This is a genomic window from Pseudomonas sp. NFR02 (genome assembly GCF_900119375.1).
GTDB classification, from domain to species: Bacteria; Pseudomonadota; Gammaproteobacteria; order Pseudomonadales; family Pseudomonadaceae; genus Aquipseudomonas; species Aquipseudomonas paracarnis.
Map to the genome: position 1 here is coordinate 1 of NZ_FPJJ01000001.1, position 229501 is coordinate 229501.

207 protein-coding genes, 1 tRNA gene, 1 other RNA gene, 1 pseudogene and 1 riboswitch (1 of these 211 cut by a window edge) are annotated in these 229501 nt (G+C 60.7%); of the genes and pseudogenes, 115 read left to right on the plus strand and 95 right to left on the minus strand.

The window, feature by feature from the left end; all coding sequences use genetic code 11:
- The 3 genes from BT199_RS00005 to BT199_RS00015 form a co-directional block, all read left to right on the plus strand.
- Window positions 1-951 (plus strand): ATP-binding cassette domain-containing protein (locus tag BT199_RS00005; protein WP_139271587.1); only part of this gene is annotated, 951 nt, incomplete at its 5' end.
- A 22-nt stretch (window positions 952-973) separates the two neighbouring features.
- Complete coding sequence (araH, locus tag BT199_RS00010; RefSeq protein ID WP_014719542.1) at window positions 974-1939, plus strand: L-arabinose ABC transporter permease AraH; 966 nt, start codon at window positions 974-976, stop codon at window positions 1937-1939.
- Window positions 1940-2120: 181 nt separating this feature from the next.
- The gene (locus BT199_RS00015; RefSeq protein WP_038451219.1) at window positions 2121-2924 is read left to right on the plus strand and encodes an IclR family transcriptional regulator; all 804 of its coding nucleotides are present in this window, start codon (window positions 2121-2123) and stop codon (window positions 2922-2924) included.
- Here BT199_RS00015 and BT199_RS00020 read toward each other — a convergent pair whose 3' ends face one another.
- Window positions 2925-3977, minus strand: coding sequence for an NAD(P)-dependent alcohol dehydrogenase (locus tag BT199_RS00020; RefSeq protein WP_014719540.1), 1053 nt, complete (start codon window positions 3975-3977; stop codon window positions 2925-2927). It lies immediately after the preceding gene.
- A gap of 181 nt (window positions 3978-4158) precedes the next feature.
- On the opposite strand from BT199_RS00020, the gene BT199_RS00025 reads away from it, so the two are divergent.
- Window positions 4159-5052, plus strand: a complete 894-nt coding sequence (locus BT199_RS00025) for an AraC family transcriptional regulator (protein WP_003193483.1) — start codon at window positions 4159-4161, stop codon at window positions 5050-5052.
- Between the two features lie 168 nt (window positions 5053-5220).
- Here BT199_RS00025 and BT199_RS00030 read toward each other — a convergent pair whose 3' ends face one another.
- Window positions 5221-6885, minus strand: coding sequence for an electron transfer flavoprotein-ubiquinone oxidoreductase (locus tag BT199_RS00030; protein WP_020301874.1), 1665 nt, complete (start codon window positions 6883-6885; stop codon window positions 5221-5223).
- A 515-nt stretch (window positions 6886-7400) separates the two neighbouring features.
- Here BT199_RS00030 and BT199_RS00035 point away from each other — a divergent pair.
- The 14 genes from BT199_RS00035 to BT199_RS00100 all read left to right on the plus strand — a co-directional run bounded on the left by BT199_RS00035 (window position 7401) and on the right by BT199_RS00100 (window position 19063).
- Entirely contained in the window at window positions 7401-8150 is a 750-nt protein-coding gene (locus BT199_RS00035; protein ID WP_014719538.1) for an electron transfer flavoprotein subunit beta/FixA family protein, read from the plus strand.
- 2 nt (window positions 8151-8152) lie between these two features.
- A complete protein-coding gene (locus tag BT199_RS00040) occupies window positions 8153-9082 on the plus strand; it encodes an electron transfer flavoprotein subunit alpha/FixB family protein (RefSeq protein WP_034120769.1) in 930 nt (309 codons plus the stop codon).
- Between the two features lie 163 nt (window positions 9083-9245).
- A complete protein-coding gene (locus BT199_RS00045; RefSeq protein WP_072433641.1) occupies window positions 9246-10061 on the plus strand; it encodes a substrate-binding periplasmic protein in 816 nt (271 codons plus the stop codon).
- 9 nt (window positions 10062-10070) lie between these two features.
- Complete coding sequence (locus BT199_RS00050; protein WP_072433642.1) at window positions 10071-10433, plus strand: DUF4398 domain-containing protein; 363 nt, start codon at window positions 10071-10073, stop codon at window positions 10431-10433.
- A complete protein-coding gene (locus BT199_RS00055) occupies window positions 10430-11242 on the plus strand; it encodes an OmpA family protein (protein ID WP_019820595.1) in 813 nt (270 codons plus the stop codon). The genes BT199_RS00050 and BT199_RS00055 overlap by 4 nt, the downstream gene beginning before the upstream one ends.
- Window positions 11243-11506: 264 nt before the next feature.
- Window positions 11507-12946, plus strand: coding sequence for an aminotransferase-like domain-containing protein (locus tag BT199_RS00060; RefSeq protein ID WP_003193472.1), 1440 nt, complete (start codon window positions 11507-11509; stop codon window positions 12944-12946).
- Between the two features lie 94 nt (window positions 12947-13040).
- Window positions 13041-13532, plus strand: a complete 492-nt coding sequence (locus BT199_RS00065; RefSeq protein WP_014719533.1) for a hypothetical protein — start codon at window positions 13041-13043, stop codon at window positions 13530-13532.
- A 162-nt stretch (window positions 13533-13694) separates the two neighbouring features.
- Entirely contained in the window at window positions 13695-13949 is a 255-nt protein-coding gene (locus BT199_RS00070) for a YkgJ family cysteine cluster protein (RefSeq protein ID WP_072433643.1), read from the plus strand.
- A 41-nt stretch (window positions 13950-13990) separates the two neighbouring features.
- Window positions 13991-14596 carry an START domain-containing protein gene (locus BT199_RS00075; RefSeq protein WP_060767362.1) on the plus strand — a complete coding sequence of 202 codons (606 nt, stop codon included), beginning with the start codon at window positions 13991-13993 and terminating at the stop codon, window positions 14594-14596.
- Between the two features lie 103 nt (window positions 14597-14699).
- Window positions 14700-14936 (plus strand): hypothetical protein, encoded by a 237-nt coding sequence (locus BT199_RS00080; RefSeq protein WP_072433644.1) that lies wholly within the window; start codon window positions 14700-14702, stop codon window positions 14934-14936.
- A gap of 213 nt (window positions 14937-15149) precedes the next feature.
- Complete coding sequence (locus BT199_RS00085; protein WP_003193463.1) at window positions 15150-15491, plus strand: ribonuclease E inhibitor RraB; 342 nt, start codon at window positions 15150-15152, stop codon at window positions 15489-15491.
- Between the two features lie 428 nt (window positions 15492-15919).
- Window positions 15920-17329: a circularly permuted type 2 ATP-grasp protein gene (locus tag BT199_RS00090; protein WP_014719529.1), complete on the plus strand. Its 1410-nt coding sequence runs from the start codon at window positions 15920-15922 to the stop codon at window positions 17327-17329.
- A gap of 4 nt (window positions 17330-17333) precedes the next feature.
- Entirely contained in the window at window positions 17334-18284 is a 951-nt protein-coding gene (locus BT199_RS00095) for an alpha-E domain-containing protein (RefSeq protein WP_072433645.1), read from the plus strand.
- Complete coding sequence (locus BT199_RS00100) at window positions 18281-19063, plus strand: transglutaminase family protein (protein WP_019820589.1); 783 nt, start codon at window positions 18281-18283, stop codon at window positions 19061-19063. Before BT199_RS00095 ends, BT199_RS00100 begins: the two co-directional genes overlap by 4 nt.
- Before the next feature lie 165 nt (window positions 19064-19228).
- On the opposite strand, the gene BT199_RS00105 is transcribed toward BT199_RS00100, so the two are convergent.
- Window positions 19229-20029 (minus strand): c-type cytochrome, encoded by an 801-nt coding sequence (locus BT199_RS00105; RefSeq protein ID WP_072434102.1) that lies wholly within the window; start codon window positions 20027-20029, stop codon window positions 19229-19231.
- 647 nt (window positions 20030-20676) lie between these two features.
- Between BT199_RS00105 and BT199_RS00110 the strand changes: the two genes are divergently transcribed.
- The 3 genes from BT199_RS00110 to BT199_RS00120 all read left to right on the plus strand — a co-directional run bounded on the left by BT199_RS00110 (window position 20677) and on the right by BT199_RS00120 (window position 24975).
- On the plus strand, window positions 20677-21882 hold the full coding sequence (locus tag BT199_RS00110; protein ID WP_072433646.1) for an acetyl-CoA C-acetyltransferase: 1206 nt from the start codon (window positions 20677-20679) through the stop codon (window positions 21880-21882).
- A 16-nt stretch (window positions 21883-21898) separates the two neighbouring features.
- A complete protein-coding gene (locus BT199_RS00115) occupies window positions 21899-24043 on the plus strand; it encodes a 3-hydroxyacyl-CoA dehydrogenase NAD-binding domain-containing protein (protein ID WP_072433647.1) in 2145 nt (714 codons plus the stop codon).
- Window positions 24044-24249: 206 nt separating this feature from the next.
- Complete coding sequence (locus BT199_RS00120) at window positions 24250-24975, plus strand: amidotransferase (RefSeq protein ID WP_014719523.1); 726 nt, start codon at window positions 24250-24252, stop codon at window positions 24973-24975.
- Here BT199_RS00120 and BT199_RS00125 read toward each other — a convergent pair.
- The 3 genes from BT199_RS00125 to BT199_RS00135 form a co-directional block, all read right to left on the minus strand.
- The gene (locus BT199_RS00125; protein WP_003193449.1) at window positions 24972-25943 is read right to left on the minus strand and encodes a magnesium and cobalt transport protein CorA; all 972 of its coding nucleotides are present in this window, start codon (window positions 25941-25943) and stop codon (window positions 24972-24974) included. The genes BT199_RS00120 and BT199_RS00125 overlap by 4 nt on opposite strands.
- A gap of 147 nt (window positions 25944-26090) precedes the next feature.
- Window positions 26091-26813 carry a 1-acylglycerol-3-phosphate O-acyltransferase gene (locus BT199_RS00130; protein WP_014719522.1) on the minus strand — a complete coding sequence of 241 codons (723 nt, stop codon included), beginning with the start codon at window positions 26811-26813 and terminating at the stop codon, window positions 26091-26093.
- 213 nt (window positions 26814-27026) lie between these two features.
- Complete coding sequence (locus BT199_RS00135) at window positions 27027-27719, minus strand: crotonase/enoyl-CoA hydratase family protein (protein WP_014719521.1); 693 nt, start codon at window positions 27717-27719, stop codon at window positions 27027-27029.
- A 321-nt stretch (window positions 27720-28040) separates the two neighbouring features.
- Between BT199_RS00135 and BT199_RS00140 the strand changes: the two genes are divergently transcribed.
- A tRNA-Ser gene (locus tag BT199_RS00140) sits at window positions 28041-28130 on the plus strand.
- 148 nt (window positions 28131-28278) lie between these two features.
- On the opposite strand, the gene BT199_RS00145 is transcribed toward BT199_RS00140, so the two are convergent.
- The 4 genes from BT199_RS00145 to BT199_RS00160 all read right to left on the minus strand — a co-directional run bounded on the left by BT199_RS00145 (window position 28279) and on the right by BT199_RS00160 (window position 31425).
- Complete coding sequence (locus BT199_RS00145) at window positions 28279-29319, minus strand: DMT family transporter (protein ID WP_072433648.1); 1041 nt, start codon at window positions 29317-29319, stop codon at window positions 28279-28281.
- Between the two features lie 69 nt (window positions 29320-29388).
- The gene (locus BT199_RS00150) at window positions 29389-29724 is read right to left on the minus strand and encodes a hypothetical protein (RefSeq protein ID WP_054897205.1); all 336 of its coding nucleotides are present in this window, start codon (window positions 29722-29724) and stop codon (window positions 29389-29391) included.
- A gap of 184 nt (window positions 29725-29908) precedes the next feature.
- On the minus strand, window positions 29909-30487 hold the full coding sequence (locus tag BT199_RS00155) for a DUF4337 domain-containing protein (protein ID WP_003193347.1): 579 nt from the start codon (window positions 30485-30487) through the stop codon (window positions 29909-29911).
- A gap of 53 nt (window positions 30488-30540) precedes the next feature.
- The gene (locus tag BT199_RS00160) at window positions 30541-31425 is read right to left on the minus strand and encodes a LysR family transcriptional regulator (RefSeq protein WP_014719515.1); all 885 of its coding nucleotides are present in this window, start codon (window positions 31423-31425) and stop codon (window positions 30541-30543) included.
- 94 nt (window positions 31426-31519) lie between these two features.
- Here BT199_RS00160 and BT199_RS00165 point away from each other — a divergent pair, with 94 nt between their 5' ends.
- Window positions 31520-32488: an NAD-dependent epimerase/dehydratase family protein gene (locus BT199_RS00165; protein ID WP_014719514.1), complete on the plus strand. Its 969-nt coding sequence runs from the start codon at window positions 31520-31522 to the stop codon at window positions 32486-32488.
- On the opposite strand, the gene BT199_RS00170 is transcribed toward BT199_RS00165, so the two are convergent.
- From BT199_RS00170 to BT199_RS00180, 3 genes and pseudogenes are all read right to left on the minus strand, one after another.
- Complete coding sequence (locus BT199_RS00170) at window positions 32475-32831, minus strand: DUF2784 domain-containing protein (RefSeq protein WP_019820579.1); 357 nt, start codon at window positions 32829-32831, stop codon at window positions 32475-32477. The genes BT199_RS00165 and BT199_RS00170 overlap by 14 nt on opposite strands.
- A gap of 51 nt (window positions 32832-32882) precedes the next feature.
- Entirely contained in the window at window positions 32883-33209 is a 327-nt protein-coding gene (locus tag BT199_RS00175; protein WP_014719512.1) for a helix-turn-helix domain-containing protein, read from the minus strand.
- A pseudogene (locus tag BT199_RS00180) lies at window positions 33193-33444 on the minus strand (type II toxin-antitoxin system RelE/ParE family toxin); the annotation flags it as partial. The gene BT199_RS00175 and the pseudogene BT199_RS00180, both read right to left, overlap by 17 nt.
- Window positions 33445-33668: 224 nt before the next feature.
- Between BT199_RS00180 and BT199_RS00185 the strand changes: the two are divergent.
- Window positions 33669-34355 carry an HAD-IA family hydrolase gene (locus tag BT199_RS00185; protein ID WP_019820575.1) on the plus strand — a complete coding sequence of 229 codons (687 nt, stop codon included), beginning with the start codon at window positions 33669-33671 and terminating at the stop codon, window positions 34353-34355.
- A 126-nt stretch (window positions 34356-34481) separates the two neighbouring features.
- On the opposite strand, the gene BT199_RS00190 is transcribed toward BT199_RS00185, so the two are convergent.
- Window positions 34482-35228, minus strand: coding sequence for a 3-oxoacyl-ACP reductase family protein (locus BT199_RS00190; RefSeq protein ID WP_014719510.1), 747 nt, complete (start codon window positions 35226-35228; stop codon window positions 34482-34484).
- Window positions 35229-35335: 107 nt separating this feature from the next.
- On the opposite strand from BT199_RS00190, the gene BT199_RS00195 reads away from it, so the two are divergent.
- Window positions 35336-36259, plus strand: coding sequence for a LysR family transcriptional regulator (locus tag BT199_RS00195; protein WP_072433649.1), 924 nt, complete (start codon window positions 35336-35338; stop codon window positions 36257-36259).
- A 105-nt stretch (window positions 36260-36364) separates the two neighbouring features.
- Here BT199_RS00195 and BT199_RS00200 read toward each other — a convergent pair whose 3' ends face one another.
- The 3 genes from BT199_RS00200 to BT199_RS00210 all read right to left on the minus strand — a co-directional run bounded on the left by BT199_RS00200 (window position 36365) and on the right by BT199_RS00210 (window position 39787).
- Window positions 36365-37093, minus strand: a complete 729-nt coding sequence (locus BT199_RS00200) for an aspartate/glutamate racemase family protein (RefSeq protein ID WP_014719508.1) — start codon at window positions 37091-37093, stop codon at window positions 36365-36367.
- A gap of 13 nt (window positions 37094-37106) precedes the next feature.
- Window positions 37107-38636: an NCS1 family nucleobase:cation symporter-1 gene (locus BT199_RS00205; protein WP_019820568.1), complete on the minus strand. Its 1530-nt coding sequence runs from the start codon at window positions 38634-38636 to the stop codon at window positions 37107-37109.
- 416 nt (window positions 38637-39052) lie between these two features.
- Entirely contained in the window at window positions 39053-39787 is a 735-nt protein-coding gene (locus BT199_RS00210; protein ID WP_014719506.1) for a phosphoadenylyl-sulfate reductase, read from the minus strand.
- A gap of 151 nt (window positions 39788-39938) precedes the next feature.
- Between BT199_RS00210 and thrH the strand changes: the two genes are divergently transcribed.
- Window positions 39939-40556: a bifunctional phosphoserine phosphatase/homoserine phosphotransferase ThrH gene (gene thrH / locus BT199_RS00215; RefSeq protein ID WP_014719505.1), complete on the plus strand. Its 618-nt coding sequence runs from the start codon at window positions 39939-39941 to the stop codon at window positions 40554-40556.
- A gap of 127 nt (window positions 40557-40683) precedes the next feature.
- Here thrH and BT199_RS00220 read toward each other — a convergent pair whose 3' ends face one another.
- The 6 genes from BT199_RS00220 to BT199_RS00245 form a co-directional block, all read right to left on the minus strand.
- Complete coding sequence (locus BT199_RS00220) at window positions 40684-41040, minus strand: helix-turn-helix domain-containing protein (protein ID WP_072433650.1); 357 nt, start codon at window positions 41038-41040, stop codon at window positions 40684-40686.
- Window positions 41040-41342, minus strand: coding sequence for a type II toxin-antitoxin system HigB family toxin (locus BT199_RS00225; protein ID WP_032903090.1), 303 nt, complete (start codon window positions 41340-41342; stop codon window positions 41040-41042). Before BT199_RS00225 ends, BT199_RS00220 begins: the two co-directional genes overlap by 1 nt.
- Before the next feature lie 225 nt (window positions 41343-41567).
- On the minus strand, window positions 41568-42911 hold the full coding sequence (gene pabB / locus BT199_RS00230) for an aminodeoxychorismate synthase component I (protein WP_072433651.1): 1344 nt from the start codon (window positions 42909-42911) through the stop codon (window positions 41568-41570).
- A 186-nt stretch (window positions 42912-43097) separates the two neighbouring features.
- Window positions 43098-44084: an alpha-L-glutamate ligase-like protein gene (locus BT199_RS00235; protein ID WP_003193326.1), complete on the minus strand. Its 987-nt coding sequence runs from the start codon at window positions 44082-44084 to the stop codon at window positions 43098-43100.
- The gene (locus BT199_RS00240) at window positions 44084-45616 is read right to left on the minus strand and encodes an osmotic stress tolerance membrane protein RloB (RefSeq protein ID WP_003193324.1); all 1533 of its coding nucleotides are present in this window, start codon (window positions 45614-45616) and stop codon (window positions 44084-44086) included. Before BT199_RS00240 ends, BT199_RS00235 begins: the two co-directional genes overlap by 1 nt.
- An 18-nt stretch (window positions 45617-45634) precedes the next feature.
- On the minus strand, window positions 45635-46159 hold the full coding sequence (locus BT199_RS00245; protein ID WP_014719501.1) for a retropepsin-like aspartic peptidase RloA: 525 nt from the start codon (window positions 46157-46159) through the stop codon (window positions 45635-45637).
- A 270-nt stretch (window positions 46160-46429) separates the two neighbouring features.
- On the opposite strand from BT199_RS00245, the gene BT199_RS00250 reads away from it, so the two are divergent.
- The 6 genes from BT199_RS00250 to prpD all read left to right on the plus strand — a co-directional run bounded on the left by BT199_RS00250 (window position 46430) and on the right by prpD (window position 54823).
- Entirely contained in the window at window positions 46430-47143 is a 714-nt protein-coding gene (locus BT199_RS00250; protein WP_014719500.1) for a GntR family transcriptional regulator, read from the plus strand.
- On the plus strand, window positions 47140-48033 hold the full coding sequence (gene prpB / locus BT199_RS00255; protein ID WP_003193320.1) for a methylisocitrate lyase: 894 nt from the start codon (window positions 47140-47142) through the stop codon (window positions 48031-48033). The genes BT199_RS00250 and prpB overlap by 4 nt, the downstream gene beginning before the upstream one ends.
- A gap of 42 nt (window positions 48034-48075) precedes the next feature.
- Window positions 48076-49203 (plus strand): bifunctional 2-methylcitrate synthase/citrate synthase, encoded by a 1128-nt coding sequence (gene prpC, locus BT199_RS00260; RefSeq protein WP_014719499.1) that lies wholly within the window; start codon window positions 48076-48078, stop codon window positions 49201-49203.
- A gap of 183 nt (window positions 49204-49386) precedes the next feature.
- Entirely contained in the window at window positions 49387-51981 is a 2595-nt protein-coding gene (gene acnD, locus BT199_RS00265; protein ID WP_019820558.1) for a Fe/S-dependent 2-methylisocitrate dehydratase AcnD, read from the plus strand.
- A gap of 11 nt (window positions 51982-51992) precedes the next feature.
- Complete coding sequence (prpF, locus tag BT199_RS00270; RefSeq protein ID WP_020302624.1) at window positions 51993-53183, plus strand: 2-methylaconitate cis-trans isomerase PrpF; 1191 nt, start codon at window positions 51993-51995, stop codon at window positions 53181-53183.
- A gap of 155 nt (window positions 53184-53338) precedes the next feature.
- Window positions 53339-54823, plus strand: a complete 1485-nt coding sequence (prpD, locus tag BT199_RS00275; RefSeq protein ID WP_072433652.1) for a 2-methylcitrate dehydratase — start codon at window positions 53339-53341, stop codon at window positions 54821-54823.
- 131 nt (window positions 54824-54954) lie between these two features.
- Here prpD and BT199_RS00280 read toward each other — a convergent pair whose 3' ends face one another.
- Genes BT199_RS00280 through BT199_RS00300 form a run of 5 tightly spaced genes read right to left on the minus strand, consistent with a single transcriptional unit; the run spans window position 54955 to window position 60477 of the window.
- Window positions 54955-55683: an alanyl-tRNA editing protein gene (locus BT199_RS00280; RefSeq protein ID WP_014719495.1), complete on the minus strand. Its 729-nt coding sequence runs from the start codon at window positions 55681-55683 to the stop codon at window positions 54955-54957.
- Between the two features lie 2 nt (window positions 55684-55685).
- A complete protein-coding gene (locus BT199_RS00285) occupies window positions 55686-56678 on the minus strand; it encodes a serine O-acetyltransferase (protein ID WP_072433653.1) in 993 nt (330 codons plus the stop codon).
- A 37-nt stretch (window positions 56679-56715) separates the two neighbouring features.
- A complete protein-coding gene (locus BT199_RS00290) occupies window positions 56716-57630 on the minus strand; it encodes a PLP-dependent cysteine synthase family protein (protein WP_003193306.1) in 915 nt (304 codons plus the stop codon).
- A 16-nt stretch (window positions 57631-57646) separates the two neighbouring features.
- The gene (gene moeB / locus BT199_RS00295) at window positions 57647-59509 is read right to left on the minus strand and encodes a molybdopterin-synthase adenylyltransferase MoeB (protein ID WP_019820550.1); all 1863 of its coding nucleotides are present in this window, start codon (window positions 59507-59509) and stop codon (window positions 57647-57649) included.
- Between the two features lie 23 nt (window positions 59510-59532).
- A complete protein-coding gene (locus BT199_RS00300; protein WP_019820549.1) occupies window positions 59533-60477 on the minus strand; it encodes a DMT family transporter in 945 nt (314 codons plus the stop codon).
- A gap of 109 nt (window positions 60478-60586) precedes the next feature.
- Here BT199_RS00300 and BT199_RS00305 point away from each other — a divergent pair, with 109 nt between their 5' ends.
- The gene (locus BT199_RS00305; RefSeq protein WP_014719490.1) at window positions 60587-62011 is read left to right on the plus strand and encodes an aminotransferase-like domain-containing protein; all 1425 of its coding nucleotides are present in this window, start codon (window positions 60587-60589) and stop codon (window positions 62009-62011) included.
- Window positions 62012-62151: 140 nt separating this feature from the next.
- Here BT199_RS00305 and BT199_RS00310 read toward each other — a convergent pair whose 3' ends face one another.
- Window positions 62152-62970 carry a posphoenolpyruvate synthetase regulatory kinase/phosphorylase PpsR gene (locus tag BT199_RS00310; RefSeq protein ID WP_003193298.1) on the minus strand — a complete coding sequence of 273 codons (819 nt, stop codon included), beginning with the start codon at window positions 62968-62970 and terminating at the stop codon, window positions 62152-62154.
- Between the two features lie 178 nt (window positions 62971-63148).
- Between BT199_RS00310 and ppsA the strand changes: the two genes are divergently transcribed.
- The 8 genes from ppsA to BT199_RS00350 all read left to right on the plus strand — a co-directional run bounded on the left by ppsA (window position 63149) and on the right by BT199_RS00350 (window position 71287).
- A complete protein-coding gene (ppsA, locus tag BT199_RS00315) occupies window positions 63149-65524 on the plus strand; it encodes a phosphoenolpyruvate synthase (RefSeq protein WP_003193296.1) in 2376 nt (791 codons plus the stop codon).
- A 106-nt stretch (window positions 65525-65630) separates the two neighbouring features.
- Window positions 65631-66620 (plus strand): alpha/beta fold hydrolase, encoded by a 990-nt coding sequence (locus BT199_RS00320; protein WP_019820545.1) that lies wholly within the window; start codon window positions 65631-65633, stop codon window positions 66618-66620.
- 229 nt (window positions 66621-66849) lie between these two features.
- Window positions 66850-67341, plus strand: a complete 492-nt coding sequence (rraA, locus tag BT199_RS00325) for a ribonuclease E activity regulator RraA (RefSeq protein ID WP_019820544.1) — start codon at window positions 66850-66852, stop codon at window positions 67339-67341.
- 25 nt (window positions 67342-67366) lie between these two features.
- Window positions 67367-68362 (plus strand): zinc transporter ZntB, encoded by a 996-nt coding sequence (locus tag BT199_RS00330; protein WP_014719487.1) that lies wholly within the window; start codon window positions 67367-67369, stop codon window positions 68360-68362.
- Between the two features lie 86 nt (window positions 68363-68448).
- The gene (locus BT199_RS00335; protein ID WP_014719486.1) at window positions 68449-68694 is read left to right on the plus strand and encodes a hypothetical protein; all 246 of its coding nucleotides are present in this window, start codon (window positions 68449-68451) and stop codon (window positions 68692-68694) included.
- Between the two features lie 2 nt (window positions 68695-68696).
- Window positions 68697-69521 (plus strand): mechanosensitive ion channel family protein, encoded by an 825-nt coding sequence (locus BT199_RS00340; RefSeq protein WP_003193288.1) that lies wholly within the window; start codon window positions 68697-68699, stop codon window positions 69519-69521.
- An 87-nt stretch (window positions 69522-69608) separates the two neighbouring features.
- Window positions 69609-70199 carry an RNA polymerase sigma factor SigX gene (gene sigX, locus BT199_RS00345; protein WP_003193286.1) on the plus strand — a complete coding sequence of 197 codons (591 nt, stop codon included), beginning with the start codon at window positions 69609-69611 and terminating at the stop codon, window positions 70197-70199.
- A gap of 107 nt (window positions 70200-70306) precedes the next feature.
- On the plus strand, window positions 70307-71287 hold the full coding sequence (locus tag BT199_RS00350; protein WP_019820540.1) for an OmpA family protein: 981 nt from the start codon (window positions 70307-70309) through the stop codon (window positions 71285-71287).
- Between the two features lie 60 nt (window positions 71288-71347).
- On the opposite strand, the gene cobA is transcribed toward BT199_RS00350, so the two are convergent.
- The 8 genes from cobA to BT199_RS00390 all read right to left on the minus strand — a co-directional run bounded on the left by cobA (window position 71348) and on the right by BT199_RS00390 (window position 82624).
- Window positions 71348-72091, minus strand: coding sequence for a uroporphyrinogen-III C-methyltransferase (cobA, locus tag BT199_RS00355; RefSeq protein ID WP_019820539.1), 744 nt, complete (start codon window positions 72089-72091; stop codon window positions 71348-71350).
- A gap of 10 nt (window positions 72092-72101) precedes the next feature.
- Entirely contained in the window at window positions 72102-74810 is a 2709-nt protein-coding gene (locus BT199_RS00360) for a nitrate reductase (protein ID WP_014719484.1), read from the minus strand.
- Complete coding sequence (nirD, locus tag BT199_RS00365; protein ID WP_014719483.1) at window positions 74810-75127, minus strand: nitrite reductase small subunit NirD; 318 nt, start codon at window positions 75125-75127, stop codon at window positions 74810-74812. The genes BT199_RS00360 and nirD overlap by 1 nt, the downstream gene beginning before the upstream one ends.
- Window positions 75124-77577, minus strand: coding sequence for a nitrite reductase large subunit NirB (gene nirB, locus BT199_RS00370; protein ID WP_044275100.1), 2454 nt, complete (start codon window positions 77575-77577; stop codon window positions 75124-75126). The genes nirD and nirB overlap by 4 nt, the downstream gene beginning before the upstream one ends.
- 233 nt (window positions 77578-77810) lie before the next feature.
- Window positions 77811-79478, minus strand: coding sequence for a bifunctional protein-serine/threonine kinase/phosphatase (locus tag BT199_RS00375; RefSeq protein ID WP_060767349.1), 1668 nt, complete (start codon window positions 79476-79478; stop codon window positions 77811-77813).
- Complete coding sequence (locus BT199_RS00380; RefSeq protein ID WP_014719480.1) at window positions 79478-80689, minus strand: nitrate/nitrite transporter; 1212 nt, start codon at window positions 80687-80689, stop codon at window positions 79478-79480. The genes BT199_RS00375 and BT199_RS00380 overlap by 1 nt, the downstream gene beginning before the upstream one ends.
- 146 nt (window positions 80690-80835) lie before the next feature.
- Window positions 80836-81411 (minus strand): ANTAR domain-containing response regulator, encoded by a 576-nt coding sequence (locus BT199_RS00385; RefSeq protein ID WP_003193274.1) that lies wholly within the window; start codon window positions 81409-81411, stop codon window positions 80836-80838.
- A 13-nt stretch (window positions 81412-81424) separates the two neighbouring features.
- Window positions 81425-82624, minus strand: a complete 1200-nt coding sequence (locus BT199_RS00390; RefSeq protein ID WP_072433654.1) for a CmpA/NrtA family ABC transporter substrate-binding protein — start codon at window positions 82622-82624, stop codon at window positions 81425-81427.
- Between the two features lie 247 nt (window positions 82625-82871).
- On the opposite strand from BT199_RS00390, the gene BT199_RS00395 reads away from it, so the two are divergent.
- From BT199_RS00395 to BT199_RS00415, 5 genes are all read left to right on the plus strand, one after another.
- Window positions 82872-83603, plus strand: coding sequence for a secretin N-terminal domain-containing protein (locus BT199_RS00395; RefSeq protein ID WP_072433655.1), 732 nt, complete (start codon window positions 82872-82874; stop codon window positions 83601-83603).
- A 15-nt stretch (window positions 83604-83618) separates the two neighbouring features.
- Window positions 83619-83834, plus strand: coding sequence for a FliM/FliN family flagellar motor switch protein (locus BT199_RS00400; protein ID WP_003193267.1), 216 nt, complete (start codon window positions 83619-83621; stop codon window positions 83832-83834).
- 164 nt (window positions 83835-83998) lie between these two features.
- The gene (locus BT199_RS00405; RefSeq protein ID WP_014719476.1) at window positions 83999-84388 is read left to right on the plus strand and encodes a winged helix-turn-helix domain-containing protein; all 390 of its coding nucleotides are present in this window, start codon (window positions 83999-84001) and stop codon (window positions 84386-84388) included.
- Entirely contained in the window at window positions 84375-84842 is a 468-nt protein-coding gene (locus BT199_RS00410) for a transglycosylase SLT domain-containing protein (RefSeq protein WP_072433656.1), read from the plus strand. The genes BT199_RS00405 and BT199_RS00410 overlap by 14 nt, the downstream gene beginning before the upstream one ends.
- A gap of 85 nt (window positions 84843-84927) precedes the next feature.
- Entirely contained in the window at window positions 84928-85947 is a 1020-nt protein-coding gene (locus BT199_RS00415) for a quinone-dependent dihydroorotate dehydrogenase (protein WP_014719474.1), read from the plus strand.
- Window positions 85948-86068: 121 nt separating this feature from the next.
- Here the strand turns inward: BT199_RS00415 and rmf are convergent, their stop codons facing one another.
- A complete protein-coding gene (gene rmf / locus BT199_RS00420; RefSeq protein ID WP_002553055.1) occupies window positions 86069-86284 on the minus strand; it encodes a ribosome modulation factor in 216 nt (71 codons plus the stop codon).
- A 532-nt stretch (window positions 86285-86816) separates the two neighbouring features.
- Here rmf and rlmKL point away from each other — a divergent pair.
- Window positions 86817-89081, plus strand: a complete 2265-nt coding sequence (gene rlmKL / locus BT199_RS00425; protein ID WP_014719473.1) for a bifunctional 23S rRNA (guanine(2069)-N(7))-methyltransferase RlmK/23S rRNA (guanine(2445)-N(2))-methyltransferase RlmL — start codon at window positions 86817-86819, stop codon at window positions 89079-89081.
- 200 nt (window positions 89082-89281) lie between these two features.
- Complete coding sequence (locus tag BT199_RS00430; RefSeq protein WP_019820512.1) at window positions 89282-91666, plus strand: sensor domain-containing diguanylate cyclase; 2385 nt, start codon at window positions 89282-89284, stop codon at window positions 91664-91666.
- A gap of 130 nt (window positions 91667-91796) precedes the next feature.
- On the opposite strand, the gene dacB is transcribed toward BT199_RS00430, so the two are convergent.
- Window positions 91797-93257, minus strand: a complete 1461-nt coding sequence (gene dacB / locus BT199_RS00435; protein ID WP_014719471.1) for a D-alanyl-D-alanine carboxypeptidase/D-alanyl-D-alanine endopeptidase — start codon at window positions 93255-93257, stop codon at window positions 91797-91799.
- A 236-nt stretch (window positions 93258-93493) separates the two neighbouring features.
- Here dacB and BT199_RS00440 point away from each other — a divergent pair, with 236 nt between their 5' ends.
- Window positions 93494-93838, plus strand: a complete 345-nt coding sequence (locus BT199_RS00440) for a YggL family protein (RefSeq protein ID WP_003193255.1) — start codon at window positions 93494-93496, stop codon at window positions 93836-93838.
- Window positions 93839-93875: 37 nt separating this feature from the next.
- On the opposite strand, the gene BT199_RS00445 is transcribed toward BT199_RS00440, so the two are convergent.
- Window positions 93876-95066, minus strand: a complete 1191-nt coding sequence (locus BT199_RS00445) for a benzoate/H(+) symporter BenE family transporter (protein WP_019820510.1) — start codon at window positions 95064-95066, stop codon at window positions 93876-93878.
- 339 nt (window positions 95067-95405) lie between these two features.
- On the opposite strand from BT199_RS00445, the gene BT199_RS00455 reads away from it, so the two are divergent.
- Window positions 95406-96170: a GntR family transcriptional regulator gene (locus BT199_RS00455; protein WP_014719469.1), complete on the plus strand. Its 765-nt coding sequence runs from the start codon at window positions 95406-95408 to the stop codon at window positions 96168-96170.
- Between the two features lie 139 nt (window positions 96171-96309).
- Here the strand turns inward: BT199_RS00455 and guaD are convergent, their stop codons facing one another.
- The 4 genes from guaD to xdhA form a co-directional block, all read right to left on the minus strand.
- Window positions 96310-97614 carry a guanine deaminase gene (gene guaD, locus BT199_RS00460; RefSeq protein ID WP_072433658.1) on the minus strand — a complete coding sequence of 435 codons (1305 nt, stop codon included), beginning with the start codon at window positions 97612-97614 and terminating at the stop codon, window positions 96310-96312.
- Window positions 97615-97626: 12 nt separating this feature from the next.
- On the minus strand, window positions 97627-98466 hold the full coding sequence (gene xdhC / locus BT199_RS00465) for a xanthine dehydrogenase accessory protein XdhC (RefSeq protein ID WP_072433659.1): 840 nt from the start codon (window positions 98464-98466) through the stop codon (window positions 97627-97629).
- A gap of 123 nt (window positions 98467-98589) precedes the next feature.
- Window positions 98590-100989: a xanthine dehydrogenase molybdopterin binding subunit gene (xdhB, locus tag BT199_RS00470; protein ID WP_019820507.1), complete on the minus strand. Its 2400-nt coding sequence runs from the start codon at window positions 100987-100989 to the stop codon at window positions 98590-98592.
- Window positions 100982-102430: a xanthine dehydrogenase small subunit gene (gene xdhA / locus BT199_RS00475; RefSeq protein ID WP_072433660.1), complete on the minus strand. Its 1449-nt coding sequence runs from the start codon at window positions 102428-102430 to the stop codon at window positions 100982-100984. Before xdhA ends, xdhB begins: the two co-directional genes overlap by 8 nt.
- Before the next feature lie 279 nt (window positions 102431-102709).
- On the opposite strand from xdhA, the gene BT199_RS00480 reads away from it, so the two are divergent.
- The 9 genes from BT199_RS00480 to BT199_RS00520 all read left to right on the plus strand — a co-directional run bounded on the left by BT199_RS00480 (window position 102710) and on the right by BT199_RS00520 (window position 115868).
- The gene (locus BT199_RS00480; protein ID WP_014719464.1) at window positions 102710-103369 is read left to right on the plus strand and encodes a GntR family transcriptional regulator; all 660 of its coding nucleotides are present in this window, start codon (window positions 102710-102712) and stop codon (window positions 103367-103369) included.
- Between the two features lie 2 nt (window positions 103370-103371).
- Window positions 103372-106860, plus strand: coding sequence for a chromosome segregation protein SMC (gene smc, locus BT199_RS00485; RefSeq protein ID WP_072433661.1), 3489 nt, complete (start codon window positions 103372-103374; stop codon window positions 106858-106860).
- Between the two features lie 259 nt (window positions 106861-107119).
- Window positions 107120-107983 (plus strand): cell division protein ZipA, encoded by an 864-nt coding sequence (gene zipA / locus BT199_RS00490; RefSeq protein WP_014719462.1) that lies wholly within the window; start codon window positions 107120-107122, stop codon window positions 107981-107983.
- A gap of 87 nt (window positions 107984-108070) precedes the next feature.
- The gene (gene ligA / locus BT199_RS00495; protein WP_014719461.1) at window positions 108071-110437 is read left to right on the plus strand and encodes an NAD-dependent DNA ligase LigA; all 2367 of its coding nucleotides are present in this window, start codon (window positions 108071-108073) and stop codon (window positions 110435-110437) included.
- 160 nt (window positions 110438-110597) lie between these two features.
- Window positions 110598-111764 (plus strand): zinc-binding metallopeptidase family protein, encoded by a 1167-nt coding sequence (locus BT199_RS00500; RefSeq protein ID WP_072433662.1) that lies wholly within the window; start codon window positions 110598-110600, stop codon window positions 111762-111764.
- A gap of 98 nt (window positions 111765-111862) precedes the next feature.
- Window positions 111863-111959: signal recognition particle sRNA small type (ffs, locus tag BT199_RS00505), an RNA gene on the plus strand.
- A gap of 150 nt (window positions 111960-112109) precedes the next feature.
- Window positions 112110-114071: a hypothetical protein gene (locus BT199_RS00510; RefSeq protein ID WP_072433663.1), complete on the plus strand. Its 1962-nt coding sequence runs from the start codon at window positions 112110-112112 to the stop codon at window positions 114069-114071.
- Between the two features lie 158 nt (window positions 114072-114229).
- On the plus strand, window positions 114230-115276 hold the full coding sequence (locus BT199_RS00515; protein WP_014719458.1) for an N-acetylmuramidase family protein: 1047 nt from the start codon (window positions 114230-114232) through the stop codon (window positions 115274-115276).
- Between the two features lies 1 nt (window position 115277).
- A complete protein-coding gene (locus BT199_RS00520; protein ID WP_020302653.1) occupies window positions 115278-115868 on the plus strand; it encodes a hypothetical protein in 591 nt (196 codons plus the stop codon).
- A gap of 18 nt (window positions 115869-115886) precedes the next feature.
- On the opposite strand, the gene BT199_RS00525 is transcribed toward BT199_RS00520, so the two are convergent.
- Window positions 115887-116750 carry a LysR family transcriptional regulator gene (locus tag BT199_RS00525; protein ID WP_014719456.1) on the minus strand — a complete coding sequence of 288 codons (864 nt, stop codon included), beginning with the start codon at window positions 116748-116750 and terminating at the stop codon, window positions 115887-115889.
- A gap of 98 nt (window positions 116751-116848) precedes the next feature.
- Here BT199_RS00525 and BT199_RS00530 point away from each other — a divergent pair, with 98 nt between their 5' ends.
- The 6 genes from BT199_RS00530 to BT199_RS00555 all read left to right on the plus strand — a co-directional run bounded on the left by BT199_RS00530 (window position 116849) and on the right by BT199_RS00555 (window position 123534).
- The gene (locus tag BT199_RS00530; RefSeq protein WP_072433664.1) at window positions 116849-117790 is read left to right on the plus strand and encodes a DMT family transporter; all 942 of its coding nucleotides are present in this window, start codon (window positions 116849-116851) and stop codon (window positions 117788-117790) included.
- A 77-nt stretch (window positions 117791-117867) separates the two neighbouring features.
- Complete coding sequence (gene dnaX, locus BT199_RS00535; protein ID WP_014719454.1) at window positions 117868-119949, plus strand: DNA polymerase III subunit gamma/tau; 2082 nt, start codon at window positions 117868-117870, stop codon at window positions 119947-119949.
- Window positions 119950-119992: 43 nt separating this feature from the next.
- Window positions 119993-120331, plus strand: coding sequence for a YbaB/EbfC family nucleoid-associated protein (locus BT199_RS00540; protein ID WP_003193199.1), 339 nt, complete (start codon window positions 119993-119995; stop codon window positions 120329-120331).
- 139 nt (window positions 120332-120470) lie between these two features.
- Window positions 120471-121505: an NADP-dependent oxidoreductase gene (locus BT199_RS00545; RefSeq protein WP_003193196.1), complete on the plus strand. Its 1035-nt coding sequence runs from the start codon at window positions 120471-120473 to the stop codon at window positions 121503-121505.
- 66 nt (window positions 121506-121571) lie between these two features.
- Entirely contained in the window at window positions 121572-122174 is a 603-nt protein-coding gene (recR, locus tag BT199_RS00550; protein ID WP_014719453.1) for a recombination mediator RecR, read from the plus strand.
- Window positions 122175-122385: 211 nt separating this feature from the next.
- A complete protein-coding gene (locus tag BT199_RS00555) occupies window positions 122386-123534 on the plus strand; it encodes an acyl-CoA dehydrogenase family protein (protein WP_014719452.1) in 1149 nt (382 codons plus the stop codon).
- A gap of 109 nt (window positions 123535-123643) precedes the next feature.
- Here BT199_RS00555 and BT199_RS00560 read toward each other — a convergent pair whose 3' ends face one another.
- Entirely contained in the window at window positions 123644-124192 is a 549-nt protein-coding gene (locus BT199_RS00560; protein ID WP_003193191.1) for an adenine phosphoribosyltransferase, read from the minus strand.
- 76 nt (window positions 124193-124268) lie between these two features.
- A complete protein-coding gene (gene fnr, locus BT199_RS00565) occupies window positions 124269-125003 on the minus strand; it encodes a fumarate/nitrate reduction transcriptional regulator Fnr (protein ID WP_005790290.1) in 735 nt (244 codons plus the stop codon).
- 155 nt (window positions 125004-125158) lie between these two features.
- On the opposite strand from fnr, the gene BT199_RS00570 reads away from it, so the two are divergent.
- Window positions 125159-125620, plus strand: coding sequence for a hypothetical protein (locus tag BT199_RS00570; protein ID WP_014719451.1), 462 nt, complete (start codon window positions 125159-125161; stop codon window positions 125618-125620).
- A gap of 6 nt (window positions 125621-125626) precedes the next feature.
- On the opposite strand, the gene hemN is transcribed toward BT199_RS00570, so the two are convergent.
- The 14 genes from hemN to ccoN (BT199_RS00640) all read right to left on the minus strand — a co-directional run bounded on the left by hemN (window position 125627) and on the right by ccoN (BT199_RS00640) (window position 139747).
- Complete coding sequence (gene hemN / locus BT199_RS00575; RefSeq protein WP_072433665.1) at window positions 125627-127009, minus strand: oxygen-independent coproporphyrinogen III oxidase; 1383 nt, start codon at window positions 127007-127009, stop codon at window positions 125627-125629.
- 103 nt (window positions 127010-127112) lie between these two features.
- The gene (locus tag BT199_RS00580; RefSeq protein ID WP_014719449.1) at window positions 127113-127796 is read right to left on the minus strand and encodes a sulfite exporter TauE/SafE family protein; all 684 of its coding nucleotides are present in this window, start codon (window positions 127794-127796) and stop codon (window positions 127113-127115) included.
- Window positions 127789-128001: a cbb3-type cytochrome oxidase assembly protein CcoS gene (ccoS, locus tag BT199_RS00585; RefSeq protein ID WP_014719448.1), complete on the minus strand. Its 213-nt coding sequence runs from the start codon at window positions 127999-128001 to the stop codon at window positions 127789-127791. Before ccoS ends, BT199_RS00580 begins: the two co-directional genes overlap by 8 nt.
- Before the next feature lie 22 nt (window positions 128002-128023).
- Complete coding sequence (locus BT199_RS00590) at window positions 128024-130474, minus strand: heavy metal translocating P-type ATPase (RefSeq protein WP_072433666.1); 2451 nt, start codon at window positions 130472-130474, stop codon at window positions 128024-128026.
- A 125-nt stretch (window positions 130475-130599) separates the two neighbouring features.
- Window positions 130600-131139: a FixH family protein gene (locus BT199_RS00595; RefSeq protein ID WP_014719446.1), complete on the minus strand. Its 540-nt coding sequence runs from the start codon at window positions 131137-131139 to the stop codon at window positions 130600-130602.
- Between the two features lie 14 nt (window positions 131140-131153).
- A complete protein-coding gene (gene ccoG, locus BT199_RS00600; RefSeq protein ID WP_019820489.1) occupies window positions 131154-132557 on the minus strand; it encodes a cytochrome c oxidase accessory protein CcoG in 1404 nt (467 codons plus the stop codon).
- A gap of 429 nt (window positions 132558-132986) precedes the next feature.
- Entirely contained in the window at window positions 132987-133964 is a 978-nt protein-coding gene (gene ccoP / locus BT199_RS00605; protein WP_014719444.1) for a cytochrome-c oxidase, cbb3-type subunit III, read from the minus strand.
- Window positions 133961-134146 (minus strand): CcoQ/FixQ family Cbb3-type cytochrome c oxidase assembly chaperone, encoded by a 186-nt coding sequence (locus BT199_RS00610; protein WP_003193169.1) that lies wholly within the window; start codon window positions 134144-134146, stop codon window positions 133961-133963. Before BT199_RS00610 ends, ccoP (BT199_RS00605) begins: the two co-directional genes overlap by 4 nt.
- Before the next feature lie 5 nt (window positions 134147-134151).
- Window positions 134152-134760 carry a cytochrome-c oxidase, cbb3-type subunit II gene (gene ccoO / locus BT199_RS00615; protein WP_003193167.1) on the minus strand — a complete coding sequence of 203 codons (609 nt, stop codon included), beginning with the start codon at window positions 134758-134760 and terminating at the stop codon, window positions 134152-134154.
- Complete coding sequence (gene ccoN, locus BT199_RS00620; protein WP_072433667.1) at window positions 134760-136202, minus strand: cytochrome-c oxidase, cbb3-type subunit I; 1443 nt, start codon at window positions 136200-136202, stop codon at window positions 134760-134762. Before ccoN (BT199_RS00620) ends, ccoO (BT199_RS00615) begins: the two co-directional genes overlap by 1 nt.
- Before the next feature lie 353 nt (window positions 136203-136555).
- Window positions 136556-137503 (minus strand): cytochrome-c oxidase, cbb3-type subunit III, encoded by a 948-nt coding sequence (ccoP, locus tag BT199_RS00625; RefSeq protein WP_014719442.1) that lies wholly within the window; start codon window positions 137501-137503, stop codon window positions 136556-136558.
- The gene (locus BT199_RS00630; protein WP_003193161.1) at window positions 137500-137700 is read right to left on the minus strand and encodes a cbb3-type cytochrome oxidase subunit 3; all 201 of its coding nucleotides are present in this window, start codon (window positions 137698-137700) and stop codon (window positions 137500-137502) included. The genes ccoP (BT199_RS00625) and BT199_RS00630 overlap by 4 nt, the downstream gene beginning before the upstream one ends.
- 3 nt (window positions 137701-137703) lie before the next feature.
- Window positions 137704-138312: a cytochrome-c oxidase, cbb3-type subunit II gene (ccoO, locus tag BT199_RS00635; RefSeq protein WP_003193159.1), complete on the minus strand. Its 609-nt coding sequence runs from the start codon at window positions 138310-138312 to the stop codon at window positions 137704-137706.
- Window positions 138313-138322: 10 nt separating this feature from the next.
- On the minus strand, window positions 138323-139747 hold the full coding sequence (gene ccoN, locus BT199_RS00640) for a cytochrome-c oxidase, cbb3-type subunit I (RefSeq protein ID WP_003193158.1): 1425 nt from the start codon (window positions 139745-139747) through the stop codon (window positions 138323-138325).
- Window positions 139748-139826: 79 nt separating this feature from the next.
- On the opposite strand from ccoN (BT199_RS00640), the gene BT199_RS00645 reads away from it, so the two are divergent.
- Window positions 139827-140519 (plus strand): alpha/beta family hydrolase, encoded by a 693-nt coding sequence (locus tag BT199_RS00645; protein ID WP_072433668.1) that lies wholly within the window; start codon window positions 139827-139829, stop codon window positions 140517-140519.
- Window positions 140520-140621: 102 nt separating this feature from the next.
- Here BT199_RS00645 and BT199_RS00650 read toward each other — a convergent pair whose 3' ends face one another.
- Together BT199_RS00650 and BT199_RS00655 are read right to left on the minus strand one after the other, a co-directional pair.
- Window positions 140622-142187, minus strand: a complete 1566-nt coding sequence (locus BT199_RS00650) for a methyl-accepting chemotaxis protein (RefSeq protein ID WP_014719440.1) — start codon at window positions 142185-142187, stop codon at window positions 140622-140624.
- A 108-nt stretch (window positions 142188-142295) separates the two neighbouring features.
- Complete coding sequence (locus tag BT199_RS00655; RefSeq protein WP_019820478.1) at window positions 142296-143087, minus strand: CPBP family intramembrane glutamic endopeptidase; 792 nt, start codon at window positions 143085-143087, stop codon at window positions 142296-142298.
- Window positions 143088-143507: 420 nt separating this feature from the next.
- Here BT199_RS00655 and BT199_RS00660 point away from each other — a divergent pair, with 420 nt between their 5' ends.
- Window positions 143508-144368, plus strand: a complete 861-nt coding sequence (locus tag BT199_RS00660; protein WP_014719438.1) for a DMT family transporter — start codon at window positions 143508-143510, stop codon at window positions 144366-144368.
- Window positions 144369-144400: 32 nt separating this feature from the next.
- On the opposite strand, the gene BT199_RS00665 is transcribed toward BT199_RS00660, so the two are convergent.
- Entirely contained in the window at window positions 144401-145285 is an 885-nt protein-coding gene (locus BT199_RS00665) for a DMT family transporter (protein WP_072433669.1), read from the minus strand.
- A 162-nt stretch (window positions 145286-145447) separates the two neighbouring features.
- On the opposite strand from BT199_RS00665, the gene aceK reads away from it, so the two are divergent.
- The 5 genes from aceK (at window position 145448) to BT199_RS00695 (ending at window position 153570) form a co-directional block, all read left to right on the plus strand.
- The gene (aceK, locus tag BT199_RS00670; protein WP_014719436.1) at window positions 145448-147157 is read left to right on the plus strand and encodes a bifunctional isocitrate dehydrogenase kinase/phosphatase; all 1710 of its coding nucleotides are present in this window, start codon (window positions 145448-145450) and stop codon (window positions 147155-147157) included.
- Between the two features lie 205 nt (window positions 147158-147362).
- Window positions 147363-151274, plus strand: a complete 3912-nt coding sequence (gene hrpA / locus BT199_RS00675) for an ATP-dependent RNA helicase HrpA (RefSeq protein ID WP_072433670.1) — start codon at window positions 147363-147365, stop codon at window positions 151272-151274.
- Window positions 151275-151458: 184 nt separating this feature from the next.
- A complete protein-coding gene (locus tag BT199_RS00680; protein WP_003193141.1) occupies window positions 151459-152580 on the plus strand; it encodes a beta-ketoacyl-ACP synthase III in 1122 nt (373 codons plus the stop codon).
- A 145-nt stretch (window positions 152581-152725) separates the two neighbouring features.
- A complete protein-coding gene (locus BT199_RS00690) occupies window positions 152726-153340 on the plus strand; it encodes an RNA polymerase sigma factor (RefSeq protein WP_014719433.1) in 615 nt (204 codons plus the stop codon).
- Entirely contained in the window at window positions 153334-153570 is a 237-nt protein-coding gene (locus BT199_RS00695) for an anti-sigma factor family protein (RefSeq protein ID WP_014719432.1), read from the plus strand. Before BT199_RS00690 ends, BT199_RS00695 begins: the two co-directional genes overlap by 7 nt.
- Window positions 153571-153674: 104 nt before the next feature.
- Here the strand turns inward: BT199_RS00695 and BT199_RS00700 are convergent, their stop codons facing one another.
- Entirely contained in the window at window positions 153675-154997 is a 1323-nt protein-coding gene (locus BT199_RS00700) for a putative porin (RefSeq protein WP_003193136.1), read from the minus strand.
- Window positions 154998-155282: 285 nt separating this feature from the next.
- Here BT199_RS00700 and BT199_RS00705 point away from each other — a divergent pair, with 285 nt between their 5' ends.
- Entirely contained in the window at window positions 155283-156416 is a 1134-nt protein-coding gene (locus tag BT199_RS00705) for a GNAT family N-acetyltransferase (RefSeq protein WP_072433672.1), read from the plus strand.
- A gap of 120 nt (window positions 156417-156536) precedes the next feature.
- Here the strand turns inward: BT199_RS00705 and aqpZ are convergent, their stop codons facing one another.
- The 5 genes from aqpZ to BT199_RS00730 form a co-directional block, all read right to left on the minus strand.
- Entirely contained in the window at window positions 156537-157238 is a 702-nt protein-coding gene (gene aqpZ, locus BT199_RS00710) for an aquaporin Z (RefSeq protein ID WP_019820470.1), read from the minus strand.
- Between the two features lie 175 nt (window positions 157239-157413).
- Window positions 157414-159246 carry an ABC transporter ATP-binding protein gene (locus tag BT199_RS00715; RefSeq protein WP_003193125.1) on the minus strand — a complete coding sequence of 611 codons (1833 nt, stop codon included), beginning with the start codon at window positions 159244-159246 and terminating at the stop codon, window positions 157414-157416.
- 82 nt (window positions 159247-159328) lie between these two features.
- The gene (locus tag BT199_RS00720) at window positions 159329-159892 is read right to left on the minus strand and encodes a peptidylprolyl isomerase A (RefSeq protein ID WP_014719428.1); all 564 of its coding nucleotides are present in this window, start codon (window positions 159890-159892) and stop codon (window positions 159329-159331) included.
- Between the two features lie 3 nt (window positions 159893-159895).
- Complete coding sequence (locus BT199_RS00725; protein WP_020302664.1) at window positions 159896-160699, minus strand: alpha/beta fold hydrolase; 804 nt, start codon at window positions 160697-160699, stop codon at window positions 159896-159898.
- A 14-nt stretch (window positions 160700-160713) separates the two neighbouring features.
- Complete coding sequence (locus BT199_RS00730; RefSeq protein ID WP_014719426.1) at window positions 160714-161637, minus strand: PA3225 family LysR-type transcriptional regulator; 924 nt, start codon at window positions 161635-161637, stop codon at window positions 160714-160716.
- Between the two features lie 49 nt (window positions 161638-161686).
- On the opposite strand from BT199_RS00730, the gene BT199_RS00735 reads away from it, so the two are divergent.
- The 3 genes from BT199_RS00735 to BT199_RS00745 all read left to right on the plus strand — a co-directional run bounded on the left by BT199_RS00735 (window position 161687) and on the right by BT199_RS00745 (window position 163824).
- The gene (locus BT199_RS00735; protein ID WP_014719425.1) at window positions 161687-162001 is read left to right on the plus strand and encodes a 3-phosphoglycerate kinase; all 315 of its coding nucleotides are present in this window, start codon (window positions 161687-161689) and stop codon (window positions 161999-162001) included.
- 151 nt (window positions 162002-162152) lie between these two features.
- Window positions 162153-162752 (plus strand): FMN-dependent NADH-azoreductase, encoded by a 600-nt coding sequence (locus tag BT199_RS00740; RefSeq protein WP_072433673.1) that lies wholly within the window; start codon window positions 162153-162155, stop codon window positions 162750-162752.
- Window positions 162753-162954: 202 nt separating this feature from the next.
- Window positions 162955-163824, plus strand: coding sequence for a carboxylate/amino acid/amine transporter (locus BT199_RS00745; protein WP_014719423.1), 870 nt, complete (start codon window positions 162955-162957; stop codon window positions 163822-163824).
- On the opposite strand, the gene BT199_RS00750 is transcribed toward BT199_RS00745, so the two are convergent.
- Both BT199_RS00750 and BT199_RS00755 read right to left on the minus strand, forming a co-directional pair.
- Complete coding sequence (locus BT199_RS00750) at window positions 163781-164809, minus strand: NADP-dependent oxidoreductase (protein ID WP_072433674.1); 1029 nt, start codon at window positions 164807-164809, stop codon at window positions 163781-163783. The two genes, BT199_RS00745 and BT199_RS00750, sit on opposite strands and share 44 nt — an antisense overlap.
- A gap of 62 nt (window positions 164810-164871) precedes the next feature.
- On the minus strand, window positions 164872-165660 hold the full coding sequence (locus tag BT199_RS00755; protein ID WP_014719421.1) for an SDR family NAD(P)-dependent oxidoreductase: 789 nt from the start codon (window positions 165658-165660) through the stop codon (window positions 164872-164874).
- A 125-nt stretch (window positions 165661-165785) separates the two neighbouring features.
- On the opposite strand from BT199_RS00755, the gene BT199_RS00760 reads away from it, so the two are divergent.
- Entirely contained in the window at window positions 165786-166352 is a 567-nt protein-coding gene (locus BT199_RS00760) for a TetR/AcrR family transcriptional regulator (protein WP_014719420.1), read from the plus strand.
- Window positions 166353-166368: 16 nt separating this feature from the next.
- Here BT199_RS00760 and BT199_RS00765 read toward each other — a convergent pair whose 3' ends face one another.
- Window positions 166369-167661 carry a mechanosensitive ion channel family protein gene (locus BT199_RS00765; protein WP_014719419.1) on the minus strand — a complete coding sequence of 431 codons (1293 nt, stop codon included), beginning with the start codon at window positions 167659-167661 and terminating at the stop codon, window positions 166369-166371.
- Window positions 167662-167852: 191 nt separating this feature from the next.
- Between BT199_RS00765 and BT199_RS00770 the strand changes: the two genes are divergently transcribed.
- Window positions 167853-169199, plus strand: coding sequence for a DEAD/DEAH box helicase (locus BT199_RS00770; protein WP_003193110.1), 1347 nt, complete (start codon window positions 167853-167855; stop codon window positions 169197-169199).
- 64 nt (window positions 169200-169263) lie between these two features.
- On the opposite strand, the gene BT199_RS00775 is transcribed toward BT199_RS00770, so the two are convergent.
- Window positions 169264-169533, minus strand: coding sequence for a hypothetical protein (locus BT199_RS00775; protein ID WP_072433675.1), 270 nt, complete (start codon window positions 169531-169533; stop codon window positions 169264-169266).
- Between the two features lie 153 nt (window positions 169534-169686).
- Here BT199_RS00775 and BT199_RS00780 point away from each other — a divergent pair, with 153 nt between their 5' ends.
- The 3 genes from BT199_RS00780 (at window position 169687) to BT199_RS00790 (ending at window position 172757) form a co-directional block, all read left to right on the plus strand.
- Entirely contained in the window at window positions 169687-170076 is a 390-nt protein-coding gene (locus BT199_RS00780; protein WP_014719416.1) for a hypothetical protein, read from the plus strand.
- A gap of 127 nt (window positions 170077-170203) precedes the next feature.
- Entirely contained in the window at window positions 170204-171919 is a 1716-nt protein-coding gene (locus tag BT199_RS00785; protein WP_072433676.1) for a copper resistance system multicopper oxidase, read from the plus strand.
- A gap of 10 nt (window positions 171920-171929) precedes the next feature.
- Window positions 171930-172757 carry a copper resistance protein B gene (locus BT199_RS00790; RefSeq protein WP_072433677.1) on the plus strand — a complete coding sequence of 276 codons (828 nt, stop codon included), beginning with the start codon at window positions 171930-171932 and terminating at the stop codon, window positions 172755-172757.
- Window positions 172758-172770: 13 nt separating this feature from the next.
- On the opposite strand, the gene BT199_RS00795 is transcribed toward BT199_RS00790, so the two are convergent.
- The 3 genes from BT199_RS00795 to BT199_RS00805 all read right to left on the minus strand — a co-directional run bounded on the left by BT199_RS00795 (window position 172771) and on the right by BT199_RS00805 (window position 174818).
- A complete protein-coding gene (locus tag BT199_RS00795) occupies window positions 172771-173637 on the minus strand; it encodes a DUF6279 family lipoprotein (protein ID WP_072433678.1) in 867 nt (288 codons plus the stop codon).
- 66 nt (window positions 173638-173703) lie between these two features.
- The gene (locus BT199_RS00800) at window positions 173704-174426 is read right to left on the minus strand and encodes a TorF family putative porin (protein WP_019820453.1); all 723 of its coding nucleotides are present in this window, start codon (window positions 174424-174426) and stop codon (window positions 173704-173706) included.
- A gap of 212 nt (window positions 174427-174638) precedes the next feature.
- The gene (locus BT199_RS00805; protein ID WP_003193095.1) at window positions 174639-174818 is read right to left on the minus strand and encodes a hypothetical protein; all 180 of its coding nucleotides are present in this window, start codon (window positions 174816-174818) and stop codon (window positions 174639-174641) included.
- A gap of 323 nt (window positions 174819-175141) precedes the next feature.
- Between BT199_RS00805 and BT199_RS00810 the strand changes: the two genes are divergently transcribed.
- Complete coding sequence (locus BT199_RS00810; RefSeq protein WP_019820451.1) at window positions 175142-175978, plus strand: CvfB family protein; 837 nt, start codon at window positions 175142-175144, stop codon at window positions 175976-175978.
- Window positions 175979-176089: 111 nt separating this feature from the next.
- Window positions 176090-176488 carry a DUF2177 family protein gene (locus BT199_RS00815; RefSeq protein WP_058410744.1) on the plus strand — a complete coding sequence of 133 codons (399 nt, stop codon included), beginning with the start codon at window positions 176090-176092 and terminating at the stop codon, window positions 176486-176488.
- Here BT199_RS00815 and BT199_RS00820 read toward each other — a convergent pair.
- Window positions 176432-177610 (minus strand): MFS transporter, encoded by a 1179-nt coding sequence (locus BT199_RS00820; protein WP_072433679.1) that lies wholly within the window; start codon window positions 177608-177610, stop codon window positions 176432-176434. The genes BT199_RS00815 and BT199_RS00820 overlap by 57 nt on opposite strands.
- 104 nt (window positions 177611-177714) lie before the next feature.
- On the opposite strand from BT199_RS00820, the gene BT199_RS00825 reads away from it, so the two are divergent.
- Entirely contained in the window at window positions 177715-178608 is an 894-nt protein-coding gene (locus BT199_RS00825; RefSeq protein ID WP_014719409.1) for a putrescine utilization regulator PtrR, read from the plus strand.
- 142 nt (window positions 178609-178750) lie between these two features.
- The gene (locus tag BT199_RS27330; protein WP_003193089.1) at window positions 178751-178873 is read left to right on the plus strand and encodes a PA1414 family protein; all 123 of its coding nucleotides are present in this window, start codon (window positions 178751-178753) and stop codon (window positions 178871-178873) included.
- Between the two features lie 177 nt (window positions 178874-179050).
- On the opposite strand, the gene BT199_RS00830 is transcribed toward BT199_RS27330, so the two are convergent.
- On the minus strand, window positions 179051-180433 hold the full coding sequence (locus BT199_RS00830; protein WP_014719408.1) for a sodium:solute symporter family protein: 1383 nt from the start codon (window positions 180431-180433) through the stop codon (window positions 179051-179053).
- A gap of 162 nt (window positions 180434-180595) precedes the next feature.
- Window positions 180596-181546: an agmatinase gene (gene speB, locus BT199_RS00835; protein WP_014719407.1), complete on the minus strand. Its 951-nt coding sequence runs from the start codon at window positions 181544-181546 to the stop codon at window positions 180596-180598.
- 303 nt (window positions 181547-181849) lie between these two features.
- Between speB and BT199_RS00840 the strand changes: the two genes are divergently transcribed.
- The 7 genes from BT199_RS00840 (at window position 181850) to BT199_RS00870 (ending at window position 189633) form a co-directional block, all read left to right on the plus strand.
- Window positions 181850-182743 carry a LysR family transcriptional regulator gene (locus tag BT199_RS00840; RefSeq protein ID WP_014719406.1) on the plus strand — a complete coding sequence of 298 codons (894 nt, stop codon included), beginning with the start codon at window positions 181850-181852 and terminating at the stop codon, window positions 182741-182743.
- 7 nt (window positions 182744-182750) lie between these two features.
- Window positions 182751-183350 (plus strand): tRNA-uridine aminocarboxypropyltransferase, encoded by a 600-nt coding sequence (locus BT199_RS00845; RefSeq protein ID WP_014719405.1) that lies wholly within the window; start codon window positions 182751-182753, stop codon window positions 183348-183350.
- Window positions 183351-183455: 105 nt separating this feature from the next.
- Window positions 183456-184358 carry a cysteine synthase CysM gene (gene cysM, locus BT199_RS00850; protein ID WP_003193080.1) on the plus strand — a complete coding sequence of 301 codons (903 nt, stop codon included), beginning with the start codon at window positions 183456-183458 and terminating at the stop codon, window positions 184356-184358.
- Complete coding sequence (gene rlmD / locus BT199_RS00855) at window positions 184358-185710, plus strand: 23S rRNA (uracil(1939)-C(5))-methyltransferase RlmD (protein WP_019820441.1); 1353 nt, start codon at window positions 184358-184360, stop codon at window positions 185708-185710. The genes cysM and rlmD overlap by 1 nt, the downstream gene beginning before the upstream one ends.
- A gap of 120 nt (window positions 185711-185830) precedes the next feature.
- Window positions 185831-188074 (plus strand): GTP diphosphokinase, encoded by a 2244-nt coding sequence (gene relA / locus BT199_RS00860; RefSeq protein WP_005790193.1) that lies wholly within the window; start codon window positions 185831-185833, stop codon window positions 188072-188074.
- A gap of 154 nt (window positions 188075-188228) precedes the next feature.
- Window positions 188229-189062 (plus strand): nucleoside triphosphate pyrophosphohydrolase, encoded by an 834-nt coding sequence (gene mazG / locus BT199_RS00865; protein ID WP_072433680.1) that lies wholly within the window; start codon window positions 188229-188231, stop codon window positions 189060-189062.
- Window positions 189063-189087: 25 nt separating this feature from the next.
- Window positions 189088-189633 (plus strand): DUF2058 domain-containing protein, encoded by a 546-nt coding sequence (locus BT199_RS00870; protein ID WP_014719402.1) that lies wholly within the window; start codon window positions 189088-189090, stop codon window positions 189631-189633.
- 60 nt (window positions 189634-189693) lie between these two features.
- On the opposite strand, the gene BT199_RS00875 is transcribed toward BT199_RS00870, so the two are convergent.
- The 7 genes from BT199_RS00875 to purM form a co-directional block, all read right to left on the minus strand.
- Window positions 189694-191814 (minus strand): TonB-dependent receptor, encoded by a 2121-nt coding sequence (locus BT199_RS00875; RefSeq protein WP_032903118.1) that lies wholly within the window; start codon window positions 191812-191814, stop codon window positions 189694-189696.
- Window positions 191807-193036, minus strand: a complete 1230-nt coding sequence (locus BT199_RS00880; RefSeq protein ID WP_072433681.1) for an MFS transporter — start codon at window positions 193034-193036, stop codon at window positions 191807-191809. Before BT199_RS00880 ends, BT199_RS00875 begins: the two co-directional genes overlap by 8 nt.
- Window positions 193026-194951: an IucA/IucC family protein gene (locus BT199_RS00885; RefSeq protein ID WP_072433682.1), complete on the minus strand. Its 1926-nt coding sequence runs from the start codon at window positions 194949-194951 to the stop codon at window positions 193026-193028. The genes BT199_RS00880 and BT199_RS00885 overlap by 11 nt, the downstream gene beginning before the upstream one ends.
- A gap of 186 nt (window positions 194952-195137) precedes the next feature.
- Window positions 195138-195326, minus strand: coding sequence for a hypothetical protein (locus BT199_RS00890; RefSeq protein ID WP_003193064.1), 189 nt, complete (start codon window positions 195324-195326; stop codon window positions 195138-195140).
- A gap of 364 nt (window positions 195327-195690) precedes the next feature.
- Complete coding sequence (locus BT199_RS00895; protein WP_014719399.1) at window positions 195691-196404, minus strand: DUF3108 domain-containing protein; 714 nt, start codon at window positions 196402-196404, stop codon at window positions 195691-195693.
- An 8-nt stretch (window positions 196405-196412) separates the two neighbouring features.
- Complete coding sequence (purN, locus tag BT199_RS00900) at window positions 196413-197063, minus strand: phosphoribosylglycinamide formyltransferase (RefSeq protein WP_003193061.1); 651 nt, start codon at window positions 197061-197063, stop codon at window positions 196413-196415.
- Window positions 197063-198121, minus strand: coding sequence for a phosphoribosylformylglycinamidine cyclo-ligase (gene purM / locus BT199_RS00905; protein ID WP_014719398.1), 1059 nt, complete (start codon window positions 198119-198121; stop codon window positions 197063-197065). Before purM ends, purN begins: the two co-directional genes overlap by 1 nt.
- Window positions 198122-198463: 342 nt before the next feature.
- On the opposite strand from purM, the gene BT199_RS00910 reads away from it, so the two are divergent.
- The 5 genes from BT199_RS00910 to BT199_RS00930 all read left to right on the plus strand — a co-directional run bounded on the left by BT199_RS00910 (window position 198464) and on the right by BT199_RS00930 (window position 203066).
- Window positions 198464-199504 carry a DUF2066 domain-containing protein gene (locus BT199_RS00910; RefSeq protein ID WP_072433683.1) on the plus strand — a complete coding sequence of 347 codons (1041 nt, stop codon included), beginning with the start codon at window positions 198464-198466 and terminating at the stop codon, window positions 199502-199504.
- A 55-nt stretch (window positions 199505-199559) separates the two neighbouring features.
- Window positions 199560-200633, plus strand: a complete 1074-nt coding sequence (locus BT199_RS00915; protein WP_014719396.1) for an AI-2E family transporter — start codon at window positions 199560-199562, stop codon at window positions 200631-200633.
- Between the two features lie 205 nt (window positions 200634-200838).
- The gene (gene hda / locus BT199_RS00920) at window positions 200839-201543 is read left to right on the plus strand and encodes a DnaA regulatory inactivator Hda (RefSeq protein ID WP_014719395.1); all 705 of its coding nucleotides are present in this window, start codon (window positions 200839-200841) and stop codon (window positions 201541-201543) included.
- 209 nt (window positions 201544-201752) lie between these two features.
- Window positions 201753-202382, plus strand: coding sequence for a C40 family peptidase (locus BT199_RS00925; protein WP_003193051.1), 630 nt, complete (start codon window positions 201753-201755; stop codon window positions 202380-202382).
- A gap of 144 nt (window positions 202383-202526) precedes the next feature.
- Window positions 202527-203066: a C40 family peptidase gene (locus tag BT199_RS00930; RefSeq protein WP_003193049.1), complete on the plus strand. Its 540-nt coding sequence runs from the start codon at window positions 202527-202529 to the stop codon at window positions 203064-203066.
- A gap of 123 nt (window positions 203067-203189) precedes the next feature.
- Here BT199_RS00930 and BT199_RS00935 read toward each other — a convergent pair whose 3' ends face one another.
- On the minus strand, window positions 203190-204503 hold the full coding sequence (locus BT199_RS00935) for a PQQ-dependent sugar dehydrogenase (RefSeq protein WP_019820421.1): 1314 nt from the start codon (window positions 204501-204503) through the stop codon (window positions 203190-203192).
- A 99-nt stretch (window positions 204504-204602) separates the two neighbouring features.
- Window positions 204603-204850, plus strand: a riboswitch (cobalamin riboswitch).
- A 78-nt stretch (window positions 204851-204928) separates the two neighbouring features.
- Here BT199_RS00935 and cobO point away from each other — a divergent pair.
- The 13 genes from cobO (at window position 204929) to BT199_RS01005 (ending at window position 216647) form a co-directional block, all read left to right on the plus strand.
- Window positions 204929-205540: a cob(I)yrinic acid a,c-diamide adenosyltransferase gene (gene cobO, locus BT199_RS00940; RefSeq protein WP_005790169.1), complete on the plus strand. Its 612-nt coding sequence runs from the start codon at window positions 204929-204931 to the stop codon at window positions 205538-205540.
- On the plus strand, window positions 205537-206928 hold the full coding sequence (locus BT199_RS00945; RefSeq protein ID WP_072433684.1) for a cobyrinic acid a,c-diamide synthase CobB: 1392 nt from the start codon (window positions 205537-205539) through the stop codon (window positions 206926-206928). The genes cobO and BT199_RS00945 overlap by 4 nt, the downstream gene beginning before the upstream one ends.
- Window positions 206925-207575: a 5,6-dimethylbenzimidazole synthase gene (gene bluB / locus BT199_RS00950; protein WP_014719391.1), complete on the plus strand. Its 651-nt coding sequence runs from the start codon at window positions 206925-206927 to the stop codon at window positions 207573-207575. The genes BT199_RS00945 and bluB overlap by 4 nt, the downstream gene beginning before the upstream one ends.
- Window positions 207572-208480 (plus strand): adenosylcobinamide-phosphate synthase CbiB, encoded by a 909-nt coding sequence (cbiB, locus tag BT199_RS00955; RefSeq protein ID WP_072433685.1) that lies wholly within the window; start codon window positions 207572-207574, stop codon window positions 208478-208480. Before bluB ends, cbiB begins: the two co-directional genes overlap by 4 nt.
- On the plus strand, window positions 208473-209462 hold the full coding sequence (gene cobD / locus BT199_RS00960) for a threonine-phosphate decarboxylase CobD (RefSeq protein WP_032903127.1): 990 nt from the start codon (window positions 208473-208475) through the stop codon (window positions 209460-209462). The genes cbiB and cobD overlap by 8 nt, the downstream gene beginning before the upstream one ends.
- Window positions 209459-210910, plus strand: coding sequence for a cobyric acid synthase (locus BT199_RS00965; protein ID WP_072433686.1), 1452 nt, complete (start codon window positions 209459-209461; stop codon window positions 210908-210910). Before cobD ends, BT199_RS00965 begins: the two co-directional genes overlap by 4 nt.
- A 448-nt stretch (window positions 210911-211358) precedes the next feature.
- Window positions 211359-211880 (plus strand): bifunctional adenosylcobinamide kinase/adenosylcobinamide-phosphate guanylyltransferase, encoded by a 522-nt coding sequence (gene cobU / locus BT199_RS00975; protein WP_019818435.1) that lies wholly within the window; start codon window positions 211359-211361, stop codon window positions 211878-211880.
- Complete coding sequence (gene cobT / locus BT199_RS00980) at window positions 211877-212932, plus strand: nicotinate-nucleotide--dimethylbenzimidazole phosphoribosyltransferase (protein WP_072433687.1); 1056 nt, start codon at window positions 211877-211879, stop codon at window positions 212930-212932. The genes cobU and cobT overlap by 4 nt, the downstream gene beginning before the upstream one ends.
- Window positions 212929-213504 (plus strand): alpha-ribazole phosphatase family protein, encoded by a 576-nt coding sequence (gene cobC / locus BT199_RS00985; RefSeq protein ID WP_014719385.1) that lies wholly within the window; start codon window positions 212929-212931, stop codon window positions 213502-213504. Before cobT ends, cobC begins: the two co-directional genes overlap by 4 nt.
- A gap of 2 nt (window positions 213505-213506) precedes the next feature.
- On the plus strand, window positions 213507-214235 hold the full coding sequence (locus BT199_RS00990) for an adenosylcobinamide-GDP ribazoletransferase (protein ID WP_032873566.1): 729 nt from the start codon (window positions 213507-213509) through the stop codon (window positions 214233-214235).
- A gap of 42 nt (window positions 214236-214277) precedes the next feature.
- The gene (locus tag BT199_RS00995) at window positions 214278-214682 is read left to right on the plus strand and encodes a MarR family winged helix-turn-helix transcriptional regulator (protein ID WP_014719383.1); all 405 of its coding nucleotides are present in this window, start codon (window positions 214278-214280) and stop codon (window positions 214680-214682) included.
- Window positions 214683-214736: 54 nt separating this feature from the next.
- Window positions 214737-215945 carry an MFS transporter gene (locus BT199_RS01000; RefSeq protein WP_014719382.1) on the plus strand — a complete coding sequence of 403 codons (1209 nt, stop codon included), beginning with the start codon at window positions 214737-214739 and terminating at the stop codon, window positions 215943-215945.
- Between the two features lie 150 nt (window positions 215946-216095).
- On the plus strand, window positions 216096-216647 hold the full coding sequence (locus tag BT199_RS01005) for a glutathione peroxidase (protein WP_014719380.1): 552 nt from the start codon (window positions 216096-216098) through the stop codon (window positions 216645-216647).
- A 64-nt stretch (window positions 216648-216711) separates the two neighbouring features.
- Here BT199_RS01005 and BT199_RS01010 read toward each other — a convergent pair whose 3' ends face one another.
- The 4 genes from BT199_RS01010 to BT199_RS01030 all read right to left on the minus strand — a co-directional run bounded on the left by BT199_RS01010 (window position 216712) and on the right by BT199_RS01030 (window position 219868).
- On the minus strand, window positions 216712-217989 hold the full coding sequence (locus BT199_RS01010; RefSeq protein ID WP_003193026.1) for an OmpP1/FadL family transporter: 1278 nt from the start codon (window positions 217987-217989) through the stop codon (window positions 216712-216714).
- Window positions 217990-218134: 145 nt separating this feature from the next.
- Window positions 218135-218617, minus strand: coding sequence for a hypothetical protein (locus tag BT199_RS01015; RefSeq protein ID WP_032903131.1), 483 nt, complete (start codon window positions 218615-218617; stop codon window positions 218135-218137).
- A 278-nt stretch (window positions 218618-218895) separates the two neighbouring features.
- A complete protein-coding gene (locus tag BT199_RS01020) occupies window positions 218896-219120 on the minus strand; it encodes a hypothetical protein (protein ID WP_003193022.1) in 225 nt (74 codons plus the stop codon).
- A 442-nt stretch (window positions 219121-219562) separates the two neighbouring features.
- Complete coding sequence (locus BT199_RS01030) at window positions 219563-219868, minus strand: hypothetical protein (RefSeq protein ID WP_014719378.1); 306 nt, start codon at window positions 219866-219868, stop codon at window positions 219563-219565.
- A 457-nt stretch (window positions 219869-220325) separates the two neighbouring features.
- On the opposite strand from BT199_RS01030, the gene BT199_RS01035 reads away from it, so the two are divergent.
- Together BT199_RS01035 and rmuC are read left to right on the plus strand one after the other, a co-directional pair.
- Window positions 220326-220649, plus strand: a complete 324-nt coding sequence (locus BT199_RS01035; RefSeq protein WP_038451067.1) for an SEL1-like repeat protein — start codon at window positions 220326-220328, stop codon at window positions 220647-220649.
- Between the two features lie 175 nt (window positions 220650-220824).
- The gene (gene rmuC / locus BT199_RS01040) at window positions 220825-222189 is read left to right on the plus strand and encodes a DNA recombination protein RmuC (protein WP_169918249.1); all 1365 of its coding nucleotides are present in this window, start codon (window positions 220825-220827) and stop codon (window positions 222187-222189) included.
- A 48-nt stretch (window positions 222190-222237) separates the two neighbouring features.
- Here rmuC and BT199_RS01045 read toward each other — a convergent pair whose 3' ends face one another.
- The 3 genes from BT199_RS01045 to BT199_RS01055 all read right to left on the minus strand — a co-directional run bounded on the left by BT199_RS01045 (window position 222238) and on the right by BT199_RS01055 (window position 226819).
- Entirely contained in the window at window positions 222238-225708 is a 3471-nt protein-coding gene (locus BT199_RS01045) for a hybrid sensor histidine kinase/response regulator (RefSeq protein ID WP_019818415.1), read from the minus strand.
- Between the two features lie 119 nt (window positions 225709-225827).
- Window positions 225828-226211 (minus strand): YbaN family protein, encoded by a 384-nt coding sequence (locus tag BT199_RS01050; protein ID WP_019818414.1) that lies wholly within the window; start codon window positions 226209-226211, stop codon window positions 225828-225830.
- Window positions 226212-226231: 20 nt separating this feature from the next.
- Window positions 226232-226819 carry a UPF0149 family protein gene (locus BT199_RS01055; RefSeq protein WP_072433688.1) on the minus strand — a complete coding sequence of 196 codons (588 nt, stop codon included), beginning with the start codon at window positions 226817-226819 and terminating at the stop codon, window positions 226232-226234.
- Window positions 226820-227095: 276 nt separating this feature from the next.
- Here BT199_RS01055 and recQ point away from each other — a divergent pair, with 276 nt between their 5' ends.
- Together recQ and BT199_RS01065 are read left to right on the plus strand one after the other, a co-directional pair.
- On the plus strand, window positions 227096-229225 hold the full coding sequence (gene recQ, locus BT199_RS01060) for a DNA helicase RecQ (protein WP_072433689.1): 2130 nt from the start codon (window positions 227096-227098) through the stop codon (window positions 229223-229225).
- Window positions 229226-229346: 121 nt separating this feature from the next.
- A protein-coding gene (locus tag BT199_RS01065; protein WP_003193007.1) for a MarR family transcriptional regulator crosses the window boundary here: on the plus strand, window positions 229347-229501 show its start. 280 nt of this gene lie beyond the right edge of the window; the window shows 155 of its 435 coding nt (coding positions 1-155); it begins with the start codon at window positions 229347-229349; its stop codon lies beyond the right edge, outside the window.

Genomic DNA, 229501 nt, shown 5'->3' on the forward strand with positions numbered 1-229501 from the left:
ATCACGCGCCTGCGCGACGAGGGCAAAGTGGTGCTCTACGTGTCGCACCGTATGGAAGAAGTGTTCCGTATCTGTGACGCAGTGACGGTGTTCAAGGACGGCCGCTACGTGCGCACCTTCGAGGACATGAGCACGCTGACCCACGACCAGTTGGTGACTTGCATGGTCGGTCGCGATATTCAGGACATCTACGATTACCGCCCGCGAGAGCAAGGCGAAGTGGCGCTCAAGGTGGACGGCTTGCTCGGTCCTGGCCTGCGTGAACCGATCAGTTTCCAGGTGCGCAAGGGCGAGATCCTGGGCCTGTTCGGGCTGGTGGGCGCGGGGCGTACCGAGCTGTTTCGCCTGCTCAGTGGGTTAGAGCGCGCCAGTGCCGGCAGCCTGGAACTGTGCGGGCACGCGCTGCAACTGCGCTCACCCCGGGACGCCATCGCCGCCGGGGTATTGCTGTGTCCGGAGGATCGCAAGAAAGAGGGCATCATCCCGCTGGGCAGCGTCGCTGAAAACATCAACATCAGCGCCCGTGGTGCCCATTCCACCTTTGGCTGGCTGTTGCGCGAAGGCTGGGAGAAAGGCAACGCCGACCGACAGATCCAGGCGATGCGGGTCAAAACGCCGAACGCGGCGCAGAAGATCCTGTACCTGTCCGGCGGCAACCAACAGAAAGCCATTCTTGGCCGCTGGCTGTCGATGCCGATGAAGGTGTTGCTGCTCGACGAACCCACTCGCGGTATCGACATCGGCGCCAAGTCGGAGATCTACCAGATCATCCATAACCTGGCGGCCAGCGGCATTGCGGTGATTGTGGTGTCCAGCGACCTGATGGAGGTGATGGGCATCTGCGACCGCATCCTGGTGATGAGTGAAGGCGCCTTGACCGGTGAGTTACCCCGCGCCCAAGCGGATGAAGCGCGCCTGCTGCAACTGGCGCTGCCACAGTCGCGGGCTTGAACAAGAATAAGAGGGTTTGGCTATGTCTGAGGTAAAAACAGCAAAGGGCTTCTGGCCAGGTTTCAATCAGCGCAAATTTCTCGATGATTGGGTGATGCTGTTGGCGGCGCTGGGCATTTTTGTGCTCAGCGCGGTGTTCATCGATAACTTCCTGTCTCCGTTGAACATGCGCGGCCTCGGTCTGGCGATTTCCACCGTGGGCATCGCCGCCTGCACCATGCTGTTCTGCCTGGCGTCGGGGCACTTCGACTTGTCGGTGGGTTCGGTGATCGCCTGTGCCGGGGTGGTGGCGGGCATCGTGATGCGCGACACCGACAGCGTGGCACTCGGCGTGTCGGCAGCCTTGGCCATGGGCCTGGTGGTAGGGCTGATCAACGGCATTGTGATCGCCAAGCTGCGCATCAACGCGTTGATTGCCACCTTGGCGACCATGCAGATCGTGCGCGGACTGGCCTACATCTTCTCCAACGGCAAGGCGGTGGGGGTGATGAATGAAGGGTTCTTCGTGTTCGGCAACGGCCAGCTGCTGGGCGTGCCGGTGCCGATCATCATCACCGTGCTGTGCTTTGTGTTCTTTGGCTGGTTGCTCAATTACACCACTTACGGGCGCAACACTATGGCCATTGGCGGCAACCAGGAAGCCGCGTTACTCGCGGGGGTGAATGTCGATCGCACCAAGATCATCATCTTTGCCGTGCACGGTTTGATCGGCGCCTTGGCCGGGGTGATCCTCGCGTCACGCATGACCTCGGGCCAGCCGATGATTGGCCAGGGGTTCGAGCTGACCGTGATTTCGGCCTGTGTGCTGGGCGGTGTGTCGTTGAGCGGCGGCATTGGCATGATCCGCCATGTGATTGCCGGGGTGTTGATTCTGGCGATCATCGAGAATGCGATGAACCTGAAGAACATCGATACCTTTTATCAATATGTGATTCGTGGCTCGATCCTCTTGCTGGCCGTCATCATCGACCGCATGAAGCAACGCTGATGTTCGCCCTGTGAAGATCAAACTGTGGGAGCTGGCTTGCCTGCGATAGCGGTGTGTCAGCCAGCCCATCTTTAATTGACCCACCGCCATCGCAGGCAAGCCAGCTCCCACCTTGGATCTTCTGTGTTCAGGAGGGCGGTATTTGCCATAATGCCCCCGCTTTCATACTTATAGGCCCGATATGCAGGAAAACGCCCCCACCCCCGTCAAAGACGCCGCCCCCACCGGCACCCAGACCCTGTTGCGCGGCTTGGGGGTGGTGCAAGCGGTGGCGGCTGGTGCGCGGGATCTCAAGGAGATCGCCCGGCGCATTGGCACCACGCGCAGCACGACGCACCGCCTGGCCAGTTGCCTGGTGGACGAGCGTTACCTGCGTGTGGTGCCCCAGATCGGTTATCTGCTGGGGCCCAAGCTGATCGAGTTAGGGTTCCAGGCCCGTGAAGAGTTGCCCTTGGTGAACCTGGCGGTGCCTTACCTGGATGAATTGTCGGCGCTGACCGGCGATACCATTCACCTGGCGATTCGTGAGTACGACGAGGTGCTTTACCTGCACAAGAACCCCGGCCGCAATGGGCCGGAAATGCGCTCGCGGGTCGGCCATCGCATGCCGTTGGCGCGCACCGGTATCGGCAAGGCGTTGATGCTGGATGACTCGCCGCAGGAGTGGCAGCGCTTGTACGAGGAGAGCTTGCCGACGGCGGGCAAAAGCCTGCAATGGCCGCAGCACCCGGAGCAATCCTGGGCGCAGTTCGAACAGCGCATGCATGAGTATGTCGAGGGTGGCTACGCGTTTGACCTCGAAGACAACGAGCCTTCGATCCGCTGCGTGGCCGCACCGGTGCGCGATGCCAGCGGGCGCATCGTCGCCGGCATCAGCATCGCCAGTACGGTGCCCTACATGCCGCTGGAGAAAATGGCCGAGCTGATTCCTGTGATCAAACAGGTCGCAGCCCGGCTGTCAGCGGAGTTGGGCGCCAAGGCCTGATCAGGCTTTGAGGCTTGCCATGTCGATGACAAAGCGGTACTTCACATCACCGGCAATCATGCGTGCGTAAGCTTCGTTGATCTGCCGGATGTCGAGCATCTCGATGTCGCAGGTGATGTTGTGCTCGGCGCAGAAATCCAGGACTTCCTGGGTTTCGGCAATGCCGCCGATCAGCGAGCCGGCCAAGACTTTACGGCCCAATACCAGCTTGGCGGCATTGACGGGCGGGTCCACCGGCTCGATCAGGCCGACCAGGATATGCACGCCGTCAAAGCGCAGCACATCGAGGTAGGGGTTCAGGTCGTGCTGCACCGGGATGGTGTCGAGCAGGAAGTCGAAGTGCCCGGCAGCAGCTTTCATCTGCTCGGCATCAGTGGACACGATCACATGGTCGGCGCCCTGGCGACGGCCTTCCTCGGCCTTGCTCGCCGAACGCGTGAACAGCGTCACTTCGGCGCCCATGGCCTTGGCGAACTTGATGCCCATGTGGCCCAGACCACCCATGCCGAGGATCCCGACTTTATCGCCGGCTTTCACGCCGTAGTGCTTGAGCGGCGAGTAAGTGGTGATACCTGCACACAGGATCGGCGCAGCGCTGGCCAGGTCGAGCTTGGCCGGGATCTTCACCACGAAATGTTCGCTGACCACGATGCTGTCGGAGTAACCGCCCATGGTGTTGCTGCCATCCACGCGGTCCGGCGTGGCATAGGTCATGGTCGGGCCCTCGAGGCAGTATTGCTCAAGGTCCGATTGGCAGGCTTCGCAGTGACGGCACGAGTCCACCATGCAGCCTACGCCCACCAGGTCGCCGACTTTATGGGCAGTCACATTGGCGCCGACGGCGGTGACCTTGCCGACAATTTCGTGGCCCGGCATCAACGGGTACACGGCGATGCCCCACTCGTTGCGAGCCTGGTGGATATCGGAGTGGCACACGCCGCAGTAGAGAATCTCGATGGCCACGTCATCGACGCGCGGGCTGCGGCGTTCAAATGACATCGGGGCGAGGGGCGTGGTGGCCGACTGGGCGGCGTAACCGATGGCGGTGTACATAGTAAACCTCACAAAAGCTTGGACTGCAGAGGTGGCGAATTCTGCGCGTCGGCCTGGGGGCGCGAACATGGCAAATGCTCCGAGTCTCATGCCTATTCGTCCGGCAGTGCCTGAGGTTTGGATATATTGGCCGCCAGACCTGCGATGATGCTGTCATCCCTTATTCGCGAAGTTTTTTGCCATGCTGTTGACCCGCCATTTGGACGCCAATGCCACGCTGGTTGCCTTGATCGAAGGGCTCACGCCCCGCGACGGTTTTTCCCCGACTCACTTGCCCGGTGTGCAGGTGCTGCGCGCCAGTTGCGATGTGGCGCGTGGGCCGCAGATCTATGAGCCAAGCCTGATGTTCGTGGCCCAGGGCAGCAAAGTCGCCTACCTTGGCCCCCGCACGCTGGAGTATGGCGCCGGGCATTACCTGATCCAGGCGATGCCGGTGCCGTTCGAATGCGAGACCTTTGCCATGGCCCCCGAGGCGCCGCTGTATGGCGTGACGGTAGGCATCGACCGCGTGGTGTTGGGCGAGTTGGTGATTGCCATGGGCATGCAGGCCGGGCCACCGCCGACCGCGCAGACCTTGGAATCGATGAGTTCGGTGGTGCTGGACGATGCGATGCGTGGCTGCGTCGAGCGGTTGTTGCAGTGCCTGCACGATCCGCTGGAAAGCCGGATCATGGGCCCGGCGCGGGTGCGCGAATTGTTGTTCACCGCCTTGCGTGGGCCTCAGGCGGATGTGTTGCGTGCGCTGGTGGAACAACAGGGGCAGTTTTCGCGCATCGCCACCTCATTGAATCACCTGCATGCCCATTACGCCGAGCCGCTGAATATCGAGACGTTGGCCGGATTTGCGCACATGAGTGCCTCGACCTTTCATGAGCATTTCAAACGCTGCACCTTGTTGTCACCGGTGCAGTACCTCAAGCGCTTGCGGTTATTGAAGGCCCAGCAGTTGCTGCTGGTGGAAGGCATGAGTGTGGCGCAGGCGGCGCACAAGGTGGGGTACCAGAGTACGTCGCAGTTCAGCCGGGAGTACAAACGCTATTTCCTGCGCAACCCAGGTGAAGAGCGTGCCGCCTGACACCACGAGGTCATTGTGGGAGCTGGCTTGCCTGCGATAACGGTGGGTCAGCCATACATTTGGCACCTGAAGGCCGCCATCGCAGGCAAGCCAGCGCCCACATTTTGATCGATGTCGCCCACAAAAAAGGCTCCCATCTCGGGAGCCTTTTTGGGTTAAGCGAACGACTTACATATTCGGGTAAGTCGGCCCACCCGCACCTTCCGGTGTCACCCAGGTGATGTTCTGCGAAGGGTCCTTGATGTCACAGGTCTTGCAGTGCACGCAGTTCTGGGCGTTGATCTGGAAGCGCTTCTCGCCGTCTTCCTTGGTCACCACTTCATACACGCCAGCCGGGCAGTAGCGCTGCGCCGGTTCATCGTAGAGCGGCAGGTTGGTGCCGATCGGGATGCTTGGGTCTTTGAGCTTCAAGTGGCACGGCTGCTCTTCTTCATGGTTGGTGCCAGAGATGAACACCGAGCTCAGCTTGTCGAAGCTCAACTTGCCGTCGGGTTTGGGGTAGTCGATCTTCTGGCTGTCTTTGGCCAGCTTCAGGCAGGCGTAGTCCGGCTTGGTGTCGTGCAGGGTGAAAGGGATCTTGCCGCCGAAAATGTTCTGGTCGAGCCAGTTGAAACCGCCGCCAATGATTGCGCCGAACTTGTGCACGGCCGGGCCGAAATTGCGGCTGGCGAACAGTTCCTCATACAGCCAGCTGGCTTTGAAGCTGTCGACATACGCGGTCAGTTCGTCGCCGCCCTCGGATTCGGCAAACAGGCGGTCGGCCACGGCGTCGGCGGCGAGCATGCCGGACTTCATCGCGGTATGGCTGCCTTTGATCTTGGCGAAGTTCAGGGTGCCCAGATCGCAACCGATCAGCGCGCCACCCTTGAAGACCATCTTCGGCAGCGAATTCAGGCCACCTTTGCAGATCGCGCGGGCGCCGTAGCTGACCCGCTTGCCGCCTTCCAGGTACTGGGCCAGCACCGGGTGGTGCTTGAGGCGCTGGAACTCATCGAACGGCGACAGGAAGGTGTTGCTGTAGGACAGGTCGACGATCAGGCCGACCACCACCTGGTTGTTTTCCAGGTGATAGAGGAACGAGCCACCGGTGTTCTCGTTACCCATGATGTCCAGCGGCCAACCGGCGGTGTGCACCACCAGGCCCGGCTGGTGCTTGGCTGGGTCGATTTCCCAGATTTCCTTCAGACCGATGCCGTAGTGCTGGGCGTCGGCGTCGCTGTCCAGGTTGAAGCGCTGGATCAGTTGCTTACCGATGTGGCCACGGCAGCCTTCGGCGAACAGCGTGTACTTGCCACGCAGTTCCATGCCCGGGGTGTACAGGCCGTCTTTTGGCTTGCCTTCACGGTCAACGCCAAGGTCGCCGGTGATGATGCCGCGTACCACGCCGTTCTCGTCGAACAGCGCTTCCTGGGCGGCGAAGCCTGGGTAGATTTCCACGCCCAGGTTCTCGGCCTGCTGGGCCAGCCAGCGGCACAGGTTGCCCAGGGAAATGATGTAGTTGCCTTCGTTGTGCATGGTCTTGGGCACAAAGAAGTCGGGCACCTTGGTGGAGGCTTCCGGGCTGCGCAGTACATAGATGTCATCGCGCACCACCGGGGTGTTGAGCGGGGCGCCGAGTGCTTTCCAGTCCGGGAACAATTCGTTCAGGGCACGGGGTTCAAACACGGCACCGGAGAGGATGTGGGCGCCGACTTCGGAGCCTTTCTCGACCACGCAGACGCTGATTTCCTTACCGGCTTCGGCGGCCTTCTGCTTCAGTCGGCAGGCGGCAGACAGGCCAGCCGGGCCAGCGCCGACGATGACCACGTCGAATTCCATGTATTCGCGTTCCACAGGCTATCTCCTACTCAAGGCTCAACAGGCTTTTTTTCTAATGGGTGGAGGTTCGGTGTGGTTCTGCGCGAAGGCAGCACCCACCTGTCTCTCTAGGTGGCGCATTATATATAGACCACTGACAGCGTCCAATACAAACGTTTGTTTGAATTGCCTGCAGCCTAGATAAATCAAAGCAACGGGGCTTATGACTGACCATTTTGCCGTATTGACCAGAATAGGCGTTCCGGTCAAGATACGGTCGGTTTTGCGCTTCCCGTAGGCAGACTGCAGGTTTCAAGAGCACGTCCAAAGACAGGCTGAAGGCAATAAAGGTGATGCGCCCCCCAACGTTGGAGCGCAGTTTACACGCCGCGATAAAGAATGACCTCTCAGTCACCACTGACGAACGGTCGTCATTTCCCGTGTGCAAGGCCACTGCCGAGGTCTTTGGAGGTGCCCTTGTGTGCCGATGAGCATCAACCGCCAGGTTCGCCTAGGCGACTTTCTTTTCACCGGAGAGTAACGAGGAATCCATGAAGGTTCTTGTAGCTGTCAAACGCGTTGTCGATTACAACGTGAAAGTTCGCGTCAAGGCGGACAATTCCGGCGTCGACCTTGCTAACGTCAAGATGTCGATGAACCCTTTCTGCGAAATCGCTGTGGAAGAAGCCGTACGCCTGAAAGAGAAAGGCGTGGCGACGGAAATCGTCGTGGTGTCCATCGGGCCGACCACTGCCCAAGAGCAGTTGCGTACCGCTCTGGCCCTGGGCGCCGACCGCGCCATTCTGGTGGAGTCTGCTGAAGAGCTGACCTCCCTGGCCGTTGCCAAACTGCTCAAGGCCGTTGTCGACAAGGAACAGCCTCAGCTGGTGATCCTGGGCAAACAAGCCATCGACAGCGACAACAACCAGACTGGCCAGATGCTGGCTGCACTGACCGGTTACGGCCAGGGCACCTTCGCTTCGAAAGTCGAAGTGAGCGGCGACAGCGTTGCGGTTACCCGTGAAATCGACGGCGGCGCGCAGACGGTTTCCCTGAAACTGCCGGCCATCGTCACCACCGACCTGCGTTTGAACGAGCCGCGTTATGCGTCCCTGCCAAACATCATGAAAGCCAAGAAGAAGCCTCTGGAGACGCTGACTCCGGACGCTTTGGGCGTTTCCACCGCCTCTACCAACAAGACCGTCAAAGTCGAAGCGCCGGCTGCACGCAGCGCGGGCATCAAGGTCAAGTCGGTGGCTGAACTGGTCGAGAAACTGAAAAACGAAGCGAAGGTAATCTAATCATGACTATCTTGGTAATCGCTGAACACGACAACAAGGTACTGGCCCCGGCCACCCTGAACACCGTGGCCGCTGCCGCTAAAATCGGTGGGGATATCCACGTGCTGGTTGCTGGTCAGGGCGCTGGCGCCGTGGCTGAAGCGGCTGCAAAAATCGCAGGCGTGAGCAAAGTCCTGAACGCTGACAATGCCGCTTATGCGCATCAGCTGCCGGAAAACGTTGCACCGCTGGTCGCCGAGCTTGGCGCTGGCTACAGCCACATCCTGGCCGCCGCTACCTCCAACGGCAAAAACATCCTGCCACGCGTTGCCGCGCAGCTGGACGTTGACCAGATCTCCGAGATCATCTCGGTAGAAAGCGCCGACACCTTCAAGCGCCCGATCTACGCCGGTAACGCCATCGCTACCGTGCAGTCCAACGCCTCGGTCAAGGTCATCACCGTGCGCGCCACCGGTTTCGACCCGGTTGCTGCCGAAGGTGGCTCGGCTGCCGTTGAAGCCGTCTCCGCTGCCCACGACGCTGGCACTTCCAGCTTTGTCGGCGAAGAGCTGGCCAAGTCGGACCGTCCTGAACTGACCGCTGCCAAGATCGTCGTTTCGGGCGGTCGTGGCATGCAGAACGGTGACAACTTCAAACACCTGTACGCCCTGGCCGACAAGCTGGGTGCTGCGGTCGGCGCTTCCCGCGCTGCTGTCGACGCAGGCTTTGTACCCAACGACATGCAGGTCGGCCAGACCGGCAAGATCGTTGCGCCACAGCTGTACATCGCCGTCGGTATCTCCGGCGCTATCCAGCACTTGGCCGGTATGAAAGATTCCAAGGTGATCGTTGCGATCAACAAGGACGAAGAAGCGCCGATCTTCCAGGTAGCCGATTATGGCCTGGTGGCGGACTTGTTCGAAGCCGTACCTGAATTGGAGAAGCTGGTCTAATCCAGCCGCTTCACTTATAAAGAGCCCGGTCTTATGACCGGGTTTTTTTATTCCCTGTAGGAGCGAGCTTGCTCGCGAAAAATTCCCAGGCGCCGCATTTATTCAGAAAGCACGCGTTATCGTTGACGTTTTCGCGAGAAAGAACTTTACGGAGGAACATGCCATGGAACTGCGCCCTTGGACCGTACTGCTGGGCCTTGCGCTGGTGCCGAGCCAGACGCTCGCTGCCGGCAAGTGCGAGCGCCTGGTGATCACCGGCAGCCCGGACGCGCCGCCATTACTCTGGCGTGACCCCCAGGACCCTACCCACCTGATCGGCGCGACCGCTGACGTGCTGCAACAAGTGGGCAAGGACCTCGGGCTGAAAATCGACCTGCTCTACGGTGGCAAACGCTCCCTGGCCCTGGATGAAGCGCGTAGCGGGCGCATGGACATTCTCGCCGACGCACCGCTGAATCTGGGTGAGCTGGACCACTTCGACTACATCCATCCGGCGCTGATGCAGACCGACTACCTGGTATGGACGCGCAAGGATTCAGCCGTGGTCTATTCCACCGCCGCCGATTTGCACGGCCACAAAGGCGCAGTCTCGGAACGTGCGCGCTTGAGCGCGGAGTTCGAAACCTTCGCCAGCCAGCAACTCAACCTGCAACGCCTGCCCAACTTGACGCCGGCCTTCCAGAAACTGCTGTTGGGTGAGGTGGACTACGTGCTGGCCGGGCGCTATTCCGGCATGGCCATGGCCCAGACCCTGGGCATGAGTAATGACCTGGTGGCCCATGCGGTGCCTGTCGATCAGCCTGGCCTGTACCTGGCGATTTCCCACAACTCGGCCTGCAATGATCCTTGGCTTCGCGGACAGCTGACTAAAAAGATGACAGAATTGCCCGCCTCCGGTGCCGCTCAAGCCGCGCTGCAGCGCAATCTGGAGCGTTGGAAAGCGCAACTGCAACAACCTGTCGGCACCCCAACAAAGTAGGGATTTACAGTGACTTTTCGAGCTCTTTTCGCGGCCCTTGCCGTTGTCGCGCTGGCGGGATGCGCAACCGATCCTGCGCCGATCGAACAAATGCGCCTGACCCAGCAAGCCTTGGAACAAGCCACCGCGGTCGGGGCCAACACCGATGAATCCCCCGAACTGAAGCTGGCCGAAGAAAAATTCGCCCGGGCCAAGGGCAACATGGCCGACCAATCCTACAAACGTGCGCGTATGCGCGCCGAGCAGGCTGAGTTGGACGCGCGCCTGGCCGAGGCCAAAGTGCTGACCGGCAAGAGCCAGGAACAATTGAACGTGCTCAATACCCGTATCACTCGCCTGCGTAAGCAACTGCAGTTGGGAGACGCACAATGAGCCCGATGATCCGTAGTTTGAGCTGTGTACTGCTGCTGGGCGGCGCGGCCTTGGGCGGCTGTGCCAGCCAACCCACGAGCGAGCAGGCGTTGCAGCAGGCCGGCGATGACTTTCAAAAAGTCAAGGAAGACGCCAACGTACTGCGCTTCGCCCCCAAGGACGTGATCCGCGCCGGCGAGTCCCTGGCCCGCGCCGATCGCCTGTCCAGCTACTGGGGCAGCGGCGCGGATGTGGTGCATTACGCTTACCTGAGCCAGCGTTACAGCGCCATCGCCCGAGAGCACACCCAGCAGGGCCTGAATGCCGAACGCGGCACTCAACTGGAGTTGGAGCGTCAGCGCCTGCAACTGGCCTTGCGCGAAAACAAGCTGGCCAGCGTGCAACAGCAGGGCAAGTGGGTTGAAGCGCAAATCGCCAGCCTCACCACCCAGACCGATCGTGGCCTGGTGATGACCCTGGGGGACGTACTGTTCGACACTGGCGAAGCTGAACTGCAGAACTCGGCCAACCGCACGGTGCTCAAGATCGTGCAATTCCTGCAACTGAACCCCAAGCGTCGGGTGCGCATCGAGGGCTACACCGACAACACCGGTGGCGAGCAGGAAAACCTGAAACTGTCCCGCGACCGTGCTCAATCGGTGGCCGATCTGTTGATGGACCTGGGTATTGATGACAAGCGCATCGAGGTCGAGGGTTATGGCGACCAATACCCGGTGGAAGCCAATGCCTCCGAGCGTGGTCGTGCACAGAATCGCCGAGTGGAAATTGTGTTCTCTGACGAGAAGGGCCAATTGGGCGCAGCACGCTAAAGTCTGACGCAGATCCAAATTGTGGGAGCGGGCTTGCCCGCGAATGCGGTGGCTCAGTACCGAATGTACTGATTGACACACCGCTTTCGCGGGCAAGCCCGCTCCCACATTTCGTTTCGGCGATGCCCACCCCAGCTCCCCCGCAGTTTTTACTGTCACTCCCGCCCGCGCTCGACTATTGTGGCAACTGTCCCCGTACACTTCTAAACTGTGCCGGTATGTTTCACACAAAAATAAAATACCCGTGAAATCGAGTGCTGCGTCATGACCAATCTGTTGCTTTACCAACGTATTGCCCAGCAACTGGCTGAGGACATCCGGCGCGGTGTCTACCAACCGGGGGAGCGCGTGCCGTCGGTGCGCAAGATGAGTTCCCAGCTCAATGTGAGCCATGCCACGGTGCTGCAGGCCTACGCCAACCTGGAAGACCAGGGGCTGATCCGGGCGCGGCCGCAGTCGGGCTATTACGTGCACCAGACGCCAGCACTCACGGCGCCTACGCCTGATATCGCACGGGTCGAGCGCCCAGGGTTGGTCACCCGTAGCAGTATCATCCAGCAGGTGCTGGTCGAGTCGCGCCGCGAAGGGGTGTTTCCCTTGGGCGCGGCGGTGCCGAGTGTCGACTACCTGCCGGTGCGGGCACTGCATCAGCAGTTGGCCAAGGTCACGCGTTTCCAGAGCCCACGGGCCTTCAGCTACATGTTCAGCCCTGGCTTTGAACCATTGCGGCGCCAGGTGGCGATCCGTATGCGCGATGCGGGCGTGGTGGTGGACCCTTCCGAAGTGGTGATCACCCACGGCTGTGTCGATGCATTGCAAATGTCGTTGCGCGTGCTGACGCGCCCTGGCGACCTGATCGCGGCTGAATCACCCACCTATTACGGCCTGCTGCAATTGGCTGATCTGCTGGGCCTCAAGGTGATCGAGATCCCCAGCGACCCCGCCACAGGCATGAGCCTGGAAGCCCTGCAACTGGCCGCCAACCAATGGTCGATCAAGGCGCTGGTGTTGACCACGCGCCTGAGTAATCCGCTGGGCGGCACCATGCCGGAGGAGCGGCAGAAACAGTTGCTGCGCCTGGCCTCGGACTTCGATATCCAGATCGTCGAAGATGACATTTACGGCGAGTTGATGTTCGAACTCGGCCGCACCAAAGCCCTCAAGGCCTACGACCGCCTCGACCGGGTAATCTATTGCTCAAGCTTTTCCAAGACCTTGTCGCCGGGCGTGCGCATTGGTTGGATGATTGCCGGCAAGTACCAGCAGGAAATCCAGCGCCTGCAGATGTTCAGCACGCATTCTGCTTGCAGCGTCACGCAGATGGGCGTCGCGGCCTATCTGGAAAACGGTGGCTACGACCGTCATTTGCGCTACATCCGCCAGGAATACCGCAAGAACCTCAGTGCCTTCCAATTGGCGGTGCAGCAGTATTTCCCCGAAGGCACCCAGATGACCCGCCCGACCGGCGGCTTTATCTTGTGGGTCAGTTTGCCGGGGCGGGTCAATACTCAGGAACTGCATGTGCGTGCCCTGCAACAAGGCATCAGCATTGCGCCAGGGCTGATTTTCAGTAATACCGAACAGTTCAACCACTGTATTCGCCTCAATTGCGGCACGCCGTGGAACCGTGAGGCGGAGAGGGCGTTGATGACCCTGGGAATGCTTGCCAGCCAGCTGTGCCAGGAGGCCGCAGCGGGTTTTTGAGGCGAGCAAAAGGGCACAAGACTGATCTGTGCCCTTGTCATGCCGCGCACAACAAGCGAGCATATGGCCTTCTGCCGTTAATGCTGTTGGCGATATGACTTCTATTTTTCGCGTTACGTTGATGCTTGGTCTGCTGAGCCTGTGCAATGCCGGGAGCGTACTGGCTGCAGCGCCGGTGGCTGAAGGCAAGCCTGCTGTCGGTGCCGAGCAAAAGACCTCAGCCAAGCAGCCAGCGCCTGCGAAAAAAGCCCCCGCCGCACAAAAGAAAGCCGCCTCGACCAAAAAGCGTGCACCCGTGGCGAGCAAGTCCAAGTCGGCCCATGAAGTCGCCCAGACCAAACTGCCACCGGCACAGTTGGACCTGTCCCTGCCTTCGGACATGGTCAGGCACTTGCAACCCATCGGTACCATGCCCAAGCCCAAGAGTGTGCCCTTGCTGCCGCCAATGTTTGGCGAAAAGCCCACCGACAACAGCGCGTTTCAGATCAACGGCCGCTTGCTCAGCAATGAGATGAAGCTGCAACTGCGTAACGAAGAGCGCCGTGATGTTGAAGGCGCTGCGCTGGATTTCGAATTCAAGCAATAAACTTTCGCACCACAGGTGACCCAGGTCGCCGACCATCTGTCGCAGACTGGTCGGTCACTTTTGTTTTGTGCGAAAAACCCCTGTTGGGCCATTTTAAAACGTCTGTTTAAGGGCGTACTCTAGCCCGGCCATCCCTATTGAGTCGTCGAGGACCTGCTGGTCATGAAATGCCGTGAAGGCTGTGGCGCATGCTGCATTGCCCCCTCCATCAGTTCACCGTTGCCGGGAATGCCCCATGGCAAGCCCGCTGGCGTTCGCTGCGTGCACTTGTCGGTGGAACAACTGTGCCAGTTGTTCGGTCAACCGCAGCGGCCAGCCGTATGCAGTGATTTCAAGGCCGATATTGAGGTGTGCGGCAATGACCAGGCCGATGCCATTCGCCTGATCGGTTGGTGGGAACAGATGACGGCGGCTTGATGGGCTTTACTATCGGAACTTCAACAATAAGGAATACAACGATGGGTTCGCTGAAACGAGTGGCTGTACTGTGCGGTTTTACGCTGTTGTTGGCGGCTACTGCCCAGGCTGAGGATTGGCAAGTCGCCAAGGACGAAGACGGTATCAAAGTCTCCCTGAGCGAGATTGCTGGTTCCAAGTACAAGGCGTATCGCGGTGTGACGGTGATCAAGGCGCCTTTGGCCAAGGTCCAGGCGCTGCAGGAAGATGTGGCCGGTGCTTGCGCATGGATCCATGAATGCAAATCCCAGCAACTCGTCGATAAGAAAGGTGACGAGGCCTGGACCTACACCCAGTTCAAGGCCCCGTTCCCCGTGACGGACCGCGACTCGTACATCCACGTCACCACCACCAAAGCCGCTGACGGCACGGTCACGCGCAAACTGGAAGGTGTGCCGACCTACAAGCCAGAAGCAAAAGGCTACGTGCGGGTTGCCCAGGTGGACGGTTTCTGGAAACTGGTGCCAAAGGGCGATAACCAGACCGAAGTCACCTACCAGGTACACACCGAGCCAGGCGGCAGCGTACCTTCGTGGCTGGCCAACAAGTTCGTGGTGGAAGCGCCGTTCAATACCTTGAAAGCCTTGAAAGAACACGCTGAAAAATAAGTGCAGTTGATCCGGTGCCTCCGGGCTTGAGCGGAACGTTTTGCGCGCCGCCAAGGTCCAGATACTTGTAAGCCCACCTATGGGTTTTATCGAGGAGGCACCGATGCAAACGTGGCAAATTACCTTCGTTGATGATCACGGTGAAAAGTCCGTGCAGCAGTTCACCTGCGAACAAAAGCCCAGCCTCGAAGACGCTGCGCATATGATTCGTGCGAAGCTGGTGCCGATTGCTGCCGAACTCGATCTCAATGACCTGGATGGCCGTAAACCCGAGCCGACGGTCAAGATTCTCAAAGACCAGAACAGTATCCAGATTCTCGATATTTCTCCCTCCGTCTAAACATTTTTCACACGCCACACGAGCACCTCTGGTGGAGGTGATAGCTTCGCGCTACTCTGCAATCGAGATCAGCGAATGAATCGCTAAGGTCTGGTCTTGTCAGCTACATGCTTGTTTTCCTGCGGCGTTGTTATGCCGTGGTGCCCGCGCCAGCAGGGCGCGGGGCTTCAGGAAGCACGGAAAGTCTATCCATCGGTTTGAGGAGGACGTTTCATGAGCACAGCCTATCAAGAAGACATCAGCACCAACGTACTGCGCCGCATGAAAGAAGGCGGCTTTGACTTCTCGCGTTTTCACCCCATCGAGTTCTACGCCATTTTCCCGGATGAGGAACGGGCGCGCAGGGCGGCGGGTCGATTTCGTGGGGAGTCCCTCAATGCCCAGGTCAGCGCGCGCGACGATGGCGCCTGGTACCTGGAACTGAGCAAAATCATGTTCGCAACCTACGACGGCATAGGAGATTTCGAGCAAGACTTTGAAGCAGTGGTCGAGCCCCTGGGAGGGATCATCGAAGGATGGGGCGTCAAGCAGGAGGTGCGTGGGTTACCCATGTAGTTGGTATTTATGAGCACCACAGCGTATCGGCTGACCTTTGGGTCGGCCGATTTTGTTTGGACGGCGTTTTACGTGCAAAAAAAAGCCACCCGGATAGGGTGGCGGAAAGGGAAGCTCAAGGGAGTAGATCAGTACACGAAGTAACACGATATCGCTTGCACAAAAGGTTTCGCTGTAGGACATCTCCTGTTCAGCCAATGGAGGTGATTATCCGCAGCGCCAGCCGGGCAGTGAAATCAACTCTGGCTATGCTGTTGATAGTCAAAGACCGCATTGCAATGAGGCGCGCGACGTGACCCAAGCCATTGTGAGCACCAGGACGGTGCGAGGAATGCGCTTGGATTATTCAACTGGTTGATTATTAAGTGTTTATGCCGCTGGCACGGGCCTTGCGAAGGTTCTTGCGTCCGGGTGACAAGGAGTACGGCATGATCCGCACTTATTACGATGAAATGTACGATGGGGCAGGGCAGGTTCGCCCCCATTATCGCGAGTTCGCCCGTTGGCTGGCCGACACCCCTGCCGAACTGCTGGCCCAGCGCCGGCGTGAAGCCGATTTGCTGTTCCACCGCGCCGGTATCACCTTCACCCTCTACGGGGACGAACAAGGCACCGAGCGCCTGATCCCCTTCGACACCATCCCCCGCAGCATTCCAGCGAGTGAATGGCGGATTGTCGAGCGCGGCTGCATCCAGCGGGTCAAGGCGCTGAACCTGTTCCTCGCCGACCTGTACCACGATCAACGCATCATCAAGGCCGGCATCATCCCCGCCGAACAGGTACTGGCCAACGAGCAATACCAGTTGGCAATGCAGGGCCTGGATTTGCACCGCGATATCTATTCGCACATCTCCGGGGTCGACCTCGTACGCGATGGCGACGGCACGTACTACGTGCTCGAGGACAACCTGCGCACGCCCAGCGGTGTCAGCTACATGCTTGAAGACCGCAAAATGATGATGCGTCTGTTCCCCGAGCTGTTCGCGGCCCAGCGCATCGCGCCCATCGACCATTACCCCAACCTGCTGCTCGACACCCTCAAAAGCGCCAGCCCCCTGGATAACCCCAGTGTGGTGGTACTGACGCCCGGGCGTTTCAATAGCGCGTTCTTCGAACATGCCTTCCTGGCTCGGGAAATGGGTGTGGAATTGGTAGAAGGTGCGGATTTGTTCGTGCGCGATGAGCGTGTGTTCATGCGCACCACCGACGGGCCCAAGGCTGTCGATGTGATCTACCGTCGCCTTGATGATGCGTTCCTTGACCCGCTGGCCTTCAACCCGGACTCCATGCTCGGTGTGCCCGGCCTGCTCGCCGCCTACCGTTGCGGCAATGTGGTGCTGGCCAACGCCATTGGCACCGGGGTTGCGGACGACAAATCTGTGTATCCGTTCGTCACCGAGATGATTCGCTTCTACCTCGACGAAGAGCCGATCCTGCAGAACGTTCCGACCTTCCAATGCCGTAAGCCTGACGAATTGTCCCACGTACTGGCCAACCTGCCCGAGCTGGTGGTCAAGGAAACCCAGGGTTCCGGTGGTTACGGCATGTTGGTTGGACCGGCGTCTACCACGGCAGAAATCGAAGCGTTCCGGGCACGTATCAAGGCCAAGCCACACGCTTATATCGCGCAGCCGACCCTGTGCTTGTCTACCTGCCCGACTTTTGTCGAGAACGGCATCGCCCCGCGCCACATAGACCTGCGCCCTTTCGTGTTGTCCGGCAAGGAGACCCGCGTGGTACCGGGTGGCCTGACCCGCGTGGCGCTGCGCGAAGGCTCGCTGGTGGTCAACTCGTCCCAGGGCGGCGGAACCAAGGACACCTGGGTGGTCGAGGGCTGATGCCATGTTGAGTAGAACTGCCTCGGATTTGTACTGGATGTCGCGCTACCTGGAGCGCGCCAAAAACCTCGCGCGCATGCTCGATGTCAGCTATTCGCTGTCGCTGATGCCCCAGGACGGGCGCGGCGATGGCCTGCACGAGTTGGCCATGCCGCTGTTGATCACCGGCACCCTGGAGGATTACCACGAGCGCCATGGCCCCTTGCACGCTGAACGCTTGCTGCACTTTTTTGCCCTGGACGCGGCCAACCCGGCGAGCATCTACAGCTGTCTGGGTGCGGCGCGGGCCAGCGCTCACGCTGTACGTGGGCGAATCACCGCCGACATGTGGGAAAACATCAATGCCACTTGGCTGGACATACGCGATATCGCCCAGCAGGGCCTGAGCCATTACGGCATGAGCCGGTTTTGTGAGTGGGTCAAGGAGCGCTCCCATCTGTTTCGGGGCGCCACTTACGGCACTATCATGCGCAACGATGCCTTCCGCTTTATTCGCCTGGGCACCTTTATCGAGCGCGCCGATAACACCCTGCGCTTGCTCGATGCCCGCTACGAAATGGCCGGCGAACACGCGGCGGTCGTCAGCGATGGCACGGCTCACGCGTATTACCAATGGAGTGCGTTGCTGCGCGCACTGTCGTCATTCGAGGCGTACACCGAGATTTATCGCGATGCCCCGGGGGCTCGGCAAGTGGCCGAGCTGCTGCTGTTACGCGCGGATGTGCCGCGTTCGCTGCGCGCTTGCAGCGAAGAGATCGACCAGATCCTCGCCAGCCTGCCCGGCATCAACGGCCGCCCGGCCCAGCGCCTGGCCGCCGAGATGGATGCGCGCCTGCGCTTTACCGCCATCGACGAAATCCTCGAAGAAGGCCTGCATGCCTGGCTGACCGACTTTATCCCCTTGGTCCGCCAGTTGGGCGACGCCATCTACAGTTCCTACCTGGAGGCGGCATGAGACTCTCCATCAGCCACGACACTACCTACCACTACGAAGACCAGGTGCGCGCCAGCATCCAGTACCTGCGCCTGACGCCCCATGACAGCGAGCGCCAACACGTGCTGAGCTGGCAACTCGACCTGCCGCGCCCGGTGCGGGCACAGGTGGACCCCTTCGGCAATATCTTGCATGTGCTCACGCTGGACGAACCCCACGACGCCATCATCATCGGCGCCCGGGGCGTGGTGGAGATCGATGAATTGCGCGAGGCCGAACACGAAAGTCAGTCTGCCTTTCCGTTCCTGCGCTCCACTCGCCTCACCGAGCCCGACGACGCCCTGCGCGGGTTTGCCGAGCAACACTGCCATCAGCGTCGTGATCGCACGGCGCTTATCGACTTGATGCACGCGCTTAACCACACCATGGTCTACACCCCCGGCGCGACCGACGTCGATACCTGCGCCGCCCAGGCCTTTGCAGGTGCAGCAGGGGTGTGCCAGGACCACACCCATGCGTTCCTGGCCTGCGCACGCAGCCTGGGGATCCCTGCGCGGTATGTGTCGGGGTATCTGTATACCGAAGACAGCACGCACCTGGCCAGCCATGCCTGGGCCGAAGCCTGGCTGGATGACGCCTGGTACAGCTTTGACGTGACCAACCAACTGGCGCGGCCGGAGCGGCACTTGAAGCTGGCCGTGGGCCTGGACTACCTCGACGCCTGCCCGGTCCGGGGCATGCGCCGTGGCGGTGGGCATGAGCAGATGCATGCCAAGGTATTCGTGGCGCCGCAGCAATGACCGATAACGGTAGGGGCGAGCTTTGATCGTTCCCACGCTCTGCGTGGGAATGCAGCCGAGGACGCTCCGCGTCCCAAAGCGTGACGCAGAGCATCACAAGAGGCGTTCCCACGCGGAGCGTGGGAACGATCGATGCTCTCAGGGTTTTCGCGAGCAAGCTCGCTCCTACAACTTGCGGCCCGCCATATGCCGCAAATACCCCACCAGCAAATCCAACTCATTGTCTGGCAATACACTCGCTGTAAACGCCGGCATCTTCGCCTGTGGCCAATGCCTCAGGCTTTGCGGGTCGCGGATGTAACGCTTGAGGAAATCCCCGCTGAAATACTCGGTGGGGTTGTAGGGCACATTCAGGTCCGGCCCCATCTGGGCATCACCGCCGCCATTGAGGCGATGGCACGCCAGGCAGTTCTTCTGGAACAACGCAAAGCCCTGGTTGATCGGGGCGTTCGCCGCCAGCTTCGGGTCGGGCAATAACGCCGGGAAACGCTCGCCAACCGTCTGCAACTGCTTGAATTTCGATACCTGGAACGGCCACTGTTCGGGGCTGATATGCCCGGCTTGAGGGTTGGTCCAGACCAGATAGAACGGCCCGGCGCTGGGCTTGCCCTGCGCCAGCGGTGGCCATGGATGGGCCGGGTCTTCCACGGCCAGCCAGGCGCGGGCGCCGTTTTTTTCCAGTAACGGCGCGGCGGCAAGTTCAGCGGCAAAACCATCAAGGGCAACGGCTTGCAGGTGGTTCGCAGATTTAAGGCCCGGTAAGAGCACCGCCAGGGGCACCGCACGATAGGTCATAGTGCGCTTGTAGGACACATCATCGACGATCTGCACCGTCTGAGCGTCGGGGTGCTTGAGCAACTCGGCGGTCTGCCAGGTCTTTTGGCTGTGGTCCAACTCGATGGTCAACTGTGCCGCCGCCGCGGGCAGGCTCAGCAGCAGGGCAAAAAGGGCGAGGATCGGTTTCAAGGCACAGGCCCGTTGCGAGAGAGTGAGGGCGCACACGATAACGGAAAACGGCAGGTAAAAAGACAGCCCCTGCAACAGGAGCGCTAAGCGCAATGTCCTGGCAGGTGCTGCCAAAAGCTGCAGGCCTGGTGCGGCGTGTGCACGGAAGTTGGGAGTGTCACCCAATAACCTTGGTTAAATTGGGCAGGATCAGAATCAAGGTGGTGGCGAACAGGATAAGTCCCGCCTGACGTACTTTCGATTGTTTGAACATGGCTGACTGCCTTTTCTTTTGTTGTTATTCCTGAGCGTCAAATGCGTGCCGTTGAAGTCAGTATCGCGAGGTGACGTTGCACTTTTCTTACAGCTGCTCCAGCAAAACCCGGCAGCAGCGTCTTACAGATTCAACCTTAGAGCGCCCGTTCTTTCTGGCTTAGACTCATTTCATATCAGCTAAGAAGTATTTGCGCTAAAAACGGCATGAGGCTTATTGCCATCTGGGCGCCAGCCCTAGGGCTAGACAGCTAAAACGATTAATCAGGCATTTCCCGTAGGAACCTACCGTTCGTCCGAGCGAGGGGGTCAAAAGCAATGAGCGCATCCGTCATTGAAACCGTGTCAATCGGGCCTAAGGTAGGAGCACACACCCACAGCGGTTCGAGGATGTCATGACCCAAGCTTTGATTTTTGATGCGATACGCACGCCCCGGGGTAAGGGCAAGGCCGACGGTGCCCTGCACAGCGTCAAGCCGGTAAACCTGGTGGCTGGCTTGCTCACGGCGCTGGCGCAGCGCAGCGACCTCGACACCCGCCAAGTGGATGACATCGTCCTGGGCTGCGTCACGCCCGTTGGCGACCAGGGCGCCGATATCGCCAAGACCGCCGCGCTGGTGGCCGACTGGGATGTCAGTGTGGCCGGTGTGCAGGTCAATCGCTTCTGCGCGTCGGGCCTGGAAGCGGTGAACCTGGGGGCGATGAAGGTGCGTTCCGGCTTCGAAGACCTGGTGGTTGTTGGCGGCGTCGAGTCCATGTCCCGCGTGCCCATGGGCAGCGATGGCGGCGCCTGGGTACTCGACCCGCAAACCAATATGCACAGCCACTTCACGCCCCAAGGCATTGGCGCCGACCTGATTGCCACCCTGGAAGGCTTCACGCGCCAGGATGTCGACGCCTTTGCCCTACAGTCCCAGCAGAAAGCAGCCAGGGCGCGGGCAGACGGTTCCTTCCATAAGTCGCTAATCGCGGTGCACGACCAGAACGGCATCGTGCTGCTGGACCATGACGAATTTATCCGCGGCGACTCAACCCTCGAGGGCTTGGGCAAGCTCAAGCCGAGCTTCGAAATGATGGGCCAGATGGGCTTCGACGCCACCGCGTTGCGGGTCTATAGCCACGTGGAGCGCATCCACCATGTGCACACGCCGGGCAACAGTTCCGGCATTGTGGATGGCGCCGCGTTGATGCTGATCGGTTCCGAGGCCAAAGGCCGTGAACTGGGCCTGCAACCGCGGGCGCGTATTGTCGCCACGGCGGTGACCAGTACCGACCCGACGATCATGCTCACCGGCCCCGCGCCGGCCACTCGCAAGGCGCTGGCCAAAGCCGGCCTGCGGGTTGAAGACATCGACCTGTTCGAAGTCAACGAAGCCTTTGCTTCGGTCGTGCTCAAGTTCATCAAGGACATGGGCATCGACGCCGCACGGGTCAATGTCAACGGCGGCTCCATCGCCATGGGCCACCCCTTGGGCGCCACCGGCTGCGCGATTCTCGGCACCTTGCTCGACGAGCTGGAGGCGCGCCAGCAACGCTACGGCCTGGCCACTTTATGCGTCGGCGGTGGCATGGGTATCGCCACCATCATCGAACGTCTCTGAGCCTAAGGAATTTGTCATGACCGATGCCATTCGTTACGAAAAAGGCCAGGACCAGATCGTGGTGCTGACCCTCGACATGCCCGGCCAGAGCGCCAACACCATGAACGCCGCCTACCGTGAAGCCATGGCGGCCACCCTCACGCGCCTGGAAGCTGAAAAGGACGAGATCGCCGGGGTGGTGATCACCTCGGCCAAGAAGACCTTTTTTGCCGGGGGCGACCTCAATGAGCTGATCAAGGTCGATAAAGCCCACGCCAAGGCGTTCTACGACAGTGTCTTGGTATTGAAAGCGCAATTACGCCGCCTGGAAACCCTCGGCAAACCGGTGGTGGCCGCGATCAATGGCGCGGCCCTGGGCGGCGGTTGGGAAATTTGCCTGGCCTGCCATCACCGGGTCGCGCTGGACGACAAGTCCGTGCAACTGGGCTTGCCGGAAGTCACCCTTGGCCTGTTGCCAGGGGGCGGCGGCGTGGTGCGCATGGTGCGCATGCTCGGCCTGGAAAAAGCCTTGCCGTATTTGCTCGAAGGCAAAAAGGTGCGGCCCGCCCAGGCCCTGCAGGCGGGTTTGATTGATGAGTTGGCGGCGGATCGCGAGGCATTGCTGGCTCAAGCCCGTGCCTGGATTCTGGCTAATCCGCAGGTCAGGCAACCCTGGGACAACAAGGGCTACGCGATTCCCGGCGGCACGCCGTCCCACCCTAAAGTCGCGCAAATGCTCGCCATTGCCCCATCGATTTTGCGTAGCAAGACCCAAGGCTGCTTCCCTGCGCCGGAGAAAATCCTCTGTGCGGCGGTCGAGGGCGCCCAGGTGGACTTCGACACCGCGCACCTGATCGAAACCCGCTACTTCACCGAACTGGTGACCGGGCAAGTGGCAAAAAACATGATCGGCACCTTCTGGTTCCAGCTCAACCAAATCAACGCCGGCAGCTCGCGCCCGCAGGGCTTTGCGCCTTATGTAACGCGCAAAGTCGGTGTGCTCGGCGCCGGGATGATGGGCGCGGGCATCGCCTATGTCAGTGCCTGTGCGGGTATCGAGGTGGTGCTCAAAGACATCACCCTGGCCGCCGCTGAAAAAGGCAAAGCCCATTCGGCCGCATTGCTGGACAAGAAAGTCAGCCGTGGGCAATTGACCGCCGAACAGCGCGAAACCACCCTGGCGCGCATTCATCCTACTCAGGATGACGCCGGCCTGGCCGGCTGCGACCTGATCATCGAGGCCGTATTCGAAGACCGCGCACTCAAGGCCAAGGTCTCGGCCGCGGCGCAAAGTGTGGTGGGGGCCGACGCGGTGATCGCCTCCAACACCTCCACCTTGCCCATCGGCGGCCTGGCCACGGCGGTGCCCGATCAAGCCAAGTTCATCGGCTTGCACTTCTTCAGCCCCGTGGACAAGATGCCCCTGGTGGAAATCATCAAAGGTGCGCGCACCAGCGACGAAACCCTGGCCCGAGGGTTTGACTTCGTACTGCAAATCAAGAAAACCCCGATTGTGGTCAACGACAGTCGCGGCTTTTTCACCTCGCGGGTATTCGGCACCTTTACCAACGAAGGCATCGCCATGCTCGGCGAAGGCGTGGCCGCGCCGATGATCGAGACCGAAGCGCGCAAGGCCGGCATGCCGGTGGGGCCGTTGGCGGTGTCCGATGAAGTGTCCCTCAGCCTGATGAGCCATATCCGACAGCAAACGGCCAAGGACCTGCAGGCCGAAGGCAAGGCCATGCCGAACCATCCGGCGACGGCGGTGATTGATCTGTTGGTGAACGAATACAAGCGCACGGGCAAGGCGGCCGGCGGTGGTTTTTACGACTATCCCGCTGGCGGCCAGAAGCACCTGTGGCCTGAGCTGAAAACCCGGTTTGAACAGCCCGACGAGCAAATCTCACCTCAGGACGTGCGCGACCGCTTGTTGTTTATCCAAGCCATCGAAACCGTGCGCTGTGTGGAGGAGGGCGTGTTGATGTCCACGGCGGATGCCAACGTTGGTTCAATCTTCGGCATCGGCTTTGCCGCGTGGAGTGGCGGCGCGTTGCAGTTTATCAACCAGTACGGGCTGAACGACTTCATCGCCCGCGCCCGCTACCTGGCAGAGCAGTATGGGGAGCGCTTCTCGCCGCCGACGTTGTTGTTGGAAAAAGCCGCAAAAGGCGAGCGGTTTTAGACGTTTCACTGTAGGAGCGAGCTTGCTCGCGAAAAACGCACAGGCAACGCTTTTATCCAGGATACCTGCGTTATCGTTGACGTTCTTCGCGAGCAAGCTCGCTCCTCCAGTGAGTGTGGGCGCCCATTGAGGGCTTGCTTTGAAGGTGTATTTCAAGGCAGGCTCTGGGGTGTGCAATATTCCCATCGCCGTGTCAGGTATTTTTTATGTCGCTACGCGTCTGCATCCTGGAAACCGATATTCTGCGCCCCGCTTTGATCGATGAGTACCAAGGCTATGGGCAGATGTTCAAGCGCCTGTTCGCCAAGCAACCGATTGCCGCCGAGTTTGTGGTCTACAACGTGGTGCAGGGCGAGTACCCACCGGATGACGAAGTGTTTGACGCGTACCTGATCACCGGCAGCAAGGCTGATTCGTTCGGTACCGACCCCTGGATCCAGACGCTCAAGACCTACCTGCTCACGCGTTATGAGCGCGGCGACAAGCTGCTGGGCGTGTGCTTCGGCCATCAGTTGCTCGCGCTGCTCTTGGGCGGCAAGGCCGAACGTGCCAGCCAGGGCTGGGGCATGGGCACCCACGCTTACAAGCTGGATGCCAAGACGCCATGGATGAGCCCCGAGGTGCCGGAGCTGACGCTATTGATCAGCCACCAGGACCAAGTCACCACCTTGCCAGAAAATGCCACCGTGATCGCCTCGAGCGAATTCTGCCCGTTTGCCGCGTATCACATTGGCGACCAAGTGCTGTGCTTCCAGGGCCATCCGGAGTTTGTTCACGACTATTCCCGTGAGTTGCTGGAAATACTTCAGACAACCCTGGGTGAAAAGGTCTACAGCAACGGCGTGGCCAGCCTGGAGCGCGACCACCACGGCGTGACCGTGGCGGAGTGGATGATGCGCTTTGTCGCGCACCAGCCTGAAGCCAAGGCTTAAAGCCATCCCGAACGCTTGAAACTTGCCCATAAACCGGTACAGCCCAAGGTAATAAAACCGAGCACCGCAAAATAGCCGTAGTGCCATTGCAGCTCGGGCATGTTCTGGAAGTTCATCCCGTAAATCCCCGCCACCGCCGTGGGGAACGCCAGGATCGCCGCCCACGCGGCGAACTTGCGCTGCACCACGCTCTGGCGCGACGCCTCCAGCAACACACCGATCTCGATGGTCTGGCTGGCAATGTCGCGCAGGGTGGTGAGGTCTTCCATTTGCCGCGTCACGTGGATTTGCACATCACGGAAATACGGGCGCATGTTCTTGTCGATAAACGGGAAGCTCAGCTTCTGCAACTCCTGGCTGATCTCCACCATTGGCGCCACGTGCCGCTTGAGCCGTAACACATCGCGGCGCAGGCCGTGGAGGTGCTGGATATCGCGCTCGTTGAGCGAACTGCACAGCACGTTACGCTCCAACTCATCAATCTCGGCGTGGATCGCCTCGCTCACCGGCTGGTAGTTTTCAGTGACAAAATCCAGCAACGCATAGAGTACGAAATCTTCCCCATGCTCCAGCAACAACGGGCGCGCCTCACAGCGTTGGCGCACAAAGCCGTAGGACGCCGAGTGACCGTTGCGTGCGGTTATGATGTAGCCGTTGCCGGCAAAAATATGGGTTTCGATAAACTCCAGCTTGCCGTTCTCGCGCACCGGTGAGTAGGTGACGATAAACAGCGCGTCGCCGAAGGTTTCCAGCTTCGGGCGGCTGTGTTTTTCCATGGCGTCTTCAATCGCCAGCTCGTGCAGGTTGAACTGGCGTTGCAGGTTGTTCAGTTCCTGGGCGCTGGGTTCTTCCAGGCCGATCCACACAAAGTGCCCAGGTTTGGCGGCCCAGGCCGCGCCTTCATCGAGAGTGATATCCGAGACTTTCTTACCGGCGCTGTAGACGGCAGCCGCAACAACTCTACCCATGGTGCTGATCACTTCTTATCAAGAGGACAGATGTTGGGCAGCTTAGCCTGAATGGCGTTCCGTTGTTGCTGGCTGATATCACTGATCGTTCCCACGCTCTGCGTGGGAATGCTGCCCGTGACGCTCCGCGTCTCCCTAAGCGGGCGCCTACGCGCGTTGCAGTTCGCGATCCATCTGTGCAATGCACTCATCCATCTGCGTCTGACACGTCAGCAGCAACTGAGGGATGTCATCCACCGTTAACCCACAGGTAGGAATCGGCGGCAACGACCGTATCAGCAACTCACCGCTGTTCCAGCGATTGAGCTTCATCTGCGTCACGTAATTGCTGACACACACCTGCACGATAGGCACACCGGCCGCAATCGCCATATGGAATGCGCCTTTCTTGAACGGCAACAACCCTTTGCCCAGGTTGCGCGTACCTTCCGGGAACACCCAGATTGACGTGTCCTCATGCTGCAAGGTATGCGTGGTGGTCAGCATCGCCCGCCGGGCCTTGTGCGCATTGCCACGGTCAATCAGCACATTGCCCGCCAGCCAGAACAGCTGGCCGAACAGCGGCACCCATTTCAGGCTTTTCTTGGCGATGCAGACCGTGCGGTGCGGCACTACATTGCCGAACACAAACAAATCGTAATTGGACTGATGGTTGGCGATCACCACGCAGGTACCGGGCTTGTTGCGCAGCGAGTCGACGTCGGCCTTCACGTTCAAGCCCAGGATCCGCATGGCCGGCAACGCATAGAGGCGAGCGCAGAGACGGCTGTTGTCCGGGTTGAACGGCCTGCACACACCGACCAGCACACCCAGCACGCCAGCGATCATAAAATGCAGGCTCATCAACAACATACGCAACAGAAAAAGCATCGACACGGCCCATCGGGACAAAAGGTGGCGCAGTGTACGGATGTGCACTGTATTCGGCAATTGCCCCTACAGACGTAGGAGATAGCCGATGTTTAAGCGCATGTTTCCACATTGGCCGATAACGGCTAGCTAGAGCGGCTACGGACGTTTCACACTTACTAGGTAAGAAAAAGCCCGACTCAAGGTCGGGCTCAGGCACAGCAGGGGTAGGGCTTAGCTCAGGCTATGGCCCTGATCCTGGATGATTGCATCGTCCAGGGCTTCGAGCAGTGCACGGCGCACTTTCAACTTGGTGTGCTTGTGGGCGTTCATATTGATCTTCTTCAGCTGCCGCGCCGCTTCCAGTGCGGCGGCGTGCAGTTCTTCGGGTGCCACCACCTTGTCGAGGAAACCGGCGTGCAGGGCGCCTTGCGGATCAAACATCTCGGCATTGATCACCGAACGCTGAAACGCCGACTTACGCAGGCGATCCCGCGCCAACTCGATACCGGCATGGTGCATGGTCATGCCAATCGCCACTTCATTCAGACCAATGCTGAACGGGCCTTCGACGCCAATCCGATAATCGGCCGACAACAACAGGAACGCGCCTTTGGCCACCGCATGGCCAGGGCAGGCCACGATCACCGGGAACGGATGCGCCAACATCCGCCGCGCCAGGGTCGAACCCGAGGTCACCAGGCTGATTGCCTCTTTAGGGCCGGCGGTCATCACCTTCAAATCATAACCACCCGACAAAATCCCCGGCGTGCCCGTGATGATCACCACCGCCCGATCCTTCTCGGCCTGATCCAGCGCCGCATTAAACTCACTGACCACCGCCGGAGAAATGGCATTCACCTTGCCGTTGCTCAGGGTCAGGGTCGCGATACCGTCTTCGAAGTGGTAGGCAATCAACTCACTCATGACGCGGTTCCTTGTAGGGCTTGTTATAGAGATAGATGAGCAGACGTTACTCACCACGCCCGCGCGGGTAAAGCGCCGTGACTGACTACCCAGTCAGGCTTTTCCTGCATCCCCAAGGGTAGACGCCCCGGAGCAGGGCGCAGCAAGCGCTCCAGACGCGTGCCGCCGATGCCTGAGAATGGCACAATCACCACCCCTCGCCGGGAGGGGAATGGCATAACCGTCTAAGCGCATGAAAATTCTGAAAAAAACCTTTGCCATCAGAAAGGCTTTCGACTACATTAGCGCGCCTCGACAGACTGAACTGGTTTGACGAGATACGGTGAAGTGTCCGAGTGGCTTAAGGAGCACGCCTGGAAAGTGTGTATACAAGAAATTGTATCGAGAGTTCGAATCTCTCCTTCACCGCCAAATTCGATGTAAACAAAACCCCTGGTTTCGAAAGAACCCAGGGGTTTTGTGATTTCTGGGGTTTGAAAGGTACAACTTTTATCAGCTCAGTTGTCTGGCCTTTCAGTCTGCGGCCCCATGACGTCACACCCTATGCCTAAGCCCGCCCTCAATGCCTATGCCGATGATGCACATCCGGAAAGTGCGCATGGCTATGCCTCATCACTCCATGTGCATGCTCATGGCTATGAGGCACCTTCGAGTCCCACTCAAACCCATGCTCATGTTGATGATGCTCATCATGCACATGCCAGTGCCCATGTTGCGTTGCCTCATGCACATGCTCATGGGCATGCCGCTCCGTCAGGTGCAGCCACACGCCTACTGCCATCAGTGCCGAGGCAATCCAGAAGGCCGCGGTCACCGACTCGCCAAATACCAGCAACGCCACTGCAGCACCGAGAAAGGGTGCCGTGGAGAAGTAAGCGCCGGTGCGCGCGCTGCCCAGTCCGCGGAGGGCCAGCACGAACATCACCAGGCTGATGCCATAGCCGAGGAAACCCACCAGTAGAATCGGCGCCAGTTGCGCCACGCCCGGAATCTGCGCCCCCAGGTAAAGCGCCAGGCTGCAATTCACCAACCCCGCAATCAAGCCCTTGGCCCCAGCGATAAAGAGCGCGTCAGACGCCGACACCTTGCGCGTCAGGTTGTTATCAATGCCCCAGCACAAACACGCCAGCGCAACGGCGAGCGGTCCGGTCCAGTCCTGATGTCTGCTGTCAGCACCGGACCACGACAACACCACGCCGCCCAACACAATGGCAAGCATGCCGAGGACGATGCGTCGGTCGGCGTTTTCGCGGAACACGACCCAGGCGATCACGGCGGTCAGTACCGACTCAAGGTTGAGCATCAGGGAGGCGCTGGCGCTGGTGGTGTGGGTCAGGCCGAACATCAATGCAACGGGGCCGAGGAGGCCGCCGAAGGCGATGGCGCCAAGTAGCCAGGGCCATTCCGATGGGGTTAGCCCGGTAGGTTTCCAGCCGCGATCACGGATCAAGCGCACACCGGCAAGGCCAATGCCGCTGCCGAGGTAGAGCAGGCCGGCGAGCAGGATGGGCGAGAGGCCCAGGCCAAGACTTTTGGCGAGCGGGGTGCTGGCGCCGAACAGGGCGGCGGCCGCGAGGGCGTAAATGATGCTGAGGTTCATGGGCCATCCTCGAAAGTCAGGCCCATGATACGTCGCTTGCCGGGGTCAGCGCCCTGGCAATTTCGTACTTTATTGCGCGGTTTTCAGCTTGATCACATCACCGGAGATTTTGGTGGTGTAACCGTTCAATACCCAAGCCCAGAACCACTTTTCCTGCACTTGTGTGTTGATCAACGCGTCGCCGCCCTTGGCCTTGATGGCTGCATCCTGGGCGCGTACGAAGCGGTTGTTCTGGCCGATGGGGATGACGCCCAGCAGCATGATGCCGGTGGCGCTGGCTTCGCTGTGGCCGAGGACGGTGTATTGGCTGGCGTCGTATTGCTGGGTTTTCATGGCGGTGCCGGTGCAACCTGCCAGGGTGAAACTAAGTACGGCTGCTGCAACGACTTTACTGACGTATTTCACTCATAACTCCATAGGTTCAATCTCGAGATTCAATTCTCGGGGGGGGGGGGGCGACACTCTAAGCGCTCAGTTGGCAGATTGAAATCAATCAGCGAGGCTGGGTCGCAGTCTGGCGGGTACTGCGCGGTGATCCCATTGCAGCCTGGTTGGGGCTCGACAGCGCCCACATTTATTCTTCGGCGTGTCAGAGATGCAGCCACGCCAGGCCACCCAACATCACCGCCACCCCGCCGGCGGTGTACGACATGCGTTTGAGCCATTCCTTGCGCGTGAGCAGGGTAATCGCCGCCAATGAAATCGCGATCTGAATCGCCGTCATCGCCTGGGCCCAGCGATGGTGCTGGTGCAGCGCTTCCTCGGATTTGTGGTCCCAGTCCCGTGAAGTGGCCTCAAGCGTTTCGGCCTGTTTACGCACTTCTTCCTTCTGGCGCTTGTAGCGCTCGATCTCCGCCTGGTAATGCGCCGCATCCACGCCGGGAATATGGCTGGCCAGTTCTGCCAGGTTCTGGCGGCTGGATTTGGCCTGGTAGTAGTTCCACTGGTTAGCGGCTTCGGTCTTGATGATGGCGGCGTTGTTCTTGTCCATCGCAGCTTCACTTTCGCTGGAGCCGGCCTGATAGCTGAGCATGGCACCGACGGTCGCCATGATCGCGGTCATCACGGCGATACGACTGGCAAAGCTATCGCCGCGGCCGTGAGCATGCTCGGTGGTGTGTTCAAGGTGTTTTTCGTGGGGGCTGGGAACTTCGAAGGCTTCGGACATGGGGCGACCGCGAACGGATTGAGGTGCGCTGATTGTTCACCAGCGCAGCTGTCTCAAGCCTGTACGTAACGCTGCAAACCTGCCACCAGTGCATCGAATGTCACCCGGCAGCGTGGGCTGTTGCGCAGGTCTTCGTGCATGCTGACCCAAGTGTCCATTTTAAACGCGAAGCCGTCAGGCAGCACTCGGCGCAGACGTGGGTCGCGCTGGGCCAGTTGTACCTGGCACCCACCGATGCCGGCACCGGCGCGGATCATTGCCAGTTGCGCCAGGTCGCTGTCGCTACTGATGGCGAAGGCGTTGCGCTCAAAACCCTTGATTGCCAGGCTGCGGATAAATGCAGTGGCTTGATCAAAGCCGATGACGGAGTGGCCGGCCAGGTCGTGCATGTGTTGGGGGATGCCGTGTTGCTGCAGGTAATCGTCACGGGCATGCAGGCCGACTTCGATCAGGCCGATACGCCGCGCCAGCAGCTGCTCCTGGCTGGGGCGCACCATGCGCACGGCAATGTCGGCTTCCAGCTGCAGCAGGTCGCTCAAGCGGTTGGTCAGCACCAGTTCCACCTTCAGGTGCGGGTGTTCCCGGCGCAATTGCGTGATGATCGGCGGCAGTACCTCCACACCCACCACTTCACTGGCCGATACTCGTACCACGCCGCGCACCTCATCGCCTTGGGACGAGGCGGCGCGTTCAAGGGCGGCGGCGGTACGCGCCATGGTTTCTGCATGCGCCCGCAGTGTGTGGGCGACCGTAGTGGGTAATAAGCCTGAGGGCGAGCGGGTGAACAACACGACGCCCAGCGCCGTTTCCAGAGCGGCGATGTGCCGCCCTACCGTGGGTTGGGTGATGCCGAGCTGCCGTGCGGCCCCCGAAAGCGATCCTTCCTTGAGTACACCGAGAAATGACCGGTAAAGCTCCCAACCGATATTCGTAGCCATACATAAATGTATAGCGGCTCGATACTCTTGGGCAATTTCTCTATAGCTGTTCCGCATCCAACATACCCTCATCAACCAACAGTGGGAGAGGGTGATGAGCAAGGTTCTGGTTTTGGGTGCAACCGGTGGCATTGGTGGCGAAGTGGCGCGGCAGTTGAGCGCGGCGGGCTGGGAGGTGCGGGCGTTGACTCGGGATCTGATCAAGGCTCGCAGCCAAAATCCTGTTTTTACGTGGCTAAAAGGCGATGCCCTGAATCGCGACGACGTGATCGCGGCCGCCCGGGGCTGCGCGGTAATCGTGCACGGCGTCAATCCGCCGGGTTATCGCAAATGGGCCGAGTGGGTGTTGCCGATGATCGACAACTCCATTGCGGCGGCCATCTGCGAAGGCGCGACAGTCGTGCTGCCCGGCACGGTCTACAACTTCGGGCCGGATGCATTCCCTGTGCTGCACGAAGACTCACCCCAGCACCCGCTGACTCGCAAGGGCGCGATCCGTGTGCAGATGGAGCAGCGCTTGCGAGCCGCTTCCACTCAGGGCGCCCGGGTGGTGATTGTGCGCGCTGGGGATTTTTTCGGCGCCAGGGTGGCCAATAACTGGTTTGCCCAAGGCTTGGTCAAACCCGGCAAACCGGTGCACACCATCCGCTACCCAGGCGATTACGGCGTGGCCCATCAATGGGCTTATCTGCCGGACGTAGCGCGTACAATGCTTGAGTTGATTGAGCGTCGTGCCAGTCTTGGCGCCTTCGCCTGCTTTCATATGGCTGGGTACATGGATGCAGACGGTACGCAGATGGCTAAGACGATCCAGCGTGTGGTGCTGCGCAGGACGGGCCAGCAACCCAGGGTCGGCGCGTTTCCCTGGTGGTTGTTGAACTGGGCGGCGCCTTTTGTCGTCACCGTGCGTGAGATGCAGGAGATGCGCTACCTGTGGCAAACACCGTTGCGCCTGGATAACCAGCGCCTGCTCGCGACGCTCGGCCATGAGCCCCACACACCGCTGGAACAGGCGGTGGAGGCCACCCTGGTTGGCCTGGGTTGCCTGCCTACTTGCGTTTGATCAGGCGTGCATACACGGCGAGGTTGACCACCACCACCACGGCCCCCAGCACTAATTGAGTATTCGCAGTCAGCCCGGCGGGGTAGATCAGCGTCAGGATGTAGTGCTCTATAAACCCACCGCCATAACCATCCTGCCCGGCCAAGTGGCGAAACAGGTTTTCCCAACGTGTAAGGGGGCAGGGCAGGTGCAGCACCTCCACCGCGATGCCCCAGGCAACGGCGGGCAGGTGCAGCCACATTACCCTGGGCCACTTCAGGGTGAGCAGGCCGCCGAACAGCACGAACAGGATAAAGGCCAGGTGGAACAGCACGAGGCCGTCGGCGGCTAGGCGGTAGAGCATGTTTGAGCTCGATGTGAGGTGAAGGGGTACGTGAATTTTTGCAGCGCGCCGTTATAGCTCCAGTTGACTGGCATTGATACCGAACGCTTTGGCTATCTTTTCCCGCGTGGTGCGGCGGGGTTTGCTGACCGCTTCCTGCTGGGCAAATGCCGATTGTGAAATACCCAGGCGTTTGGCGACTTCTTCCTGGGTCAGGCTCAGGTGCTCGCGCCACGCGCGAATAGGTGTTGCGCCATCCACCAGGCGGCTGACTACCGCATGGGGGATCAGGTTTGGATCGTTTTGCTGCGCCACATAGTGTTCATAGGGAATCACCACATAGGCTGGCTCGCCCTGCGTATTGTGGATGATCTGTACGGCAGTAGGTTCGCTCGTCACGTTTTTTAACCTCTTGGATGCTGACGACCTGGATGCTGCCGTCCCAGTCGAAAAGGACCCGGTAATGACCTACCCGCAAGCGATAGCTGTGAGGATGGTTAACCAGTGCCTTGACGTTGATTGCATCGGGCATGTGTTCAAGAGCGGACACGGCATCGCGTACCTGTTGCTGATGATACGAATGCAACCGAAGCAATTGTTTGACGGCTTTTCGCGTCCATTGGATTGAATTCATGGGAGGTTAATAAGTCTTTTATAAGGTTTGCAATCGGTATTTTCAGATCCGCGTCAACGGGTCATGACGTTTTCCTCTCAAACCCTAGACGGCCGCCGTCAGCGCCGACGGGTAAAACTGTTGCGTGGTATGAATCAACGGAAGGCCCACGAAGGTTGCTTGCAGGCAACGAGGGCCGTTATTGTGCTGAATCCTTTTAGTCCTCGCCCCAAGGTTGTGTTGTGATGAATGCACCGCGTACCGCTGTCCCGATCAAAGCCGTGATTTTCGATATGGACGGGTTGTTGCTGGATACCGAAGGCATCTACACCGAAGTCACGCAGATCATTGCCGAACGCTATGGTCGTACCTACGACTGGGGCATCAAGCAGCACATCATCGGGCGGGGTGCCCAGGATTTGGCCGATTACGTGGTCAAGGCCCTGGACCTGCCGATCACGCCCGCCGAGTTTCTGGAAATACGCGAACCGCTGATGAGCGAGCGCTTTCCCAAGGCCTTGGGTATGCCCGGTGCCGAGGCGTTGGTGCGGCACTTGAAGGCGCACAATATTCCGATTGCGGTGGGCACCAGTTCATCGCGTAACTCGTTTGGCCACAAGACCACCCTGCACCGTGAATGGTTTGGCCTGTTCGACACCATCGTCACCGCTGACGACCCGGAAGTAGGCGCTGCCAAGCCCGCGCCGGATATCTTCCTCACCGCCGCGCGCCGGTTGGGTGTAGCGCCTGAGGATTGTCTGGTGTTCGAAGATTCGCCGTTCGGCGTGACGGCGGCGAAGGCTGCGCACATGACCGCTATTGCGGTGCCCGATGAGGCGATGGCTGACAGCAAGTACCAGCATGCTGACCAGATTATTCGCAAGCTCGCCGACTTTGATTTGGCCGCCTACGGCTTGCCCCCCATGGCCTGACCCCGCGCGGTCAAAAGTGTGGGAGCTGGCTTGCCTGCGAAAGCGGTAGTGCAGTGACAGATGTCGCACTGACACACGCCTTCGCGGGCAAGCCCGCTCCCACATTTGGTGTGCAGTTTTGCAAAGTCAGGCGCTGAAACCACCATCGATGGTCAGGCTGGCGCCGGTGATGTAGCCCGCTTCCGGCCCGGCCAGATACGCCACAAAACTGGCAATCTCCTCCACATGCCCATACCGTCCTACCGCCATCAACCCGATCAGGCTTTCGGCAAAATCACTGTTCGCCGGGTTCATATCGGTGTCCACCGGCCCAGGCTGCACGTTGTTAATGGTGATGCCCCGTGGCCCCAGGTCCCGCGCCAATCCCTTGGTCAACCCCACCAGCGCCGCCTTGCTCATGGCGTAGGGCCCGCCACCGCCAAAGGGCATGCGTTCGGCGTTGGTGCTGCCGATATTGATCACGCGGCCACCTTCGCCCATGTGCTTGGCGGCTTCCTGGGTGGCGATAAACACGCTGCGCACATTGATCGCCAAGGTCTGGTCGAAGTCTTCCAGCTTGAATTCGTCCAGCGGCGCGATGGCCAGCACGCCAGCGTTATTCACCAGGATATCCAGGCGTCCAAACGCCTCGACCGTGGCGTTGACCGCCGCGCGAATCGCCGTGGCATCGGCGCTGTCGGCGTGAATCGCCAGAGCCTGCCCCCCTGCGCCGATCACCTCGTTCTGCAGTGTTTCAGCCTTGGCGGCCGAGCTGACGTAGGTAAAGGCAACCGCTGCCCCCTGGGCGGCGAGGCGCTTGACGATGGCGGCGCCAATGCCGCGGGAACCGCCTTGAATCAAGGCGACTTTGCCGGTGAGGTTATGTGTGGTCATGTCGATCTCCGAGGTAGTTGATGGAGCGAGTATCGACCTCGCCCGCGCTGCTCGGTAGCCCGTGGTTGCTATAGTCTGTGTAAACCAAAAGTTTAGAGTGGAGCGATATGGAAAGCTTTGGCAGTATCGAATGCTTTGTGCGCAGCGCCGAGGGTGGCAGCTTTGCCGAGGCTGCACGGCACCTGAGCCTCACTCCCGCAGCGGTGGGTAAAAGCGTCGCCAAGTTGGAGGCGCGCCTCGGGGTGCGGCTGTTCCAGCGCAGCACTCGGCGTCTGGTGCTGACCGAAGCCGGCAAGGTGTTCCTGGCGGAAGTCAGCGGCAGCCTCACCACCATTCAGAATGCGGTCGCCAACCTGGCCAGTGCCGAAGGGCGGCCGGTGGGCACGCTCAAGGTCAGCATGGGGCCAGTGTTCGGCAATCGGTATGTGGTGCCGTTGTTGGGCGAATTTATGCGGCGCTGTCCGGATATCAGCCCGGACTGGCATTTCGATAACCGCCAGGTCGACCTGATCGGGCAAGGCTTCGATGCGGCCATTGGCGGCGGGTTTGAGCTGCCCCAAGGCGTGGTGGCGCGCAAGTTGACCCCGGCGCACCGGGTGCTGGTGGCGTCGCCGGATTACCTGGCGCGCCGCCTGCCGGTGCTGGCGCCCGATGACCTGTCGCACTGCCTTGGCATCTTGATTCGCTCGCCGCAGACTGGCCGGGTGCGTTCATGGCAACTGACCCACCGTGAGCGCGAGCACAGCCCACTGGTACTGAAGCCAGCCATGACCATGAGCGACTCCGAAGCCGCCTGCTGCGCCAGTGCCCAAGGCCTTGGCATCGCGCTGGTGAGCATGCCAATGGCCGTGCCGTTCCTGGACAGCGGTGCGTTGGTGCGGGTGTTACCCGACTGGTATGTGGACGACGGCAATATTTCCATCTACTACGCCGAGCATAAATTGTTGCCGGGCAAGACGCGGGCGTTTGTGGATTTCATCATTGAGCAGTTCGCCGAGCAGAAACTGGCTCAACGGTTCAGTGCTATCTGAGCAGGGCCTTACCTCGAGTCGTGGCCATCGCGGGCAAGCCCGGCTCCCACATTGGATTGCGATCACTGTGGGAGCCGGGCTTGCCCGCGATGCAGGCGCATCGGTCTACCGCCCGAACTTGCCCGGCCAACCAATGACTTTCTTCGGCCGCGGCGCCGCATACGTCCTGATCTTCGAGGTCGACAACCCCAACCGCACCAACGACTCGGCCACCATCACCGCCGCCGTTACCCCGTCCACCACCGGAACCCCGGTGCGCTGACGGATCTGCTCATCCAGCCCTGCCATGCCGCCGCAGCCCAGGCAGATCACCTCGGCCTTGTCGTCGCGGATGGCCAGTTCGGCCTGGCGCACGATGGCCTCCATGGCGCCCAGCGGGTCTTCTTCCAGTTCCAGCACCGCCATGCCGCTGGCGCGCACCGAAGCACAACGCTGGTAGAGGCCGGCGAGTTTCAGCCGGTCTTCAATCAGCGGCACAGTGCGGTCCAGGGTGGTCACCACCGAGTAGGCGTGCCCCAGGAACATCGCGGTGCTGGCCGCCGCTTCGGTGATATCCACCACGGGTACATTGAGCAGTTCCTGCAGGCCTTCACGGCCATGTTCGCCATAGCCGGCCTGGATCACCGCATCAAAGGGCTGGTCGTAGGCCATTACCCGATCCATCACGGCGATGGCTGCCAGATAGCTTTCAAAATTGCCTTCCACCGATTCTGCGCCGAAGTACGGGGTGAGCCCGACAATCTCGGTGCCCGGTGAAGCCACGGCCCGTGCTTGCTGGGCAATGGTGTCGGTAATGGATTCGGTGGTGTTGACGTTGACCACGAGGATACGCATGGAAAGTCCTTGTTTAATGACTGACGTTATCGACGGCAATGCTTTCGCCGCTGACATCGGCGTAGTGCGGTTGACGCTTGGCAATCAGCAGGTACAGCAACCCTGCAATGCCGGCGCCAAACAACCAGGAAAACGGCGAGACGCTGGCAAACCCCGGCAACAGCGCCAGCAGGATGGCGATCACCGCCGCCGGAATGAACGCCGCCACCGCACGCATATTCACCCCCCGGCTGTAGTAATAAATGCCTTGGGGGTCTTCGCTGTACAGCTGCGGCACATCCACCTGGCTTTTACGGATCAGCCAGTAATCGACCATGATCACCCCGTACAACGGCCCCAGCAGCGCGCCGAGGCCAGAGAGAAAATACACGATCACCAGTGGGCTGTTATAGAGGTTCCACGGCAGGATCAGCACGGCAACGAAGGCGCTGATCAGTCCGGCGCGGCGAAAGTTCAGGTACTTGGGCGCCAGGTTGCTTAATACAAAGGCCGGGGCGACGAAGTTGGCCATGATGTTCACCGCCACGGTGACGATCAGGAAGGCCAGGCAGCCGAGCACGAGAAAGAAGGTGTTGGGGATCGCCGCGATGATTTCGGTCGGGCTTTCGATCACGCGGCCATTGAGCTGGAACTGCCCGCCGCACAGCAGCACGGTGATGGCGGCGAACACCAGGATATTCACCGGCAGGCCCCAGAAGTTGCCGACCTGGATAGTCCTGCGGCAGGGTGAGGAACGGGCGAAGTCGCAGAAGTTGAGGATCAAGGTGCCGTAGATGGCCAGCCACAGCGCGCCGCCGGCAAAGATATTGCGCCACATCTCGCCGCCACTCAGGGGCTCGCGGATCGACCAGGCAATTTGCCCGTTCGCCTGGAAGTACATCCAGCCGGCCAGTGCGGCCACGGTCAGCAGAATCACCGGCCCGGCGAAGCCTTCATAGCGACGTACCATTTCCATGCCATAGGCGAGAATCACCAACTGCACCAGCCAGATCGCCACAAAGCACGCCCAACCCAGGGTCGACAGCCCCAGAATCGAGTCGTGGTCATAATCGGCAAAGCCTGGATGAATGGCGGTCAGCAGCACGCGGAAAACTACCGAGGCCAGGTAGGTCTGGATCCCAAACCAGGCAATCGCAATTACCGCCCGAATCAACGCCGGAATCTGCGCCCCATGAATGCCGAAGCTGATACGGCTGATAACCGGAAACGGCACACCGGTCTTCTGCCCCATGTAGCCCGACAAGTTCATAAAGAAGTACACCAGCGCCGCGCCGATCCCCAGGGACAGCAATATTTGCCAGCCGCCCAGGCCTAATGCATATAAGCCGATGGCGAATGAGTAGTTGGCGATGTTGTGCACGTCATTGGTCCACAACGCGAAGATGCTATAGCGCCCCCAGCGTCGGCCTTCGACCTTGGTGGGCGCTAGGTCCTTGTTGTGCAGGCGCGGGCTGAGTACCAGCGGACCGGGGCCGGCGGCCGCAGGGTTTAACGGGGAGGAGGGCAGATCCAGTGCGAGGGTGTTCGAGAGACTTGTACGCATTCCGGCAGGCTCCAGCGCATCTGCAGCAAAGCGGCGGATGGCAAAGTGTATGTAGGTTTTGTATTGATTGTATACAAAGTGTACTTCTGCCTAAGCCATATGCGTGCCAATTCTCGATATATGAAAGTCTTGGCTAATTTCGTTTTTATATAGGTTGAGAATAACTCACTGAATTACGGACACTATAAGTTGACCGTTTGAACAGGTATTTTTTTTTTGTTAATTGGAGGGCTATTTATAGACGGCGCCATTGGCGCAGAGAGATGTTACGTTTTGGTGCGTTGTATATTAAGTTGCACACAAAAATGGCACTTATGGTTACAAGGTTGTGTACAAGATTTACCCGGCCGAAAGGAAATCTCGCTTTCTGTAGGAGCGAGCAAGTTCGCTCCTACAGAGGCGGTGGCATGAGAGGCTCAAGCCTTGCTGATGATATTCCCCGCATGCAGCCCGCATTCCTTCTGCGTGGCTTCTTCCCACCACCAGCGGCCTTCGCGCTCATGCTGGCGGGGCAGTACCGGCCGGGTGCAGGGCTCGCAGCCGATGCTGATGAAGCCGCGCTCATGCAGGCTGTTGTACGGCAGCTCCAGCATGCGGATGTAGCCCCACACCTCTTCGCTGGTCATCTGCGCCAGCGGGTTGAACTTGTACAGGGTGCGTTCCGGCGTGGAGAACGCCGTGTCGATTTCCAGCGCCGCCACCTGGCTGCGAGTGCCGGGGCTCTGGTCGCGGCGCTGGCCGGTGGCCCAGGCGCTGACACCTGCGAGTTTGCGGCGCAGCGGTTCGATCTTGCGGATGCCGCAGCATTCGCCATGGCCGTCCTTATAGAAGCTGAACAGGCCTTTCTCTTTGACGAAGGGCTCCAGCTTGCTCGGGTCTGGCGAGATCAGCTCGATGTCGATCTTGTAGAACTCACGCACCTGCTCGATAAACCGGTAGGTCTCCGGATGCAGGCGGCCGGTGTCGAGGCTGAACACCTTGACGTTCTTGTTCAGCTTCCAGGCCATGTCCACCAGCACCACATCCTCGGCACCGCTGAAGGAAATCCACAGGTCATCGCCGAACTGGCTGAACGCCAGCTTGAGAATGTCCTGGGCAGACTTGTTGGCATAAGTCGTGGCGAGTTCAACGACGTCGAAGGCTTGGTTCATCAGGACGGTTCCTACAGGTCAGTGGCGCTGAGCGCTCTCTAGGAGGGCGATGGTATCAAAAACTGTCCCGCGTTGCGGCGGCTGGCTTGAGTCGCTAGAGTTCGGCAGTCCTTTTGCTCGCTCAACTAACAACATCTAATAGGAGTGTCGTGTGGAAATTGCCTGCCTTGACCTGGAAGGGGTACTGGTTCCGGAAATCTGGATCGCCTTTGCCGAGAAAACCGGCATTGAGTCCCTGCGGGCCACCACCCGTGACATCCCCGACTACGACGTGCTGATGCAACAGCGCCTGCGTATCCTCGACGAGCATGGGCTCAAGTTGGCCGATATCCAGGCCGTGATCGCCACACTCAAGCCGCTGGACGGCGCGATCGAGTTCGTCAACTGGCTGCGCGAGCGCTTTCAGGTGGTGATCCTGTCCGACACCTTCTACGAATTCTCCCAGCCGCTGATGCGTCAGCTGGGGTTCCCGACCTTGCTTTGCCACCGCTTGATCACCGATGAAAACGACCGGGTAGTCAGCTACCAACTGCGCCAGAAAGACCCCAAGCGCCAATCAGTGCTGGCATTCAAGACCCTCTACTACCGCGTGATCGCTGCCGGTGATTCCTACAATGACACCAGCATGCTGGGTGAAGCTGACCGTGGGATTCTGTTCCATGCGCCGGACAATGTGATTCGCGAATTCCCGCAGTTCCCGGCGGTGCATACGTTTGAAGACTTGAAAAAAGAGTTTATCAAGGCGTCGAATCGGCAGTTGAGCCTGTAAGTTATGCGGCGCGGCTGATTGCCCCATCGCAGGCAAGCCAGCTCCCACCTTCGACCCTGTAACGTCAAACGACGCGGTCAACTGAGGGAGCCGGGGTTGCCCGCGATGGCATCGGCTCCGTCACCGCCTAACCCTCGGCCAGCAAGCGCTCATAAGGAATACGCAAGCCTTCATGCAGGCGTTTGATCATCGCCAGGCTCAGCTTGCGCTTGTGGTTCAGCACCTCTGACACCCGCCCACTGGTGCCGATAAACGGCTCCAGATCGCGGGCGGTCATGCCCAATTGCTCCATGCGAAACTTGATAGCCTCTACCGGATCCGAAGGGGGCGTGGGGTAATGCTCGGCTTCGTACTTCTCGATGAGGATTGCCAGGATTTCCAGCTCATCACCTTCAGGCGAGCCGGGTAGTGCTCCCCATATCTGCTCGACTCGTACGAGTGCCGCAGTCAGGTCTTCCTGGGAGTGAATAGGTTTGATGTTCATCACGCAGTCTCCGCGTTGATCTGGTCGTACTGAGCGTGGGTCCCCACGAACCGTATAAACCCTAGTTGTCGCTGGTAGTCGATGGCCATGATCACTCGATACTTGTTGCCGCCGACGTTGAACACGACCCTGCCGCCCTTAAGAATGCTCGCTGTTCTGAGCTCGGCCTTGAGTGCTTGCGGTGTTGGATAATTGGCCTTTTCCATGTGCCGATACCACTCGACCAGCGGTGTTCTGGCGTCGCTATAAGCTGAATGGCTTTCCCAGAATATTCGTAGGGTAGAGAGAGCGATTATCCGCATCGCTCAACCTCCCGTTTTGGGAGATAATAGGTGCGATTGCGTGGATAGGCAATCTCGGAAATATTTCCAGACGAGGAGGTAGTCGCTTCATGTGATCCTTCACAGGTGGCGGTGGACGGTCGATCCGGACGCTATCTGCAAGCGTCTATTCCGTCCACAGCGGTTCTGATTCAGGCTTTTTCTATCGCATGGCGTTCTACTTGAACGCTAGGCAGGGGCTGTGCCCTACAGGTTTTCCAACGTTTGTAACAACACCCGCACCTTCGTCAGAGACTCCTGATACTCCGCCTGCCACTGCGAATCCGCCACAATCCCGCCGCCACCCCAGCAACACACCTGCCCATCCTTGACCAGCAAGCTGCGAATCGCGATGGAACTGTCCATCTCGCCGCGCACGTCCAGGTACACCAGCGAGCCGCAATACAACCCGCGGCGGGTGGGTTCAAGCTCGTCGATGATCTGCATGGCGCGAATCTTCGGCGCGCCGGTGATGGAGCCGCCAGGGAAGCTGCCGGCCATCAGGTCGAGGGCGTCTTTGTCGTCGGCCAATATGCCAGTGACGCTGCTCACCAGGTGGTGCACGTTGGGGTAGCTTTCCAGGCTGAACAATTCCGGCACGTTCACCGAGCCGATGCGGCAGCTGCGGCCAAGGTCGTTGCGCAGCAGGTCGACGATCATCAGGTTTTCTGCGCGGTCCTTGGGGCTGGCCAGCAGTTCGGCGGCGTTGGCGGCATCCTCTTCTGGCGTCAGGCCGCGAGGGCGGGTGCCCTTGATCGGGCGAGTCTCGACCTGGCGTTCGCTGATGCGCACAAATCGTTCCGGCGACAGGCTCAGCACCGCGCCGTCATCCGGCAGGCTCTGGAACCCGGAAAACGGTGTCGGGCAGGCCTCGCGCAGGGCGCAGTAGGCCGCCCACGGGTCGCCGCTACAAGGTGCGCGAAAGCGTTGGGTAAAGTTGACCTGGTAGCAGTCGCCGGCCTGAATGTAATCCTGAATACGCAGGATGGCCTGCTGATATGCCTCCAGGCTGAGGTCCGGCGCCATGGGGCCCTGAAGCTTGAAGGCGGTGGGCGCGCTGCCCGTTGCATGACTGAACAGAGCGATCAGCCGTTGCCGCTCGCTATCGGCCAGCACCGGGTGAAACACCAGCTGGCTGGTGCGCGCCTGGTGATCGCTGACCAGCGCCCAGGCATACAACCCCAGGCGCGCATCCGGCAGGTGCAGGTCGTCCACGGCCAGGCGTGCAACCTGTTCCAGGTGCCGGCCGAAGTCATAGCTCAAGTAACCGATCAAACCGCCGGCAAAGGGCAATTCAACCCCAGCAGGCAGGGCGGCCTCACCCAACTGCGCCAGGTTCTCTCGCAAGCGTTGCAGGAAATCGCCGCCGCTTTCATCCGGCCCAACCGTCAAGGTTGCTTCAGGCCAGGCGCTGAGCAGGTCATAGCGCCCCCGCTCGGCAGCCGGGCGGCCGCTGTCGAGCAGCACCGCGCCAGGCGCATGGCGAATAGCCGCAAAGTACTCGGCGGGGTTGGCCCGGTAGGGTAAGGGGTAAACGGAACAGGTCGACATGCGAGGGTGAATCAGCCAGTGGCGTGGGGGAGGGGATTGTAGTCCTCTGTAGGACTTGCTCCTAGGGGGGATGTCGGTGATAGCTCGATAGAGGGCATAGCCTGGGGGATGGATGGCTTGTCAGAAAGCTATCGCAGGCAAGCCAGCTCCCACCTAGCGAGCCCGGGCTTGCCTGCGATGCGCTGCTTAACCTTCAACCGGCGGAATATGCCCGAACATCTCCTGCACGAACTTCACCCGTTCTTCTGGGGTTTCTGTCACCCCGGCCGCCTTGAGTTCTTCCAGCCGCGCCTCCACCGCATGGGTGCGCAAGGTCAAGCCGCAGTCGTTGGCAATCTGGATGTTCAGCCCTGGCCGTGCGTTCAGCTCAAGGATCAGCGGGCCTTTTTCCTGATCCAGCACCATGTCCACGCCGATATAACCCAGCCCGCACAGCTCATAGCAGCCGGCTGCGAGTTTCATGAAACCGTCCCAGTTGGGCAGTTGCACGCCATCCACCGCGTTGGTGGTGTCGGGGTGCTTGGTGATGATGTTGTTCAGCCAGGTGCCGCGCAGGGTCAGGCCGGTGGCCAGGTCTACACCCACGCCGATCGCGCCCTGGTGCAGGTTGGCCTTGCCGCCGGACTGGCGGGTGGGCAAGCGCAGCATCGCCATCACCGGGTAACCCATCAGCACGATGATGCGGATGTCCGGCACGCCTTCATAGCTGATGCTCTTGAAGATCTGGTCGGGCACCACGCGGTACTCGATCAACGCGCGGTCGCGGTGGCCGCCGAGGGAGTACAGGCCGGTGAGGATGCTGGAAATCTGGTGCTCGATCTCTTCATGGCTGATGATCTTGCCGGACACCGTGCGATAGCGCCCTTCAAAACGGTCTGCAACCACCAGGATGCCGTCGCCACCGGCGCCCTGGGCGGGCTTGATCACGAAGTCGCTGCGCCCACCGATGATCTCGTCGAGCTTGTCGATTTCCTTTTCGGTGGAGATTACCCCGTACATTTCCGGTACATGGATACCGGCGGCCAGCGCCCGTTCCTTGGTAATGATCTTGTCATCCACTATCGGGTACAGGCTGCGCTTGTTGTACTTGAGCACGTAGTCGGCATTACGCCGATTAATGCCCATGATCCCCCGCGCTTCCAGGGCCTTCCAGGTCTTCCAGAAGCCGAACATCAAGAGTCAGCCTTCAGGAACGCCTTGAAACGCACCAGTTCGGTGAGGCGATAGCCGCGGTAGCGACCCATGGCCAGCATGAAGCCCACCAGGATCAACAGGATCGCCGGGAAGGTGAACACGAAGTAGACCAACTCCGGCACGCTCATGATCAGGTGCGCCAGAGACGCAGCGAACAGCGTGCCAATCGCCACTTTCAGCGCATGGTTGGCGCCACGCTCCTCCCAGGTAATCGACAGGCGTTCGATGGTCATGGTCAGGATCACCATCGGGAACAGCGCCACCGACAAGCCGCGTTCCAGCCCCAGCTTGTGGCTGAACAGGCTGATGGCGGCAATCAGCACCACCACAAAGGTCAGCACCACCGACAGCCTCGGCAACATCTGCAGTTTCAAGTGTTCCAGGTAGGACCTGAGTGATAACCCCAGTGCTGTGATAATTGTGAACAGCACAATCCCGAAGCCCAGTTGCGTCTCGCGGAACGCCAGGGCGATCAGCACCGGTGTGAAGGTACCCAGGGTTTGCAGGCCGATCAGGTTGCGCAGGATCAGAATCACCAGCACGCCAATCGGGATCATCACCATGATCATGAAGGTCTGCTGGGTTTGCAGCGGCAGGCCGTACAGTGAGTATTCGAGGAAGTTGGCGTCGGTGTTTTCGTCCGTCAGCTTGGCCAGGCGGATGGCATTCATCTCGCTGTTGTTCAGGCTGAAGGTCACCATGGCTTTCTTGCCGCCATCGACGGTGATCAGGTTTTCATCGCCGGTCCACCATAGCAGGCGGTCGGCGGGCAGGCCCTGTTCGCCAGTTTCCGGGTTGAAGTACAGCCAGTCGTTGCCGTTGAAACTGCGCAGCCACAGTTCCGGGGTTTGCGGCTGGTCGGCCACCAGGCGGATGGTGTGGACTTTCTCTACCGGCACGTGGGCGATGGACAGCAGCAGTTCGACGATCTTGGCTTTGTGCGGCGTCGAGGGGTCGCCGGCCAGCAGCAACTTCACATTGTCGTCGTTGAGGTTGTTGGTGCGCTTGATGGCTTCACTGATAAAGGTTTCGACGTCGGCCGAGTGCTGGCGGATCGGGGCCAGCAAGGCTTCGGCGGCGATCTTCTCGGGGCCTTCCACGGCGATGCTGTCGCGGAAGGTCGGGCCTTTGATCTTGACCTTTTCGCCGCTGTAGCGCTTGGTCAGCACCAGGCGGTAATAGAGGGTCTGGTTGCCCTTGGCCCGACGCGCCGACCAGGTGACCTTGCGGTTGCCGTCGATGCGGTTGACGCTCACCCCGTAGTTGTTCGAGATAAAGCTCTCATTGAGGCTGACGAAGTCGCGGCTCAAGGGCGGCACGAACATCTGGATCTTGACCGGGTCTTTCGGGTTGGCGACGAACTCGACCTTGGCGTCGATGTTCCACAAGTCGTCGGTGGCATCTTCGGTGACGGGAATTCCCAGCACGAAGATCTGATAGGCGGTGACCGAAATGCCCAGCACCACCAGCAAGGTGATCAGGATTTTCAGGTGCAGGGTCAAAGAGCGCATTCGGTTTACTCGGCGGTATTAAGCGTCGGCGGCGCAGGCGGGTTTGCCTGCTGCATATTTAAGACTGGGGTCGACCAGCGCATCAAAGCGTTTCAAGGCTTCGGAGCCAATCAGCAGCGGGTATTGGAATGCGCTGCGGTCAGTCAAGTTCACTTCGATACTGCGTAAAGCACTGCCCATGCAGATATCCAGCGCAATCACTGGGCGGGCGGTGTAGTTCTTGTCCTCATCGGGGTCGTAGTCGCCGGCGCGGCGCTTGATCTTGCTGACACGCGCCAGGGGCAGTTCGATGGGGTGGGAATGGGCGGTGTCGATGGCCAGGTAGAAGCGTACCCAGGATTCGCCATTGCGCTTGAAGCGCTTGATATCGCGGGCACTCAACGAGGCGGTCTTGGCGCCGGTGTCGAGTTTGGCCGCCACTTCCAGGTCGATACCCGCAAGCTTGGCGTATTCATTCAGGCCGTACACGGTCTTCTCGGCGCCAGCGCCAAGGCTCGGTATGCACAGCAGGCACATCACTAGTAGGTAAGGCTTGAGTCTCATAAATCCTGAGGCAGGGCAGTGCACTGTTCATTTCATGGGGACTGGCATTGCTGCGCAATCTCGGGTGCGCCCTTTCATCATTTGATGTCAGGCAAAAGCGGCGGGCATTCTAACATGATGCTTTTTTGGCGCCAGCGCTGGCAGGCGGCCATGCCTTGGCAAGCGAATGAGGGGGTTATTAGACGATTGTCGACAATATGTATTTATTCTTTGACTGTGAGAGGCTTATTGGCTAGTTTTTGCGGCATTGATTTTAAAGGTGTCGACAATATGCTGGAGCAACTGGAAAAACCATCGGTGGCACCAGACGATTCCCAGACCATGTCAGAGAACGTCTTCCGGCGTATCCAGGCCGCCATCGTCAAAGGCGAAATCGCCCCCGGCAGCAAGATTTCCGAGCCGGAGCTGGCGCGCACCTACGGCATCAGTCGCGGCCCGCTGCGCGAAGCGATCCATCGCCTGGAAGGCCAGCGCCTGCTGGTGCGGGTGCCTCATGTCGGCGCACGCGTGGTGTCTTTGAGTCACGCCGAGCTGGTCGAACTGTATGAGATTCGCGAGTCCTTAGAGGGCATGGCCTGTCGCCTGGCCGCCGAGCGTATGACTGACGCAGAGATCGAGGAGCTGCGCCAGGTGTTGCACACCCACGAACGGGATGCGGCGTTCCAGGCCGGTGTCGGCTATTACCAGCAGGAAGGCGACTTCGATTTTCACTACCGCATCATTCAAGGTGCCGGTAACCGCACCCTCACCCAAATGCTCTGCGGCGAGCTGTATCAACTGGTGCGCATGTACCGCATCCAGTTCTCCGCCACCCCCAATCGTCCACGCCAGGCCTTTGCCGAGCATCACCGCATTCTCGACGCGATTGCCGATCGCGACGGTGAACTGGCCGAACTGTTGATGCGCCGGCATATCGGCGCCTCCAAACGCAACATTGCCCGTCACTTCCCGGACGGTGCGCCTTCATCACGAGGTGAGTCATGAGTTCCAACAACAACAGCACTCCCGGCCAGCGTTTCCGTGACGCCGTCGCCAGCGAACAGCCCTTGCAAGTGGTGGGCGCCATCAATGCCAACCATGCGCTCTTGGCCAAGCGCGCCGGCTTCAAGGCGATTTACCTGTCAGGTGGCGGTGTAGCCGCCGGCTCCCTGGGCGTGCCGGACTTGGGCATCACCGGCCTGGATGACGTGCTCACCGACGTGCGCCGCATTACCGACGTGTGCGACCTGCCGCTGCTGGTGGACGTGGACACCGGTTTCGGCTCCTCGGCGTTCAACGTGGCACGTACCGTCAAGTCGATGATCAAGTTCGGCGCCGCCGCCATCCATATCGAAGACCAGGTGGGCGCCAAGCGCTGCGGTCATCGCCCCAACAAAGAAATCGTGTCCCAGCAGGAAATGGTCGACCGCATCAAGGCCGCCGTGGATGCGCGCACCGATGACAGCTTCGTGATCATGGCGCGCACCGACGCCCTGGCGGTCGAGGGCCTGGAGTCCGCGCTGGAGCGTGCCGCCGCGTGCATCGAGGCCGGTGCCGACATGGTGTTCCCGGAAGCCATCACTGAACTGGAGATGTACAAGCTGTTCGCCTCCCGCGTGAAGGCGCCGATCCTGGCGAACATCACCGAGTTCGGCGCCACACCGCTGTACACCACCGAACAGTTGAAATCTGCGGATGTTTCCATTGTGCTGTACCCGCTCTCGGCTTTCCGTGCCATGAACAAGGCGGCCGAGAATGTCTACACCGCGATTCGTCGCGACGGTACCCAGCAGAATGTGATCGACACCATGCAAACGCGCATGGAGCTTTACGATCGCATCGACTACCACACCTTCGAGCAGAAGCTCGACGCGCTGTTCGCCGCGAAAAAATAAACCCTGTGGTTCCCTGAACAACTACAAAATTGGAGAACGAACATGGCTGAAGCAAAAGTATTGAGTGGTGCTGGCCTGCGTGGCCAGGTCGCCGGGCAGACTGCACTGTCCACCGTGGGCCAGGCCGGCGCCGGCCTGACCTACCGTGGCTACGACGTACGCGAACTGGCCGCCGACGCCCAGTTTGAAGAAGTCGCCTACCTGCTGCTGTACGGTGAACTGCCAACCCAGGCCGAACTGGCCGCTTACAGCAACAAGCTGAGCAAACTGCGTGACCTGCCCCAGGCCCTGAAAGAAGTGCTCGAACGCATCCCCGCCGACGCCCATCCGATGGACGTGATGCGCACCGGGTGCTCGTTCCTGGGCAATATCGAGCCGGAGAAAGATTTCAGCGTGCAGCGCGATGTCACCGACCGCCTGCTCGCCGCGTTCCCGGCGATCATGTGCTACTGGTATCGCTTCAGCCACGACGGCCAGCGCATCGACTGCGTGACCGACGAGCCGAGCATCGGTGGCCACTTCCTGCACCTGCTGCATGGCAAGAAACCGAGCGAGCTGCACGTCAAAGTGATGAACGTGTCGCTGATCCTCTACGCTGAACACGAATTCAACGCTTCGACCTTCACCGCACGGGTGTGTGCATCGACATTGTCCGACCTGTATTCCTGCGTCACCGCTGCCATCGGCTCCCTGCGCGGCCCGCTGCACGGCGGTGCCAACGAAGCGGCGATGGAAATGATCGAACGTTTCTCCTCGGCCCAGGAAGCGGTTGAAGGCACCCTTGGCATGTTGGCGCGCAAAGACAAGATCATGGGCTTTGGCCACGCGATCTATAAAGACAGCGATCCGCGCAATGAAGTGATCAAGGGCTGGTCGAAAAAACTCGCTGACGAAGTGGGCGACACTGTGTTGTTCCCGGTCTCCGAAGCCATCGACAAGACCATGTGGGAACAGAAGAAGCTGTTTCCCAACGCCGATTTCTACCATGCCTCGGCGTACCACTTCATGGGCATCCCGACCAAGTTGTTCACGCCGATCTTCGTATGCTCGCGCCTGACTGGCTGGGCTGCGCATGTGTTCGAGCAGCGCGCCAACAACCGCATCATCCGTCCAAGCGCCGAGTACACCGGCGTTGAGCAGCGCAAGTTCGTGCCAATCGAACGTCGCTGAATGGGATGGGCTGTGCCCGCTGGCTCATGTGCTTGTGTGTGGGAGCTGGCTTGCCTGCGATGGCATCACTGTGGTGTGACAGGTACACCGAGGTGATGCCATCGCAGGCAAGCCAGCTCCCACAGGAAACAAAGCCAGTGTCGACAGTTCACCTTTCGAACTTACCGTGACCGAGTCCTGACGATGAACACTGAATTTCGCAAACCGCTCCCCGGCAGCCGCCTGGATTTCTTCGACGCCCGTGCGGCTGTCGAGGCAATCACCCCCGGCGCCTACGCCACGCTGCCCTACACTTCGCGCGTGCTCGCCGAGAACCTGGTGCGCCGTTGCGACCCGGCCACCCTCGACGCGTCCCTGAGCCAACTGATCGAGCGCAAGCGCGACCTCGACTTCCCGTGGTTCCCCGCCCGCGTGGTGTGCCATGACATCCTCGGCCAGACCGCTCTGGTCGACCTCGCCGGCCTGCGCGATGCCATCGCCCAGCAAGGCGGCGACCCGGCGCAGGTCAACCCGGTGGTGCCCACCCAGCTGATCGTCGACCATTCACTGGCCGTCGAGGCCGGTGGCTTTGACCCGCAAGCCTTCGAAAAAAACCGCGCCATTGAAGACCGTCGCAACGAAGACCGCTTCCACTTTATCGAGTGGACCAAAAAGGCCTTCAAGAACGTTGATGTGATCCCGCCGGGCAACGGCATCATGCACCAGATCAATCTGGAGAAAATGTCCCCGGTGATTCAAGTGCGTGACGGCGTGGCCTTCCCGGATACCTGTGTCGGCACCGACAGCCATACGCCTCACGTAGACGCCCTGGGGGTGATCGCCATCGGCGTCGGTGGCCTGGAAGCCGAGAGCGTGATGCTCGGCCGCGCGTCGTGGATGCGCCTGCCGGAAAGCGTGGGCGTGGAATTGACCGGCAAGCTGCAACCGGGCATCACCGCCACCGATATGGTGCTGGCGCTCACCGAATTCCTGCGCCAGCAGAAGGTGGTCGGCGCCTGGCTGGAGTTCTTCGGCGAAGGGGCGTCGGCACTCACTTTGGGTGACCGTGCCACCATCTCCAACATGGCCCCGGAGTACGGCGCCACCGCCGCGATGTTCTACATCGACGCGCAAACCATCGCTTACCTCAAACTCACCGGCCGCGAAGACGAACAAGTCGCCTTGGTCGAGCAATACGCACGTCACACCGGCCTGTGGGCGGACGACCTGAAAGGCGCGCAGTACGAGCGCAGCCTGAGCTTCGACCTCTCCAGCGTCGTGCGCAACATGGCCGGCCCGAGCAACCCCCATGCCCGCCTGGCCACCCGCGACCTGGCGTCAAAAGGCATCGCTGGCCAATGGGATGACGTGCCGGGGCAAATGCCCGACGGCGCGGTGATCATCGCCGCCATCACCAGCTGCACCAACACCAGCAACCCGCGCAACGTGATCGCCGCCGGCCTGTTGGCACGCAACGCCAACAAGCTGGGGCTGACCCGCAAGCCGTGGGTCAAGTCGTCTTTGGCGCCGGGCTCGAAAACCGTGGCCATGTACCTGGAAGAAGCCGGCCTGGGCCATGAGCTGGAAAAACTCGGTTTTGGCGTGGTGGCCTTTGCCTGCACCACCTGCAACGGCATGTCCGGCGCGCTCGACCCGGTGATCCAGCAAGAGATCATCGACCGCGACCTGTACGCCACCGCAGTGTTGTCGGGTAACCGCAACTTTGACGGGCGCATTCACCCTTACGCCAAGCAAGCCTTCCTGGCGTCGCCGCCGCTGGTGGTGGCCTATGCGATTGCCGGCACCATCCGTTTCGACATCGAGAAGGACGTGCTCGGCCTGGATGCCGACGGCAAGGAAATCCGCCTGCAAGACATCTGGCCGAGCGATGAAGAGATCGACGCGGTGGTCAAGGCTTCGGTAAAACCCGAGCAATTCCGTGCGGTGTATATCCCGATGTTCGCCATTCACGAAGACACCGGGCCCAAGGTCACGCCGCTGTACGACTGGCGCCCACAAAGCACCTATATCCGCCGCCCGCCGTACTGGGAAGGCGCGCTGGCCGGTGCACGACCGCTCAAGGGCATGCGCCCGCTGGCGGTGCTGCCGGACAACATCACCACCGACCACTTGTCGCCGTCCAACGCGATCATGCTGGACAGCGCCGCCGGTGAATACCTGGCGAAAATGGGCTTGCCCGAGGTCGACTTCAACTCCTACGCCACCCACAGGGGCGACCATTTGACGGCGCAGCGCGCCACCTTCGCCAACCCGAAACTGTTCAACGAAATGGTGCAGGAAAACGGCAAGGTCAAGCAGGGCTCTCTTGCGCGTATCGAGCCGGAAGGCAAGGTCACGCGGATGTGGGAAGCCATCGAGACTTACATGGAGCGCAAGCAACCGCTGATCATCATCGCCGGCGCCGACTATGGCCAAGGTTCGTCCCGCGACTGGGCGGCCAAGGGCGTACGCCTGGCCGGTGTGGAAGCGATTGCCGCCGAAGGCTTCGAGCGCATCCACCGCACCAACCTGGTGGGCATGGGCGTGTTGCCCCTGGAGTTCCTGCCAGGCACCGACCGCCACACCCTGCAAATCGACGGCAGTGAAACCTATGACGTGGTCGGCGAGCGCACCCCGCGTGCGCAACTGACCCTGGTGATCAACCGCAAGAATGGCGAACGTGTCGAGGTGCCAGTGACCTGCCGCCTGGACACCGCCGAAGAAGTGTCGATCTACGAAGCCGGTGGCGTGTTGCAACGTTTCGCCCAGGACTTCCTGGAATCAAAGGCGACCGCCTGAAGAGGATAACCATGGCACACGTAGCGCAAATCAAAATCCCCGCCACCTACATGCGTGGCGGCACCAGCAAGGGCGTGTTCTTCAGCCTCCAGGACCTGCCCGCCGCGGCGCAGGTGCCGGGCCCTGCACGCGACGCCTTGTTGCTGCGGGTGATTGGCAGCCCCGACCCCTATGACAAGCAGATCGACGGCATGGGGGGTGCCACCTCGAGCACCAGCAAGACCGTGATCCTGGCCAAAAGCAGCCGCGCCGATCACGACGTGGATTACCTGTTCGGCCAGGTCTCCATCGACAAGCCATTTGTCGATTGGAGCGGCAACTGCGGCAACCTGTCGGCGGCGGTGGGTTCGTTCGCCATCAGTGCTGGCCTGGTCGATGCGGCCCGCGTACCCCATAACGGCGTGGCCGTGGTGCGGGTGTGGCAGGCCAATATCGGCAAGACCATCATCGCCCACGTGCCAATCACTGACGGCGCGGTGCAGGAAACCGGCGACTTTGAACTGGACGGCGTGACCTTCCCGGCTGCCGAAGTGCAGTTGGAATTCATGGACCCCGCGGCGGAAGAAGAGGGCGGTGGTGGCTCGATGTTCCCCACTGGCAACCTCGTCGACGACCTGGAGGTACCCGGCGTCGGTACCTTCAAGGCCACGTTGATCAACGCCGGTATCCCGACGATTTTCATCAACGCCCAGGACTTGGGCTACACCGGTACCGAGCTGCAAGGCGCGATCAACAGCGACCCCAAGGCCCTGGCGATGTTCGAGACCGTGCGGGCGTATGGCGCGTTGCGCATGGGCCTGATCAAACACCTGGACGAAGCCGCCCAGCGCCAGCACACGCCCAAGGTGGCATTCGTGGCCAAACCTGCCGATTACGTGGCCTCCAGCGGCAAGGCGATCAAGGCCGGCGATGTGGACCTGCTGGTGCGCGCCTTGTCGATGGGCAAACTTCACCACGCGATGATGGGCACCGCGGCGGTAGCGATTGGCACCGCCGCGGCGATTTCCGGCACCTTGGTCAACCTGGCGGCGGGCGGCGTAGAGCGCAATGCCGTGCGCTTCGGGCACCCGTCCGGCACTTTGCGCGTAGGCGCCGAGGCCAGCCAGGTGGACGGTGAATGGGTGGTGAAGAAAGCCATCATGAGCCGCAGCGCACGGGTGTTAATGGAAGGCTATGTGCGCATCCCCGGCGACGCTTTCTAGCTTGATCGTTCCCACGCTCCGCGTGGGAACGCCGCCTGGGACGCTCTGCGTCCTGCTGTGACGCAGAGCGTCACGGGATGCATTCCCACGCGGAGCGTGGGAACGATCAAACCCTGACCCTGAGGATGGAACAACCAACTTTTAGGAGAACCGCCATGAGCGCCAACGTCGACCAGAACAACCGTCCCGACGACGACCCGGTGTTGCAGGACATCGCCGACTACGTCCTCAACTACCGCATCGACTCCCAGGACGCCCTGGATACCGCCCGCAACTGCCTGATGGACACCCTCGGCTGTGGCCTGCTGGCCCTGCGCTTCCCCGAGTGCACCAAGCACCTGGGGCCGATGGTAGAGGGTACCGTGGTGCCGTTTGGCGCACGGGTGCCGGGCACTTCGTTCCGCCTGGACCCGGTCAAGGCCGCCTGGGATATCGGTTGCATCGTGCGCTGGCTCGACTACAACGACACCTGGCTCGCTGCTGAATGGGGCCACCCTTCGGACAACCTGGGCGGCATCCTCGCCGTGGCCGATCACCTGTCGCAAAAGCGCCTGGCCAATGGCGACGCGCCGTTGACCGTGCGTGCAGTGCTGGAAGCGATGATCATGGCCCACGAAATCCAAGGTGTGATTGCCTTGGAAAACTCCTTCAACCGGGTAGGCCTCGACCATGTGTTGCTGGTGAAAGTCGCTACCACGGCGGTCACCGCCAAGCTGATGGGCGCCAACCGCGAGCAACTGCTATCGGCGTTGTCACACGCTTTTGTCGATGGCCAGGCGCTGCGCACCTATCGCCATGCACCGAATGCCGGCTCGCGCAAATCCTGGGCCGCAGGCGATGCATCGAGCCGCGGCGTACGCCTGGCAGACATCGCCTTGCGTGGCGAAATGGGCATCCCCGGTGTATTGAGTGCGCCGCAGTGGGGCTTCTACGACGTGCTGTTCAGCCACACCAACAAGGACTTGGCGCTCAAGCCCGAGGATAAGCGCGCGTTCAGCCTGCCCCAACCCTACGGCACCTACGTGATGGAGAACGTGCTGTTCAAGATCAGCTTCCCGGCCGAGTTTCACGCGCAAACTGCCTGTGAAGCGGCAGTCGCCCTGCACCCGCTGGTCAAGCATCGCCTGCATGAAATCGACCGCATCGTGATCACTACTCACGAGTCGGCGATTCGCATTATTTCCAAGGTCGGCCCATTGGCCAACGCCGCCGATCGCGACCACTGCCTGCAATACATGACCGCCGTGCCCTTGGCGTTCGGCAATCTGGTGGCCGAGCAGTATGAAGATGATTTCCACGCGGCCCACCCGATCATCGATGAGCTGCGCGACAAGATGGTCGTCATCGAAGACCCGCGCTACAGCCGCGAATACCTGGAGGCCGACAAGCGCTCGATTGCCAACGCGGTGCAGGTGTTTTTCACGGATGGCACCTGCACCGAGCAGGTGGTGGTGGAGTACCCGATTGGCCATCGCCGCCGTCGGGTGGACGGCATTCCACTGCTGGAAGACAAGTTCAAGGCCAACCTGGCCACGCGGTTCACCGCGCAACGCAGCGCTGAGATTGTCGCCCTGTGCAAGGACCAGGCGCGGCTTGAGGCGACACCTGTGAACCGTTTCATGGACCTGTTCACGATCTGAAAAACAGCACGGTCGCTGTGGGAGCTGGCTTGCCTGCGATAGCGGTGTGTCAGCCCCACATGAATTGACTGGATGTCAGCTATCGCAGGCAAGCCAGCTCCCACAGTTGACTGAAGTTTCTGCTTCAGAATCTATTCAAACCGCAGTATCACCCGGCGGTTGTGCTTGCTCTTTTTCTCGATCTTTTCGCAGAACACCCGGCCGATTTCCTCGGTATTGAGCACATGGGTGCCGCCGCAGGGCTGGATATCGATGCCGGGGATTTCAATCACCCGGACCGAACCGGAGACCACCGGCGGCGCAACCGCCTGGGTGCGGGTGATCTGCAGCAGGGTCGCGTACTCGGTGGCGGGCATCGACAGAGTTTTGACCGCGTGGGCTTGTTCGATAAGGGCGTTGAGGTCTTGGGTGAGGCGGTCTTTGTCCAAGGTCATTTCTGGCAGGTCGAAATCCAGGCGGCCTTTATCTGCGCTGATGCTGCAACCGGTCACGGGCGCGTCGATGAGCGAACACAGCAAGTGCAGGCAAGTGTGCATCTTCATGTGCTGGTAGCGCCGCTCCCAATCCAGCCCAGCGTCGACCTGGACGCCAGCGGCCAACTGTTCGGGGTAGTGGTCCACCTGGTGCCAGATGATCGAGCGCAACACCGGGTCGCGCACGGTGCCGGTCACTTGCACCCGTGTGCCATCGGCCAGAGTGAGGTGACCGGTATCGCCTGGTTGCCCGCCGCCGGTGGGGTAGAACAGGGTGTGCTCCAGGGCGATACCCTGTTCGCTGATGGCAATCACCCGGGCGCTGAAGGCGTTCTGGTAGGGCGCGCTGTCAAACAGCGCCAGGGTTTCCATGGTATGCACGGACATGTTCAACCTCCGACGATCAATGGGGTGGCTTGCAAGAGGTGGCGCACCAGTGCGCTCAAGCCAGGGGGAGAGAGCAGGGTGATTTCAAATTCCGGCCCGCATACCTTCAGGTTCAGCGGCAGGCGTGGCAGTTGTTCGCCGGTGTCGAGGCGACGCAGACGAAACTGCAGGTGATGCCGCTCTTTCACCGTGGGTTCAAGCATCAGCCCTTGCAGCGGATGAAAGTCGGCGTCCAGCACGGTGACCTTGTGGCCGACACTCACTTCGCCCACCACGTGCAAGCGCTCATCCAGGGCAAAGGCGCCGAGGTAGTTGCTGTGGTCCGATTCATCGTTTTTTTGCAGTTGGATCTGGTTGACCACCTTGACCTTGGTGCCTGCCGGCACGTCTTGGGTAATCACGCAGGAGGGGCTGATAAACACGTTATCGCCGATCGAAACATAGCCCAGCACCCGGGCGCCGGCGCCGACTTCGACGTTGTTGCCCAGGCGCGGGTGGCGTTTGCCGTCCGGGTTGTTGGCAATACCGCGCGCACCCAGGGTCACGCCGCAGAGGATGTAGCAGTCGTTGCCGATCACGCAGGTTTCGCCGATGACGGTGCCGTAGCCATGGTCCAGCACAAAGCGGCGGCCGATGCGCGCTGCCGGGTGAATCTCGGCACCGGAGAGGATCTTGCCCTGGTTACTCAGCTTGAGGGCCATGCGCGAAAAATCGCCGTTGTCTGCGCCCTGGAAATGCCAGACCAGGTGCGCAAGGCGGTAGAACAGCACGGCCTTGAACGAGGCGTAGGATTCCAGGATCAACTCACCGCGCCCACGGGACGCGGGGTCGCGATAGGCATAGGCAATCAGGTCCTCGGCCACCGCCTGGGCGGCGTTCTGAATCAACGGCGCCAGGTGCGGCTCCAGCTGCTTCATCTGTCTGGGCGTGAGGGTGGTGATGAGGTGGGTGAGCAACTCATCGTGCAGCTGTTGCATGTCGATAAAGCCCCCCATGGAGACACCCCCGTATGTTGGATGGTTAAAAACCCGGTTACTCGAAACTGGGCAGGTAGCTGTCGGCATTGTCGTAGACCATGGTCAACACCACCGTTTCAGGCGGCAGTTCGGGGGCGAGTTGGGCGATGGCGACCATGTTAGCGGCCGAAGACAGCCCCAGGCTGATGGCATCGGTGCGCATGATGCGTTTGATCATGTCCAGGCAATCGGCGTGCGACACCTTGAGCATGCCGTCGATCACGTCCAGGTTGAGGATGCTGGGGATCAGGCCGATCGACAGGCCCTGGATCCCGTGCGCCGCGTGCCGGTCTTTGAGCAGGTCGCATTCTTCCGGTTCTACGCCCATCACTCGCAGCGCGGGCCAGGCGGCCTTGAGGGTTTCGCCGATACCGGTGATATGGCCCCCGGTGCCAATGCCGCTGACGAAGTAGTCCACGCGCTGTTCACCGAAGGCGCGAAGGATTTCCGGAGCGGTGGTGTCGCGGTGGGTTTGGGGGTTGGCGCCATTGCGTTGCTGGTTGAGCATCACGTAGTTGGGGTTTTCCAACTGCAGCTCCATGCACTTTTCGCCGTGGGAGTTATTGCCCAGGCGACTGTCGGACAGCACTACCCTCGCACCGTACAGACGCAGCAGCTTCTGTTTTTCCGGGCTGTAGTTGTCAGGGATCACCAGCACCACTTTGTAGCCCAGCACATTGCCGGCCATCACCAGGCCAATGCCGGTGTTGCCGCCACTGGGTTCGATGATGGTCTGCCCGGAATCACGGATCAGCACACCGCGGCGCTCGGCATCCAGGATCATGCCCAGGGCGATGCGCGCCTTGTGGCTGCCACCGGGGTTGAGCGACTCCAGCTTGGCGTAGACCTCGATGCCGAGGTCTTCGGAAAACTGGGCCAGACGCACGATCGGCGTCTGGCCGATCACGTCGAGAATGGAGTTATGCAGCATCAGTACGTCCCCACTCTCAGTACAGCGGCATGTCAGGTTCGACGTCGCGAACCCAATGTTTCATGCCGCCCTGCAGGACTTTGGTGTTGGCAAAGCCAGCGGCCAACAGGGTGCTGGCGGCTTGCTCGGCGCGGGTGCCTGCGTAGCAGATCAGGTAGTGGGTGTTGTCGCGGCTCAGACTGGCGAGCTGCCCATCCAGTTCTGCCAGCGGGATATGCACCACGCCCGGTAATTTGCACACTTCCAGTTCGCTGGCGTCACGCACGTCCAGCAATACATCGGCGCTGCTAGGGTGTTCGAGCACTTGCTTGAGTACCTGGGGCTTGATGTAGCGTTCCGCGGCCAGGGAGGGCTGGCTCGGTAAGGCATCGGCGCAGGTGGCCGGCGCGACGGTTTCGCTGTGGCGCAGGTCCGAGCAGCAGGGGCAGTCAGCGCGGCGCTTGAAGCGGATCTCGCTGAACTTCATCGCCAGCGCGTCGAAGCGCATCAAGCGGCCGGACAAGGGTTCGCCAATGCCGATCAGTAATTTGATCGCCTCGGTGGCCTGGATCATACCGACCACGCCCGGCAACACGCCGATCACACCGCCCGCGCTGCAATTGGGCGCCAGCTCTGCGGGTGGGGCCTTGGGGAACAGGCAGCGATAGCACGGCCCACCTTTATAGTTGAGCACGCTGATCTGCCCGTCGAAACGGTAGATGGCGCCGTACACCAAGGGTTTACCCAGCTGCACACAGGCGTCGTTGACCAGGTAGCGGGTGTCGAAATTGTCGGTGCCGTCGATCACCAGGTCATAGGCGCCCACCAGTGCCAGGGCGTTGTCGCTGTTGAGCGCGGTGTTGTACGCGTTGATCTGGATATGCGGATTGAGGTCCAGCAGGCGCTGCTTGGCGGACTCGACCTTGGGCATGCCCAGGGTGCTGTTGCCATGCACGATCTGGCGTTGCAGGTTGCTGCTTTCCACCACATCAAAGTCCACCAGCCCCAGGGTGCCGATGCCGGCCGCCGCCAGGTACAGGCTGATGGGCGAGCCCAGGCCGCCGGTACCGATGACCAGCACCTTGGCTTTCTTCAGGTTCAATTGGCCTTCGCGGCCGACGCCTGGCAGGGTGATGTGGCGCACATAGCGCTGCACTTCTTCGTTGCTCAGGGCATCGATGTCCATGCCACCTGAAGTGGCGAGCAACACTTCGATCCGGGCTTTTGCTGGCAGAGGTTCATCGGCGTCGATCAACGCCTCCTCGGCGGTAAACAGGAAGTGTTCCTTGAGCTGGTCGTTCTTTTCATGGAACAGGTGCTGACGCAATTGGGGGTGATGGGTGCAGAGATTTTCAATGACTTCGCGCAATGTCGATCCGGCGCCCTCAAGGGTCGATTCCGGCAGCTTGGCCACGCGAACCAGAATGTCGGGGAAAGAGACAGCGTTCATGGACAACTCCGTGTGCAGGTCGTTGAAAGGTTGAAGGGAGAAATGCTTGCCATCCCAGGCAAACAGCTTGGAGCCCAGGGCCTGGCCCTGGCGGACATCCACCACCAAGTAGCTGACGGGAAAGATCGGCTCGCCCAGGAACAGTGCCTTGTCCTGGTCTTCGTCACTGAAATAGGCGCCCACATCCGGGTGTGAGTGGTAAATCACTACCACCGGGTTGTCACTGCGAAACGCCTTGTTCATCAGCAGGGTGTCGGCCACCGAAAAGGTGTAGCCATTGGCCGCGCTGCGTGGGTACATCTCGGGGTTCTTGCGGTGCAGTTCATTCTGGATATTGCTGCCCAGGTACACGCTGCCGTCGGCGAAGACGAAACCACAGCACTCCTCGGGGTAGCTGCGGCTGGCGTGGGCGTAGATCTGTTCCAGGGCGATGGGGCGGAGGACGTCCATGTTTCTCTCGCGTTGGTTGAGGGTCACTTTTTCTTGGCCATGAGTTTTTCAATCGGCAACTTGGTGATCGCAAAGCCGGCCAGCAGGATCGCCGAGTACAGCATCAGGTCGCGGGAAATTTCCACGCCTTCGTACCAGGCACCGATGATGACCGCGAACACCGGGAAGATGATGAACACGAACGACAGGATGATCGGGCTCAGGCGCTTGAGCAGCATGAAATACACAATGAACCCGCCCACCGAGGCCACCAGCCCCAGGTAGAACAGCGCGCTCCAGGAGCGCAGGGTAATGGCGTCGAACGTCGGTGTTTCAAACCACAGGCCGGCCAGGAACAGCATCAGCCCGGCAATGCCGATGGGCAGGGTGTTGTAGGTGATGACGCTGATGGCGCTGCCTTTTTGCTTGGTAATGACATAGCACAAGGCGTGCATGATCGCGGCGCTCAGAATGGCCAGTACCCCGAAGAACTCGGCGTGGTCCAGGTGCAGGCCCTGGCTCTTGATGATCATGTAAAGGCTGCCGAAACCGATGCCTATGCCGACCACCTGGGAAAAATAGATGCGCTCGCGCAGGAACAGCGCCGAGAAGATCAGGATGAATACCGGCATGCAACTGAACAGCAGGGCGGTGAGGCCCGACGACACATGCATTTCGCCGTAGTTGAGCAAATAGTAGGGAACGCTGAAGTAAGACAGGGTCACAAACACGAAGAACCAGCGGCTTTCCCGGGGAAACAGGATCGGCTCACGGCGCACCATGGCAAAACACAGGAACAGCGGAAACGCGATGAGAAAGCGCAGGCCGGCGGATGTCAGCGGCGGCACGCTCTCGACGGCGATCTTGATGCCCAGCCACGTGGTGCCCCAACTCAGGCACACGATCAGGAACATCACGCTGGTCACCAGCCCGGCGAGCCACTGTTTTTGCGTTTTTGTTTTTGCAGTGTTTTCGAGAACGGCGGACATTGGCATCGTTTATTGCTTCCCTGAGCCGGAATTGAACTCTATATTGAACTTGTAATGAGTTATGTTTATCGGCGATTGAACCCGTAAAAGCACACTATTAGGGCGAAAGATGGCTGTCAAAACAAATATTGACATGGTGTCAATTATGCGTGAGGGCTTGTCCAACGGGCAGGGCGTGAAGTACAAGCGCCTGTCCGATGTGATGGAACGGGGCATCCTCGAAGGCTTGATTGAACCGGGACGAAAACTGCCGCCCCATCGGGTGCTTTCCGACAATTTAGGCGTGACCATCGGCACCATCAGCCGGGCTTACGGTGAATTGGAGCGCCTGGGCCTGGTGGTTGCACGGGTGGGTGACGGCACCTTCGTGCGCAAGCGTGGGATGGAGCGCCAGCGTGATGAGGGCTTTCGTAATTTCAGCGAGGAGCCGCGCCAGTACTTCGACATGAGCCGCAACATGCACATTCCCGGGCAAGAGACGGTGTTTCTCGCCCAGAGCTTTCAAACCCTGTCGAATAATGCCAAGTTCCTCCAGGACATCAGCGCCTACACCCCCGACGCCGGCCTGCCGCGTTACCGTGAAGCGGGCGCGCAGTGGCTGGTGCAGCGCGAGTTTCATCCGATTCCCGAGCAGGTCATCTGCGTCAACGGCGGTCAGCATGGCTTGCTGTGCGCGATGATGGCGCTGCTGCGTGCTGGCGATACGGTGGTCACCGAGCAGTTGACTTATCCCGGGCTGATTACCGCTGCGCGTATGCTGGGGGTGCGGCTGATCGGCCTGGAGATGGACGAGGAAGGTGTGCTGCCTACGGCGCTGGATGAGGTCTGTCGCAATCACCGGATTTCGGCGTTGTATTGCACGCCGACTATCCAGAATCCGACCACCGCCGTGTTGTCGGTGGCGCGCCGCGAAGCCTTGGCCAGGGTGTGTCGCGAACATAACCTGCTGATTCTGGAGGACGAAGCCCACGGTGTGCTGGTGGAGGACCGTCCGCCGCCCCTCAGCTACTTCGCGCCTGAGCGTACGATCTTGATCAGCAGCCTGAGCAAGGCGGTGTCGGCTGGTTTGCGGGTGGGCTACGTGCATGCGCCGCCGGCGCTGGTCAGTCGCATCTCGGCGGCGCTACGTTCGACCTGCTGGATGGCCACACCTGTGACTCTGGAGTTGGCGACCCAGTGGATTGAAAACGGCACGGCGGAATATTTGTTGCGTCAGCAGATCAACGAGATCAGCCGCCGCAAGACGTTAGTCGAAGATTTATTGAACGGCTTGGCCTATCGCACCCACCTCAATAGCCCGCACTTCTGGATCGAAGTACCGGAGCCCTGGCGGGCCTCGGAAATCGAGGCGGAGCTCAAACAGAACAATTACCTGATCGCCACCGCCGAGGCTTTTGCCGTGGGGCAGACGGCGGTGCCGCAGTTTATTCGGGCGAGTATCTGCAACACGTCGGGCGATGATCAGTTATTGCGCGAGGGGTTTGACGCGCTGGCGACGGCGCTGGGGCAGGGGGGCGGGCGGTTTCATCTGTAAATCCGCGTTACCGTTGCTCGTTCCCACGCTCTGCGTGGGAATGCGTCTTGCGACGCTCCGCGTCGCTATTGCGGGACGCGGAGCGTCCCAGGCGGCGTTCCCACGCAGAGCGTGGGAACGATCAGATCAGGCGACAGAGATCACTTGAAGCGCCGCTCCACACCCTTCTCCACCAGAATCTTCGCCGAAATCTCTTCCACCGAAAAATGCGTGGAATTGATGTGCGCAATATTTTCGCGACGGAACAGATTTTCTACTTCCCGCACTTCAAATTCGCACTGGGCATAGCTGGAGTAGCGGCTGTTGGGCTTGCGTTCGTTGCGGATGGCGGTCAGCCGGTCCGGGTCGATGGTCAGACCGAACAGCTTGTGTGAGTGCGCGCGCAAGGCGGCGGGCAGGGTCAGGTGTTCCATGTCATCTTCGGTCAGCGGATAGTTGGCCGCACGAATACCGAATTGCATGGCCATGTACAGGCAGGTGGGGGTCTTGCCGCAACGCGACACGCCCACCAGGATCAGGTCGGCCTTGTCGTAGTAGTGGGTGCGGGCGCCGTCGTCGTTGTCGAGGGCGAAGTTCACCGCCTCGATGCGCTCCATATAGTTGGAGTTATGCCCGATGGAATGGGACTTTCCGACGGAATAGGAGGAGTGTTCACTCAGCTCCTGTTCCAACGGCGCCAGGAAGGTAGAGAAAATGTCGATCATGAAACCATTCGACGTTGCGAGAATCTCACGAATGTCTTGATTGACGATGGTGTCGAAAATGATCGGGCGAAAACCGTCTTTTTCAGCCGCCAGATTGATTTGTTGTACCATGGCCCGCGCTTTATCCACGCTGTCTATATAAGGCCGGGTGAATTTGGCGAAGGTAATGTTTTCGAACTGCGCGAGCAGGCTCTGGCCCAATGTTTCGGCTGTGATGCCGGTGCCGTCGGAAATAAAGAAAGCAGATCGTTTCATTTGAGCCCTGGGCCTTAAGCTGATGGCGAATCTTGGATATGATAGGCGCGATTTTGCCGTCCCGCAGTGGGCCGCATTCTCACTTATTTTCCAGGTCCAGGCCACAAGCGCTGGCGTTAGCTCCTACTGAGCAACCCGCGTCCTGAGCTTTTCCAACACAGAAAGTGGAGAGATCACCTTGGTAGAGTACGTAGTTTCCCTCGATAAGCTCGGCGTCCATGATGTAGAGCATGTGGGGGGCAAGAACGCATCCCTCGGCGAGATGATCAGTAATCTTGCAGGCGCTGGTGTCTCGGTGCCCGGTGGTTTCGCCACCACGGCCCAGGCTTACCGCGACTTCCTAGAGCTGAGCGGCCTCAACGCCCAGATCCACGCCGCGCTGGACGCCCTGGACGTCGATGACGTCAACGCCCTGGCCAAGACCGGCGCCCAGATCCGCCAGTGGATCATGGAAGCCGAGTTCCCCGAGAAGCTCAACGAAGAAATTCGCACCGCCTTCGCCACCCTGTCGGCCGGTAACCCGGACATGGCCGTCGCCGTGCGTTCCTCGGCCACCGCCGAAGACTTGCCGGACGCCTCCTTTGCCGGCCAGCAGGAAACCTTCCTCAACATTCGCGGCGTCGAAAACGTGATCCGCGCGGCCAAGGAAGTGTTTGCCTCCCTCTTTAACGACCGTGCGATCTCCTACCGCGTACACCAGGGTTTCGACCACAAGCTGGTGGCCCTGTCTGCCGGCGTGCAGCGCATGGTGCGTTCGGAAACCGGCACTGCCGGTGTGATGTTCACCCTGGATACCGAATCCGGTTTCCGTGACGTGGTGTTTATCACCGGCGCCTACGGCCTGGGCGAAACCGTCGTACAAGGCGCGGTCAACCCGGACGAATTCTACGTACACAAGGGCACCCTCGAAGCGGGCCGCCCGGCCATCCTGCGCCGTAACTTGGGCAGCAAGGCCATCAAGATGATCTACGGCGACGAGGCCAAGGCCGGTCGCTCGGTCAAAACCGTTGAAGTCGACAAGGCCGAGCGTGCGCGTTTCTGCCTGACCGACGCTGAAGTCAGCGAGTTGGCCAAACAAGCGATGATCATCGAAAAGCACTACAAGTGCCCGATGGACATCGAGTGGGCCAAGGACGGTGACGACGGCAAGCTGTACATCGTGCAGGCTCGCCCGGAAACCGTGAAGAGCCGCACTTCGGCCAACGTCATGGAGCGCTACCTGCTCAAGGAAACCGGCACCGTGCTGGTAGAAGGCCGTGCCATTGGCCAGCGCATTGGCGCAGGCAAGGTGCGGATCATCAAGGACGTGTCCGAGATGGACAAGGTCCAGCCGGGTGACGTACTGGTTTCCGACATGACCGACCCGGATTGGGAACCGGTGATGAAGCGCGCCAGTGCCATTGTCACCAACCGTGGCGGGCGTACCTGCCACGCGGCGATCATTGCCCGTGAGCTGGGGATTCCGGCAGTCGTGGGTTGCGGCAACGCCACCCAACTGCTCAAGGATGGCCAGGGTGTGACCGTGTCCTGCGCCGAAGGCGATACCGGCTTTATCTTCGAAGGTGAGCTGGGCTTCGATATCAAGCAAAACTCCATCGACGCCATGCCCGACCTGCCGTTCAAGATCATGATGAACGTCGGCAACCCGGACCGTGCCTTTGATTTCGCCCAGTTGCCGAACGCCGGCGTGGGCCTGGCCCGCCTGGAATTCATCATCAACCGCATGATCGGCGTGCACCCCAAGGCACTCCTGAACTATGACGGCCTGCCGCTGGACATCAAGGAAAGCGTCGACAAGCGCATCGCCGGCTACAACGACCCGGTAGGTTTCTACGTCGAGAAACTGGTCGAAGGCATCAGCACCCTGGCTGCGGCGTTCTACCCGAAAAAGGTCATCGTGCGCCTGTCGGACTTCAAGTCCAATGAATACGCGAACCTGATCGGCGGCAAGCTCTACGAGCCGGAAGAAGAAAACCCGATGCTGGGTTTCCGCGGCGCCTCGCGTTACATCAGCGAAGCCTTCCGTGACTGCTTCGAGCTTGAATGCCGTGCGCTCAAGCGCGTGCGCAACGAGATGGGCCTGACCAACGTCGAGATCATGGTGCCCTTCGTGCGCACCCTGGGCGAAGCGAGCCAGGTCGTGGACCTGCTGGCAGAAAACGGCCTGACCCGTGGCGAGAACGGCCTGCGCGTGATCATGATGTGCGAATTGCCGTCCAACGCCATCCTGGCTGAAGAGTTCCTGGAGTTCTTCGACGGTTTCTCCATCGGCTCCAACGACCTGACGCAGTTGACCCTGGGCCTGGACCGCGACTCGGGGATCATCGCCCACCTGTTCGACGAGCGTAACCCAGCGGTCAAGAAGCTGCTGGCCAACGCCATCCAGGCCTGTAACAAGGCTGGCAAGTACATCGGTATCTGCGGCCAAGGCCCTTCGGACCACCCGGACCTGGCTAAATGGCTGATGGAGCAGGGGATCGAGAGCGTCTCGCTGAACCCCGATTCCGTGCTGGAAACCTGGTTCTTCCTGGCTGAAGGCCAAGCGTCCGCCTAAGATCGCGTGGTCAAAAGTGCCGGTCACTCGTTGCGGGTGACCGGCATTCTTATCTGTACAGGGCGGGAATCCTTGCGGACGCCGCCCTTTTTTGTGCAAGAGCATTATGCAAAGCAGCAGCCATCTGTTTCCTGTCGCCCTGATCAGCGCTGAACGTCGGGGCGACCTGAGTGAAGACGTCTACCGACTCAAACCCGGTAACAGCCCGGACGGCACCGTCGAGCTGGCGGTTACCCGTTTGGGCCTGGCCGATGTCCCGGAAAACCGGGGCACGCCGATTATTTTGTTGCATGGCAGTTTTTCCAATCGACGTTTCTGGTATTCGCCAAAAGGAATTGGCCTGGGGGCTTACCTCGCACGTCGCGGATTTGATGTGTGGATCCCGGAAATGCGCGGCCATGGTTTGTCCAAGCGCAATCACGACTACGCCAGTAACCGCGTCGCCGATTATGCGCGCTACGATTTGCCGGCCGTGGGGGCGTTTGTGTGTGAGCAAAGCGGGCAGATTCCGCACTGGATCGGGCATTCCCTCGGTGCCACCACCCTGGCTGCGGCCTTGGGTGGGCAGCACTTGGATGCATCAGCGGTGGCGTCGGTGGCGTTGTTCGGCTGCCAGGTCAGTCGCACCCACTGGCCGTTGAAAATTCCACCGGTGGAGTGGGGCGCTCGCTTTATCCTCAAGCGCCTTGCCCATCTGTCGGGCCCGCGCTTCAAGCGTGGGCCCGAGGACGAGCCGGCCGGCGTGATGATCGAAGCGATGCGTTGGAACGGCCTGTTCGGCCGGTTTGGCGATGCCGAGCATGACTGGTGGAAAGGCTTGGCGCAGGTCGATGTGCCGCTGTTGGCGGTGAGCGCAGCGGGCGACCGGCAAGACCCGGACTGGGCCTGCCGCAAGCTCTTCGAGCAAGTGGGCAGCGAGCATCGCCAGTACCTGTGCCTGGGACGTCAGCAAGGTTTCAGCGAGGATTTCGGCCATGTGCAGATGCTGGTCAGTAAAGCGGCCCAGGCCCAAGTGTGGCCTTTGGTCGAGCGCTGGTTGAACGACCCGCTGACACCCTTATTCGGTACGCAATCCGAAGTGTCCGCAGCGGTTTGACGAAACGCTCTACCAAGGGCGTTTCACTCTTGAATGGTTGCGGCTAAGATATGACGCGCCACGCGGTTCTGGTCATATTCAGTCGCGCAACGTGTATTGCGTTACGCTGAACCGGGTTTGATCATGGCCGCCGCCAACGCCCAGGCATTTAAAGAATGCCTGTCGCGGGGCGTTTTCTTGATGTACACCGTGGATGTTCGACCTCTTCTTTGATGACAGGAGTTTCTCGATGAACCATTACGTGACCCCCGACCTGTGTGACGCCTACCCGGAGCTGGTGCAGGTAGTGGAGCCGATGTTCAGCAACTTCGGTGGCCGAGACTCCTTTGGTGGCGAGATTGTCACCCTCAAATGCTTCGAGGATAACTCCCTGGTCAAGGCGCAGGCTGACCTGCCGGGCGTTGGCAAAGTGCTGGTGGTCGACGGTGGTGGTTCCCTGCGCTGCGCGTTGCTGGGTGACATGATTGCCGAGAAAGCCGCGAAAAATGGTTGGGAAGGGCTGGTGATCTACGGGTGTATCCGTGACGTCGACGTCATCGCCCAGACCGACCTGGGTGTACAGGCCCTGGCCTCTCATCCGAAAAAAACCGACAAGCGCGGCCTTGGCGACCTGAACGTCCCGGTGACATTCGCAGGCGTGACGTTCCGCCCCGGTGAGTACATTTATGCCGATAACAACGGGGTGATCGTGTCACCCAGCCCGCTGAAAATGCCTGAATAAACTGCCGCAACCGATCGGGGTGAGGATGTTCGAAGAAGAAAACGCGCAATGGGGGTTGGTGCATGCCCTGGTGCTGGACGGTAAAGGCGGTGCGCGTTCGATTGCCCGGACTGAGCTCGACGATTTGCAGTTGCAGCCCCAGGAAAGCCTGTGGCTGCACTGGGATCGCAGCCATCCTCAAACCCAGACCTGGCTGCGCAAATCCAGCGGCCTGAGCGAGTTTGCCTGTGACCTGCTGCTGGAGGAAAACACCCGTCCACGGCTGTTGCCGCTGCCGGACGCCGAATTGCTGCTGTTTCTGCGCGGAATCAATCTCAACCCAGGCGCGGAGCCGGAAGACATGGTGTCGGTGCGCATTTTCGCCGCCGCCAACCGAGTGATTTCCCTGCGTTTGCGCCCCTTGCGCGCTACCGATGAGTTGCTGGTGCAACTGGCAGACGGCAAAGGCCCCAAGACGGCGTCTGAACTCATCCTTTATATGGCTCAGTACCTGACCAACAAAGTGCAGGATCTGGTCGCCGGCTTGTCTGAAATCGTCGATTCCGAGGAAGAAAAACTCGATGCCGACGAACGGTATACTCCGGAGCACGGCAGCGTTCTGCAGATCCGTCGAAGAGCCGCCGGACTCAAGCGCTTCCTGGCCCCCCAGCGGGATATTTTCGCCCAGCTGACACGAATCAAATTGGCGTGGTTCTGCGACGACGATGCGGACTATTGGAACGAACTGCACAACAGCCTGACCCGTTACCTGGAAGAGCTGGAATTGGCCAGAGAGCGCGTGGGGCTTGTGCTGGAGGCTGAAGACCGGCGCTTGAGCCTGCGCATGAACCGCACCATGTACCGCTTCGGGATCATCACCGGGATCTTCTTGCCGATGAGTTTTCTTACCGGTTTGCTCGGTATCAATGTGGGCGGCATTCCATTCTCTGCCAGCCCTTATGGATTCATGATCGCGTGCCTGTTGATGGTGTCTGTGGCACTGGGGCAATGGTGGTTATTTCGACGATTGCGCTGGGTTTGACCTGAATATGACCTGAACGTAAGAAAGGGCCGATGTGACCCGATGAATTTTACCCTCGTCTTTTAAATCACTTGCGAGAGGTCTCTATGCACGATCCGTTCGAACAGTCTTTGCGTGACATGCTCAATGCTTCGCCATCCAACCGTGATGACGATGCCTGCCTGGGCCGCGTACTGAAAACCGCCAACCGTCAGGTAGGGGCGGGTGACCTGTTCGGTCTGCTCGGGCGTTGGTTGCCGGCGTTGATGATGGCCCTGAACAACGGTTCGGCCCATGTGTCACCGGTTTCCCGTCGTAAACCTCTTGCTAGCACTGCTGATAAGGCTGATTGAATATGGAACTTGATCTCTGGACCCAGAGCCTGGTCACCGCGATGACCGCATTGTGGACCAAGGTGGCGAATTTCATTCCCAACCTGTTTGGTGCCCTGGTCCTGGTATTGCTGGGTTTTGTCGTGGCCAAGCTGCTCGATACCCTGCTGTCCAAATTGCTCGCCAAACTGGGGCTCGATCGCCTGATGGCTGGCACTGGCCTGACCAAATTGCTCGGCCGCGCGGGGTTGCAAGTACCGATTTCGACTCTGATCGGCAAGATCGTCTATTGGTTCGTTCTACTTATTTTTCTGGTTTCTGCAGCGCAGTCCCTTGGACTTGAGCGAGTTTCAGCTACGCTCGACATGCTGGCACTGTATTTGCCGAAAGTTTTCGGCGGCGCGCTGGTGCTGCTGGTGGGGGTTCTACTCGCGCAACTGGCCAACGGGCTGGTGCGCGGGGCCGCCGAAGGCGTGGGGTTGGACTACGCAGCGGGCCTGGGACGAATTGCCCAGGGGCTGGTGATCATCATCAGTATTTCCGTCGCGATCAGCCAGCTGGAGGTCAAAACTGACCTGCTCAACCACGTGATTGTGATTGTTTTGATTACCGTTGGTCTGGCAGTTGCGCTGGCCATGGGGTTGGGAAGCCGGGAAATTGCCGGTCAGATTCTTGCGGGAATCTATGTGCGTGAGCTGTATCAAGTTGGGCAACAGGTGCGTGTGGGCGAGGTCGAAGGGCAAATCGAGGAGATCGGCACAGTCAAGACGACCGTGCTGACCGATGACGGGGAACTGGTGTCGCTGTCCAACCGGATTCTCCTGGAGCAGCAGGTCAGTAGCCGCTAATCCGGCAAATCCTGCTAATGTACGCCGCCGCAAACCCGGGTGACCGGGTTGCAGCGGACATTGACCTGACTGTCGGCACGACTTGTTTTGAATAAAGCCCAAACGCTGTCCACGCGCTATGACCCCCGTGAGCTCTCTGATGAGGAGTTGGTCGCGCGCTCGCACACGGAGCTGTTTCACGTAACACGCGCGTACGAAGAATTGATGCGCAGGTATCAACGCACTCTGTTCAACGTTTGTTCAAGGTATTTGGGGAACGATAGAGACGCGGATGATGTCTGTCAGGAAGTGATGCTCAAGGTGCTATACGGCCTGAAGAACTTCGAGGGCAAATCGAAGTTCAAGACCTGGCTGTACAGCATCACGTACAACGAGTGCATCACGCAGTATCGGAAGGAACGGCGAAAGCGTCGCTTGATGGATGCTTTGAGTCTGGACCCCCTTGAGGAGGCGTCTGAAGAGAAGGCGCCGGCACCCGAGGAAAAGGGCGGACTTGATCGCTGGTTGGTGCATGTGAACCCGATTGACCGCGAAATTCTGGTGCTTCGATTTGTCGCAGAGCTGGAATTTCAGGAAATCGCTGACATCATGCATATGGGTTTGAGTGCTACAAAAATGCGGTACAAGCGTGCTCTTGATAAATTACGTGAGAAATTTGCGGGCGAGACTGAAACTTAGTGCGTAGCAAATATCTCTTACGTGTAGGCAAGTTCTGTTAGACTTGTCGCCGAGTTGTCCCCCGGTTTGTGGGACTGCTTTACAATCACCAGATGGGGATTTAACGGATGAAACTGAAAAACACCTTGGGCTTGGCCATTGGTTCTCTTATTGCCGCTACTTCTTTCGGCGTTCTGGCACAAGGCCAAGGCGCAGTTGAAGGCGAGCTGTTCTACAAGAAGCAGTACAACGATAGCGTTAAGCACATCGAAGACGGCTTCAACCCAGGCGCTCGCATTGGTTACTTCCTGACCGACGATCTGTCGTTGAATCTGTCGTACGACAAGACCAACCACACCCGTTCGAACGACGGCACTGGCAACCAGAAGATCAAAGGTGACACTGGCAGCCTCGTTGCTCAGTACCACTTCGGTCAGGCTGGCGTTGATAGCCTGCGTCCATACGTTGAAGGCGGTTTCGGCCACCAGAGCCGTACCAACGTTCAGGCTGACGGCCACAGCGGTCGCGACCAGACCACTTTCGCTACCATCGGTACCGGCGTGAAGTACTACTTCACCAACAACCTGTACGCTCGTGCTGGTGTTGAAGCTGACTACGGTCTGGACAACGGCAAGTGGGACTACTCCGCACTGGTTGGCCTGGGCGTGAACTTCGGCGGTAACGCTGGCGCAGCTGCTCCAGCTCCTACCCCAGCACCAGCTCCAGAGCCAGTTCCAGAGCCAGAAGCTCCGGTTGCTCAGGTTGTTCGTGTTGAGCTGGACGTTAAGTTCGACTTCGACAAGGCCGTTGTTAAGCCTAACAGCTACGGCGACGTTAAAAACCTGGCCGACTTCATGGCTCAGTACCCAGCTACCAACGTAGAAGTTGCTGGTCACACTGACTCCGTAGGTCCAGACGCTTACAACCAGAAGCTGTCCCAGCGTCGTGCTGACGCTGTTAAGCAAGTCCTGGTTAAAGACGGCGTTGCTCCTAGCCGTGTAACTGCTGTTGGTTACGGCGAATCCCGCCCAGTTGCTGACAACGCAACTGAAGCTGGTCGCGCTGTTAACCGTCGCGTAGAAGCGTCGGTTGAAGCTACCGCTCAGTAATTACTGAGTAGTAAAGAAAAGCCCGGCTCAGGCCGGGCTTTTTTTCGCCTGCGATTTGCCTCAGGCGCTTGCCGCAGCGGCGATGCTAGCCATCTGTGCGGCGCCGGCAACCTGGCCAATCACCAGGATGGCCGGGCTCTTCAGCGCAAAGGTTTTTGCCGCTTCATGCATGGCCGCCAGGGAGCTGCGGCATTCGCGTTGCTGGGGCAATGAAGCGTTTTCGATCATTGCCACCGGCATATCCGCAGCCATGCCGCCGTTGAGCAGCTGTTCGCGGATTTCTTCCAGCTTCGCCACACCCATATACACCACCAGCGTGGTTCCACCCTCCGCCAGCGCACGCCAGTTCAAGCTACTGTCATCCTGGGTATGCGCGGTGACCAAGGTCACTCCACGGCTCACCCCGCGCAAGGTCAACGGGATATCGCACTGGGTTGCTCCGGCCAGCCCTGAGGTGATGCCATTGACCAATTCCACCTCGACACCACGCTCGCGCAGCCAGGTTGCCTCCTCGCCACCGCGGCCAAAAATACACGGGTCACCGCCTTTAAGGCGTACTACGCACTTGCCCTGGCGTGCATAACGCAACATCAGGCGGTGAATGAAATCCTGCGGGGTAGAACGACATCCCCCGCGCTTGCCGACGGTAATCACCCGGGCGCTGGTGCAGTGTTCCAGTACTGCCGGGTTGACTAGATCATCAATCAGCACGACGTCCGCTGCCTGCAGAGCCCGGACCGCTTTCAGGGTCAGCAACTCCGGGTCACCCGGACCTGCGCCTACCAGCCACACTTTTGCGCTCATGTTGTTCCCCTTACACACTGATGGCGATTGGCTGCGGGTTGCTGGCCAAAAGACGTTTGATTTCCGGCACGCAGGAGCCGCATTGGGTGCCGCAGCCCAAGGCCTGTTTGAGGCCATCCAGGTCCAGGCCGCTGCCGATACCGGCACACACAGCGTTTTCGCTGACGTTCTTGCAGTTGCACACAATCTTGTTGCTGGCCGTGGTACCGCCCGGTGGCGCGCTCAAGGGCGCCAGCAACCAGCGCCGCAGTTGCTCGTCGGCCCGGCCTTCCAGCCACAGGCTTTGCAGCCAGTGACGGGCCAGGGTTTCGCCGGCCAGGCGCAGGGCGGTGATGCGGCCTTTCTCGATCTTCACGCGCTTGCCGATTGAGCGGCGCGGGTCGTCATAGGCCATTACCGGGCCGTCGTTGAGGCCCAGCAGGTGATCGATACGGGTCAAGAGTTGCAGGTCGGGCGCCTCGGTATGCGCGGCGCGCACCAGCAGCGCGGGGCGTTCACGGCCAGCCAGGCTCAGGCTGACGTAGGCAAAGGTTTCACACAGTGGGCGCAAGGCTTCGAAGTGTTGCTGTACATCGCCTTCGATCAGCGCAAACAGCTGCCACGGCAGTTGCACGGCTTCCAGGCGCACGCCGCTGTGCTTGAGCTCCGGCTGCTTGGACAAAGGGTCGAACGCCGGTTGAGTGAGGGTATTGACGCCGCCCTTGAGAAAGCGGTCGCCCCAGTGCATGGGCAGGAACGCTTGGCCGGGACGCACACTGTCATCGCTGCCGACGGCGACGATCACGCTGCCGCGACGGCTTTTCAGGCTGACCAGGTCACCCTCTTTGAAGCGGTGGCGGCGTAGCTCATCCGGATGCAGGCTCAACAATGCTTCACTGACGTGCCCGAACAACTGCGCTGCCGTGCCGGTGCGGCTCATCCCATGCCATTGATCACGCAGGCGACCGGTGATCAGGGTCAGGGGAAATCGCGCATCGCGCTGTTCCTTGGCGGCGCGATAAGGCTCGGCGACAAACTGCGCCCGCCCAGTGTCAGTGGGGAAAATGCCGTCGGTGTACAAGCGCGACGTACCCGCTTGCGCACCCTCGGGAAACGGCCATTGCTGCGGGCCGAGCTGGTCGAGCAGGGCGTGGCTGATGCCGGACATATCCAGGTCACGGCCTTGGGTCAGTGGCTTGAATTCATCAAACAGCTGCGCCGCGTGCTCAAAGGCGAACAGGCTCGGCAACCCCGGCCGTAGACGGCGCTCCAGGCGTTGTGCGAAATCCACGGTGATCGCCCAATCCGCGCGTGCTTCACCCGGTGGGTTGATGGCGCGGCGCACGTGGGAAATACGTCGCTCGGAGTTGGTCACCGTGCCGTCTTTTTCACCCCAACTGGCGGCGGGCAGTAGCAGGTCGGCATAGGCGGCGGTTTCGGTGGTACGAAAGGCTTCCTGCAACACCACGAACGGGCACGCTGCCAAAGCGGCGCGCACCGCGTTCTGGTCGGGCAGCGATTGGGCCGGGTTGGTACAGGCGATCCACAACGCCTTGATCTTCCCCGCCTGCACCTGTTCAAACAGTTCGATGGCGGTAAGGCCGGTGGTCGCGGGCAGTTGTTCCACGCCCCAATAGGCCGCCACTTCAGCGCGGTGTTCAGGGTTGGCCGCTTCGCGGTGGCCCGGCAGCAAATTGGACAGGCTGCCGGTTTCGCGCCCACCCATGGCGTTCGGTTGGCCGGTCAGGGAAAACGGCCCGCAGCCCGGCCGGCCAATGGTCCCCGTGGCTAAATGCAGGTTGATCAGTGCACTGTTTTTGGCGCTGCCGGCGGTGGATTGGTTAAGCCCCATGCACCACAGCGACAGAAAGCTGCTGGAGGTGCCCACCCACTGCGCGCACAGGCGCAACTGTTCGACGCTGATGCCGCATAGCTGCGTGACCATCTGCGGCGTGTAGTCATGCACCAGGCGCTTGAGTTCGGCCAAGCCGTCGGTGTGGGCCTGGATAAACGCGCGGTCGACCCAGTCTTCCCACAGCAACAGATGCAAAATGCCGTGGAACAACGCCACATCCGTGCCCGGCAAGATCGCTAGGTGCAGGTCGGCCAAGTCGCAGGTGTCGGTACGCCGAGGGTCAATCACCAGCACTTTCATCTGCGGGCGTTGCGCCTTGGCTTGCTCCAGGCGCCGGAACAATACCGGATGGGCGTAGGCCATATTGCTGCCGACGATCATCACGCAGTCGCTGTTTTCCAGGTCTTCATAGCTGCACGGCGGCGCATCGGCGCCCAGGCTGCGCTTGTAGCCGACCACTGCCGAAGACATGCACAGCCGGGAGTTACTGTCGATATTATTAGTGCCCACCAACGCCCGCGCCAACTTGTTGAAGCTGTAGTAGTCCTCGGTCAACAGTTGCCCGGAGATATAGAACGCCACGCTGTCGGGCCCGTGTTCGGCAATCGTCTCGGCAAACACGTTGGCCGCGTGTTCCAGGGCGGTGTCCCAGTCGGTGCGAGTGCGTGCCAGTGCTTTGCCCAAGCGTAATTGCGGGTACAGGGCGCGGGCGCTCACGTCGCCGGTCAAATGCAGGCTGGCACCTTTGCTGCACAACTTGCCGAAGTTGGCCGGATGGCTGGGGTCGCCTTGCACCCCCAGGATCTGTTCGCCGTCATGCTCGATCAGCACGCCGCAGCCCACCCCGCAATAACAGCAGGTGGACGCGGTGGTCTGGCGGTTCATCAACCCGCGTCCCGCAGGGCCAGCATCACCCGGCCGTTTTCGACCCGGGCCTGATGATGGTGGGCGCAGCCGATATCCGGGGCCTGGGCTTGGCCAGTCGCCAGGTCGATCTGCCAGTTGTGCAGCGGGCAGGCCACCCGCTTGCCGTAGATCAAGCCTTGGGACAGCGGCCCGCCCTTGTGCGGGCAGCGGTCGTCGAGGGCAAAGACTTCATCGTCACTGGTGCGAAAAATCGCGATGTCACCTTTGGGCCCGCTGATGATGCGCGAGCCCAGGGCGTTGATTTCATCGAGGGCGCAGATATCCAGCCAGTTCATAGCGAGACCTCCAGGTGTTTGACGGGGATCACGTCGAATTCCTTTTTCAGCAGCGGCTGCTCCAGGCGTTCCTTCCAGGGGTCCTGCTCAAATGACAACGAGAACTGCAAACGCTCATTGAGGGCTTGGCGGCGCGCCGGGTCTTCCAATACGGCCTTCTTGATATGCTCCATGCCCACTCGCTGCAGGTAGTGCACGGTGCGCTCCAGGTAGAAGGCTTCTTCGCGGTACAACTGCAGGAACGCGCCGTTGTATTCACGCACTTCCTCGGCGGTTTTCACCTTGACGAAGAACTCCGCGACTTCGGTCTTGATCCCGCCGTTGCCGCCGATGTACATCTCCCAGCCCGAGTCGACACCGATAATGCCTACGTCCTTGATGCCCGCTTCCGAGCAATTGCGTGGGCAACCGGACACCGCCAACTTGACCTTGTGGGGCGACCACATGTTGAACAGGTCATGCTCCAGCTCGATGCCCAGTTGTGTGGAGTTCTGCGTACCAAACCGGCAGAACTCGCTGCCCACACAGGTTTTGACGGTACGGATGGATTTGCCATAGGCATGCCCGGACGGCATATCCAGGTCCTTCCACACCCCAGGCAAGTCCTGCTTCTTGATACCGAGCAAGTCGATACGCTGGCCGCCGGTGACCTTGACCATCGGCACGTTGTACTTGTCGGCCACATCGGCGATGCGGCGCAGCTCCGAAGGGTTGGTCACGCCGCCCCACATCCGTGGCACCACAGAATAGGTGCCGTCTTTTTGAATATTGGCGTGGGCCCGTTCGTTGATCAGCCGCGATTGCGGGTCGTCCTTGGCTTCGCCGGGCCAGGTGGAGATCAGGTAATAGTTGAGCGCCGGGCGGCAGGTGGCGCAGCCATTGGGGGTGCGCCAGTTCAGGTAACGCATGGTGCTGTCGATGGTCAGCAGGTGCTGCTCGCGGATGGCCTGGCGGATCTGCCCGTGGTTGAGGTCGCTGCAGCCACAGATGGCTTTTTCACTTTTGGGTTTGACGTCGGCGGCGCCGCCCACGGTGTTGATCAGGATCTGCTCGACCAGGCCGGCACAGGAGCCGCAGGAGCTGGCGGCCTTGGTGTGTTTTTTCACCTCGTCGACACTGAACAACCCTTGTTCCTGGATCGCCTTGACGATGGTGCCCTTGCACACGCCGTTGCAGCCGCAGACTTCGGCGCTGTCGGCCATGCTCATGGCTTTGTCCTGGCCTTGGTGGCCGACATCGCCGAGTGCATTTTCACCGAACATCAGGTGATCGCGGATTTCACCGATGGCGTGGTTCTCACGGATCTGGCGGAAATACCAGCCGCCATCGGCGGTATCGCCGTACAGGCAGGCGCCGACCAGGATATCGTCCTTGATCACCAGCTTCTTGTACACGCCGCCAATCGGGTCGGAGAGCGTGATGGTCTCGGTGCCTTCGCCGCCCATGAAGTCGCCAGCGGAGAACAGGTCGATGCCGGTGACTTTCAGCTTGGTGGAGGTCACCGAGCCCTTGTAAGTGGCAAAGCCCAATTGGGCCAGGTGGTTGGCGCAGACCTTGGCCTGTTCGAACAAGGGTGCCACCAGGCCATAGGCGATGCCGCGATGGCTGGCGCATTCACCGATCGCATAGATACGCGGGTCGTAGGTTTGCATCGTGTCGTTGACCAGGATCCCACGGTTGCAAGGGATGCCGGACTTTTCCGCGAGTTCGGTATTGGGGCGGATGCCGGCAGCCATCACCACCAGGTCGGCCGGGATGATGTCGCCATTTTTGAACTGCACCGAGCCGACGCGGCCATTGCCGGCATCGTGCAGGGCCTGGGTCTGCTCGCACAGGCGAAACACCAGGCCGCGACTTTCCAGTTCGGTTTGCAGTAGCTGGCCGCTGGTCTTGTCCAGTTGCCGCTCCAGCAGCCATTCACCGATGTGCACCACCGTCACGTGCATGCCGCGCAGCATCAAGCCGTTGGCCGCTTCCAGGCCGAGCAGGCCGCCGCCGATCACCACCGCATGCTTGTGGGTTTTGGCGGTGTCGATCATCGCCTGTGTATCGGCAATGTCACGGTAGCCAATCACACCCTGCAACGTGTTGCCGGGAATCGGCAGGATAAACGGCGTGGACCCGGTGGCGATCAGCAGGCGGTCATATTCGGCCTCGGTGCCGTCTTCGGCGATGACTTTGCGCTTGACCCGGTCGATCTGCACCACTTTGCGGTTGAGCAGCAGTTTGACGTTATTGTTCAGGTACCAATCCAGGTCGTTGAGCACGATCTCTTCGAAGGTTTGCTCACCGGCCAGTACCGGCGACAGCAGGATGCGGTTGTAGTTGGTGTGAGGCTCGGCGCCGAACACGGTGATGTCGTACAGCTCGTTGCTCAGCTTGAGCAGTTCTTCCAGGGTGCGAACCCCGGCCATACCGTTGCCGATCATCACCAGTTTGAGTTTTTTCATGTCGTTCTCCGCAATGGCTCGACAAATCGTGCGCAAACAAAAAAGGCATCCCCGCTAGTCAGCTAGCGAGGACGCCTTTGTCCTGGTCCCGTTCTCTCGGGAAGCTCGGCCCTTCGTCGTTGAAGGAGCGGCTATATGTGGGGTGTTGGCAAAGCTAATGCAGCAGCTGTGCCAAGTCCCTATAGCCCCAGTTTTACTGGGCGTTTACACAGAGAGTCGGCGGATTCTGCCCGTTAGTGGTGCATCAACCAGTACAACAGCACCAGATTGAGCAAAAGCGAGGCCATCGCCAGGGTCTGCCAGACTTTCAAGGGTTCGCGTTCGAGCAAAGGCCGGGGGCGTAGGCTCAATTCGCGGCGGTCGGCCTGCTCCAGCACCAACAGCCATTCTTCGGCGGTTTCATAGCGTTGGCCCGGGACAGCGAACAGCGCTCGTTCCAGACTGTGCGGCAACCACTCCGGCAAGTCGGGGCGATAACGGCTGGCGCTGACGGGTTGGGAAAACCTGGGCCGTTGGAAGGCCTCGATTTCACCGTAGGGGTAATGCCCAGTCAGCAGGTAATACAAGGTCACGCCGACGCTATACAAATCCTGTTGTGCCGTAGGCTGCTCGCCAGCGAACGCCTCGGGCGCGATGAAACTCGGGGTGCCGGGTAGCAGGTGCGCACGGTCCTCGGAGAGCCCGGGGCAATAGGCCAGGCCGAAGTCCAGCACCCGCAGTTCGCCATCTTCTCCCAGCAGCAGGTTTTCTGGCTTGATGTCGCGGTGCAGGATCTGCCGGCGATGCAGCAGGCCCACGGCGCGCAGCAAGCGTTCGGCAATCGACTGCCATTGTGCCAATGGCAGCGGGCCCTGTTGTTGGAACAGTTGGGCCAGGGTTTGCCCGGCGTATTCGCGCATCACGTAGTACAAATGCTGACGGCCACTGGCGGCATGCACTTCGGGAAAGGCCCGGCCGGCGACCCGGCGCAGAAACCATTCCTCCGATAACAAGGCCTGGGCGGCGTCGGTATCGTCGCAACGCAACGGCAAGGTCTTGAGCAGCCAGGGGTGCCCCTGGGCGTCGTGCACGCGGTACAGCAACGACTGCCGACTCTGCGCCAGCACGCTTTGCACCTGCCAGCCTTCAAAGATTTGTCCGACTTTCAGCGGTGGCGGCAGTGGCCATTGCTGCAACTGCACCAGGGCGTCGCCGAGGGTGGCCGCGCCGAGTTGATCGATGCGCACCAGCAAGGCGCTGGCATTGTCTTGGCTACCCGCCAGGTGGGCGGCGCTGACCAGGGTGTTGACGGCCAGGTCGAGGTCGCTTTGCTCGCGCAGGATCGCACCGATGCTGTGATCGCCCAGCGTGGCCCACACCCCGTCGCTGAGCAGCAGGAAACACTCGCCCTCGCGCAATGGACCATCGAGGAAGTCCAGCACCAGGTGCTGATCCAGGCCGAGGGCGCGCTTGAGTACATGCTGCATGCCCGGCTGTTCCCACACATGGTCTTCGCTGATGCGTTGCAACTCGCCGTCAAGCCAACGATACGCCCGGCAATCACCGACATGGGCCAGGGTGAAGCGTTGGCCGCGAAACACCAGGGCGCTGAGGGTGGTGAGCAACGGTTGGCCGCCGCCGTTGGCTTGCAACCAGCGATTCTGCGCGATCAACAGACGTTCGAGCGACTGGGCCACGCCCCAGGTCTGCGGCGTGGCGTAGTAGTCCACGGCCAGCGCCTGCAAGGTCGAGCGTGCGGCCAGGCCACCGTCGGCGCACTGGCTGACGCCGTCGGCCAGTGCGCACAGGTAGCCTTTGCTCGCGGCCAGTTCCGCCATGGGCGTGACCACCCGCAGCGCATCCTGGTTCTCGCTGCGCGGGCCGATGGCACTGGCCTGGGCGACGCTCAGTTGTAAGCTCATCAGACGCGTGCGGCGGTCACGGCGGCCGAACCCCAGGTGGTTCTCCAGCGCCGTTTCACCCCATGCAGGCCGAACCAGGCCAACACACCGAGGCTGGCGAACAACCACAGGGCCAGTTGATAGCTGCCAGTACTCTGCTTGATGGCGCCCATGCCTGCCGCGAGGGCGAAGCCGCCGATGCCGCCGGCCATGCCGATCAGGCCGGTCATGACGCCGATCTCACTGCGAAAACGCTGCGGCACCAGTTGGAATACCGCCCCATTGCCAGCGCCCAGACCGAGCATGGTGCAGACGAAAAGCGCCAGCGCGGCGTAGGAACTGGGCAAGTTGAACCCCACTGCCGCAATGCAGATCACCGCCACGCTGTACATGCCGAGCAGGGTCTTGATCCCGCCGAACCGGTCTGCCAGGGCGCCACCCAATGGGCGCATCAGGCTGCCACCGAACACACAGGCGGCGGTGTAATAGCCGGCGGTCACCGGGCTCAGGCCGTACTGGTCGTTGAAGTAGCCGGGCAGGGCGCTGGCCAGGCCGATAAACCCGCCGAAGGTCACGCTGTAGAAGAACATGAACCACCAACTGTCGCGGTCGCCCAAGGCCTTGAAGTAGTCGGCCATGGCTTTGGCTTTCGGCCGTTCAGGCGCATTGCGCGCAAGCCAGGCGAATACGATCAGGGTCAGCACCAGTGGGATCAGCGCAAAGCCGAATACATTGCTCCAACCAAAGGCGGCCGCCAGCACGGGCGCCAGCAACGCCGCAAACACGGTGCCGGAGTTACCGGCGCCGGCGATGCCCATGGCCTTGCCCTGGTGCTCCGCCGGATACCACTGTGATGCCAAGGGCAGGGCGACGGCGAAGGACGCACCGGCCATGCCCAGGAACATGCCCAGCAGCAGCGCTTGTTCGTAGCTGTGGATCCCCAGTTTCCAGGCGCAGAACAGCGCCACGATCACAATCACCTGGCCAATCAGCCCGGCGGTCTTGGGCGACAGCTTGTCGGCCAGCATTCCCATCAAAAAGCGCAGCACCGCGCCCGCCAGGATCGGGGTGGCCACCACCAGGCCGCGCTGTTGGGTGGTCAGGTGCAAGTCAGCGGCAATCTGCACCGCCAGGGGGCCCAGCAGGTACCAGACCATGAAGCTCAGGTCGAAATACAGGAACGCGGCAAACAGGGTCGGGGTGTGCCCGGATTTCCAGAAGCTTGATTTCATCACGCACCTCAACGGTTGGGGGTCTAGAAACGAAAAAACGCCGCCACCGGGTTCGCAAGGGCAAACCGGGTGGGCGACGTCTTTGTCGTGAGGGGGCAACCGCCGTTGGCTACCTGTGATAATTCTTTAGCAAGAGCTGAGCCAGATCAGCCGAGCAACTCGCTCATGGCAATAATCTGCTCCGCCACCTGGATCAGTTTCTGTTGACGGCTCATGGCCTGGCGGCGCATCAGGGTGTAGGCCTCTTCCTCGTTACAGCTTTTCATTTTCATCAGCAGGCCCTTGGCCAACTCGATGCGCTTGCGTTCGGCCAGTTGCTGGTCGCGGGCATGCAGCTGGGCGCGCAGGGCCTGGTCACTCTCGAAGCGCGCCATGGCCACATCGAGGATCGGTTGCAGGCGCTGGGCCTGGATGCCTTCGACGATATAGGCACTGACGCCGGACTTGATGGCCTGGCGCATCACATTCGGGTCGTGCTCGTCGGTGAACATCACGATGGGCCGGGGCTGATCGCGGCTGACCAGCACCACTTGCTCCATCACATCGCGCCCGGGTGACTCGGTATCGATCAGGATCACATCAGGACGCACTGTTTCGACGCGTGCGGGCAGGTCGATGGTCAAGCCGGACTCATCGATCACCTCGAAGCCGGCCTCGGTCAATGCGGCTTTGAGGCGCCCGACTTTACGCGGGGTGTCGTTGATCAACAGGATTCGCAGCATCGTCGGGCTCCTGTCAGCGCAGCGCTTGACGGTTAGTGTCATCGGCCAGGGCATGCAGGTGGAAGCTGCGGGCGTAGCCAGCGGGGTCGCTGCCGTCCCAGGTCTTGCCATCGAGCAACTGGCTGCGACGCATGTCCGAGTCGCCTGCGGTAATGCCCAGCGCCTCGGCAGCCTGGCGATACAGTGCCAATTGCTGAACTTGCCGGGCGACGCCCAGGTAGTCCGGGTCTTCACGCAGCAAGCCCCAGCGCCGAAACTGGGTCATGAACCACATGCCATCGCTGAGGTAGGGCAGGTTCACCTCGCCGTCGGCGAAAAAGCGCAGTGCATGGGGATCTTGCCACTGGTTGCCCAGGCCATCGTCATAGTCCCCCAGCAAGCGTGGTTCGATGCAAGCCACAGGCGCATCGAGGTATTCAGGGGCACTGAGCAACTGGGCGGTAGAGCGGCGGTTTTCACGGCTCTGCTCGATAAACCGGCTGGCCTCCAGGATCGCCATGACCAGCACGCGTGCGGTATTGGGGTAGGCGTCAACGAAGGCTTGGGTGCAGCCCAGGACTTTTTCCGGGTGGTCCGGCCAGATCGCCTGGCTGGTCGCCAGGGTAAAGCCCTGGTTCTGTTGCACTGCGCTGGCGCACCAAGGTTCACCCACGCAAAGGCCGTCGATGCGGCCGGCTTGCAGGTGCGCCACCATTTGTGGCGGCGGCACTACTACGCTGTTCACATCCTGCAAGGGATGAATGCCTTGGCTCGCCAGCCAGTAATACAACCACATGGCGTGGGTACCGGTGGGAAACGTCTGGGCGAAGGTGAGTTTTGTCCGGCTTTGGTGCACATGGCGCTTCAACGCCTCAGGAGTGATCATCCCTTGCTGTTGCAGGCCATGGGACAGGTTGATGCCCTGGCCATTCTGGTTCAGCCCCATCAGCACTGCCATGGGGCTGGGGGCGACGCCGCCGATGCCCAGGTGTACGGCATAAATCAGCCCGTAGAGACTGTGGGCGGCGTCCAGTTCACCGCTGACCAGCTTGTCGCGCAGGTTGGCCCAGGACGCCTGGCGCTTGAGGTTGAGTGTGAGGCCGTAGGGTTGGGCGAAGCCCTGGGTGGCGGCGACCACCAGCGAGGCGCAATCGGTCAGGGCCATGAACCCCAGGTCCAGGCTGCTCTTTTCCGGGGCATCGCTGCCGTTTACCCAAGCCAGCGGATCGTTCATCAATACCTGCCTTTTTCTGAAAAAAAAGCGCCGTTTCCCTGGTTGGCGTATAGGCCATTGCAGGGGAACGACGCCTTTGTCCGTAGGCCCGTGCCGCCTTTGGTGCGAGCCTGATACAGAGTGCAAAGCAAGGCACATGCCATGGGTGGGGCGGTTGCAACAGGCCGTCAGCTTTCGATCATGATTGAACCTCGTGCGCCTCGCAGTATGGCCGCTTCTTCAGGCCAGACCGCCAGGCATACCCACGGTGCACGCTGATTACCTCGCAACCCTCAATTGCCGCTGGCTGTACAGCGCGCTGCTGTGCGCCGTGCTGGTACTGGGCAGTGCCACGGCCCGTGGCGAGGAGTTGCCGCTCTACGGCGCCGAAGACGAGAGAAGCTCGGCGGTGGTGCTGCGGCATATTTCCGTCAATAGGCTGCGCGGCATCATGCGGCGTGCGGGGCTGGATGAGCCGCGCTACCCCCTGCGTGAAAACGGCGCGCGTACGTTCTATGTAACCGGGCCTTCCCGTTATGTCGACCAGGTATTGCGCCTCGCTCAACTGATGGACCGCCCCCCACGCAAGGTGCCAGAGCATGCGTCGTTATTCGGCGTGGTGAAAGTGATCAACGTCCTCGTGGACGATCACCTGCAGGGCGCAGGTGCCAACAGGGTCCTTGTACCGGGCATGGCTTCAATGATCAAAGCTCGGTTATCCCAGGCGCAGAAGGACCAACTGGCCGATGGCCGCCTTGTGTTAATAGCTTATCCGGATACCAACAGTCTGTTGATCAAGGGTTCACCTGCCCAAGTGAAGGTTATCGAAAAACGGGTGGCCGAGTTGGATGTCGCCCAGCCGCTGGATGAAGCCTCGCCGGGGCCGGCGCAGGCTGTCGGTGGAGACGTGCAACTGGTCGGCGCACCTCAGTTGACCGCTGCGCAATATGAGTACGTGCGACGTGCGTTCCTGCGAGCGGACCCTGAGTCTTCCCCCTGAAAAAGGCGTTTGTCCATGCACCTGGAAATATTGCTGCAGGAGCAACTGATCAGCCGCAAGCGTTTGGCCGCATTCGCACCGGGGAAGGTGCTGCCCTTGGACCCAGGCGTCACCCGCTGTGTGGAGGTGCGGGTCAATGGGCAACTGATGGCAGTGGGAGAGTTGGTGCAGTTGGAGGATCGGCTAGGGGTTGAATTGCAGGAAACCTTTCAGGAGTGGCTGCCGCGATAAGGGTGCGAGCGAATTATCTGACCGGCTTCGGCCCAAAAAAGGCAAATGAATGGGTTTTTTCCTAACGCAGGTACGGGGCGCGGTTTTTATAGTCATGCCAATGGCAGATGAATTGGTTCACACAGTATGGATTTGAATGTCAGTAGTCGACTACAGAGGTGCGTATGGCCGTCGTAATGGATGAAACGACGACGTCCCTGGTCTTCGCTCGTTGGACCTTGCATGGCGATGGCCGGTTGACGGGTGTGGAGGCGGATATTCAGTTGGCTCCCAAGGAGGGGCATGTGCTGCGGTTGCTGCTGGCTTCCGGCGGCGCGCTGATGACCAAGGACCGCTTGCTGGAACTGGCCTGGCCTCGGGGGGAAGTGGCCGATGAGTCACTCACGCGGTGTATCTATTCCCTGCGCAAGCACTTGAGGGCCGACAAAGGCTTTATCAAGACGATTTATGGCAAGGGCTATCGCTTTACCTGCCCGGTGCGCACAGGTGATCAACCCAGGGCAGTGGCGCACGTGTGCGCCGTCTGTGGTCAGGCCAGCAATGTCCAGAGTTAAGGCATGGGGCAAAGGCCTGGTGCTCGGGGTATTGATGGGCAGCAGCCAGGCCTGGGCCTTTTGCTGGGAAGAGGCGGCCAGCCGCCACGACCTTGAGCCGGAGTTGCTGCAAGCTATCGCCTCGGTCGAATCGGGTTACCGGGCGCAAGCGATGAACTACACCAACCTCAATGGCACGCGGGATATCGGCTTGATGCAAATCAACAGCATCCATTTGCCGCGCTTGCTCAAGCAGGGCATTACCGAAGAACGGCTGTTGAGCGAGCCCTGCCTGTCGGTAGAAGTAGGCGCCTCGATTCTTGCCGAGTTCATCCAGCGTTTTGGCTATAACTGGACGGCGGTTGGGGCTTACAACGTGGGGCCGGGGCCCGGGCCACAGCGTGAGGCATTACGCCTGCGCTACGCCGAAAGGATCTGGGTACGTTATGAGGCGTTGACGGCGCAACGTCAATGAGATCAGGTGGCACGCCTCGCATGCAGGCCGCCACCCCGGCTATAATCAGCGCCACCTTTTGCCGCCATCCGAGTCTAGCCCGCCCATGTATACCCTGGCCCGCCAGCTGTTGTTCAAACTCTCCCCGGAAACCTCCCACGATCTGTCCCTGGACCTGATCGGTGCCGGTGGCCGTCTGGGGCTCAATGGCCTGGTATGCAAGGCACCGGCGAAAGTGCCGGTGTCGGTGATGGGGCTCGACTTCCCCAACCCGGTCGGTCTGGCTGCCGGCCTGGACAAGAACGGCGCGGCCATCGACGGGTTTGCGCAACTGGGGTTCGGCTTTGTCGAAATCGGCACCGTGACCCCACGGCCGCAACCGGGCAACCCCAAGCCTCGCATCTTCCGGCTGCCGGAAGCGGAGGCGATCATCAATCGTATGGGCTTCAACAACCTCGGCGTCGACCATCTGCTGTCGCGGGTTCAGGCGGCAAAGTACACCGGCATTCTGGGTATCAACATTGGCAAGAACTTTGACACGCCCGTGGAACGTGCGGTGGATGACTACCTGATATGCCTGGACAAGGTCTACGCCCACGCCAGCTATGTCACCGTCAACGTCAGCTCGCCCAACACCCCGGGGCTGCGCAGCCTGCAATTTGGCGATTCCCTCAAGCAACTGCTCGAAGCCTTGCGCCAGCGCCAGGAAGACCTGGCCGTGCGGCATGGCAAGCGTGTGCCGCTGGCCATCAAGATCGCGCCGGACATGAGCGATGAAGAAACCGTCCTGGTGGCCCAGGCCCTGGTGGATTCTGGGATGGACGCGGTGATTGCGACCAACACCACCCTCAGCCGCGTGGGCGTCGAAGGCCTGGCCCATGGTGACGAGGCCGGCGGCCTGTCGGGCGCGCCGGTGCGGGACAAGAGCACCCATATCGTCAAGGTGCTGGCGGCTGAGTTGGCTGGGCGTTTGCCGATCATCGCGGTGGGCGGTATCACCGAAGGCAAACACGCGGCTGAGAAGATCGCGGCCGGCGCCAGCCTGGTACAGTTGTACTCCGGCTTCATCTACAAAGGCCCGGCATTGATTCGCCAGTCGGTGGATGCCATCGCTGCCTTGCGCTGATCAGGCAATAAAAAGGGCTCCATAAAGGAGCCCCTGGGCCGAAGCCCGCCGCCCGGATGGGGCGCGCGTGGTTAAGTCGCTACAAATTCAAAGATGTGTGTGTCGCAATTAAATCCCCTGATTAGCCGACGGCGTGAAGTTCGTTGAGTCTGTGGATGCCCGCAGTGCCAGTCATACCGTCCCAGTTGTCGCCGCGTCCTTCTCGCCAGCCGTTGATCCAGGCTTGGCGTACCGACGGTAGAGTAAATGGGCAAAGCTCACGGGATTTTCCATGAACGCCATATTGATATCCGCGTAAAAATGCTCTTTCCAACGGATCACGCTTAAGTCTTCTCATAGGGTGTTTCCCTCACTTGTTGACTGTCTAGATATCCTTCGGCCTTGTCCAAGGCCGGGCAGAGTTTTTCTGCCGTTGGTGGGCTCGCTGCCGGCGTGGCGAGCCAATGTGTTGGCACCGTTACGGCGCCAACCTGTGTTGAGTTCTAACCAATAGGTCACATGTATTCAATGATCGTTTTGTCATAAGCACGTAACGATAACGATGCTATAGCCATAAGCTGGGCTGGTTATTCGCCCCTTTTATAGGGCAAAGCCAGCTATGATGTGCCCTGTAAAGAGGAAAGGTTTAATTCCTTAGTGAGAATGCCCGCCTATTGCAGTCGGTTATTATTCGACGAAGGGTCGGAATATTTCTTTTTGTTGCGTAACATTCTTCTTCTGCCTCGCCAATAAAGGCTCAAGAGCCCGCCAGACGGGGTGGAACGGCACATTCGTGCCACGCGAGCACTCTTCGAGAAAAGTGCTTGATTGAAAACCGAACCGGCGATGCGTCGCCGGTTCACTTATTGCTGAAAAGCCTGGAATGCCCCATGTCGGACCGTTTTGAACTCTTCCTCACCTGCCCCAAGGGCCTCGAAGGCCTGCTGATCGAGGAAGCCGTCGGGCTTGGCCTTGAGGAAGCCCGCGAGCACACCTCGGCCGTGCGCGGCATGGCTGACATGGAAACCGCCTACCGCTTGTGCCTCTGGTCGCGCTTGGCCAACCGCGTGTTGCTGGTGCTCAAGCGTTTCCCGATGAAAGACGCCGAGGATCTTTACCACGGCGTGCTGGACATCGAGTGGGCTGACCACATGGTCCCCGACGGTACCCTCGCGGTAGAGTTCAGCGGCCACGGCTCGGGGATCGACAACACCCACTTCGGGGCGCTGAAGGTCAAGGATGCGATCGTCGACAAACTGCGCACCCCGACCGGCGAGCGTCCGTCCATCGACAAGATCAACCCTGACCTGCGCATTCACCTGCGCCTGGACCGTGGCGAAGCGATCCTGTCCCTGGACCTTTCCGGCCACAGCCTGCATCAGCGTGGCTACCGCCTGCAGCAGGGCGCGGCACCCCTGAAGGAAAACCTGGCAGCGGCGATCCTGATTCGCGCCGGCTGGCCACGTATTGCCGCCGAAGGCGGCGCGCTGACCGACCCGATGTGCGGTGTCGGCACCTTCCTGGTTGAAGGCGCAATGATCGCCGCCGACATGGCCCCCAACCTTAACCGCGAGCTGTGGGGTTTCACCACGTGGCTGGGTCACGTCCCGGCGTTGTGGAAAAAGCTGCATACCGAGGCGACTGAGCGGGCGGCCATCGGCATGAACAAGCCGCCGCTGTGGGTACGTGGCTACGAAGCCGACCCGCGCCTGATCCAGCCCGCACGCAACAACATCGAACGCGCCGGCCTGAGCCACTGGATCAAGGTGTACCAGGGCGAAGTGGGCACGTTCGAGCCGCGCCCGGATCAGAATCAGAAAGGTTTGGTGATCTGCAACCCACCCTACGGTGAGCGCCTGGGTGACGAAGCCAGCCTGTTGTATCTCTATCAGAACCTCGGCGAACGCTTGCGCCAAGCCTGTATGGGCTGGGAAGCCGCAGTGTTCACCGGCGCGCCGGACCTGGGCAAGCGCATGGGTATCCGCAGCCACAAACAGTATTCGTTCTGGAACGGCGCATTGCCGTGCAAGTTGCTGCTGATCAAGGTCAATCCGGACCAGTTCGTCACCGGCGAGCGCCGCACCCCGGAACAGCGCCAGGCCGAACGTGAGCAGGCGGCTTACGACCAGGCCCCGAGCGAGCCGGCAGAGCGTCAGTACAACAAGAACGGCAACCCGATCAAGCCCGCCCCGGCCCCCGTGGTGGAACAGGCGCGCTTGAGCGAAGGCGGGCAGATGTTCGCCAACCGCCTGCAGAAGAACCTCAAGCTGTTGGGCAAATGGGCCAAGCGCGAAGGGGTGGATTGCTACCGTGTGTATGACGCCGACATGCCTGAATACTCCATGGCGATCGACCTGTACCACGATTGGGTGCACGTACAGGAATACGCCGCGCCTAAATCCATCGACCCGGAAAAAGCCTCGGCCCGCATGTTCGATGCCTTGGCGGCAATTCCCCAGGCACTGAACGTCGACAAGAGCCGTGTGGTGGTCAAGCGTCGTGAGCGTCAGAGCGGCACCAAGCAATACGAGCGTCAGAGTGCCCAAGGCAAGTTCACCGAGGTCAGTGAAGGCGGCGTTAAGTTGCTGGTCAACCTCACCGATTACCTGGACACCGGCCTGTTCCTCGACCATCGCCCGATGCGCATGCGCATCCAGAAGGAAGCGGCGGGCAAGCGCTTCCTCAATCTGTATTGCTACACCGCCACAGCCAGTGTGCATGCTGCCAAGGGCGGCGCGCGCAGCACCACCAGCGTCGACCTGTCCAAGACCTATCTGGACTGGGCGCGTCGCAATTTCTCCCTCAACGGCTTCTCCGACAAGAACCGCCTGGAACAGGGTGACGTGATGGCGTGGCTGGAAGCGAGCCGCGATGAATTCGACATGATTTTCATCGACCCGCCGACCTTCTCCAACTCCAAGCGCATGGAAGGCATCTTCGACGTGCAGCGTGACCATGTGCAGTTGCTCGACCTGGCCATGGCACGCCTGGCGCCGGGTGGCGTGCTGTACTTCTCCAACAACTTCCGCAAGTTCCAGCTGGAAGACAACCTCAGCGAACGCTATGCGGTCGAGGAAATCAGCGACAAGACCATCGACCCTGATTTTGCGCGCAATGCCAAGATCCACCGCGCCTGGAAAATCACCGCACGCTGATTTTTCTCTGTAGGAGCGAGCTTGCTCGCGAAGATCGTCAACGATAGCGCTGCGTATCGGGTTTAACGCAGCGCTCTCAGGTTCTTCGCGAGCAAGCTCGCTCCTATTGTTTTTGCACTGGTCAAACCCATGACCGATGGCTATAACTTAAGCCCTAGCCAAAGTGACACCCCCGCACACTGGCGCTGTGAGTGTTGCCTATGCCGATGCAAGTCGTTCGCCCGAAAATCCTTGGTTTTATCAGTGAGCAGGCATCGGCTTGGCTGGTGGCATTGGTGGTGTTACTGGTCGGTAGCGCGCTGACGGTGGTCGTCGCGTGGGCGGCTTCGGACCTGTATCAGCAGCAGGTGCGCCAGCGGTTCCAGTTGCTGGTCAACGAACGCTACAGCCGCATCCAGGAACGTTTTGAAGATCAGGAACAACGCCTGGGCAGCCTGCAGCGTTTCTTCGTCAATTCCGCAGAGGTATCCCGCGCCGAGTTCGACGGTTTCGCCAAACCGCTGTTGTTGCATGCCCGTGCCTATGCCTGGGCACCACGGATATTTCGTACGCAGCGCAGCTCGTTTGAGCAGGACATTTCTCGCCAGCGCGGCATTCCCTTCAGTATCCGCGAACTGAATACTGCAGGTGAGTTGGCGCCCGCGGCCGAGCGCGATGAATACGTACCGGTGCTGTACAGCCAGACCCAAAGTTTGCTGGGCTCGCCGCTGGGCTTTGATTTGCTGGCCCAGCCCCTGCGCCGGTCAGCGCTGGCGCGTGCGCAAGAAAGCGGCCAGTTGGCGGTGTCACAGCCCATGCAATTGGTGGGTGTGGAGCCCGCTTATGCGGCAGGCGTGTTGTTGGTGGCGCCCGTGAGCAAAGTCGCAGATGCCGAGCCTTACGGCTTTGTGATGGCGGTGATCAGCATGCGCCAGCTGGTGGCCGAGGGGTTGCCCAGGCCCAACCGGGACAACCTGGTGATGCAGATCGTAGACACCTCCGACACCCAGCAACGGGTGTTGTACGCGTCCAGTAACGCCTTGGGCAGCAGTGGCTTGACGGCTGCACGTCGCCTCACCCTGGGCGATCATGTCTACGCCCTGAGCCTGAGCGCCAGCGAAGTGTTCGACAAGGCCAACCATTCTTCGATGCACGCCATTCTGGCGATGGGCGTGTTGCTCAGCGCCTTGCTCAGTGCGCTGCTTTACATGCTGGTCAGCCAGCGCCAGCGCGCACTGAAACTGGTGGAGCAACGCACCGTTCAATTGCGTGCCCGTGAGCAGGAGTTGCGCGGTGCCCATGGGCAACTGCGCAGCGTGCTGAATGCGGCGACTCAAGTGGCGATCATTGCCACTGACCTGCGCGGTGTGATCAACACCTTCAATGCCGGTGCCGAACAGATGTTGGGCTTTACGGCCGAGGAGGTGCTGGGGCATATGACCTTGGACCGCCTGCACGTGGCCGCGGAACTCGACGCCCGCGCTGAGCCGTTGAGCAGGGCGCTGGGCAAGCGCATTCCAGCGAGCCAGGCGATGCTGGTGGAGAGCCCGGACAGTCAACATGAAGGGCGTGAGTGGACGCTGGTGCGCAAGGATGGCAGCCAACTGACGGTCAACATGTTGCCGACCGTGCTCTTGGATGACCATGGCCTGTGGGTCGGGCACTTGGCGATTTACCTGGATGTCACCGAGCAAAAGCGCGCCTATGAGGCCCTTGCGGTACGCGACCGCCTGCTGAAAAAACTCAGTGCCCATGTACCGGGTGGAATCTTCCAGTTCACTTTGGAACCACAGGACAATTGGCGTTTCATCTATGCCAGCGAAGGCATGCGCGATATCTATGAAATCGAACTGGGCGTGCTGCAGCAGGATGCGGGCAAGGTGCTGGAGCGCATTCACCCTTTGGACCTGGAGCGAGTGCGTGCCTCGATACGCCTTTCTGCGTTGCAACTGAGCCATTGGCGCGAAGAGTACCGCGTGCAATTACCTCAGCGAGGCCTGCGCTGGATTCGCGGCGAAGCGACGCCGGAAGAATTGCCGGGAGGCGGTACGCTTTGGCACGGTTATGTATCGGATATTTCTGATCTCAAACGGGTCGAGGATGAACTGCGCGCACTGTCCATTACCGACTCCCTGACAGGGATCTATAACCGGCGCTATTTCCAGGATCGTCTCAAGGGCGAAATGCTCCGGCTCAACCGTACCTCTGGCGCGCTGTCGTTGATCATGCTCGATATCGACCACTTCAAGCGCATCAACGATCAGCACGGCCATGCCGTGGGCGACGGCGTGTTGCAGGAGTTGTGCAAGCGTATCGGCCAACGCTTGCGCCGTACCGATGTATTTTGCCGGCTGGGTGGGGAAGAGTTTGTGGTGCTGTGCCCCAACACTGATGGCGCACAGGCTTACAGCCTGGCGATGCAGTTGTGGCAGTCGTTGCGTGATGCGGCGATGGAGCCGGTGGGGGTGGTTACCGCCAGCTTCGGCGTGGCCAGTTGGCGGATCGACGAAGGTATCGATGGCTTGCTGCTGCGCGCTGATTCGGCGGTGTACGTGGCCAAGCAGGCGGGCAGGGATCGCGTCGAGGAAGCCCTGACGCTTGAATGATCGTTCCCACGCTCTGCGTGGGAATGCATCCTTACACGCTCCGCGTCACGCCTTGAGCGCGGACGCAGAGCGTCCAAAACAGCATTCCCACGCAGAGCGTGGGAACGATCAGACAGGGTGATGTGGTGCTTTAGAGAACCGGTGCGGCTGCAACGGCCTTCGGCTGGCGATACAGGTCCAGCAGCACCTGATCCAACACCGACGAGGCTCCCCAAGGCTTGGAGTCGTTGAGAATCGCCACCACCGCCCAGGTATTGCCATTGTTGTCGCGGCTGTAACCGGCAATGGCGCGCACGGTGTTCAAGGTGCCGGTCTTCACATGGGCTTCGCCGCGCAGGGCGGTGGTTTTCAGGCGTTTACGCATGGTGCCGTCGGTGCCGGCGATCGGCATCGAGCTGATGTACTCCGCCGCATAAGGGCTTTTCCACGCGGCTTGCAGCATGGCCGCCATCTCGCGGGCGCTGACCCGTTCGGCGCGGGACAGGCCGGAGCCGTTTTCCATCACCAGGTGCGGCGCGGTGATGCCTTTCTTGGCCAGCCACTGGCGCACGACGCGTTGCGCGGCCTTGGCATCGTCGCCATCGGCATCGTTGCGAAACTGCGCACCCAGGCTCAGGAACAACTGCTGGGCCATGGTGTTGTTACTGTACTTATTGATGTCGCGGATGATCTCCGCCAGGTCCGGCGAGAAGGCGCGGGCCAGCACCTTGGCATCCTTGGGCACCGGAGCCTGGATGTCACGGCCCTGGATGGTACCGCCCAATTCCTTCCAGATCGCCCGTACAGCACCTGCGGTGTAGGTGGCGTGGTCGAGCAGCGACAGGTAAGTCTGCGAGCTGCAGCCATCACCCAGTTGGCCGCTGACGGTCACGGTCACGCTGCCGTCGGCAGCGGTCACCGGGCTGTAGCGCACGTCACCGGTGCACTGCTTGGCGTTGGTGACTTTCACCTGGTTGTCGATGCGAATGCTGGCAATCGGCGGCTCGACCGATACGATCACCCGCCCCGAATCATTGCGGGTCACGAAGCGCAGGGCCTTGAGGTTGACCAGCAAGGCGTCGGGCTTGACCAGGAACGGCTTGTTCTCATCGTTGCCGTCGTCGTTGAACTCGGGCAATTGCGGCTGGTTGAAGAAATTGCGGTCTAGCACCAGGTCGCCAGTGACTTGCTGCACGCCATTGGCACGCAGGTCGCGCATCAGCAACCAGAGCTTTTCCATGTTCAGTTTGGGATCGCCGCCGCCCTTGAGGTACAGGTTGCCACGCAGCACGCCGCCGCTGAGGGTGCCATCGGTGTAGAACTCGGTCTTCCACTGATGGTTGGGGCCGAGCATTTCCAGGGCCGCATAAGTGGTGACCAGCTTCATGGTGGAAGCCGGGTTCACCGAGACGTCGGCGTTGAAGACCGTAGGGGTACCAGGGCCGTTCAGGGGCAGCATCACCAGGGACAGCGCGGTATTTTGCAGCTTGGCCTTCTGCAAGGCCTGCGCAACGCTGGGTGGCAGGGTGTTATTGACGGGAGCGGCGCAAACGGAAAAGGCCAGGGGCAAGACAACACTGGCAAGTAACACTGAGCGCAAAGATTTGATCATAAGAAATAAAACCCTACTGCTGAGGAGGGTGAAAAAGGCGAGGGGTATGGAAGAAAATCCCTCATTGGTCACGAAAGTGTCGGCATTATGCCCCAAGCTGGCGCCACGTGTAGCTGAACGATAGCTGCTAATCATGGTTTTTTTGCGCGCATTTGCCCGTCGGTCCCAGAGAGTCGGGCAATTGCCGCCTTAAACTGCTAAAGTGCCGCCCGTTAATACTTATGAGGATTGTTCCAATGGCGACTAACCGTTCCCAGCGTCTGCGCAAAAAACTGTGCGTTGATGAATTTCAAGAGCTGGGTTTCGAACTGAACCTGGACTTCAACGAAGGCCTGAGTGAAGAAGCTATCGACGCTTTCCTCGAAGCATTCATCAAAGAAGCCATGGAAGCCAATGGCCTGGGCTATGTCGGCGGCGATGACTACGGTCTGGTTTGCCTGCAAAAGCGTGGCTCGGTCTCCGAAGAGCAGCGTGCTGCCGTGGAAGCCTGGCTGAAAACCCGTTCCGAGCTGACCAAGGCTGAAGTCAGCCCCTTGCTGGACGTGTGGTATCCGGAAAAGCCGATCAACGCGGCTAAGTGATACTGAAAAAAACGGCGACCTGAGGGTCGCCGTTTTTTTATGCCTTGCGCCAATTCAGAATCAGCAGCGTCAACACCCCCGCCACAATCCCCCAGAACGCCGAACCGATGGAAAACAACGTCAAGCCTGACGCCGTGACCATAAAGGTGATCAGCGCCGCTTCCCGTTCCTTCGGCTCATTCATGGCGATGCTCAAGCCATTGATGATCGAGCCAAACAACGCCAACGCCGCAATCGACAGCACCAGTTCCTTGGGCAGGGCTGCGAACAATGCTGCCAGCGTGGCGCCGAATACCCCGGCAATCCCATAGAACACCCCACACCACACCGCAGCGGTGTAGCGCTTGTTGCGGTCTTCATGGGCGTGCGGCCCGGTGCAGATCGCGGCGCTGATCGCCGCCAGGTTGATGCCGTGGGAGCCGAACGGTGCCAGCACCAATGACGCCAGGCCAGTGGTAGTGATCAACGGCGACGCCGGCACGGTGTAGCCGTCGGCTCGCAGCACGGCTACGCCGGGCATGTTCTGCGAGGTCATGGCCACCACGAACAGCGGAATGCCGATGCTGATGGTCGCCGCTAGCGAGAAGTGCGGCGTCGTCCAAACAGGCGTCGCCACCTCCAGATGAAAACCGCTGAAATCCAGCAGCCCCATCAGCCCTGACAAGGCGGTACCGATGAGCAAGGCGGCCAGCACGGCATAACGCGGCGACAGGCGCTTGATGATCAGGTAGGTGAAGAACATCCCCAGCACCAGCCCGGTACGATGCTGGGCGGCGACGAAAATCTCGCTGCCGATCTTGAACAGGATCCCCGCCAGCAACGCCGCCGCCAGTGACGCCGGAATCCGCTTGACCAGTTTCTCAAAGCTGCCGGTCAACCCGCAGAGCGTCACCAGTACCGCGCAGGTGATGTAGGCACCGATGGCCTCGCCATAGCTCACGCCGCCCAGGCTGGTGATCAGCAGCGCCGCGCCAGGGGTGGACCAGGCGATGGTGATCGGTGTGCGATAGCGCAGGGACAGGCCGATGCTGCACACCGCCATGCCGATGGAAATCGCCCAGATCCACGAAGAAATCTGCGCCGTGGTCAAGCCGGCGGCCTGGCCGGCCTGGAACATCAGCACCAGGGAGCTGGTGTAGCCGGTCATCATGGCGATAAAGCCGGCGACGACGGCCGACGCAGAAGTGTCGGCCAGTGGGCGCAAGGGCGCTTGGGTGGCGTCGGTCATGGAGAGGTGTTCCTTTTTACCTGACTCCGCACGCTGTAGGAGCGAGCTTGCTCGCGAAAAACGCCAACGATAACGCGGGCAATCAGATTAAACGCGGCGCCCTTGGGTTCTTCGCGAGCAAGCTCGCTCCTACAGTGGGATGTCGTTCATGGGAAATCGTGGAATCAAGCCTAAACTCAAACGTAACGAGTCATTGCAATACAGCCGAGCCCGCAAACAGCCGTACAGTGTGTTGGCGCAGTGGGTTGTGTACAATGTGCGCTGTTTTTAGGTGATACTTGCCAGCGACACGCTGTTGCCGTATTACCGTTAATTCGCCGTTCTCAAACCCGAGTGCCCATGAACGAACAGTTGCAACCTCTCAAGAAACAACCGCGAGCCGGCAAGGCCGGTCGCAGCGGAACCCAGGACGATATCGTCTATGCGCATATCTTCGAGGCGATCCTTGAACAACGCCTGGCGCCCGGAACCAAATTGAGTGAAGAGGCACTGGGCGAGATCTTCGGCGTGAGCCGCACCATCATTCGCCGCGCGCTGTCGCGCCTGGCCCATGAAAGCGTGGTACTGCTGCGGCCCAATCGCGGTGCGGTGGTTGCCAGCCCAAGCGTCGAAGAAGCACGCCAGGTGTTCATGGCCCGGCGCCTGGTGGAGCGGGCGATCACAGAATTGGCGGTGCAGCACGCCACGGCGGAGCAACTGGCCGAGTTGCGCCAGATGGTCAACGACGAGCGCGACAGCTTCTCGCGCGGTGACCGTGGCGCCGGTATCCGTCTCTCTGGCGAGTTCCACTTGAAGCTGGCCGAAGCCGCGAAGAACGCGCCGCTGATCAGCTTCCAGCGCAGCCTGGTGTCCCAGACGTCATTGATCATCGCCCAGTATGAAAGCGGCAACCGCTCGCACTGTTCCTACGATGAGCACACCCAGTTGATCGACGCGATCGAAGCCCGGGATGCGACGTTGGCGGTGAACTTGATGATGCATCACATGGATCACATCGACAGCAAGCTCAACCTCGATGAAGAGAGTGCGTCGGATGATTTGCATGCGGTGTTTTCGCATTTGCTGCAGACCAAGAAGCCAGGCCGCTCTTCAGTAAAGCTCTAGTTTCCCGGGTTCACTGGAGACAAAATTGTGGGAGCGGGCTTGCTCGCGAATGCGGTGGATCAGTCAATATACCTAGAGACTGACACTCCGTATTCGCGAGCAAGCCCGCTCCCACATTTGTTCGATGGTGTACCCGAAATCAGCGTTGATGCACCAGATTGCCGGCCGCATAGGTTTGCAGCACCGTCCGATCGTCCCCGAGTGTCATCAGCACAAACAATGTCTCGGCAATGTTATTGGCCTGTTTCAGGCGGTAGCTCAGCAGCGGCGTGGCGTTGTAATCCAACACCAGGAAGTCTGCATCGGTGCCTGGTTGCAACGTGCCGATCTTGTCTTCCAGGCGCAGCGCTCGAGCGCCGCCCAGGGTGGCCAGGTACAGCGACTTGAACGGGCTCAGCCGCGCACCTTGCAGTTGCATGACCTTGTAGGCTTCGTTCAGGGTTTGCAGCAGCGAGAAGCTGGTGCCGCCGCCCACGTCGGTGCCCAGGCCCACGTTCAAGTTGTGTTTTTCGGCCATCGGCAGGTTGAACAGACCACTGCCGAGGAAGAAGTTCGACGTCGGGCAGAACGCGACTGCCGAGCCGGTCTCTGCCAGCCGTGCGCATTCGTCATCGCACAGGTGTACGCCGTGGGCAAACACCGAGCGCTCGCCGAGCAGCTTGTAGTGGTCGTAGACATCCAGGTAGCCGTTGCGCTCCGGGAACAGCTCATTGACCCACTCGATTTCCTGCTTGTTTTCGCTGATGTGGGTCTGCATGTACAAATCCGGGTATTCGCCCAGCAACTGACCAGCCAGCGTCAATTGCTCCGGCGTACTCGTAGGGGCGAAGCGTGGCGTCACCGCGTAATGCAGGCGCCCCTTGCCGTGCCAGCGTTCGATCAGCGCCTTGCTTTCCTGGTAGCCGGATTCGGCGGTGTCGGTCAGGTAATCAGGCGCGTTGCGGTCCATCATCACCTTGCCGGCAATCATGCGCAGGTCGAGTTTCTCGGCCGCTTCAAAGAATGCATTCACCGATTGCGGGTGCACGCTGCCGAACACCAGCGCTGTGGTGGTGCCGTTGCGCAGCAACTCCTTGATGAAAATATCCGCGACTTCTTCGGCGTGAGCCTTGTCGGCAAACTGGCTTTCACAAGGGAAGGTGTAGGTGTTGAGCCAGTCCAGCAGTTGCTCGCCATAGGCGCCGACCATCCCGGTCTGTGGCAGGTGGATATGGGTGTCGATCAAGCCAGGGGTAATCAGCGCGTCCTGGTAATGGGTGATGTCGATATCGGCGGGCAGGCTCGACAGCAGGTCGCTGGCGTGACCAAGGGCGCTGATCTGGCCGTTGTCGATCACCAGCAGGCCGTCCTCGAAATATTCATAGGAGGCTTCGATCCCGACCACGGCAGGGTCGGCGATGCTGTGCAGGATGGCGGCACGGTAGGCTTTGCGAGTCAAAGGCATGATCGTCTCGATTTAGATAGCTTGGCTGCGGCGTGAAGCCGGCAGCAGTTTGGCAATAGGTTCGGCGCCGGCAAGGTGCTGGCCGAAATTGGCGTTATAGGTGGCAATGATTTCGCCGGCGATGGAGATGGCGATCTCCACCGGGAGCTTGCCCTTGACCTCGGGGAGGCCCATGGGGCAGCGCATGCGTTGCAATTGCGCGGCGTCAAAGCCGCGATCACGCAGGCGGTGTTCGAATTTGACCCGCTTGGTTTTCGAGCCAATCAGGCCGAAGTAGGCGAAGTCGTTGCGCTTGAGCAGGGCGGCAGTCAGTTCCAGGTCCAGCGCGTGGTTGTGGGTCATGACGATGCAGTAACTGCCTGCTGGCAAGTCGGCAATTTCGTCGACCGGCTCTTCGCTGACGATTTTACGCACGCCTTGGGGGATGTGCTGCGGGAATTCCTGCTCGCGGGAATCGATCCAGCGCACCCGGCAGGGCAGGCTTGCCAGCAATGGCACCAACGCACGGCCGACATGGCCGGCGCCAAACACGGCGATGTGCGCCTGCGCCTGGCCCATGGGCTCGAACAACAGCACGGTGACGCCACCGCAGCATTGGCCCAGGCTGGCGCCGAGGCTGAAGCGCTCCAGATGGGTGTTCTGCTGGCCGCGCACCAACATGTCTCGGGCGACCTGCATCGCCTTGTATTCCAGGTGCCCGCCGCCGATGGTGTCGAAGGCGTGCGCGGCGCTGATGACCATCTTGGAACCGGCGTTGCGCGGGGTTGAGCCGAGTTCTTCGATGATGGTGACGAGCACGCAGGGTTCGCCCTGGTTGTGCAGGGTGGCGAGGGCGCTGATCCAGTTGTCCATGTCTACCTCAACATTTCTGCTGTTAGTTCGGCCGCTATCGCAGGCAAGCCAGCTCCCACATTTGATCGGGTTAGCACCTCAAAATGTGGGAGCCGGGCTTGCCCGCGATGGCAGCGCCTGGGTCTAGAGCGAAGCCAATTCAGTGTCAGCCTCGACAGCTTTCGCTGCCCGCAACTGCCGCATCTGCTCACACCCCCACAACACCCGCTCGGGCGTGGCCGGCGCATCGATCTTGGGCTGCTGGCGATAGTCAGCCAAACTCGCCACCGCGTCCTTGATCGCACACCACGACGCAATCCCCAGCATGAACGGCGGCTCGCCCACGGCCTTGGAATGGAACACCGTGTCTTCCGGGTTCTTGCGGTTCTCTACCAGCTTCACCCGCAGGTCCAGCGGCATGTCGGCCACTGCCGGGATCTTGTAGCTGGCCGGGCCGTTGGTCATCAGCTTGCCTTTGTTGTTCCACACCAGCTCTTCCATGGTCAGCCAGCCCATGCCCTGGATGAAGCCGCCTTCCACCTGGCCGATGTCGATGGCCGGGTTCAGCGAGGCGCCCACGTCATGCAGGATGTCGGTGCGCAGCATTTTGTATTCGCCGGTCAGGGTGTCGACGATCACTTCGCAGCAGGCCGCCCCGAACGCGTAGTAGTAGAACGGCCGCCCGCGTGACTGGCTGCGGTCGTAGAAAATTTTCGGGGTTTTGTAGAAACCTGTGCTGGAGAGCGATACCTGGGCGAAATACGCCTGCTGGATCAACGCCTCGAAGCTCAGGATCTGCTCGCGCACGCGCACATGGCCGTTGCGAAACTCCACGTCCGCCTCGCTTACGTCGTACTTGCGCGCCGCAAACTCCACCAGGCGCTGCTTGATGGTTTCGGCCGCATTCTGCGCGGCCTTGCCGTTCAGGTCGGCGCCGCTGGAGGCAGCGGTGGGCGAGGTGTTGGGTACCTTGTCGGTGTTGGTGGCGGTGATCTGGACGCGGTCGATTTCTACCTGGAATACCTCGGCCACGACTTGCGCGACCTTGGTATTCAAGCCCTGGCCCATCTCGGTGCCGCCGTGGTTCAGGTGGATGCTGCCATCGGTGTAGATATGGATCAGCGCGCCGGCCTGGTTGAGGAAACTGGCGGTGAACGAAATACCGAATTTCACTGGGGTCAGCGCCAGGCCTTTTTTCAGGATCGGGCTGTGGGCGTTGTACAGGCGGATCGCTTCGCGGCGCTCTGCGTATTGGCTGCTGGCCTCAAGCTCGGCGGTCATTTCTTCGAGCATGTTGTGCTCGACGGTCTGGTAGTAGTGGGTAACGTTGCGCTCGGTCTTGCCGTAGTAGTTGGCCTTGCGCACGGCCAGCGGGTCTTGGCCTAGATGGCGGGCGATGGCGTCCATCACCTCTTCGATGGCGACCATGCCCTGCGGGCCGCCGAAGCCGCGATAGGCCGTGTTGGAGGCGGTATTGGTCTTGCAGCGATGGCCGTTGACCGTGGCGTCGCCCAGGTAATACGAGTTGTCGGCGTGGAACATGGCGCGGTCGACAATCGAGTTGGACAGGTCCGGCGAACAACCGCAGTTACCCGCCAGTTCCAGGTTGATGCCGTGCAGTCGGCCGTTGTCGTCAAACCCTACGTCGTATTCGATATAGAAGGGGTGGCGCTTGCCGGTCATCAGCATGTCTTCGACCCGTGGCAGGCGCATTTTGGTCGGCTGGCCAGTGAGGCGCGCCACCACGGCGCACAGGCACGCCGGGCTGGCGGCCTGGGTTTCCTTGCCGCCAAAACCACCGCCCATGCGGCGCATGTCGACCACGATCTTGTTCATCGACACATCCAGCACTTCGGCCACCAGCTTCTGCACTTCGGTGGGGTTTTGCGTGGAGCAGTAGACGATCATGCCGCCGTCTTCGGTGGGCATCACCGAAGAAATCTGGGTTTCCAGATAAAAGTGTTCCTGGCCGCCGATATGCAAGGTGCCCTGTATGCGATGCTTGGCGCTTGCCAGCGCAGTGGCCGAGTCGCCGCGTTGGTGGGTGTGGCTGTCGAGCACGAAGTGCTTGTTGCGAAACGCCTCGACCACATCCAGCACTGGCTCCAGGTCTTCATATTCGATCACTGCCGCCATTGCCGCCTTGCGTGCGGTCTCCAGGTCGCGGGCGGCCACGGCCAGCACCACCTGGCCGACGAACTGAACGGTGTCGATGGCCAGCAGTGGGTCGCCGGGCATCAACGGGCCGATGTCTTTCAGGCCCGGTACGTCTTCATGGGTGATCGCAATGCGCACGCCGTCGAAGGCGTAGCAGGGCGCGGTGTCGATGCTGATGATCCGAGCGTGGGCGCGGTCCGACATGCGCGCATACAGGTGCAACTGGTTGGGAAATTCCAGGCGGTCGTCGATGTACTGTGCTTCACCGCTGACGTGTTTGGCGGCGCTGTCATGTTTGACGCTGCGCCCGACTCCGGTGGTGAGGTCCTGGGCAAACAGTGCGGCAAGTTCGGCCTGGGTTTTTACCACGGCGTGATGGTTAGACATAAGCGGTCACCCGAGTCTCGATGTGCGGCGTTTGCAGTTCGATGAAGTACTTGCGCAGCAGGTTCTGCGCGCTGAGCAGGCGGTATTCCTTGCTGGCGCGGAAGTCCGACAGTGGGGTGAAGTCGCCGGCCAGGGCGGTGCAGGCTTTTTCTACCGTGGCCGCATTCCACGTGGCGCCTACCAGCGCAGCCTCGCAGCGGGTTGCGCGTTTTGGCGTGGCGGCCATGCCGCCGAACGCAACGCGCGCTTGGCTGACCACGCCGTTGTCGATCTTCAGGTTGAACGCTGCGCATACGGCGGAAATATCGTCGTCCAGGCGCTTGGACACCTTGTAGGCCCGGAACAGCGTGTGGCCCTTGGGCACGATGATGGTCTCGATGAACTCGCTGTCCTGGCGCGCGGTGACGCGGTAGTCGATGAAATAGTCTTCCAGCGCCAGGGTGCGGCGGGTGTTGCCCTTGCACAGTACGATCTGCGCGCCCAGGGCAATCAGCAGCGGCGGCGAGTCACCAATCGGCGAAGCGTTGCCGATATTGCCGCCCAGGGTGCCTTGGTTGCGAATTTGCAGGGAGGCGAAGCGTTGCAGCAGTTCGCCGAAGTCCGGGTATTCATGGTGCAGCGCGGCGTAGCAGTCGGAGAGGGCGGTGGCCGCGCCGATTTCCAGGCGGTCGTCGAACTGCTCGATGCGCTTCATGGCTTCAATGTTGCCGACGTAGATCATCACCGGCAGGGTGCGGTGGAACTGGGTGACTTCCAGCGCCAGGTCAGTGCCGCCGGCCAGCAGCCGGGCTTGTGGGTAGGCGTCATAGAGGTCGGCCAGGTCGGCAACGGTCAGTGGCACCAGGCAGCGCTTGTCACCACTGTTGAGTTCGCCGGTCTGGGTCGGCGCGATAGCCTTGAGGCGGGCGATGGTTTCAGCCTGGCGGCTGTCGAATTGATCCGGGGGCTTGTTGCAGCAGGCCTGTTCGGCGGCGGCGAGGATCGGGCGATAACCGGTGCAGCGGCACAGGTTGCCGGCCAGGGCTTCATGGGCTTTGTGGCTGTCGGGGGCGTCGCTGTTCTTTTGCAGGGCAAACAGCGACATCACGAAGCCCGGGGTGCAAAAGCCGCACTGTGAGCCATGGCACTCGACCATGGCCTGTTGCACGCTGTGCAGTTGACCCTTGTGCTTGAGGTCTTCAACGCTGATCAGTTGTTTGCCGTGCAGCGACGACACGAACGTCAGGCAGGAATTGAGGCTGCGGTAACGAATCTGCTCGGCGCCTTGCTCGTCGGTGTGCAGCTCGCCGACCACCACGGTGCACGCGCCACAGTCGCCGCTGGCGCAGCCTTCCTTGGTACCGGGTTTGCCCACATGCTCGCGCAGATAGTTGAGCACGGTCAGGTTGGGGTCCAGGGCGTGCTCGCTACGGAGTTCCTGGTTAAGTAAAAACTGGATCACGGAAGGCCTCGCAGACTCATTATTGTTGTTAACCGCTTTGCGCCGAATCTAGTCATGTCTGACTTTTCGGTCAATGGTTTTCTGACCTAAAGGTCAAGAAAATCCGGTCGCAACACTTTCAATTATGGTCCAGTCTTCTGGAACCGGCGTTTTTGGCGGCTTACAGGCTTCAACTTTGCTTATTTCATGCCAAATTCGCCACGGTGGGCGTAGCGCCATCAGCGGGCCAATGCGCTACACTGCCGCGCTTGTACTGATAGAAGATTTTGAAGGGAAAACATGACGTTCAAGGCGCCGGACAGTCTCGCCGAGCAAATTGCTCACCACCTCGCCGAACGTATCATTCGCGGCGATCTCAAGCCTGGGGAGCGGATCCAGGAACAGAAGGTCACGCTGGCGCTCAACGTCAGCCGTGGTTCCGTGCGCGAAGCTTTGCTGATCCTTGAGCGCCGCCATTTGATTGCGATCCTGCCGCGCCGTGGCGCTCACGTCACCGAACTTACCGCGCACAAGGTGCAGAGCCTGTGTACGTTGATGGGCGAGATGTACATCCTGCTCGGCAATGCGGTTGCCGAAGGCTGGCAGACCCAGGCCGACATGGCGCCGTTTCTGCAGATCCAGCAACGCCTTCAATTGAGCCTGGAGCGTGAGGACATCCGCGCTTTCGTCGAAGAAAGCTTCAGCGTGATGCGCGCCGCGTACCCCTTCGCCAACAACCCTTATTTGCAGGAAACCGTCGAAAACCTGCAGCCGGCGATGAACCGCGCTTATTACCTGGCCCTGGATCAGCGCAAGGCGTCCATGAGCGAGTTCCTGGCGCTGTTCGAGCAATTGCTCGCCGCAGTACTGGCCCGTGACCTGGTGCAGATTCGCCTGGTGCTCACAGCCTATTGCCAGCGCAGCAGTTCGCTGGTCATCGCAGCCTTGGCGGACGCCTAAGCGTGCGGCTCAAGTGCATCAAGTTGGCGGGGTTCAAATCCTTCGTCGACCCCACCACCGTCAACTTCCCCAGCAACATGGCGGCGGTGGTGGGGCCCAATGGCTGCGGCAAGTCGAACATCATCGACGCCGTGCGATGGGTGATGGGCGAGAGCTCGGCGAAAAACCTGCGCGGCGAGTCGATGACCGACGTCATTTTCAACGGCTCCACCAGCCGCAAGCCGGTGAGCCAGGCCAGTATCGAACTGGTATTCGATAACTCCGACGGCACCCTGATCGGCGAATACGCCGCCTACGCGGAAATTTCCATCCGTCGTAAAGTCACCCGCGACAGCCAGAACAGCTACTTCCTCAACGGCACCAAGTGTCGCCGTCGCGATATCACCGATATTTTCCTCGGCACCGGCCTGGGCCCGCGCAGCTATTCGATCATCGAGCAGGGCATGATCTCCAAGCTGATCGAAGCCAAGCCCGAAGACCTGCGTAACTTTATCGAAGAGGCGGCCGGCATCTCCAAGTACAAGGAGCGCCGTCGCGAGACTGAAAACCGTATCCGTCGCACCCACGAAAACCTCGCCCGCCTGACCGACCTGCGCGAAGAGCTGGAGCGCCAGCTCGAACGCCTGCACCGCCAGGCGCAGGCCGCCGAGAAGTATCAGGAATACAAGGGCGAAGAGCGCCAACTCAAGGCGCAACTGTCGGCCCTGCGCTGGCAGGCCTTGAATGACCAGGTGGGCCAGCGCGAAGCGATTATTGGCACCCAGGAAGTCAGCTTTGAAGCGCTGGTGGCCGAGCAGCGCAATGCCGACGCCAGCATTGAGCGCCTGCGTGACGGTCACCATGAGTTGTCCGAACGCTTCAATCTGGTGCAAGGCCGCTTCTATTCGGTGGGCGGTGACATTGCCCGGGTCGAGCAGAGTATCCAGCACGGCCAGCAGCGTTTGCGCCAGTTGCAGGATGACTTGAAGGAAGCCGAACGCGCACGCCTGGAAACCGAATCGCACTTGGGCCATGACCGTACCTTGCTGCTGACCCTGGGCGAAGAGCTGGACATGCTCACCCCCGAGCAGGAAATCACCAGCGCCGCCGCCGAAGAGGCCGCCGCCGCCCTGGAAGAATCCGAAGCCACCATGCACGGCTGGCAGGAACAGTGGGACGCCTTCAACCTGCGATCCGCCGAACCACGCCGCCAGGCCGAGGTGCAGCAGTCGCGCATCCAGCAGCTGGAAACCAGCATGGAACGCCTGGCCGAGCGCCAGCGCCGGCTGCAGGAAGAGCGCGTACTGCTCGCCGCCGACCCGGAAGACGCGGCGATCATGGCGCTGAGCGAACAACTGGCCGAAAGCGAAATGACCCTGGAAGAGCTGGAGGCCAGCGAAGAGCAGCAAGTGGAGCGCCTGGAGCAACTGCGTCAGCAATTGCACACCGCGACCCAGGCGCAGCAGCAAGCCCAGGGCGACTTGCAGCGGCTCAATGGTCGGTTGGCTTCGCTGGAGGCCTTGCAGCAAGCCGCGCTCGACCCCGGTACCGGCACCGCCGAATGGCTGCGCGACCAGCATTTGGCCGAACGCCCACGCCTGGCCGAAGGCTTGAAAGTCGAAGCCGGCTGGGAATTGGCGGTGGAAACCGTGCTGGGCGCCGATCTGCAAGCGGTGCTGGTGGATGATTTCGGCGGCTTCGACCTGGCCGGGTTTGCCCAGGGCGATTTGCGCCTGCTCAGCCCGGCGCCCGAGGGTGCGCGGGTGCCGGGTAGTTTGCTGGACAAGGTCGAGGCGGCGATGGATCTGTCGCCCTGGCTGGGTCAGGTCAGGCCCGTGGAGACCCTTGAGCAAGCCTTGGCCCAACGCGGCCAATTGGCGGCCGGCGAAAGCTTGATCAGCCGCGATGGTTATTGGGTCGGCCGCCACTTCCTGCGCGTGCGCCGCGCCAGTGAGGCGGAAAGTGGCGTATTGGCCCGTGGCCAGGAAATCGTCAACCTGAGCGCTGAGCGTGAAGAACGCGAAGCCACACTGGAAAGCCTGGAAACCGAACTGCAAACCCTGCGTGCTACCCAGCGTCAGCAGGAAACCGGCCGCGAACACCTGCGTCGGCTGTTGCAGGACGAAGCGCGCCAGCAAGGCGAATTGAAAGCCCAGTTGTCTGCGAGCAGGGCCAAGGTGGAGCAATTGACCCTGCGCCGCACCCGTCTTGACGAAGAAGTGGCCGAGATGGGCGAACAGCGCGCCCTGGAACACGAACAGATCGGTGAAGCGCGCCTGCACTTGCAGGAAGCCCTCGACAGCATGGCCCTGGACACCGAACAGCGCGAGTTGCTGCTGGCCCAGCGCGACAGCCTGCGTGAGCGCCTTGACCGCGTGCGCCAGGAAGCCCGGCAGCACAAGGACCACGCCCATCAGTTGGCCGTACGCTTGGGCTCGTTGCGCGCCCAGCATGATTCCACGCGCCAGGCCCTTGAGCGCCTGGAGATGCAGTCCGAACGCCTGACCGAAAAGCGCGAGCAACTGAGCCTCAACCTGGAGGAGGGCGAGGCGCCGCTGGAAGAGCTGCGCCTCAAGCTTGAGGAATTGCTCGATAAGCGCATGACCGTCGACGTCGAACTCAAGACCGCACAGATCGCCCTGGAAGACGCAGACCGCGAACTGCGCGACGCCGAAAAGCGTCGCACCATGGCCGAGCAGCAATCCCAGTTGATCCGCGGCCAGCTCGAACAACAGCGTATGGAATGGCAAGCCCTCACCGTGCGCCGCAAGACCTTGCAAGACCAATTGCTGGAAGACGGCTATGACCTGCACGGCGTGCTCAACACCCTGACCGCCCAGGCCAACGAGAAAGACGCCGAAGAAGAACTTGAACGGATTGCCGCACGTATTCAACGCCTGGGCGCGATCAACCTCGCCGCTATCGATGAGTACCAGCAGCAGTCCGAGCGTAAACGTTATCTGGATGCCCAGGACGCTGATCTGGTTGAAGCCCTGGACACCCTGGAAAACGTGATCCGCAAGATCGACAAGGAAACCCGCAACCGCTTCAAAGATACCTTTGATCAGATTAATGGCGGTTTACAGGCGTTATTCCCAAAAGTTTTCGGTGGTGGCAGCGCCTACTTGGAACTGACGGGCGAAGATCTACTCGATACAGGGGTGACGATCATGGCGCGGCCTCCGGGCAAGAAGAACAGCACCATCCATTTGTTGTCCGGCGGCGAGAAAGCTCTGACCGCATTGGCCCTGGTATTTGCCATCTTCAAGTTGAACCCGGCGCCGTTCTGCATGCTCGACGAGGTTGACGCGCCGCTGGATGACGCTAACGTTGGACGCTACGCTCGGTTGGTCAAAGAGATGTCCCAGACGGTGCAGTTCATCTATATCACCCACAACAAGATCGCCATGGAAATGGCCGACCAGTTGATGGGGGTGACGATGCATGAGCCGGGCTGTTCGCGATTGGTCGCGGTGGATGTGGAAGAGGCGATGGCGATGGTGGAATCCTGAACCACGCCGGGAGAGAGAATTTACAGCACGCTGTAGGGCAATTTACCGGTCTGGGGAAAGTGGCAAATGGACATATTTGTTCAAGGCATTTTGACAGACGGTGTAAAGTTATCTTTGGTCGTGCTAGTTTAATGTCAATTTTTCGTGTGCGTGGGCAAAACGTCAGTCAGAACATAGAGTTGGCGCCACGTTTTAAAGCGGTTTGCACGGTGCTAAACCCCTTATTTTTCAGCATTTTTTATTAGAGGCACGGGATTACATGGAAATCGGTCTGCGCGAGTGGCTGATCGTCATCGGCATCATTGTCATTGCCGGTATTCTTTTCGATGGCTGGCGCCGTATGCGCGGTGGCAAGGGCAAGCTCAAGTTCCGTCTGGACCGAAACCTGTCCAACTTGCCTGACGACGACGGCGCCGCCGAGCTGCTGGGGCCGCCCCGTGTGCTGGATACCCATAAAGAGCCGCAACTGGACGAGCATGACCTGCCGTCGATGAGCGCCCCGCTGCGTGAAGCCCGCGAACCGTCCTCCAAGCGCGGCAAGCGTGGTGGCGCGGCGGTTGCCGAGCCACACCAGGGCGACCTGAACCTCGACGTTGACGACGGCCCGAGCTTCAGCAGCCGTGATGATGATTTCCCGGACGAGACCGCGACCAAAAGCGCGTCGCGCCAATCGGTGAACGATCAGCCGGCTGCCGAAGAAGTGCTGGTCATCAGCGTGATCTGCCGCGACGCCGGCGGTTTCAAAGGCCCGGCACTCTTGCAGAACATCCTCGAAAGCGGCCTGCGTTTTGGCGAGATGGATATCTTCCATCGTCACGAAAGCATGGCCGGTAACGGCGAAGTGCTGTTCTCCATGGCCAACGCGGTCAAGCCGGGCACGTTCGATCTGGACGATATCGACCTGTTCAGCACCCCGGCGGTGAGTTTCTTCCTTGGTCTGCCAGGCCCGCGTCACCCCAAACAAGCGTTCGACGTGATGGTGGCCGCCGCCCGCAAGCTGTCCCAGGAACTCAACGGCGAGCTCAAGGACGACCAACGCAGCGTGCTCACCGCCCAGACCATCGAACACTACCGTCAGCGCATCGTCGAGTTCGAGCGTCGCGCCCTGACACAGAAACGCTGAGGAACGATCTTAAGCGTTGTCTGTAGAATCCGTGCACTAACATATTGAGCAGCTTCGGCTGCTCTTTTGCTTTATGAGAGAACACCCATGACCGCCGCCCATACCCGCATCCTCGAACTGCGCGCTGAACTGGATCAGCATAACTACCGCTACCACGTCCTCGACGAGCCGAGCATCCCGGACGCCGAATACGACCGCCTGTTCCACGAGCTCAAGGCCCTGGAGGCCGAGCACCCGGAGCTGGTGACGCGTGATTCGCCGACGCAGCGGGTCGGCAGTGCGGCATTGTCGGCGTTCACCCAGGTCAAGCACGAGATCCCGATGCTCAGCCTGGGCAACGCCTTCGATGAAACCACCATGCTGGAGTTTGATCGCCGGGTCACCGAGGGCCTTGACCTGCCGGTGGGCGATCTGTTTGGCGCTGGCGCTGCGGTGGAATACAGCTGCGAGCCGAAGCTGGATGGCCTGGCGGTCAGCCTGTTGTACCAGGATGGCGAGCTGGTGCGCGGTGCCACCCGGGGCGACGGCACCACGGGCGAGGACATCAGCGTCAACGTGCGCACCGTGCGCAATATCCCTCTGAAACTGCACGGCGCGGGCTGGCCAGCCACCCTGGAAGTGCGCGGTGAAGTGTTCATGTCCAAGGCCGGTTTCGAGCGGTTGAACGCCTCGCAACTGGAAGTGGGCGGCAAGACCTTCGCCAACCCGCGCAACGCTGCGGCGGGCAGCCTGCGCCAACTGGATTCGAAGATCACCGCCAGTCGCCCGCTGGAGTTCTGCTGCTATGGCATCGGCCAGGTGACCGCGGATATCAGCGACACCCATATCGGCAACCTCAAGCAGTTGCAGAAGTGGGGCATGCCGATCAGCCACGAGTTGAAGCTGGCCAAGGGCATCCAGGAATGCCTGGACTACTACCGCGACATCGGCGAGCGCCGCAATGCGCTGGGCTATGAAATCGACGGCGTGGTGTTCAAGGTCAACAGCATTGCCTACCAGCGTGAACTGGGCTTCCGTGCCCGCGAGCCGCGCTGGGCGATCGCGCACAAATTCCCGGCCATGGAAGAACTCACCGAGCTGCTCGACGTGGAGTTCCAGGTCGGTCGTACCGGTGCGGTCACGCCGGTGGCGCGCCTCAAGCCGGTCAAGGTGGCCGGCGTGACCGTGTCCAATGCCACCCTGCACAACATGGACGAAGTGGCACGCCTGGGGCTGATGATTGGCGACACCGTGATCATCCGCCGCGCCGGTGATGTGATTCCGCAGGTGGTCTCGGTGGTCACCGAACGCCGCCCGGAAAACGCCCGCGCTGTGCAGATCCCGCAAAATTGCCCGGTGTGCGGTTCCCATGTGGAGCGCACGCAGTTGGTCAAGCGCAGTAAGGGCAAGGAAACCGTCAGCGAAGGCGCGGTGTACCGTTGCGTCGGGCGTCTGGCCTGCGGTGCGCAACTCAAGCAGGCCATCATTCATTTCGTCTCGCGCCGGGCCATGGACATCGACGGCCTGGGCGACAAGACCATCGAGCAACTGGTGGATGAACAGCTCATCGGCTCGCCGGCCGATCTCTACAAGCTCAAATACGAACAGATCATCGACCTGGAAGGCTTTGCCGATACCTCCAGCAAGAAGCTGATCAGCGCCATCGAAAACAGCAAGACCCCGACCCTGGCACGCTTTATCTACGCCTTGGGCATTCCCGATGTGGGCGAGGAGACGGCCAAGGTGCTGGCGCGCTCGCTGGCGTCCCTGGAGCGTGTTCAAAAGGCGTTGCCAGAGGTGCTGACGTACTTGCCGGATGTAGGGCTGGAAGTGGCCCATGAGATCCATAGCTTCTTTGAAGACGGGCACAACCAGCAGGTGATTGGCGCACTGTTGTCGCCAGACGAATGCGGCCTGCAATTGCAGGAGCAGGGCGAACTCAGCGCGGAATTCGCCGCCAGCACCACCTTGGGCGGTTTGCTCGACAAGCTGCACGTGCCTTCGGTGGGACCGGGCGCGGCGCAGAAGCTCGCGGACAAGTTCGGTTCGCTGGAGGGCATCATCAAGGCTGACTGGCTCGACATGCGCCAGGCGCTGCCCGAGAAGCAAGCCAAGGCTGTACGGGAGTTTTTCGACAATGCCGACAACGCCAACCATGCCCTGGCCATCGAGCAGCAGCTCAAGGACTTCGGCATGCACTGGCAGAGCGAGAAAAAGGTCGTTGAAGGCTTGCCCGAAGCCGGGCACACCTGGGTACTCACCGGCTCCCTGGAGTTGATGAGCCGCGATGTGGCCAAGGACAAGCTCGAAAGCCTGGGGGCCAAGGTGGCCGGTTCCGTTTCGGCGAAAACCCACTGCGTGGTGGCGGGACCGGGCGCCGGCTCGAAATTGGCCAAGGCCAATGAGCTGGGCCTGAAAGTACTGGACGAAGAGGCCTTCGTCGCCTTCCTGGCCAAGCACAACATCACCGTCTGATTGATCGTCCCCACGCTCCGCGTGGGAACGCATCCTGTGACGCTCCGCGTCACGGCCTTCGCGCAGACGCAGAGCGTCCAAGGCGGCATTCCCACGCGGAGCGTGGGAACGTTCTCTCCCGAGAAATGATCTAGTCTCTGTCACCCAGGGAGAGATCGCCATGTTCCGCTACTTCGAGCAACTCAGCACGCGCATCGCCGCTCCGTTCATGGCCGAAACCTCGCGCAACAGCAAGGTGTGGCGATGCCGGTGTGGCCAGCCGCTGTTCTTTCGCAACAGCCAATGCCTGGCCTGCCAGGCGGCGTTGGGTTACCAGCCGCAGCAAAGCCGCCTGTCGTCCCTGCAACCTGGGCCGGTGGTCGGTACTTGGCTGGCCGACGACAATCTTGATGCTGGCGCTTTTCGGCGCTGCGCCAACCTCGACTCACCGGCTGCGTGCAACTGGCTGATTCCTGCCCACAGCACCGCGCCGTTGTGCGTGGCCTGTAGCCTGAACCGCACCATTCCTGACCTATCAATTGCGGAAAACCCCGAACGCTGGCGCAAGGTCGAAACCGCCAAGCGCCGCTTGGTGGCGCAACTGATCAGCCTGGGCCTGCAAGTGGTGCCCAAGAGCGTTGACGAAGAGACTGGCCTGGCCTTCGACTTTATCGGTATCGACCTGGAAGGCAACGCGCCCACCACCGGCCACGCCAATGGGCTGATCACCCTGGACATCAAGGAAGCCGATGACGCCCACCGCGAAAAAGTCCGCGTACAGATGCGCGAGCCGTACCGCACCTTGCTCGGCCATTTTCGCCATGAAGTCGGTCATTACTACTGGGACCGCCTGATCGCCAACAGCCACTGGCTCCCTCATTTTCGCAACCTGTTCGGCGACGAACGCGCCAGTTATGCCGAGGCCCTCGACCAGCACTACCAGAACGGCCCGCGCCCCGACTGGCAACTCACCTGCGTGAGCGCCTACGCCACCATGCACCCCTGGGAAGATTGGGCTGAAACCTGGGCCCACTACCTGCACATGATGGACGCCGTGGACACAGCCCTGGGCTTTGGCATGAGCGCCCGCGAGATGGACCTGGATTACCAGCCATTCCCCCTGACCACGCTCTACGACCCGCAACACCCTGGCGGCCCGGCATTCCTTTCCTTCGTCAATGCCTGGATCGAACTGGCCGGCATGCTCAACGAACTGTCCCGCGCCATGGGCCAGCCGGATTTCTACCCCTTCGTGCTGCCGCCCGCGGTGATTGCCAAGCTGCACTTTATTCACCTGGTCATCCAGGAAGAAGGCGGCAGGGCTGATGGGGTTATGGCAAGTGCTTGAGCCTTCTCATTTTTTAATCCGGAACCAACGGTTGTAACTTCCGATGAGATGGGTACAATGGCGCGGCTTGCCGAGAGGCAGCGTCGTTATGGTGACCCCATCGGTCCCCCCGCAACGATTACCCGTGAACCTGGTCAGAGCCGGAAGGCAGCAGCCACAGCGGGAACATTGTGTGCCGGGGTGTGGCTGGTGGGGTTGCCTCCATAACGCTCCCTTCTGCAGTCCCTTCTAAATCTCAAGTTATTTTCAGCCCGTCATCTGTGATGCTTCCTGCACAGTGCATGACGGTCATTTCCCGTCTAGTGGCATACTCCCAAGCGTCTCTTCCCCTGGCTACGAGGCTCTATGCACTCGGAACATTTCAATTTATCCAGCCCTGTTTTCTTGCCGATCACCGAGCACACCTGTGCGGGGTTGTTGGGCAGTGAGGGTTTCGATGCGCTTGTAGCCCTGAGTGAGCCCCAATTGGCGGCGGTGTTGGTGATCCAGAACCTGGCGCAGGTGCCGGAAAGCGACCTTAGCGCCAACGGTGCTGAAAAAGTGTTGGCCAAGCTGATTGACTGGGCAGTCGATGCCCGCCATTCGGCCAGTGTGTCCCTGCTCTCTGAAGCGCAGCGGCTGTTCGATCAGAGGAAGCTGTACTTCGGCCTCAATGTGGTCAAAAGCCTGAAGCTGCGCTTTCTGCTGGAGGAGGAAGTCCAGGCGCAGGACTACCTGTTACCCAGTGGCAAATGGGACGTCGAGTATAAAGTCCGCCATCTCAAGGCCAATGATCCGTTCAGCCAGCAGGTGATCACGCCCAGGCATCGCGAGCGCTGGTTGAGCGCCGAGCAGGACAAGCTGCTCAGAACCTTCCGTGCCAACCTGAACGAAGACCTGCATGTGCAAGGCTACGCAGGCATTGGCAAGAGTCACCTGCTGGTGGCCTTGCTGGAGCACCTGCGCCCGGAAAAGACCTTGCTGCTGGCACGCACCCCGGCAAAACTCGAAACCCTGCGTGCTCGCATGGTGGGAGCGCGGGAGCGTAAGGCCGGGCATACCTTTCAGGACTTCGCCCATGCTCTATTGCATGGCCCCAGGCCAAAGCCGCTGAATGCGCCGGTGAGGGTGCCGACCAAGCAGGCGCTCGCCCAAGAACTGAATATCTTTGGTTTTCGTCGCCTGGAAGGGCAAGCGGTAGTGGAGGTGTGCCTCAAGGTGCTTGAAGCCTACTGCCGCTCTTGGGAGTACAGCTTGTCGGCCCAGCATTTGCCGCATTTCAAGCAACCGCTCGCCGGCGTCGATGCCAGGGTGCTGCTCGAATATGCCAGCCGGTTGTGGGGCTACCTTGAGGCGAACCCGGCCTGGGGCCGGCATACCGGGTTTGAAGCCTTGTTGATGATCAAGCGCGCCAGCCTTGCAGGCTGCGTCGTCCCCGAGCGCTATACCCACGTGCTCATCGATGAGAGCCAGGACATCCCCGCGCCGTTGCTGCAAATCATCGAGCGCGGCCGCCAGGTGCTGATCACTTTGGGGGATGAGTATCAGCAGGCCAGTGGCGGCGTGGTCAAACGCGCCCGTGAGGTTCGCCATACCGACGTGTGCTACTCCGTGCGTTCCGGGCGCAATGTCGAGCGCCTGGTCAACCCGTTGATCAGCTTGCACTCGGAAAAAAGCAAATCGCTTTTCGAGGGCGCACGCGATGCCGATGTCGGCATTGAGTTTTATCCGCAGGGTTTTGTACCCCCGCAAGGTTGCGTGGTGTTGACCGCTTCCCATTGGGACACCATGCAGTGGGCGATCCAACTGAGCCACGCCCGTTGTGCGTTCGGCCTGGCGAGCAAAGAGGCCCAGCAGTCGCTCAAGCATTTCATGGACACGGTCATCGCGTTGTTCAAACCCGATTTCTATAGCAATGAGTTCAATGACCTCGGCCCCCATGCGTTTTTCAGTGACATGGCCGATTGGCAGCAGGTGCGCGAAGCCTGCCAGTTCGATGAGGCGTTTCTGTGGGTCGAGGCCGAACTGGAAAAAGGCTTTAACGTGGCGGATGTCACGCGTTTGAACAGGTTGATCGGCCATCCGGACGAGCGCGTCCTGTTGATGCTGGCGCAGGATGCGGGCGGCATGGAGTTCGACCGGGTATTGCTTACGCCGGAACTGTTGACCAACGTGAAGTTCCAGGACGCCTACGCGTTCGATCAAAGACTCTGTGCGGTGTATATCGCGATTTCACGGGCCAGGGTGCAGTTGTACCTGCCCTACGATGTGGTCGAGTGGCTCGACTACCACAAGTATCAAAAGACCCGTGATTCCCACGGTTACTGACAGATTTAATCCGGCTGTTTCACAACTTTCATAAAGCCCTCTGGACAACCCGCAGACCGCCTTGTTAGCTTGCGCCGGCCACTTGTTTCAGAGTATGACAAGGGCATGGATTTGATATTGAAGTGCTATCGCTTCTTTCACTCACAAGGATGTCTGTCATGAAAAGCCTGCAAGGGTTGCCTCGTCTTATCAGTGCTTCGGTAGGGACGCCCGGCAAAGCCCGCAACTTGCCCGCCGATGTTCAGTGCATCCAGTATCTATTCAATTTGATCATTCCCAAGATGGGGTTTGCCTTGCTGGAAAACGGCAAGTGCGACGGCCAGTTGGTGCAGTGCATCAGCCAGTATCAGTTTCGCCATCTCAAGTACGCCCATCCCGATGGCGTGATCGACCCCACCGGGCGAACGTTCAACAGTCTGATCGAAGAGGCGCTGAAGGTGCCGGTGCGGGCTTTTCCTAACACGCGCATTCCGACGTTTCTCAACATTTTCGGCAATAACAACATCGATGCGGTACAGGCCACGGTCAATGTGTACCTGGACCGTGTGCGTGCGGTGATCGAGGCCGAGCGGCGTAACCGGCAGTTGATGATGCAGTCCACCTGCGACGGCGGGACGACCTTGAGCGATACGGATTTCCAGAACGCCGCCAAGCAATTGGGCAACGGTATTTCGGTGAATGTGGTCAAGGCGTTCGCCACGGTGGAGTCGGGCGGGAAGGTGGGGTTCGGGCCTGCCAAGTTGCCGATCATCGCCTTTGAAGGGCACCACTTTCGCAAGTACACCAAGCACATCTACGACCAGTCGCAGCCGCTGCTGTCGTATGTCTACAAGAAAAAAGCCGGCCCGCAATGGCAGACGAACAACAAGGATCAGGTCAAGGCCTGGGAGACCATGGCCACTGCCTTTGCGCTGGACCAGGAAGCGGCCTTGATGTCGGCCTCCTGGGGCATGTTTCAAATCATGGGGTTCAATTTTGCGGCGTGCGGGTTCAAGACGGTGTTTGAGTTCGTGGCGTCATTGAAGGTCAATGCCGGTAATCAACTCAAGGCCTATCTCAGCCTTTGCAGCCACAACTCGGCGTTGTTGAGCGCGATGAAAAACAAGGATTTTACCGCCATGGCCCGAAACTATAATGGCGACGATTACGGCAACTATGACGTCCTGATGAAACAAGCCTACGAAGCCTTTGAAGGGAAGAAATAAGATGATTCGTTATCTGGCGATGGGAGTGTTGTCGTGGTGCGCCGTGGCGCCCGCGTTGGCCGGCTCGGCGGCGTTGCATTCAGGTAAATATGAAGGGCTGATGCTGGCGGTGACGCCTGGGCATCAGGTCGAGGGGTTCTATCAGGAATCGATGGGCGAGGGTGTGGCCCGTGGTTGCACGTTCTACCTGCAAGGCAAGCCCGAAGCGCTCACCACCTGGCGGGACGCTGCCTACCCAGGCAGTTTGGCCGCGGCGCCCGACGGGGTGACCCTGACCGTGGCGCAGGGCCGCCAACACCCTGGCTGCATCAATGTGCTGATGCCGGAAATCGCCACGGGCCTGGAGCTGAGCCAGACCGCCAGCAAACAATGGATCGGCTTGGTGACGGTGTCTGCCGACAAGGCTTACCTGCTTAAAACGCCGGGCGCCAAAGCGGCAAAGCGGCCCTACATCGTCAAGCATGACGTGGTGGGCGTACTGGCGTTCAAGGACGGTTGGGCGCAGGTGGAATTCATCAACGCTGACGACCGCTCTTTCACGGGCTGGATCAGCCAGGGCCAGTACGCACGGTTGGCTGCCCCGAAGCCCTAAATTGTAGGAGCGAGCAAGTCAGCCAAAGGTCTCGCGCAGTAGCCCGGCGAACGCATCTCGCGCCAGGTGCCGCTGGGTGTCCGTATGCCAGAACAACAGGTTGTCCACGGGCGTCAGCGCTTCAAAGCGATAAGACGCCAACTGATTGGCCTGTTCATAGCGCGCCAGGATCCCCTCGGGTGCCAACGCCACGCCAATCCCCGCGCTGACGCAACCGATGATCGTGCCCCAGCTTGCATAGCTGGCAATCGCTGGCTTGACGTTATGGGGCTTGAGCCAGTTTTCCAGGGCGGCGCGATAAGGGCAGCCCGGCGGCCATACCAGCAATGTACGGCCGGCCAAGTCTTCGGCGCTATTGATAGGCGCGCTGCACGCGCTGGCGATCAGCACCAGGCGTTCGCTGTAGACCACGCTCTGTTCCAGCTTCGTGCGTTTGCCGCCGGCGGCCACCAGCGCCACGTCCAGGCGGTGGTGCTGCAGGTCGTCCAGCAGTTGCGCCCAGGCACCGGTGACCAGTTCCAGGCTGACATTGGGATAACGCCGGTGGTATTCCGCCAGCAGCGGCGGCAAGCGCCCGCTGGCACTGGATTCCACCGCACCGATGCGCAAGGTGCCACGGGGAATGGCGCTGGCATCCACCGCGCGTTTGGATTCATCCACCAAGGCCAGGATACGTTCGCAGTAATCCAGGAAGATTTCTCCCGCAGCGCTGATCGCCAGCCCTCGGCCAGCACGGATAAACAGCGGCGTGCCCAACTCGCTTTCCAGCTGCTTGATGCGCGTGGTGATGTTGGACGGCACACAGTGCAATTGCAGTGCCGCCTGGGCCACGCTGCCGGTTTGCGCCACGGCTCGCACCATTTTCAGTTGGGCCAGTTCCATTGCTCAGTTCCAATGATTTCAGAAGTCAGAAACGCTTAATTGTCCTATGCCTGGCCTGGGCCAAGACTGGCAGCATTCCTTTTGCGTGGATGCTGTCGATGAATACTCCGTCACCTCTGAAGCTTACGCTAGTCATTGCCAGCGTCATCCTCTGCTGGGCGTATTCGCCCATCGGCGTACACATGGGGTTGCACAGTTATAGCCCCGGCCAATTGGCGCTGCTGCGGTTTTTGATCGCGTCGGTATTCATGGGCGGCGTGGCCTGGGGGGTGGGAATTGGACGGCCACCATTGCGCGACCTGCCGTGGTTGTTGGTGCTGGGCTTTTTCGGGGTGTTCCTGCACCACACCAGTCTCAATCATGGGCAGCAATGGGTGACGGCGGCAGCGTCGAGTGTGTTGGCACAGTCGGCGCCGTTGTTCAGTGTGTTGATCGCGTTTTTCTGCTTGAAAGAGCAGGTCAGCGCCTGGCGCTGGGGTTGCGTACTGTTGGGGTTGGCTGGCGTACTGGTGGTGATCTGGGGCGACCAGGGCATGGGCGATCTCAACCCACGGGGTTTGCTGATCTTGTTGGCGGCCTGCTCATGGAGTGTGTACTTCGCCATCCAGCGACATTACGCCCATCGCTACAGCCCGTTGACGATGGCGTGCTACATGGTGTGGTCCGGCACGCTGATGCTGTGCGTGAACCTGCCGGGACTGCCCGCCGCCATCGTGCAGGCACCGATGGGGGAGAATCTCGCCGTGCTGGTGCTGGGTATTTTTCCCAGTGCCTTGGCCTATCTGGCCTGGGGTTACGTGTTGAAGCACGTCGAGGTCAGTCGTGCGTCGGTGGCGATGTACCTGATTCCACCGGTTGCCATGCTGATGGCCGCCACGCTGCTTGGCGAGCACGTCACCCTGCAGGTGATGCTGGGCGCAGTGGTCGTGCTGGCCAGCGTCGCCGCTATCAGTCTGGAAGGGCGTTGGCGCTCCAAGGTGCCAGCAAAACGTCCTCAGGTGCCCTCTGGGAGGCCAATCGAACAAGCTTCGTCAGATTAGACGAGCGTGCCGGATGCAATTTCCCCCTTGCTCCGCTAGCATTACCGGCTTCTGCTTCCCAGTTGCGACGGTTTTCGATGAGTTATCAGGTTCTTGCACGTAAATGGCGCCCGCGCTCGTTCCGCGAAATGGTCGGCCAGACCCATGTGCTCAAGGCTCTGATCAATGCCTTGGACAGCCAACGGCTGCACCACGCCTACCTGTTCACCGGTACGCGCGGGGTGGGCAAGACCACGATTGCGCGCATCATCGCCAAATGCCTGAATTGTGAAACCGGTATTACCTCGACGCCTTGTGGCACCTGTTCGGTGTGCCGTGAGATCGACGAAGGGCGTTTCGTCGACCTGATCGAGATCGACGCCGCGAGCCGTACCAAGGTCGAAGACACCCGCGAACTGCTGGACAACGTGCAGTACGCGCCGAGCCGTGGCCGCTTCAAGGTCTACCTGATCGACGAAGTGCACATGCTGTCCAGCCACTCCTTCAACGCCTTGTTGAAAACCCTGGAAGAGCCGCCGCCCTACGTCAAATTCATCCTGGCCACCACCGACCCGCAGAAACTTCCGGCAACGATTTTGTCGCGGTGCCTGCAGTTCTCCCTGAAAAACATGACCCCCGAGCGTGTGGTCGAGCATTTGACCCACGTGCTGGGCGTCGAGAACGTACCGTTCGAAGACGACGCGCTGTGGTTGCTGGGCCGTGCCGCCGATGGTTCGATGCGCGATGCCATGAGCCTCACCGACCAGGCCATCGCGTTTGGTGAAGGCAAGGTCATGGCCGCCGACGTGCGCGCCATGCTCGGTACCCTGGACCACGGCCAGGTGTTCGACGTGCTGCACGCGCTGATCGAGGGTGACGCCAAGGCGTTGCTCGAAGCGGTGCGCCACCTGTCGGAGCAAGGCCCGGATTGGAATGGCGTGCTTTCGGAAATCCTCAACGTATTGCACCGCGTCGCCATCGCCCAGGCCCTGCCGGAAGGCGTGGACAACGGTCATGGCGACCGTGATCGCGTATTGGCCCTGGCCCAGGCCTTGCCGGCCGAAGACGTGCAGTTCTACTACCAGATGGGCCTGATCGGTCGCCGCGACTTGCCCCTGGCACCCGACCCGCGGGGTGGCTTTGAAATGGTGCTGCTGCGCATGCTGGCGTTCCGGCCGGCAGATTCGGCAGACGCACCGAGACAGCCGCTAAAGCCAGTGGGGATCAGCCAGGCCACAGTTGATTCCGCCAAACCCGTGGCTGGGGCGGCCGTTGTCGCGCCAGTAGTTGCAGCGCCTGCGGTTGCTGTGCCTGAGCCGGTTGCGCCGGCACCTGAGCCTGAACCTGCGCCGGTTGCCGTCGCACCGGTGGTCGAGCCCGAGCCGGTCATTGAGCCCGAGCCCGAACCCGTGGTCGACTTGCCCTGGAATGACCCGGTCGAAGCGCAAGTAGAGCCCGAGCAACAGCCCGCCGTGGAGCCCGTGCTGGAAACCACCGGCGAGCAACCCGAGCTGACGCCGATGCCTACGCCGACTCCGGACAGCGTGGTGCCGGATGCCCCTGAGTGGGTATCGGCGCCCGTTCCTGAACCGACGGTCGCCCAGGTCGACGCGGCCACGCCGGGCATTGACCTGGATGACGAACCGCCGCTGGACGAAGACTACATCGAGCCGGACATGGATTCGGCCTACAGCTACCTGGACGAACTGGCCAGCGAGCACACCGCGGAACCGGCGCCCGAGCCCGAGGCAGAACCTGCCGCGGCCCCGGCTACCGGTCTGGCCCTGCAATGGCTGGAATTGTTTCCGAAATTGCCGATCTCCGGCATGACCGGCAGTATCGCCGCCAACTGCACCCTGATTTCCATCGAAGGCGACCACTGGCTGCTGCACCTGGACCCGGCCCATAGCGCCTTGTTCAACGCCACTCAGCAGCGCCGGCTCAACGATGCGCTCAACCAGTACCATGGGCGCACGCTGACCATTGCCATCGAGCTGATCAAGCCCGAGCAGGAAACGCCGGCCCAGGCCGCGACCCGTCGGCGCCTTAACCGCCAGCGCGAGGCTGAGGATTCGATCCACGCAGATCCGCTTATCCAACAAATGATGCAACAGTTCGGTGCGGTCGTCCGCCACGATACTATTGAACCTGTCGAAGCCCCGGTGCCCCAAGCGTCATGACACCGGGCTATTCATTGATCCACGTACTTTTGAGGTGATTCCCATGATGAAAGGTGGCATGGCCGGCCTGATGAAGCAGGCGCAGCAGATGCAGGAAAAAATGGCCAAGATGCAGGAAGAGCTGGCCAACGCCGAAGTCACCGGTAAAGCCGGTGGCGATATGGTCAGCGTGGTGATGACCGGTCGTCACGACATCAAGCGTGTCAGCATCGACCCAAGCGTATTGCCGGGCGTGGGTGAAGATGACCTGGAAATGCTCGAAGCGCTGTTCGCCGCAGCCGTCAACGACGCTGTACGCAAGATCGAAGCCAACAGCCAGGACAAAATGTCCGGCGTGACCGCTGGCATGCAACTGCCACCGGGTATGAAACTGCCGTTCTGATACACGCTTTAGCTAGACTCAAATGCCAGGCATCGTGCCTGGCATTTTTTTCGCCGGTCGAAACATCGAACCCCAAGCCTTCACCGATGGTCTGCACCCTATACCGTTGAAACTACTCACCGATAAAGGAGCCCCGCTGATGCCTCAAGAAATGACGCTCAACCAACGCATCGTTCTGGTCTCACGCCCTCAAGGCGCCCCCACGCCGGAAAACTTTCGCCTGGAACGTGTCAGCCTGCCGGACCTGGCAGACGGCCAGGTGCTGCTCAAGACCCTGTACCTGTCTTTGGACCCCTACATGCGTGGACGCATGAGTGACGCGCCGTCCTACGCCGCACCCGTGGAAATCGGTGAAGTGATGACCGGTGGGGCTGTCAGCCGTGTCGAGCAATCGCGCAACCCGAAATTCGAAGTGGGCGACCTGGTGGTCGGCGCCACTGGCTGGCAAAGCCACTGCATTTGCGAAGGCCATAACCTGATCCCACTGCCCAAGGGTCTGCCGAGTCCGTCGATGGCCTTGGGCGTACTGGGTATGCCGGGCATGACGGCCTATATGGGCTTGATGGATATCGGCCAGCCCAAGGCCGGGGAAACCCTGGTGGTGGCGGCTGCGTCGGGCGCGGTGGGGTCGGTGGTGGGCCAGGTGGCCAAGCTCAAGGGCTTGCGCGTGGTGGGCATTGCCGGTGGCGCGGACAAATGCCGCTATGTGGTGGATGAGTTGGGCTTTGACGCCTGTATCGACCACAAGAGCGAAGACTTTGCCCATGAACTGGCCCTGGCCTGCTTCAAAGGCGTGGACATCTACTTTGAAAACGTCGGCGGTAAAGTCTTCGATGCTGTGCTGCCTTTGCTCAACCCCAAGGCGCGCGTGCCGCTGTGCGGGTTGATCGCCGGCTATAACGCCCATGAAGCGCCCAGCGGCCCTGACCGTTTGCCGGCGCTGCAACGCACCTTGCTAACCAAGCGGGTACGTATCCAGGGCTTTATTGTGTTCGACGACTATGGCGACCGCCAGCCGGAGTTCCTCAGCGCTATGGCGCCTTGGGTGCGCGAGGGCAAGATCAAGTTCCGCGAGGACGTGGTCGATGGCCTGGAGCAGGCGCCCGAAGCCTTTATCGGCCTGCTCGAAGGGCGCAACTTCGGCAAGTTGGTGGTGCGCGTCGCGCAGGATTGAGTATTTGACGCTAATCCGGGGCGCGGGTATAAACCGCGTCTCGTTGTTTTGTCGGACCCTTCGCCCATGAGCTTCAGCCCCCTGATTCGCCAACTGATCGACGCCTTGCGCACTTTGCCCGGCGTCGGCCAGAAAACTGCCCAGCGCATGGCGCTGCAACTGCTGGAGCGTGATCGCAGCGGCGGCACTCGCCTGGCCCAGGCCCTGAGCCAGGCCATGGAAGGTGTGGGCCATTGCCGCCAGTGCCGCACCCTTACCGAAGAAGAACTCTGCCCGCAATGCGCCGACCCGCGTCGCGACGACACGTTGCTGTGCGTGGTGGAAGGGCCGATGGATGTGTACGCCGTGGAGCAGACCGGTTACCGCGGGCGTTACTTCGTGCTCAAGGGCCACCTGTCGCCGCTCGATGGCCTGGGGCCGGAAGCCATCGGTATTCCACAACTGGTGGCGCGAATCGAAGAGCAGGGCACCTTTACTGAAGTGATCCTGGCGACCAACCCGACGGTGGAAGGTGAAGCCACGGCGCACTACATCGCTCAGTTGCTGACCAATAAAGGTTTGATTACTTCACGGATCGCCCATGGCGTACCGTTGGGTGGCGAGCTGGAATTGGTGGACGGCGGCACCCTGGCGCACTCGTTCGCAGGCCGCAAACCCATCGCGCTTTAAAACCCACTGCAGTCCCAATGTGGGAGCTGGCTTGTCGGGTCGCCGCATCGCTGCGATAGCATCACCACGGTGTACCTGAAAAACCGAGGCGCCTGCATCGCGGGCAAGCCCGGCTCCCACATTGGTTTTGTGTGACGGTAAAAAATGTATTCGGCTTGATAACCAAGCAAGCGCTTGGTAAGTTCGCTCCATCCCGCCATGGAGCTTGCCGATGTCTGCCTTTCAGGAATACTTCGATCCCAGCCACCAATTGGTCCGCGACAGCGTGCGCCGCTTCGTCGAACGCGAGATGTTGCCCGGCATCGAGCAATGGGAGGAAGCGGAAAGTTTTCCCCGCGAGCTTTACCTCAAGGCCGGTGCGGCGGGCGTTCTGGGCATCGGCTACCCCGAGGCGCTGGGTGGCAGCCACGAAGGCGATCTGTTCGCCAAGGTCGCCGCCAGCGAAGAGCTGATGCGCTGCGGCTCCGGTGGCGTGGTGGCCGGGCTCGGCTCCCTGGATATTGGCCTGCCGCCCATCGTCAAATGGGCCCGGCCCGACGTGCGTGAGCGCATAGCGCCTCTGGTGCTCGCCGGCGAGAAGATCATCGCCCTGGCGGTCACCGAGCCCAGCGGCGGCTCGGATGTAGCCAACCTGCAAACCCGCGCCGTACGTGAAGGCGAGCATTACCGCGTGAGCGGCGCCAAGACCTTTATCACCAGCGGCATTCGCGCTGATTTCTACACCGTGGCCGTGCGCACAGGTGGGCCGGGCTTTGGCGGTATCAGCCTGCTGCTGATCGAAAAAGGCATCCCGGGTTTCACCGTCGGCCAGCCGCTGAAGAAGATGGGCTGGTGGGCGTCGGACACCGCCGAGTTGTTCTTCGACGATTGCCGCGTGCCTGTGGGCAATCTCATCGGTGTCGAGAACATGGGCTTTGCCTGCATCATGGGCAACTTCCAGAGCGAGCGCCTGGCCTTGGCCCTCATGGCCAACATGACCGCGCAACTGGCCTTGGAGGAAAGCCTCCAGTGGGCCGCCCAGCGCGAAGCATTCGGCAAACCCATCGGCAAATTCCAGGTGCTCAAGCATCGCCTGGCGGAAATGGCTACCGCCGTGGAGGTTTCCCGCGAGTTCACCTATCGTCAGGCCGCGAAGATGGCCGCTGGCAAGAGTGTGATCAAAGAGATTTCCATGGCCAAGAACCTGGCCACCGATACCGCTGATCGGGTGACGTATGACGCGGTGCAAATATTGGGGGGGCAGGGGTATATGCGTGGCAGCCTGGTGGAGCGGCTTTATCGCGATAACCGGATTTTGTCGATTGGTGGCGGGACGCGCGAAGTGATGAATGAAATCATCAGTAAGCAGATGGGGTTGTAAACCGGGGTGTTCTTTCGGGCCTCATCGCGGGCAAGCCCAGCTCCCACAGGGGAATGCATTCCAAGGTGGGAGCCGGGCTTGCCCGCGATGACGGCAGTACTGACGACCCTTATCTCTCAGTCAGCCCAAATTGCGTCAGGCAAAACGTCGGAATCCCCATGTCTGCCAAGCGCTGCGAGCCACCCAGCTCTGGCAAATCAATAATCGCTGCAGCCTCAAAAATCTTTGCCCCCATGCGCCGCACCAGGTTCGCTGCAGCAATCAGGGTGCCGCCGGTGGCGATCAGGTCATCGAACATCAGCACCGAATCGCCTTCGCACAGGCTGTCGGCGTGCACTTCCAGGAAGGCTTCGCCGTACTCGGTCTGGTAACCCTCGGCCAGCACGTCCGCCGGCAGCTTGCCTTGCTTGCGAAACAGGATGAGCGGCTTGTTGAGCTGGTAGGCGATGATCGAGCCGATCAGGAAGCCACGGGCATCCATCGCACCGATATGGGTGAAGTCGGCTTCGACATAGCGTTGGGCAAAGCTGTCGGCCACCAGGCGCAGGGCGCGGGGCGATTGGAATAGCGGCGTGATGTCACGGAAGATCACCCCAGGCTTGGGGAAGTCGATGACGGGGCGAATCAGGGATTTGATGTCGAACGAATCAAAAGTCATCGTCGAGGAGTCCAGAGCGGAAAACGGACTCGAAGTATACCTGCGGCCTCGCCGATTGGCGCGGCCGCAGCCTGGATCAGACCTCCAGGGAACCGCCAGCCAATGCACACAGCTGGATCGGGTCGAGGATATGCACCTCTTTGCCCTCGGCGGCGATCAACTGGTTCTGCTGGAAACGAGTAAACACGCGGGACACGGTCTCAACCGCCAGGCCCAGGTAATTACCGATCTCATTGCGCGACATGCTCAGGCGGAACTGGTTGGCCGAGAACCCACGGGCGCGAAAGCGCGCCGACAGGTTGACCAGGAAGGTGGCAATGCGCTCATCGGCGGTTTTCTTCGACAGCAGCAGCATCATTTGCTGGTCGTCACGAATCTCGCGGCTCATCACGCGCATCAATTGGCGGCGCAATTGCGGCAGTTGCAGGGCCAGTTCATCCAGGCGCTCGAATGGGATTTCGCACACCGAGGTGGTTTCCAGGGCCTGGGCCGACACCGGGTGAATCTCGGTGTCCATCCCCGACAGCCCGACCAACTCGCTTGGCAGGTGGAAACCGGTGATTTGCTCTTCGCCGCCGTCGCTGAGGCTGAAGGTCTTCAACGCGCCAGAGCGTACTGCATAGACGGAATCAAACTTGTCGCCCTGGCGAAACAGAAACTCGCCTTTTTTCAGCGGGCGGCCGCGTTTGACGATGTCGTCCAGCGCATCCATGTCTTCCAGATTCAATGAAAGTGGCAGGCAGAGGGGAGCCAGGCTGCAATCCTTGCAATGGGCCTGGCTGTGAGCGCGCAGTTTGACTGGCTCGGACATTTCTTAAATCCTTGTGGGAAAACACACATAAGACGTAAGGGTAACGCACTGGGGGGCACGGAGGCCAGCGTGTACAAAAAACCGACCGGTATATAAAGATTTGGCTAAAACCGCCGATAGTACTGCTATCGACTACAAATACGGCGGCTCAGACCATGTTAGCCCTCACTGCTCAACTCGCTTCGCGCACTCAGATCCAGGCACTGCCCGAACCCAAGAAAGCTGCCGAACCGGATGTTGCCGCGATCCCGACGACCGACGAAGCCAAGCCTGCCGTTTCGGTGACCATCTCCGGCGCCGCGATGAAAGCTGCTGCGGCGGAAAAAGCCACAAACAGTGACATCGACGACAGCGGCCTGGCGGACAACGTCAAGAATCTGCTCAAGATGATTCGTGAGATCAAAAAGCAGATTGCCGAGAAACAAGCCGAGATGGCTGCGGTAATGGCCGACAGAAATCTCAGCCCAGAACAGGCCCGTGCCCGACTCTCCGGGCTGCAGTCAGCGTTGAGCGCACTGCAAGCCAGCTTGACCAGCGCCCAGGCGTCCCTGACCAAGGCGATGAAAGACATGAGTGCCGGTGATGCAGTCAAGGCTGCCAGCCTGGCCATGAAGTAAGTACGTCTAGATGACCCGCGAAAATCGTTGCCTGTTCTGGTGCTCCAGGTAGGCATCGAACACCATGCACACTGAACGCACCAGCAAGCGCCCGGCCGGGAGCACACGAATGCCGTGGGCGTCCAACTCGATCAGGCCGTCGGCGGCCATCGTTTCCAGCTGCGGCCATAACTCGGCAAAATAACCGCGAAAATCGATGTTGTACGCCTGTTCGATCCCCTCGAATGCCAGGCTGAAATTGCAGATCAAATGCTGGATTACAGCCCGTCGCAACCGGTCGTCCGTAGTGCAGACCAGGCCGCGGCTGGTCGCCAATTGCGCACCCGCCAAGGCATTCTGGTACTGGTTCAGATCACTGCTGTTCTGGCAATACAGGTCGCCGATCTGACTGATCGCTGACACCCCCAGCCCAATCAAGTCGCAGTGCCCGTGGGTGGTGTAACCCTGGAAGTTGCGCTGCAGTTTGCCTTCTTCCTGGGCGACGGCCAATTCGTCGTCTGGCAGGGCAAAGTGGTCCATGCCGATGTAGCGGTAACCGGCCTGGGTCAGTTGTTCGATGGTGGTTTGCAGCATCAGCAGTTTTTCCGCTGGTGAGGGCAGCTCGTCAGTGTTGATCCGCCGTTGGGGCATGAAGCGTTCCGGCAGGTGCGCGTAGTTGAACACGGACAGGCGGTCAGGCTGTAAGCGGATGACTTCTTCCACGGTGCGCGCAAAGTTCAACGGCGACTGCTTGGGCAGGCCGTAGATCAGGTCGATATTGATCGAGCGAAATTGCAAGGTGCGCGCTGCATCGATCACGGCGCGGGTTTCTTCCAGGCTTTGCAGGCGGTTGACCGCCCGTTGCACCTCGGGGTCGAGGTCTTGCAGGCCGATGCTCACGCGGTTAAAGCCCAGTTCACGTAGCAGGCCCATGGTGGCCCAGTCGGCTTCGCGTGGGTCGATTTCGATGCCGTAGTCGCCCGAATCGTCATCCAGCAAATTGAAATGCTGGCGCAGGCATTTCATCACCTGGCGCAGTTCATCGTGGCTGAGAAACGTGGGCGTACCGCCGCCCAAATGCAGTTGCTCCACGGGCTGCTGCGGGTCGAGGTGGCAGGCCACCAGCTGGATTTCCTGCTCCAGGCGCTGCAGGTAGGCCTGGGCGCGGCCACGGTCCTTGGTGATCACCTTGTTGCAGGCGCAGTAGTAACAAATGTTGGCGCAGAACGGCACATGCACATACAGCGACAGTGGCCTTACGGCCTTGCGGCTGTCACGCAGGGCGTGGAGCAGGTCGAAGGTGCCGACCTGGCTGTCAAATTGTACGGCGGTGGGGTAGGACGTGTAGCGCGGTCCCGCCAAGTCGTAGCGGTGAATCAGATCTGTGTCCCAACGAATGGCGTCGAGCATGCGGGCGGTCCCCCGGATTGGCTAGTGGGCCGAGTCTAGGGGGAGGGCGGTGCAGGCATCTTGATTTGCATCAACGGGGAGCGGCGCTATGCCACAGGGCCTGCTAATGCCCCATTAGCCAGTGCTGATGGGGGCCGGGCAAGGTCCAGAGGCCGAAGATCATCACCAGCACCCCACCGGTCACCCGCACGCTGCGCTTGCGCAATAACGCCGTCACCCGTTCGGCGGCCAGCCCGGTGGCCAGTAGCACCGGCCAGGTGCCCAGCCCGAACGCCAGCATCAGCAAGGCGCTGTCCAGTGCATTGCCCTGGCTCGCCGCCCATAGCAGGGTGCTGTAGACGAGCCCGCACGGCAACCAGCCCCACAGCGCGCCTAGCAGCAAGGCACGGGGCAGGCTGGACACCGGCAGCAAACGGTTGGCCACCGGCTGCAGATGCCGCCACAGGCCGCGTCCCAGGCTTTCGATACGGGTGAGGCCGCTCCACCAGCCGGCCAGGTACAGGCCCATGCAGATCAGCAGCAGCCCGGCAAGCACTCGCATGAACATCGCCGCGGGGCTGTTGGCCACCGCCCAACCGGCCAGGCCGATCAATAAACCGGCGGTGGCATAGCTGAGTATGCGCCCCAGGTTGTATGCCAGCAGCAGGCGAAAACGGCGGCTGCGCTGTTCCTTGGGGATCGCCAGGGTCAGCGCGCCCATCAGTCCGCCGCACATGCCCAGGCAATGGCCGCCGCCAAGCAGGCCTAGGATCAGCGCCGAGACCAGCAAGGGCGCCAGCTCAAGCATGGGGCGGCTCTTTGGGCGCTTGCTCAGGGTTGTTGGCTTCATCGATGGCGGCCAGGTGGTTCGGGTCCTGGTCGTCGAACAGCACGCTGTGGGCGGGGCCATCGAGGTCTTCGTACTGGCCGCTGTCCACGGCCCAGAAGAAGATGTAGATGGCCACGCCCACTAACAGCAGTGCCGCCGGAATCATTACATAGAGAGCTGGCATCTGTACTCCATGCCCACGCGGCTCAGGCCGGCAGCGAGCGGGTTACTGGGGCGGTGCCCGAGGCTTGCGCGCTCGGCAGGCGAGTGAGGCGCAACGCGTTGAGCACCACGGTCAACGAACTGAGGGACATGCCGATCGCCGCCCAGATCGGAGTGATCCAACCCAGGGCCGCAAACGGCAGCATAAGCCCATTGTACAACCCGGCCCACAACAGGTTCTCGATGATCACTCGGCGAGTGCGCCGCGCCAGGCTGAAGGCCTGCACCAGCGCATCCAGGCGGTTGGACAACAGCACCGCATCGGCGCTGGTTTTCGCCAGGTCCGTGGCCGAGCCCATCGCCACGCTGATATCAGCGGCGGCCAGCACCGGCACATCATTGACTCCATCGCCCAGCATCAGCACTTTGCGACCTTCTTTGTGCAGGTTTTGCAGTACCTTCAGCTTGTCGTCAGGGCGCAGGCTGCCGTGGGCTTCGTCGATACCCAGCTCAGAGGCGACACTGGCCACCATCGGCGAACTGTCGCCGGAGAGCAACAGCGTGCGCCAGCCCCGCGTCTTGCATGCGGCCAGCAAGGCAGGTGCGTCGCTGCGCAGGCGGTCATCCAGTACGAACCAGGCCAGCGCCCCGCTGCGGTCGCCCAGCAGCAGCCATTGCCCGGCTTCGTCCGGTGAGGCGGGAATCGCACAGCCACTGAGTTCACAGACAAAACCCGGCTGGCCGATGCGCAACAAACGTTCGCCCACACGACCTTCCAGGCCCAGGCCTGGGGTGCTCAGCACTTCATCGGCGGCCAGCGGCGCACGGCCGAAGGCACGGGCAATCGGGTGTTCGGAACGGTTCTCCAGGGCGGCGGCCAGGCCCAGGCATTGGTCGCTGTCCAGCGCACTCAAGGGCCGAATGGCGCGCAACGCCAGGCGCCCTTCGGTGAGGGTGCCGGTCTTGTCGAAAATCACCGTATCAACCTGGTTCAGGCCCTCAAGCACATGGCCGCGGGTCAGCAGCAACCCGAGACTGTGCAAGGTGCCGGTGGCGGCGGTGAGCGCGGTGGGCGTGGCCAGGGACAGAGCGCACGGACAGGTCGCCACCAGCATCGCCAGCACAATCCAGAACGCCCGCGACGGGTCCAGCTCCCACCACAGCAGGCCGATCAGCGCAGCGGCGATCAGCGAGCACAACAGGAACCACTGTGCAGCGCGGTCGGCGATCTGCGCCAGGCGCGGCTTCTCGGCCTGGGCGCGCTCCAGTAGGCGCACGATGGCGGACAAGCGCGTGTCATGCCCCAGGGCGCGCACCTGAACGGTCAGCGCGCCTTCGACATTCAGCGTGCCGGCCGTGACGTTGTCGCCCGTGCGCCGAGGTTGCGGCAGGTACTCGCCGGTCAGCAGGGATTCATCGATGCTGGATTGGCCGTCGAGAATCACGCCATCCGCCGGCAGTACGGAGCCGGGGTGTACCAGCACGCGATCACCCAGCGCCAATTCGCTAAGCAGGATGCGCTCGCTCTGGCCATCGTCCTTGAGGCGCAGGCAGGAGGCGGGCAATAGGTTGACCAGTTGGGCGGTGGCTGCGGCAGTGCGCTCCCGGGCGCGGCGCTCAAGGTAGCGCCCGGCCAGCAGGAACAGGGCAAACATGCCCACGGCATCGAAATACAACTCGCCTACGCCAGTGATCGCGGTCCAGATGCCGGCCAGGTACGCGCCGCCAATCGCCAGGGACACCGAGACGTCCATGGTCAGGTGGCGTGTGCGCAAGTCACGCAGGGCGCCTTTGAAGAAGGGCGCGCAGCTGTAGAACACGATGGGCGTTGTCAGAAACATCGCAACCCAGCGCAGGATGACGTGCAATTCCGGGCTCAGGTCGATATTGAATTCCGGCCAAGTGGCCATGGTTGCCATCATGGCCTGGAACCACAGCAAGCCGGCGACTCCCAGTTGTCGCAGGGCCAGTCGATTCTCGCTGGCCAATTGTTCGGCTGCGCGGTCGGCCTGATAAGGATGGGCGGCGTAACCGATATGGCGCAGCTCGCTGAGCAGTTGGCTCAACGGCAATTGCCCATCGGCCCAGCGCACGTGCAGCCGGTGGTTGGACAGGTTCAGTCGCGCTTCGGCCACGGCAGGCAGGCTGCGCAGGTGTTTCTCGATCAACCAGCCGCAGGCGGCGCAACTGATGCCTTCCATCAGCAGGGTGGTTTCGGCCAGCTCGCCCTGATGGCGTACAAAGGGTTTTTGCACATCGGCGCGGTCGTACAGCGCCAGCTCGTCCACCAACTGCACGGGCAGCGCCTCGGGGTTGGCCGAGGCTTCGCTGCGGTGTTGGTAATAGCTTTCCAGCCCGCCGGCCACTATCGCCTCGGCCACGGCCTGGCAGCCCGGGCAGCAGAGTTCACGGCGTTCGCCGAGGATCTGGGCGGTGAACCGACTGCCGGAGGGGACGGGTAGGGCGCAGTGGTAGCAGGGGGTGGGTTGGGTCATTGCTCAGTTCCGTAGATCGTTCCCACGCTTTGCGTGGGAATGTTGCCCGTGACGCTCTGCGTCACAAAGCAGACGCAGAGCGTCCAGCAAGGCGTTACCACGCAGAGCGTGGGAACGATCATCGTCTACTTCTTCAGGTCCTCGGCGCCCTGCAACGGTTCGTCACCCAGCAGCAAGTCCTTGTCGTGGCTGACCTCTTCTTCTTCGAACAGGCGCCAGGTGTTGCCGCCCTCCACGCCAAGCAGTTCCACGAAACGGCGACCTTCGACCTTGTCGGTGACCTGGCCGATGTAGCGACCGGGCTCGCTGTCGCTGCGGGTGAGGTTGATCTTGCGATCCTTCTCTGGCTGGGTCGGGGAGATCAGGTTCAGCTCCAGAGTATTTGGATTGCTGTAGCCAGTCAGTTGCAGCTCGACCTCGCCGGTCAGTTCGTCCAGGTGCAGCTTGCCGCGCAGTTGCAGGGTCTGGGCCAGGCGCTCGCGGTCCAGGGAACGGTTGATGCCTTTGCCGGCCTCGTAGTAGTTGTCGTTGACCAGGTTGTCCGGGTTGTTCACTGCGATGGTCACCATGGACAAGGTCAGGGTCACTGAGCAGGCCAGAATCGCGATGATGATCCAGGGCCAGAGGTGTTTGTACCAAGGGCTGGCGGCAGTAGTTGCAGGCATGCGTGTGTTCCCTGTTAACGAACTTGTGGGCCGATGAATCGGCTCTTGGCTTCAATATGGACGCTGGTGTCATCGGCGTCCTTGAGGATGAAGGTCACCTCGTTGGTGCTCGACGGCAACTGCTCCGGCGCACTCGACAACTCCACCGGCATGCTGACGATATCGCCGGCGGCCACTTTGATCTCACGTCGGCCTTGCAGCTTGAGGTCTGGCAGGCCAGCGGCGTCGAGCACGTAGGTGTGGTCGCGCTGGTCTTTGTTCATGATCTTCAGGCTGTAGACGTTTTCGATGCGTCCTTCGGCGTTTTCACGGTACAGCACGCGGTCCTTGCTGACGTCGAAACCCACCAGCGAGCGCATGAAGAAGGCGGCCACCAACAGGCTGATCATCGCCAGCAATACCAGGGCGTAACCGATCAGGCGCGGGCGCAGCTTATGGGTTTTCTGCCCCGAAAGGTTGTGTTCGGTGGTGTAGCTGATCAGGCCGCGTGGGTACTCCATCTTGTCCATGATGTTATCGCAGGCATCGATACAGGCGGCGCAGCCGATGCATTCGATTTGCAGCCCGTCGCGGATATCGATACCGGTAGGGCACACCTGCACGCACATCGTGCAGTCGATGCAGTCGCCCAGGCCCTGGGCCTTGTAGTCGGTACCCTTTTTACGTGGGCCACGCACTTCGCCACGGCGGGGGTCATAGGACACGATCAAGGTGTCCTTGTCGAACATCACGCTCTGGAAGCGCGCATAGGGGCACATGTAGATGCACACCTGCTCACGCAGCCAGCCGGCGTTGCCGTAGGTGGCGAGGGTGAAGAAACCCACCCAGAAATACGACCAGCCATCGGCCTGGCCGGTGAAGAAATCGAATACCAGTTCACGGATCGGTGAAAAGTAGCCGACAAAAGTGAGGCCGGTGGCAAAGCCGATCAGCAGCCACAGGCTGTGCTTGCTGAATTTGCGCAGGAATTTGTTGGCGCTCATGGGCGCCTTGTCGAGCTTGATGCGCTGGTTGCGGTCGCCTTCGGTGACCTTTTCGCACCACATGAAGATCCATGTCCACACGCTTTGCGGGCAGGTATAGCCGCACCACACGCGCCCGGCGTATACGGTGATAAAGAACAGGCCAAAGGCCGCGACAATGAGAATGCCCGACAGCAGGATGAAATCCTGAGGCCAGAACGTTGCACCAAAAATAAAGAATTTACGCTCCGGCAGGTTCCACCACACCGCCTGGTGCCCCCCCCAGTTCAGCCACACGGTGCCGAAGTACAGCAGAAACAGAGCGGCACCGCCGACCATGCGCAGATTGCGGAACAAGCCAGTGAAGGCACGGGTATAAATCTTCTCACGCGAAGCGTAGAGGTCGACGGTTTTGGCAGGCGGGGTAACGTCATGTACCGGTATCTGGTCGCTCATCATTGCATCCCACGGCGGTGGAGATTTGCCTCGGCCAGTACGTGCCAGCCGGGGTCAAATTAAGGGTGTTGCAGTGGCCTAATGATACGCCCCCGATGGTGCGCAAAGGGTGCGACCTTTGGTCGCGTTGGGGGAAATCAATTGATGGTGTACGTGACCTGGATCAATTGACTTGGCAAGTATGGACGGTTTTTGTGGTTGTGGTGACGCGGCAGGTCTCAACGCCATCCCGTCAACAGGCCCGGTCTTGAATGTGCAGGAGGACAAATGTGGGAGCTGGCTTGCCTGCGAAAGCGATGGGCCGGTCAGCCTATTTGTGACTGACAGAGCGCTTTCGCAGGCACGCCAGCTCCCACCCCGGATCTAAGCTTTTCAAGAAATGACCCCGCCGCTCTTCAGTGGCGAGGCCATGGCGTGTTGCAGCTAACTTTACTGCTCCTCAGCCTTCTTATCCCCATGAGACAAGCTATACACATACGCCGCAAGCAAGTGCACTTTGTCATTGCCCTGCAACTGCTCCTGCGCCGGCATCTGGCCCTGGCGGCCATAACGGATGGTCTGCTGCAGTTGCGCGAAGCTTGAACCGTAGATGAACGCACCCGGATGCGTCAGGTCGGGCGCGCCCATGGCTGGGGTGCCTTTACCGGCCGGGCCGTGGCAGGCCACGCAGTTGGCGGCGAAGAGTTTCTCACCGTTGGCCACATCGGCCTTGGCGCCTTCCGGCAGTTTGCGGCCATCGAGTTGGGTCACCACAAAGCCTGCTACGTCAGCCACGCCTTGCTCACCGATGACTTCGGCCCAGCCCGGCATCACCGCGTGGCGGCCCTTCATGATGGTTTCCTTGATGGTGTTGGGTTCACCGCCCCAGCGCCAGTCGGCGTCGGTCAGGTTGGGGAAGCCGTAGGCGCCTTTGGCGTCGGAGCCGTGGCACACCGAGCAGTTGGAGGCGAACAGGCGGCCGCCCATCTTCAAGGCTTGCGGGTCCTTGGCGACTTCTTCAATCGGCATCGACGCGAATTTGGCGAAGATCGGCCCGAACTTGGCCTCCGACCTGGCCATTTCCTTTTCCCACTCGTGCACGCCGGTCCAGCCGGTCTGGCCGTTGGCGAACGGGGTTTGCTTGTCGTTGTCGAGGTAGTTGTAGCCTGGCAGCAGGCCCTTCCAGTTGCCGAGGCCAGGGTAGAGCACCAGGTAACCAAGGGCGAAGACGATGGTGCCGACAAACAGCATGAACCACCACTTGGGCAGCGGGTTGTCGTACTCCTCGATGCCGTCGAACGAGTGGCCGACGGTCTCGTCCGTCTGCTCGGTGCGCTGGCCCTTGCGGGTCGACAGCAGCAGCCAGGTCAGGGCGAAGATGGTACCCAGACTGAGGACTGTGACGTACAGACTCCAGAACGTAGTCATTCTTTGTTACTCCTAGAAGCTTGCTCGACGTGCTTGATGGCTTCGGGGTCATCTGCGAAGGGCAGCATGGTCGCGTCGTCAAACTCCGACTTGCGCCGTGGGCTGAACACCCACAACGCCAGGCCGATAAAGGCCACCATCACCACAACGGTGCCCAGGCCACGAATCATCCCGATATCCATGTAGGTCACCGTTTGCTTTTGATGATGGTGCCAAGGCCTTGCAGGTAGGCCACCAATGCGTCCATTTCGGTCTTGCCCTTCACGGCGGCGGCCGCACCGGCGATGTCTTCGTCGGTGTAGGGCACGCCCAGGGTGCGCAAGACTTCCATCTTCTTCGCGGTGTCCTTGCCGTCGAGCTTGTTTTCCACGAGGAACGGGTACGCCGGCATTTTCGACTCAGGCACGACGTTGCGCGGGTTGTACAGGTGCGCACGCTGCCAGTCATCGGAGTAACGCCCGCCCACACGGGCCAGGTCCGGGCCGGTGCGCTTGGAACCCCACAGGAACGGGTGGTCCCACACGCTTTCACCGGCGACCGAGTAGTGGCCGTAGCGTTCGGTTTCGGCGCGGAAGGGGCGGATCATCTGCGAGTGGCAGCCCACGCAACCGTTGGCGATGTAAACGTCGCGGCCTTCCAGTTCAAGGGCGGTGCGCGGCTTCATGCCTTCGACCGGCTTGTTGGTCACGTCCTGGAAAAACAGCGGAACGATTTGGGTCAGGCCGCCAATGCTCACGGCGATGACCATGAAGAAGGCCAGCAGGCCGATGTTCTTCTCGACGACTTCATGCTTCATCAGTGAACTCCCACAACGGCGATCTTGGCGGCGGCTTCGGCTTCTACAGGGTCGCTGGCACGCACGGTGCGCCAGACGTTGTAGGCCATCAACAGCATGCCACTGGCAAAGAACGCACCGCCCAGGGCACGTACGATAAAGCCCGGGTGGCTGGCTTGCAGCGCTTCGACGAAGGAATAGGTGAGGGTGCCGTCATCGTTGATCGCACGCCACATCAGGCCCTGGGTGATGCCGTTGACCCACATCGAGGCGATGTAGAGCACGGTGCCAATAGTGGCCAGCCAGAAGTGCGCGTTGATCAGCCCGACGCTGTGCATCTGCACGCGGCCGAACAGTTTGGGGATCATGTGGTACAGCGCGCCGATGGAGATCATCGCTACCCAGCCCAGAGCGCCGGCATGTACGTGGCCGATGGTCCAGTCGGTGTAGTGGGACAGCGAGTTGACGGTCTTGATTGCCATCATCGGCCCTTCGAAGGTCGACATGCCGTAGAACGCCAGGGACACCACCAAAAACCGCAGGATCGGGTCGGTGCGCAGCTTATGCCAGGCGCCCGAGAGGGTCATCATGCCGTTGATCATGCCGCCCCAGCTTGGCGCCAGCAGGATGATCGACATCGCCATGCCCAGGGACTGTGCCCAATCCGGCAAGGCGGTGTAGTGCAAGTGGTGAGGGCCGGCCCAGATGTACAGGGTGATCAGCGCCCAGAAGTGCACGATGGACAGGCGATAAGAGTAGATCGGACGCTCGGCCTGCTTGGGCACGAAGTAGTACATCATCCCCAGGAAACCGGTGGTGAGGAAGAAGCCTACGGCGTTGTGGCCGTACCACCACTGGATCATCGCGTCCGTTGCGCCGGAATAGGCCGAATAGGACTTGAACAGGTTCACCGGCAGGGAGGCGTGGTTGACGATGTGCAGCATCGCCGTGACCACGATAAAGGCCCCGTAGAACCAGTTGCCTACGTAGATGTGCTTGGTCTTGCGCTTGACGATGGTGCCGAAGAACACCAGGCCGTAGGTCACCCACACAATGGCAAGCAAAATGGCGATCGGCCATTCCAGCTCAGCGTATTCCTTGGTGGTGGTGTAGCCCAGGGGCAGGCTGATGATGGCGCCGACGATGACCGCCTGCCAGCCCCAGAAGGTGAAGGCGGCAAGACCATCGGAAATCAGTCGCGTCTGGCAGGTGCGCTGCACGACATAGTAGGAGGTGGCAAACAGTGCACATCCGCCGAAGGCGAAGATCACCAGGTTGGTATGCAGCGGGCGCAGGCGGCCGAAGGTCGTCCAGGGCAGGTCGAAATTCAATTGCGGCCAAACCAGTTGCGAGGCGATGAACACCCCGAGCCCCATGCCAAGGATCCCCCAGACCACCGTCATGATGGCGAACTGGCGGACTACCTTATAGTTATAAGCAGTCGGACTGATTGCTGTGCTCATTCTAAGGTTCCACGGTTTAGGTTTTTTTATAGGTAAAATCGGCCGCAAGTATGTAGAAACCGAGGGGCCATTGCAACGCAATGGCTGACCTGTATCAATGCGTTCCACGCCAGATTCTGCGCCCTTTCCATGTTTGGTGTAAGGATAAAGACCGAAATAGAAAGCTGATCAAGTGGACAGGAATTTTAGGGGGCGCAACGAATACCGTCGTCTACGCCAGAATTGCTCCACTGTGGGAACAAGCGTAGACCCGAATAGGAGGAGGGGAAAGTTGGGTTTGGAAGGGGTGCGACACTTGGTCGCGACTTGTGCCTGTGGCGAGGGAGCAAGCTCCCTCGCCACAGATAAGGCTTTTACTGCGGTTGGCTATCTGGCGTTGCACCATCAGCGTTATGGGACAGGCTGTACACGTAAGCCGCCAGCAGGTGCACCTTGTCATTGCCTTGCAGCACGTCCTGGGCCGGCATCTGGCCCTGGCGACCATGGCGGATGGTCTGCTGCAACTGTGCCAGGCTGGTGCCGTAGATAAACCCGGCAGGCTCGGTCAGGTTGGGCGCGCCCATGGCTTCCACGCCGTGACCTTGCGGACCATGACACGCCACGCAGGTGGTGCTGAAGGCGGCTTGGCCGGCTGCCAGGTCGGCGGTGTTGTCGGCGGGCAACGGCAACTTGGCCAGGTCGTGGCGCACGTAAGCGGCGACGTTCTTCACCCCGTCCTCGCCCAGCACTTCACCCCAGGCCGGCATCGCCGCATGGCGACCGTTCAGAATGGTGGCCTTGATGGCCTCGGCCGAACCGCCCCAGCGCCAGTTGCTGTCCGCCAGGTTGGGGAAGCCATAGGCGCCCTTGGCGTCCGAGCCGTGGCATACCGCGCAGTTGGAGGCGAACAGGCGACCGCCCATCTTCAACGCTTGCGGGTCCTTGGCCACTTCTTCTACCGGCATGGCCGCGAACTTGGCGAAGATCGGCCCGAACCTGGCGTCGGCCTTGGCCATTTCCTTGTCCCATTCCTTGGTCTGGGTCCAGCCGTCCTCATAGCCCGGCAGTACACCTTTCCAGTTGCCCAGGCCCGGGTAGAGGATCAGGTAGCCGACGGCAAACACCAGGGTGCCGGCGAACAACATGAACCACCACTGGGGCAGCGGGTTGTCGTATTCCTCGATACCGTCGAAGGCGTGGCCCATGGTCTGGTCGACGCTGCCCTTGGTCTCGCCCTTGCGAGTGCCGACCAACAGCCAGGTCAGGCCGATGAGGCTGCCCAGGGTCAATACGCAGATCCATGTACTCCAGAACGTAGTCATGGCCGAGTGCTCCTTGTGGCTGGCTCTGCTTGAGCGTCGGGTGGGGAAGGTTCATCGGCAAACGGCAGCAGGCGGGCCTGCTCGAATTCCGCGTTGCGGCGGTTGTTGAACACCCACAGCGACAGGCCGATAAAGGCGATGGCGACCACCAGCGTGCCAAGGCCGCGGATGGTGCCTGCATCGAATTCAAATCCCATGGCTCACCTCTTGCTCTTGATGGCAGTGCCGAGCACTTGCAGGTAGGAAACCAGCGCGTCCATCTCGGTCTTGCCCTTGAGGCTGGCGACGGCGCCGTTGATGTCGTCGTCGGTGTACGGCACGCCGAGGGTGCGCATCACTTTCAACTTGGTCTCGGTGTGGCTGCTGTCGACGGCGGCGGTGACCAGCCATGGGTAGGCCGGCATTTTCGACTCTGGCACCACGTTGCGCGGGTTGTACAAGTGCGCGCGGTGCCAGTCGTCCGAGTAGCGTGCGCCGACGCGGGCCAGGTCCGGGCCGGTACGCTTGGAGCCCCACAGGAACGGGTGGTCCCACACGCTTTCGCCGGCCACCGAGTAGTGGCCGTAGCGCTCGGTCTCGGCGCGGAACGGGCGGATCATCTGCGAGTGGCACTGTACGCAGCCTTCGCGGATGTAGATGTCGCGGCCTTCCAGTTGCAGCGCGGTGTAGGGCTTCATGCCTTCGACCGGCTTGTTGGTCACGTCCTGGAAGAACAGCGGGACGATCTGGGTCAGGCCACCGATGCTCACGGCGAGCACCATCAGCAGCATCAACAGGCCGACGTTCTTTTCAATCGTTTCGTGTTTCATCATCGACTCCTCAGGCCATCTGCGCGGCAGCGGTGACTTCGGCAGGTTGCGCCGAACGCACGGTGCGCCATGTGTTGTAAGCCATCAGGAACATGCCGCTGAGAAAGATCGCACCGCCCACCAGTCGCACGATGAAGCCTGGGTGGCTGGCCACCAGGGTTTCGACGAAGGAGTAGGTGAGGGTGCCGTCTTCGTTGACCGCACGCCACATCAGGCCCTGGGCGATGCCGTTGACCCACATCGACGCGATGTAGAGCACGGTGCCGATGGTGGCCAGCCAGAAATGCGCGTTGATCAGGCCGAGGCTGTACATCTGCTCGCGACCGAAGATTTTCGGGATCATGTGGTACAGCGCGCCGATGGAGATCATCGCCACCCAGCCCAGCGCCCCGGCGTGTACGTGGCCGATGGTCCAGTCGGTGTAGTGGGAGAGGGCGTTGACGGTCTTGATCGCCATCATCGGGCCTTCGAAGGTCGACATGCCGTAGAAGGCCAGGGAGACAACGAGGAAGCGCAGGATCGGGTCGCTGCGCAACTTATGCCAGGCACCCGAGAGGGTCATCATGCCGTTGATCATGCCGCCCCAGCTTGGCGCCAGCAGCACCAGTGACATCACCATGCCCAGGGACTGCGCCCAGTCCGGCAAGGCGGTGTAGTGCAAGTGGTGAGGGCCGGCCCAGATGTACAGGGTGATCAGCGCCCAGAAGTGCACGATCGACAAGCGATAGGAATACACCGGGCGTTCGGCCTGCTTGGGCACGAAGTAGTACATCATGCCGAGGAAACCCGCAGTGAGGAAAAAGCCTACCGCGTTGTGCCCATACCACCACTGCACCATGGCATCCGTCGCACCGCCGTACAGCGAGTAGGACTTGGTCAGGCTGACCGGGATTTCCAGGTTATTGACGATATGCAAGATGGCCACTGTGATGATGAACGCGCCGAAGAACCAGTTGCCCACATAGATATGCTTGGTCTTGCGCTTCATGATCGTGCCGAAGAACACGATGGCGTAGGCGACCCAGACAATGGTGATCAGGATGTCGATCGGCCATTCCAGCTCGGCGTATTCTTTGGAGCTGGTGTAGCCCAGTGGCAGGCTGATCGCGGCCAGCAGGATCACAAGCTGCCAGCCCCAGAAGCAGAACGCGGCGACTTTCGGCGCGAACAGCTGCGTCTGGCAGGTGCGTTGCACCGAGTAAAAGGAGCTGGCGAACAGCGCACAGCCACCGAACGCGAAGATCACCGCGTTGGTGTGCAAAGGGCGCAGGCGGCCGAAGCTGGTCCAAGGCAAATCGAAGTTGAGCGCAGGCCAAACCAATTGGGCAGCGAGAAAAACCCCGAGCCCCATGCCGACGATGCCCCACACCACCGTCATAATGGCGAATTGGCGGACCACCTTGTAGTTATAGGCGGTACTTAAAGTAGTGTTCATGGTTCCCCATCCACGGTTCAACCCAAGCAAGTGCGGCACTTGGGCTGGAGTTATAGGCAGACTAAAAAGCGAGGCAAGCATGGGCAAAGAGCACAAGGCCAGTATTGACGGGGATCAATGGGCGCAGTGTGTACGGGAACATGGCTGGTTGTGGGATGTCGCCACGGGCACGACGTCGGGTGAGCCGGTCACGTTGATCCTGGCCCACGGCGCCGGCGCACCGATGGACTCGGCGTTCATGAACGATATGGCCGCACGCCTTGCCGGGCATGGCGTGAGCGTGTTGCGCTTCGAGTTTCCGTACATGGCCCAGCGTCGCGTGGACGGCGGCAAACGCCCCCCGAATCCGGCGCCGAAACTGCTGGAGTGCTGGCGCGAGGTGTATGTCGAGGTGCGACGTCATGTCGCTGGGAAACTGGCGATGGGCGGCAAGTCCATGGGCGGGCGGATGGCCAGTTTACTGGCTGATGAACTGGGCGCCGATGGGTTGGTGTGCCTGGGCTATCCGTTCTATGCGGTGGGCAAGCCAGAGAAACCCCGGGTGGAGCACTTGGCTGCGCTTACGACGCCCACCTTGATTGTGCAGGGCGAGCGCGATGCCTTGGGCAATCGTGCGGCGGTGCAGAGTTATGACTTGTCAGAGAGCATTGAGGTGATGTGGTTGGCGGCGGGGGACCATGACTTGAAGCCGCTGAAGGCTTCGGGGTTTAGCCATGAGCAGCACTTGGAGGCGGCGGCGGTGCAGGTGGCTGAGTTTCTCCGGACCTGTTAGCGCCCTATCGGGGGCAAGCCCCCTCCCACATTGGGCTGGGTTCACCTATTTCTATCGGTGAATACCGTCCAGTGTGGGAGCTGGCTTGCCTGCGATAGCAGTTTATCGGTTAAAACGCTCTACCAGCGAATACTGGGTATTGGCGGTATGCGTCAACTCTTCACTCAGTTGCGCCGAGTTCATCGCCTGCTCCGAGGTCTGGTCCGCCAACAGCGCAATGGTGCTGATGTTGCGGCTGATCTCCTCGGCCACCGCACTTTGCTCTTCGGTAGCTGCGGCAATCTGGGTGGTCATGTCGGTGATATTGGCCACCGCCTCACTGATACCTACCAAGGCCTGGTCTGCTTCCATCACCCGTGCCACACCTTCTTCGGCTTGGCGGTGCCCGGCGTCCATGGTTTGCACGGCCGCAGCCGCGGTGTGTTGCAGCTTGGCGATCAGGGTATGGATCTGCCCGGTGGATTCGGCCGTACGCTGCGCCAGTTGGCGCACTTCATCGGCGACCACTGCAAAACCACGGCCCATCTCACCGGCACGCGCGGCTTCGATAGCGGCGTTGAGTGCCAGCAGGTTGGTCTGGTCGGCAATGCCTTTGATCACATCAACCACGCCGCCGATTTCATCGCTGTCTTTGGCCAGTTGCGTGACGGTCACACCGGTCTCTCCAACGGCTGCCGAAAGACGCTGAATCGCCTCGCGGGTTTCCCCAGCGATATCGCGGCCGCGGCCGGTCAGGCGGTTGGCTTCCTGGGTGGCGTCGGCGGTGCGCTGCACGTGGCTGGCCACTTCTTGGGTGGTCGCCGCCATCTGGTTTACCGCAGTGGCCACCTGTTCGGTTTCCACGCGCTGGCGTTCCAGGCCGCTGGAGCTGTTGTGCGCCAGGGTGTTGGATTGCGCGGCCTGGTCGTTGAGGTGCTCGGCGGTGTCCTGCAGGCGGGTAAGACAGGTCTTCAGACGCGCTTCCTGGCTGAGGATCGACATTTCCAAGCGCGCTTGTGCGCCACGGCTGTCGGTGTACATCTGCGCGATCAACGGGTCGGACGTGGTCTGTTCGGCCAGGCGCAGCAAACGCTTGAGACCGCGCTGTTGCCAGCTCAATCCCAGCAGGCCCAACGGCACCGACAGCGCCGCTGCCAGGGCAAAGCCCCATTGGGAGGTGAGGGTGGCGCCGATCATGAAGCTTAACTGGCTGACCAGGATAAACGGCAGCCAGTCCTGCAACACCGGCAGCCACTTGTCCCGTTGGGGGACGGCCGACTTGCCTTGGTTGATGCGTTGATAGAGCGCTTCGGCCCGGCGGATCTGCTCGGCGGTGGGCTTGATGCGCACCGATTCGTAGCCGATCACCTGGTTACCGTCGAAGACCGGCGTCACATAGGCGTTAACCCAATAGTGGTCACCGGTCTTGCAGCGATTCTTGACAATGCCCATCCATGGCAAGCCTTGTTTGAGCGTGGACCACATATGCGCGAACACGGCCGGCGGCACATCCGGGTGACGCACCAGGTTGTGTGGCGCGCGCACCAGTTCTTCGCGGGTGAACCCACTGATTTCGACAAAGGCGTCGTTGCAGTAGGTAATCACACCCTTGGCATCTGTGGTGGAGATCAACCGTTGCTGAGCGGGGAAGGTACGTTCGCGCTGGGTAACGGGTTGGTTATTACGCATGATTGTTCAATCCGCAAGGCTTTCAGGGGGTATCGGCCATGCGGGGCATTTATTTAACTTATTTTTGCAACAATCCTGCGAACAGCGTTGCCTCTGTAGAAGGCAGGCTTAGCCGGCGAGCATCGGGTAGGTAAACAACCCGAAGTGCAGCAGATTCAAGCCAAAATGCGTGGCAATCGCCGCGCCTAGCCCGCCGAACCGATACGCCAGGCCGTAGCCCACGCCCGCAATACCCGCCAGCAGCATCCACTGCCAACCCGCAGCAAAATGCACCAGGCCGAATAACAGCGAGGCCAGCAGCAGCGCGAGGTTCTCGCCATAGGGCAGGTGTTTGAAGCGTTGGCTCAGGCCGCCCTGGATATACCCGCGAAACAGCGCTTCTTCGACCAACGTCACCAGCAGCAGGTTGTTCAACACCCACAGCCACGCCTCGTCCGGCCACTTGGGTGCCCAACTGATCATCCCCAGCAGGGCCGCGCCACCCAAGGCGGCGATGGCGGCCAGAGTCAGGGCCATGGCTGTGACGCAGATCGACAGGCGCAATGAACGCCGCGCCACAATCCACGGGCAGGCCAGCAACAGCCAGAAGCCGATCAGGGGTTTGTCCTGGTTCAGGTACATCGAGAAGGGCACTGAGTCCGGAGTAAATCGCTGGGGCGCAATACCGCGGCCGTTATAGAAGCCCGGTAGCCAGTGCATCGCCAGGCCCAGGGCCAGGACAATAAACAAGCCGTGGCCAAGGTAGCGTGCCCAAGGGTTGCGTTGCTGGCGTACGGCATACCCGGCCACCAGCAACAGTGCGATGGAGACCGCCGCCAGTACGCCCAGTTGGCCGTAGATCAAAGCCACGACATAGCCAATGGAAAGTAGGGTGAGGTACAGCCAGGGCAAAGCAATCATGTGAAATCCTTGGAAAAAAACTGGGCGGCATTATAGCGAGCGGTCTGCCTGGACGGCATGAAAACTCCTCCACCCACAGGGTGAGGTGAAAGGATTGCAAAATGTATTTGCGGCTGGTTATAGTCGTCGCGTCTTCATCCCTTCAAAAAGATCAGCACATGCCAGCTTCCCAGCGCATAGCGGTAGTCGATTCAGCGGTCAACGCTGTGGTCGTGCCGTGCCGTGGCAAGCAGCCTGCGCAGATCAGTCACTACCCCCCACCTGTCAGTAGCACGCCGGTGTACGCAGTCGTATCACCGCCGGGTGTTGGCATTTCGGGCTGATCAGCGATTCGCTGTTGCCCCGTGCCTGCCTGAAAAAAACCTACTGAAATTCAGTTTTTACTGAGTCGGCTTTTTAGCCTGATAACAGGTGGTAACCATGTCTGTGCTTTCGAAACAATCCGTGGCCGCGGCGGCCTCGACGAGCGTGTTTGTCCTGCTGTGGAGCAGCGGGGCGATCTTCTCCAAGTTGGGCTTGGCCCATGCTTCGCCCTTTGCCTTTCTGCTGATCCGCTTTGCCATCGCCCTGATGGGGTTGGTGGTGTTGGTACCCATCCTCAAGTTGAAGCTGCCTCGTCCCGGCAAACCCTTGCTGTATGCGGCGGCGACGGGCCTGGTTTTGCTGGGGGCCTACCAGATTTTCTATCTGCTGGCCCTGGACCTCAACGTCACCCCCGGGGTGATGGCGACCATCATGGGCGTGCAGCCGATCCTTACCGTGGTACTGATGGAGCGCCAACGCTCCTGGCGCCGGTTGTTCGGCCTGGGGTTGGGGTTGGCGGGCTTGATCATGGTGGTGTACCAGGGCATCGGGTTGGCGGGCATGTCTCTGGCCGGGATGGTGTTCGGGCTGTTGGCGCTGGCGAGCATGACGTTTGGCTCTATCATGCAAAAGCGCATCACCGACAACCCCTTGGGGACGCTGCCGCTGCAATACCTGGCCGGGCTGCTACTGTGCGCGGTGTTCGTGCCGTTCCAGCCGTTCCACTTTGAACACAGTGCACGTTTTTACCTGCCGGTCCTGTGGATGGGGCTGGTGGTGTCCGTGCTGGCGACGTTGTTGCTGTACCGCCTGATCGCCCGGGGCAACCTGGTGAATGTCACCAGCCTGTTCTACCTGGTGCCAGCAGTGACGGCGGTGATGGACTACCTGATCTTCGGTAATCGCCTGGCCTTGTTGAGCGTGCTGGGAATGGCGTTGATCATCGTCGGCTTGGTGTTTGTATTCCGTAAGCAATAAACCCACCCCTGTAGGAGCGAGATTGGTCGCTCCTACAGTTTTTGCGGGCGCAGCACCAACCACAACGCCCCGGCAATCAGCACACCGCCATACAGGTGGGCCATGGACAGCGGCTCATCCAACAGCAACGCACCCCACAACACGCCGAACGGCGGAATCATGAAGGTCACGGTCATCGACTTGACCGGGCCGATGGACGACAGCAGGCGGAAGTACAGAATGTAGGCGAACGCCGTACATACCAGCCCCAATCCCAGCAGAGACGACCACACCTGCCAGCCGCCCCAGCTCGCCGGTGGATGGCTGATGGCGCTGTAGGCAAAGAACGGCAACAGAAACAACGTCGCCCCCAACATGCTGCCCAAGGCCGAGAGACGGCTGTCCAACCCGCCGCGCTGGTCCAGCCAACGCCGCGCCAGGAAACCGGCAAAGCCATAGCACGTGGTTGCCAGCAGGCACGCCAGTGCGCCCATCAATAATTCCAGATCAAAGGCCACCGGCCCCGCACGCGTGAGCACGGCAACGCCAAACAGCCCCAGGGCGACCCCTGCGATTTTCGATGGCGTCACGCGCTCACTGAAGAACAGCCCGCCAATCAGCACGCCCATCAGCGGCGTGGTGGCGTTGAAAATCGCCGAATAACCTGCCGGCAGTACCTGTGCCGCCACCGAGTACATCGTCGCGGGAATCCCCGAGTTGATCACGCCCAGCAACAGGACCGTCTTGAACTTGCCCTTGAAATCCCAGCTCACGCGCATCATCGCCAGGATCACTAATAAGCCCGCGGCGGCAATCGACACGCGGAAAAACGCGGTGGGCACTGTGCCGATTTCCGGGGCGATGATGCGCATAAACAGGAAACTCGCGCCCCAAATGGCGGCCAGCCCCAGCAGATACAGGGTGTCAACAGGTCTCACGGAAAACTCCTACGCCAAATGGGGCGCAGAAGTGTTGCCCAGCGGGCAGGTCGGCACAATGGCTAATTGCAGTCAGTTCACCCCTGCGCAAAATCATTCTTCTCCTGCCTCGGTTCACTGGCTAAGCTCTGGGCTTCCAGATACCCGTTCGAGGTTTCCCGCATGTCGCAGTCCGCCCTCGCTATCGCCCGGATGATCCTCGACGGTTTCGACGATTACCGTGAACACTTCCGCCAGATCACCGATGGCGCCCGTGAGCGTTTCGAGAAGGCCCAGTGGCAGCAGGGGCAGGCCGCGTCGGCCGCGCGCATCAACCTCTATGAAGAGAAAGTCGCTGAGGTCACGACCCGCCTGCGCGCCAGTTTTGACCCTGCGCCGTTGCATGACATCGGCCAGTGGCCCCTGGTAAAAAGCGCCTATATCGGCCTGATCGACCTGCGATTTGACGATGAACTGTCCGAGACCTGGTACAACTCGATCTTCTGCGGCCTGTTCAGCCATGACCTGATCAGCGACGGCTGCATGTTCATCCACACTACCCGGCCGAGCCTGCGCCGGGCGCGGGCGGCGCAAACACGTATCTACACGCCGGCCGGTAAAATAGCGGACATGCTCGCGCAGGTTTTCTCTGACTACCGCTTCAGCGAGCCCTACGCCGACCTGCCCGCCGACCTGCGCCGCCTCGAAGCCCAGTTGCGGGAAAACCTGCCGGATTGGGTGTGCAAGGACCCGGACCTCAAGGTCGAGTTGTTTTCCTCGGTGCTGTATCGCAACAAAGGCGCCTACCTCGTGGGGCGCATCTACACCCGCGACGAACAATGGCCGTTGGTGATTCCGCTGCTGCACCGCGAAGGGCGTGGCATTCAGATCGATGCGTTGATCACCGACGAAGCCGACGTGTCGATCATCTTCTCGTTCACCCGTTCCTATTTCATGGTCGACGTGCCCGTGCCAGCGGAATTCATTGGCTTTCTCAAGCGCATTCTGCCGGGCAAGCACATTGCCGAGCTGTACACCTCCATCGGTTTCTACAAGCACGGCAAATCCGAGTTCTACCGCGCGCTGATCAACCACCTGGCCACCACCGATGACCAGTTCATCATGGCCCCCGGCGTGCGCGGCATGGTCATGAGCGTGTTTACGCTGCCGGGTTTCAATACGGTGTTCAAGATCATCAAGGACCGCTTCTCGCCGTCGAAAAACGTCAACCGCGCCACGGTGATCGAAAAGTACCGCCTGGTGAAAAGCGTCGACCGGGTAGGGCGCATGGCCGACACCCAGGAGTTCGCCGACTTCCGCTTCCCCTTGAGCAAGTTCGAGCCCGAGTGCCTGGCCGAGCTGCTGGAAGTCGCCGCTGGTACCGTCGAAGTGGAGGGCGATACCGTGCTTATCCGCCACTGCTGGACCGAGCGACGCATGACCCCGCTCAACCTCTACCTCGACAACGCCAACCCCGCTCAGGTGCGCGAAGCATTGGAGGATTACGGCCTGGCGATCAAGCAACTGGCGGCAGCGAATATCTTCCCCGGCGACATGCTGCTGAAGAACTTTGGCGTCACCCGCCACGGCCGCGTGGTGTTCTATGACTACGACGAAATCTGCTTCCTCACCGAAGCCAACTTCCGCCATATCCCCGCGCCGCGCACCCCCGAGGATGAAATGGCCTCCGAGCCCTGGTACTCCATCGGCCCGCTGGACGTGTTCCCCGAGGAATTCCCGCCGTTCCTGTTTGCCGACGCCGGCCAGCGCAAGTTGTTCGACGAGTTGCATGGCGAGTTGTACAACGCCGATTACTGGAAGGGCCTGCAGGACGCGATTCGTGCCGGTAAGGTGATCGACGTATTCCCCTACCGCCGCAAAGACCCGCTATAACCTATTGCCCCTGTGGGAGCGGGCGTGCTCGCGAATACGGTGGTTCAGTTGATACATCTGTGACTGACACACCGCTTTCGCGAGCAAGCCCGCTCCCACATTTTGGTTCGGTTTACACCCGTTGAAGCTCAACTGCCTGCCAGATGGGCTGCTTTTCTGCCACACTTGCCGGCCGTGCATAAATAGATGACCGTCGAAATAGCTGATGACAGACCAAGCACCCACCTTCGACCAACTGCTCAAAGCCCTCGATCACGCCATGCTCGCCGACCGCCACCGCTTGCGCCGGCAGTTGCTTGAGCTGCGCAAGAAGCCCGATGAGGACAAGCTGGCGCAGTGGGTGGCGCGCATGCAGGCATCGTGCGCCCAGGTCACGGCGCGGCGCGCCAGCCTGCCGGTGATTCGCTACGACGACAGCCTGCCGATTGCTGCCAAGCGCGATGAGATCAAAGACGCGCTGAACAAGCACCAGGTGCTGATCATTGCTGGCGAGACCGGCTCGGGTAAAACCACGCAGTTGCCGAAAATCTGCCTGGAAATCGGTCGCGGCCAGTACGGTCTGATCGGCCACACCCAGCCACGCCGGATCGCAGCGCGCAGTGTCGCCAGCCGTGTCGCTGAAGAGCTGGCCACGCCATTGGGTGCGCTGGTCGGTTACCAAGTGCGCTTCGAAGACCAGAGTGACTCCAACACCCTGATCAAGCTGATGACCGACGGCATCCTGCTGGCCGAAACCCAGAACGACCGCTACCTCGAGCGCTACGACACGATCATCGTCGACGAAGCCCACGAACGCAGCCTGAACATCGACTTCCTGCTCGGCTACCTCAAGACCCTGTTGCCGCGCCGCCCCGACCTGAAGGTTATCATCACCTCGGCGACCATCGACCTGGAGCGCTTTTCCAAGCACTTCGACGATGCGCCAATAGTCGAGGTGTCGGGCCGTACCTTCCCGGTGGACACCTGGTATCGCCCCCTCACCCTGGAACAGGACGAGGAGGGCAACCGCGTCGAGGACGACCTGACCGTCGACCAGGCGATCCTCGCCACCCTCGATGAAATCGCCGCCTATGAGCGCAGCGAGCGACGCAGCCCCGGCGATGTGCTGGTGTTTCTGCCCGGCGAGCGCGAGATTCGTGATGCGGCCGACATGCTGCGCAAGGCCCAGCTCAAACACACCGAGATTTTGCCGTTGTACGCACGGCTGTCACCGGCCGAGCAACAGCGCATTTTCCAGTCCCACCCAGGCCGGCGCGTGGTACTGGCGACCAACGTTGCGGAAACCTCGCTGACGGTGCCGGGCATTCGCTATGTGATCGACAGCGGCACGGCACGCATCAGCCGCTACAGCTACCGCGCCAAGGTGCAGCGCCTGCCCATCGAGGCGATTTCCCAGGCCAGCGCCAACCAGCGTAAAGGCCGTTGCGGCCGGGTTGAACCGGGTATTTGCGTGCGCTTGTACAGCGAAGAAGATTTTATCGGGCGCCCGGAATTTACCGACCCGGAAATTCTGCGCACCAACCTCGCGGCCGTGATCCTGCAGATGCTGCACCTGCGCCTGGGCGAGATCACCGATTTCCCGTTTATCGAACCGCCGGATGGCAAGGCCATCAGCGACGGTTTCAACCTGCTGCAAGAACTCTCGGCGGTCGACCGCAACAGCCAGCTCACGCCGTTGGGCCGCCAGCTCGCCCGCTTGCCGGTGGACCCGCGCATGGGCCGCATGTTGCTGGAAGCGGCCAAGCTCGGCAGTTTGCAGGAAGTGTTGATCGTCGCCAGCGCCATGTCGATCCAGGACCCGCGCGAGCGCCCACCAGAGCGTCAACAAGCGGCCGACCAAGCCCACGCACAGTGGAAAGACCCGGATTCGGACTTCGCCGGGTTGGTCAACCTGTGGCGCGGTTTCGAGGAGCAGCGCCAGGAACTGACCGCCAGCCCGTTGCGCAACTGGTGCCGCAAAAACTTCCTCAATTACTTGCGCCTGCGCGAGTGGCGCGACTCCCATCGTCAATTGAGCCTGATCTGCCGCGACATGCAGCTGAGCCTCAACAAAGAGCCCGCCGACTATCCGAAGCTGCATAAAGCGGTACTGTCCGGCCTGCTCAGCCAGATCGGCCAGAAGACCGAAGACGGCGATTACCTCGGGGCGCGCCAGCGTCGCTTCTGGATTCACCCGTCGTCGGGCATCGGCAAGAAGCGCCCGCAATGGCTGATGACCGCCGAACTGGTGGAAACCACCAAGCTCTATGCACGCATGGTGGCGAAGATCGATGCCGACTGGATCGAGCCGCTGGCGGGGCATCTGATCAAGAAAAACCACTTCGAACCCCATTGGGAGAAGAAGCGTGGCCAGGTGGTGGCCTTTGAGCAGATCACCCTGTTCGGGCTGATCGTGGTCGGGCGCCGGCCGGTGCATTACGGGCCGATTGACCCGGTGGTGTCCCGTGAGTTGTTTATCCGTGAAGGCCTGGTGCGCGGCGAGATTCAGTCCCGGGCCAAGTGCCTGACGGCCAACCAGAAACTGCTGGAGCAACTCGACGAGCTGGAAGCCAAGGCCCGCCGTCGCGACATCCTGGCCGACGAAGAAACCCTGTACGCCTTCTACGATGCGCGCCTGCCCGCAGAGATTCACCAGACCGCCACCTTTGACAGTTGGTACAAGGTCAACAGCCAGAAAGACCCGCAACTGCTGATCATGCGTGAAGAAGACGTACTGGCCCGCGAGGCCAGTGAAGTCACCGCCGCGCATTACCCGGACACCTTGCACCTGGGCGACCTGGCCCTGGCCTTGAGTTACCACTTCGAACCCAACCACCCCCGTGACGGCGTGACCCTGCGGGTGCCGGCGCCGTTGTTGCCGGCGTTGCCAGCCGAGCGCCTGGAGTGGCTGGTGCCGGGGTTGATCGAAGCCAAGTGCATCGCCCTGGTGCGCAACTTGCCCAAGGCGCTGCGCAAAAACTTCGTGCCGGTGCCGGACTTCGTCAAGGCTGCGCTGCAACGTATCGAATTCGGCCAGGGCTCGCTGCCCCAGGCGCTGGGGCGTGAATTGCTGCGCATGACCGGTGCGCGGGTCAGCGATGAGGCGTGGGCCGAGGCGGCGAAACAGGTGGAAAACCACCTGAAGATGAACCTGGAAGTGGTCGACGGCCAGGGCAAGTTCCTCGGCGAAGGCCGTGACTTGGCCGAGCTCACCGCACGGTTCGCCGAAGCCAGCCAGGCGGCCTTGGCCGTGCCGCAAACCGCGAAAAGCCAGCAGCCGGTAGAGGCCAAGGTGTTTGCGGCGGTGGCGCAAAAGACCCAGCAGAACATCGCCGGCCTGTCGATGACGGTGTATCCGGCACTGGTGGAAGAGAACGGCACGGTCAAGGAGGGGCGCTTCTCCACCGCTGCCGAAGCCGAGTTCCAGCACCGTCGCGCCTTGCAGCGCCTGCTGATGCAGCAATTGGCGGAGCCGGCGAAATTCCTGCGCGGCAAATTGCCGGGCCTGACCGAACTGGGCTTGATGTACCGTGAACTGGGGCGAATCGACGCGCTGGTGGAAGACATCCTGCTGGCCAGCCTCGATACCTGTGTACTTGAAGGCGAAGCCAGCCTGCCACGCGATGGCGCGGGCCTGGCGGCCTTGGCTGAACGCAAGCGCGGCAGTTGGACTGAGCACGCCGAACGCCTGGCGCGCCTGACCCTGGAAGTGCTGAAACTCTGGCACGGCCTGCAAAAACGCTTCAAGGGCAAGATCGACCTGGCCCAGGCCGTGGCCTTGAACGATATCAAGCAGCAACTGAGCAACCTGGTGTATCCAGGTTTTGTGCGGGAAACCCCGGCCCAGTGGTTCAAGGAGCTGCCGCGTTTCCTCAAGGCTATCGAACTGCGTCTGGAAAAACTGCCGAGCCAGGTGCAAAAGGACCGCGTGTGGAGCAGCGAATTGGGCGGCCTGTGGGCGCAGTACCAGAACCGCGTGAACAAACATACCCAGGAAGGCAAGCGCGACCCGCAGTTGGAGCTGTACCGCTGGTGGCTGGAGGAGTACCGGGTGTCGCTGTTTGCCCAGCAGTTGGGTACCAAAGTGCCGATTTCCGATAAACGCCTGAGCAAGCAGTGGAGCCAGGTAGAGCCCTGAAGCCCTTGCCGCAAGGTGTTTGTTTGGCCTATAGCGCCAAATCCCCGGTGTTGTGGCAAACTTCGCGGTCACAAGATTGAATAAAAGCATTGCCAGTTTGATGCCCGCTGGATGACATCAAACGACTTTAATTTTGGTACGACGGTACCAATATCTTCTGCCTGACAGATTTAGAGGAACGACCGTGCATAACGTCGTCATCAGCGGCACTGGCCTGTACACCCCGGCCAACAGCATTTCCAACGAAGAGCTGGTGCAGTCTTTCAATGCCTACGTACAACAGTTCAACGCCGACAACGCCGCCGCTATCGAACGTGGCGATGTGCAGGCGCTGACCGAGTCGAGCGCGGCATTCATCGAAAAGGCATCCGGCATCAAGAGCCGTTTTGTGATGGACAAGGACGGCATCCTCGATCCACAGCGCATGGCTCCGCGCCTGCCCGAGCGCAGCAACGACGAATGGTCGGTGCTTTGCCAGATGGCCATCGGTGCCGCCGAACAAGCCCTGCAGCGCGCCGGCAAGACCGCCGCCGACATCGACGGCGTGATTGTCGCCTGCTCCAACCTGCAACGCGCCTACCCGGCGATCGCCATTGAAGTCCAGGAAGCCTTGGGTATCCAGGGTTTCGGTTTCGACATGAACGTGGCGTGTTCCTCGGCCACCTTCGGCATCCAGAACGCGGCCAACAGCATCCAGTTGGGCCAGGCCCGGGCGATCCTGATGGTCAACCCGGAAGTCTGCACCGGCCACCTGAACTTTCGTGACCGTGACAGCCACTTCATCTTCGGTGATGCCGCCACGGCGGTGATCCTGGAGCGTGCTGACCTGGCGACGTCCGAACATCAGTTCGACGTGGTGAGTACCAAGCTGCTGACCAAGTTCTCCAACAACATCCGCAACAACTTTGGCTTCCTCAATCGCACGGCGGAAGAGGGCATCGGCGCCCCCGACAAGCTGTTCGTGCAGGAAGGCCGCAAGGTGTTCCGTGATGTCTGCCCGATGGTGGCCGAATTGATCGGCGAGCACCTGGCAGAAAACCAGCTGAGTGTTACTGATGTGAAGCGTTTCTGGCTGCACCAGGCCAACCTGAGCATGAACCATCTGATCGTGAAGAAACTGCTGGGGCGCGACGCGTCAGTAGAAGAAGCACCGGTGATCCTCGATACTTACGCCAATACCAGCTCGGCCGGCTCGGTGATTGCGTTCCACACTTATCAGGATGACCTGCCCAAGGGCGCGGTTGCCGTACTCAGCTCCTTTGGCGCCGGGTATTCGATTGGCAGTGTGATCCTGCGCAAACGCTGAGTATGTGGCCGGACGCGGTCAACTGTGGGAGCTGGCTTGCCTGCGAAGGCATCGGCTCGGTGTGCCTGAATCACCGAGTTGTCTGGATCGCAGGCAAGCCAGCTCCCACATTGAGCGTATTTCCACGGCAAGATTGAGGTAAACGATGGCCGCAGCGGACGATGCGCACCTGCTTGAACGCCTGCTCAAGGGTGAGCAGCGGGCTTATAAGGATTTGGTCAACACGTACCAGAGTGCGATGCGGGCAGTGGCGTATGCCATCGTCGGCCAGCGCCATGCCGATGAGGTGGTGCAAGATGCCTGGCTCTCGGTGGTGCGCAACCTGGCCAAGTTCGAAGGGCGATCTAGCCTCAAGACATGGTTATTGACGATCACTGCCAATTCCGCAAAGAGCCGTTACAAACAAAATCGTCGGGAAGTCCTTCTCGACGATTTACCCTCGCCTCACGGCACTATCGGCGATGACCGCTTCAGCCCGGATGATGGCCATTGGGCTGTCGCCCCTTACGCTTGGCACCAGGACACCCCGGAAGCGCTGCTGACCGAAGATGAATTGCGCAAGTGCCTGGAGCATACGATTCTGAGTTTGTCCGAATTGCAAAGCAGTGTGCTGGTACTGCGTGAACGCCAGGGCCTGGAATTGGAAGAAATCTGTAATCTTCTGACCCTTTCACTCTCCAACGTCCGTGTGCTGTTGCATCGAGCGCGGCTTAAAGTCTTCGCCACGGTGGAGCATTTTGAGGAAACGGGTGAATGTTGACCTGTAAAGAACAAGTAGCGCGTTCCAGTGACTACCTCGATGGGCAATTGACCTTTCGGGAGCGTCTGCTGGTGCGTCATCACTTGATGTTCTGCCCGAACTGCCGGCGCTTTATCCGTCAGATGCGCCTGATGCAGGCAACGCTCAAGCGTATGCCGCAGGAGCCGGTGGAGGGTGTGGATGCGCTGGCTGAACAACTGGCGGCCGAGCGGCGTAAAGACATCATGTAGGAGCGAGCTTGCTCGCGAAGAACGTCAACGATAACGCGGGTATCCTGGAGAACCGCGTTGCCTGTGGGTTCTTCGCGAGCAAGCTCGCTCCTACATGTTAAGCGTTAGAACTTGGCTTCAGCATCCAACTGCAAGGTGTTGGTGTCGGCATCGCGCTGGGTCCGGCTGGCAAAGTCAGCCTTGGTCAGGAAGTAGGTGGCGCCGATGGCGAAGTTCTTGTCGATGTCGTAGCTGACTTTCATCTTGTGACCGCGCGAGCCGGTGGTGCCGTTGGCGAAGTCCGAATCGGTGAAGGCGCCGACGACGGCATTACGTTGAACGTCGCGGTAGTTGTAGTCCAGGTTCAAACCGAACACCTTGGACTTGGCACCCAGCAACCAGGCGGTGTCCTGGTCGGTCACCGCATCGTTGTTTTTTACGTACTGGCCGTAGAACGACAGCGGCACGGCCAGGCCACCGATGTCTGCTTGCGCAAAGCCTTCGTACAAGCGGAATTCATTGTTGGCCGAGTTGCCGTTGACCGCCAATGCGCAAGGCGTGGTGGTGGTTGTGCAGCGGCTGTCTTCGTCGTTCTTGTAGGCGTAGATGCTGCCGCCCAAGGTCATTTTCAGGTTGTCGGTGACCGAGAAACGCGTACCCAACTGGCCGGACGTCAGGCGCAGGTCATGGCGAAATTGCACGCCGTCACCGTCGACGTTGTCCTTGAGGTTGTAGTTACCCAGGCTACCGAACAGCTCCGCGCTGCTACCCAGTGGGTATTTGTAGGTGACGGCCAGGCCTTCAGGGTTGATGTCGCTATCCCAGATCACATCGCCCATGTTCACCCACGGCTGCAGCATCTTGCCGCCGATCACGTGCAGGTTCTTGATCTGGTCCGGGTGGTAGTCGATGTAGCCGAGGTCCAGCCAGATCGACTTCTTATCGAAGTAGCCATCCTGGTCCTGGTTGGTGGAGCGTGCATCATCGCCGCCGCCGGTGGCGATACGGATACCGGTGTCCACCTGCGGGTTGATTTCGGTGTAGGCACCCAGGCGGGCACGAATGCGTTGACGGTCCTTGTCACGCCCACCGTTGTTGGGTTCGCCGTCGATCTTTATGGTTTCCTGGCGGAAGCGCACGTCACCCTTGAACTGGGTCTTGGCTGCCCAAGCCAATTTCTGGTCGAAGCTGCTCAGCTCGTTGGTTTTTTTCGCGGTGGCCGCGATCTGCTCGTTGGTCTCTTGTTGAGCCTGGCGTGCGATCTGCTGCTCTTTCTGATCCCTGGCCAGTTCCATTTGCAGTTCGGTGTACTGCGCCGCGGTGATCTGGCCGTTGGCCTTGAGCATGTCGAGCAATTTAGCGTCGACTGCAGCGCTGGCCGGAACGCTCAGTGCCAGCAACAGGCCGCCACACAGGACCGCCGCAGTTTTAGTGGAAGCAAGACGCATATCAATCTCCGAAAGTGAGGAGGGAGGGCAACACCCTCCAGGACACAACCGACCCATGACGGACGGAAAAAATGTCGCCCGGTAGACCCGGACGCTCTAAAAACTGGCGTCAGTATCGCGACCGTTTATGACGGAGTAGTGGCTAAGTGATTTCATCTAGATGACAAATCGTTACGCTACGGAACTAAGGGTTTTGAGCCCTGTCCGCGTGTTTTGAGGATGTGCGCGCGGCTGTGATCGGCGATACTCGCCAGGTTTTCATGCCAAGAAACAATGAGGATGCCGATGCCGCTGCAACGCCTGGACAGCTTGTCCGATATCGCTGCGCACACGTGGGATGCCCTGATGCCACAGGCTCAGCCGTTTATGCAGCATGGGTTTCTGAGTGCGCTGGAAGACAGCGCCAGCATCGGCCCGCATTCGGGCTGGCAGACGGAGCACTTGCTGCACTGGGAAGGCGACCGGTTGATGGCGGCATTGCCGGGTTATCGCAAATGGCATTCTTATGGCGAGTACGTGTTCGATCACGGGTGGGCCGACGCCTGCGAGCGCGCCGGCATCGACTATTACCCCAAGTTGCTGACGGCCGTGCCGTTCAGCCCGGTCGGTGGGCCGCGGGTATTGGCTGCCAGTGCCGCCGACGCTTTTGAGTTGCTCAATAGCCTGCCGGGTTATCTGCAGATCGAAGGCCTGTCGAGCGCCCATATCAACTTTACCGATGCCCTCGCCGATCAAGCCATGGCCCAACACCCCGGCTGGTTGCAACGCTTGGGTTGCCAGTTTCATTGGCAAAACCGAGGCTACCGCGACTTCCAGGATTTCCTCGACGCCCTGAGTTCACGCAAGCGCAAACAGATGCGCAAAGAACGTGAACAAGTGGCAGGGCAGGGTATCGAGTTCGAGTGGTTGCAAGGCCATGAGCTGAGCGAAGCCCAGTGGGATTTTGTCTATGCCTGCTACGCCAACACCTACGCGGTGCGCCGGCAATCGCCCTACCTGACCCGCGCATTTTTCAGCCTGCTGGCTGAGCGCATGCCCGCAGCCATCCGCGTAGTCTTGGCCAAACAAGGCACGCGCCCGGTGGCCATGGCCTTCAGCCTGCTTGGCGGCGACAGCTTCTATGGCCGCTACTGGGGCTGCCTGGCGGAATTCGACCGCCTGCATTTCGAGACCTGTTTCTACCAAGGCATGGACTACGCCATCGCCCACGGCCTGCAACGCTTCGATGCGGGTGCCCAGGGGGAGCACAAATTGATTCGCGGGTTTGAGCCGGTGATTACGCGGTCATGGCACTACCTGCGCCACCCGGGGTTGAAGAACGCTGTGGAAGATTTTCTTGAGCGCGAACGGGTGGGGGTTCTGGCGTATGCCGAAGAAGCGAGGGCGGCCCTGCCTTATCGGCACTCTGACGGCACGTGAAACACCCTGTAGGAGCGAGCTTGCTCGCGAAGAACGTGCAGACGACGCGGGTTTACAGCTGTAAGCACTGCGTCATCGTTGGCGTTTTTCGCGAGCAAGCTCGCTCCTACAGGGATTGGGTCAAGCTGTTTTTTCTGCACCCAACCATCGGTACGTAATGCCGCCGATCACCGCGCCGAGGATCGGCGCGAGCCAGAACAGCCACAGTTGCTGCAGCGCCCAGCCGCCGACAATCAACGCAGGCCCTGTGCTGCGGGCCGGGTTGACCGAGGTGTTGGTCACCGGGATGGAGATCAGGTGGATCAGCGTCAGCCCCAGGCCAATGGCGATGGGCGCGAAGCCTGCCGGGGCTCGACGGTCGGTGGCGCCAAGGATGATCAGCACGAACATCGCCGTCATCACCAGCTCACAGACAAAGCCTGCCGCCATTGAATAACCACCGGGTGAATGTTCGCCATAACCATTGCTTGCCAGCCCGGACGCTAGCTCGAACCCAGGCTTGCCGCTGGCGATGAAGTACAGCAGTGCGGCGGCGATGGCGCCACCGATCACTTGCGACACGATGTAGGCCGGCAACTCCCTGGCCGGGAATCTGCCGCCCACCACCAACCCCACCGAGACGGCCGGGTTAAGGTGGCAGCCGCTGATATGCCCGATGGCAAATGCCATGGTCAGCACCGTGAGCCCAAAAGCCAGGGACACACCAAGCAGGCCGATGCCGACGTTTGGGAACGCTGCGGCCAACACCGCACTCCCGCAGCCACCCAACACCAGCCAAAACGTACCCAGTCCTTCCGTTACGGAACGTTTGAACAGTGACATGAACACTTCCTTAGATTGCTCTATCTGATTAACGGTCTGTGTGGCTTCCCTGCCGCCTTAAATCAGGGCCCTCCTGGGGCCTGATTGCAGTACAGCAGGATTGTGTCGCAAGACCAGCCAGATAGAGAAAGCTGTCAGAATTGTTCGGAATTGAGCGGGGCGTTACCCAGCGAAATCAGTCTATGCCGACAAAACCCCCGGTCTGATGCTGCCATAACCGCGAATAAAGCCCGCCGTATGCCAGCAACTCGGAATGGCTGCCGCTCTCGGCGATCTGGCCTTTTTCCAGCACCACCAGGCGGTCCATTCGTGCGATGGTCGACAACCGGTGTGCAATCGCAATCACCGTCTTGCCCTGCATCAGGGTTTCCAGGCTCTCCTGGATCGCCGCTTCCACTTCCGAGTCCAGCGCAGAGGTGGCTTCGTCCATGATCAGGATCGGCGCGTCCTTGAGCAGCACGCGTGCGATAGCGATACGCTGGCGTTGCCCGCCGGAGAGTTTCACGCCGCGCTCACCCACATGGGCATCCAGCCCGGTGCGGCCCTCGGAATCCGACAGCAGTGGGATGAACTCATCGGCGCGGGCCTTGTGCACCGCCGCCCAGAGTTCCTCGTCAGTCGCGTCGGGCTTGCCATACAGCAGGTTGTCGCGGATCGAGCGGTGCAGCAACGAGGTGTCTTGGGTAATCATGCCGATTTGCGCGCGCAGGCTTTCCTGGGCGACCTCGGCAATGTCCTGGCCGTCGATGAGGATGCGCCCGCCCTGCAGGTCGTACAGGCGCAGCAGCAGGTTGACCAGCGTCGACTTGCCCGCGCCGGACGGGCCGATCAAGCCGATTTTTTCCCCGGCCTTGATCTCAAGGTTGAGGCCGCCAATGATTCCGCTCTTCTTGCCGTAGTGGAAGTCCACCTGCTCGAAGCGTACCTGGCCGTGGGGCACCGTCAGGCGCGGAGCGTTTTCACGATCGACCACGGCCAGTGGCTGGGCGATGGTCTTCAGGCCGTCCTGCACGATACCGATGTTTTCGAAGATGCCGTTGACCACCCACATGATCCAGCCGGACATGTTGACGATGCGGATCACCAGGCCTGTGGCCAGGGCAATCGCGCCCACGGAAATCAGCGACTGTGTCCACAGCCACAGGGCCAGGCCGGTGGTGGTGACGATCAGCAGGCCGTTCAGAATACAGATTACGGTGTCCATGCTGGTGAGCACGCGGGCGGCCAGTTGGGTTTTTTCGGTCTGCTCGATGATCGCTTGCTTGGCGTATTCCTGTTCATTCTGGGTATGGGCGAACAGCTTCAAGGTGGTGATATTGGTATAGCCGTCAACAATTCGGCCCATCAACTTGGAGCGCGCCTCCGAGGAGACCACCGAGCGTTCTTTCACGCGAGGCACGAAGTAACGCAGGGCCAGGCTGTAGCAAACGATCCAGGTGATCAGCGGAATCATCAGCCGCCAGTCGGCCTCGGCAAACAACACCAGGGCACTGATGGCGTAGATCGACACGTGCCAGATAGCTTCTGCGGTCGCCACCGCCGAGTCACGCAAGGAGTTGCCGGTTTGCATGATCCGCTGGGCGATGCGCCCGGCAAAGTCGTTCTGGAAGAAATTCAGGCTCTGCTTGAGCACGTAGCTGTGGTTCTGCCAGCGAATCAGGCTGGTCATGCCGGGGTTGATGGTCTGGTGCACCAGCAAGTCATGCAGGCCGTTAAAGAGCGGGCGCAACAACAGAGCCACCACGGCCATCCAGATCAGCTCGGCGCTGTGGATCTGGAAGAAATTCGCCGGTGGCGTGCCCTGGGCCAGGTCGATGATGCGGCTCAGGTAGCTGAACAACGCGACTTCGATCAGGGCGCCGACCAGTCCCACCACCAGCAGCGCGGCGAAGCACGGCCACACCTGGCGCAGGTAATAGAGATAGAACGGCAGGACTTTTTCGGGAGGGGCCGCGCTGGGGGCGTCGCGGAAAATATCGATTAGCTGTTCAAAACGACGATAGAGCATTAGGTTTGACGCCCGCCGGGCGGGCTCTCCTTTCAAAGGTGCACGGTGCCATGCGGGCACCGTGCAAAGCTGCCTGCGGACCTCAGTCGATGCGCTTGGCCGACTTGATGATCACAGGATCGATAGGCACGTTCTGCATGCCTTGCTTGGTGGTGGTCTGGGAGTTGACGATGATGTCGACCACGTCCATGCCCTTGACCACTTTGGCGAACACGGCATAACCGGCATCGCGGCCCGGATCGAGGAAGGCATTGTCGGCCACGTTGATGAAGAATTGGCTGGTGGCCGAGTTCGGGTCATTGGTGCGAGCCATGGACAAGGTGCCACGCACGTTATGCAGGCCATTGCTGGCTTCGTTCTTGATCGGTGCTTCGGTCGGCTTTTGTGACATTTGCTGGGTGAATCCGCCGCCCTGGACCATGAAGCCCGGGATCACGCGGTGAAAGATCGTATTGGTGTAGAAGCCCTTGTCGACATAGGCCAGGAAGTTCTTGGTGCTGATCGGCGCCTTGACCGGGTCCAGTTCGATTTCAATCTGGCCGTTGGTGGTGTCGAGCAAAACATGTGGCGCCTTGGCCGGCTCAGCTGCCATCAGGTTGGCAGCAAACAAGGCGGAACCGGCAAAGAAGGCGATTTTTTTCAGCATGGGTCAGTGATCCTGGGTAGTGGTTTCGACGGTCTTTAGAAAGTCGAGCAAGGTCGCGTTAAAGACCTCGGGTTGATCCAAGGGCGTGGCATGGCGGGAATCTTCGATGACCACCAGCCGCGCATCGGGCAGCAGTTTTACATAGATTTCTTTCTGCGCCACGGGGGTGTAGTCATGGTCGGCGCTGATGACCAGGGTTGGACAGGTAATTCTCGACAGTTGTTCCTGCACGCCCCAGCCCACAATGGCGTCGAAGCTGGCGAGATAAGCACGTTTGTCGTTTCTTGCCCAGCGCTCGGCCATCTTGCGGCGCAGGTCGGCCTGCTCAGGTTTGGGGAACAGCCGATCGCCCAGGGCCTTGCCGATGGTGCCCAGGCTGAGCACACGGGCCAGGGTCCAGCGTTTGGCCCACTGCCAATAGTCATCGGCACTGCGCACCTTGACCTCAGGCGTGCTGTTGACGATGCACAGGCTCTTGACCCGCCGGGGTTCATCCACCGCCAGTTGGAAGGCGATCATGCCGCCCATGGATAAACCCACCACGTGGGCCGCTGGCAGGTCGAGGTGTTCGATCAGCGCGATCAGGTCGAAGGTAAACCCCTTGATGCTGTAGCGCTCCCGGGGTTTGTCCGAGCGACCATGGCCGCGCACGTCAACCACGATAAGGTGATAGTGTCGGGCGAGTACCGGTACTTGCAGTTCCCAATCCTGGCTGCTGGAGCCCAGGCCGTGGATCAGGATCAGCGGGTTGCCATGGCCATATTCTTCGTAATGCAGGCTGCAGCCTTCATGGTCGAACCAGGCCATGGATGAACTCCGTTTCAGGCTTGTTGGGGGGCGGCGAAGGGCGCGTCCAGGGGAGCGGTGTCAAAGGTGCGCAGCAATTCCACGAGGATCTGCGTGGCGGGCCCCAAGGGTTTGTCTTTGTTGGAGTACAGGTAAAACGTCGGGTTGCGACTGCCACCTTTTTCCAGGGGAAGCTGCTTGAGCACGCCCTCCTTGAGTTCGCGCTCGATCATGTGCCGGGGCAGCCAGGCAAAGCCCAGGCCGCTGGCGACGAAGGTGGCCGCGGTAGCGAGGCTGCCGACGGTCCAGCGCTGTTCGGCGCCGAGCCAGCCGACGTCGCGCGGTTGTTGGCGGCCGGAGTCACGGATCACCACCTGCATCTGGCTCTCCAGGTCGTGGAAACTCAGCTCACGGTTGAGGCGATGCAGCGAGTGATCGGGGTGGGCCACGGCGACGAACTCCACATCGCTCATTTCCGTGCCCAGGTAGCCCGGGATGATAAAACCGCAAATGGCCAGGTCCGCCATGCCGTCGAGCAGCAACTCTTCGACGCCGGACAGTACTTCTTCGCGCAGGCGCACCCGGCAGCCACGGCTTTGCGGCATAAAGGCGGTTAATGCGCGAACGAGACGTGCGCTGGGGTAGGCGGCGTCCACCACCAAGCGCACTTCGGCTTCCCAGCCCTGTTCCATATGATGAGCGAGGTCCTCCAGCTGGCTGGCGTTTTTCACCAGTTGGCGGGATCGGCGCAGCAGCACCTCACCGGCCTCGGTCAGCACCGCCTTGCGCCCGTCGATACGCAGCAAGGGGACGCCGAGTTGGTCCTGCATGCGCGCCACGGTGTAGCTCACTGAAGATTGCGAACGATGCAGCGCTTCGGCGGCTTGGGCAAAGCCGCCATGGTCGACCACGGCTTGCAAGGTGCGCCATTGATCGAGGGTAACGCGGGGCGCTTTCAAGATGAGCTCCTCTTGTCCTAAGCTGGCGGTCCTTATTGGAGACTGCCGAATGAGAAAATTGTGTTGTGTGTTGCTGGCGTTGCTGCCGATGAGCGCGTTTGCCTATCCTATCGACGTGACGAAAAAGATCGATGGCGTGAGCATTGACTACACCGCCTCCGATGTGGACGGCGACATCAGTTCGATCCAGCTGAACAACTACGGCGCCCAGGACGCGGTGTGCAAGGTCACCTTTACCAACGGCCCGGAATCGCCACGCCGTCGTACCGTGACCGTGCCTGCTGGCAAAAGCACTAACACCACGGTCAAGTTCAACCGCGCCATCATCAAGATGCGTATTGCCCTGGACTGCGCGCCAAAATAAAGCAACAGCGGAGCGTGCTCACAGGAATACTCCGCTTATAAACAAATTTCTAGATGGGTTGTAGCAGTTTTTTGCGCTTTTTTATCGAATAGGCCCCGGTTAACCTTCTCTCCATCGACTTACAGCAATTACCGATGGAGCCTACGAAGCCATGTCCAATGTTCTGATCATCGAAAGCAGTGCGCGCCAGCAGGATTCCATTTCCCGCCAGCTCACCCAACAGTTCATCAGCCAATGGCAAGTCGCCCATCCGGCAGACCGCATCACCGTGCGCGACGTAGCGCTCAATCCGGTACCCCATCTGGATGCCAACCTGCTGGGCGGCTGGATGAAACCGGCGGAGCAGCGTAACGACGACGAACAGGTGTCCCTGGACCGCTCCAACGAGTTAACTGACGAACTGCTGGCCGCCGACGTGTTGGTGATGGCCGCGCCGATGTACAACTTCGCCATTCCGAGCACCCTTAAAGCCTGGCTGGATCACGTGTTGCGGGCGGGTGTGACCTTTAAATACACCGCCACCGGGCCCCAGGGTCTGTTGACCGGCAAGCGCGCTATCGTGCTCACCGCACGCGGTGGTATCCACACTGGCGCCACCTCGGATCACCAGGAACCGTACCTGCGCCAGGTCATGGCATTTATCGGCATTCATGACGTTACCTTCATTCACGCCGAAGGCGTCAACCTGGGCGGCGACTTCCAGGAGAAGGGCCTCAATCATGCCAAGGCGCAACTGGCCCAGGTGGCCTGAGGCGTTAATCGTCAGATAATCCCGTGCTGCTTATATAGCCCCACGCAAACCCTTCAAGTACGCGTATCGAACCTCCCTTTGCACTTTTGCTCCTGAGTGCTCCCGCCCGACTGCCGCTTTAGCGAGGTCGGGTTTTTTTTGCGCCGAGTTTCTTCAAAAACCAAAAAGCTTTAATGTCGCGCCCATTCGAAACGAGGCGCGCATGGGCTATCTACTGGTTGTCACCCTGATTCAGGCATTTTCCTTCAGCTTGATTGGCGAATACCTCGCCGGTCACGTCGACAGTTACTTTGCGGTGCTGGTGCGCGTGGTGCTGGCCGGGCTGATCTTTATTCCGCTGACGCGCTGGCGCTCGGTGGAGCCCGCGTTCATGCGCGGCATGTTGGTGATCGGTGCATTGCAGTTCGGCGTGACCTACGTATGTCTGTACCTGAGCTTTCGTGTGCTGACGGTGCCGGAAGTGCTGCTGTTCACCATCCTCACGCCGCTGCATGTGACCCTGATCGAGGACGCGCTTAATCGCCGCTTCAATCCCTGGGCGCTTGTGGCGGCCCTGGTGGCGGTGGGCGGTGCGGCGGTGATTCGTTTCGATCAGATCACCCCGCATTTCCTGATGGGGTTCTTGCTGCTGCAATTGGCCAATTTCACCTACGCCGCCGGGCAAGTCATGTACAAGCACCTGGTGGCGCGTTATCCCAGTGACCAGCCGCACTTCCGGCGTTTCGGTTATTTCTACCTGGGCGCCTTGATGGTGGTGTTGCCGGCGTTCCTGCTGTTCGCCAAGGCTGACTTCCTGCCGCAAGCGCCGCTGCAATGGGGCGTGCTGGTGTTCCTCGGAGTGGTCAGTACCGCGCTGGGCATGTACTGGTGGAACAAGGGCGCCTGCCTGGTCAATGGCGGCACCCTGGCGGTGATGAACAACCTGCATGTGCCGGTGGGGTTGCTGCTGAACCTGCTGATCTGGAACCAGCACGAACCTCTGGGCCGTCTGGCCCTGGGCGGTCTGGTGATTCTGGGGGCGGTGTGGATCAGCCGGCTGGGTGTGCGCCGGGCGGTGCCGTCGCCATCGTGATCACCACTTTGCCTTTGGCACGGCCTTGTTCGACGTAGTCCAGGGCCGCGGCTGTGGATTCGAAAGGGAAGGTTCGGTCGATGACCGGCCGGATAATCCCCGACTCGACCAGCGTGGTGATTTCATCCAGTTGCGCGCCACTGGCCCGCATGAAGACAAAGTCATAGCTCACGCCTTGCTTGCGCGCTTTCCTGCGGATACCGCTGCTCAACACACCCATGACCAGGCCCAATAACCAGGGCAGGTTCTGGGCGCGGGCGAAGGCGGGCGTCGGTGGGCCGGAGATGGAGATGAGCTGACCGCCGGGCTTGAGAATCTTCAGTGACTTGGCCAGCGCATCTGGGCCCAGGCTGTTCAGCACCACATCGTAATCCCGCAGCACGGTCTCGAAGGCTTGCTGTTTGTAGTCGACCACCACATCTGCGCCCAACGCTTTGACCCACTCCACATTGGCGGTGCTGGTGGTGGTCGCGACAAAAGCGCCCAAATGCTTGGCCAACTGGATGGCGATACTGCCCACCCCGCCTGAGCCCGCATGAATGAACACTTTCTGGCCTTTCTTCAGCTTCGCGGTTTCCACCAGCACCTGCCACGCCGTGAGCGCGACCAGGGGCAGGGCCGCGGCTTGCTCCATGGTGATGTTGTCGGGTTTGCGCGCCAGTGCGTCTTCGTGCACGGCAATCCGCTCGGCGAAGGTGCCGATACGTTGCTGGGGCGGGCGAGCGTAGACTTCGTCCCCCGGCTTGAAGCGTCGTACCGCCGCGCCGACGCTGAGCACCACGCCGGCCAGGTCATTGCCCAGTGTCAACGGCAACGCATAGGGCAGGATCAGTTTGAATTCGCCCTTGGCGATCTTTGCATCCAGCACATTGACGCTGCTGGCCCGCACCTGAACCAGCACGTCATGCTCACCCACAACAGGCGCGGGGGCCTCGGTGAGGCGGCCGGGCTGTTTGCCGTACCGTTCGATGGAAAATGCCTTCATGGTTCAACGCTCGTTGCTTCGGTGAGAAGGGGCAGGCGCGCAGCACGCCTGCTACCGGTTGTTCAGGCGTTGGCCAGGTAACGCTCGGCAACCTGGGACTGCTTGATCTGTGCCAGCAAGCCTTGCCGCGCAGCCTGCAACGCGTCCCAACGGGCGCCGTCCTGCAACGGCGGAATGGTCACCGGCTCGCGGCGATCAAAACCCACCAACGCCGCGTCCACCAGATCGCCCACTTCCATCACGTCCGTGAGGGTGTTGATGTCAATGCCCGCCCGCTCCCAGATCTCGGTACGCGTGGCGGCGGGCAGCACGGCTTGCACGTACACGCCTTTGGGCGCCAGCTCCAGGCTCATGCCCTGGGACAGGAACAGCACGAACGCCTTGGTCGCGCCGTATACCGTCATGCCGAATTCCGGGGCCAGGCCCACTACCGAGCCAATGTTGATGATAGCGCCGTTGCCCGCTGCCGCCAGGCGCGGGGCGATGGCACTGGCCAGGCGCACCAGTGCAGTGGTGTTGAGGGCGACCAACTGCGCGACGCTGTCGGTGGACTGTTCGATAAAACCGCCGGACTGCGCGGCGCCGGCATTGTTGACCAGGGTGCCAATGTTGGCGTCCTCGCGCAGGCGCGCTTCAACTGCTGCCAGGTCAGCGGTCTGGGTCAGGTCGGCGGGGAGGATATCAATGCTGACGGCATGCTGTTCGCGCAGTCGGGCAGCGAGCGCTTCCAGGCGCGTGATGTCACGGGCGACCAGTACGAGGTCGTGGCCGCGTGCGGCAAAGCGTTCGGCGTAGGCGGCGCCAATGCCGGTCGAAGCGCCAGTGATCAGAACGGTGTTGGAAGTACTCATGGTGTGATGCTCTGTGAGTGCGAGGAGGTTTTATGATGTCGATCATAATCAAAGCTGTCAACGGTTTTGATTATGATCGACATCATAGTAATATGCCTATCTCGCACGCTGTCAGGACCACAGACATGAAGATCACCAAGGCGCAGTCACAGAGCAATCGGGCCCATATCGTCGCGACAGCTTCCGAGTTGTTTCGCGAGCGGGGTTTCGATGGGGTGGGCGTGGCCGAGTTGATGGCTGCGGCCGGTTTTACCCAAGGCGGCTTTTACAAGCACTTCGGTTCCAAGGCGGACTTGATGGCGGAAGCAGCCGCTAACAGCCTGGCGCAGTCACTGGCCGACAGCGCGGAGAGGGAGGTGGAGCAGTTTTTCGAGGTTTACCTGTCCAGGCAGCACCGCGACCATCGCGGCGGCGGATGCACATTGGCGGCGTTGTGTGCCGATGCCGCCCGTCAGTCGGACACGCTGAAGGCGACCTTTGCCGAGGGTTTGGAAAATACCCTGCAGGCCCTGGAGGCAAAGTACAACGCGGCTCATGACGGGCCAAAAGAAGACGTGCGGGCGAAAATGCTCGACAGCATGGCCCATGCCATCGGCGCAATCATGTTGTCGCGGGCGTGCCCGGATGATTCCGCCCTGGCCGATGAAGTGCTTGAGGTGTGCCGCAAGGAGATTACGGCATCATTGCCGTAATCCCGCGTGCATCACCTCATGCCGTTTCGGCCACGGGTACCTGAGTGGCCCCGGCCAATGCAGGCAGCACGCCGGCCCGCAGGTCGTTGCCGCTCGGCTGTTGATACAGGCTCAGCCCGAACTCCGGCAACACTGCCAATAGATAATCGAAGATATCGCCTTGGATCCGCTCGTAATCGCCCCACGCCGTGGTGCGGGTAAAGCAGTAGATCTCCAGCGGCACGCCCTGGGCGGTGGTTTGCATCTGGCGCACCATGCAGGTCATGTTCGGCTGGATGTCCGGGTGGCTTTGCAGGTACGCCAGGGCGTACGCGCGGAAGGTGCCGAGGTTGGTCATGCGCCGACGGTTGGCCGACAGTTGCGCGCTGTGGCCCTGGGCCTCGTTCCAGGCCTTGAGTTCGGCCTGCTTGCGGCTGATATAGCCGCTGAGCAAGTGCACCTGGGTCATGCGCACTTCTTCCTCATCGTTCAGGAAGCGTACGCCGCTGGCGTCGATGTACAGGCTGCGCTTGATACGGCGCCCACCGGAGGCCTGCATGCCACGCCAGTTCTTGAACGACTCGGACATCAGGCGCCAGGTGGGGATGGAGACGATGGTCTTGTCGAAGTTCTGCACCTTCACCGTGTGCAGCGTGATATCCACCACATCGCCATCGGCGCCGACCTGAGGCATTTCGATCCAGTCACCGACGCGCAGCATGTCGTTGCTGGTCAATTGCACACTGGCGACGAACGACAGCAGGGTGTCCTTGTACACCAACAGAATCACCGCCGACATCGCACCCAGGCCTGAGAGCAGCAACAGTGGCGAGCGGTCGATCAGGGTGGCGACGATGATGATCGCGCCGAACACGAACAGCACCATTTTCGCCAATTGCACATAGCCCTTGATCGAGCGGGTGCGTGCGTGTTCGGTGCGTGCGTAGATATCCAGCAGCGCGTTGAGCAGGGCACTCATGGCCAAAACCATGAACAGAATGCTGATCGCCAGGGCGACGTTGCCGATGAACAGGATGGCGGTCTTGCTCAGGTCCGGCACCAGGTACAGACCGAACTGGACCACCAGCGACGGCGTCATTTGCGCCAGGCGATGGAAGACTTTGTTATGCCGCAGGTCGTTCAGCCAGTGCAGGGCCGGCTGCCGGCCGAGCAATTTGACCGCGTGCAGGATGAGGTAACGGGCGACCCGTCCCACCACCAATGCCACCACCAGCAACACCAGCAAGCCGAGGCTGGAATGCAGGACCGGGTGTTCATCTAGGGCGCCCCAAAGGTCTTGGACGTTGAGCCAGAGCTGTTTGATATCCATGCGTGAACCGATTCTTCTGTAAGACAACACGGGGCGATTAGAGCATTTAAGTGCAACAAAGTTGACGCTCTGGACAAAATCGCTGACAAAAAAGCAGCTGATTAGCCCCGTTCGCGTAAAGAAACTCGGTTTGGGCGCCCGAAACCGGTAACCTATGCAGCTGATATTTGTATTTCTTCGAGGTAGCACCCGTGTTTTCCCAATTCGCCCTGCACGAACGCCTGCTTAAAGCCGTGGCCGAGCTTAAATTTGTCGAGCCTACGCCTGTGCAAGCAGCGGCCATCCCGCTCGCGCTGCAAGGGCGTGACCTGCGGGTGACGGCGCAAACCGGCAGCGGCAAGACCGCCGCTTTCGTCCTGCCGGTACTTAACCGCCTGATCGGCCCGGCCAAAGTGCGCGTCAGCATCAAGACCCTGATCCTGCTGCCGACCCGCGAGCTGGCCCAGCAGACCCTGAAGGAAGTCGAGCGCTTCTCGCAGTTCACCTTCATCAAGTCCGGCATCATTACCGGTGGCGAAGACTTCAAGGTCCAGGCCGCGATGTTGCGCAAGGTACCGGACATCCTGATCGGCACCCCAGGGCGCATGATCGAGCAGCTCAACGCTGGCAACCTCGACCTCAAGGAAGTCGAAGTGCTGGTGCTCGACGAAGCCGACCGCATGCTCGACATGGGCTTTGCCGATGATGTGCAACGTCTGGTCGGTGAGTGCGTCAACCGCCAGCAGACCATGCTGTTCTCCGCCACCACCGGTGGTTCGACCCTGCGCGACATGGTCGCCAAGGTGCTGAACAACCCTGAGCACTTGCAGGTCAACAACGTCAGCGACCTGAACGCCACCACGCGTCAGCAGATCGTCACCGCTGACCATAACGTGCACAAAGAACAGATCCTGAACTGGTTGTTGGCCAACGAGACCTACCAGAAGGCCATCGTGTTCACCAACACCCGTGCCGCCGCCGACCGTATCTACGGGCGCCTGGTTGCGCAGGAATACAAGGCGTTCGTGCTGCACGGCGAGAAAGACCAGAAGGACCGCAAGCTGGCCATCGACCGTCTCAAGGCGGGCGGCGTGAAGATTCTGGTGGCCACCGACGTCGCCGCGCGCGGCCTCGACGTCGACGGCCTGGACCTGGTGATCAACTTCGACATGCCCCGCAGCGGCGACGAATACGTGCACCGTATCGGCCGTACCGGACGGGCCGGCAACGATGGCCTGGCTATCTCGCTGATCTGCCACGGCGACTGGAACCTGATGTCGAGCATCGAACGCTACCTGAAGCAGTCGTTCGAGCGCCGCACCATCAAGGAAGTCAAAGGCACGTACACCGGGCCGAAGAAGGTCAAGGCGTCGGGCAAGGCCGTTGGCGTGAAGAAGAAAAAGACCGACGCCAAGGGCGACAAGAAGAAAACCGGCGCCAAGTCGCCGACCAAGCGCAAGATCGCCAACCGGCCGAAGACCGACAACCTGTCGCTCGTCAGCAAGGACGGCATGGCGCCGCTCAAGCGCCGCAAGCCAGAAGCACCGGCTGCCGAATAAGCAGGCGGGCCTAAAAAAACCGGACGATGTCCGGTTTTTTTTCGCCATCAGCGTCGCGCTGTGCTCAACGCTTCCCCGCAGCTTCTCTGAGCTCCTTGAGCCGCGCATCGATCAACTGGCACTTGTCGGGAAACTCGGCGCTTTCGGTATCCAGGTCCATCTTCTGTAACTGGTCATTCATCTCCTTGGCCTTGGTCGGGTTCTGCTCGGTGAGCTTGGACACTTCCTTGGCCAGTTCCTCCCGCTTGGTCGTGGCCTCCTCGGGCGTGCAGCCCCAGGCGGGCAGGGCGCTTATCAGCGTGGCGGCGAGAGTCAGCTTCATCAAGGTTTTCATGGTCGGACTTCCTTGGCAGTGATGTGCAGTTGAGGTGGCAAACCTCTGCAAAGTTCAGAGAAATGACGCCCGTCCGTTTGGTTGAACGGCCCGTGCCGGAACGTGTCACTCCCTAAGACGGGCTAACTCCATCGGCCTGCAGGAGGAATCAGGATGACGACTTACAATTGGGATCTGATCGAACGTCTGCTGCATGAAGTGCAGAACGGCGAGGGCAGCTTTGCCCCGCGCAAATACGCCGAACAGGAAGCGGCCGAGAAGGCGACGGCCGGCGAGGACACTGGCAACCTGGACGCGCTGAAGAAGACCGCTGCCGACTACGAGGCGCTGCTGTTCAAGCGTGGCTTTATTGAGTCTCGGCCTGAGGAAGAGGGCGGCAATGGCGAGAACTTCATCCTGACGGCGCTGGGGGCGCAATTGCTGGCGCTGATCGACAGTTCGATTCCGGGCAATGATCATCCGCGTCAGGTGTTGGATGAACAAGCGGATGCGCTTGATCCGGCAACGTTCGCGGAAGTGGCCTCAAAAGCCCAGATCGCCTGATCCTCTTATGCCCCCGGCGCCCCTGAGGGTGCCGGGTGAACCTGTCGAATCGGTAATCTGCCGCTAAGGTTGCTGACAGCCGGCGACTCCTAATCTGCTGCCATTCAACTCACGGACTTGAATCGGCATGCACTCCACAACCTCCAGACGCACATTCGTCAAAGGCCTGGCCGCAGGCGGCCTGTTGGGCGGGCTCGGGCTTTGGCGCCCCCCTGTGTGGGCACTGATCAGCCCCGGCCAGCCCACGGTGCTCGCCGGCAGCGAGTTTGACCTGTTTATTGACCAGACCCCGGTCAACCTGACAGGCCAACCGCGCACCGCGTTGACCGTCAACGGCAGCCTGCCCGGCCCGCTGTTACGCTGGCGGGAGGGCGACACCGTGACCCTGCGCGTGAAAAACCGCCTTGGCGAGCCCACTTCGATCCACTGGCACGGCATCCTGTTGCCATCGACCATGGACGGCGTGCCCGGCCTGAGCTTCAAGGGCATCGAACCGGGCGGCCTTTACGTTTACCAGTTCAAGGTCAAGCAGCACGGCACCTACTGGTACCACAGCCATTCCGGGCTTCAGGAGCAGCAGGGCGTGTACGGTCCGCTGGTTATCGATCCCAAGGAACCCGAGCCTTATAGCTACCAGCGCGATTACGTGGTGATGCTGTCGGACTGGACCGACGAAGACCCCGTCGCCCTGATGAAAACCCTCAAGAAGCAGTCCGATTACTACAACCTGCACAAACCCACCCTGGGCGATTTTATCCGGGATGTGGGCAAGCAGGGCTGGTCGGCCACGGCTGCCGACCGGCTGATGTGGGCGCAAATGAAGATGAACCCCACCGACCTTGCGGACGTCAGCGGCGAGACCTACACCTACTTGCTCAACGGCCAGCCGCCTGGACAGAACTGGACCGGAGTGTTCAAGGCGGGGGAAACGATTCGCCTGCGTTTTATCAATGGCTCGGCGATGACCTATTTTGATGTGCGCATTCCAGGGTTGAAAATGACCGTCATCGCCGCGGATGGTCAGCCGGTAAAGCCGGTAAGTGTCGACGAGTTCCGTATCGCCGTGGCGGAAACCTACGACGTGCTGGTCGAGCCTGTGGCAGAGGCTTACACCCTGTTTGCTCAGTCCATGGACCGCACAGGCTATGCCCGTGGCACCCTCGCCCGGCAGATGGGAGCGACCGCCTCAGTTCCACTGCTTGATCCGCGCCCGTGGCTGACCATGGAGGACATGGGCATGGGCGGCATGGACCACGGTGCCATGGCCGATATGCCGGGCATGGAAGGCATGGATCACAGTGCCATGGGCGCGATGGCGATGCAGAAACACCCCGCCAGCGAGCAGAACAACGCGCTGGTAGACATGCAGGCGATGAACCCGGTGCCCAAGCTGGACGACCCTGGAGTCGGCCTGCGCCACAATGGCCGCCGGGTGCTCACCTATGCCGACCTGCGCAGTACCTTCGAAGACCCCGATGGCCGCGACCCCTCCCGCACCGTCGAATTGCATCTCACCGGGCATATGGAAAAGTTCGCCTGGTCGTTCAATGGCGTGAAGTTTTCCGATGCCGAGCCCTTGCAACTGACTTATGGCGAGCGCGTGCGGGTGGTGCTGGTCAACGACACCATGATGGCCCACCCGATTCACCTGCATGGCTTATGGAGCGACCTGGAGGACGAAAACGGCCAGTTCCTGGTGCGCAAACACACCATCGACATGCCACCGGGCTCCCGTCGCAGTTACCGCGTCACCGCCGATGCCTTGGGGCGCTGGGCCTATCACTGCCACCTGCTGTACCACATGGAAATGGGCATGTTCCGCGAGGTGCGCGTGCATGAATAAGGAAGCGAGCATGAACCGTTGCGTCTCGTCCCTTTGCATCGCTTTCGCCACGCTGGGGTTCGCCCCATGGGCGTTGGCGGCCGAGGATGAATTTCAGGGCATGAGCCCGGCGACGCCAGCGCTGACGCAAAGCCGTACGCCGATTCCGGCGCTGACCGACGCAGACCGTGCAGCGGTCTACAACGCGCCGGGAGGGCATCAGGTGCACGACAGCGGCGTCAACTCGATGCTACTGGTCAACCAGTTGGAATTGCAGGGTGGCGACGGCAACGCGCAGACTTGGGACATCAAGGGTTGGGTCGGCGGTGACATCGACCGGTTGTGGCTACGCAGTGAAGGCGAACGCAGCGCCGGCCGCACTGAAAGCGCCGAAGCCCAAGCGTTATGGGGGCACGCAATCAGCCCGTGGTGGGATGTGGTCGGCGGCGTGCGCCAGGACTTCAAGCCCGGTGCTAGCCAGAGCTGGGCGGCCTTTGGCCTACAAGGCATGGCGCTCTACAACTTCGAGGCCGAAGCCACGTTGTTTGTCGGCGAATCGGGGCATACCGCCGCACGCCTTGAGGGTGACTACGACATTCTGCTCACCAATCGCCTGATCCTGCAGCCGACCGCCGAACTCAACTTCTATGCGCAGAACGATCCGCAACGCGGCGTTGGTTCGGGCTTGGCGGAAAGTGAACTGGGCCTGCGCTTGCGCTACGAAGTTCGGCGCGAGTTTGCGCCTTATGTCGGTCTCAGCTGGAACCGCACTTATGGCCAGACCGCGCAATACGCACGGGACGAAGACGAAGACGTTAACCAACTGCACTGGGTGGTTGGCGTGCGCCTATGGTTCTGACCGCAAGCATCCATCAAGACTGTGCGCTTTTCAGGCATTTGAGCGCCTGGAAGTCGCTGCGGACCTTGTCGATTTTCTGGGTGAGTTTCACGCGCTGCGCTGGGGAGCTTTGGGCCATCACGTCCACGAGCAAGCCGCGCGCGGCGGCTTCGGTCTGTGCGTAGGCGGCGCGGTATTGCGAGGTCCACAGGCTTTCGCGGTCCACCAGCAGTCGCTGGATTTTCTGCGGGAAATCGGCATTGTGGCGTTGTTGCAGCGCCTCGATAAATTGCGCCTGCCAATGGGCGCGGTTGCCGATCCACGCTTGGTTTTGCGCGCCCAACTCGGCCGACCAGGCCGTGACGCGGTTTTGCTGGCCTGGGCTCAACGGGCCGATCCAGGCGTCCAGGCGCTTGCTCATACGCTCGGCGCGTTCCTTGATTTGTTGAGCCAGTGGTGGCTTGAGGTATTCGTCCTGGCGCTTGCGCAGGTCCTTGGCCAGAGCATCGCTCATGTCTTTGACCTGCTGATCGTCCAGGCCTTGCAGCAATTGCACAGCTGAGGGCGTGATTTCCCGAGCAATCTCGGCAATTGCCTGTTTGGCTTCGACAGTACGGGTTTGCAATGCGGCGTCGGTGACCTGGTTACTGTCGACCATCTGCTGCAGGCGGTCGAGCCAGTCCAGGTAGCCAGGCAATTGCGTGGTGCAGTGCCAGGCCAGGTGTTCCTTGAGGGTGTCGTTGAACCAGCTCTTTTGCCCGGCATTCATGTCCAGGTAGTCGTTGAGGGTCCAGGGGATGATCACGTCGAGGTTACGGTAGGCCAGGCCCACGCGATTGCAGCCGGCGAGCACCAGGCTCAGGGTCAGCAGTACCATCAGGAGTTTGAGCCGGCGCAACATGGGCAGGTCCTTGCATGGAGGGCGTTAATGCATGTGAACCTGCGCGGGGTGCGACAGTTCAGCCCATCAATAAAACGACCGCGCGGCCTTCAAGGTCAACAGCCCATCACATTGCGAGTTGTGTCCGGAGTAGGCCGAGCAGTCACTGCCGCTGAGGCTGGAGCCGCTGTAGATCAGGTCCAGGTCAATGCCTTTCCAGGCCCGGGAAAACTGCACCGACCAATCGCTGAAACTGCTGATGGCGCCGTTCTCTACCGAGACCGGTGTGCCCAGTTGATGGGTGGTGTACTTCATGCTGACGCCGATGCCGAAAGGCTGGGTACCGCCCAGGTCGGCAAACAGGGTACTGTCCTGGCGGTCGGGGTCGTTGCTGAAGGACACGCCAAAGCGGTTGCCCAACAGGTTCAGCCCGCCGTAGAACTCCTGGCTGTCGAGGGGGCTGACCTTGGGGTAGCTGTAGTGGATCAAGCCGACTTCGTAGCCCAGGGTCTGGTCGAACGGACGCTTGAAGCCCATGTAGGAGTCGACTTCAAGGTTATTGGCCGACGACAGGCCCATGTTTGGGGAAAACTGGCCGAAATACAGGCCGCTGTCGTGGGTAAGGTCCAGGCCACCGTGGAACGAGTCGCTGCCAGGGGCGGTCGGCTTGACCAGGCCCTGGGCCATGGTGCGGCTGGGGGTGGTGCCTAATTTCAGGTCGAAGTCACCCAGTTCACGCTGGAAGATATGCGCTTGGGCCAAAGGGCTGGCGACCAGGAGGCTGACCACGAAAATACAGCGTTTAAGCATGCTTCACTCCATGAAAAGCGAGGAGCAGTAACGGAAAGATTCAGGCGGATGCCCGTGCTAGACGTGTGCAAGGATACCGGCGAATGCCTGGCGTTGAGGCCCGTTCGTCGATTAGCTGCGTATTGAAGGTGTGAGGAGGGGGTTGCAACTCTAGTCCTAGCGCCTTGAAGGCAAGACGCTTAGGGACCAGATACAGTGCGAGGGTATGACTATTACTTCTTGCCCAGGCTGATCTGCTTGGACGGGCCGAAAGTCTGGCCGCTCACGCCCTTGGCAATTTGCTGGATTTCGCCGCCGGACTTGAGGAACGCAGCAATCTGGCTATTGATCGATTCGCTGGTTTCAACGGCGGGAGCTGGCTTTGCTTTGCTGTTGGATGCTTTTACACGCATGGCGGCCACTAACCTGTAGAAAATTAACTTGGCCAGGCATCGTACAGGAAATACTTGACAATTGCTTGGCAAATATCCCTCAGGATTAATATCCAGCGCTGGAAATAGCCGAAGTTCAACGCCGAAATAAAGCGCTAACTTACTGTTTTAGCTGGAAACCACAGGCCGGGTGGCCCGCTGATGGCCTGCTCAAAGTGAACCGAACGATCAGACGAGTGGGGCGCTGCCATTGGAACGCCATGCCAGCCCGCGATTTTTCAGGCGCGCGCGCGTGCAGGGCCCAACTCGGGTAGAATGCCGCCCACGCAATGAGGGTATTGGAAATGGCTTTAGTCGGGCGCTACAACAGCTTGCAAGTGGTCAAGCACACTAACTTTGGTTTGTACCTCGATGGTGCGCAAGATGGGGAAATCCTCTTGCCTAATCGGTATATCCCTAAAGATATTCCCAGTGAAGATGAAGACTGGCTCAACGTTTTCATTTATCTGGACAGCGATGACAAACTTATCGCCACCACCGAAAAACCCAAAGTTCAAGTCGGTGAATTCGCCAGTTTGAAAGTTGTGGAAGTCAACAGCATTGGCGTATTCCTTGATTGGGGTTTGCCCAAGGATCTGCTGCTGCCGTATTCGGAAGAAAAACGCCAGCTGACCGCAGGTGAGTATTGCGTGGTGCACGTCTACCTCGACAAGCACACCAAGCGCATCACCGCCACCGCTCGCCTTGACCGTTACCTGGACAAGACGCCAGCCAACTACCAGGTGGGCCAGGAAGTCGACCTGCTGGTGGCCGAAGCCACCGACATGGGCTTCAAGGCGATCATCAACAACAAGCACTGGGGCCTGATCCACAAGAACGAAGTGTTCAAGTTCCTGCGTCCGGGCAAGGAAGAGAAGGGTTTCATCAAAGAGATCCGCGCCGATGGCAACATCAGCCTGAGCCTGCAACCGGTGGGCCAGGAAGCGGCCTCCAGCCTGAACTCGAAGATCCTCGCCAAGTTGCGTGACAACAACGGCACCCTGCCGGTCAGCGACAAAAGCGACCCGGCGGTGATCAGCAACTTGTTCGGCGTGAGCAAGGGCAACTTCAAGAAGGCCATTGGTGCGCTCTACAAGCAAGGGCAGATCGTGATTCATGCGGACCGCATTGAACTAAGCTGAGTACAGGCTGCTCTCCTGTAGGAGCGAGCTTGCTCGCGAAAATATTCCAGGCGCAGTGTGGCGTCGGATGTACGTTTTTCGCGAGCAAGCTCGCTCCTACAGGGTTGTGTCATGTCGAAAAGAACGGTTTTTGCCTACCTCGGCACCTTGCTCGCCTTCCTGGTCCTCGACGGCCTCTGGCTTGGCGTGCTCATGGGCTCCACCTATAAATCCCTGCTCGGCACGCTGATGCTTGATCAGCCACGCCTGTTGCCTGCGATATTGTTCTATCTCCTGTATGTCCTCGGTTGCGTGGTGTTGGTGATCTTGCCCAGCGCCAGTTGGCAGCGCGCTGCGCGTTTGGGCGCCTTGCTTGGCTTGGTGGCCTATGGCACCTATGACCTGAGCAACTGGGCCACGCTTCAAGGCTGGTCCGCCGGGTTGGCGCTGATGGACATGGCGTGGGGCACGTGCCTAACCGCCATTTGCTGCACCGCTGGCCACTTGTGTGCAAATCGGCTGCGGCGGTAGAGGGCGGTTGATCAGTACTGAACCGGCTAATAACAACCCGGTACCGGCAGCGACCAACGCCGGTTGCAGGCCGCCACTGAGGTGGCTGCTGACCGACGCCAATAGTGGCCCGCTCAATTGGCCGACGGCGAAGCTGGCGGTCAGCAGCCCCGTGCTGCGTTGGTAGCCATGGGGTGCGACCTCCCTTAATCGCGCCATCACCAACTGCATGCAGGCCAAAAATGGCGCACCGCACAGCAACACGCCCAGCGCCAAGCCCCAGCCATTGCCCAGCAGGCAGGCAAATACCCCGGTCGCTTGCAGCCATAAAGTCGCCATCAGCCAGCGACGGGTGGTGTTCGGGTGCTTGCGGCGCAGGCTGGCCACCCCCACTCCCAGCGCGGCCGCCAGGCCAAAGCAGGGCCAGAACAGATCGGCCTGCCAGGCCCCGTTGAATTGAGCGCTGGCCATCTGCGACAGAAAAGTCGCCGGGATGATGTAGCCCAGGCCGTACAGGAAATAAATCCAGCACAGGTGCGCGATGCTGCCGTTGCTCCCCGCGCTGGAGACCTGGGTAACAGTGACGTCCGGCTTGGGTAAAAACGGCAGGATCGCCAGCAGCATCACCAGCGCTACCGTCCCGTAGAGCAACCACAGCGTGGCAGAGCTTTGCCCTAATAGGTTGGAAACCAACGCCAGCAGCCCCGTCAGCACAATCCCCAACCCCGGCCCTGCAAACACCAACGCACCCAGGCGCGGGCGGCCGGCGGCAATCGCCAGTGGCTGGCTCAGGCTGGTAATCATCACCAGGGCCCAGGCACTGGCGACCCCGGCGCCAAAGCGCAGCAACAAGTGCGGCCAGAACCCGTTAGCCCAGTAGGACGCCAGGGTCAGCAATACGCACAGCCACAACCCGCCGTAGAGGCGCCCGCGCACATGCTGATGGCTACGGGCAAAGATCGAGTCCACCGCGCCGACGAAATAACCCAGGTAATTGGCGGCAGCGAGCAGGCCGGCGCCGGTCAGGTCGATCTGGCCTTCACTGAGCAAATGCGGCATTTGCGGAGTCAGGGCGAAGCGGCCAATGCCCATGGCCATCATCAGGGCGACGGAGCTGGCGAGTAAACGAATCAGCGGGGACATGTTCAGGTTTCCTGCAAAGAAGCGAATGCCTTGCAGGCTAAGACGGATTGACTTTCTGTAAAATTGAATAATAGTGAGTAACTTGTTCAGTTTTGGAGAAAGTAATGGAGTTCAGTCAATTGCGCATTTTCCAGGCTGTGGCGGAAGAGGGCTCCATTACCCGTGCCGCCGAGCGCCTGCACCGCGTGCCGTCCAACCTGTCGACCCGGCTTAAACAAATGGAAGAGCAATTGGGTGTCGACCTGTTCGTGCGCGAGCGCCAGCGTTTGCAGCTTTCTCCGGCGGGCAAGGTACTGCTGGACTACAGCACTCGCCTGCTGGCGCTGCATGATGAAGCACACGGCGCCGTACAAGGCGGGCAACCGGCCGGTGATTTCGTATTGGGCAGCATGTACAGCACCGCCGCAGTTCATTTGCCGAAGCTGCTGGCGCGCTATCACAAGACTTACCCCATGGTGAACCTTCAGGTGCAGTCGGCACCCAGTGGGGAGTTGCTGGAAGGGCTGATTACCGGGCGCCTGGACGCAGCCTTCGTCGACGGCCCGCTGACCATCGCCACCCTGGATGGCGTACCGCTGTGCGAAGAGCGCCTGGTGCTGATTTGCGAGGCCGATCATCCGCCGGTGCGTGGCCCCCAGGATGTGGCGGGCCGTGCGGTGTTCACGTTCCGGCGCAGTTGCGCCTACCGCACGCGCCTGGAAACCTGGTTTTCCCATGAGCGAGTGGCGATGGGGCGGGCGATCGAGATCGAGTCCTACCAAGGCATGCTCGCTTGCGTGATCGCAGGTTCCGGCGTGGCGTTGATGTCTGAATCCATGCTCGCAAGCCTTCCCGGCAAGGACAGCGTGTCCGTTCATCCGCTGACCGGGCCTTTTGCCACTGCGACCACCTGGCTGATGTGGCGAAAGGGTATGCTCGGCGCTAACCTCAATGCATGGATCGACCTGCAGCAAGACGGCAACCCACTGTGCGTGCAAGACACTCGCGCGATTGCTTGAACGATCCGTCAGGATTCGGATCAATTCAGTAATAGTTCGTTGTGGTTTCCTTCAAGCATTACCTAGGACTTAGGGCTACTATCACTGTAGGAAACGGCGACAGAACTCACGCCGGCCAGCACTACCCTCAAAGGGGGCAATCATGAAAGAGAAAATCCAAAACTGGCTCCACGACCTTGGCGTTGCGTTGGGCTTGATCGAGCCTCCGCTGCAACCGGTGCCGATTCGCACGGATGACGAGCAACGTCGGCCCCGTCGCCGCTAAAGAATGTGGGAGCGGGCTTGCTCGCGAAAGCGGTGTATCAGCCAACGGAAAGGTTGAATGACACACCGTTTTCGCGAGCAAGCCCGCTCCCACAGTTGTATTGCACTAGGCGAAAAAAACGGGCGCGACCTCCGACGTCGCGCCCGCTGAAGAAAATATCCCCGTCCCTGTTATAGCTCAAACCACCGCAGCCGCCACCTTGGCCGGCCGACGCGACAGCAAACTCACCAGTACAAAGCTCACCAGCGCCACTGCCAGGCTGTAGTAGATCGGCGTGTTTGCATCCAGCCCATCCTTGAACATAAACACCAGCGCGGTCACAAAGCCCAGGCTCATGGACGTGATTGCGCCCGAGGTGGTCGCGCGCTTCCAGAAGATCGCGCCGATCAAGGGTACCAACATACCGCCCACCAACAGGTTATAGGCCAGCGTCAGGGCGCTGATCACATCGTTCACCACCAATGCGATACCCAGCACGGCAATGCCGGTCAACAGGGTGAACAGGCGGTTGATGCGCAGGCTCGACGCCTTGCCGCCGCGCAGGCGGGGCAGCAGGTCTTCGGTCAACACAGTGGAGGCGGCGAGCAGGCCGGCGCTGGCGGTGGACATCATGGCGGCCAGCGCGGCGGCGATGACCAGGCCGCGAATGCCGTCCGGCAGCGAAGCTTTGACGATCGCGGCGAAGGCATTGTTGACGTTGTCCAGGTCCGGGATCAGCACATGGGCAGCCATGCCGATCAGCGCACAGGCCAGGCCGTACAGGATGCAATAGAAGCCGGCGAAAGTGCCTGCGTACTGGGCGACCTTTTCGTCACGGGCGGTGAAGACCCGTTGCCAGATATCCTGGCCGATCAGGATGCCAAAGAAGTAGATCATGAAGTAGGTGATGATCGTGTCCCAGCCGATAGCGGTGAAGCTGAAGTTCGACGCCGGCAGTTTGGCCACCAGTTCATCCCAGCCACCGACGCGGTACAGGCAGATCGGCAACAGGATGAACATCAGGCCGACGGTCTTGATCACGAATTGCACAATATCAGTGAGGGTCAGCGACCACATGCCACCGATGGTCGAATACACCACCACCACGCCGCCGCCCACCAGTACCGACATCCAGAACGGCAGGTCAAACAGCACTTGCAGCACGGTGCCAATGGCCAGGATCGAGGTCACGCCGATCATCAGCGCGTAGGCCAGCATGATCACCGCGCTGGCCTGGCGGGCCATGGGGTTGTAGCGTTTTTCCAGGACCTGGGTGACGGTGAAGATTTTCAGCTTCAACAGCGGCTTGGCCAGGAACAGGTTCAGGGCAATGATGCCCGCGCCGAGCGCGGCGCACAGCCAGAAACCCGAAATACCATGCACATACCCCAGGCGCACGGTGCCGACGGTGGAGGCACCGCCCAGCACCGTAGCGGCCATGGTGCCCATGTACAGTGACGGGCCGAGGTTACGGCCGGCGACCAGGTAGTCTTCGTGGGTTTTGGCGCGACGCATGCCGTAGTAGCCGAGCACCAGCATGCCGGCGGCGTAGATGAGTACGACGAATAAATCCAAAGCCATGACGGCGGTTCTCCGATTATATTTTTTATGGGCGATCAGGCGGCAGCTGGCTCGGTAAACACGCGAGCGAAAGTCAGGTACATCGTTGTCGGGGATCTGTGCGATCCCCTTGGTTCTGAGTGTGAAGACGCGGTTTTTATTGTTCTCAGCGCATTCGCCTTATCAGCGATGCGCGACGCCAGGCAGTACGCAGAGCATCTCGTACAGCAAGTTGGCGCCCAGCAACGAGGTATTGCCGGTGGTGTCGTAAGGCGGCGAAACTTCTACCAGGTCGCAACCAATCAGATCGAGGCCCTGGCAGCCACGGATGATTTCGATGGCCTGGATGGTGGTCAGCCCGCCGATTTCAGGGGTGCCGGTGCCGGGCGCCCAGGCGGGGTCGATGCCGTCGATGTCAAAGCTCAGATACACCGGGCCGCCGCCGACTTTTTCCCGCACTTCGGCCATCAGCGGCGCGAGGGAGTGATGCCAGCATTCTTCGGCCTGGACCACACGGAAGCCTTGCTTGCGGCTCCAGTTGAAGTCTTCGGCGGTATACCCCTGGGCGCGCAGGCCGATCTGCACCACGCGGTCGCAATCGAGCAAGCCCTCTTCCACGGCGCGGCGGAAGGTGGTGCCGTGGGCAATTTTCTCGCCGAACATATGGTCGTTGACGTCGGCGTGGGCGTCGATGTGCACCAGCCCGACCTTGCCATGTTTTTTGTGGATCGCCCGCAGGATCGGCAGGGTGATGGTGTGGTCGCCACCCAGGGTCAGGGGGATGACGTTGTGCTCGAGGATCTCGTCGTAGGCTTCTTCGATGATGCGCACCGCGTCGAGCAGGTTAAAGGTATTGATCGCCACGTCGCCGATATCGGCCACCGACAATGAGTCGAAGGGGGCAGCGCCGGTGGCCATGTTATAGGGGCGGATCATCACCGACTCGGCACGGATTTCCCGTGGGCCGAAGCGCGTACCGGCGCGCAGCGAGGTGCCGATATCCAGAGGCACGCCGACGAAGGCGGCGTCCAGGCCCTTGGCGGTTTGCAGGTGGGGAAGGCGCATCATGGTGGCGATGCCGGCGAAGCGCGGCATTTCGTTGCCGCCCAGTGGTTGGTGGAAAATCTTGTCCACGGGATTGCCTCATCGTTGTTTTGTTTATTGATGGCCGATTCTGCGAAAAGCCTGGCTTAGGAAGAATCGGCAGAGGCAAATACTTAGTTCAGATTTTTCTAAACTAAAGCCTGGGGTAAACTCCATGGTCTCTGTAGGAGCGAGCTTGCTCGCGAAAAACGTCAACGATGATGCGCACATCCGGAATGTACGCGGCGTTCTCAGGTTTTTCGCGAGCAAGCTCGCTCCTACAGTTGATCGTTCCCACGCTCTGCGTGGGGATGCATCCTGTGATGCTCTGCGTCACGCTTCATTGGAGCCCCCATGGCCAACGCCTTGCCCGACCTGAAACTCCTGCGCATCTTCGTCAGCGTCGTGCGCCACCAAGGGTTTGCCAACGCCCAGCACGAGCTCAACCTGTCGACGTCGGCCATCAGCACCTACATGAGCCAACTCGAGTCAGCCTTGGGCCTGGTGCTGTGCCATCGTGGCCGTGGCGGCTTCAGCCTGACCAGCAAGGGCGAGCTGTTTCATCAGGAAACCCTGCGCCTGTTGGGCGAACTCGAAGGTTTCGAGCAATACGCCGCTGCGTTGAAAGGCGAATTGCGCGGCACCCTCAAGCTCGGGGTGCTCGACTCCACCGTCAGCGACAAGGCCTTGCCGTTCGCCGAAGTGATTGGCGCCTACAGCCTGGAGCACCCGGCGGTGCATTTACACCTGTCGGTGATGAGCCCCTACGAATTGCAACTGGGGGTCCAGGACAATCGCCTGGACCTGGCCATCGGTGCGTTCTCCAACCGCATGAGCGGGCTGGTCTACATGCCGCTGTACCGCGAACAGCACTGGTTGTATTGCAGCAACCGGCACCCATTGTTCAACGAGCGGCGCATCCCGGAACAAGTGATCACCCAGCAACGCATGGTCGGGCGAGGTTACTGGAGCCAGGCCGAGCTGGCGCGCCACGGCTTCAAGCACAGCGCTGCCACGGTGGAAAGTATGGAGGCGCAACTGATTCTGGTGCTGTCGGGCGCTTATATTGGCTACCTGCCCGAACACTACGCCCAGGCCTGGGCTGACAAGGGCGACCTGCGCGTTTTGCTGCCGGCCACCTTCGGCTACCAGGCGCCGTTTTCGCTGATCATGCGCCGTGGCCGCAGCCGCGAGCCCCTGATCCAGACCTTCCGCGATTTGCTCAAGACCCAGCTCAACCAGGCCTGAACACACCATGTCCCGACCCCATTGCCCGCGCTGCCTGCGCCCGACCACGCACTGCCTGTGTGCGCTGATCCCCCACCTCGACAGCCGCACCCGCGTGTTGGTGTTGCAGCACCCGAGCGAGGTCGGCCATGCGCTCAATACTGCGCGGCTGGCGGCGTTGGGCCTGAACAACGCGCAGTTGGTGGTGGGGGAGGTGTTTGATGACCTGGCGACGCTATTGAACCCGCCTGGCTATCGGGCACGCCTGTTGTTTCCGGCGGATGAAGCCGAGCCGCTGCACGCCTACGCACCTGACGATCAGCCACTGCTGTTGGTGGTTCCCGATGGCACCTGGCGCAAGGCGCGCAAACTGCTGCACCTCAACCCCTTGCTGGCGGCGTTGCCCCGGGTGACATTGGCCGAAGGCGGCGTTTCCCGCTATCGCTTGCGCAAGGCGCCGGGGCCTGGCGCCTTGTCGACGGTCGAAGCAATCACGCAAGCGTTGCAGGTATTGGAAGCGCCGACGTCGTTTGAGCCACTGCTCAAACCCTTTGAAGCGCTGATCGAAGGGCAGATTGCTGCGATGGGCGATGAAGTATTCCAGCGCAACCATGGCGACCCGACATAAACCCGGCTTATGCCTTTAAGCCATAAGCACCACACTTTGCGTGATATGGCCCGCCGGCCTTTCCCGGTATGATGTGCGCCCCGCAGTCTGGATTGCGAATACGCCATGACCTTGCAGTACCCAACAATCGCCGATTGTGTCGGCAACACGCCCCTGGTCCGCTTGCAACGCATGGCGGGTGAAACCAGCAATACCCTGTTGCTCAAACTCGAGGGCAACAACCCGGCCGGCTCCGTCAAAGACCGCCCGGCACTGTCGATGATCGCCCGCGCCGAGTTGCGTGGGCAGATCAAACCCGGCGACACCCTGATCGAAGCCACCTCCGGTAACACCGGGATCGCCCTGGCCATGGCCGCAGCGATCAAGGGTTACAAGATGGTGCTGATCATGCCCGACAACGGCAGTGCCGAGCGCAAGGCGGCGATGACCGCCTATGGTGCCCAACTGATCCTGGTGACTCAGGAAGAAGGCATGGAAGGCGCCCGCGATCTTGCCGAGCGCATGGCCGCCGAAGGCCGTGGCGTGGTGCTCGATCAGTTCGCCAACGGCGACAACCCCGAGGCGCACTACACCAGCACCGGCCCGGAGATCTGGCGCCAGACCCAGGGCACCATCACCCACTTCGTCAGCTCCATGGGCACCACCGGTACCATCATGGGCAACTCGCGCTACCTCAAGGAGCAGAACCCAGCGATTCAGATCGTCGGCCTGCAACCGATGGAAGGCGCGGCCATCCCGGGTATTCGTCGTTGGCCCGAAGAATATTTGCCGAAGATCTACAACGCCACGCGGGTAGACCGCATCATCGACATGGCCCAGCGCGAAGCCGAAGACACCACGCGCCGCCTGGCCCGTGAAGAAGGCATCTTCTGCGGCGTGTCCTCCGGTGGCGCCGTGGCCGGTATGTTGCGCTTGTCCAAAGAAGTGGAAAACGCGGTGATCGTCGCGATCATCTGTGACCGAGGCGACCGTTACCTGTCGACCGGCATTTTCGACGAACCCAACTGATGGCCAAGCACGAGAGAGGCTTGCGCTTCCAGCCAACGGGCGGCAGCCGGGCCCCGCAGATCCCGGTGGGCAAGAAACAACGCCTGACCATCGAGCGCCTGGCCAATGATGGCCGAGGCATCGTGTTCTTTGAAGGCCGCACCTGGTTTGTGACTGGTGCGTTGGCCGGCGAAGAGGTGGAAGCACGGGTGTTGGGCGCCCATGGCAAAGTGGTCGAGGCGCGCACCGAGCGGGTGTTCCAGGCGAGTGAGCTGCGGCGCCCTGCGCCCTGCGCTCATGTTGGCCGCTGTGGCGGCTGCAGCGTGCAGCATCTGCCTCATGACCAGCAACTTGCCCTGAAACAGCGCATGCTCGCCGAGCAACTGTCGCGGGTGGCAGGTGTCGAACCGCAAGAGTGGGCCGCGCCGTTGAGCGGGCCGGAGTTCGGTTATCGGCGCCGCGCCCGCGTAGCCGTGCGTTGGGACGCCAAGGCGAAGCAACTCGAAGTGGGTTTTCGCGCCGTGGCCAGTCAGGACATCGTCGCTATCGATGATTGCCCGGTGCTGGTACAGGCCTTGCAACCGATCATGCAGCGTTTGCCAGCGATGCTGCGTCGCTTGAGCAAACCGCAGGCGTTGGGGCATGTCGAGTTGTTCAGCGGTTCGTCCATCGCCGTGTTGCTGCGGCATATGGCGCCGTTGTCCGAGGCTGACCTGCAGATCCTCAAGGAATTCTGCACCTTCCATGACGCCCAATTGTGGCTGCACGGGGAAGGGCAGCCGGAGTCCGTCGAGCCGGGTCAGGCCCTGGGCTTCCGTTTGGAGGCGTGGGATCTGGAGCTGGCGTACCGTCCGGGCGACTTTGTGCAGGTCAACGCCGGGGTCAACCAGGCGATGGTCGCCCAAGCCCTGCAATGGCTGGCGCCACAAGCCGACGAACGGGTACTGGACCTGTTTTGCGGCCTGGGCAATTTCGCCCTGCCACTGGCTCGCCACGTACGCGAAGTGGTGGCGGTGGAGGGCGTACAGGCCATGGTGGACCGTGCGGCCCTCAATGCCGTCAGCAACCATTTGCATAACGCACAGTTTTTTCAGGCCGATTTGTCCCAGCCTTTGACCGACGCAGAATGGGCCAAACAGGGCTTTTCTGCGGTACTCTTGGACCCACCCCGCGATGGTGCCCTGGAGGTTGTGCGCAAACTCGCCGCCTTGGGGGCCAAGCGCCTGGTGTATGTGTCCTGCAACCCAGCCACGCTGGCGCGGGACACGGTTGAGTTGGTCAAGCAAGGCTACCGGCTAAAGCGTGCCGGGATCCTCGACATGTTTCCGCAGACCGCGCATGTCGAGGCCATGGCGTTATTTGAAGCGGGCTAGGATGCCCGTTTAATCCGACTGGCCTGCGTTCTCCAGGGCCTGAACACTGCCACGGAGCTCGCAGTAAAGTCGGCGATGATTTTGGCGCATCGAAGGTGCGTCGTAGGGAAGGTAAGCAAGATGGTACAGGTGAGAGCACACCAGCCGATCAACACCGACGGCAGTATCAATCTCGAGGCATGGCTGGATCATGCCGTCAGTGTCGACCCGGCACTGGACCGTGAAGCCTTGAAAGCAGCCTGCGAGTTCGCTCGTGAGTCTGAACAGCAAGACAATGCGGCCAAGAACCTGTGGGCCGAAGGCACTTCAAGTTTTCGCACTGGCCTGGAAATCGCCGAGATCCTGGCCGATCTCAAGCTGGACCAGGATTCGCTGATCGCCGCCGTGCTCTATCGCGGCGTACGCGAAGGGCATATTCCGTTGGCCACCGTTGGCCAGCGTTTCGGTTCGGTGGTGGCCAAGCTGATCGACGGCGTGCTGCGCATGGCGGCCATTAGCGCCAGCCTCAGCCCGCGGCAGTCGATGGTGCTGGGCACCCAGGGCCAGGTAGAGAACCTGCGCAAAATGCTGGTAGCGATGGTCGACGACGTACGCGTCGCCCTGATCAAGCTGGCCGAGCGTACCTGCGCGATCCGTGCGGTAAAGACCGCCGATGACGAAAAGCGCAACCGTGTGGCCCGCGAAGTCTTCGACATCTACGCGCCGCTGGCCCATCGCCTGGGCATCGGCCATATCAAGTGGGAGCTGGAGGATTTGTCCTTCCGCTACCTGGAACCTGACCAGTACAAACAGATCGCCACGCTGCTGCATGAGCGGCGCCTGGACCGCGAGCGCTTTATCAGCGACGTGATGGGCCAGTTGCGTTCGGAGCTGCAGGCCACCGGCGTGGACGCGGACATCAGCGGCCGCGCCAAGCACATCTATTCCATCTGGCGCAAAATGCAGCGCAAGGGCCTGGCCTTCAGCCAGATCTACGACGTGCGTGCGGTGCGCGTGCTGGTGCCGGAAATGCGCGACTGCTACACCGCGCTGGGTATCGTCCACACCCTGTGGCGGCACATTCCCAAGGAATTTGACGACTATATCGCCAACCCCAAGGAAAACGGCTACCGCTCGCTGCACACTGCCGTGATCGGCCCTGAAGGCAAGGTGCTGGAAGTGCAGATCCGCACCCACGCCATGCACGAAGAGGCCGAGCTGGGGGTGTGCGCGCACTGGCGCTACAAGGGCACCGACGTCAAGGCCGGGTCCAACCAGTACGAAGAGAAGATCTCCTGGCTGCGCCAAGTGCTGGAATGGCACGAAGAACTCGGCGACATCGGCGGCCTGGCCGAGCAACTGCGGGTGGATATCGAGCCGGACCGGGTCTATATCTTCACGCCTGACGGCCACGCCATCGACTTGCCCAAGGGCGCCACGCCGCTGGACTTTGCCTACCGCGTGCACACCGAAATCGGGCATAACTGCCGCGGCGCCAAGATCAACGGGCGCATCGTGCCGCTCAACTACAGCCTGCAAACCGGTGAACAGGTCGAGATCATCACCAGCAAGCACGGTACGCCGAGCCGCGACTGGCTGAACCCGAACTTGGGTTACATCACCACTTCGCGGGCGCGGGCGAAGATCGTCCACTGGTTCAAGCTACAGGCGCGTGACCAGAACGTCGCCGCCGGCAAGACCTTGCTTGAACGCGAACTGGCGCGCCTGGGCCTGCCTCAGGTGGACTTCGACAAGCTGGCCGAAAAGGCCAACATGAAGATCGCCGAAGACATGTTTGCCGCCCTCGGCGCGGGCGACCTGCGCCTGGCGCAACTGGTCAACCTGGCCCAGCAACTGGTCGAGCCTGAGCGCGGCAACGAACAGCTGGAGCTGATCCCGCGCAAAGCCACTGGCTACAAGCCGGGCAAGCGTGGCGATATCCAGATCCAGGGCGTGGGCAACCTGATGACGCAAATGGCCGGCTGCTGCCAGCCGTTGCCGGGCGACGCCATTGTCGGCTACATCACCCAGGGCCGTGGCGTGAGCATTCACCGCCAGGACTGCGCCTCGGTGCTGCAGTTGGGCGGGCGCGAACCGGAGCGGATCATCCAGGTCAGCTGGGGGCCGGTGCCGGTGCTCACGTATCCGGTGGACATTATCATCCGTGCCTACGACCGTTCCGGCTTGCTGCGTGACGTCTCGCAAGTGCTGCTCAACGAGCGGATCAACGTGCTGGCGGTCAACACCCGTTCGAACAAGGAAGACAACACTGCGTTGATGTCCCTGACCATCGAGATTCCGGGGTTGGACGCACTGGGACGGTTGCTGGGGCGGATTTCCCAGTTGCCGAACATCATCGAAACCCGGCGCAACCGCACCCCATGAATAGCTGGATGGGCGCGAACTGAATTGTGTTAGCTGCTTCATGTGGGAGCTGGCTTGCCTGCGATAGCATCACCTCGGTTTAACTGAAGCACCGAGTCGCGAGCATCGCAGGCAAGCCAGCTCCCACATTGGATTTTCAGCGGAAAGAGATACGATGTATTCACTCGAAGACCTGCTGCACCTGATGAGCCGCCTGCGCGACCCGCAATACGGCTGCCCGTGGGACATCAAGCAAACCTACGCGACCATCGTCCCGCACACGCTGGAGGAGGCCTATGAAGTGGCCGACGCCATCGAGCGCGGCGATTTCGATCACCTGCAAGGTGAGTTGGGCGACCTGCTGTTCCAAGTGGTGTATTACAGCCAACTGGCGCGGGAAGAAGGGCGCTTCGAATTTGCCGGCGTGATCGACGGCATCACCCGTAAGTTGATTCGCCGGCATCCTCACGTGTTCCCAACCGGCGACCTGTACGCACCGCTGGATATCCCGCAGTTGAGCGAAGAACAGGTCAAGGAACGCTGGGAGCAGATCAAAGCTGAGGAGCGCGCAGAAAAGTCCGACGCTCCCGAGCAACTCTCCCTGCTCGATGATGTGCCCACCGCCTTACCGTCGTTATCCCGTGCGGCCAAATTACAAAAGCGCGCCAGCCAGGTCGGTTTCGACTGGCCGTCCGCGTTGCCGGTGGTGGATAACGTGCGCGAAGAGTTGGACGAAGTGCTCGAAGCCATGGCCGATAACGACTCGGCAGCCATCGCCGATGAAGTCGGCGACCTGCTGTTTGCCGCGGTCAACCTGGCCCGTCACCTCAAGGTCGACCCGGAAACCGCCTTGCGCGGTGCCAATGCCAAGTTCGAACGACGTTTCCGATTTATCGAACAGGCATTGCGCGATACGCACCAACCCATAGAAGATTGCACCCTCGAAGAGTTGGACGCCCTGTGGGGCGAAGCCAAATGCCAGGAAAAGAATGTGTCCAGCTGCGGTTGAGCAGCTGCCTAAGTGAGTAAGCACCATGAGCCTTTCCCTTCGCGACCAGTTGCTCAAAGCAGGTCTGGTCAACCAAAAGCAGGCCAAACAGGTCGGCAAAGAGAAGCAGAAACAGCAGCGCCTGGTCCACAAGGGCCAGGCCGAAGTCGATGATACTCAGGCGCGCCTGGCCGCTGAGGCACACGCCGAGAAGGTCAAGCGTGACCAGGAGCTGAACCGTCAGCAGCAGGAAAAAGCCGAGGCCAAGGCGCGTACCGCCCAGGTCAAGCAACTGATCGAGACCTCGCGCCTGCCCAAGCTGACCACCGAGGACTACTACAACTTCGTCGATGACAAGAAGGTCAAGCGCCTGTCGGTCAACACGCTGATGCGCAACAAGCTGAGCAACGGCTCCCTGGCGATCGTGCACCACGGTGGCGGCTACGAGGTGATCCCGCGCGAAGCGGCGCTCAAAATCCAGGAGCGTGCTCCGGAGCGTATCGTGCAGCTCAACATCCTCACCGAAAGCCAGGTGCCGGATGAAGACGATCCGTACGCCGCTTACCAGATCCCTGATGATCTGATGTGGTAAGCCGCTAGAAACGACAAACCCCGCCAAACGGCGGGGTTTGTGTTTTAAGCGTGCAGCCTGTTACCAATCCACTGCGTAACTCAGGCTGAAGGTACGACCTTCGGCATTCGGGTACGGTGCGCGGGCGTTGGCCTGGGCGAACATGTTCTGGTAGTTGCGGTTCGTGAGGTTGTACACCGCACCTTCGAGGCGGCCTACCGGTAGCCTTACCGAGCCCAGCAAGTCGACCAGGGTGTAGCCCTGGATATCGCGGCCGTTGTTGTCTTTGGCCGCCGCGTCATAATTGGCCAGGCGCATACCCTGCAAGCGCAGGCTGTAGTCGTCACGCTCATAGCCTACAAAGGCTGTGGTCTTGGCGGGGGAGATGCGGGTGGCAGGCAGGTCGATCCACTTGCCGTTCTGCTGGGTCTCGCCTTTGGCGTAAGCGTAAGTACCGCCGACGGACCATTGGTCGCTGATGTTATAGGTCAGGCCGGTTTCGACGCCACGTACGCGTTCTTTCTGATTGATCAGGCGCAGCACACGATCATTGGCATCATAGAACTGCGTGACATCCGAGGTGTTTTCGTACGCGGTGACACTGGCCTGCCACTTGTCCCAGTCGCCACGCCAGCCCAGCTCGTAACTATCGACTTTCAAGGCCTGGGCATTGAGGTCCTGGATATCGTATTTGCTGTTCACGTCACGCAGGAAGCGCTGGATATCCGGTAGGGAAAAGCCCTGGCTGAAGTTGACGAACACATCCTGGTTGTCGGTCAGGTGGTACACCGCACCGAGGTTATACAGCGTGTCATCGTATTTGAGCGTGCCACCGGGCAGTGTCGCGCGGTTGCCGGTCTGGACGATTTCGCCATACGCGATGCTGTCGGAGACTTTACTCTCAATCCATTCGCGACGTACGCCACCGCGCAAGGTCCAGTTGTCGATGTCGTAGGAGAGCTGGCCAAAGATGGCTTTGGTGGTGGTCTCGATATCTGGACCCAGTTCGAACGTGGTACCGGTTTTCGTGTAGGTCAGGCCATTGACCCGGTATTGGTCGCCACGCTGGCGTGAGGTTTCATGGTCGTAGTCCGCGCCCCATACCAGGTTGCCCGTTGCCGGGCCGATGTCCGGCATCTGGGTCTCGATCGCCGCACGCAGGCCGTAGACGTCCTGCACGCTGTTGTTATCTGACACGCCTGCCCGGCCTCGGGACAGGTCTGGAAAGAACAGGGCGTCGGCCCGCCGCCAGTAGCTTTCGATCTGCAGGCCCTGGCCGTAGAAATCCTTGTCGGCGTAGTTGAGGTTGACCGCCTGGTTGTGGGTGTAGGGTTGGTCGCCTAGGTCCAGGCCTTTTACGGCGACTGCGTTGCTGGTGATGCGGGGGTTCTTGGTGTAGCGGGTGTCTTGTTCGTCCTTGTAGTCTTGCAGCGACAGGCTGATCTTCTTGTCGTCATCAAGCTCATAGCCGAAGCGACCTTGCAGGTCGTAGGTATCGGTGTCCATGTTGCTGCCCTGGGACGTGTCCTGGGGAATGCGCTTGCCATTACCGTCGAACTGATCGTTGCGCTGCACGGTGTTGCCCGAGAGGTACCAGTCCACCGGGCCCTTGCGCCCGGTGGCGCTTTGGAACGCCTGGTAAGCGAACCCCTTGTGGCTGAGGTTGTTACCGGCGGTCATGCCGATCTTGCTGCTGAACGCCAGGTCTTCACCTTGGTTGCGTTTGGTGATGATGTTGATGATGCCGCCCGATGCGCCTGCGCCGTAGACACTGCTGGCGCCGGAGATCACTTCGATACGCTCGATGCTTTCCGGTGCCACGCTGTTGAGCTGGCGGAAGTTATCGCGCGTGGCGTTTTGTGAAACCCCATCGATCAGGATCAGGGTATTACGCCCGCGAAGCGTCTGGCCGAAGTTGCTCATGCCGCCGCTGGAAGGGGCAATGCCAGGCACCAGTTGGCCGAGGATATCGGCGACCCGACGTCCTGCCCCGGTCTGCTGGCGGATTTGCGCTTCATTGATCACCTGCACGGAGCCTGGAATCTGCGCAATGCTGGTTTCGCTGCGCGTGGCCGATACGACTGTTGCCTGTAATTGCAGGCTGGTCGGGGCTGCCTGTGTCTGTTCTGTCTGATCGGCCCAGGCGGGCGCACTCATCGAGCCGAGAAGCGGCAGCAGAACGGCCAATTGCGATTTATTCATGGTTTGTCTCAGAGTTATTAGAAGTATTGACAGAAAAATCGGGTGTCTCAGGCGCTCGCGTATATGAACGGATCGCGCGGATACTCACTGCGGCCAATGCATAGGTCAGTGCGACCAGCCAGAAGCTGTGCGCCAGGCCCACCCACCCCATGCCGATACCGCCTATCAAGGCGCCGCACAGCGCACCTGCTTTGGCGGCGCTGTTACCCATGCCCAGGGCAAAACCCTGCTGGCTGGACGCGACGGTATTGGCGATCAGCGTGTAGGCCACGGGCAGCAAAGCTCCCTGCCACACGCCCCACAGCAACCGGCTGGCGATGAACCCCAACCATTCACTGGCCAGCGCCGTGCAGGCCAGCGTGAGGGCGCAGGCCCAGGTGACCCATTCGATGATGCGCAGCGTATGTGCTGGCTGATGTCGATCGAACAGGCGGCCCCATAACGGCGCAGACAGTGCCAGGGTCAAGGCGCTGGCGCCATAGCTGGCGCCGATCAGCCACGCGGGCGCCTGCAAAACCTCGGCAACATATAAAGCGTAAAACGGTTGCGGCATCATCCTGGCTGCCTGGATCAATACGATGATTCCCAACATCGCGCCAAGCCAGCCTTTGGGCAGTGCGACAGGCTTCGATGGGCGGGCAGGTCTGGATCGTGGTGAGTCGCTGGGCAAGAACGCGCTGATTATCGCGCACAACAGGCAGACGGCGGTGGCGCTGTAGCACAGCAATGCGAAACCGGATATGTCCATGAGCCAGCCGCCCAATACCGGCCCGGCCAGGGAGCCTACGGCAGTGGCTGATTGCAGCCTGGCAAGAATGTGACCCCGTCCGCCGTCGCCGCAGCAGGCCAGTGCGTAGGCTTGGGCAGCTGCAATGAAGCCGGCCAACGCACCTTGCACCACGCGGATGACCACCAGCCACCACGGATCAGGCGTTATCGCAGCCAGCGCCTGACACACCGCCAGTGCCAGCAACGCGCGGATGATCATGGGCTTATGGCCGGTACGGTCGCCCAGCTTCCCCCACATGGGCGTGAGGATCATCGCTGCCATCATCGGCCCGGCATACACCAGCGAAGACAGCAGGCCGGTGTACTGAGCATTGGCAACGCCCAACAGCGTCTGGATTTGCAGCGGCCAGAACGGTCCGCTCATTTCCATCGCCCCCATCGACACCAACTGAATCACCACCAGCAGCCGCAGCGCTGTGTTGTTAGTCGGCATTGGCGGCCGCGCTCAACGGGTTGGGCAGGCGCCCTACGATATCGGCATGACTCTCCAGCAGACGCATGCGCATGAACGACTTGGCCGGCCACGCGTGCTCCAGCAGTGCTTCGCGCTCGGTGGCCCAGCGCTGCGGATCAACCTGCGAGCGCAGGTCGTCAAAACACTGGCTGACCTGAGCCGACAGTTCATTCCAGAGCAGCGCCTGGGGGATGTCGAAGTGGCGCGCGGCAAGCAGGATGAGCTCGCCCAGATGGCACATGAATACGGTGTGCAGCAGCTTGTCCCTTACGAAACCTGCGTCGTCGTACAGCGTCATCTTCGGGTCGTGCAGTTCAATGTCCAGGCCGTGGGCGTGCAAGGTTTTGCGGTCGATACGGATATCGCCGAAATCGCGTAACAGCAGGCGGCTCAATTGCCCGTCTGCGGCCATGACCATAAAGGAGTTCTGCTGATGGGCCTCGAATGCAACGCCGTAGCGCAAATACATGCCCAGCAGCGCCGGCACACTGATCGCCGCGTACTCATGGAAGAAGGCGAGCATGGCCGCCGCGTCATCCTTGCCTTGGCTCAGGCGCACCCATTGGCGCAGCAGCGGCTGGCCGTGTTGATCAATGGCAAACAGGCTGCCCACCGGCACGGCCATTTCCCCGGGCTGGAGCTGGCTATGGGGATTGTCGCGATAGAGCACCGCCAGGTGGCGGGAGTGCTCGTCATTGGCCGGCTGTGGCTTGAAATGCACACCGATACGCTCGGGAACGATGCTGAGGATTTTCTGAATCGCAGGCTCGCGCTCCAGGATGGCCAGCAGCAAATGGCTGATCCGTGGGCCCATGCGCGCCGAGCGCGGTGAGACGGTGCGCTGCACGCTGGTCAGTCGCAGCGACACGGGCAGTTTGACCATAGGCGCATCGCAACGCCCTTCAGGCAATACGGTTCTGAATGACATGGTGGGGTGGGCGGTAAACGCGACGATATCGGTCAGCACCAGCAGTTTGTCGCCGATTTCGTTGGCGAACAGTTGGGGCAGTTCCTGGCGTGCCTGCCAAGGGTGGGAGGGCAATGGCAGATAATCGCCTGCCTGAAGGCCCTGTGCTTGCAGGACTGCGGTCAATTGCTGTGCCGCTTGCGGGAAGTGCTCGCTCCACCACTGCCAGTAATCGGCGGTACCGGCCAACTTTTCGACATGGGCAAATTGGCGATGCAGCGCGCACAGCAATACCGGAAAGCGTGCTTCGAATTCCGGCGAGTAGTCGATGACTTGCTCGGTATTCAGGCCTAGCTTGGTCTTGTAGTTGGGGTGCCATGGGTGACCCAATGTTCCCCACTGTTCAAGCACGGAAGTCGGGTTGATAACGCTCGGGCTGTTCTTGAGATGACTGAGGAGATTGTCTTGATACACCGGGTCCATGGACGCATGCAGCTTGAGCGTCCATTGCTCATGGAAGGCCAGGCACAAGGTGTCGTTGATGAAGCTGTCGTCGATCTCGACGTTGAGGCGGTTGAGCACTTCCCGGTCAGCAGGCGACTCAAGGCTGGCGTTAAGTAACGTCAACAATTGTGAGGGGAATTGGATTTTCTGTTCGGGCTGGCCTTCGCGCAACAGCATGACTTCGCCGCGCAGGTCCCAGCTTGCCATGCGGCCAGGACGCAAATGTTCGAAACGTAGTCGGGCTTGGCAAGGCAGTGTCAGCGAGCATTGCCCATGTTCGTCATAAATGAGCGTGCTGGAGTCCAGCAGGCTTTCACGAAACAATGCTTGGATCAGGCGTTGGAAGCTACGTTCGGCGGCGGGTGCCAGCGTATTGATCAGGGCTTGGAGGCTGACGTGGCTGGCCTGAAATTGCGCAGTGGCAAGTGCTTCGCTCCAGCGTTCCAGTAACGCGTTTTCTGGCTTGCTGCTATTTCCATGCATCTAATTGATTCCCTGATTCGTGAGCCTGAATGAAAAGCGAACGAATGATATCGAGAATCATTATTTGTGTGTGTTTTTGTTACATTAATTTATGGCGATTATTGACAAAAAAACCGCGCTCCAAAGGCGCGGTTTCTCGTAAACGGCCCGGCTGCGTGGGCCGGGCGTCCACATGATTTCAGAGCTTCAGGAGCTTTTTGCCTGGCGTTGCAGTTCGAGAGTTTCGAGCTCGTTTTTATAGTTGTGGGCGTCGCTCTCGTTGTGAAACATGCCGACCAATACGTCTTGCTGATGGACATCCCAGATGTGAATCCCGTGGCCTACTGCTTCATGGGACATATGTTCATCGTCGCGTTCAGTTACTTTTACAGTCATCTGCTTGCTCCAATCTCTGGTTGATCTGCGGCAAGTCGTCGCAGGCCTCTGTTATATGATTTGTTAGCTTGCTAAGTAAACTGATTTTGCGCGCAATAATTCATTGCGGGGAACGCAACAATGCTGCAGGCCTTGTAAACCAAGGCATTGCGTCGCCAGCGCAGCGGCTTTATGACAAAAGTTTCATGTTCAGGTCGGCTAGGTTGACCTCGGCACCGCTATCGCAGGCAAGCCAGCTCCCACCTTGGAATGCATTCCACTGTGGGAGCTGGCTTGCATGCGATAGCGGGAGTGGCGTCCCCTAAAAATCCCAGGCAAAAAAAAGCCCCGCATTCAGCGAGGCTCTTTTCCGGTGCATCAGCAATCAGCTGCCTTTGACAGCCTTACCGTCAACGGTGCCATCCTGCAGCATGATGTTGTATTCCTTGCCGTCAGTCTCGACCTGACGCAGGGCAACCAGGATGCCGCCCTGGTCCTTGGCAAACCACATCTGGGTGATGCGCTTGCTCTGCGACGGGTCGCGCACGCGCTCGACCTTGATCGCGTCGATCGAACCGACCTTGGTCTGGACCTTTTCCGAGCCGATCACGCGGAAGTCGTAGGTATCGGTATCAGTACCCTCAACCACGCGGTAGCTCATGCTCTTCTTGCCGGCGGCAACATCGCGTTGCAGAGCAAGCTGGTAGGTGGACTTGTCGAGCATGCCGCTTTCGAGAGTGACATTGACCGGGTCTTTGTTTTCAAAGCCGGTGACTTTTTTAGCGCTCTGGTCGAAGTCCAGGTTGATCTTCTTCGCCTTGCCCAGGCCGCCGCGTTCGAAGCTGTAGCTCTTGGGTTGCAGGGTGTCCTTGTCGAACAGGATCACGCTGGTTTCGGTCAAGCTGGCAATCATCATCGAGGCCTTGAAATTCAAGGTCCAGGTACCGTCGCCATTCTTGCTCAGGCTGCGTTCAGCCGAACCGCTCATGGGCAGTTGTTTCCAGTCGGCGGTGTAGCTGACGGAGAAGGGGTGAAGGTCTGCCGCTTGTACGGCAGGCAAAGCGAACAGCGCAAAAGCGAAAAGCAGGGCGCGACGCATAAAATCTCCTAGGTTCGAATCAAGTGGCCGCTGGCCGCGAGTAACTGGCCGTCCAATAATGCACCCTGGTCGCCAAGAATCAACCGTCCTTCGGCAAACCAGCGAACAGCCAGCGGGTAAATCCTGTGTTCCTGGGTATGAACCCGTTGCGCAAGCGTCTGCGCCGAGTCGCCTGACTCTACCGGAACCACTGCCTGTACGACCAGAGGCCCGCCATCGAGTTCCTCGGTCACAAAGTGCACGCTGCAGCCATGCTCACTGTCGCCGGCGTCGAGGGCGCGCTGGTGGGTGTGCATGCCTTTGTACTTGGGCAGCAGGGAAGGGTGGATATTGAGCAGGCGTCCTTCGTAGTGCCGGACGAAATCTGCGCTGAGGATGCGCATGAAACCGGCAAGGACCACGAGTTTGGGGTTGAAGGCGTCGATCAGTTCGATCAAGGCGCTGTCGAAGGCCTCGCGACCGTCGAACGCCTTGTGATCCAGGGAGCGAGTATCGATACCCGCGTCACGGGCGCGTTGCAGACCGTAGGCGTCGCTGCGGTTGGAAATCACCGCAGCGATGCGCACCGGGCTGTCGCCGGTGCGCGTGCTGTCGATCAGGGCCTGCAAGTTACTGCCGGTGCCGGAAAGCAGCACCACGACATCACAGGTCTGGGGCATCAGTGAGCCTTGAGGTTCTTCAGTTCAACCTGGGCTGCGCCTTCGGCGGCAGTGGCGATCTGGCCAATGACCCAAGGTTGCTCGCCGGCTTCACGCAGCACGTTCAGTGCGGTTTCAACGTGTTCCTGCGCAACGCAGATCACCATGCCCACGCCGCAGTTGAGCACGCGGTGCATTTCGGTTTCGTTGACGTTGCCTTTTTCCTGCAGCCAATCGAAGACAGCCGGGCGCTGCCAGCTGGCTACGTCGACAATCGCCTGGGCGCCTTTTGGCAGTACGCGCGGGATGTTGTCCAGCAGGCCGCCACCGGTGATGTGGGCCATGGCCTTGACGGCGCCGGTGTCCTTGATCAGCTTGAGCAGTGGCTTGACGTAGATGCGGGTCGGCGCCATCAGCAGGTCGGTCAGTGGCTTGCCGTCGAGCTGGATGTTCTCGATGTCGGCGCCGGACACTTCGATGATCTTGCGGATCAGCGAGTAGCCGTTGGAGTGCGGGCCGGACGATGGAAGGGCGAGCAGGGCGTCACCAGCGGCTACTTTGGAGCCGTCGATGATCTCGGCTTTTTCCACCACGCCGACGCAGAAGCCGGCCAGGTCGTAGTCTTCGCCTTCGTACATGCCTGGCATTTCAGCGGTTTCACCGCCGACCAGGGAGCAGCCCGACAGTTCGCAGCCAGCACCGATGCCGGTTACGACCTGGGTCGCGGTCTCGACATTGAGCTTGCCGGTGGCGTAGTAGTCGAGGAAGAACAACGGCTCGGCGCCGCACACCACCAGGTCGTTGACGCACATGGCGACCAGATCGATGCCGATGCTGTCGTGCTTGTTCAGGTTCAGGGCCAGACGCAGCTTGGTGCCCACGCCGTCGGTGCCGGACACCAGTACAGGCTGCTTGTAGCCGGCCGGGATTTCGCAGAGGGCGCCAAAACCGCCCAGGCCACCCATGACTTCAGGGCGCGCAGTGCGCTTGGCGACGCTCTTGATGCGTTCGACCAATGCTTCACCGGCGTCGATGTCTACACCGGCGTCCTTGTAGCTCAGGGAGGGTTGCTTGCTCATGATCCAGGCCTTTAGGGGGGATTTCTGGGTAACGACCGGGCGGGCGGGGGCTTTTTGGAAAGGGCCCTGCCGTTGACGGTCTGCGAAGGCGCGCGATTTTATCAGGCTTGAGGGGCAGCGGCCATCCTCGGGCCGACGGGCAGGGCATATGAGTTCAAAAAAATGCAAATCGGGCCGGTAATCGTGCGTATTAAGGTATAGCCTTGAGCTCGCTAGCGTTATGACAGTATGAAAACTTACCGGGACCTTGTGAATGTTTTACCGGTCGCTGTGTCACAGCCTTGCCAAGCCGAGATCACGCGGTCTGTTCCAACCGCTAAATTTGTTGTTCGGGAATCTTCCATGCGTCTGTGTAAATTCTTCTTTGTAGGCTGCTTGTCGTTGGCCAGCCTGGCGAGTCATGCCGAAACCCTCAATGGCCTCTATCAAGTACTTGAACCAGTCAGCAGCCAGTCGCCCCAAGAGCGCGACCAAGCCACCCAGCGTGCTGTGCAGACCCTCGTGATCCGCCTGACCGGCGACGCCAAGGCCGCCGATGGCCCTGGCCTGGCGGCGATCCGCAAAGACCCGCAACAAATCATCAGCCAGTACGGCTACGACGCCGGCCCGCCAGAAAGCCTGCAAGTGGACTTCGACCCGGTCAGCACCGACCGCGCCTTGCGTGATGCGGGCCTGTCGATCTGGGGCAGCAACCGGCCATCGATCCTGGGTTGGTGGCTGAACGATTCAACTGAAGGCAGCAGCCTGGTCGGCGATGGCCAGGCCGTTGCCCAGGCCCTGCGCCGGGCCGCGCAACACCGGGGTCTGCCGCTGCGCTTGCCGCTGGGAGACCTGGATGAACAGGTAGTCGCCACCGCGCCGAACCTTGAAAGCCCGGACGCCACGCCTTTGCGCGCAGCCTCCGAGCGTTACGGTGCCGATGGGTTGCTGGCAGTGCATGCGCGTCAGGAAGGCAGCCAATGGCAGGCAAAATGGCGCTTGTGGCTGGGCGACAAGGCTGAGGAGGGTACCGCTCAAGGCGCTGACACTGCCGCGCTTGCCGACGCGGTATTGCTGGCGGTCAGCCAAAAGCTGGCGCCGCGCTTTGCGGTCAAGCCAGGGGTGAGCAGTGAGCAACTGCTTGAAGTGCAAGGCATGAACCTGGAGCGCTACGCCGCCCTGGGCCGTTTGCTGGAGCCCTTTGGCGGCCAGCCGCAGTTAGTGGATGGCACCCGGATCGTGTATCGCGTCAATGGCAGCGCCGAACAACTGCGCGCCCAATTGAGCTTGGCCAAGCTGCAGGAAATTCCTGCTGGCGAAGCCCCGGCCCAGCCAGCCGTGATCGATGGCACGCAACCGGCTGTTGCACCTGAGCCCCAGGCGCAACTGCGTTTTCGTTGGTAAATAGTGTTCCTCCTTCTATATAGAAGAAGGGCGTAAAAAACAGATGGAGTGGTTTATGGCGGATACGCGTCGTTGGGTGTGGCTTGGCGGGATTGTCCTGCTGTGCGGTTTTGTGTTCTTGCTGCATTCGATCCTGACGCCGTTCCTGGTGGCGCTACTGCTCGCCTATCTGTTCGATCCCGTGGTGGATCGCCTGGAAAAAGTCGGCATGTCGCGCACCTGGGGCGTGATCACGGTGTTTGCGCTGTTCACGTTGATCATCACGGCGCTGGTGTTGATATTGGTGCCGATGTTGGCCAAGCAGCTGTTTCGCCTCTATGAGCTGGCGCCGCAGATGCTCGACTGGTTGCAGCACACGGCCATGCCGTGGGCCCAGTCCAAGTTCGGGCTGGCCGATGGCTTCTGGAAGTTCGACAAGGTCAAGGCAGCTATCAGCGAGCATATGGACAAGACCACCGATATCGTCACGGTGGTGCTCAGCCAGGCGACTGCGTCGAGCCTGGCGCTGATCGGCTGGTTGACCAACCTGGTGCTGATCCCGGTGGTGGCGTTCTACCTGCTGCGAGACTGGGACATCATGATGGCCAAGATCCGCAGTCTGCTGCCTCGTGACCGCGAAGAGCGTGTTGTTTCGCTGGCAGCGGAGTGTCATGAGGTATTGGGTGCGTTCGTGCGTGGCCAGTTGCTGGTGATGCTGGCCCTGGGGGTGATTTACGCTGCTGGCCTGATGGCGATCGGCCTGGAGCTGGGGCTGTTGATCGGCTTGATCGCGGGCTTGGCTGCCATCGTGCCGTACATGGGCTTTGTGATCGGCATCGGTGCGGCGCTGGTGGCCGGGCTGTTCCAGTTCGGCGGCGACCTGTACCCGATGCTGGGGATTGTCGCAGTGTTCATGGTGGGCCAGGCCTTGGAAGGCATGGTGCTGACGCCACTGCTGGTGGGCGATCGGATCGGCCTGCACCCGGTGGCAGTGATCTTTGCGATTTTGGCGGGTGGCGAGCTGTTCGGCTTTACCGGCATCCTGTTGGCGCTGCCGGTGGCGGCGGTGATCATGGTGCTGGTGCGCCATGTGCACGACCTGTACAAGGATTCGGACGTGTATACCGGGGTGGATGAGCCCGAGTTGTAATCGCGGTGTCACAAACCCGGCCCTGGCCGGGTTTGTTGTTTCTGGCGCCGGGGTGCGTCAAACAAACTGCGTAAAACCCCCGGGTTAACGCAAACCTTTGATTTTGCTTGTGGTCTGCTGCATTGTGCGCCCGGCGTCACGGGTATAAACTTTGCAAACTTTACATAGAGGCCACTAACGGTTCGATGGGAGCCGTTCAGTCAGCATGAAACCGATTCAGCTGCCCCTAGGTGTGCGTCTGCGTGATGACGCTACCTTTATCAACTACTACCCAGGCGCCAATGCCGCTGCACTCGGCTATGTGGAGCGGCTTTGCGAAGCCGACGCCGGGTGGACTGAAAGCCTGATCTATCTGTGGGGCAAGCATGGCGTGGGGCGTACCCACCTGCTGCAGGCCGCATGCCTGCGTTTCGAGCAGACGGGCGAGCCGGCGGTCTACCTGCCCTTGGCCGAATTGATGGACCGCGGGATCGGCATCTTCGATAACCTTGAGCAATATGAACTGGTGTGTCTCGACGACCTGCAGGCAGTGGCCGGCAAGCCGGAGTGGGAAGAGGCGCTGTTCCATCTGTTCAACCGCTTGCGCGACAGCGGCCGGCGCTTGCTGATCGCTGCGTCCACCTCGCCACGTGAACTGCCGGTGAAGCTGGCTGACCTCAAGTCGCGCCTGACCCTGGCGTTGATCTTCCAGATGCGCCCATTATCCGATGAGGACAAGCTGCGTGCGCTGCAACTGCGCGCTTCCCGTCGTGGCCTGCACCTGACCGACGAAGTCGGGCACTTTATCCTCACCCGTGGCACCCGCAGCATGAGCGCGCTGTTCGATTTGCTTGAGCAACTCGACCAGGCTTCCTTGCAGGCACAAAGAAAATTGACGATCCCTTTCCTGAAAGAAACCTTGGGCTGGTAAGGTCTTGATTTTCCGTGTAACGGCATTTTCAAGGCGTCAGAAAACCTGCGTTTGAGCCCGAAGGGCTACGCAACTCAAGCGAGAAATGGAATCACGGCTTAGATGGCATAGTCGAAACGATAAGTCACATAGATCGCGATTGAATTTGCAAATCGATGTGATAGAGGGCATAGTCTCGGCTTCTTTACACATCAGCCACGGTCGTGCCCATGCTAAATCGCTTCGCACCCCTCGTGCCTCTCGCACTCGTTACCCTGTTGTTTGGTTGCGCCTCCCACCCTCAGCAGGTGGCAGAACAGCAAAAACCACAGGTTCAAAATCAGGCAAAGTTCGTTGCTGCACAGTCTGCTTCTGTTTATGAAGAAGAGGTGGCAACCGAAAAAGAACTCGCCGAGTTCTCTGACAGCAAGCCTTACCAACTGCCTCTTCTGGCCGACAGCATCCTTGAGCGCGGCATGTCCTTGATCGGTACCCGTTACCGTTTCGGCGGCACCTCGGAAGCCGGTTTTGATTGCAGTGGGTTCATTGGCTACCTGTTTCGTGAAGAAGCTGGCATGAATCTGCCGCGCTCTACGCGCGAGATGATCAACGTGAATGCACCGTTGGTCGCGCGAAACAACCTCAAGCCCGGTGATCTGCTTTTCTTTAGTACCAGTGGTCGCGGTCGTGTCAGCCACGCCGGTATCTACTTGGGCGATAACCAGTTTATTCACTCCAGCAGCCGCCGCAGTGGTGGTGTTCGGGTCGATAACCTGGGTGACAGCTACTGGAGCAAAACCTTCATCGAAGCCAAGCGTGCACTCGCCATGGCTCCGACTACGGTTACCGCTAGTAAGTAAAGTTAAAGTGATACTTGAAGTTTGACGTGTAAGCGCTAGAATCCCTGGACATTGTTGTCATCCGTTCGCGCGAGCTTTGCTTGCGCGTTCTGGTTTTCAACGTTCGGCAGCGAAAGCCGCATCCAGACCAGGATTGTTCTGCACATGTCGACCTCGGCCCGCCTGATGCTTATTGTTTGCGCCGCGCTGCTCAGCGCCTGCGCCAGTCGTACACCGCCGCCCGCGCCCGTCGCGGTCAAGCCTAAGCCGGTGTTCAACTATGCCACCCAGAATTTCTCGCCTGCTGCCGAAGACGTGCTCTTTCGTGCGCTGGGCCTGGTCGGCACGCCATATCGCTGGGGCGGCAACACACCGGACTCGGGGTTCGATTGCAGTGGCTTGATCGGCTTTGTATTCCGCGACGCTGCCGGCATCTCATTGCCGCGCACCACCCGTGAATTGATCGTGATGCGTGCCCAGGACGTCAGCGAACAAAACCTGCAAACCGGCGATCTGCTGTTCTTCGCCACCGGTGGCGGTTCGCGGGTCAGCCATGCGGGCATCTATGTGGGCGAAGGGCGCTTCGTGCATGCACCGCAGACCGGCGGTACGGTGAAGCTGGATACGCTATCCAAAGCGTATTGGCAGAATGCCTACCTGAGTGCCAAGCGCGTGTTGCCAGGGAATCTGGCGCGTAACCCCTGAATCAATAAAACTCCAAAATGTGGGAGCGGGCTTGCCCGCGAATGCAGTGTGTCAGTCAACGGCTTAATTGGCTGGGCCACCGTAATCGCGGGCAAGCCCGCTCCCACATGGGTATGTGGTTATTTACTTAACAGCCGACACCCGCCAAACCTTATTGCCCACATCATCGGCCACCAGCAAATCCCCCTGCTGATCTATCACCACCCCGACCGGCCGGCCCATGGCTTTCTCATCGCTATCAAGAAACCCCGTCAGCACATCCACCGGTTGCCCTTTCGGCTGGCCCCCTTCGAAGGGGACGAAAATCACCTTATAGCCACTGTGCGGCTTGCGGTTCCAGGAACCATGCTGGCCGATAAATGCGCCATTACTGAAGGGGGCCGGCAGTTTGCTGCCCTCGGCGAAGGTCAACCCCAGCGAGGCAGTATGGGGGCCTACCGCATAGTCGGGAGCGATGGCCTTGGCGACCATGTCCAGGTTCTGCGGGGTCACACGCACATCTACATGCTGGCCGTAATAACTGAAAGGCCAGCCGTAGAAGCCGCCATCCTTGACCGAGGTGATGTAATCCGGCACCAGGTCACTGCCGATTTCATCGCGCTCGTTGACTGCCGTCCACAGCCTGCCGCTCTGAGGTTCCCAGGCCATGCCGTTGGGGTTGCGCAGGCCGGAGGCAAAAATGCGGTGTTGGCCGCTGGCGCGGTCGACTTCCCAAATGGCGGCGCGACCCTGTTCGGCTTCCAAGCCGTTTTCGCCGACGTTGCTGTTGGAGCCGACGCTCACGTACAGCTTGCTGCCGTCCTGGCTGGCCACCACATTTTTGGTCCAGTGGTGGTTCAAAGGGCCACCGGGTAAATCCACCACCTTGGTGCCTGGGGAGGTGATCGCGGTTTCACCTGGCTGATAGGGGAAGCGCAGCAACTTATCCGAATCGGCCACGTACAGGTCGTTGCCCACCAAGGCCATGCCAAACGGCGAGTTGAGGTTCTCCAGGAACACCGTACGAGTTTCTGCCACACCGTCATGGTCGGCATCGCGCAGCAAGGTAATGCGGTTCGGGCTCGGCACGCCGGCGCCAGCGCGGTCCATGACTTTTTCCATCACCCAGCCGCGCACGCCTTTGGCATCGTCCGGCTTGGGCGGTGCATTGGTCTCGGCGACCAGCACGTCGCCGTTGGGCAGCACGTAGAGCCAGCGCGGGTGATCCAGGCCTTCGGCGAATGCGGCCACTTGGGTGCCGGCGGCGGCGACGGGCTTGGCGCCTTCGGGCCAGCCGATGGCCGGGGCGATATTGACGGTGGGGATCAACGTCTTGTTCGGCTCCGGCAGCCGGGGCGAGGGCCCGGTGCCGTCGGCGACCTGCAGGGTCGAGCTTTCGCCGCACGCAGCGAGGCTACCGGCGAACATGATCAGTAGGGCGAGTCGGGTTTTAGGCATGGTTTTCTCCTTGATACCTGTAGGGGTAGAGAAGCACGAACGGCGGATGGTTCAAGTACAAGGCCAGCTTTAATTGACGCTCCACCCCCAACCCACTAACCTTCGCGGCTTGTTCCAGGTGCTCTGTGGCGCGCGTGTCGACAGAGTGAAACAGGGAAGCCGGTGAGTGAGCGCACTTGTACACAGTGCTGCCGCGATTCCGGCGCTGCCCCCGCAACGGTAAATGAGTCAAGACGGTGCTGTTTGCCACTGTGTCGCGTGCGATATGGGAAGGCGCGCCCTCGGCTGCTTGCTATCAAAAGCGCCACTCATGAGCCCGGAGACCGGCCTGAATCATCCAACAGCATCACGGTGGGCGATGCTTGGCTGTCTGTTGTTTCTTTTTCCTGCCCGCCGTTTTTGTCCAGCCCCAACGGAGAGCTGCCATGACTGATTCCCCCGACCGCGACGAACGCCACCTGGCGCGCATGCTGCGCAAAAAAGCCGTGATTGACGAGCGCATCGCCAATTCCCCCAACGAGTGCGGCCTGCTGCTGGTGCTGACCGGCAACGGCAAAGGCAAGAGCAGTTCGGCGTTCGGCATGTTGGCCCGGGCCATGGGCCATGGCATGCAGTGCGGTGTGGTGCAGTTCATCAAGGGGCGTAACAGCACCGGCGAAGAATTGTTTTTTCGCCGCTTCCCCGAGCAGGTGCGCTTTCACGTGATGGGCGAAGGTTTCACCTGGGAAACCCAGGATCGCCAGCGCGATATCGCCGCTGCCGAAGCGGCTTGGGCAGTGTCCCGGGCCATGTTGAATGACCCTTCCATCGGCTTGGTGGTGCTGGATGAACTGAACATCGCCCTCAAGCACGGTTATCTTGACCTGGACCAGGTACTCAGCGACCTGCAAGCCCGCCCGCCCATGCAGCATGTGGTGGTCACCGGCCGTGGCGCCAAGCCTGAGCTGATCGAAATGGGCGACACCGTCACCGAAATGGGCATGCTCAAGCACGCGTTCCAGGCCGGTATCAAGGCACAGAAAGGCGTCGAACTTTGAATCAGCCCCGTCATTGCCCGGCCGTACTGATCGCCGCTCCGGCGTCCGGCCAGGGCAAAACCACGGTCACCGCCGCGTTGGCGCGTTTGCACCGCAACCTGGGGCGCAAGGTGCGCGTGTTCAAATGCGGGCCGGACTTTCTCGACCCGATGATCCACGAGCGTGCCAGTGGCGCGCCGGTGTACCAGTTGGACATGTGGATGGTGGGCGAGCAGGAAAGCCGCCGCCTGCTCTGGGAGGCAGCGGGGGAGGCCGACCTGATCCTCATCGAAGGCGTGATGGGCCTGTTCGACGGCACGCCTTCCAGCGCTGACTTGGCGCGGCACTTCGGTGTACCGGTGCTGGGCGTGATCGATGGCACGGCTATGGCCCAGACGTTCGGCGCCCTGGCCCTGGGGCTGGCGCGCTATCAGCCCGACCTGCCATTCGCCGGCGTGCTGGCCAATCGCGTCGGCACCCTGCGCCATGCGCAATTGCTTGAAGGCAGCCTCACTGAGGGCTTGCGTTGGTACGGTGCATTGTCCCGCGAGACCGGCATCGAACTGCCCAGCCGCCACCTGGGCCTGGTGCAAGCCAGCGAACTGAATGACCTTGATATACGCCTGGATGCCGCCGCCCAGGCGTTGGGCAGCAGTTGCGAAGTGGCCCTGCCGCCGCCGGTGACCTTTGCCGCGCCGCACGTGATCGAAACCGAACCCTTGCTGGCCGGTGTGCGGATTGCCGTGGCCCGTGACGAAGCCTTTGCTTTTACCTACGGCGCCAGCCTGGATCTGTTGCGGGCAATGGGCGCGGAGCTGAAGTTCTTCTCACCGATCCATGATCGCCAATTGCCTGAAGCGGACAGCCTCTATTTGCCCGGCGGGTATCCGGAACTGCACCACCAGGCATTGTCGGCCAATACCTCGATGCTGGACGCCATTCGTGCTCATCACGCCGCTGGCAAACCGCTGCTCGCCGAATGCGGTGGCATGCTCTATCTGCTCGACTCGTTGACCGATGTGGAGGGTGAGCGCGCCGAACTGGTTGGCTTGTTGCAAGGCGATGCGGTGATGCAGAAGAAACTCGCGGCCCTGGCGCTGCAAAGCGTCGAGCTGCCGGAGGGGACCTTGCGTGGGCATACCTATCACCATTCCCTGACCAGTACCGAATGGGCGCCGATTGCCCGTGGCCTGAGCCCTAACGGCGGGCGCGGTGCCGAAGCGGTTTACCGACAGGGTCGTTTGACCGCCTCCTATGTGCACTTTTATTTTCCGTCGAATCCTGGCGCGGTGGCCGCGTTGTTTGCGCCCGACCTTGAGACCGTTATCGCAGGCAAGCCAGCTCCCACAGTTGACACAGTTGCAAACCAATCCAATGTGGGAGCGGGCTTGCTCGCGAAGAGGCCATGACTGACAACGCTTTCCCCCAAGCCGACCGCGAAGCCGTCTACCGCGCCATCGCCGAACGCCGCGACATGCGCCACTTCCGCGGTGGCAGCGTCGCGCCTGAACTGCTGCAGCGCCTGCTCCACGCTGCGCACCAGGCGCCCAGCGTCGGCCTGATGCAGCCGTGGCGTTTTATCCGCATCAGCGATCGCTCGTTGCGCAGCCAGATTCAACAGTTGGTAGAAGAAGAGCGCGTACGCACCGCCGAAGCATTGGGCGAGCGCTCCGATGCGTTCATGAAGCTCAAGGTCGAAGGCATCAACGATTGTGCCGAGGTATTGGTCGCCGCCTTGATGGACGATCGCGAGCGCCACATCTTCGGGCGCCGCACCCTGCCGGAAATGGACATGGCCTCGCTCTCCTGCGCCATCCAGAACCTGTGGCTGGCGGCGCGCGTGGAAGGGTTGGGCATGGGCTGGGTTTCGCTGTTCGACCCCCAGGCCCTGGCCGAGTTGCTGGGTTTGCCACCCGGCGCAAAACCCCTTGCAGTGTTGTGCCTGGGGCCGGTGGCCGAGTTTTACCCGGCACCGATGTTGCAGCTTGAAGGCTGGGCCGATCCGCGACCGCTGAGTGACATGCTGTATGAAAACACGTGGGGAGTGAGTCAATGAGTGTGGCCTTGCTGTGTGTGGCTGCGGTGGCGCTGGATGCGCTGCTCGGTGAGCCCAGGCGCTGGCATCCGCTGGTGGCGTTTGGCAATTTCGCCGGGCGCATCGAGCAACGTTTCAATACTGGCGGGCGTGGCTGGCGCAGCCATGGTGTGACCGCGTGGTTTATTGCGGTGGTGCCGCTGACCCTGCTGGCCACGGCGTTGTCGTGGGCGCCTTATATCGGCTGGCTGCTGGAGATCCTGGCGTTGTACTGCGCCCTGGGCATGCGCAGCCTGGGCGAGCACGTGATGCCGGTGGCCCAGGCCCTGCGCCGTGATGACCTGGACGAAGCGCGTACACGTGTGAGTTACCTGGTCAGCCGCCAGACCAGTGAACTGGACCGTACTGAAGTGGCCCGCGCAGCCACCGAATCGGTGCTGGAGAACGGCAGCGATGCGGTATTCGCCGCGTTGTTCTGGTTTGTGGTGGCCGGTGTGCCGGGCGTGGTGCTCTATCGTCTGAGCAACACCCTGGACGCCATGTGGGGCTATCGCAATGAGCGCTTTGAGCGCTTCGGTTGGGCAGCCGCCAGGATCGATGATGTGCTCAACTATATTCCTGCGCGCTTGGTGGCTTTAACCTACGCGTTATTGGGTAAAACCCGCCTGGCGCTCAAATGCTGGCGCACTCAGGGCCCGACTTGGGACAGCCCCAACGCCGGCCCGGTGATGGCGGCAGGGGCCGGTGCCTTGGGTGTGGAGCTCGGCGGCGCGGCGATTTATCACGGCCAGGTGCATCAGCGTCCGCCATTGGGCGAAGGCCCGCCGGCCGACGCCGATTCCATTGATCGCGGCTGGCAACTGGTGCAGCGCGGCGTATGGCTGTGGCTGCTGGTCCTGTGCGTGGGGGCGCAAATCTATGCTTGAACATGGTGGTCGGCTGCGTAAGGCCGCGATTGAGTACGGCATTGCCGAAGCGGATTGGCTCGACCTGTCCAGCGGCCTGGCGCCCTGGCCGTGGCCGATTCCCGAGATTCCCTTGCGTGCCTGGGCGCGTTTGCCGGAAACCGACGACGGATTGGAAAAGGCTGCCAGCGAGTACTACGGCGCCGGCCCATTGCTGCCGGTGCCGGGCTCTCAGGCCGCGATCCAACTGCTGCCGCGCTTGCGTCGTTCCGGCAAGGTCGGCGTGCTTTCGCCCTGTTACGCCGAACACGCCGAAGCCTGGCGCCGCGCCGGTTATGTGGTGCGCGAAGTGCAGGAGCAGGAAGTCGACTTCTTTCTCGACAGCCTCGACGTGCTGGTCGTGGTCAACCCCAACAACCCCACGGGCTTGAGCCTGAGCCCGCAACGCCTGCTGGACTGGCATGCGCGGTTGGCCCAGCGCGGTGGCTGGCTGGTGGTGGACGAGGCGTTCATTGACGTGACCCCGGACTTGAGCCTGGCCAGCCATGCCGATCAGGTCGGCTTGATCGTACTGCGCTCATTCGGCAAGTTCTTCGGCTTGGCCGGCGTGCGCCTGGGCTTTGTGCTGGCCGAGCGCAAGTTGCTCAAGCTGTTGGCCGAACAGGTCGGGCCCTGGGCCGTCAGTGGGCCGACGCGGGTGTTGGGCCAAGTGTGCCTGCGCGACACCGACGGGCATGCGCGCCAGCGCAGTCGTTGCATCGCAGCCGGCCAGCGTCTGTTCGAGTTGCTTGAGCGCCGTGGGCTTCAACCGCACGGCGGCTGCGCATTGTTCCAGTGGTTGATTACCCCCCACGCTGAACGGCTGTACGAATTCATGGCCCAACGCGGCATCCTGCTGCGCCTGTTCGTGCACAACAGCAGCGTGCGCTTGGGCCTGCCCGATACCGACGCCGACTGGCTGCGCCTTGATGAAGCCCTGGCCGCCTACAAGGACGCCACATGACCACGTTGATGGTGCAGGGCACCACCTCCGACGCCGGTAAAAGCACCCTGGTGACTGCGCTGTGTCGCTGGCTGGTACGCCAAGGCGTCGCGGTGGCACCGTTCAAACCGCAGAACATGGCGCTCAACAGCGCGGTGACCGCCGAAGGCGGCGAGATCGGCCGCGCCCAGGCGGTGCAGGCCCAGGCTGCCAACCTGGCGCCCCATACCGACATGAACCCGGTATTGCTCAAGCCCAACAGCGACACCGGCTCCCAAGTGATCATCCATGGCCGTGCGGTCACCAGCATGAATGCCGTGGCCTATCACGACTACAAAGCCATTGCGATGCAAGCGGTGCTGGCCTCCCACGCGCGTTTGAGCCAGGCCTACCCGGTGGTGATGGTCGAAGGCGCGGGCTCACCGGCCGAGATCAACCTGCGCGCCAATGACATTGCCAACATGGGCTTCGCCGAGGCGGTGGACTGCCCGGTGCTGTTGATCGCGGACATCAACCGCGGCGGCGTGTTTGCCCATCTGGTTGGCACCCTGGAGCTGCTGTCGCCCAGTGAACAGGCGCGGGTCAAGGGCTTCATCATCAACCGTTTTCGCGGCGATATCGCGTTGCTGCAACCAGGGCTGGACTGGCTCGAAGCGCGCACCGGCAAACCGGTCGTCGGCGTGCTGCCCTACGTGATGGACCTGCACCTGGAGGCGGAAGACGGCATCGACCAGCGCCAGATCGACAAGGCCGCCCAGGTGCTCAAGGTGGTGGTGCCGGTGCTGCCGCGCATCAGCAACCATACCGACTTCGACCCGCTGCGCTTGCACCCCCAGGTGGACTTGCAGTTCGTCGGGCCGGGCCAGGCGATACCTGCCGCTGACCTGATCATCCTGCCGGGCTCGAAAAGCGTGCGCAGTGACTTGGCCTATCTGCGTGCCAATGGCTGGGACACCGCCGTGGCGCGGCATCTGCGTTATGGCGGCAAGGTACTGGGGATCTGCGGCGGCTTGCAGATGCTCGGCGAGCAGGTCCATGACCCGCTGGGTCTGGAAGGGCTCGCGGGCTCCAGTGCCGGCCTTGGGTTGCTGGCGTTCAGCACCACCCTGGAACAAGAGAAACAACTGCGCAATGTGCGTGGGCGTCTGGTATTGGAAGATGCCGACGTCAGCGGTTATGAAATCCATGCGGGGGTGACCTGCGGCGCTGCCTTGGCAAGCGCTGCGGTCCTGCTGGACGATGGCCGCAGCGATGGCGCGCAGAGCCCTGATGGGCAAATTCTAGGCACCTACCTGCACGGCCTATTCGAGACCCCGGCTGCGTGCAGCGCGTTGCTGCGTTGGGCCGGGTTGCAGGATGTGCAAGAGGTGGATTATCACGGCTTGCGCGAGCGCGATATCGAGCGGTTGGCGGACTTGGTGGAGCACCACTTGGACACCGATTTGTTGCGCAAGCTATGTGGGATCTGACGGTGCTCACACGACCCAACTGTGGGAGCGGGCTTGCCTGCGATAGCCATGTGTATCTACACAACGCTGTAGTGCTCAACGGTAACCACGATGCGAAGCGAGCCGCCCTTGATCTTGATCTGCTTTTGATCTTGATCTTAGGCGGCCCCCCAAATCACTGGCGGATTACGGGCACACCGAGCCTGGGCGAGGTGCCGAGTGGTGGGGCAAGAGCGTTTTGCTTACTTTTGCGCTTTTCAAAAGTGAGCCGCTGTAAAAGCGGAACCCTAAGTGGCCGTTACCGCAGAAATGGATATGTACACGGTCCAACTGTGTTGACTGTCAGGCCGTCTTCGCAGGCAAGCCAGCTCCCACATTTGGGTCGCGGTGCGTCAGCTGGATCAGCGTCGGCTGTCAGGCCGTCACGGGAGCAAGCTCCCTCGCCACATCATTTGCCAGGGGCCTTTGCATGTATCAATTGATCCTCGGCGGTGCCCGTTCGGGTAAGAGCCGCCTGGCCGAAAAGCTTGCCGCAGAGAGCGGGCTTGCCGTCATTTATATCGCCACCAGCCAACCGCTCGACGGTGAGATGAGCGAGCGCGTCGCGCTGCACCGCCAGCGTCGTCCCGACCATTGGGGCCTGGTTGAAGAGCCCATCGACCTGGCGCGTGTGCTACAGGAAAACGCCGCCACTGATCGCTGCCTGCTGGTGGATTGCCTGACCTTATGGCTCACCAATCTTCTGATGCTCGAAGACCCGGCTCGCCTTGCATCCGAGCGTGATCAACTGTTGCAAACCCTGGCCTCGCTGCCGGGGGAGATCATTTTTGTCAGCAACGAGACCGGTCTGGGTGTCGTGCCGCTGGGCGAATTGACTCGCCGTTATGTGGATGAAGCCGGTTGGCTGCATCAAGCCTTGGCCGAGCAATGTCAGCGCGTTGTGCTGACGGTTGCCGGCCTGCCCCTGACTTTGAAAGGTACTGCGTTATGACCGATTCCTGGTGGCTCAACCCCTGCAAGGCGGTGGATACCACGACCCACGAACAGGCGCTGGCGCGTCAGCAGCAGTTGACCAAGCCCGCCGGTTCCCTCGGCCAGTTGGAGGCCCTGGCGGTGCGGCTGGCGGGTTTGCAGGGCCAGGTCAAACCGACGGTAGATCACCTGTGGATCGCGATTTTTGCCGGCGATCACGGTGTGGTCGCTGAAGGCGTGTCGGCATTTCCCCAAGAGGTCACCGGGCAGATGCTGCAAAACTTCGTCACCGGTGGCGCGGCGATCAGCGTGTTGGCGCGGCAACTGCAAGCGCAATTGGAGGTGATTGACCTCGGCACGGTCACGCCGTCCCTGGATTTGCCCGGCGTTCGTCACCTGAATATCGGTGCGGGCACGGCTAATTTCGTGCATGGCCCGGCGATGACCCAAGCCCAAGGGCAGTTGGCCTTGCAAGCTGGACGAGACAGCGCACGCCGTGCCCTGGAAAGCGGCGCGCAACTCTTTATCGGCGGTGAGATGGGCATCGGCAATACCACTGCCGCCAGTGCCTTGGCCTGCGCATTGCTGGATTGCCAGGTCACTGACCTCACAGGCCCTGGCACCGGTTTGAATGCCGCAGGGGTCAGCCACAAGGTCGCGGTCATCGAGCGCGCCCTGGGGTTGCACGCCGGTCAGCGCAGCGATGCGTTGCAAACCCTGTTCAATCTCGGCGGTTTTGAAATTGCTGCCTTGGTTGGCGCCTACCTGGCCTGCGCCCAGGAAGGCATCGTGGTGCTGGTGGATGGGTTCATCTGCAGCGTGGCCGCGATGGTGGCGGTGCGCTTGAACCCTGCGTGCCGCGAATGGTTGGTGTTCGGCCATCGGGGTGCCGAGCCGGGCCATCGCCATGTGCTGCACAGCCTCGATGCGCAATCGTTGCTGGAACTGGGCCTGCGCCTGGGCGAAGGCAGCGGCGCGGCGTTGGCGGTGCCTTTGTTGCGCCTGGCGTGTGCGCTGCACGGGCAGATGGCGACCTTCGCCGAAGCCGCCGTGGCGGACCGCCCCGCATGACCTTACGCCTGGACCTGCTGCGTCACGGCGAAACCGAACTGGGCGGAGGCCTGCGTGGCAGCCTGGACGATGCGCTGACCGCCAACGGCTGGCGGCAGATGCGCGACGCAGTGGTGGGGCAGGGGCCGTGGGATCGGCTGATCAGCTCACCGCTGCAACGCTGCGCTCTGTTCGCCCAGGAGTTGGGGGCACAGCTCGATGTGCCGGTGACTCTGGAGGCCGATCTGCAAGAGCTGCACTTCGGCGCGTGGGAAGGGCAGAGTGCGGCCGCGTTGATGGACACCGATGCCCAAGGGCTGGGCTTGTTCTGGGCCAACCCCTATGAATTCACGCCGCCGGAAGGCGAGCCGGTCATCCAGTTTTCCGCGCGCGTGCTTGGCGCTGTCAGGCGGCTGCATCAGGCCTATGCTGGCCAGCGCGTGCTGTTGATCAGCCATGGCGGTGTAATGCGCCTGCTGCTGGCCCAGGCGCGAGGGTTGCCCCGTGAGCAACTGCTGAATGTCGAAGTGGGCCACGGTGCCCTGTTCGGCCTGCAGGTTGCGGCCGATGGCGTGTTGAAGGAAGGGCGCTGATGCTGCTGCCGTTCTGGATCGCCCTGCAATTTCTCAGCAGCCTGCCCATTCGCTTGCCGGGCATGCCGCAGCCTCAAGAGCTGGGCCGTTCGTTGCTGTTTTATCCGCTGGTAGGGTTGCTGTTCGGCGTGCTGTTATGGGGCCTCAACCAGGTGTTGCAGGGTACCCCGTTGCTGTTGCACGCCGCGTTGCTGCTCACCGCCTGGGTGCTGCTCAGCGGTGGCCTGCACCTGGACGGGCTGGCCGACAGCGCCGATGCCTGGTTGGGCGGTTTTGGCGACCGGGAGCGCACCCTCAGCATCATGAAAGACCCGCGCAGCGGCCCGATTGCGGTGGTCACCCTGGGGCTGGTGCTGCTGCTCAAGTTCAGCGCGTTGGTGGCGTTGATCGAACAACACAATGGCGCCGCCTTGATCCTGGCGCCTTTGATCGGACGTGCTTCGATGCTGGCGCTGTTTCTCACCACGCGCTATGTGCGGGCGGGCGGATTGGGCCAGGCACTGTCAGATCATCTGCCGCGAATTGTCGGCCAACAGGTGCTGATCCTCAGCGGGTTGGCCTGCATCCTGATCGGTGGTTTCAGCGGCGGCATCGCGGTGTTGCTGGCGGTCCTGTGTTTCGTGTGGCTGCGCCAGTTGATGGTCAAGCGTCTGGGCGGTACCACCGGCGACACTGCTGGCGCACTGCTGGAGCTGCTTGAAGTCGCGGTACTGGTCGGGCTGGCGCTGTAACGCTTTCTTGCAATTGATTAACTCCGGGTATATACACGCTCTATGCTTGCCTCCCAATGTTTATGCACCAACCTGCGACGTGCTGCCCGTGGCGTCAGCAGGCATTACGACGGCGCTCTCGACGGCTTCGGGATCAACGTTGCCCAGTATTCTCTATTGTGCAACCTGCAGCGTCTCGACCAGCCGAGCATTTCCAGCTTGGCGGACGCCATGGGCCTGGATCGCAGCACCCTGGGGCGCAACCTGCGCGTCCTGGAAGGTGAGGGGCTGGTGCAGTTGGTGGAGGGCGACGATTTGCGCAACCGCCTGGTGGTGTTGACTGACGCCGGCCATGAACGGCTAGGCGCTGCGTTGCCGGCGTGGGAAGCAGCGCAACAGAAACTGATTGATAAGCTCGGCGCCGAAAAGCGCGAAATGTTGTTGGCCTTGCTGGATGAACTTGCCTGAACGGCGGTTTGTTCGACTACAAGCGGGTATATACCCGCGAACGGAGAATAAGAAATGACCTCGATGTGGCGCACCAGTGGTTGGGTCCTTTTAGGCAGTGCGCTGATCCTGGCGCTGTCCTTGGGCGTACGGCATGGCTTTGGCCTGTTCCTGGCGCCGATGAGCAGCGAATTCGGTTGGGGGCGTGAAACCTTTGCCTTTGCTATCGCCTTGCAGAACCTGATCTGGGGCTTGGCGCAGCCATTTACCGGGGCCTTGGCCGACCGTTTCGGCGCGACCAAGGCGGTGTTTGTCGGCGGGGTGTTGTACGCCGTCGGCCTGGTGCTGATGGGCATGTCCGACTCTGCCTGGTCGCTGTCGTTGAGCGCAGGTTTGCTGATTGGTATTGGCCTGTCCGGCACCTCGTTCTCGGTGATTCTCGGCGTGGTTGGCCGCGCCGTAGCGCCGGAAAAACGCAGCATGGCCATGGGCATTGCTAGCGCCGCCGGCTCGTTCGGCCAGTTCGCCATGGTGCCCGGCACCCTGGGCCTGATTGGCTGGCTCGGCTGGTCGGCCGCCTTGCTGGCGCTGGGCTTGATGGTGGCGCTGATCCTGCCGCTGGTCGCCATGCTCAAGGACCGGCCGCTGGCGGTCACGGTAGGCCAGCAAACCCTGGGCGAAGCGCTGAAAGAGGCCTGCTCCCACTCCGGCTTCTGGCTGCTGTCCTTCGGCTTTTTTGTGTGCGGTTTCCAAGTAGTGTTCATCGGTGTGCACTTGCCGGCGTACCTGGTCGACCAGCACCTGCCGGCCACGGTGGGCACCACGGTGCTGGCCTTGATTGGCCTGTTCAACGTATTTGGCACCTACACGGCGGGTTGGCTCGGTGGCCGCATGTCCAAGCCGCGTCTGCTCACCGGCTTGTACCTGTTACGGGCGGTAGTGATTGTGTTGTTCCTGTGGGCGCCGGTCACCGAGGTCACGGCGTATCTGTTTGGCATGGCGATGGGATTCTTGTGGCTGTCCACGGTGCCGCTGACCAATGGCACCGTTGCGACCCTGTTTGGGGTGCGCAACCTCTCGATGCTCGGCGGGATTGTGTTCCTGTTCCACCAGCTTGGCTCGTTCCTCGGCGGGTGGCTGGGCGGGGTGGTCTATGATCGAACCGGTAGCTACGATTTGATCTGGCAGGTGGCAATTTTACTCAGCCTGCTCGCCGCCGCGCTGAATTGGCCGGTGCGTGAGCGGCCGGTGGCACGTATTCAGGCGCAGATGGAGGCGGCATGAGCATGACAGCGCGTCTTATGCTGGTGGCTGTGGGGATGGTGTTATTGCTGCTGGCCTGGTGGGGCTGGCATCAGGGCGGCCTGGCATTGATGCAACTGGGCATGGCGATCTGCTAAGTTGTGGGTCTGAACTGACTCAAGGACTTTTGACATGCAGATGCGCTGGCTCGCTGTACCCGTCCTGATGGCTATTGGCAGCGTGGCGATGGCCGCCAGTTGCCCACCGTTGCTTGCGGGCCAATTGCCCAAGCTGCGGGCCAAGGAATCCATCGACCTATGCCAGCAATTCGCTGGCAAGCCCTTGGTGATCGTTAACACAGCGAGCTTCTGCGGCTTTGCCCCACAGTTTAAAGGTCTGGAAGCGTTATATCAGCGCTACAAGGGCCAGGGCCTGGAAGTGATCGGCGTGCCGTCCGATGACTTCAAGCAGGAAGCCAAGACCGGGGAAGAAACCGCCAAGGTCTGCTACGTAAACTATGGCGTGACCTTCACCATGACCGAGCCGCAGAAGGTCAAGGGGCCGGATGCGGTGCACCTGTTCAAGGTGCTTGCACAGCAGGCCGACGCGGCGCCGAAGTGGAATTTCTACAAGTATGTGGTGGATCGCCAAGGCAATGTGGTTGCCAGTTTTTCCAGCCTGACCAAGCCGGACAGTCCGGAGCTGATCAAGGCGGTGGAACAGGCATTGGCTTCCAAACCCTGACCGCCAGCCAAACAAAAGCCCCGCCTCCTTCACAGGAGAGCGGGGCTTTTTTATACGACTGCGGTTAGAACTTGTAGGTCATGCCCAAGCCGAAACCGTTGGCGCTGTTTTCATACTTGGCGTTGTAGCTGGCCAATTGGTTGGAGCGTGAAATCTTGACGTCCTCTTCCTTCAGGTAGGAGTAGGCCAGGTCGATGGTCATGTTATCCATGACCTGGTAGCCCAGGCCCAGGCTGAAGATAGTACGGTCGCCGGTCGGGATGCGCGGTGAGCGATCCGTGTTGTTGGTAGGCGACTGGTCGAATGTCAGGCCGGTACGCAGTACCACCTGCTTGGTGAGCTGGTACGAGGTACCCACGGCGTAGGCCCAGGTGTCGTGCCAGTTCTGGTCTTCCTTGATTGTGCTGACCAGGCCTGGGGCAAGCGCGCCGCCAGTAGCGCCGCTGACGCCTTCGTTCTTGACGGTGATGTCTTTGAGGCGGCTCCAGCGTGTCCAGGTTGCACCGGCATAGAGTTTCCACGCGTCGGTCAGGTCTTGAGTGACGGACAGGTCGTAGGACTCAGGTGTGTCGATTTTCAGCGAGGCGTCATAGCGGTTGCTGCGCAGGAACGGCGAGGTCGCGGTCGGTGCGGTGACTTCGGTGTGGCCGTCCAGCTTGTAGCTGACCTTGGAGTGGTAGGTCAGGCCGACACGGGTGGTATCGGTGGCCTGGACCAGTACGCCGATGTTGAAGCCCAGCGCGGTGTCGTCACCCTTGATCTTGATATTGGTGTCTGGCGCGCGAGGGTTCAGCGTCAGGTCCGATTCCAGGGTACCGGCGATGCGGTTGATGGTCGGGCCAAAACCCACGGAAACGCGATCGTTGAAGGCGTAGCTGACAGTCGGTTGCAAGGTGATGACTTTCACTTCGCTCTTGCTGCCAAAGCCACGGCCCTGGAAGCCGCTTTCGTAGTCGGTCACCAGGCCGAACGGCGCATAGACGCCGAAGCCGACAGCCCACTGGTCGTTAAGTTTATTGGTGTAGAAACCGAAAGGAACGGCGGTGAAAGGCACCATATCGCCTTTGTTGCTGCCAGCGGAGCGGCCGCTGACATTGCTGATATCGGTGGAGGCATCAATGGCTGCAACGCCACCGGTGATCTGTTGGCCTTCCAGACGTGCCATACCGGCAGGGTTACCGAACACAGTACTCGCATCATCGGCAGAAGAAGAGCGACCTGCGAAACCGGTACCCATCCCGCTCACGCTCTGTTCGTTGAGCGCAAAGCCGCTGGCGAACAGTTGGGAGGATGCCATGGCAACGGCGAGGCTAAGTGTGGTCTTGAGCATTACTTTTTTCATTATTAGAACTCCGTGTGATCACCGCTGCGGAAAGTATCAATAAATTTCACATCGCGCTATAGGCTGTAATGCGGGAGATAGAGCGTTTTTGTAGGACAATCAGACCAAAATCGCCGTTTTTTGGCGAATCTTGCAATTTGCCCGGTCAGCAAGCTGCCTGTTTCATTGGGATTACACAGGTTTGCCAGGCTTGGGTGAAATCTCGCAGGCGGCCTTGGGGGTGGAATATTTCTTTCCAGATACGCGCCATGGCCAGTACATCGCCGGGCGCGGGAAGGGCAGGACGATGTTGTTCCACCAGCAACCAGGCGATCGCGGTGGCGTAGCGCAGGTTTACCGTCAGCTCCAACTGGGGCGCGCTGAGGAACGCATGTTGGCTGGCCAGCCCGCGCACCAGGCTGGCGCGTTCCGGGTCCAGCGCCAGGTAGTTATCCCAGAGGGCGCGGTGGCGTGGTTCGGTGATGCTGTAGAGGCCGTGGCCGCGGCGGTCATGCAGCGCCGAGCCCAGTTCTGACTGGCTGGCGGCAATGCCCAGCAGCAGGGATTCGGCTGTCGAGCTGTGGCGGCCGAGGTACATCAGCGTTGGCCTGATCACATAACGACACAATTCACTGGCGGCAATACCCATACGAGCCTCAGTCCTTGCAAAGAGTGGACGAGCCTGAGAAGGGGGGCTTGGCAGCGGTGAATCGGATCTCAGGCCCGTCGTAAGCGGATCACGCCGCTTGAGTTGAAGTGTAGTGTCATATTCACGATGTAAAGGACTGTTTTTAAAACATCTTCTGCAACTGGTTATAACGTTTATATCCATTTGTACTTAGCCCGGCGAACTCAGGGCCAAATTCCAGGCAATAAAAAACCCTGTTATTCAAACAGGGTTTTTGAGGTTTCAGCGACGCGGGTCGATCAGGCAGTCAGTGCCTGACGGGTACGATCGATCACGGCCTGCAGCGGTTCTGCGCTGGAGTATTGATCGGGGTACAGGCGTTCGCTGTGACGAGCGATGCCGTGTTCGTTGACCAGGGTGAAGCTGAAGCAGCCTTTGCGAGCGGCCATGATCAGGCAGTTCATTGGGGCAAAAGCGTTGGTGAGGGTGCGAATGGCATCCTGAGTGTGGATTTGAGCGTTCATATTATTGGTGTTCCTACAAATGACACGGATAAGAACCGTGCAACGTTAAAACGTTCCAGTAACGCTGATCACCATTGATCAAACGAAGAACCCGACTGGAACAAAGCAGCCAGTTTGAAGCGCAATTAAATTTGGCGCGCTTGGGCTGGCAGGTAGGTACTTAGGAGGGCAGGCAACACAACAAGGGCAAAGGTTCTGGGCCCAGGGTGGAGATCCTGATCAATTTGCAGGTTGGTTCGGTCAGAGTATTGGAACTTCGCGCCACCCTTTGCTTGTTCAAAGGCAGTGTCGTCGCAAGGAATACCTGGAAACCATCGAGGTGGCCGATCCCATGTGGTTCAGGGGACGTGTTCGACCAGAATTGACTTTCAGCTTGGTACTAACGCCGCGGATAGTAACGGATTGAAACAGGGAAGGGAAGGCCGATTGCAAAAAACTTCGTTCAGCCGCCGAGTAACTCGCAATAGACCAGCACGGTCATGGATGCGGCCAGGGCACAGCCCAGACCGTAGGCGGCGAGCGTCAGCCGCAAGGACTGGCCGGTCTCGATCATGCGGATCACATCGCCCATGTCGTTAATTCTGCCATCACTGAGTTCGATGCACAGAATCACGGCGGTAAAGGCGGCCGATAGCAGGATAGCAATAGCAAACAGTGCGCCGTCCGGCGAGGGGAGCGCGGCATTGATCCCAAGCGAGGTCGCGCAGATGGCCAGTAGCAGCCCGGCGAATAACAGAATTCCTTTCATCGGCCCTACTGGTTTGCATTGGCGGTGGCGCAGTGTGGCGAGCCGAGGCAGATTTGAAAAGCCCTCGGGTTTGCGCGCTTAGTAACATGTTTAACCGGTGTTGAATCAAAAAACGCCGACGATATAACCAGCCGATCGGGACTTGTGCACATTTGTGGTCAAGGGTGTAACCCTGCTGCCACGGGTGTGCAAGTGCGCCCATTTGCCTGTAATCAAAATTTAAGTCAATGAAAAATCTCGCTTTTTTTTATTGGTGAAAAAATCGTCAGTTTGACCGCGGCCCCCGTTCCATGGGGCTTTGCGCCTGTTCAAGGGGGGTTGTCCACTGAGTTATCCACAGCTTCTGTGGATTGTCCCGAGCGCTTGCTCTAGGACGGGCGTGCACGGTTTTTTCAGCTTTACCTGTACGAAAAAAAGAGTAGAGTGGCGCGCCTTCCGTTCTGCCCCACAGTGCTTTATGAAGTTTCGCTCAGTATCACCTTCTGTTACCGACACGGCCCAAACTGTTACCGCGCCCAAGCGTTTTTCCTTGAAGGTTGCTTTGTGGCTGCTCGACAGCCCGCGCCTGGGGCAGAGCAACAATATCAAGCATCTCGCCGGACGCTTGCTCAAGCAGCCCGCCCGCGAAGGCGTGGTGGCCGCTCAGAGCCGTCTTGGCCAACTGATGTGCCGCGAGTGCGGAAATGCCCGAGACCGGCGTATCGGCCACGATTTGTTGCGTTCGGCTGCTCGCGCCGGCGACCGTCGCGCCCAGCGCGAACTGGGGCAGGTCGAAGACTGAGCTGTCCTCCGGCCTTAGGCTTGGTTACCCTTGATCTTTTTCGGTGATGGCAGAAATGGCTATGGTGTTTGACTGGACCAGTATCGCCTTGGGTCTTGTGGGCGCAGCCGTGCCGCTACTGGCGCTGTGCTGGCAACTCCAGCGGCGCCTGACCGCACGCACCACCGGCTGGGAGTTGCTGGAGGAGCGCCTGGCGACCGCACAACTGGCCCAGGAAGGGCTCGCCGCGCAACTGGACGCCAGTCGCGATGAGATCAGTGACCTCAGCCAGGCCAATGCCGCCAAACAAGCCGACCTGGCGGCGCTGCGCCGTGAAGTCGAGCTGTTGCAGATCGACCGCGATAACGCCCGCGATGCCGCGCACGCTTGGAACCTCGACCGTAGCGCCAAGGAAACCGAACTGCGTCGCCTCGACGCCTTGGCCGCGGCCCTGAGCGCCGAATTGCGTGAGCAGCAAGAGAGTCATCAGCAACGCCTCACCGACCTGCAAGGCTCACGAGACGAACTGCGTGCGCAATTTGCCGAGCTGGCCGGCAAGATCTTCGACGAGCGTGAGCAACGCTTCGCCGAAACCAGTCAGGAGCGCCTGGGCCAACTTCTGGACCCGCTCAAGGAACGTATCCAGTCCTTCGAGAAGCGTGTCGAAGAAAGCTATCAGAACGAAGCCCGTGAGCGCTTTTCCCTCGCCAAAGAGCTTGAGCGCCTACAGCAATTGAACCTGCGTCTGTCGGACGAAGCCACTAACCTGACCCGCGCTCTCAAGGGCCAGAAAACCCAGGGTAACTGGGGTGAGCTGATTCTTGAACGAGTGCTGGAACACGCGGGCCTGGAGAAGGGCCGTGAGTACCAGACCCAGGTCAGCCTCAAAGGCCCGGATGGCGAGCGTTTCCAGCCCGATGTGCTGATCATGTTGCCGGGCGACAAGCAGGTGGTGGTCGACTCCAAGGTCAGCTTGACCGCCTATCAACAGTACGTGGCGGCGGATGACGAGGTGATTGGCCAGGCCGCGTTGAAGCAACACGTGCTGTCCCTGCGTAATCATGTCAAAGGCTTGGCCGGCAAGGACTACAAGCGCCTGGAGGGTTTGCACAGCCTGGATTTCGTCCTGCTGTTCGTACCGATCGAGGCTGCCTTTTCTGCGGCATTGCAGGCCGAGCCCAACCTGTTCCAGGAAGCCTTCGACCGCCATATCGTAATCGTCAGTCCCACGACCTTGCTCGCCACCCTGCGCGTGATCGACAGCCTGTGGAAGCAGGAGCGCCAGAGCCAGAACGCGCGGGAAATTGCCGAGCGTGCCGGCTGGCTGTATGACAAGTTCGTGTTGTTTATCCAGGACCTGGACGAAGTGGGCAACCGGCTACAACAGTTGGACAAGGCCTACAGCGCGGCGCGCAACAAGCTGACGGATGGGCGTGGGAACCTGGTCAGCCGTACCGAGCAGCTAAGGTTGCTCGGCGCCCGCGCCAGTAAGAGCTTGCCGGCGGATCTGCTGGAGCGGGCGATGACCGATTCGGATGGCGTGGCGCATCTCCCGGAATAATAAATAGGAGTCTAAATTGCTCCCACAAATAGCTCGAATACAGCCCCGTTACAGGGGCAGATGTCTGCTCAACAGCGCCCGCAACGCCGCCGGCTTCACCGGTTTGGCCAAGTAATCCAACCCCGCCCCGTGCACCTCGGCCACCATCTCCGGTCGCCCATCGGCACTGATCACCACACCGGGAATCGGCTCGGCCAGTTGCGCACGCAGCCAGCCCATCAACTCGGTACCGGTTTCGCCGTGGTCCAGGTGGTAATCCACCAACGCCAGTTGCGGGCGGATACCGTCGGCCAGCAGTGCCGCGCATTCGGCCTGGTTGGCGGCCGTCCAGACTTCACAGCCCCAGCGCGTTAGCAGGCTGCGCATGCCGATCAGGATGCTGTCTTCGTTATCCACGCATAGCACCCGTGCGCCACTCAAGGGCAGGCCGGTTTCTGTGGGCGGCTTGGGTTGCACGCTGGCCTGGTTGCGGGCCAGCGGCACGCACACGCTGAAGACGCTGCCTTTGCCCGGCCAGGAGCGCACGCTCAGGCGATGGCCCAGCACGCGGCACAGACCGTCGGCAATCGCCAGGCCCAGGCCCAGGCCCTTTTCGGCACGGGTCTGGTGGCTGTCCAGGCGCTTGAACTCTTCGAAGATCACCTTTTGTTTATCCGGCGCAATGCCAGGGCCGCGGTCCCAGACCTCCAGGCAGAGTTCGCCCTTGCGGCGACGTACGCCTAGCAGCACCGGGCCGTCGGCATAACGGAAGGCATTGGTCAGAAAGTTCTGCAAAATTCGCCGTAAAAGTTTGATATCGCTGTCGACCCGCAAACGGCTGCCGCGCCAGCGGAAGCGCAAGTGTTGATCCTGGGCCAGCGCCTTGAATTCTGCACCCAGGGTGTCGAACAACTCGTTGAGGACAAAGGGCTGGCGTTGTGGATTGATCTTGCCGTTTTCCAGGCGCGAAATATCCAGCAAATCACTGATCAAGTCTTCAGCCGAGCGCAGCGAGCTGTCCAGGTGCTGCACCAATTGCCGTGCCTCACTGGACAGGCCATCGGTCTGGTGGGAGAGGGCGGCGGAAAACAGCCGCGCAGCGTTCAGCGGTTGCATCAGGTCATGGCTCACGGCCGCCAGGAACCGCGTCTTCGACTGGCTGGCGGATTCGGCCACGCCCTTGGCGTCGGTGAGGGCCACGTTCAGTTGCGAGAGTTCATGGGTGCGCTCGGTCACCCGCTGCTCCAGGCCCTCGTTGGCTTCGGTCAGTGCTTGTTCGGCTTCGCGGAAGGCGGTGATGTCGGTGAAGCTCATGACAAACCCGCCGCCGGGCATCGGGTTGCCGATCAACTCGATCACCCGGCCATTGGGGAACAAGCGCTCGGAGGTGTGCGCACGCCCCTGGCGCATCCAGTGCAGGCGACGCGCCACGTGCACTTGCGCTTCGCCAGGCCCACACAGGCCGCGCTCGGCGTTGTAGCGAATGATGTCTGCAATGGGCCGGCCGACGCTGATCAAGCCGTCCGGGTAGTTGAACAGTTCCAGGTAACGCCGGTTCCAGGCCACCAGCTTGAGCGACTGGTCCACCACGCTGATGCCCTGGGTGATGTTCTCGATGGCGCCTTGCAGTAGGGCGCGGTTGAACTGCAGCACTTCCGAGGCTTCGTCGGCGATACGGACAACGTCCTCCAGTTGCATTTCCCGCCCTTCGATTGCCGCTTTCACCACCGCCCGCGTCGAGGAGGCCCCGAGTACGCCGGCCAGCAAGCGTTCGGTGTGGGCGATCCAATCGTTATCGGCATTCTGGTTGGGGTTGAAGCCTTTGCCTTGGCGGTAGGCGAAGCGAATAAAGCTCTGCTGGGCCCGTTCTTCCCCGACGAAGCGTGCCGCGAGGCTGAGCAGGTCGCTGATCTGCACCGACAGCATGGAGCGCGCACTCGCACGCTGGTTGATTTCCTGGCCGATAAAACGGCCTGCCTGCCAGTGCTCGGAAACCCGTGTGCGCGACAGCATCGACACCCACACGAAGAGGGTGAAATTCCCCGCCAGGGAGAACACGGTGCCCAAGGTCAGCGACGTGACCGACAGCCCGAACGGGTGGGAATGCATCCAGGTCAGGCCGGGGAAAAGGCTGAGCGACCAGCCCAGACTTTTCGCCGTCACTGGCAAGACCAAGGTGTAGAACCACAGGAAGGTACCGGCGGCCAAACCGGCAAACACCCCACGCCGGTTGGCCTGCTTCCAATAGAGTGCGCCGAGCATCGCTGGGGCCAGTTGGGTCACAGCGGCAAAGGCGATCTGGCCGATGGTCGCCAGGCTGGCAGTGGAGCCCAGCAAGCGGTAGCTCACGTACGCCAGCAGCAGGATGATCACAATGCTCACCCGGCGAACCGACAGCATCCAGTGGCGAAAGACTTCGAATGGCCGCTCGGCGCTGGATCGGCGCAACAGCCACGGCAGCAGCATATCGTTGGAGACCATCGTCGACAGTGCAATGCTCGCCACGATCACCATGCCAGTGGCCGCTGATGCACCGCCAATGAATGCCAGCACGGCGAGGGCAGGATGGGCCTCGGCCATTGGCAGGCTGATCACATAGGAGTCCGGCAGCACCGAGCTGGGCAACAGCATCTTGCCGCCCAAGGCGATGGGCACCACGAACAGTGCCGCGAGGATCAAATAAGCCGGGAACACCCACTTGGCCAGGCGCAAATCCTGGGGGTCGATGTTCTCCACCACCGTCACATGAAATTGTCGCGGCAGGCAGATGATCGCCATCATGGCGACGCCGGTCTGTACCACCATCGAAGGCCAGTTGATGGTCTCTTTCCAGTATTCCTCCAGGCGCGGGGCGAGCATGGCCTGGCTGAACAGATCGCCGAAACCGTCGTACAAGCCGTAGGTGACAAACGCACCGACGGCGAGAAAAGCGAACAGCTTGACCAGCGACTCAAACGCAATCGCCAGCACCATGCCGCGGTGGTGTTCGGTGGCGTCGAGGTTGCGTGTGCCGAACACGATGGTAAACAGCGCCAGCACCAGCGACACGATCAAGGCCGTGTCCTGGGCGCGGGTGCCGGTGGTGTCGGGGCCGGCGCCGATCAGCAGGTTCACGCCCAGCACAATGCCTTTGAGCTGCAGCGCGATATAGGGCAGCACGCCCACCAGGCAAATAAGTGCCACCACCACCGCCAGGGACTGGGACTTGCCGTAGCGGGCAGCGATAAAGTCGGCGATGGAGGTAATGTTTTCCTGCTTGCTGATCAGGATCATCTTCTGCAGCACCCAGGGTGCCAGCACCAGCAACAGCACAGGTCCCAGGTAGATCGGCAAGAATGCCCACAGTTGTTCGGCGGCTTGGCCTACGGCGCCGAAGAAGGTCCAACTGGTGCAGTACACCGCCAGTGACAGGCTATACACCCAGGCACGCACGCGCGGTGGCAGCGGCGCATGGCGGCGGTCACCGTAAAAGGCGATGGCAAACATAGTGGCCATATAGGCCAGGGCAACGGCGGCGATCAGCCCGCTGGACAGCGTCATGGTAACTCCGAGCATAAGAACACCCGGGCATTCCAGGCCCGGTTGGACAGTCTCGCATGATGCCTGGTGTTAGTCAGTGTCGACCAAGGTCGTGTGGGATCGAATGTCGCAGGTGGCGCTCAGCGTGGCGGCAGGGTTTTCTGGCGCAGGATGTAGATCGTCACCAGCACCGCACTGGTCAGCATAAAGCCCCGTGCCCATGGCAGCGGCACCAGGTAGCAGGAAATCGAGATGCTCAACCACATCAAGCCAATGGCGTAGACCTTGCCTTTGAGCGGGATGCCATTGCCGTCCAGGTAATCGCGCACCCAGGGCCCCAGGCGCGGGTGTTCCACCAGCCAGTGGTAGAAGCGCGGGGAGCTGCGAGCGAAACAGGCGGCGGCGAGTAACAGGAAGGGCGTGGTCGGCAGCACAGGTAGGAAAATGCCGATGACTCCCAGCGCTACGCTTAGCCAGCCGATGGCCAGCAGCGCGTAGCGCAGGAGCAGTGGACGGTTGCCCATGGGTGCCACGGGCAAGCGACTCAGTGGTGACGTGGCTTGAGGATCGCCGGTTTTTCGTCAGGCGCGTTGCACAGCAGGTACAGCGCGGTGAGGGCTTCCGGGATCTGCACGATCATGTCGTCCATCAGGTTGGCGTCGGCGGCGATGTCGGAGAACTCTGCTTCCTCTTCGAACAGGCCTGAGCCGACCATGATCGGCAGCAGCATTTCGCTGACTTCTTCTTCGGCGGTTTCGAACCAGGCGGCTTCGCGCAGGAACACGCCTTCCATGAAGCCGATGCACCAGCCGCGCAGGTCGGAGTCATCAGGGTCGTCGCTCAGGTCCAGCTCGCACGGCAGCTCGAACTCTTCGTCGGAGGCCAGTTGGCGTGCGATGTGCGCCTTGAGGGCGACCAGGGTGGATTCGATTTCTGCGCGCTGGGCGTCGTCGCTGTAGTGAGGCTCTTCAGCGAACAGCGCGTCGATCCATTCACGGTCCGGGACGGGGTCGGAGCAGATCGACAGGGCGGTCAGGTAGCCGTGGGCGGCCACGTAGTCCAGCGCCTCGTCATGCAGCTCATCGGCGTCGAGGAAGGCTTGCAGGCGGGTTAGTTGCTCAGCGAAGGACATTGAAGGGCTACCTTGGGAATAAACGATGCTGAATTCTAGGCTTTCTTGAGCGCCCAGGCCAGCCGCACGGCATATTTGCCCGGTTTTAGCCTGGTGCGTCTATTCGTCAGTCGCGCCCTTTGGTGGATAACGCTCGGGTATACTGCCGCGTTTTGTGATGCCCCTACAGGCCCAGCGCCAATCCGGGAAAACTTCGCTTACGGATTATTTTTCGTGAACGGGGATTTTTTCGGCCAGCCTGTATAGAGGGATTTCGGCACCATTTTGGAGTTTTACATGCTCGAGCAGGCTCAACGCGTCCTCAAGGACATCTTCGGCTACGACAGTTTTCGTGGCCGCCAGGGTGCGATCATTGAGCGCGTGGCCAGTGGCGGCGATGCCCTGGTACTGATGCCTACCGGTGGCGGCAAGTCGCTGTGCTTCCAGGTGCCGGCGCTGTTGCGCAATGGCCTGGCCGTGGTGGTGTCGCCGCTGATTGCGTTGATGGACGATCAGGTCGCCACCCTTGAAGAACTCGGTGTCGCCGCCGCGTCGTTGAACTCCACCCTCAGCGCCGAGCAGCAGCGCGACCTGGCCGCACGCATCAAGCGTGGCGAGGTGAAAATGCTCTACCTGGCGCCGGAGCGCCTGGTGCAGCCACGCATGCTGGCTTTTTTGCAGAGCCTGGAAATCGCCCTGTTCGCCATTGACGAAGCCCACTGTGTGTCGCAATGGGGTCACGATTTCCGTCGCGAATACCTGCAGCTTGGCCAATTGGCCGAACTGTTTCCCGATGTGCCGCGTATCGCGCTGACCGCCACCGCCGACAAGCGGACCCGCGAAGAGATCGTAGAGCGCCTGCATTTGCAGAACGCCGAGCGCTTCCTGTCGAGTTTTGACCGGCCCAATATTTTCTACCGCATCGTGCCCAAGGAGCAGCCACGTAAGCAGTTGCTGGCGTTCCTGTCCGAGCGGCGCAGTGACGCGGGCATCGTGTACTGCCTGTCGCGCAAGAAAGTCGACGAGGTCGCGGCGTTCCTCTGTGAACAAGGCTACCCGGCACTGCCTTACCATGCCGGCCTGCCCAATGAAACGCGATCAGCGCACCAGAAACGCTTCCTGAACGAGGAAGGCCTGATCATGGTGGCAACCATCGCCTTTGGCATGGGCATCGACAAATCCAACGTGCGTTTCGTGGCGCACATGGACCTGCCCAAGTCCCTTGAGGCCTATTACCAGGAAACCGGGCGTGCCGGCCGCGATGGCCTGCCGGCGGATGCCTGGATGGTCTACGGACTGCAAGACGTGGTGATGCTCAAGCAGATGCTGCAGAACTCCGAGGGCGACGAGCGCCACAAACGCCTGGAACAGCACAAGCTCGATGCCATGCTCTCGTTGTGCGAAGAGACCCGCTGCCGCCGCCAGACCCTGCTGGCGTATTTCGACGAAGACATGCCTGAACCCTGCGGCCACTGCGATAACTGCATCGACGGCGTACAAACCTGGGACGCCACCGAGCCGGCGCGCCAGGCGTTGTCGACGATCTATCGCACCGGCCAGCGTTATGGTGTGGGCCATCTGGTGGACGTACTGCTGGGCAAGGACAATGAAAAAATCCGCAGCTTCGGCCACGAGAAACTCTCGGTGTACGGTGTCGGCAAAGCTCGCGCCGAAGGTGAGTGGCGTTCGCTGTTTCGCCAGATGGTTGCCCGTGGGCTGGTCGACATCGATATCGAAGGCTACGGCGGGCTGCGCCTGAATGACAGTTGCCGGCCCTTGCTCAAGGGCGAAGTGAGCCTGGAACTGCGCCGTGACCTCAAGCCGCAGACCACCGCCAAAAGCAGCAGTTCTAGCCAGGCCAGCCAACTGGTGCGGGGTGAAGAACGCGAACAGTGGGAAGCCTTGCGCACCCTGCGGCGCAAACTGGCGCAGGAGCACAGCGTGCCACCCTACGTTATCTTTCCCGACTCCACCTTGCTGGAGATGCTCCGCGAGCAGCCCACCACCATGGCCGAGATGGCCCGGGTCAGCGGTGTGGGCGCGCGTAAACTGGAACGCTACGGCCAGGCCTTCCTGGAAGTGCTCGGCGGCCAGGCCGAAGCGCCGAAGGAAATCGCCGATATTCGCCACGAACTGATCAGCCTGGCCCGCGCCGGCATGACCCCGATCCAGATCGCCGGCCAGCTGCAATGCTCGGAAAAAAACGTATACACCTTGCTCGCCGAAGCCATCGGCAAGCAGCAATTGTCCCTGGAGCAGGCCCTTGATTTGCCTGAAGATTTGCTCGGTGAAATCCAGGACGCTTTTCTCGATGGAGAAGGCGAATTGCCAGCTGTCACGGAGATTGCGCCGTTATTTACCGGGCGTGTTCCGGAAGGCGTTTTGTACTGCGTGCGTGCTGCTTTGCAGTCGGAATTCGAAATTTAGTGTGCCAATTACGACAATGTAACGAATCAGTACATAGCGGGCCTTGCCTACTGACAGGGCTCATGCTTAGCTGACTAATAATTAGCCATACTTTATTTTCAGTCTTAAACATGAGTTTTTTATGCCGTTAACCGATCAACACCGTTTTGGCATGCAGTTGGCGCAAATGTCCCGAGGTTGGCGCGCCGAACTGGATCGCCGGCTGGCGGGGCTGGGCTTGTCCCAGGCGCGCTGGCTGGTGCTGCTGCACCTGGCCCGTTTTGTCGAAGCACCCAC

Excerpts from the sequence above, each read along its gene's own strand:
- BT199_RS00115 (WP_072433647.1), top strand. The coding sequence starts at position 21,899 with ATGACCGATGCCATTCGTTACGAAAAAGGCCAGGACCAGATCGTGGTG.
- BT199_RS00885 (WP_072433682.1), bottom strand. The coding sequence starts at position 194,951 with ATGCATGGAAATAGCAGCAAGCCAGAAAACGCGTTACTGGAACGCTGG.
- BT199_RS00025 (WP_003193483.1), top strand. The coding sequence starts at position 4,159 with ATGCTGTTGACCCGCCATTTGGACGCCAATGCCACGCTGGTTGCCTTG.
- BT199_RS00340 (WP_003193288.1), top strand. The coding sequence starts at position 68,697 with ATGGAACTTGATCTCTGGACCCAGAGCCTGGTCACCGCGATGACCGCA.
- BT199_RS01020 (WP_003193022.1), bottom strand. The coding sequence starts at position 219,120 with ATGAACGCTCAAATCCACACTCAGGATGCCATTCGCACCCTCACCAAC.
- hda (WP_014719395.1), top strand. The coding sequence starts at position 200,839 with ATGAAACCGATTCAGCTGCCCCTAGGTGTGCGTCTGCGTGATGACGCT.
- BT199_RS00100 (WP_019820589.1), top strand. The coding sequence starts at position 18,281 with ATGAGACTCTCCATCAGCCACGACACTACCTACCACTACGAAGACCAG.
- BT199_RS00760 (WP_014719420.1), top strand. The coding sequence starts at position 165,786 with ATGAAGATCACCAAGGCGCAGTCACAGAGCAATCGGGCCCATATCGTC.
- cysM (WP_003193080.1), top strand. The coding sequence starts at position 183,456 with ATGACCTTGCAGTACCCAACAATCGCCGATTGTGTCGGCAACACGCCC.
- BT199_RS00825 (WP_014719409.1), top strand. The coding sequence starts at position 177,715 with ATGGAGTTCAGTCAATTGCGCATTTTCCAGGCTGTGGCGGAAGAGGGC.
- BT199_RS00130 (WP_014719522.1), bottom strand. The coding sequence starts at position 26,813 with ATGCTTTTTCTGTTGCGTATGTTGTTGATGAGCCTGCATTTTATGATC.
- BT199_RS00330 (WP_014719487.1), top strand. The coding sequence starts at position 67,367 with ATGTTCGAAGAAGAAAACGCGCAATGGGGGTTGGTGCATGCCCTGGTG.
- BT199_RS00085 (WP_003193463.1), top strand. The coding sequence starts at position 15,150 with ATGAGCACAGCCTATCAAGAAGACATCAGCACCAACGTACTGCGCCGC.
- BT199_RS00740 (WP_072433673.1), top strand. The coding sequence starts at position 162,153 with ATGTCCAATGTTCTGATCATCGAAAGCAGTGCGCGCCAGCAGGATTCC.
- BT199_RS00145 (WP_072433648.1), bottom strand. The coding sequence starts at position 29,319 with ATGAACCTCAGCATCATTTACGCCCTCGCGGCCGCCGCCCTGTTCGGC.
- BT199_RS00095 (WP_072433645.1), top strand. The coding sequence starts at position 17,334 with ATGTTGAGTAGAACTGCCTCGGATTTGTACTGGATGTCGCGCTACCTG.
- BT199_RS00070 (WP_072433643.1), top strand. The coding sequence starts at position 13,695 with ATGAAATGCCGTGAAGGCTGTGGCGCATGCTGCATTGCCCCCTCCATC.
- BT199_RS00930 (WP_003193049.1), top strand. The coding sequence starts at position 202,527 with ATGTCGACCTCGGCCCGCCTGATGCTTATTGTTTGCGCCGCGCTGCTC.
- BT199_RS00205 (WP_019820568.1), bottom strand. The coding sequence starts at position 38,636 with ATGCGTACAAGTCTCTCGAACACCCTCGCACTGGATCTGCCCTCCTCC.
- BT199_RS00165 (WP_014719514.1), top strand. The coding sequence starts at position 31,520 with ATGAGCAAGGTTCTGGTTTTGGGTGCAACCGGTGGCATTGGTGGCGAA.
- relA (WP_005790193.1), top strand. The coding sequence starts at position 185,831 with ATGGTACAGGTGAGAGCACACCAGCCGATCAACACCGACGGCAGTATC.
- BT199_RS00910 (WP_072433683.1), top strand. The coding sequence starts at position 198,464 with ATGCGTCTGTGTAAATTCTTCTTTGTAGGCTGCTTGTCGTTGGCCAGC.
- BT199_RS00745 (WP_014719423.1), top strand. The coding sequence starts at position 162,955 with ATGGGCTATCTACTGGTTGTCACCCTGATTCAGGCATTTTCCTTCAGC.
- ccoO (WP_003193167.1), bottom strand. The coding sequence starts at position 134,760 with ATGAAGCATGAAGTCGTCGAGAAGAACATCGGCCTGCTGGCCTTCTTC.
- BT199_RS00020 (WP_014719540.1), bottom strand. The coding sequence starts at position 3,977 with ATGTACACCGCCATCGGTTACGCCGCCCAGTCGGCCACCACGCCCCTC.
- BT199_RS00045 (WP_072433641.1), top strand. The coding sequence starts at position 9,246 with ATGGAACTGCGCCCTTGGACCGTACTGCTGGGCCTTGCGCTGGTGCCG.
- BT199_RS00660 (WP_014719438.1), top strand. The coding sequence starts at position 143,508 with ATGTCTGTGCTTTCGAAACAATCCGTGGCCGCGGCGGCCTCGACGAGC.
- cobA (WP_019820539.1), bottom strand. The coding sequence starts at position 72,091 with ATGAGCGCAAAAGTGTGGCTGGTAGGCGCAGGTCCGGGTGACCCGGAG.
- BT199_RS00590 (WP_072433666.1), bottom strand. The coding sequence starts at position 130,474 with ATGACCCAACCCACCCCCTGCTACCACTGCGCCCTACCCGTCCCCTCC.
- ccoO (WP_003193159.1), bottom strand. The coding sequence starts at position 138,312 with ATGAAACACGAAACGATTGAAAAGAACGTCGGCCTGTTGATGCTGCTG.
- BT199_RS01045 (WP_019818415.1), bottom strand. The coding sequence starts at position 225,708 with ATGACGCTGTCCAGCGGGCTGATCGCCGCCGTTGCCCTGGCCTATATG.
- BT199_RS00645 (WP_072433668.1), top strand. The coding sequence starts at position 139,827 with ATGGGCAAAGAGCACAAGGCCAGTATTGACGGGGATCAATGGGCGCAG.
- BT199_RS00840 (WP_014719406.1), top strand. The coding sequence starts at position 181,850 with ATGGCCAACGCCTTGCCCGACCTGAAACTCCTGCGCATCTTCGTCAGC.
- BT199_RS00210 (WP_014719506.1), bottom strand. The coding sequence starts at position 39,787 with ATGAACCAAGCCTTCGACGTCGTTGAACTCGCCACGACTTATGCCAAC.
- BT199_RS00785 (WP_072433676.1), top strand. The coding sequence starts at position 170,204 with ATGCACTCCACAACCTCCAGACGCACATTCGTCAAAGGCCTGGCCGCA.
- BT199_RS00775 (WP_072433675.1), bottom strand. The coding sequence starts at position 169,533 with ATGAAAACCTTGATGAAGCTGACTCTCGCCGCCACGCTGATAAGCGCC.
- zipA (WP_014719462.1), top strand. The coding sequence starts at position 107,120 with ATGGAAATCGGTCTGCGCGAGTGGCTGATCGTCATCGGCATCATTGTC.
- BT199_RS00870 (WP_014719402.1), top strand. The coding sequence starts at position 189,088 with ATGAGCCTTTCCCTTCGCGACCAGTTGCTCAAAGCAGGTCTGGTCAAC.
- BT199_RS00160 (WP_014719515.1), bottom strand. The coding sequence starts at position 31,425 with ATGGCTACGAATATCGGTTGGGAGCTTTACCGGTCATTTCTCGGTGTA.
- BT199_RS01000 (WP_014719382.1), top strand. The coding sequence starts at position 214,737 with ATGACCTCGATGTGGCGCACCAGTGGTTGGGTCCTTTTAGGCAGTGCG.
- BT199_RS01030 (WP_014719378.1), bottom strand. The coding sequence starts at position 219,868 with ATGAAAGGAATTCTGTTATTCGCCGGGCTGCTACTGGCCATCTGCGCG.
- BT199_RS00285 (WP_072433653.1), bottom strand. The coding sequence starts at position 56,678 with ATGGGGGGCTTTATCGACATGCAACAGCTGCACGATGAGTTGCTCACC.
- BT199_RS00595 (WP_014719446.1), bottom strand. The coding sequence starts at position 131,139 with ATGCCTGCAACTACTGCCGCCAGCCCTTGGTACAAACACCTCTGGCCC.
- BT199_RS00035 (WP_014719538.1), top strand. The coding sequence starts at position 7,401 with ATGAAGGTTCTTGTAGCTGTCAAACGCGTTGTCGATTACAACGTGAAA.
- BT199_RS00300 (WP_019820549.1), bottom strand. The coding sequence starts at position 60,477 with ATGTCCGCCGTTCTCGAAAACACTGCAAAAACAAAAACGCAAAAACAG.
- BT199_RS00895 (WP_014719399.1), bottom strand. The coding sequence starts at position 196,404 with ATGCGTCGCGCCCTGCTTTTCGCTTTTGCGCTGTTCGCTTTGCCTGCC.
- BT199_RS00915 (WP_014719396.1), top strand. The coding sequence starts at position 199,560 with ATGGCGGATACGCGTCGTTGGGTGTGGCTTGGCGGGATTGTCCTGCTG.
- BT199_RS00830 (WP_014719408.1), bottom strand. The coding sequence starts at position 180,433 with ATGGCTTTGGATTTATTCGTCGTACTCATCTACGCCGCCGGCATGCTG.
- xdhC (WP_072433659.1), bottom strand. The coding sequence starts at position 98,466 with ATGGACAACTGGATCAGCGCCCTCGCCACCCTGCACAACCAGGGCGAA.
- BT199_RS00080 (WP_072433644.1), top strand. The coding sequence starts at position 14,700 with ATGCAAACGTGGCAAATTACCTTCGTTGATGATCACGGTGAAAAGTCC.
- BT199_RS00845 (WP_014719405.1), top strand. The coding sequence starts at position 182,751 with ATGTCCCGACCCCATTGCCCGCGCTGCCTGCGCCCGACCACGCACTGC.
- xdhB (WP_019820507.1), bottom strand. The coding sequence starts at position 100,989 with ATGTCTAACCATCACGCCGTGGTAAAAACCCAGGCCGAACTTGCCGCA.
- BT199_RS00015 (WP_038451219.1), top strand. The coding sequence starts at position 2,121 with ATGCAGGAAAACGCCCCCACCCCCGTCAAAGACGCCGCCCCCACCGGC.
- BT199_RS00820 (WP_072433679.1), bottom strand. The coding sequence starts at position 177,610 with ATGTCCCCGCTGATTCGTTTACTCGCCAGCTCCGTCGCCCTGATGATG.
- BT199_RS00610 (WP_003193169.1), bottom strand. The coding sequence starts at position 134,146 with ATGGATATCGGGATGATTCGTGGCCTGGGCACCGTTGTGGTGATGGTG.
- purN (WP_003193061.1), bottom strand. The coding sequence starts at position 197,063 with ATGCCCCAGACCTGTGATGTCGTGGTGCTGCTTTCCGGCACCGGCAGT.
- BT199_RS00520 (WP_020302653.1), top strand. The coding sequence starts at position 115,278 with ATGATTCGTTATCTGGCGATGGGAGTGTTGTCGTGGTGCGCCGTGGCG.
- dacB (WP_014719471.1), bottom strand. The coding sequence starts at position 93,257 with ATGATCAAATCTTTGCGCTCAGTGTTACTTGCCAGTGTTGTCTTGCCC.
- BT199_RS00125 (WP_003193449.1), bottom strand. The coding sequence starts at position 25,943 with ATGGGTAGAGTTGTTGCGGCTGCCGTCTACAGCGCCGGTAAGAAAGTC.
- BT199_RS00090 (WP_014719529.1), top strand. The coding sequence starts at position 15,920 with ATGATCCGCACTTATTACGATGAAATGTACGATGGGGCAGGGCAGGTT.
- ligA (WP_014719461.1), top strand. The coding sequence starts at position 108,071 with ATGACCGCCGCCCATACCCGCATCCTCGAACTGCGCGCTGAACTGGAT.
- nirD (WP_014719483.1), bottom strand. The coding sequence starts at position 75,127 with ATGAACTGGCTGGATATCTGCGCCCTCGATGAAATCAACGCCCTGGGC.
- nirB (WP_044275100.1), bottom strand. The coding sequence starts at position 77,577 with ATGAAAAAACTCAAACTGGTGATGATCGGCAACGGTATGGCCGGGGTT.
- ccoP (WP_014719442.1), bottom strand. The coding sequence starts at position 137,503 with ATGACTACGTTCTGGAGTACATGGATCTGCGTATTGACCCTGGGCAGC.
- BT199_RS00055 (WP_019820595.1), top strand. The coding sequence starts at position 10,430 with ATGAGCCCGATGATCCGTAGTTTGAGCTGTGTACTGCTGCTGGGCGGC.
- BT199_RS00250 (WP_014719500.1), top strand. The coding sequence starts at position 46,430 with ATGCTGGAGCAACTGGAAAAACCATCGGTGGCACCAGACGATTCCCAG.
- BT199_RS00715 (WP_003193125.1), bottom strand. The coding sequence starts at position 159,246 with ATGCTCTATCGTCGTTTTGAACAGCTAATCGATATTTTCCGCGACGCC.
- BT199_RS00995 (WP_014719383.1), top strand. The coding sequence starts at position 214,278 with ATGCTTGCCTCCCAATGTTTATGCACCAACCTGCGACGTGCTGCCCGT.
- BT199_RS00735 (WP_014719425.1), top strand. The coding sequence starts at position 161,687 with ATGAGAAAATTGTGTTGTGTGTTGCTGGCGTTGCTGCCGATGAGCGCG.
- BT199_RS00445 (WP_019820510.1), bottom strand. The coding sequence starts at position 95,066 with ATGACCGACGCCACCCAAGCGCCCTTGCGCCCACTGGCCGACACTTCT.
- BT199_RS00375 (WP_060767349.1), bottom strand. The coding sequence starts at position 79,478 with ATGAGCTTACAACTGAGCGTCGCCCAGGCCAGTGCCATCGGCCCGCGC.
- BT199_RS00690 (WP_014719433.1), top strand. The coding sequence starts at position 152,726 with ATGGCCGCAGCGGACGATGCGCACCTGCTTGAACGCCTGCTCAAGGGT.
- BT199_RS27330 (WP_003193089.1), top strand. The coding sequence starts at position 178,751 with ATGAAAGAGAAAATCCAAAACTGGCTCCACGACCTTGGCGTTGCGTTG.
- aceK (WP_014719436.1), top strand. The coding sequence starts at position 145,448 with ATGTCGCAGTCCGCCCTCGCTATCGCCCGGATGATCCTCGACGGTTTC.
- BT199_RS00400 (WP_003193267.1), top strand. The coding sequence starts at position 83,619 with ATGCACCTGGAAATATTGCTGCAGGAGCAACTGATCAGCCGCAAGCGT.
- purM (WP_014719398.1), bottom strand. The coding sequence starts at position 198,121 with ATGAGCAAGCAACCCTCCCTGAGCTACAAGGACGCCGGTGTAGACATC.
- dnaX (WP_014719454.1), top strand. The coding sequence starts at position 117,868 with ATGAGTTATCAGGTTCTTGCACGTAAATGGCGCCCGCGCTCGTTCCGC.
- BT199_RS00700 (WP_003193136.1), bottom strand. The coding sequence starts at position 154,997 with ATGCGTCTTGCTTCCACTAAAACTGCGGCGGTCCTGTGTGGCGGCCTG.
- BT199_RS00155 (WP_003193347.1), bottom strand. The coding sequence starts at position 30,487 with ATGTCCGAAGCCTTCGAAGTTCCCAGCCCCCACGAAAAACACCTTGAA.
- BT199_RS00195 (WP_072433649.1), top strand. The coding sequence starts at position 35,336 with ATGGAAAGCTTTGGCAGTATCGAATGCTTTGTGCGCAGCGCCGAGGGT.
- BT199_RS00800 (WP_019820453.1), bottom strand. The coding sequence starts at position 174,426 with ATGCTTAAACGCTGTATTTTCGTGGTCAGCCTCCTGGTCGCCAGCCCT.
- aqpZ (WP_019820470.1), bottom strand. The coding sequence starts at position 157,238 with ATGTCACTGTTCAAACGTTCCGTAACGGAAGGACTGGGTACGTTTTGG.
- BT199_RS00185 (WP_019820575.1), top strand. The coding sequence starts at position 33,669 with ATGAATGCACCGCGTACCGCTGTCCCGATCAAAGCCGTGATTTTCGAT.
- BT199_RS00500 (WP_072433662.1), top strand. The coding sequence starts at position 110,598 with ATGTTCCGCTACTTCGAGCAACTCAGCACGCGCATCGCCGCTCCGTTC.
- BT199_RS01035 (WP_038451067.1), top strand. The coding sequence starts at position 220,326 with ATGAAGTTTCGCTCAGTATCACCTTCTGTTACCGACACGGCCCAAACT.
- acnD (WP_019820558.1), top strand. The coding sequence starts at position 49,387 with ATGAACACTGAATTTCGCAAACCGCTCCCCGGCAGCCGCCTGGATTTC.
- BT199_RS00235 (WP_003193326.1), bottom strand. The coding sequence starts at position 44,084 with ATGTTCGGCTTCTGGAAGACCTGGAAGGCCCTGGAAGCGCGGGGGATC.
- BT199_RS00695 (WP_014719432.1), top strand. The coding sequence starts at position 153,334 with ATGTTGACCTGTAAAGAACAAGTAGCGCGTTCCAGTGACTACCTCGAT.
- BT199_RS00765 (WP_014719419.1), bottom strand. The coding sequence starts at position 167,661 with ATGGATATCAAACAGCTCTGGCTCAACGTCCAAGACCTTTGGGGCGCC.
- cbiB (WP_072433685.1), top strand. The coding sequence starts at position 207,572 with ATGAGTGTGGCCTTGCTGTGTGTGGCTGCGGTGGCGCTGGATGCGCTG.
- BT199_RS00310 (WP_003193298.1), bottom strand. The coding sequence starts at position 62,970 with ATGAAACGATCTGCTTTCTTTATTTCCGACGGCACCGGCATCACAGCC.
- guaD (WP_072433658.1), bottom strand. The coding sequence starts at position 97,614 with ATGCCTTTGACTCGCAAAGCCTACCGTGCCGCCATCCTGCACAGCATC.
- rlmD (WP_019820441.1), top strand. The coding sequence starts at position 184,358 with ATGGCCAAGCACGAGAGAGGCTTGCGCTTCCAGCCAACGGGCGGCAGC.
- cobT (WP_072433687.1), top strand. The coding sequence starts at position 211,877 with ATGACCGATTCCTGGTGGCTCAACCCCTGCAAGGCGGTGGATACCACG.
- mazG (WP_072433680.1), top strand. The coding sequence starts at position 188,229 with ATGTATTCACTCGAAGACCTGCTGCACCTGATGAGCCGCCTGCGCGAC.
- ccoN (WP_072433667.1), bottom strand. The coding sequence starts at position 136,202 with ATGAGCACAGCAATCAGTCCGACTGCTTATAACTATAAGGTAGTCCGC.
- BT199_RS00810 (WP_019820451.1), top strand. The coding sequence starts at position 175,142 with ATGGCTTTAGTCGGGCGCTACAACAGCTTGCAAGTGGTCAAGCACACT.
- bluB (WP_014719391.1), top strand. The coding sequence starts at position 206,925 with ATGACTGACAACGCTTTCCCCCAAGCCGACCGCGAAGCCGTCTACCGC.
- rlmKL (WP_014719473.1), top strand. The coding sequence starts at position 86,817 with ATGTCGGACCGTTTTGAACTCTTCCTCACCTGCCCCAAGGGCCTCGAA.
- BT199_RS00750 (WP_072433674.1), bottom strand. The coding sequence starts at position 164,809 with ATGAAGGCATTTTCCATCGAACGGTACGGCAAACAGCCCGGCCGCCTC.
- BT199_RS00650 (WP_014719440.1), bottom strand. The coding sequence starts at position 142,187 with ATGCGTAATAACCAACCCGTTACCCAGCGCGAACGTACCTTCCCCGCT.
- ccoP (WP_014719444.1), bottom strand. The coding sequence starts at position 133,964 with ATGACTACGTTCTGGAGTCTGTACGTCACAGTCCTCAGTCTGGGTACC.
- BT199_RS00040 (WP_034120769.1), top strand. The coding sequence starts at position 8,153 with ATGACTATCTTGGTAATCGCTGAACACGACAACAAGGTACTGGCCCCG.
- hrpA (WP_072433670.1), top strand. The coding sequence starts at position 147,363 with ATGACAGACCAAGCACCCACCTTCGACCAACTGCTCAAAGCCCTCGAT.
- araH (WP_014719542.1), top strand. The coding sequence starts at position 974 with ATGTCTGAGGTAAAAACAGCAAAGGGCTTCTGGCCAGGTTTCAATCAG.
- BT199_RS00320 (WP_019820545.1), top strand. The coding sequence starts at position 65,631 with ATGCAAAGCAGCAGCCATCTGTTTCCTGTCGCCCTGATCAGCGCTGAA.
- prpB (WP_003193320.1), top strand. The coding sequence starts at position 47,140 with ATGAGTTCCAACAACAACAGCACTCCCGGCCAGCGTTTCCGTGACGCC.
- BT199_RS00530 (WP_072433664.1), top strand. The coding sequence starts at position 116,849 with ATGAATACTCCGTCACCTCTGAAGCTTACGCTAGTCATTGCCAGCGTC.
- BT199_RS00880 (WP_072433681.1), bottom strand. The coding sequence starts at position 193,036 with ATGCCGACTAACAACACAGCGCTGCGGCTGCTGGTGGTGATTCAGTTG.
- BT199_RS00805 (WP_003193095.1), bottom strand. The coding sequence starts at position 174,818 with ATGCGTGTAAAAGCATCCAACAGCAAAGCAAAGCCAGCTCCCGCCGTT.
- BT199_RS00555 (WP_014719452.1), top strand. The coding sequence starts at position 122,386 with ATGTCTGCCTTTCAGGAATACTTCGATCCCAGCCACCAATTGGTCCGC.
- BT199_RS00440 (WP_003193255.1), top strand. The coding sequence starts at position 93,494 with ATGGCGACTAACCGTTCCCAGCGTCTGCGCAAAAAACTGTGCGTTGAT.
- BT199_RS00630 (WP_003193161.1), bottom strand. The coding sequence starts at position 137,700 with ATGGGATTTGAATTCGATGCAGGCACCATCCGCGGCCTTGGCACGCTG.
- BT199_RS00410 (WP_072433656.1), top strand. The coding sequence starts at position 84,375 with ATGTCCAGAGTTAAGGCATGGGGCAAAGGCCTGGTGCTCGGGGTATTG.
- ccoN (WP_003193158.1), bottom strand. The coding sequence starts at position 139,747 with ATGAACACTACTTTAAGTACCGCCTATAACTACAAGGTGGTCCGCCAA.
- BT199_RS00795 (WP_072433678.1), bottom strand. The coding sequence starts at position 173,637 with ATGTTGCGCCGGCTCAAACTCCTGATGGTACTGCTGACCCTGAGCCTG.
- BT199_RS01050 (WP_019818414.1), bottom strand. The coding sequence starts at position 226,211 with ATGGGCAACCGTCCACTGCTCCTGCGCTACGCGCTGCTGGCCATCGGC.
- BT199_RS00170 (WP_019820579.1), bottom strand. The coding sequence starts at position 32,831 with ATGCTCTACCGCCTAGCCGCCGACGGCCTCGTGCTGTTCCACCTGGCC.
- BT199_RS00225 (WP_032903090.1), bottom strand. The coding sequence starts at position 41,342 with ATGCGGATAATCGCTCTCTCTACCCTACGAATATTCTGGGAAAGCCAT.
- BT199_RS00510 (WP_072433663.1), top strand. The coding sequence starts at position 112,110 with ATGCACTCGGAACATTTCAATTTATCCAGCCCTGTTTTCTTGCCGATC.
- fnr (WP_005790290.1), bottom strand. The coding sequence starts at position 125,003 with ATGTCCGAGCCAGTCAAACTGCGCGCTCACAGCCAGGCCCATTGCAAG.
- BT199_RS01010 (WP_003193026.1), bottom strand. The coding sequence starts at position 217,989 with ATGAAAAAAGTAATGCTCAAGACCACACTTAGCCTCGCCGTTGCCATG.
- prpF (WP_020302624.1), top strand. The coding sequence starts at position 51,993 with ATGGCACACGTAGCGCAAATCAAAATCCCCGCCACCTACATGCGTGGC.
- cobO (WP_005790169.1), top strand. The coding sequence starts at position 204,929 with ATGACTGATTCCCCCGACCGCGACGAACGCCACCTGGCGCGCATGCTG.
- BT199_RS00385 (WP_003193274.1), bottom strand. The coding sequence starts at position 81,411 with ATGCTGCGAATCCTGTTGATCAACGACACCCCGCGTAAAGTCGGGCGC.
- recR (WP_014719453.1), top strand. The coding sequence starts at position 121,572 with ATGAGCTTCAGCCCCCTGATTCGCCAACTGATCGACGCCTTGCGCACT.
- BT199_RS00455 (WP_014719469.1), top strand. The coding sequence starts at position 95,406 with ATGAACGAACAGTTGCAACCTCTCAAGAAACAACCGCGAGCCGGCAAG.
- BT199_RS00120 (WP_014719523.1), top strand. The coding sequence starts at position 24,250 with ATGTCGCTACGCGTCTGCATCCTGGAAACCGATATTCTGCGCCCCGCT.
- BT199_RS00220 (WP_072433650.1), bottom strand. The coding sequence starts at position 41,040 with ATGAACATCAAACCTATTCACTCCCAGGAAGACCTGACTGCGGCACTC.
- BT199_RS00110 (WP_072433646.1), top strand. The coding sequence starts at position 20,677 with ATGACCCAAGCTTTGATTTTTGATGCGATACGCACGCCCCGGGGTAAG.
- BT199_RS00570 (WP_014719451.1), top strand. The coding sequence starts at position 125,159 with ATGTTAGCCCTCACTGCTCAACTCGCTTCGCGCACTCAGATCCAGGCA.
- BT199_RS00335 (WP_014719486.1), top strand. The coding sequence starts at position 68,449 with ATGCACGATCCGTTCGAACAGTCTTTGCGTGACATGCTCAATGCTTCG.
- BT199_RS01005 (WP_014719380.1), top strand. The coding sequence starts at position 216,096 with ATGCAGATGCGCTGGCTCGCTGTACCCGTCCTGATGGCTATTGGCAGC.
- BT199_RS00935 (WP_019820421.1), bottom strand. The coding sequence starts at position 204,503 with ATGCCTAAAACCCGACTCGCCCTACTGATCATGTTCGCCGGTAGCCTC.
- BT199_RS00350 (WP_019820540.1), top strand. The coding sequence starts at position 70,307 with ATGAAACTGAAAAACACCTTGGGCTTGGCCATTGGTTCTCTTATTGCC.
- BT199_RS00515 (WP_014719458.1), top strand. The coding sequence starts at position 114,230 with ATGAAAAGCCTGCAAGGGTTGCCTCGTCTTATCAGTGCTTCGGTAGGG.
- BT199_RS00280 (WP_014719495.1), bottom strand. The coding sequence starts at position 55,683 with ATGTCCGTGCATACCATGGAAACCCTGGCGCTGTTTGACAGCGCGCCC.
- BT199_RS00390 (WP_072433654.1), bottom strand. The coding sequence starts at position 82,624 with ATGAACGATCCGCTGGCTTGGGTAAACGGCAGCGATGCCCCGGAAAAG.
- BT199_RS00135 (WP_014719521.1), bottom strand. The coding sequence starts at position 27,719 with ATGAGTGAGTTGATTGCCTACCACTTCGAAGACGGTATCGCGACCCTG.
- BT199_RS00725 (WP_020302664.1), bottom strand. The coding sequence starts at position 160,699 with ATGGCCTGGTTCGACCATGAAGGCTGCAGCCTGCATTACGAAGAATAT.
- BT199_RS00480 (WP_014719464.1), top strand. The coding sequence starts at position 102,710 with ATGACGTTCAAGGCGCCGGACAGTCTCGCCGAGCAAATTGCTCACCAC.
- BT199_RS00430 (WP_019820512.1), top strand. The coding sequence starts at position 89,282 with ATGCCGATGCAAGTCGTTCGCCCGAAAATCCTTGGTTTTATCAGTGAG.
- BT199_RS00965 (WP_072433686.1), top strand. The coding sequence starts at position 209,459 with ATGACCACGTTGATGGTGCAGGGCACCACCTCCGACGCCGGTAAAAGC.
- pabB (WP_072433651.1), bottom strand. The coding sequence starts at position 42,911 with ATGTCGACCTGTTCCGTTTACCCCTTACCCTACCGGGCCAACCCCGCC.
- BT199_RS00065 (WP_014719533.1), top strand. The coding sequence starts at position 13,041 with ATGACTTCTATTTTTCGCGTTACGTTGATGCTTGGTCTGCTGAGCCTG.
- BT199_RS00890 (WP_003193064.1), bottom strand. The coding sequence starts at position 195,326 with ATGACTGTAAAAGTAACTGAACGCGACGATGAACATATGTCCCATGAA.
- cobU (WP_019818435.1), top strand. The coding sequence starts at position 211,359 with ATGTATCAATTGATCCTCGGCGGTGCCCGTTCGGGTAAGAGCCGCCTG.
- BT199_RS00290 (WP_003193306.1), bottom strand. The coding sequence starts at position 57,630 with ATGCTGCATAACTCCATTCTCGACGTGATCGGCCAGACGCCGATCGTG.
- BT199_RS00540 (WP_003193199.1), top strand. The coding sequence starts at position 119,993 with ATGATGAAAGGTGGCATGGCCGGCCTGATGAAGCAGGCGCAGCAGATG.
- rmf (WP_002553055.1), bottom strand. The coding sequence starts at position 86,284 with ATGAGAAGACTTAAGCGTGATCCGTTGGAAAGAGCATTTTTACGCGGA.
- BT199_RS00925 (WP_003193051.1), top strand. The coding sequence starts at position 201,753 with ATGCTAAATCGCTTCGCACCCCTCGTGCCTCTCGCACTCGTTACCCTG.
- BT199_RS00190 (WP_014719510.1), bottom strand. The coding sequence starts at position 35,228 with ATGACCACACATAACCTCACCGGCAAAGTCGCCTTGATTCAAGGCGGT.
- hemN (WP_072433665.1), bottom strand. The coding sequence starts at position 127,009 with ATGCTCGACGCCATTCGTTGGGACACAGATCTGATTCACCGCTACGAC.
- BT199_RS00305 (WP_014719490.1), top strand. The coding sequence starts at position 60,587 with ATGGCTGTCAAAACAAATATTGACATGGTGTCAATTATGCGTGAGGGC.
- BT199_RS00780 (WP_014719416.1), top strand. The coding sequence starts at position 169,687 with ATGACGACTTACAATTGGGATCTGATCGAACGTCTGCTGCATGAAGTG.
- BT199_RS00815 (WP_058410744.1), top strand. The coding sequence starts at position 176,090 with ATGTCGAAAAGAACGGTTTTTGCCTACCTCGGCACCTTGCTCGCCTTC.
- BT199_RS00545 (WP_003193196.1), top strand. The coding sequence starts at position 120,471 with ATGCCTCAAGAAATGACGCTCAACCAACGCATCGTTCTGGTCTCACGC.
- BT199_RS00580 (WP_014719449.1), bottom strand. The coding sequence starts at position 127,796 with ATGCTTGAGCTGGCGCCCTTGCTGGTCTCGGCGCTGATCCTAGGCCTG.
- ccoS (WP_014719448.1), bottom strand. The coding sequence starts at position 128,001 with ATGCCAGCTCTCTATGTAATGATTCCGGCGGCACTGCTGTTAGTGGGC.
- BT199_RS00360 (WP_014719484.1), bottom strand. The coding sequence starts at position 74,810 with ATGAACCGCCAGACCACCGCGTCCACCTGCTGTTATTGCGGGGTGGGC.
- BT199_RS00560 (WP_003193191.1), bottom strand. The coding sequence starts at position 124,192 with ATGACTTTTGATTCGTTCGACATCAAATCCCTGATTCGCCCCGTCATC.
- BT199_RS00060 (WP_003193472.1), top strand. The coding sequence starts at position 11,507 with ATGACCAATCTGTTGCTTTACCAACGTATTGCCCAGCAACTGGCTGAG.
- cobC (WP_014719385.1), top strand. The coding sequence starts at position 212,929 with ATGACCTTACGCCTGGACCTGCTGCGTCACGGCGAAACCGAACTGGGC.
- prpC (WP_014719499.1), top strand. The coding sequence starts at position 48,076 with ATGGCTGAAGCAAAAGTATTGAGTGGTGCTGGCCTGCGTGGCCAGGTC.
- BT199_RS00405 (WP_014719476.1), top strand. The coding sequence starts at position 83,999 with ATGGCCGTCGTAATGGATGAAACGACGACGTCCCTGGTCTTCGCTCGT.
- BT199_RS00380 (WP_014719480.1), bottom strand. The coding sequence starts at position 80,689 with ATGAAATCAAGCTTCTGGAAATCCGGGCACACCCCGACCCTGTTTGCC.
- BT199_RS00755 (WP_014719421.1), bottom strand. The coding sequence starts at position 165,660 with ATGAGTACTTCCAACACCGTTCTGATCACTGGCGCTTCGACCGGCATT.
- BT199_RS00875 (WP_032903118.1), bottom strand. The coding sequence starts at position 191,814 with ATGAATAAATCGCAATTGGCCGTTCTGCTGCCGCTTCTCGGCTCGATG.
- recQ (WP_072433689.1), top strand. The coding sequence starts at position 227,096 with ATGCTCGAGCAGGCTCAACGCGTCCTCAAGGACATCTTCGGCTACGAC.
- BT199_RS01055 (WP_072433688.1), bottom strand. The coding sequence starts at position 226,819 with ATGTCCTTCGCTGAGCAACTAACCCGCCTGCAAGCCTTCCTCGACGCC.
- moeB (WP_019820550.1), bottom strand. The coding sequence starts at position 59,509 with ATGGACGTCCTCCGCCCCATCGCCCTGGAACAGATCTACGCCCACGCC.
- BT199_RS00790 (WP_072433677.1), top strand. The coding sequence starts at position 171,930 with ATGAACCGTTGCGTCTCGTCCCTTTGCATCGCTTTCGCCACGCTGGGG.
- BT199_RS00655 (WP_019820478.1), bottom strand. The coding sequence starts at position 143,087 with ATGATTGCTTTGCCCTGGCTGTACCTCACCCTACTTTCCATTGGCTAT.
- BT199_RS00720 (WP_014719428.1), bottom strand. The coding sequence starts at position 159,892 with ATGCTGAAAAAAATCGCCTTCTTTGCCGGTTCCGCCTTGTTTGCTGCC.
- rraA (WP_019820544.1), top strand. The coding sequence starts at position 66,850 with ATGAACCATTACGTGACCCCCGACCTGTGTGACGCCTACCCGGAGCTG.
- BT199_RS00525 (WP_014719456.1), bottom strand. The coding sequence starts at position 116,750 with ATGGAACTGGCCCAACTGAAAATGGTGCGAGCCGTGGCGCAAACCGGC.
- ccoG (WP_019820489.1), bottom strand. The coding sequence starts at position 132,557 with ATGAGCGACCAGATACCGGTACATGACGTTACCCCGCCTGCCAAAACC.
- BT199_RS00415 (WP_014719474.1), top strand. The coding sequence starts at position 84,928 with ATGTATACCCTGGCCCGCCAGCTGTTGTTCAAACTCTCCCCGGAAACC.
- BT199_RS00240 (WP_003193324.1), bottom strand. The coding sequence starts at position 45,616 with ATGCGCTCTTTGACCCTGCACCTGAAAATCCTGATCACCTTGCTGGTG.
- BT199_RS01015 (WP_032903131.1), bottom strand. The coding sequence starts at position 218,617 with ATGGGTATTGCCGCCAGTGAATTGTGTCGTTATGTGATCAGGCCAACG.
- BT199_RS00075 (WP_060767362.1), top strand. The coding sequence starts at position 13,991 with ATGGGTTCGCTGAAACGAGTGGCTGTACTGTGCGGTTTTACGCTGTTG.
- BT199_RS00245 (WP_014719501.1), bottom strand. The coding sequence starts at position 46,159 with ATGAGACTCAAGCCTTACCTACTAGTGATGTGCCTGCTGTGCATACCG.
- prpD (WP_072433652.1), top strand. The coding sequence starts at position 53,339 with ATGAGCGCCAACGTCGACCAGAACAACCGTCCCGACGACGACCCGGTG.
- BT199_RS00200 (WP_014719508.1), bottom strand. The coding sequence starts at position 37,093 with ATGCGTATCCTCGTGGTCAACGTCAACACCACCGAATCCATTACCGAC.
- cobD (WP_032903127.1), top strand. The coding sequence starts at position 208,473 with ATGCTTGAACATGGTGGTCGGCTGCGTAAGGCCGCGATTGAGTACGGC.
- BT199_RS00705 (WP_072433672.1), top strand. The coding sequence starts at position 155,283 with ATGCCGCTGCAACGCCTGGACAGCTTGTCCGATATCGCTGCGCACACG.